Below are 221,231 nucleotides of genomic sequence, written 5' to 3' on the forward strand. Positions count from 1 at the left end.
ATCCGCGTGCCCTACGGCGGGCACATCGGAGCGGTGGAGCACCACCAGGAGAGCAACGAGGCCTACTTCGCGCACACCGCGGGCCTCCGCGCGGTCAGCCCGTCGACCCCGAACGACGCCTACTGGATGATCCAGGAGGCCATCGCCTCGGACGACCCGGTGATGTTCTTCGAGCCCAAGAGCCGCTACTGGCCCAAGGGCGACGTCGACCTCCGCGCCTCCGCCGCCCCGCTGCACGCGACCCGCGTCGTGCGCCAGGGCGACGAGGTCACGGTCGTGGGCTGGGGGCCGATGGTCTCCGTGCTGCTCCAGGCCGCCGAGCTCGCCGGCGAGGAGGGGACCAGCGTCGAGGTCGTCGACCTGCGCTCGCTCTCGCCGATCGACTGGGAGCCGCTGCTCGCCTCGGTCCGCAAGACCGGTCGGCTCGTGGTCGCCCAGGAGGCGTCCGCGAACGTGAGCCTCGGCTCCGAGATCGCCGCGACCGTCACCGAGAAGGCGTTCTACTCGCTCGAGGCGCCGGTGCTCCGCGTCGCGGGCTTCGACACGCCCTTCCCGCCCGCCAAGGTCGAGAAGCTCTTCCTCCCCGACGTCGACCGCGTGCTCGAGGCCGTCGACCGCTCGCTCGCGTACTGACGCACCGGCCGACGCCCCGGCGTCCCGACGCGCCCCCTTCCCTCATGCAGAACCGGCACAGCCAGGAGTCCCGACGATGACAGAGCACTTCCTCCTCCCCGACGTCGGCGAGGGCCTCACCGAGGCCGAGATCGTCTCCTGGCGGGTCAAGGTCGGCGACGAGGTGAGCGTCAACCAGGTCCTCGTCGAGATCGAGACCGCCAAGTCGCTCGTCGAGCTGCCCTCGCCGTTCAGCGGCACCGTCGTCGACGTGCTCGTCGACGAGGGCCAGACGGTCGACGTCGGCACGCCGATCATCACCGTGCAGGGCGCGGGCTCGGCAGGCTCCGAGATCCCGGCGATGCCCGCGCAGGCCGCGCCGCCCGCAGCCCCGCCCGCTCCCTCGACCACCGAGCCCGGCGAGGGCTCCGGCGCCGCGCTGGTCGGCTACGGCACCGCCGGCGGCCACGTTGCCACCCGCCGTCGCCGTCCCGCCGCGGGCGCCGCTCCGGAGAAGCCGGCCCGCCCGGCGTCGCCGCCGCGACCGACCTCGGTGCCCGCCTCGTCGGCGCTGCCCGTCATCGCGAAGCCGCCGATCCGCAAGCTCGCCAAGGACCTCGACGTCGACCTGCTCGAGGTGCAGGCCACCGGCCTCGCCGGCGAGGTCACCCGCGACGACGTCATCCGCCACGCCTCCCAGGCCAGCGTCTTCCGCAACATCCAGACCCCCGCCTGGGGCGACTCCCGCGAGGACCGCATCCCCGTCCGCGGCGTCCGCAAGGCCATCGCCTCGGCGATGTCGCGCAGCGCCTTCACCGCGCCGCACGTCAGCGTCTTCGTGGACGTCGACGCGACCCGCACGATGGAGTTCGTCAAGCGCCTGAAGAACTCGCCCGACTTCGCCGGCGTCAAGGTCTCGCCGCTGCTGATCATGGCCAAGGCCATCATCTGGGCGGTGCGGCGGAACCCGACGGTCAACTCCGCCTGGACCGACACGGACATCCTCGTCCGCCACTACGTCAACCTCGGCATCGCCGCGGCCACCCCGCGCGGCCTGCTCGTGCCCAACGTCAAGGACGCGCAGTCGATGAGCCTCCTCGAGCTCGCCCAGGCCCTCGAGAAGCTCACCCTCGACGCCCGCGACGGCAAGACCTCCGCCGCCGACATGCAGAACGGCACCATCACCATCACCAACATCGGCGTGTTCGGCATGGACACCGGCACACCGATCCTCAACCCCGGCGAGGTCGCGATCATCGCCCTCGGCACCATCAAGCAGAAGCCCTGGGTCGTCGACGGCGAGGTCCGCCCCCGCTTCGTCACCACCGTCGGCGGCTCCTTCGACCACCGCGTCGTCGACGGCGACGTCGTCAGCCGCTTCGTCGCCGACGTCGCGAGCGTGCTGGAGGAGCCGGCGCTGTTGCTCGATTGAGCGGATTCCTCCTTCGTCGTCATCCGCTCCGCGGTCGGCTCGGGTGGGTGGTCGCGTTCCGCAGAGCGTCTTGCGGACCGGTACGACGAATCGCTGGCACGCGATTCGCCGCGGTGCTGGTTCGAGCGGATTCCTCCTTCGTCGTCATCCGCTCCGCGGTCGGCTCGGGTGGGTGGTCGCGTTCCGCAGAGCGTCTCGCGTACCGGTACGACGAATCGCTGGCACGCGATTCGCCGGTGACCTCGGCCTTGCGCCGGGAGTGGCGGGCTCGGACTGGTGGGCTCCGCTTCGCGGTCGCGGCTCTCGCGGAGCGGCCCATCCATGCTGGTCGAGTAGCCGCGGAGTGGCCCAACCATGCTGGTCGAGTAGCCGCGGAGCGGCGTATCGAGACCCGCGTGCTCCGTGGGGGGGATCTCGATATGCGCCCTCCGGGCGCTACTCGATCAGCATCAGCATCAGCGCGGGGGCGGGTCGAAGGAGTGCAGGGCGAGGGCGGCGGACAGGAGGGTGCTGGCGGCGGCGCCGCGGACGCTGGTGCCCTGGGAGTCGAGGGGCGGGCTGACGATGGCGGCACCGAGGCGGCCGGGAGCAGAGAGGACGATCGCGCCGGAGACGCTCGACTTGGCGGGGACGCCGACGGCGCGCATCCAGCGGCCGGAGCCGTCGTAGACGCCGCAGGTCGCCATCACCGAGACGACGTCGCGGGCGACGAGGGCCGGCACGACGCGCTCGCCGGTCACGGGATTCACGCCGCCGAGGGCGAGGGTCGCGCCCATCACCGCGAGGGCCTCCGCGTCGACGAGCACGGCGCAGGCGCGGGCGTAGGCGGCGACGGCGTCGTCGGCACTGCGCCGCAGGGTGCCCTCGGCGCGCATGAGGTGCGCGAGGGCGTGGTTGCGGTCGCCGAGCAGGTGCTCGTTCGAGGCGACGCTCTCGTCGACCTCCAGCGAGCGGCCGGCGAAGGCGGAGAGGCCGCGGAGGATGCGCTCGCCGCGGCCCTCCGCATCGCCGCCGTCGACGAGTGCGGCGGTCAGCAGGGCGCCCGCGTTGACCATCGGGTTCGGCGGGCGGCCGGTGCCGCTCTCGAGCTTCAGGGCGTCGAAGGCCTCGCCGGTCGGCTCGATGCCGACGCGGTCGAGCGCGTCGCCGTCGGTGTCGAGCAGCGCGAGTGCGAAGAGGAACGGCTTGACCGCCGACTGGATGCTGAACGGCACGTCCGCCTGCGCGCTCGAGCGCACGGTGCCGTCCGGCAGCGCGAGCGCGATCCCGCACAGCTCCGGGTCGGCCGCCGCGAGCTCCGGGATGCTGTCGTCCACCTCCCCGCCGCGTTCCTCCAGCACGCGCCCCCGCAGCTCGTCGAGGTCGAAGTCCTGAGGAGAAGCCATCCCTCCACCCTGCCACCCCCGCCTGACCCCTCCGCGAGATGCCACTTGTGCACGCGACACGCCGTGAGAAGCGTGCACAAGTGGCATCTCGCGGAGGGGGAGGGGAGGGGCGGGTCAGCCGAGGATGCGGCGGACGGCCTCGCGGACGACGGCGTCGTCGGCCGGTTCCTCGTCGAGGGCGCGGTGGATGGTGAGGCCCTCCATCAGGGCGTCGAGCATGCGGGCGGTGGTCGGGTCGACGTGGCGCTCGAGGGCGGCGCGGGAGCGGGCCATCCAGCTGTGCGTGATGCTGCGGTACTCCGGACGCCGGGCGGCGAGGGTGTAGAGCTCGTGGGTGATCACGAGCTCGCGCCGGCTGCCGAAGATGTCGTGCAGGACGACGTCGACGACGGCCTCGCGCGCTTCGTCGGGGGTGCGGGCATCGGTCATCCGCCGCAGGGTCTGCTCGGCGACGGAGTCGGCGAAGCGGGTGAACGCCTCGTGCAGCAGCTCGTCCATCCCGGCGAAGTGGTAGCTCATCGAGCCGAGCGGCACGTCGGCGGCCGCGGCCACGCGGCGGTGCGAGGTGCCGGCGACCCCCTCCTCCGCGATCACGTCGAGGCAGGCGTCGATGATGCGGTCGCGCCGGTGCGGGTCGGTGCGGCGCGGTGCGCGCGGCGCGGGTGCGCTCTCAGCGGTCTCGGTCACTCGGTGACGCTCCGGATCACGCGGGCCGGAGTGCCGACGGCGACGACGCCGGCCGGGATGTCGCGGGTGACCACGGCGCCCGCTCCGACCACGCTGTCGTCGCCGATGCTCACCCCGGGACAGACGATCACCCCGCCGCCGAGCCAGACGTTGTCGCCGATCGTGATGGGCCGGGCGGCCTCGAGCTTGTCGCGGCGCGGACCGGGCTCGACCGGGTGCGTCGGCGTGAGCAGCTGCACGTTCGGGCCGATCTGGCAGTCGGCGCCGATGGTGATCGCCGCGACGTCGAGCGCGGTGAGGTGGTAGTTGACGAAGGTGCGCGGGCCGATCGTGATGTTCTCGCCGTAGTCGACGAACAGCGGCGGCTTCACGAACGCGTCCTCGCCGAGCGAGCCGAGCAGCTCCTCGAGCAGCGGGCGGGCAGCCGCCTCGTCGGCGAGCGCGGCGCGGTGGTAGGCGTCGGCGAGCCGTGCGGCGCGCTGCGCGAGGCGCGTGCTCTCCGGGTCGTCGGCGATGTAGAGGTCGCCGGCGAGCATCCGCTCGCGGTTGCTGCGCTCGTCGCCGGCGAAGTGGTCGGCGGCGACATGCTCGTCGGCGACATGCTCGGCGGCGACGTGGTCGGTGCTGTCCATGTGCACGATCGTACACACTGCGTGTACGGTCGTACGCATGTCCACCGCCCTCGCGCCGCCGTCCACCGAGTCGCGCCGCGCTCGCACCGCCGTCGCCGCGCTCTTCCTCACCAACGGCGCGCTCTTCGCCAACCTCGTCCCGCGCTTCCCCGAGATCAAGGCCGACCTGGCGCTCGACAACGCGGCCTACGGAGTCGCGATCGCCGCGTTCCCGGCCGGCGCGGTCGTCGCCGGGCTCGCCGCGGCCGTCGTGATCCGGCGGCTCGGCAGCGGCCGCGCCGCGGTGCTCGGCACGATCCTCACCGCGATCGGGACGGTGCTGGCCGGCTTCTCGCCGTCGCTGCTGGTCTTCGCCGGGGCTCTCGCCTTCGCCGGCGCGACCGATGCGATCACCGACGTCGCGCAGAACAGCCACGGTCTGCGGGTCCAGCGCCGCTACGGGCGCTCGATCATCAACTCCTTCCATGCGATCTGGTCGATCGGCGCGGTCCTCGGCGGCTCGATGGCGGCCGGGGCGATCGCGCTCGGCCTGCCCCGCGCCATGCACCTGAGCATCTCGGGGGTGCTCTTCGCGGCGGTCGCGCTGACCGCGCTGCGCTTCCTCCTGCGAGGCCGCGACGACGAGACCGCGGCCGAGCCGGGGGCCGCGCCGGTCGTGCGGGCTCGCGTCCGCCCGCGGGTGGTGCTGCTGCTCGCGGCCCTGGTCGCGGTGGCGATCGCGGGCACCCTCGTCGAGGACGCGGCGTCGACCTGGGCCGCCGTCTACTTGGGCGGCTCGCTCGGGGCGACCGCGGCGGTGGCGGCGTACGGCTTCGTCGCGCTGGTCGGCGCGCAGTTCGTCGGGCGCATCCTCGGCGACCGGCTGGTCGACCGCTTCGGTCAGCGCAGCGTGCTCCGGGTCGGCGGGGCGATCGCGGCGCTCGGGATGGGGGCGGCGCTGGCGTTCCCGTCCGTTCCGGGCACGATCGCCGGATTCGCGGCCGCCGGCTTCGGACTCGCGACGACGGTCCCCGCGGCGATGCACGAGGCCGACGAGATCCGGGGGCTGCGCGCGGGCACCGGAGTCACGATCGTCTCGTGGCTGATGCGGCTCGGCTTCCTGCTCTCGCCGCCGATCGTCGGGCTGGTCGCCGACGGCGCGGGGCTGCGGGTGGGGCTCCTGGTGGTGCCGATCGCGGGGGTCGTGGCGGTGCTGCTCGCCGGGGTCCTCGGTCGGCGCCGCACGGCGGGGGCCGCGTCGTGACCGGGCTCGAGGCAGTGCCCGGCCCGGAGGGTGCGACCGGCCTGGAGGCGGTGCTCTGGGACATGGACGGCACGATCGTCGACTCGGAGCCCGCGTGGGTGCGGGCGCAGGAGGTGCTCGCCGGGCGCTTCGGCCGCGGGTGGACGCGTGCCGACGCGCTCGCGCTGATCGGCAGCACGATGGAGCAGACGGTGCGGGCGCTGCAGGCCGCCGGTGTCGAGCTGCCGGACGCCGAGGTGGAGGCGGTGCTCGAGCGCGACGTGCTCGCGGAGATGCACCGCGGGCTGGTGTGGCGGCCGGGGGCGCGCGAGCTGCTGCGCGACGTGCACCGGGCGGGGGTGCGGCAGGCGATCGTGACCACGTCGTCACGCGTGATGGCGCAGGTCGTCGTCGATGCGCTGGCGGCGGAGGTGCCGCTCGCCGCGCTCGTCACCGGCGACGACGTGTCGCGCGGCAAGCCGGATCCGGAGCCGTACCTGCTGGCGGCCGCGACGCTCGGCGTCGACATCGCGCACTGTGTCGCGATCGAGGACTCGCCGACGGGACTCGCGGCGGCCGTGGCGTCCGGGGCGTGCGCGGTCGGGGTGCCGCACGATGCGGAGCTCGCGCCGGGCGCGGACCGCACGCTCTGGCCGACGCTCGCCGGGCGCAGTGCGGCGGACCTCGAGGCGCTGCTGCGCTGAGGGCGTCGGCGGTGGGGGATCTCGATACGCCCGCGGTGCGGGCTGCTCGATCAGCAGGGAGGGCCTGCGCCACGCCCGCGGAGGGCAGGGAGCGCGGCTCTCCCCACCATGCTGGTCGAGTAGCCGCGGAGCGGCGTATCGAGACCCGCCGTGCTCAGCAGTCCCGGTCTGCAGGCCTCCGTGCTGACGTGGGTGGATCTCGATACGCCCGCTGCGCGGGCTACTCGATCAGCATGAAAGCAGGCGTCCCTCGCGAGAGGTGCGGCGCACCATGCCGGTCGAGTAGCGGGCCGCAGGCCCGCGTATCGAGACCCGGCGGCCGAAGTGCCTGCGGTGGGGGATCTCGATACGCCCGCTGCGCGGGCTACTCGATCAGCAGGGAGCGCCCGCGCCCGTGAAGAACAGGGAGCGCAGCTCGCCTTCCATTCCGGTCGAGTAGCGGGCCGCAGGCCCGCGTATCGAGACCCACCCGATCCGGGCGCTACGCCGTCAGCGACACCGCCGTCCAGGAGACCGGGGGCAGCGTCAGCGTCAGCACGCCGTCCGCCAGCTCGGCGTCGACGGGCTTGAGGCCGACGCGGTTCTGGTCGTCCTTGGTGTTCTTCGCGTAGACGTCCTCGTCGAAGATCCCGACGGCCTCCGCGACGGTCGTGACGCCGAGGCCGCTGACGTCGACGGTCACCTCGAGCGCCTCCGTCGTCGAGCGGTTCACCAGGAACACCGCGGCACGGCCGTCGTCGAGGGTGGCGACGGAGTCGACCAGCGGTGCATCACCGTGGCGCGCGGTCGAGTACGAGCCGACCTCGATCCGCGGCTTGAGCACCGAGCCCGAGGCGAGGCGCGCGGTGGTGGAGAACGGGAAGAACGTGGTCTGGCGCCACGCGGCTCCGCCGGGCTCGGTCATGATCGGCGCGATCACGTTGACGAGCTGCGCGAGCGACGCGGAGGTGACCCGGTCCGAGTTCTTCAGCAGCGTGATCATGAGGTTGCCGAGCACGACGGCGTCGGCGACCGAGTACACGTCCTCCAGCAGGCGCGGCGCGTAGGCCCACTCGCGGGTGCTCTGGTCACCCTCGGCGTCCGCCTTCTCCTTCTCGGTCCACTCCTGGAGGTACCAGACGTTCCACTCGTCGAAGGACAGCTTGATGTCCTTCGACTTCTTCAGCTTGTGCTTCACGTGGTCGACGGTGGCCGCGACCGTGGAGATGAAGTACTCCATGTCGAGCGAGGACGCGAGGAACGACCCGAGGTCGCCGTCGTACTCCTGGTAGTAGGCGTGGCAGGAGACGTACTCGACGTCGTCGTAGGCGTGCTCGAGGACCACCCGCTCCCACTCGCCGAAGGTCGGCATCGACGAGCCCGACGACCCGCAGATCACGAGCTCGAGGGACGGGTCGGCGATCTTGAGGGCCTTGGCGGTGCGGGAGGCGAGCTTGCCGTAGTCGTCGGCGTTCATGTGGCCGACCTGCCAGGGGCCGTCCATCTCGTTGCCCAGGCACCACATGCGGATGTCGTGCGGCTCCGGCGACCCGTTCGCGATCCGCTGGTCCGCGAGGAACGTGCCGGCCTTCCCGTTCGCGTACTCGAGGACGTCCAGGGCCTCGAGGACCCCGCGGGTGCCGAGGTTCACGGCGTACATGATCTCGCTGCCGGTGAGCTTCGCCCACTTCGCGAAATCGTCCAGGCCGACCTCGTTGGTCTCGAGGGAGTGCCAGGCCAGATCGCGGCGGCGCGGGCGGTCCTCGCGCGGTCCGACGCCGTCCTCCCACCGGTAGCCGGAGACGAAGTTCCCGCCCGGGTAGCGGACGGTGGTCGAGCCGAGCTCCTTGACCAGCTCGACCACGTCCAGACGGAAGCCGTCCTCGTTCGCGGTGGGGTGCCCGGGCTCGTAGATCCCGTCGTAGACGCAGCGGCCCAGGTGCTCGACGAACGAGCCGAACAGCCGCGGATTCACGGGGGCGACCACCGCGGCCGGGTCGAGGAAGACGCGCGCGGTCGCGGCGGCGGGGGAGGAGGTGGCGGAGGAGTCGGTCATTCGGGGCCCTTCCGAGGCGTCGGCGGGCTCCGGCCGGGCCGGACGGGGTGATCGTCGGCGATCGCCGCCCGCTGTTTCTAACGTTGTACCGTCGATGGTGCTGGCGCGAGCCGCGGGTGTCAAGGCCGCTGCTCCCCGCCGCCGCCCAGTCGTCCTGTGCTCCACTGGGCGGGTGCCCGCCTCCGACGCCTGCTCCGCCCTCGCCGACCGCGTCGACGCCCTCGCCGCCGCCTCGCCCCGCCCCCGCGTCCTGATCGCCGCGGTCGCGCGCGAGGTCGCCGGAATCCGGCCCTGGCCGCTCGGGCTGATCGACCTCGCCTCCGGCGGCAGCAACCGGATCCGCGGCCGCGGCTTCGCCCAGCCCTACGACGACGACACCCGCGGCCAGGCCCGGCACTTCGCCGGGGTGGCCGGCGCGACGCTGCGCCTCGGCGGCCCGATCGCGCACCTCCTGATGCGCACGGCCGGCGGCGATCACCGCGGCACCGCGGACGACCGCCTCACCGGGCGCGCGGTCGAGTGGAGCCGGCTGCTGCGGCACGGCGAGCTGCCGGTCGCCGAGGCCGGCGACTGGATCCGCCGGGAGATCTGCGCCTGCTGACGCGCGGGCGACCTCGCGCCGCGTGAGCCCCCCGCCCCCCTGCCTGCCTCCTCCCTCCTCCGATCGCCGCGCACCCGGGGCCGTCGGGGCCCCCGTGCCAGGCTGGTGACGACGAGAGGGGACGCGATGGACGCGCGCGAGCACGAGGTCCGCCGGCGGATGGACGCCCACGAGCTGTACGTCGACGCCGGCGAGGGCCTCGAGGCGCTCGAGGAGGAGCGGATCCGCGGCAAGGAGCTCGCCCACGCCTACAACGCGACCCGCCCCCGCGAGGTCGACGAGCGCCGGCGCCTGCTGCACGAGCTGTTCGAGGCGGTCGGCGAGGGCGCCTGGGTCGAGCCGCCGGTGAACGTCGCCTACGGCAACCGGGTCCGCCTGGGCGCGGACGTCTACGTGAACTTCGGGCTGACGCTCGTCGACGACGTCGAGGTCGTCATCGGCGACCGGGTGATGATCGCGCCGAACGTCACGATCAGCACCACCGGGCACCCCGTGCACCCGGAGCTGCGCCGCGACGGCACGCAGTTCTCGGCGCCGGTCGTGATCGAGGACGACGTCTGGATCGGCGCGGGCGCGATCCTGCTGCCCGGCGTGGTGATCGGCGCGGGCTCCGTGGTGGCGGCCGGCGCGGTCGTCACGGCGAGCGTGCCGCCGCTGGTCGTCGCGGGCGGCGTGCCGGCGCGGGTGCTGCGGCCGATCGGCGACGAGGACCGCTCCTGGGAGTGGCGGGCGCCGCGCACGCTCGGCTGATCAGGGGACGCGGGCCGGCCGACGGGGGCGTCGGACTCGGCCGGTAGGCTCCGCGGGTGACACGCACCCGACTGGTCCTGCTCGACGTCGACGGCACGCTCCTGGACGAGGGGGTCGTCGCGCCGTCGGTGCGCGAGGCGATCACCGGCGCCCGGAGCAACGGCCATCTCGTCCTCGTCGCGACCGGCCGCTCGCGTCCCGAGATCCCGCAGCAGGTCCTCGACCTCGGCTTCGACGGGGTCGTCTCGGCGGCCGGCGGCTTCGTCGAGCTCGACGGCGTCCTGCTCGAGTCGCGGACGATGGCGCCCGAGGACGTCGAGGCGATCGCCGGCTTCTTCGAGGCGCACCGGATCGCCTACTCGCTGCAGTCCTACGACGATGTCTTCACGAGCGGAGGGGTGGGCGGCGGCTACGGCACCGTCCCGACGGAGGGCATCGCCAAGGCGACCTTCTTCGGCGAGGACGGCACCGCCTTCGCCCTCGTCCGCGAGGGCCTCGGCGACCGCTTCCACGTGATCACCGGCACGATCCCGTCCCTCGGCGACGCCGGTGGCGAGGTCAGCGTCCGCGGCGTCGACAAGGGCAGCGCGCTGGTGCGACTGGCCGAGCGCCTCGGCCACCCGCTGGCCGACACGATGGCGATCGGCGACAGCTCGAACGACGTCGAGATGCTGGCGGCAGCGGGCCTGGGCATCGCGATGGGGAACGCCTCCGCCGCGGCCCTCGCCGCCGCCGACGAGGTCACCGCCTCCGTGCGCGAGGACGGCGTCCTGGCGGCGTTCCGGCGGCACGGCCTGCTCTGAGACCGGCGGGCTGCGCGCCCGTGACTTTGACAATCGTTATCAATAGTCGCTACCGTGTCAGCATCCCGACCGCCCCGCTCCAGACCCAGATCGGCTCACCCGTGAAGACCCGCTCCCTCGCCCTCGTCGCGCTGCTCGGCAGCACCGCGCTCGCCCTCTCGGCGTGCTCCGGCACGGCCTCCTCGACCGGCTCCTCCGGCGCGGAGGGCAAGGTCGCCGTCGTCGCGTCGACCGACGTCTACGGCGACCTGGTCCGGAGCATCGGCGGCGACATGGTCGACGTCACGAGCATCATCGACAGCCCGGACAAGGACCCGCACGAGTACGAGGCGACGGCCCGCGACCAGCTCGCCCTCTCGAACGCGGCGCTCGTGATCGAGAACGGCGGCGGCTACGACGCCTTCGTCGATACCATGATCGACGCCTCCGGCTCGACCGCCCCCGTGATCACCGCCACCGTCGTCGCCGGGCTCGAGGAGGAGCACGACCACGAGGACGAGGGCGCCGACGCCGATCACGACGAGGCCGGCCACGAGCACGCCGAGTACAACGAGCACGTCTGGTACGACCTGTCCGCCGTCCGGGAGATGGTCACGTCGATCGCCGACGAGCTGTCCACGATCGACGCGGACAACGCCGCGACCTACGCCGAGAACGCCGAGGCCCTCGGCGGCTCCCTCGACGCCCTGATCGACCGCGAGGCCGAGCTGAAGGGCACGCTCGGCGGCCGCTCGATCGCCATCACCGAGCCCGTCCCGCTCTACCTGACCGACGCGCTCGGCCTGGTCAACGCGACTCCGGAGGCGTTCAGCGAGGCGGTCGAGGAGGGCACCGACGTCCCCGCGACCACCCTGCAGGAGACGCTCGCCCTCTTCTCCGACGGCACCGTCGACGCGCTCGTCTTCAACGAGCAGACCGAGAGCTCGCAGACCCAGGCCGTGCTCGACGCGGCGGAGTCGGCCGGCGTCCCGACCGTCGGCGTCACCGAGACGCTGCCCGAGGGCGACGATTACGTGACCTGGATGACCGCCAACCTCGACGCCCTCGAGGGAGCCCTCTCGTCGTGACGCCACCCTCCTCGACCCCATCCGGTCCGTCGTCAGCGCCCGCCTCCTCGGAGGCGGGCCTTTCGGCGTCCGTGCTGCAGCTGCGCGGCGCCGGCCTGCGCTTCGGCGACCGCGAGCTCTGGGGCGGCGTCGACCTCGACGTGCGGGCCGGCGAGTTCGTCGCGGTGCTCGGCGCCAACGGCTCCGGCAAGACCAGCCTCCTCCGCGCGGTCCTCGGCCAGCAGCCGCTCAGCAGCGGCGAGCTGCGCGTCCTCGGCGAGCCCGTGCACCGCGGCAACCGCCGCATCGGCTACATCCCGCAGCAGAAGCTCGCCGACGAGGGGACCCCGCTGCGCGCCCGCGACCTGATCGGCCTCGGCATCGACGGCCACCGCTTCGGCCTGCCGCTGCCGTCGCGCTCGCGTCGCGCGCAGGTCGACGCTCTGCTCGCCTCCGTCGGCGCCACCGACTACGCCGACGCGCCGATCGGCAGCCTCTCCGGCGGCGAGCAGCAGCGCGTCCGGGTCGGCCAGGCGCTCGCCGGCGACCCGGCCCTGCTGCTCTGCGACGAGCCGCTGATCGCCCTCGACCTCGCGCACCAGCGCGCGGTCAGCGAGCTGATCGACCGGCACCGGCGCGAGCGGAACCTCGGCGTGCTCTTCGTCACCCACGACGTGAATCCGGTGCTCGGGATGGTCGACCGGGTGCTCTACCTGGCCGGCGGCCGCTTCCGGATCGGCACCCCCGACGAGGTGCTGCGCTCCGAGGTGCTCAGCGAGCTCTACGACGCGCCGGTCGACGTGATCCGCGCGCGCGGCCGCGTCATCGTGGTCGGCGCCCCCGACCACTCGCACGTGCACGAGCACGAGGAGGAGCGCGCATGACCGACGACGTCTGGTCGCAGATCTTCGACTTCTCCGATTACGGCGCGCTGCTCGCGCTGCTGCTGAACTCCGTGATCGCGGGCGCCGTCCTCGGCGTCGTCGGCGGGCTGATCGGCGTCTTCGTGATGTCGCGGGACATGGCCTTCGCCGTGCACGGGATCAGCGAGCTGTCCTTCGCAGGCGCCTCGGCCGGGCTGCTGCTCGGCGTCGGCGTGGTGCAGGGCTCGATCGTCGGCTCGCTGGTCGCGGCGCTGCTGATCGGGCTGCTCGGCTCGCGCGCCCGCGACCGCAACTCGATCATCGCCGTGCTGATGCCGTTCGGCCTGGGCCTCGGGATCCTCTGCCTCGCGCTGTACCCGGGGCGGAGCGCGAACAAGTTCGGCCTGCTCACCGGGCAGATCGTCGCGGTCGACGACCCGCAGCTGGGCTGGCTGATCGCGATCTCGGTCGTCGTCGTGATCGGGCTCGCGCTGATCTGGCGTCCGCTGACCTTCGCGAGCGTCGACGCCGACGTGGCGGCCGCGCGCGGCATCCCGACCCGGGCGCTCTCGATCGTGTTCATGCTGCTGCTCGGCCTCGCCGTGGCGGTGTCGGTGCAGATCGTCGGCTCGCTGCTGGTGCTCGCGATCCTGGTGACGCCCGCGGCCGCGGCGCTGCGGATCTCCGCGTCGCCGGTGCTCGTGCCGCTGCTCAGCGTGCTCTTCGCCGTCGGTGCGCTGGTCGGCGGGATCCTGCTCGCGCTCGGCGGCTCCGTGCCGATCAGCCCCTACGTGACCACGATCTCGTTCACGATCTACGTCGTCTGCCGGATCATCGGCCGCAAGGGCGTGCGGCGGCCCTCGCGCCGGCGCTCGCCGGTCGCGGTCGGGGCGGGGGTATAGCGTGGCGCGGGTCGTGAAACGGGAAGGCGGACCGGTGGTCAAGCGGAACACGTGGCAGCGCGAGGCCGTGCGCGAGGCGCTCACTCAGCGCGAGGACTTCGTCAGCGCCCAGGGGCTGCACAGCGCCCTGCACGCCTCGGGCTCGCCGATCGGCCTGGCGACGGTCTACCGCGCGCTGTCCGACCTCGCGGTCGAGGGCGAGGCCGACTCGCTGCAGTCGCCGGACGGCGAGAGCCTCTACCGCGCCTGCACCCCGGGCACCCACCACCACCACCTGATCTGCCGGCGCTGCGGGCTGACCGTCGAGATCGCCGCGGACGCGGTGGAGACCTGGGCGCACAGCGTCGCGGCGCAGAACGGCTTCACCGACGCGCACCACGTCGTGGACGTCTTCGGGCTGTGCGCGGAGTGCACGCGGGCGGTCGCCGCGGCGGAGTGACGCCGCCGGCCCCGGGCTCGAGGGTCCGGTCGCGGCTCAGGCCGGCAGGAAGATCCCGGCCGCCCGGTCCTTGACGACGGCGCCGGCCGGCAGCACCCGCCCGCTCATCGCGAGGTAGACGCCCGGCGGCAGCAGCTGCACCGCCGCGACGGCCGCGCCGAGGTTGAAGGCGGCGTCGCTGTCGCGCATCCGCGCGGGCTGCATCGCGCCGGTCAGCACGACGACCCGGTCGCGGACCGCGCCGAGCGCCTCGGCGGTGAGCGTCATCGTGTCGGTGCCGTGGGTGAGGACGATGCGGTCCTCCTCCGCCGAGAGCACGCGCTCGCGGATCAGCGCGCGGTCGGCGTCGTCGAGGTCGAGGCTGTCCTTCCGCAGGACCTCCTCGACGCGGAACTCGAGCGTCGACAGCACGGGCTCGAGCAGGCGCGGGATCGTCGGCGCCCCGATCTCGAGCTCGCCCGCGAGCGAGTACTCCTTGTCGATGGTTCCGCCGGTGGTGAGGACGAGGATGCGGTCTGACACCCGATCAGACTAGGCCGGGCCTCCGACACGGCACATCCGTGCGGTTCGGGCGCTGCCGGGCACTCCGGCCCGCTCGATCGGGAACGATGGGGGGATGGCCTCCTCCACTCCGTCCCTGATCCGCACCGGCGCCAAGGTCCTCCTCGGCTCCGCCCTCGTCTTCGCGGGCGTCAGTCACCTGACCCGCGCGCGCGAGGAGTTCCAGGCGCAGGTGCCGGAGTGGGTGCCGCTGGACAAGGACACGGTCGTGCTCGCGTCCGGCGTCGTGGAGATCGGCCTCGGCGCCTCGCTGGTGCTCGCGCGCCGCCGGGCGCCGCTGGTGGGCGCGGCGGCGGCCGCCTTCTTCACCGCGATCTTCCCGGGCAACGTCTCGCAGTACCTCACGAAGACCAGCGCGTTCGGCCTCGACACCGATCGCAAGCGTGCCGTCCGGCTGGTCTTCCAGCCGCTGCTGGTGGCCTGGGCGCTCTGGTCGACGCGCCGGCCGCAGCGCTGATCGGCGCTGCTCCCGCAGAACATCGGCTGAGAGCACGTCTCATCGCCGATCGCCGATGACGCGGCCTCTCAGCTGATGTTCTGCTCGCCGTCCGGCTCCAGCAGCGGTGCCAGCAGCTCCTCGATCGCTCGCCGGGCCCCCGCGGCGTCGCCCGCGGCGATCGACTCGACCAGCAGGGAGTGCTCGCGGGCGTGCCGGTCCTCCTCGCCGACGACGTCGTCCTGCAGCACCGTCTCGAAGAGGCCGGTCAGCCCGTCGTAGAGCTCGAGGAACAGCGCGTTGTGCGTGGCGGCGACGACCGCGCGGTGCAGCGCGGTGTCGGTCGCGGTCCGCTCGGCGAGGTCGTGTCCCTCCCAGGAGCGGGTGCGCGCGGCGAGCAGCGCCTGCAGCGTCTCGACGTCCTCCGCGGTCCGGCGCTCGGCCGCGAGGGCCGCGGTCGCCCCGTCGATCGCGAAGCGCAGCTCCAGGCCGTCGCGCCGCTCGGCGCTCGGCAGCCGCCTCCGGAGCGACGTGGTGAGCTGCGAGCGCGCGATCACGAAGGTGCCGCGCCCCTGCTCCCGCCGCACCAGCCCCGACTGCACGAGCGTCTGCACCGCCTCGCGCACGGAGTTCCGCCCGGCGCCGCTCCAGCGCACCAGCTCCGGCTCCGTCGGGATCCGCGCGCCGACGGCCCACCGGCCGGAGCGGATCTCCTCGTGGAAGAGCGCCGTGACGTGGTCGATGACGCTCTCGCGGCGGAACGGCTCCGGTGTGCGGAGGTCGACCGATCGGGGCTCCGGCGCGCTAGGCTCGGTGGGATTCATCCCATCATCCTACCCAGGGCAGGCCGCCATGACGTCCACCGTCGTCACCCCGCAGAGGACCGCGCTCCTCGCACTCGCCGCGATCGTGATGACGGCGCTCAACCTCCGGACGGCCGTCACCGGCTTCAGCCCGCTGCTCGAGACGATCGGCGCCGACCTCGGCTTCGGCCCCTCGCTCTACGGCGCGTTCGGCACCATCGTCACCGCGTCCTTCGCCGTCTTCGGCGTGGTCGCCGCCGCGGCCGCCCGCCGCTTCGGCCTCGAGCGCACGCTCGCCGTCGCGACGCTGATGACCACCGCGGGCCTGGTGCTCCGTGCGCTGAGCCCGAGCCCGCTCGCGCTGGTGCTCTCCTCCGTCGTCGCCTTCGCCGGAGTGGGCACCTCGAACGTCCTGATCGTGCCGATCGTGAAGCGCTACTTCGCCGACCGGCTGAAGACCATCAGCTCGCTCTACCTCGCGCTGCTGCAGACCGGCCAGTTCGTCGCCCCGCTGGTCGCCGTCCCGCTCGCCTCGGCCCTCGACTGGCGCTTCGCCGTCGGCGTCTGGGCGGCGCTGACCGCCGTCGCCTGCCTGCTCTGGGCGGCGCTCGCCCGGCGCAGGGAGGCCGGCACCGCCGCGGCCGCCGCGCCCACCCGGCTCGCCGGCGCCTGGCGCACCCGCCTGCTCTGGGCGATGGTGCTGATGCTCGGGATGACCGCGCTGAACACCTACGCGATCATCACCTGGCTGCCGACGATCCTCGTCGACGCCGGCGCGGACCCGGCCCAGGGCGGGGCGCTGCTCGCCCTCTTCTCGATCTTCGGCCTCGGCGCGGCCTTCGTCGTCCCGCCGCTGACCCTCGGGATGCGGAACCCCTCGATCGTGGTCGTCGTCTGCGTCGCGCTGCTCGCCGTCGGCTACGTCGGCCTGCTGGTCGCGCCGCTGGCCGGCGCCGTCGCCTGGGTGGTCTGCCTGGGTCTGGGCGTCAGCACCTTCCCGATGACGCTCACGCTCGTCAACGCCCGGACCCGCAGCACGGCCGGCTCCTCGGTGCTCTCCGGGGCGACGCAGGGCCTCGGCTACGCGCTCGCCTGCGCCGGGCCGCTGCTGATCGGCCTGCTCTACGAGGCGCAGGGGAGCTGGACCGGCTCGTACGTCCTGCTGCTGGCGAGCCTCGTGGTGCTGCTGCTCAGCGGACTCGCGGCGAGCCGGCCGCGCTTCCTCGAGGACGAGGCCGCGGCGCGCTGACCTCCGCGAGCTCCACCTCCGCCGGCTCCACCTCCGCCAGCGCCAGCGCCGCGATCACCCGGCTCAGCCCGAAGCGCCAGGCGCTCTCGACGTCGCCGCCGAGGGTGAACGCCCCGTTGATCTCCATCCCGATGAAGCCGGTGCTCCAGGCGGTGAGGGTGCGCGCGGCCTCGAGCGCGTGCTCCTGGCCCGCGAGCCCGGCGGCGACGCGGAGGACGGAGGCGCTCGCCGCGTCCCGGAACTGCTGCCGGGCCACCGGGGTACCGGGCGCCGGCGCCATCACCAGGAGGAAGGCGGCGGGCCGCTCGCGGCCGAACGCGCGGAAGGCGCCGGCGAGCTCGGCGGCGTCCTCGATCGGCTCGACGCGCGCGGCGAGCTCGCCCAGCGTCGCCTCGGCGACCAGGCGCAGCAGGGGGTCGCGGCCCTCGACCCGCTTGTAGAGCGAGGGGGCGCGCACGCCGACGCGCTGCGCGACGGCCTGCATCGTCACGCCGGCGAGCCCCTCCTCCTCCAGGATCTGGGCGGCGGCGCGGACGATCGCGTCGAGGGAGGTGCGCTCGGGAGTGGGCATGCTCTCCACTATAGCTATTGACAGTAGCCATGATGGCTAGGTACCGTAGCCATCATGGAACTCGCCCCCCACCTCCGCCGCATCGGCTCGGACATCGTCGCCGCCTACCTCGTCCACACGCCCGAGGGCGTGACCCTCATCGACGCCGGCCTGCCCCGGCTCTGGCCCGAGCTGCTCGCCGAGCTGGCGGCGATCGGCCGCTCCGTCGACGACGTCAGGGGAGTCGTGCTCACCCACGGCGACTCCGACCACATCGGCTTCGCCGAGCGGCTCCGGCGCGAGCACGGCGTGCCCGTCTTCGTGCACGAGGCCGACGCCGAGCGCGCGAAGGGCGGGAAGAAGCCCGCGAACGGGAAGCAGTCGATGAAGATCGGCGCACTGGTCGGCTTCCTCGGCTACTTCCTGCGGAAGGGCGGCGCGCGCGTGCCCCCGCTGACCGAGGTCGTGACGGTGCGGGACGGCGAGACGCTCGACCTCCCGGGTGCTCCGCGGATCATCGGACTGCCCGGCCACTCCGCCGGCAGCATCGCGGTGCACGTGCCGATCGCCGACGCCGTGTTCGTCGGCGACGGCCTCACGACGCGCCACGTGCTGACCGGCGCGACCGGGCCGGCTCCCGCGCCGTTCACCGACGAGCCGGAGCAGGCGCTCGCCTCGCTGCAGCACCTGCTGCCCACCGGTGCCACCTGGGTGCTGCCCGGCCACGGCGCGCCGTGGGGCGGGGGAGTGGCGGCCGCGGTGGCGGCGGCGACCCGCGCCTAGGCGGAGCGCGCGGGGGCGTGTCGAGCGGCGGAGCCGCTTCGCGTCCCGGTGGTGAGAAAGAGGACGCGGAGACGGCTCACTTCATGCTGGTCGAGTAGCCCCGCAGGGGCGTATCGAGACCCGACGTCCCCAGCAGGGCGGGTCTGCAGACTCAGCTTCTGACGCAGGTGGATCTCGATACGTCCGCTGCGCGGCCTACTCGATCAGCATGCGCTTCCCCCTGCCCGCGAGGTGATCGCCGGAGGCGCCCCCTCCGCTCGCTAGGACGCGGGGACCAGGTTCCAGCGCGCCGTCAGCAGCTCGACGCCCTTGTCGAACGTCGTCGACCACGCCGTCGCGTCGTGCGCGCTGTCCGGCACCTCGAGGTAGGTGGTGTCCATCCCGGCGGCCTGCGCGGCGGCGTGCAGGGTCTGCACTCCGGCGAGGAACGAGGTGTCGTTCGCGCCGACGCCGAAGACCGCGAACGAGTCCTTGTAGGGCGCGTTCTTCGCGAGGATCGCCGCGGGCTTGGCCGCCTCGTACGCCGCCGCGTCGCCGCCGAAGCCCTGCTGGATGGTGGTCGCGTCGTCGCCGAGCGTCGGGGCGAGCTCGCCGGACGCGTCGACGATGTTGCCGAAGAGCTGCGGGTAGCCGGCGCCGAGCTGGATCGCGCAGGTGCCGCCCTGCGAGAGGCCGCCGATCGCCCAGTCGTGCGCGTCGCCGAGGACCGGGAGGTTGGCGCGGATCCAGTTCGGCACGTCGACGGTGAGGTAGGTCGCTGACTTCCCGAGCGGCGAGTCGACGCACATCGGGTTCGCCGTCGGGTCGCCGAGCTGGTCGGGCGAGACCACGATCGGCGCGAGGCCGGCGTGCGCGGCCGCGTAGGTGTCCAGGGTCTGCTGCAGGTGCTCGACGGCGAGCGGGTCGGACGGCGAGCCCGGCTGGCCGGAGAGCATCACCATCACGGGCAGCAGCGGCGGGTTCTCGGTCAGCGCGGCCGGCGGGAGGTAGACGACGGCGTCGCGGGCGGGGAAGCCGGACTGCGTCGCGGGGATCGCCACGTTCGTGACGCTGCCCGCGGTCGGCATGCCCGCCGGGGCGGTCCAGGTGTCGAGCGAGGCGTGGTCGCCGGCGGGTGTCGCGATCGGCTCGGCCACCGTCGGGTAGGCGCTGATGCCGAGGAGGCTGCGGACGGTGGGGTACTGGCCGAAGTCGATGTTGACGGTCATCGCCGCGGTCGCCACGACGAGGACCCCGACGAGCGCCGAGGCCAGCACCCGCCGTCTGCGCCGGTGCGCGAGGGCGTGGCCGAGGGCGAGCAGCGCCACGGCGAGTCCGCCCAGGCCGAGCCCGATCCAGACGCGGGTGACGGGCGTGAAGTCGACGCCGAAGGGGCCGCCGGTGCCGCCGAGTAGACCGCCGAGCGCCCAGCCGACCAGCAGGCCGAGGAGCAGGACCGCCGCTGCCAGCGCCAGGCGGCGGCGGCGTCCGCGGCGGGCCGAGCGCGCGAAGGCGAGGACCAGCAGGAGCAGGGCGAGACCCGAGACCGCGTAGACGGCGATCACCACCGGACCGGAGACGAGGCTGAGCCCGAGGAGTGTGTTCATGGGGTCGATCCGGTCGTCGAGGGGCGGGGTCGCGCGGGGCGCGGCGGCGGTCAGTCTGGCGCCGACGTCTGGGTGCGCTCTGGATGATCGCTGGACGGATCGAGAGGCTGGCGGGGCTCCTCCCCAGCCGCTCGTTCTGCGATGCTCCCACCGACCGGGCGCAACCCCGCGCGGCGCGCCTCCGCCGCCGCCTACCGTGGAGATGCAGCAAGCCGCCTCCGGCGCCCTCACGAAGGAGCTCGACCATGACGCAGAACCCCCGCACCCCCGCCTCCGGAGCCCGCGCATGAGCCGCGGCGTCGCCGTCGTCACCGGTGGCACCGCCGGTCTCGGCCGCGCCACCGTCCGCGAGCTGGCCTCGCGCGGCTGGGACGTCGCCGTGCTCGCCCGCGGTGAGGACGGACTCGCGGCCACTCTGGCCGAGATCGAGCAGGCCGGCCGCCGTGGTCTGACCATCCCGACCGACGTCGCCGACCGCGAGGCGGTCGAGTCGGCGGCCGACCGCATCGAGGCCGAGCTCGGGCCGATCGAGCTCTGGGTCAACGACGCGATGGTCGGCGTCTTCGGCGAGTTCCTCTCGACCGACCCGGCCGACTTCGAGCGCGCCGTCGCGGTGAACTTCTTCGGCTTCGTCAACGGCACCCGCGCGGCGCTCTCGCGGATGACTCCGCGCGGCCGCGGCCACGTCATCCAGGTCGGCTCGGCGCTCGCGCACCGGGGCATCCCGCTCCAGGCCGCGTACTGCGCCTCGAAGTTCGGCGCCCGCGGCTTCACCGAGGCGGTCACCGCCGAGCTCCTGCACTCCAAGAGCAGGATCAAGCTGTCCGAGGTCGACATGCCGGCGCTCAACACCATCCAGTTCAACTGGGTGAAGTCGCAGCTGCCGCACCACCCGCAGCCGGTGCCGCCGATCTACGAGCCCGAGGTCGGCGCGATCGCGATCGCCGACGTCGCCGACAAGCCGCGCCGCCGCACCTGGGTCGGCGAGCCGACCGCGGGCACCATCCTGGGCGACCGCTTCGCCGGCGCCTTCATGGACTGGTACCTGGCCCGCAGCGCCTTCGACGGACAGCAGGCGCCGGACAAGAAGGAGCCGATGCTCCCGAACAACGTCTACGAGCCGGTCCCGGGCGACCACGGCGCCCGCGGCCTCTTCAGCGACCGCGCGCACACGATGACGCCGCAGATCTGGATGATCCGCCACCGCGCCGCGAGCTACGCCGGTGCGGCCGTGCTCGGCGCGGCCGGCCTGGTCGGCGCGGTCGCGGCCCTGCGGAGGAAGTGACGTGGTCGACGCCGTCGTCGTCGGCTCCGGCCCCAACGGGCTCTCCGCCGCGGTCACCCTCGCCCGCGCCGGGCTCTCGGTCGCGGTCTACGAGCGCAACGAGACCCTGGGCGGCGGCGCTCGGACCGCCAAGCTGACGCTGCCCGGCTTCCACCACGACATCGGCTCGGCCGTGCACCCGATGGCGCTCGCCTCCGGGTTCTTCCGCCGGTTCCAGCTCGACCGGCGGATCGACCTGCGGCTGCCCGAGATCTCCTACGCGCACCCGCTCGACGGCGGCCGCTCGGGCATCGCCTACCGCGACCTCGAGCGGACCGCCGCGGCGCTGGGGCGCGACGGTGCGGCGTGGCGCTCCCTGATGGGTCCGCTCGCGGAGCGCGCCGACCGCGTCGCGGGCTTCACCAACGACGCCCTGCTGAAGATCCCGACCGACCCCTCGGTGCTGCTCCGCTTCGGCCTGCGCGTGCTCGAGCAGGGCTCGCCGCTCTGGAACGCGCGGTTCCGCGAGGAGGTCGCGCCCGCCATGTTCGCGGGGGTCGCGGCGCACGCGATCCGGCCGATGCCGAGTCCGTCCACGGCCGCCGCGGCGCTCGCGCTCGGCTCCTACGCGCACGCGCGCGGCTGGCCGGTGCCGATCGGCGGCAGCCAGGCGATCGTCGACGCGATGGCGGACGACCTCCGCGCTCACGGCGGCACCATCGAGACCGGAGTGGAGATCACCTCGCTCTCCCAGCTGCCGAGCGCGCGCGCCGTGCTGCTCGATCTCACGCCGAGGGCGCTCCTCGCGCTCGCCGGCGACCGCCTGCCCGGCCCGTACGCGTCGGCGCTGGCGATGTTCCGCTACGGCAACGGCGTCGCCAAGGTCGACTTCGCGCTCGACGGACCCGTCCCCTGGACCGACCCGGAGCTCGCCGGGGCCGGCACCCTGCACGTCGGCGGCACCCGCGCCGAGATCGCCGCGGCCGAGCGCGACGTCGTCCAGGGACGGCACAGCGAGAACCCGTACGTGCTCGTGGCGCAGCCCTCGGTGCTGGACCCGACCCGCGCGCCGGAGGGCAAGCAGGTCCTCTGGGCGTACACGCACGTGCCGCGCGACTCGCCGGCGCACCAGCGCGAGGCGATCACCGCCCAGATCGAGCGTTTCGCCCCGGGCTTCCGCGACCGCGTCCTCGCCGTGTCCTCGATGACGGCCCGCGACATGCAGGCCTGGAATCCCAACTACATCGGCGGCGACATCGCGGCCGGAGCGGCGAGCGTCGCGCAGCTGCTCTCGCGGCCGATCCCCTCCTCCGACCCGTGGCGCACGCCCGCGAAGGGGCTCTACCTCTGCTCGTCCTCGACGCCGCCCGGCCCGGGCGTGCACGGGATGGCCGGCTGGCACGCCGCCCGCAGCGCGCTCCGGCACGAGTTCGGGATCCGGCGGGCGCCCGATCTGTCGCCCTCACCCGATCGGACCCGCTCGTCCGATCTGGCACCCTGAGGGTCGGGCGGCACGACCCGCCCGACCCCGCCCTCACGACTAGGAGCCCGCGATGTCCCGCAACACCCGCGTCTTCCACTGCCCGCCCGAGTCCGTCTTCGCCGTCTTCGCGTCCGGCTGGCTCTTCCCCTCGTGGGTCGTCGGCTCGTCCCGGATGCGCCGGGTCGGCCGCGACTGGCCGCACGTCGGCTCGAAGCTGCACCACTCCTTCGGCGTCTGGCCGCTGGTGATCGACGACGAGACGACGGTCCTGGAGTGGGACCCGTCGAGCCGCTTCATCATCCAGGCGGCCGGCTGGCCGATGGGCGAGGCGCGCGTCCGCCTCGAGGTGGAGCCGCACCGCGACGGCTGCAGGGTCCGCATCCACGAGACGGCGGTGAAGGGCCCCGGCACGCTCATCCCGAAGCCGCTGCTGCACTCGTTCCTCTGGGTGCGCAACATCGAGACCCTGCGCCGGCTCGCGCACATGGCGGAGGCGGGCGCCAACGGCCGCACCCTGCCGCCGGCAGCGCTGGCCTCGCCGAAGGACCGCGCGGGGCTCGACTCGCCGAAGCACGTCCTGCCGCGGCTGCTCGGAACCGTCGCCTCGATCGCCGTCGGCTCCCTCGCCCTGCGGGCCGCCCTGGCCGTCGCGCGCCGCGCCCGGAGCTGAGGTACGGGGCGGCTCCCGGGAGCCGCCCCGCCCCGGTCAGACGATGCGCTCGACGAGCCGGACGTGGTGCACGGCCACGCGGGTCGGCTCGCCGGCGAAGGCGGCCTCGCGCTCAGGAGAGGCGAGGTAGGCCTTCTCGATCTCGGCGAACGCCTCCGCGTCGCCCGGAGTGCTGACGGCCCAGACGAACTCGTTCACCTCGCGGTCGGCGAAGGCGAACTCGATCGTGAAGCCGTGCGCGGCGCGGGCGGGGACGATCTTCGCGCGGTACCAGGCCAGGAAGTCGTCCATCACCCCGTCGACGAGCTCGTAGCGGCGGAGCTGGACGGTGCGGTTCTCGGAGGCGCTCATGCCCTCGACGGTACCGGGCCGAGTCGTGCCGGGCTGCGCGCTACGCTCGCCCTTGTCGTCCCGGCGCCCGCCCCGCCGCACCCGTCCCCGCAGGAGGCCGCCCTGGATCCCCGCCGTCAGCGCGCGATCGCCCTCCTCGTCGCGGGCTGCTTCTTCATGGAGAACCTGGACGCGACGATCGTCACCACCGCGGCGCCCGCGATCGGCGCCGACCTGGGCGTCGACTCCGCCGCCGTCGCGATCACCGTCACCGCGTTCCTGCTCACCGTCGCGGTGCTGATCCCCGCCTCCGGCTGGCTGAGCGAGCGCTTCGGCGTGCGCCGGGTCTTCACGACCGCGATCGCGGTGTTCACGCTCGCGTCGCTGCTCTGCGCGCTCAGCCCGACCCTGCCGCTGCTCGTGGCGGCCCGCGTGCTGCAGGGCGTCGGCGGCGCGCTGATGGTGCCGGTCGGCCGGCTCGCGGTGCTGCGCGTGACGCCGCGGGAGGGGATCATCCGCGCCATCGCGATCCTGGTCTGGCCGGGCCTGGTCGCGCCGATCCTGGCGCCGTTCCTCGGCGGGCTGCTGACGACCTACGCCTCCTGGCACTGGATCTTCCTGATCAACCTGCCGCTGGGCGTCGTCGCCTTCGTGATCGCGCGGCGGATCATCCCGGCCGGCGTCGAGGCCTCACCGCCTCCGCTGGACGTCGTCGGCCTGCTCCTGGTCGCGGTCGGACTCGGCGCGCTGGTCGGCGCGACCGGCTTCGTGACCGGAAGCGGCTCGGACACCGTCGCGCTCGGCCTGGCCGTGACCGGCGCCCTCGTCACCGCCGTCGCGGTGCGGCACCTGCGCCGCACGCCGCACCCGCTCGTGCCGCTGGACGCCTTCCGCTTCTCGACGTTCCGGGTGGCGAACGCGAGCGGCTCGCTCTACCGGGCGACGATCAACGCGGTGCCGTTCCTGCTGCCGCTGCTCTTCCAGGACGCCTTCGGCTGGAACGCGGTGCAGGCCGGCTCGATCGTGCTCGCGCTCTTCGTCGGCAATCTGGCGATCAAGCCGGCGACGACCTGGCTCCTGCACACGGTCGGCTTCCGCGGGGTGCTCGTCGCGGCGAACGTCGTCGGCATCGCCTGCATGGTCGCGATGGCGTTCCTCGATCCCGGTGTGCCCGTCCCGCTGATCGTGGCGCTGCTGGTGCTCAGCGGTGTCGCGCGCTCGGCCGGCTTCACCGCCTACAACACGGTCACCTTCGCCGAGGTGGCGCCCGAGGGGATGTCGGGCGCGAACACCCTCAGCGCGACGACTCAGCAGATCGCCGCGGGCTTCGGCGTCGCCGCCGGCGGCATCGCGCTGGCCGCGGGTGCCGCGTTCGGCCCCGGCCTCGTCCCCTACCGCTTCGCCTTCCTGACGCTGGCCGTCCTGACCCTCGTCCCCCTGATCGCCGCCGCCCGCCTCCCCCACGACTCCGGCAGCACCCTCACGCGCTGACCCCTCCCGCGAGATGCCACTTGTGTGCTCGTTCTGCGGCGTGTCGCGCTCATAAGTGGCATCTCGCGGAGGGGATCAGAGGTGCAGAGGGGTCAGAGGTGCAGGGCCAGGCCGTCGAGGATGTCGTGGGCCGTCGTCGTGACCGACGTCACGGCGGGGGAGGCCTCCTGGACGGCGCGGAGGACCTCGGACCAGATGGCGGCGCCGGCGCCGAGGACGTCCTCGCGGCCGGCGCGGACGTAGGGGAGGACGGCTGTCGCGGCAGGGGAGAGCGCGGCGAGCTCGTCGCAGGCGGCGAGGACGTCGCGGATCGGCAGGGTCGCCTCGAGCGCGTCGCGGTCGTAGGCCTCGACACGGAGGACGTGCGCGGTGACCGTGAGGACCGTCGCCGCGACTCCGACGACACTGCGCGCGGCCGAGAGGTCGACGGGGGAGGCGGCCAGTGCGCGGCGGACGTCAGCGCGGATCGCGGCGCGCTGCTCCGCGGTCGGCGCGCCCCCGCCGGCGCGGTGGCGCTCGGTGAGCCGGACGCTGCCGACGTCCATCGAGTGCGCCTGCTCGGGTTCCGCTCCACCCAGCACCAGCTCCGTCGAGCCGCCGCCGAGGTCCACGACCAGGACGGGCCGGGGCGCGTCGACGGCCGAGAGCGCACCGCGGAAGGAGAGGGCCGCCTCCTCCTCGCCGCTGATCGTCTGGGGGCGGGAGCCGATGATCCGCTCGACCGCGACGAGGAAGTCCTCGCGGTCCGCCGCGTCGCGGGTCGCGGAGGTGGCGACGAAGCGCACGCGCTCGGCCCCGGCCTCGCGGACCAGCTCGGCGTACTCGCGGGTCACGGCGAGGGTCCGCTCGAGCGCCTCCGGGTCGAAGCGGCCGGTGCGGTCCACGCCGTGGCCGAGCCGGACGAGCTCGGTGCGGCGGAGGACGTCGACGAGGCGGCCGTCCTCGACGTCCGCGATCAGGAGCCGGAGGGAGTTGGTGCCGCAGTCGAACGCGGCCACGCGGGTGGCGGTCATGCCGACAGTCTGCCCGGCGGCCCCGCCGCTAGATTGGCAGGGACGAGCCGAAGGAGCCCCCGTGCACGAACACCACGTCCGCGTCCACCGCAGCGACGAGGACCTCCCGCGCCACGGGCAGCTCGCCCACGCCCTGGCCGAGGTCGCCGCCGATCCCGTCGAGGTCGAGGCCGAGGTCGCCGAGATGGTCGTCAACCGCGTCATCGACAACGCCGCCGTCGCCGCCGCGTCGCTGGTGCGCCGCCCCGTCGTCGCCGCGCGCTCGCAGGCGCTCGCCCACCCCGCGTCCATCGGCGGCGAGGGCGCGACGGTGTTCGGCGTCGACCCGGGCCGCCGCGTCTCGCCCGAGTGGGCGGCCTGGGCGAACGGCGTCGCCGTCCGCGAGCTCGACTACCACGACACCTTCCTCGCGGCCGAGTACTCGCACCCCGGCGACAACATCCCGCCGCTGGTCGCCGTCGCCCAGCACGCGGGCATCGACGGCGCCCGGCTGGTCCGCGGCATCGTCACCGGCTACGAGGTCCAGGTCGACCTCGTCCGCGCGATCAGCCTGCACCGGCACAAGATCGACCACGTCGCGCACCTCGGCCCCTCGGCCGCGGCCGGACTCGGCACGATGCTCGGCCTCGACGTCGCCGTCATCGAGCAGGCGATCGCCCAGGCGCTGCACACCACCACCGCCACCCGCCAGTCGCGCAAGGGCGAGATCTCGAGCTGGAAGGCGTACGCCCCCGCCTTCGCCGGCAAGGCCGCCATCGAGGCCGTCGACCGGGCGATGCGCGGCGAGACCAGCCCGTCGCCGATCTACGAGGGCGAGGACGGCGTGATCGCCTGGCTGCTCGACGGCCCCGACGCGTCCTACGACGTGCCGCTGCCGGACGCCGGCGAGGCCAAGCGCGCGATCCTCGACACATACACGAAGGAGCACTCGGCCGAGTACCAGGCGCAGGCGCTGATCGACCTGGCCCGCCGCCTGCACCACGCGCACCCCGAGGCCGCGGACCCCGAGCTCGTCGAGCGGATCGTCCTGCACACCTCGCACCACACCCACTACGTGATCGGCTCCGGCGCGAACGACCCGCAGAAGTACGACCCGACGGCGTCCCGCGAGACGCTCGACCACTCCGTGCCGTACATCTTCGCGGTCGCGCTGCAGGACGGCGCCTGGCACCACGAGCGCAGCTACGCCCCCGAGCGCGCCGCCCGCCCCGACACCGTCGCGCTCTGGCAGCGCACGACGACGGAGGAGGACGCGGAGTGGACCCGCCGCTACCACTCGACCGACCCGGCGGAGAAGGCGTTCGGCGCGCGCGTCGAGATCCTGCTCACCGACGGCACGACGATCGTGGACGAGATCGCGGTGGCGGACGCGCATCCGCTCGGCGCGCACCCGTTCACGCGCGAGCAGTACGTCGCGAAGTTCCGCACCCTCGCCGCCGACGTCCTCGAGGAGCCCGAGATCGAGCGCTTCCTCGACCTCGCCCAGCGCCTGCCCGAGCTGACGGCGGACGAGGTCGCCCGCCTGACGATCGTCGCAGCGCCCGGCGTCCTCGCCTCCGTCGAGTCCCCCCGCGGCCTCTTCTGACCACGTCCCCCTCCCCTCCCGCGAGATGCCACTTGTGCGCGCGACACGCCGTGAAAAGCGTGCACAAGTGGCATCTCGCGGAAGAGGTCAGAGCAGGGAGTCCGTCAGGTGGTCCGGGGTGCCGAAGCGGTGGGCGGTGATCGAGACGGCCTGCTCGCGGAGGAACGGGAGCAGCTCGAGGCGGCCGGACTCGGTGGCCTCGTTCGCGTAGACGGCGAGGTCGGGGCGTCCGCCGGTGACGGACGTCACCGAGGAGGCGTCGGCGCCCAGCAGGCGCACGCGGCCGGCGCCGTGCTCGCGGACCCGCGCCGCGAAGGCGGCCTCGTCCTCGACGGCGACCGCCGAGGCTCCCGACGCGATGGCCGAGACGAGCTGCGGCGGCAGCTCGGTCGCGCTCGAGACCGCCACCCGGGTCCCGGCGGTCGCCGCGGCGACGACGACCTGCGCGAGCGAGCCGACCGGCTCGCCGTCCGCGAGGCGGATCAGCACCGGGGCGTCGTACGGCAGGTGCCGGAACACGTTCCGCTCGGCGGTCAGCCCGGTGACGTCCCGGGCGGCGCCCGCGGCCAGAGCCTGCGCCGCGCTGCGGGCCGTCCGCTCGACGGCGTCCGCCTCCGCGGGCGACAGCTCCGCTCGGGCGGCGGCCACGAGCCGGCCGACGCGCGGGTCCTCGAACGCGGTGGTGGCGGTCGACGGCGCCGAGGTCCACGACCCCAGCCCGAGCAGGTAGTCCGGTCCGCCCGCCTTCGTGCCCGGTCCGACGGCCGACTTCTTCCAGCCGCCGAACGGCTGGCGCTCGACGATCGCGCCGGTGATGCCGCGGTTGACGTAGAGGTTGCCGGCCTGGATCCCGCCCAGCCAGGTGCCGATCTCGGCCGGGTCGAGCGCGTGCAGCCCGGAGGTGAGGCCGTAGTCGACCTCGTTGACGAGCGCGATCGCGTCCTCGAGCGTCGCGGCGGTCATGATGCCGAGGATCGGTCCGAAGTACTCGGTGCGGTGGTACTCGGAGCCGCGGCGCACGCCGTCGCGGACGCCCGGGCTCCACAGCATCCCGCTGTCGTCCAGCGCGCGCGGCTGCAGCAGCCAGCGCTCGCCCTCGCCGAGCGTCGTGAGCCCGCGCAGCAGCTTGCCCGCGGCGGGCTCGATCACCGGCCCCATCCGGGTCGCCGGATCGGTCGGCAGGCCGACGGTGAGCGAGTCGACCGCGTCGAGCAGCTGCGCGCGGAAGCGCTTGGAGCGCGCGACCGAGCCGACCAGCACGACGAGCGACGCGGCCGAGCACTTCTGGCCGGCGTGGCCGAAGGCGCTCGAGACGACGTCCTTCACCGCGAGGTCGAGGTCGGCGGAGGGGGTGACGATGATCGCGTTCTTGCCGCTGGTCTCCGCGAGCAGCGGCAGGTCGTGCCGGAAGGAGCGGAACAGCTCGGCCGTCTCGTAGGCCCCGGTGAGGATCACCCGGTCCACCGAGGAGTGCGCGACGAGGTCGGCGCCGAGCTCCTCCTCGGGCAGCCGGAGCAGCAGCAGCGCCTCGCGGGGCACGCCGGCGGCCCAGAGCGCCTCGGCCAGCACGGCGCCGCAGCGCGCGGTCGGCCCGGCGGGCTTCAGCACCGCGGCCGAGCCGGCGGCCAGCGCGGCGAGCGCACCGCCCGCGGGGATCGCGACCGGGAAGTTCCACGGCGGAGCGACGAGCGTCAGCTGCGCGGGGTGGAAGACCGCCCCGTCCACCGAGTCCAGCTCGCGGGCCCGCTCGGCGTAGTAGTGCGCGAAGTCGATCGCCTCGGAGACCTCCGGGTCGCCCTGGTCGATGGTCTTGCCGGCCTCGGCGGCCATCACCTCGAGCAGCTCGCCGCGGCGCGCTTCGAGCTCGTCGCCGGCGCGGTGCAGGATGCGCGCCCGCTCGTCGGCGGGCAGGGCGCCCCACGCGGAGCCGGCGGCGCGGGTCGCGGCGAGGGCCGCCTCCAGCTCCTCGCGGGTGGCGATCGTCGCGGCCTCGATCGCGTCGACACCGGCGCGGGAGGCGGGCACGCGGGCGAGGATCTCGTCCGCCCAGGCGCGGTTCGCCGCGACGGACGGGTCGGTGTCCGGGGTGCTGCGGAAGTCGCCGAAGCCGGGGCGGCCGGTCGCGGCGAAGCGGTCGGCGACCCGGTGCGCGGGCGGCACCGCTCCGTCGAGCGCGCTGACGGAGGCGCGGAAGCGGGCCTCCTCGCGGGCGAACAGCGCGGGCTGAGCCTCGAGCTCGAAGACGGCCGACATGAAGTTGTCGCTCGACGCGCCCTCCTCGAGCCGGCGGATCAGGTAGGCGATCGCGACGTCGAACTCGGCGGGCGAGACGACCGGCGTGTAGAGCAGCAGCGAGCCGACCGTGCGGCGCACCGCCTCCGCCTGGCCCTGCGCCATGCCGAGCAGCATCTCGTACTCGATCCCCTCGCGGACGCCGCGCTCGCCGGCCAGCAGCCAGGAGTAGGCGACGTCGAAGAGGTTGTGGCCGGCGACGCCGACCCGCACGTTCCGGATCCGGTCCGGGTGCAGCGCGTAGTCGATCACGCGCTTGTAGTTGGTGTCCGAGTCCTGCTTCGTCGACCAGGTCGCGAGCGGCCAGCCGTGCACGGACGCCTCGACCTGCTCCATCGGCAGGTTCGCGCCCTTGACCAGGCGCACCTTGATGCCGGCGCCGCCGCGGGACCGGCGCGCGGCGCTCCACTCCTGCAGCCGGATCATCGCGGAGAGCGCGTCGGGCAGGTAGGCCTGCAGCACGATGCCCGCCTCGAGGCCGAGGAACTCGGGCCGGTCGAGCAGGCGGGTGAAGACCGCGATGGTGAGATCGAGGTCCTTGTACTCCTCCATGTCGAGGTTCACGAACTTCTGCGGCGTCGCGGCGGCGGCGCGGGTGAAGAGCGGAGCGAGCTCCTCGACGATGTCGTCGACCGCGGCGTCGAACGCCCACGGGTTGTGCGGGGCGACGGTGGAGGAGACCTTGATCGACACGTAGTCGACGTCGTCGCGCGCGAGCAGGCGGTGCGTGCCCTCGAGCCGGCGCTGCGCCTCCTTGCGGCCGAGGACCGCCTCGCCGAGCAGGTTCATGTTGAGCCGGACGCCGTCGCGGCGGATCTTCGCGATCGCCGGGCCGAGGCGCGAGTCGGTCGCATCGATGATGAGGTGGCCGACCATCTGCCGCAGCACCCGGCGCGCGATCGGCACGACGACGTCCGGCAGCAGCGGGGCCACCGCGCCGCCGAGGGCGACCGCGCCGCGCATCGGGGCGGGCAGGAAGCGGGGGACGCCGCCGGCGATCGAGCGCAGCGCCGCGGCGGCGACCTTCGTGTCCTCGGGGCGGACCACGCCGTCGACGAAGCCGACCGTGAAGTCGAGGCCGGTCGGGTCCTTCAGCACGCCGGCGAGCTGGGCGCCGGAGGCGTCGACCGGGACGTCGGCGGCGTCGCGCAGCCACTGGCGCACCAGCGCGACGCTCGCGTCGACGAGGCCGGGGTCGACGCTGTCCGCGGCGGGCCCGGCGTGACCGGTGGCGGGCCCGGCGGCGTCGTCGGAGAAGGGACCGGTGGAGCGGGCAGGAGCGGCGAGATCCGTCATGACGTCAGTATCCGACCGGGGTACCGTTGAGCAGAAGCGACCGTTCCTTACCGGTACCGGTCACTCCTCCTTACTGAACCGCTCTGCCGACTTGCTGAACCGCTCTGCCGAATCGAGGTCGCCCGTGCTCGACGTCCGCCGCCTGGTGCTGCTGCGCGAGGTCGCCATCCGCGGCACCCTGGCCGCCGCTGCGGAGGCCCTCGCCTACAGTCCCTCCGCCGTCTCGCAGCAGCTGACCGTGCTGGAGCGCGAGACCGGTGTCGAGCTGCTGCGCAAGGTCGGGCGGCGGGTGCAGCTCACCCCGCAGGCCGAGATCCTGGTCGCGGCGGCCGGCGAGGTGCTGGCGCTGCTCGAGCGGGCGGAGGCGGCGCTGGCCGCGTCGGGGGAGTCGGTCACCGGGCGGGTGCGGGTCGCGGTCTTCCAGTCGGCGGCGCTCGCGCTGATGCCCGGCGCGCTGCGCTCGATCGCCGAGCGCGCGCCCGAGGTGCGGGTCGAGATGGTGCAGCGCGAGCCGGAGGGGGCGCTGCACGAGACCTCCTGGGCGCGCGAGTTCGACCTGGTCGTCGCCGAGCAGTACCCCGGCCACTCGGTGTCCTGGCTGCCGGGCCTGGTGCGCAGCGACCTCACGACCGACGCGATCCGCCTCGCGGTGGGCCGCGACTCCGCGATCCGCGACCTGCGGGGCGCCCGCGACGCCGCCTGGGTGATGGAGCCGCGCGGCACCGCCAGCCGGCACTTCGCCGAGCAGACCTGCCGCGTCGCGGGCTTCGAGCCCGACGTGCGCTTCGAGACCGCCGACCTGCAGGCACAGATCCGCCTCGCCGCCTCGGGCAACGCGGTCGCGCTGATGCCCGACCTTGTCTGGGCCGGCGGCGAGGCCGACTGCCGCCTCCTCGAGCTGCCCGGCCGCCCCCGCCGCACCATCTTCACGGCCCAGCGCGAGGCCCAGCTCGCCTCGCCCGCCGTCCGCGTCTTCCGCGAGTGCCTCGCCGAGATCGCCGCGACCTACGCCTGACCCGCGCGCCCTCGTCCCCTCCCGCGAGATGCCACTTGTGCACGCTTCTCACGGCGTGTCGCGTGCACAAGTGGCATCTCGCGCAGCGCGTCAGGGGGTGCGGTCGCCACCAACGGGGGGCGTGCGTCGGAGGGCAGGGGTGCGCTTAGCTGGCGATCGTCGTGGATGACAGCGTTACCACGCCCCGCGACTCCGTCTTCGGATCGCCATCGAAAGGACCCTGCATGTCCCAGCCCTCCTCCGGCACGCCCGGACCCTCCCGCCGCACCGTGACCGCCGCGGCGGCGTGGAGCGCTCCCGTCGCCGCCGCGGTGATCTCCGCGCCCCTCGCGGCCGCTTCGACCGCCGTCCTCTGCGACAGCGAGGTCGACTTCCGGCGGACCAGGAATGCCGGGGGCGACACTGCGACGCTCCTGGCGGTCTCCCCCACGGGCGCGGTGTCGACCGTCCGCATCGCAACGGTGGTCGCTCCGAACACCACGACCGGGACGCAGGGCACGAGCTACAACCTGACTCAGAGCGACCAGGGGTGGGGAGGCGGCACCCGTGACGGCGTGAACACTGAGGTGATGTTCACCTACGGCGTGGGCGGCGCGCTCGTCCTGAACCAGCGCCGCGCAGGTCCGATCGGCGAGCTCCCCAGCCCGGGAGTCGACTCCCAGACCCTGACCTTCCAGTTCTTCGACCCGCAGGGAAACCTCTTCGATCCGGTCGGTCTCCAGCTCGAGTTCATCGACATCACCTCGCAGAAGCGCGTGCCGTGGCCGCAGACTCACTGGGACGCGCTGGGCTTCAGCGTCGCGCCGACCGCGATCCAGAGGGACGGCATCTCCGAGGGCGTCGGTGCCGGCACGATCGCCGACCCGTACCGGCGCGCGACGGAGGACGAGACGACTCTCCCGTTCCTCCGGAGCGACGGCTTCTCCTTCGACGCGTTCCCCTCCGGCAGCACGCTCACCTACACCCAGCACGACGGCCGGCAGGGCTGGCACTCGATCTACCTGAGTGCCCTCCGGTTCCGCTCCGACGTCTGCTGACCCTCCGCGAGATGGGACCGTGAGCGACATGGGTGCGGACGAGGTGCGGCTGGTCGAGACGACGGCCGACGACGCGGTGGCGGGGCGGCTGTTCGCCGTGCAGGAGGCGGAGATCATGCGGCGCTACGGCGGCGACGACCCGGGGCCGAGGCCGCCCGCGGACGCGCCGACGCTGCTGCTCCACGTCGGGGTGGACGTCGTCGGCTGCGTAGCACTCGCCGCCGAGGGCGGGATCGGCGAGATCAAGCGGATGTTCGTGGCCGAGTCGGCGCGCGGCCGCGGTTACAGCCGCCTCCTCCTCGCGGGAGTCGAGGAGCTGGCCGTCCGCCACGGCGTGACGCTGCTCCGCCTCGTCACCGGCATCGAGCAGCCCGAGGCGATGGCGCTCTACAGCAGCTCGGGCTACGAGCTCATCCCCGGCTTCGGCTACTGGGGCGACGAGCCGGCGACCCGCTGCTACGCGAAGCGTCTCGCCCCCGCCGAGCCCGCGAGCTGACCCCGGCCGGCGTCAGAGCTTGGCGAGCTTCGCGCGCGCGATCAGGAAGCCGCCGTACATCACGAGGCCGGCGCCGATGACGGTGAGCGCGATGGTCCCGTAGGGCGGGACGTCGAGGAAGCGCAGGGCGCCGTCGAGCCCGGTCGCCCGCCGGGCGTCGCCGGTGATCGCGGCGACGACGAAGAGCCCGCCGGCGATGCCGAGGGCGATCCCCTTCGAGACGTAGCCGGCCGCGCCGAGGATCAGCACGGCCGTGCCGCGCCGCCCCGCGGGGATCCGCACGAGCTTGCGGAAGCCGCGGCGCACGCCGATGGCGACGAAGCCGATCCCGCTGCCGAGGACGATCCCACCGACCAGCGTCAGCACGATCGCGCCGGCCGGTCGAGCCAGCAGATCGGTGCTGATCGCGCGGATGGTGGCGGAGGAGCTCGTCGACCCGCCGAGCGCGAAGACCAGCGTCGTCCCGGCCAGTGCGAGCGCCGCGAAGCCCTTGCCCGACTCCACGATCCGCCGCCCGAGGCGCTTCGCGCGGCTCGGATCGCTCGAGCGGCTCTGGAAGGAGAGCTGCCAGAGCCCGAGCGCGACGAGCGCGACCAGCGCCGCCCAGACGACGACGAGTCCGGCCGGTGTCTCGGCCAGGCGCGCGATCGCGCCGGAGGGATCCGCCTCCTGCGTCGTCTCGTCCCCGAACGCGACCCGCAGCGAGAGGCCGCCGATCAGCAGGTGCACCACGCCGTTGACGGCGAAGCCGAGGCGCGCGAGGCGCCGGAATCGCCGCGTCCGGACCCCCGAGCGCGGCGTCGGCACGCTCACTGTGGACACCGGACCAGCCTCTCACGCGTCCACCCCTGTCCCCGGGCGCCCCGGCGGCGGTGGAATGGAGTCCTGCCCGCGGTGAACGCGCCGATCGCACCGATCGCTCCTGCCGCGGGCGCCCTCGAGGAAGAAGGACCGCCATGACCACCTGGCTCATCACCGGCTGCTCCACCGGACTCGGCCGCGCGCTCGCGACCGCCGTCCTCGCCCACGGCGACCGCGCCGTCGTCACCGCGCGCGACGTCGACTCCGTCCGCGACATCACCGAGGCGCACCCCGACTCCGCGCTCGCCCTGGCTCTCGACGTCACCGACGACGCGCAGGTCGCCGCCGCGGTCGACGCCGCCGTGGAGCGCTTCGGCGGGATCGACGTGCTCGTCAACAACGCGGGCTACGGCTACCGCGCGGCGGTGGAGGAGGGTGAGGAGGCCGCGGTGCAGCAGCTCTTCGACACCCACCTCTTCGGCACCGTCCGCACGATCAAGGCGGTCCTGCCCGGGATGCGCGAGCGCCGCTCCGGCACCATCGTCAACCTGTCCTCGATCGGCGCGCGCATCTCGCCGGAGGGATCGGGCTACTACGCCGCGGTGAAGGCCGCGATCGAGGCGCTCACCGAGTCGCTGCGCAAGGAGGTCGCACCGCTGGGCATCCGGGCGTTCTCGGTCGAGCCGGGCGGCTTCCGCACCGACTTCGCCGGCCGCTCGCTCACCCAGTCGTCGCAGCCGATCGCGGACTACGCCGAGACGGCGGGCAAGCGCCGCAAGGAGCACGACACCGTGCACGGCACCCAGAAGGGCGACCCGGCGAAGGCCGCGACCGCGCTGATCGAGGCCGTGGAGTCGGCCGCGCCGCCGTCGATCCTGCTGCTCGGCAACGACGCGTCGGACGCCTTCCGCGCGGTGCTCGACGCCCTCCGCTCCGACGTCGACGCGTGGGAGCCGCTCAGTCGCGGCACGGACTTCGCCGACGGGGAGTGACGGGCGGGGCGCCGGCGGGCTCGTGAAGCGGCGTCGCGCGCCAGGAGTCAGGGAGCGTCGCTCTCACAGAGCGCGTGCCTTCTATCCTGCCGGGGTCAGCGGGTCCGTCCCCGCGCGCTCCCTGTCGCTCTCCCGAACGGAACCCCATGCCCCCGCGCCCCTCCGCACCCGCCGGACCCACTCGACGGACCATCGCCGCGAGCGCGGCGTGGAGCCTCCCCGTCGTCAGCGCGGCCGTCGCCGCTCCGCTCGCCGCCGCGTCGCCCGCGTCCTGCCGCAGCACGGCGGTGTTCACGCAGACGAGCGTCGCGAGCAATCCCACGGTGCTCACGGCGGTCGCGCCCGGCGGTGCCGTCTCGACGGTGCGGATCGACTCCGCCCTGGCGGCCGGTACCACCACCGCGACCCAGGGCCGTGACTTCAACCTGGTGCGGGACGGCAACCGATGGGCGTCCGGTGGCAGCCTGTCGGCGGTCTCGGAGGTCGTCGTCCGCAACTACCCCGCCGGTTCGCTGATGCTGAATCAGCGGCGGTCCGGACCGATCACAGAGGATCCGTCGCCCGGGCCCGATGCGCAGACGCTGACCTTCACGTTCGTCGGCCCGGACGGACGATCGTTCGATCCGACCGATGTCCAGCTGTCGATCCAGAACATCACGTCGGACACGAATCCCGGATATCCCTGGCTCCTGAGCTGGTGGTCCACCGTCGGCTTCAGCGTCCGGCCCGCATCGATCTCCTCGACGGCCGGCCATGAGGGAGTCGGCACGGGGACGGCCGAGGATCCTTTCCGGCGCGCCGCGTCCTCGGACGCCGGGATAATCGGCCGAGCCCTGATCGACACCTTCACGTTCGGCGCGTTCCCCTCGGGGAGCACGCTCACCTACAGCCAGCACCAGGGGCACCAGGGCTGGCACGCCAGTGCGCTGGGGGCGCTGAGCTTCGTGTCCTACAACTGCTGACCCTCGCGGTCGGGGCGAATGACGAACCGACGTTCCGCGCCAGAAGTGAGGAGGATTCGTCTTTGCCGAGCGTCGAACCTACGCTGCCGTGTCGGGCAGTCGGTCCTCGCCTGTCCACTCCCTCCTCCGGAACGGATCCGCCATGTCCCCTCTCTCGTCCGACCCGACTCACTCCTCCGGTCCCACCCGTCGCTCCGTCACCGCGGGCGCACTGTGGAGCATCCCCGTGATCAGCGCGGCGGTCGGGGCTCCCCTCGCCGCCGCGTCGATGACTCCGGCCACCCCGGTCTCGCCGCAACCGTGCTCCAGCGTCACGATGTTCACGCTGACGAGCATTGCGAGCAATCCCACGACGCTGATGGCGTCCTCGCCCACCGGGAAGGCGTCGACCGTCCGGATCACCTCCGTCCTGGCCCCCGGCACCACGACCGAGATCGACGGGAAGAGCTACAACCTCACGCAGGACGGCACTGTCTGGTGGGCCGGGGGATCCTCGGACTTCGCCAACGAGGTGCCGCTGCGCTATTTCGAGCCCGGAGTGCTCATCCTGAACCAGCGTCGTGCCGGCGCGGTCTCCACGTCGGACGTCAGGTTCCCGGGGACGCCTGCTCCGGGTCTCGAAGCGCAGACGCTCACCTTCGAGTTCCTCGATGAGGAGGGGAAGCCGTTCGACCCGTTCGACGTCCGGCTCACCGTCCTGAACATCACGTCGGGTGTGGTGAGTGAGACGTCCTACTGGCCTCTGAAGTTCTGGTCGACCGTCGGCTTCAGCGTCACGCCCACCTCGATCTCCTCACGGGGCGGAGCTGCGGGGGTCGGGGCAGGCACGGTCGCCGACCCCTTCCGGCGCGCCACCAACTGGGAGCCGGCTGTCCCACTCACGCCCCGCTACGACACCTTCACGTTCCGCTCGTTCCCCTCGGGCAGCTCGCTCGTCTACAGCCAGCACGGCGGCTACCAGGGCTGGCACAGCAGCGCGATCACGGGGCTCGGCTTCGGCTCCCGCGACTGCTGAGCACGAGTTTCGCGCCAGCGGTGGGGGAGCGTCGCACTCGGGCGATCGCTGCTCCTATCCTGCCGGGGTGGACGCGCCGACGTCCGATCGCACTCCTGCTCTCACGCTCCTGCTCTCACGGAACGGATCCCGCATGCCGCAGCACCGAGCCGACCCGCACGGCCCCACCCGGCGCACCGTCGCCGCGAGCGCCGCGTGGAGCGTCCCCGTCGTCAGCGCGGCGGTCGCGGCCCCGCTCGCCGCCGCCTCGCCCGCCCCGTGCTTCGGCACGACGGTGTTCCCGCCGACGAGCGTCGCGAGCGACCCGACCGTGCTCACGGCGATCTCGCCGGGGGGAGCGGTGTCGACGGTGCGGATCACGTCCGTCCTCGCGCCGGGCACCGCGACCGGGTCGCAGGGCCGGAGCTTCGATCTGACCGGCGAGGGCTCCGTGTGGATCGGGGAGGAGGCCGGTCCGCCGCCGGGCGAGACGGTCGCGCGCGCCGGGGCGCCGGGCGCGTTCGGTCCCGGGACGCTCCTGCTGAACCAGCGTCGTGCCGGGGCGCTCACGGAGACCCCGTCGCCCGGGCCCGACTCGCAGACGCTGACGTTCCGCTTCTTCGGAGCGGACGGGCGGCCGTTCGACCCGCTCGACGTCCGGCTCACCTTCCAGAACATCACGTCGCTCGCGGACTCCTCCCTCCCGTGGGTGGCGAGCTGGTGGACCACCGTCGGCTTCAGCCTCGCCCCCGCCTCGATCTCCGCCCAGGGCCCCGACGCGGGAGTCGGCACGGGCACGGTGGCCGACCCGTTCCGGCGCAGCACCTCCTTCGAGCCCGTCCTCGTCAACGACCCCCGTTTCGACACCTTCGTGTTCGACGTCCTCCCCTCGGGGAGCACGCTCACCGTGAGCCAGCACGACGGTCAGCAGGGCTGGCACGCGATCGCGCTGACCGCGCTGCGCTTCCGCGCCCGCGACTGCTGAGGGCGACCGCCTGCGAGTGACTCCTCAGACGCCCCAGTTGACGAACGGCGCGCGCAGGCTCGAGACGGTGACCTCGTCCTCCGCGATCGCTCCCACCGTGTTGGTCAGCTCGTAGCCCTCGAGGGTGCCGACGGGCGTCGTGTCGAAGAGGAACGATCCGGGGGCGCCGTCGGTGGTGCTGTCCGGGTGCTCGGCCGCCACTTCGGCGGTGGCGTCACCTACCGCGACGCCTCCCAGAGTGCTGATGGCGACATCGCCGACGGCGGCGGCCGTGGCCTCGAGGAGGAAGTCGGGCTCCGGGTACGTCAGCTCCGGCCCGCCGGCGTCGTAGACGTCGGTGTCCCGGAGGACGAAGCCCGGCCAGGTGTAGGCGCGGCTGCGGTAGCCCTCGTACGGGACGTCGTCGGACTCGGTCGGCTCGCTGCCGAACGCCTCGGTGAGCGCCGCGACCGCACCGGTGCCGTCGCGGTACGCCCAGCTGCCCAGCTGTGCGCCGGTGGCGTCCACCAGCGAGAACGAGGTCGGCCCGATCAGCAGGCTCGCGGCGGCCGCGGGCGTCGCGGTCGGCGCGGGGGTCGCGGTGGGGGCCGGCGTCGCGGTGACGGTCGCGGTGGCGGTGGCGGTCACCGTCGCGGCCGGCTGCGCGACGGGCTCGTCGGAGGAGACGCAGCCGCTCAGAACCGTCCCGACGCCGAGGGCGAGGGCGGTTCCGGCGAGGGCGGTGCGCAGGAGCGAGCGGGACGGGACGGGCATGGCGGACCCCCGGAGAAGCGGACGACGGGGGTCGCGGATCGTCCCCCCACCGCCCATCCTCCCGCGCGGGGGTCGGTGACCGGGTAACGATCCGCTCTCCGGCGCTCGGGCTAGCAGGCGACGGTGTCCGGGAGCGCCTGCGCGTCGGCGTCGACACGCTCGAACTCGACGCGCTGGATGCGGTTCACCGCGACCACGCTGTACTGCTCGGGCCCGCGCGCGACCGGCAGGAACTGCCGCGTCTCCAGGTCGTGGGCGAGCTTGTGGCGATCACCGTGGAACGTGCAGGCGTGCGCCCTCTGCTCGGGATCGTCGACCAGGTAGAGCACCAGCTGGAGAACGGGCATCGCTTCCCTTCGGGACGACATGAACGGGCCGGCTCCTAGCGTGACAGGAGCGGTCACATCCGTGCGCCCGTTCTCAGCGATCCGTGGACCCCCCTTCTGCGGGAACGGTCCTGGCGGAGGAGCCCCTTGCGCGGTGCCGCGAGATGCCACTTGTGCTCGCGACACGCCGACGAAAGCGTGCACAAGTGGCATCTCGCGGGGGAGCGAGGACGTCAGTCGAGGTCGAGGCTCCCGAAGTAGGCGGCGAGGAGGACGCCCATGGCGCCCGCGCCGACGATCACGGCGCGCCTCGACCTGCGGGGCGGCAGGGCGGCCAGCCCGGCGACGAGATTCGCCGCACTCCAGCCCGCGTTCACGAGCGGCGACGACAGCCCGCGTCCCGGCGGCGTGGCGAACGGCGAGGGGAACCGCCGCCCCTGCAGCGCCGCGACACCGTGCGGCACCGCATTGATGAGCAGCACCCCGGCGAGGGCGCTTCTGGCGATCCGGCCTGCGCGATCAGTGCTGGTCACGACGACTCCTCCTTCAGACGGTCCTCGAAGCCTCCCCCGTCCCCCTCCGCGAGATGCCACTTGTGCACGCGACACGCCGAGGAATGCGTGCACAAGTGGCATCTCGCGGGACAGCGTCAGGCCGGCGCGTGCACCAGTGCCGAGATGCGGCGCTTGCAGGCGTTGAAGGCCGGGGACGTCACGTCGCGCTCGCCGGGCAGGTCGACCGTCACGATCTCGCTGATGTGCCCGGGCACGCCGTGCGAGGCGCCGCCGGTCATCACCACGACGCGGTCGGCGAGGTAGACCGCCTCCTCGATCGAGTGCGTCACGAACAGCACGGTCGTGCCCGTCTCGCGGTGGATCCGCTTGAGCTCCACCTGCAGATCGGAGCGGGTGAGCGCGTCGAGCGCGCCGAACGGCTCGTCCATCAGCAGCACCGACGGCTCGTTCGCCAGCACCCGCGCGATCGCGACCCGCTGCTGCATGCCGCCGGACAGCTCGCCCGGGAAGCGGTCGGCGAAGCGGGTCAGCCCGACCGCCTCGATGAAGCGGTCGGTCACCTCCGCGGCCGCGGCCTTCGCCAGCTTCTTCCGCCGCGGACCGTACGCGACGTTCTCGCGCACGCTCAGCCACGGGAACAGCCCGTAGTCCTGGAACACGACGCCGCGGTCCGGGCCCGGCGCCGAGACGGCCCGGCCGCCGACCTCGACGACACCCTGGGTCGCCTCCTCGAACCCGGCGAGGATGCGCAGCAGCGTCGACTTGCCGCAGCCGCTCGCGCCGACCACGGCGACGAACTCGCCCGAGCGGACGTCGAGCGAGACGTCGGCCATGGCGAGCACGCCGCCGCCGGCGGTGTCGTAGCGCTTCGCCAGATCGAGCACGTGGACGTCCGCGGTGCGGGCGGGAGCAGAGGCGGGGGCGGAGAGCGTCATCGAGTCCTCACTTGACGAGCGGCCGGCGGCCGAAGAGCACGCGGAACAGGAGCAGGAGCAGCCGGTCGGAGGCGAATCCCGCGATCGCGATGCAGATCATCCCGACCACGATCAGGTCGGTGCGCACCACGTCGCGCGCGAGGAAGATCGTCGAGCCGAGACCCGTGCTCACGCCCGTCGTCTCGCTGAGCACCAGCACGACCCAGGCGAGGCCGAGGCCGATGCGCATGCCGTTCACGATGGCGGCGGCGGAGGCCGGCAGCACCACCCGGACGAGCACGCCCGCTCGCGAGGTGCCCAGCATCCGCGCCGCCTCGATCAGCCGCGGCGGCACCTGGCGCGCCCCGCTGATCGTGCCGAGCACGATCGGGAAGAACGCCGACAGCGTGATCAGGAAGATCGACGCCTGGTCGCCGTAGCCGATCAGCAGCGCGACCAGCGGCACCCAGGCCGTCGCCGGCACCGGCCGGAACAGGTTGATGAACGGATCGAACAGCGAGTTCACCGCGTAGTACCGGCCCATCAGCACCCCGAGCGGCACCGCGAGCACCGTCGCGAGCGCGAAGCCGCCGAAGACGCGGCCGGCGCTCGCCGCCAGGTCGGTCCAGAGCAGCCCGCTGAAGGCGTCGTCCCGCAAGCCCGCGACGGCGTAGTCGATCAGCGAGACCAGCACGTCGCCCGGGTAGGGCAGGAACGCCATCCGGATGCCGAACGGCAGCTCCCACTCGCCCGCCCGCCCGAACTGCCAGAGCAGCAGGAAGAGGATCGGGACGGGCAGGCCCAGCAGGAAGGTCGTCCAGCCGCTGCGCCCGGGGCGGCGCCGGCGCCGGACGGTCGACAGCCGCTCGGTGGCGGTCGCCGCCTCGGCGGGGCGCATCGTGGTGGTCATCGGCCGACCGCTCAGGCCGCCGGCGCGAACGAGGTGTCGACGACGTCCTCGATCGCGGGCGCCTCGTCGATGAAGCCGAGCTCCTGCATCTGCGTCGCGAGCGCGCCGAGCTGGCCCTGGTACTCCTCGCTGAGGTCGGAGCGGAGCCAGAAGTTCTCCAGCGCCGACTCGAGCACCTCCTGGTCGCCGCCGAACTCGGCGATCATGTCCGGCAGCCACTCGTCCACGCTGTCGGCCATGTAGGCGGTCGTCGCGGCGTGGGTGTCGACGACCTTCTGCACGACCTCCGGCTGCTCCTCGATCATCGCGCCGGTGGTGACCAGGCCGATGTTCACCCGGCCGATCGGCGTCGCGTACGGGTCGGCGATCTCGGTGCCGCCGGCCGCCTCCGCGATCGAGACGCCGATCTCCACGCCGAAGAACGCGTCGATCGAGCCGCTGGTGAACGCGGACGCCATCTCGGGCACCGGGATCGTGATCAGCTCGAGGTCGTCGTCGGTGAGCTCCGCCTGGTCGAGGTAGTAGCGCAGCGCGACCTCCTGGGCGCTGCCCTGGATGTAGCCGACCTTCTTGCCGGCCAGGTCCTCGACGGAGGAGATGCCCTCGCCGCCGAGGAAGCCCGAGCCGCCGTCCGCGGCGGACGCGACGATCTTCAGGTCCCGGTCCTGCGCGATCGAGGCGATCGTCGGGGTGACGCCCGAGATCGCGAAGTCGATCGTCCCGGCGACCAGCGCGTCGCTGAGCGCGGGCGTGGTGTCGAGGGTGATCACCTCGAACTCGACGCCCTCCTCGGCGAACTGCTCGTAGAGGAACGGCTGGTAGAAGTGCGGCTGGCCGCGGAGGGTGCCGACGGTGACGGTGACCGTGTCGCCGCCGTCTCCGGAGGCGGCGTCGCTCGCTCCGGAGCAGGCGACGAGCGAGAGGGTGGCGGCGAGCGCCGCGCCGAGGGCGAGGGCGCGGCGGGCGGTGCGGGTGGACGGCCGGGACAGGGGCATGCGGGCTCCATCGGTGAGGGTGTCCTCCCACTCAACCCCGCTCAGATGCTGTGCGGTTTCTGAGGCGTTTCCGATGTGTTAAGTCCCCTGATCCCGTCCGCGAGATGCCACTTGAGTACGCGACACGCCGACGAAAGCGTGCACAAGTGGCATCTCGCGGGAGGAAAGGACGCCCCTACGCCGCGAGGAAGCGGTCCGCCGTGCGGAGCGCGAGCGCGACCGTCAGCAGCGCCGGGTTCGCGATCACCGCGCTCGGGAAGACCGAGTTGTCGCAGACGAAGAGGTTCGGCACGTCGAAGCTGCGCCCGTCGCCGTCGACGACCGCGTCGCCCGGGTCGGTGCCCATCCGGCAGGTGCCGAGCGTGTGCGCCGTGCGGGCGATCACCCGGGTGCTGCGTGCGCCCGCCGCCTCGACGATCGCGGTCATCGTCCGGATCGCGTGCTGGTCGATCGCCTCCTCGTTCGAGCCCGGCGAGAAGGTGATCCGCGCCTTCGGCACCCCGTGCTCGTCGAGCTCGTCGGTCAGCACGAGCCGGTTGTCGTCCGAGGGCAGGCACTCCGCGTTGATGCCGACGCCCGCCATGAAGCGGTAGTCGTCGAGGGCCTGCATCAGCGACGGCCCCCACAGTCCGGCGCCGCGGACGAACGAGGTCGCCTGGGTGAGCGGCATCGTGCCGAGGCTCTGGATCAGGTACCCGCCGGCGAAGTCCGCGTCGGCCGGGCGCACGGTGTCCTCGGTGATCACGGAGGAGGGGTAGCCGCGGTAGCCGCGCATCTCCTCGTCGAAGGTGCCCCAGACCTGGGTGGCGCCGTGCGCGAGGAAGTTGCGGCCGACCAGCCCGCTGCTGTTCGCGACGCCGGTGTGCAGGAGCAGCCGCGGCGTCTCCACGCCGCCCGCGCAGAGGAAGAGGGCGGAGCAGCGCTGCCGGTGCTCGACCCCGTCCGCGGTGTAGAGGACGGCGCTGACCTTCCCGGCCGCATCGAGCTCGATCCCGTGCACGAAGGACTCCGCGCGGATCTCCGCGCCGTCGCGCACCGCGAGCGGCAGGTAGGAGGTGTCCATGCTCCCCTTGGCGCCGGTGCGGCAGCCCTGGTGGCACTGCCCGCAGTTGCGGCAGGAGGCGCGCTCGCCGTGCGCCTCCTGGTCGCGGCCGGTGCTGAGGACGGCGGCCGGGGCGTCGGTGGCGCGGATCCCGAGGGCCGCGCAGCCGCGCAGCATCATCTCGGCCGAGGCGTTGCGGTCCACCGGCGCCTGCAGGTAGCGGCGCGAGGGGTCCCACGGGTAGTCGGCCGGCCCGGAGACGCCGATGGTCGCCTCTGCGCGCTCCAGGTAGGGCACGAGCTCGGCGTGCGTGACGGGCCAGTCGCGGCCGAGGCCCGACTCGGTCCGCAGCAGCAGGTCGCGCGAGTCGGGGCGCGGGGTGAAGGCGCCCCAGTGCAGGGTGGAGCCGCCGACGCCGCGGCCGCTGTTGTTCGGGCCGAAGGCGGTGGGCGTGCTGCCGCCGCTGAGGCGCTCCTCCATCCAGTTGATCTCGGTCGCCTCGGTCTCGTCCGCGGTGAAGGTCAGCGGATCGAAGAACGGTCCGGCCTCCAGCGCGACGACCCGGAGACCGCGCGCGGCGAGGGTCGCCAGGATCGGGGCGCCCCCGGCGCCGGTGCCGATCACGACGGCGTCGACGACCTCGTCGGGAGAGTAGCGGCGCATGCCGGTGGTGTTCATCGCGGGTTCCTCGTGCTCGGCTGCAGGGTCGCAGGTTCCCAGGTGTCGTGTGCGTCGGCGCCGAGGGCGGTGAAGCCCAGGAGGGGGAGGACGTCGCCGCCGGTGGCGTAGCCGTCGAAGCCGATGCGCGCGAGGCTCGCGGGGTGCGCGAGCCACTGCCGGACCAGGTCGTTGCGGCAGTCCTCGAACCAGGCCTTCGCCTGCTCCGCGCTGAACGCGCCGAGCGGCTCGGTGCCGAGCGCCTCGAGCCGCGCGTCCTGCTCCTCGGGGGAGAGGCCGTCGACTCCCGCGAGCGCGTCGAGGCCGAGGCGGTAGGCCTCGGGGTCGCTCGGCAGGTCGGCGTTGCGCCAGCCGTCGCCGCGGCCGGCCGCGAGCTGGGCGTCGACGCGGGCGGCGAGGTCGATCCGGCCGGGGGCGGCGCTGTCGCCGCTGTCCTGCGGAACCACCCGGTCCGCGACGGCGCGCAGCGTCGTCAGCTGGGCGGGAGTGATCGCCTTCGGCGCGTACGCCGGGTCGTCCGCGAGCAGGCGCTCGGCGAAGAGCGCGCGGATCCGGGAGGTGGTGCGGCTGGAGCGGATCGTCTCCGCGACGTCGGCGGGCACGGCCGGTCCGGTGCCGGCCTCGTCGGTCCAGAAGGCGCGGATCGCCGCGGCGACCTCGACCGGCCGCTCGATCGGCAGCAGGTGTCCGGCGCCGGGCAGCTCGAGGAGGCGGGCGCGCGGGTAGCTGCGGGCGTTGGTCGCGCGCTGGCCGTCGGCGCCGAGGTCGCCGTCCTCGCCGCCCGCGATCAGCAGCGCGGGCAGGGCGGAGAGCAGCTCGGCGACGTCCGTGCGGTCCTCGCGGCTGCCGGTCTCCAGCCAGTCGCGCCAGGCGGCGGGGGAGGAGCGGAGCAGATCGGCGAGCGCCTGCCGGTCCTCGGCGGCGGGGAGGGCGCCGCCGATGTTCTGCTCGAGGAAGGTGCGCGCGTGCTCCTCGTCGAGGGGGCCGTCGGCGACCCAGCCGAGCATCTCGCTCCGCTTCTCCTCGGGCATCGGCTCGGGCGAGAGCGGCGAGCCGGCCAGCAGCACGACGCCCGCGAGCCCGAAGAGTCCGGAGCGGCCCGACAGCGTGCGCGCGGCCACCAGCGAGGCGACCTTGCCGCCCATGCTGTGCCCGACGAGCAGCCAGCGCGAGGCGCCGAGCTCGCGGATCGTGCGGATCACGGCGGTCGTCATCGCCTCGAGCGAGACGTCCTCGGCGTCGCGCGCGTCGCCGTAGCCGGGCAGATCGATCGCCACCACCTCCGCCGCGTCGGCGAGCTCGCGGGCGAGCGGATCGAAGAGGCGGCCGCTGAGGCCGAGCCCGTGCAGGGCGAAGATCGTCGGCCGGCTCGCGGTCGTGGGCATGGAGGTCCTGTCGCATCGGGGGAGGCGCCCGAGCGGCTGCGTCCGGCCTCCATGCGACCACAGCACGGGAACCCGCGTTGCCACTTGCGGGCGATCCCCGTTCGTGCCACTACTCGATGCGACCGGCGCTCGCGCATATATACGATCGTTGATATGCTGCGCGCATGCACACGAAGACCGGAGACCTGCTGATCGAAGCGCGATCGCGGGCCGGACTGCACCAGAGCGAGATGGCGGAGCGAGCCGGAGTCGCCCAGAGCATGATCAGCGCCTACGAGAGAGGCGCGCGAGAGCCGACCCTCCCGACGCTGCGCCGTCTCCTCTCCGCTGCAGGCTTCACCCTCGACCTCTCGCTTGAGCGGAGCGCCGCACCGGCCGCGGCGCTCTCGGGGCCTGTCGGGCGGCGGGTCCTGCATCACCGTGCCGAGCTCCGCCGGGCACTGCGCCGTCGCGGCATCGCCGATGCACGGATCTTCGGATCCGCGGCACGCGGAGACGACCGCCCGGACAGTGACCTCGATCTCCTCGTGACGATCCCAGCCGGTCTCGGCGTCCTCGGTCTGGCAGGCCTCGAGCGCGAGCTCGGTGACGTCCTCGGCGCTCCCGTCGACCTCGTCCCCGAGCAGGGGCTCAAGGATCACGTGCGCCGCGCCATCGAGCCGGACCTGACGCCGCTGTGAGCAGAGAGCCGCGCCATCGTCTGGCTGACATCGCTGCCGCTGCCGCGGCGATCCGAGCGCACCTCGACCGCGGTGGACTCGATGACGGTCTGGTGTTCGATGCCGTGAGGATGCGCCTCGTCGAGATCGGCGAGGCCGTCAAAGATCTTCCGCAGAGTCTTCTCGAGACGGAACCGGAGGTGCCGTGGCGAGATGTCGCCGGGATGCGCGACCGACTCGCGCACCGCTACTTCGACACCACGCACGCCATTCTTGCGGCGACGGTGACCACGGAACTGCCCGCGCTCGAGGCCGCGGTCCAGCGTCTGTGCGAGCGCGCATCCGAGGACTGACGGCGCCTCGAGGTCACGCGCCCTCACCCAGCGGGAACACCAGCAGCGTCGACGTGGCCGTCGCGACCAGGCGCCCCTGCGCGTCGGTCACCCTCGCCTCCGCGAACGCCACGCGGCGGCCCGGCTTGACGACCGTGCCGACGGCGAGCAGCTCGCCGCTGTCCTGGTGCAGTCCGCGGAGGTAGCTGACGGTGAGGTCGAGCGAGGTGTAGCCGACGCCGATCGGCAGCGTCGACTGCACCGCGCAGCCCGCCGCCGAGTCGAGCACCGTGCAGACGAAGCCGCCGTGCACCCGCCCGATCGGGTTGTAGTGCGATTCGTCCGGCGAGCAGCGGAACTCCACCCGGCCCTCGTCGACCGCGCCGAGCTCCATGTTCATCAGCGTGATGATCGGCGGCGGCGGGATCGTCCCGTCCTGCATCGCCCGCAGGTAGTCCAGCCCGCTCATCCGCATCGCCGCGGCCGCGCCGGCCATCGGATCGTGCCAGGTCACCGTCTTGCTGCGCAGCTCGTCCATGCCCACTCCCTCGTGAAGACTCCGGCGGCGACCACCGGCCGCGCTCGCACCCTACGCGCGTCGGTCCTCGGCGCGTCGGCGCAGCGTCTCGAGGAGGGCGGCCGGGGTCTCCGGATCGCTCAGGCTGATCGCGAACTCGCTGCCGTGGGTGGTCGTCACGACGAGCCCCGGGCCGGCGCGGAGGATGAGGGCCGAGCGGCCCGGGGACATCCGGTAGCCCCAGCCGCCCCACTCCGACGGGCGAAGCGCCGCGGTGGTCACCGAGGCCATCGACGCCAGCGGGATCCGCCGCAGCGGGATGCCGAGCGCCCGCGACACCACGCGCAGCCCCCGACGGTCGGCCGTGACGCGCAGGCGGGTGAAGCCGAGCATCACGACCGCGCTCGCTCCGAGCACGATCGCCATCGCGATCGCCGGTCCCGTGTCGCCCGTGGCGAGCAGCCCCGGGACGGCGGCCGCCGCGATGAGCAGCAGCACCGTGCCCGTTACGGCGAACACCCGGCCGGTGACGGTGTGCGACCAGGCGCCGGTCTCCTCGGCGCCGAGCGGCAGTCGGTCGACGGCGACCCGCGGCGTGTGCCGGGTGGGCGGCGCGATCAGCGCCGGCACCACCGCGAACACCCCGCCGCCGAGCAGAGCGAGAAGCCAGGCGCCGAGCACGGCCCCCTCCGCCGACCCCGCGGCGAGCGTCGTGCCGACCGAGGTCGCCCAGGCGCCGGCACCGAGACCGGCGACGAGGCCGAGTCCGCCGAGCAGGAGGCGCGGGGCGCGGCCGAACGCCGCGGCGACGAGTCCGGCGACGGCGGGGACGCCCGCCAGCAGCAGTGCCAGCCGGAGGAGGGCCGCGACGGGCTGCGACTCGTCCGCGGCGCCGGTGCTCGACCAGTGCGAGGCGAGCACCGGCGGGAGCCGCTCGCCGAGGACGGCCCGCGAGACGAGGATCGCCGCGGCGGGGAGCAGGAGCGACGCGGCGGCGACGAGCGTGCGCGGGCTGCGGTCGGTGGTGGTGCCGGTGGTGGTCACGGTGCGGTCCTCTCGAGAAGGCGGATGACGTCGGCGCGGCTGATGCCGCTGCGGCGGGCCTCGGCGGCGAGCTGCTCGACGAGGGCGGTGACGCGCACGAGGCCGGGGCCGGCCGACTCCGCGATCCAGGCACCGCGGCCCCGTCGCATCTGCAGGATCCCGTCGTCGCGGAGCGCGGCGTACGCGCGCAGCACGGTGTGCATGTTGATGCCGAGGGAGTCGGCCAGCTCGCGCGCCGGGGGCAGGCGGTCGCCCGCCGAGAGCTCGCCCGCCGCCACGGCAGCGCGGACCTGCGCCTCGAGCTGGTCGGCCAGCGAGCGCGGCGAGGAGTGGTCGACGCGCAGCAACATGTTCGCAATATTAGTAGAACAATGAGCGAGGAGTCGAGCGCGCTAGCGTGGAGGGTCCAGCACGGGAGAGGGGACCCCGATGACGACTCCGGTTACCGGTGCGCCGTCCGCGGCCCGGCGCGCGGCAACCCTGCGCCTCGCCGGCCTCTTCGTCGCGGCCGCCGGACTGCTGGACGTCGTATTCCTGTTCGCCCCGACCGGCTCCGGCTCCCTGCTCGCGGCGCGCGCCGTCGTCCTCCTCGGGGCGGGGCTGCTCGCGGCCGCCGCCTCGGTCCTCGCGCGCGGCGCCGACTCGAAGGGCGGGCTCGTCGGCCCGACCGGAGCGACGGCGCTGATCGTCTTCGCGGTCCTGATCGTGCTGCGGCCGATCGTGTCCTGGTCCTCGCCGAGCACGACGGGCTCGACAGCCACGCCCGAGATGATCGCCGCTTCGACGCTCGTGCTCACCCTGGCCGTGCTCACCGCGGCCGCCGGAGTGGTGGGGCTCGTCGCGCTCGGGCGCTCGCGCACCGTCCCGCGGCGGGTGGTGGGGATCGCCGCGGTCGCCGTGGCCGTGAACGCCGCCGGAGGATTCGCGACGACCGTCCCGCTGCTGGTCACGGCGACGCCCTCGCAGGGGCTGCTGATCGGGATCTCGATCGTGGCCTCGATCGCCGGGTCGCTCGCGATCCTCGCCACCGGAGCCGTCTGGCTGCTCGCCGCCCGCTCGATGGTCCACGCGGGCTGACCGGCGCGCCTCCGCTCAGGACGACCCCGCTCAGGACGACAGCGCGAGCGACACCGCCAGCACGACCATCACGACCGCGACCGCGCCGTCGAGCACCCGCCAGGCCGTCCGGCTGCGGAACAGCGGGCGCAGCGCCCGCGCCCCGAAGCCCAGCGCCGTGAACCACAGCACGCTGCCCAGCGCCGCCCCCGCGCCGAACCACCAGCGCTCGTCGCCGTGCGTGTTCGCGACGGAGCCGAGCAGCACCACCGTGTCGAGGTACACGTGCGGGTTGAGTAGCGTCAGGGCGAGGCAGGTGCCGATCGCCGTCCGCAGCGACGTGGAGGCGCCGGCCGGGTCGCCCTCCAGTGTCCCGGGGCGCAGTGCGCGCCGCGCGGCGAGCACCGCGTAGGCGAGGAGGAAGGCGATCCCGCCCCAGCGGATGACCACCAGCAGCCACGGAGCCGACTCGAGCACCGCGCCGATCCCGGCGATGCCGAGGATGATCAGCGCCGCATCCGCCAGGGCGCAGATCGCGACGACGGCGAGCACGTGCTCGCGGCGGAGGCCCTGCCGCAGGACGAACGCGTTCTGGGCGCCGATGGCGATGATGAGCGAGAGGCCGAAGCCGAGGCCGGACACGGCGGCGAGGAGGGGGGACACGACTCCGACGCTAGGGGCGACCGCGCCTGTAGACCAGCTCACGCTCCTTCAGTACCGTAAGCGCGACTGATGGGACCTCCGATGCTGACCAACGACCTCGACCTCGCCCGCCTCCGCGCCCTCGCCGCCGCGGTGCGCTTCGGCTCCTTCGACGCCGCCGCGCGCGAGCTGCACGTCACGCCCTCCGCGCTCAGCCAGCGCATCAAAGCGCTCGAGTCGGCGGCCGGGCGGGTGCTGCTGGTCCGCTCGCGTCCCGTCGTCGCCACCGAGGCGGGTGCCGGCCTGCTCCGGCTGGCCCGCCAGATCGAGCTGCTCACCGAGGACGCCGTCCGCGCGCTCGACGGCGGTGCGCGCGAGGGCCGTGGACCGGTGACCGTGCCGATGGCCGTCAATGCGGACTCGCTCGCGACCTGGGTCCTGCCCGCGCTCGCGACCGTCCCCGAGGTCGTCGTCGAGCTGCACCGCGAGGACCAGGAGCACACCACCGCGTTCCTGCGCGACGGCACCGTCCTCGCCGCGGTGACGGCCGAGGCGGAGGCGGTGCTCGGCTGCACCGTCGCCCCGCTCGGCGTGATGCGCTACCGGGCGATGGCCGCCCCCGCCTTCGCCGCGCGCTGGTTCCCGGAGGGGCCGGACGCGGCAGCGCTCGCCGTCGCCCCCGTCGTCGTCTTCGACGAGAAGGACCGCCTGCAGGCCCGGTTCCTCGCTGCAGCCGGGGTGGAGGCGCGCCCGCCGCAGCACCGCGTGCCCGGCTCGGCCGACTTCGAGCAGGCCGTGCGCCTGGGCCTCGGCTGGGGCATGCTCCCCGAGCTGCAGGCCCCCGTCGGCGCGCCGGGCCTCGTCCCCCTCGGCGGCGCCCCCGTCGACGTCCCCCTCTACTGGCAGCAGTGGTCCCTGCACACCCCGAGTCTCGACGCCGTAGCGGCGGCGATCACCACCGCCGCCCGCATGACCCTGCGCGTCTGATCCCCGCCGCGAGATGCCACTTGTGCACCCGACACGCCGTGAAAGGCATGCACAAGTGGCACCTCGCGGAGCCGACGGGCACAGGGGTCAGGCGGCGAAGACGTCGCGGAGGGTGACCGTCTCGAGGGAGCGGGCGCGGAGGAGGTCGACCAGCTGGGCGTAGACCGTCGTGACCGGGTCGAAGTTCGCGTGCCCGATCACGATGCGCTGCGGCCGGAACCACTCGTCCGCGAAGCCGAGCAGCTGCTCCGGCGTGATCCGCCCCGAGTCCGAGAGTGAGCCGTACCAGAGCGTCGTCGCCGTGTAGCCGACGGCCGCCGCGGCCGCCCGGCTGCGCGCGTCGGTGTAGCCGAACGGCGGGCGGTAGAACGGTGCCGCCTCCACCCCGTAGGTGGCGCGGATGAAGTCGCCGTTGCGGCCGAGCTCCTCCTGGATCCCGTTGTCCGAGAGCGAGGTCAGGTCGGCGTGGGACCAGGTGTGGTTCGCGAGCTGTACCTGCCCGCTCGCGACGAGCGGCGCGAGTGCCGGCGCGTTCACGGTCCACGAGTCGTACTTCCCGTTGAGGAAGAAGGTGAGCCGGGTGCCGGTGTCCTTCGCGAACTGCGCGTAGGCGGCGACGACGTCGGTGTCGGCTCCGTCGTCGACCGTCCACGCCATCAGGTTCCCGTCGCCGGGCAGCTCGGTGATCGTGCCCTCCGGGAGCGGGAAGCGGGCGCGGATCGGCACAGGCGTCGCCGTCGCGGTCGGCACGGGGCGCGGCGGGGGAGCGGGGGTGGGAGTGGGAGTCGTGGTCGCGGCCACCGGCGTCGCGGTCGGCGTGAGCCGCGCGGCGCTCGTGCACCCGGCCAGGCCGGCGGCGGCGGAGGCGATCCCCAGCAGCAGCGCACGGCGCCGCAGTGCATCCGGCCTCGAGCCGTCCATGATTCCCCCCGCGGCGACCCGGACCCCCCGGTGCACCGGAGCGACCGTAGCATCGGCGAGTCTTGCAGGGTGCGCGCGTGTCGCCTAAGCTACTCGGGTTGCGTGCATCTGCACGCTCTTGCGCGCTGCCCTCCGGGCGGGACCCCGGTCCTCCTCGACAGGCGGGCGGTGCGCCGACAAGTGACCTTGGGTGGGTCGGGCGAGGCCTCGTGCCGCGCGTGGCCCACGGTACCCACACATGGAGGAAACCATGGCAGCAGTCTGCCAGGTGACCGGAGCCGTTCCCGGCTTCGGACACGCCATCTCGCACTCGCACCGGCGCACCAAGCGCCGCTTCGACCCGAACGTGCAGAAGAAGACGTACTACGTCCCGTCCCTGCGCCGTAACGTCACGCTGACGCTGTCGGCCAAGGGCATCAAGGTCATCGACGCCCGTGGCATCGAGTCCGTCGTGAAGGATGTTCTCGCTCGTGGGGTGAAGATCTAATGGCCAAGCAGCAGGACGTCCGTCCGATCATCAAGCTCCGCTCGACGGCCGGAACCGGTTACACCTACGTGACCAAGAAGAACCGCCGCAACGACCCCGACCGTCTCGTGCTCAAGAAGTACGACCCCGTAGTGCGCAAGCACGTCGACTTCCGCGAGGAGCGCTAAGTATGGCCAAGAAGAGCAAGATCGCCCGCAATGAGCAGCGCAAGGTGGTCGTCGACCGCTACGCCGCCAAGCGCCTCGAGCTGAAGAAGGCCCTCGTCGACCCCGCTGGGACCGACGAGTCCCGCGAGGCCGCCCGCACGGGCCTCCAGAAGCTCCCCCGCAACGCCTCGCCCGTCCGCGTCCGCTCGCGCGACGCCGTCGACGGCCGCCCCCGCGGCAACCTCTCGAAGTTCGGCATCTCGCGTGTCCGCTTCCGTGACATGGCCCACCGCGGCGAGCTGCCCGGCATCACCAAGTCGAGCTGGTAAGCGGCGCCCGCATTTCTGCGTGAACGCCGAAAGGCCCCACGATCTCGAGATCGCGGGGCCTTTCGGCGTTCCCGGGTCGGGGCGTCCCTGCCGCCCCTCCCGCAGTCGGCTTCTCGAAGTGGCGGGGTTCCGCAGAGCGTCCTGCGTCCGCTGCGGAGAATCGCTCGGCACGCGATTCTCCGATTCGCTCGCGCGTTCCGCTGGCGCCGCTTGTTCCGGACAGTGATCCGTCGCGAACGGCTCCTTCCTCCGCTCTCAGGCAGGCGTTCGTGACGGATGGCGACGCCCCGCACACGCCGGCGGGCCCCCTGCATGATGATCGAGGAGGCCGCGGAGCGGGCGCATCGAGATCCACCGTGACCGGGCATGGGGTTTGCAGACCTCTCGGTGACGGTGGGTCTCGATACGCCCCTGGCGGGGCTACTCGACCAGCATGGGCGGAGCCGCACTGCGACCGGGATCCGTTGCATGCTGATCGAGTAGCCCGCGCAGCGGGCGTATCGAGATCCGGCCGCGTGGCGCCGCGTAAAATGGCGGGCATGACAAGCAGCCTTCCGACCGTCGCCGAGATCGCGGCGCTCATCGACCACGCGATCCTCAAGCCCGAGCTGACCCGCACCGAGGTCGACGCGCAGCTCGACGAGGCCCGCGCGGCCGGCGTCTTCAGCGTCTGCGTGCGCCCCTCCGACATCGCGCACGCCGTCCGCCGGCTCGAGGGCTCCGGCGTCCTCGTCGGGACGGTCATCGGCTTCCCGCACGGCACGACCTCCACCGCGGCGAAGGTCGCGGAGTCGACGCAGGCCCTCGCCGACGGCGCCGTCGAGCTCGACATGGTCGTCAACATCGGCCGCCTGCGCAGTGGACTGCTCGACGACGTCGAGGCCGACGTCCGCGCGGTCGTCGGCGCCGCCGAGGGCCACGTCGTCAAGGTCATCCTCGAGACCAGCTACCTCGACGACGAGCAGATCGTCGCCGGCAGCGAGGCCGCCGAGCGTGCGGGCGCCGACTTCGTCAAGACCGCGACCGGCTTCGGCGGCGGCGGCGCGAACGAGCACGACCTGCGCCTGATGCGCGGCGCCGTCTCCGACGCCGTCCAGGTCAAGGCCTCGGGAGGCGTCCGCGACCTCGACACGCTCCTCGCCTTCCGCGAGCTCGGCGTCACCCGCTTCGGCACCAGCGGCTCGGCGACGATCCTCGGCGACCTGACCGCGCGCCAGGCGGGCGACGCCTCCGCCGCCCGCGTCGACACCGCGTCGTACTGAGCGCCGTGCGCGGGGGAGGGCCGTCCGGTCGGCGCGCGGCGGCGGAGGGCGGGTCCCTCGACGTCGTCGCCAAGGCGCTGAAGGAGCGGGTCTACGCCGCCTTCACCGGGCTCGCCGTCGTGATGATCTACGCCGTCGACGAGCAGGCCGACTCCGCGCACGCCCTGCGCAGCCTCGTCATCGCGATCGTCGGCATCTCAGCCGCCGGCTTCGTCGCCGACGTCATCGCCCACCAGGTCGCCCACGCCGCGACCCCGACCGCGGCGGAGGCTCGGGTCATGTTCCGGATCGCCGGCGGCGCGCTCGCCTCCGCGTCGCTCCCCGTCCTGGTGCTCATCGCCTCGGCCCTCGGCTGGATCGACGACGTGGTCGCGCTGCGGATCGGCGTCGGCGTCTACGTCGCGACCCTCGCCGGCATCGCCCTGATCGCGGTCGTCCGGGCCGGCCTCGGTGTCGGGCAGAGCATCATCGGCCTGCTCGGCCTCGTCGGACTGGGAGCCGCCGTCGTCGGCGTGCTCGCCCTGTCGCACTGAGGGGCCGGCGATCGTGACCGGCACCCGCACCCGCGTCGAGCTCGGCCGCAGGGAGGATCTCGGCGCCGACTGCGCCAACTGCTTCGGCCTCTGCTGCGTCGCCCTCGCGTTCACCCGCTCCGCCGACTTCCCGGTCGACAAGCCGGCCGGTGAGCCGTGCACGAACCTCGACACCGAGGACGCCTGCACGATTCACCGGCGGCTGCGCCCCGAGGGCTTCGCCGGCTGCACCGTCTTCGACTGCTTCGGCGCGGGCCAGAAGGTGTCGATGCAGACGTTCGGCGGCGTCTCCTGGCGCAGCGACGCGGAGGTGCGCGCGCGGATGTTCGCGGTCTTCCCGCTGATGCGCCGCCTGCACGAGCTGCTCTGGTACCTCGACGTGGCCCTCGGCCTGCGCGGGGTCGACGCCGCCCTGCGGGACGCGGTGCGCGTCCGCTTCGAGGCGGTGCACGCCCTGACGCTCGCCGACGCCGACGCGATCCTCGCGGCCGACGTCGACGCGGAGTACGGCGCCGCCCGTCCGCTGCTGATCGCGGCGAGCGCGGCCGCGCGGAACGACGGCCCACGGCGGCGGCGGCACGGCCGGCTGCGCCTGCAGCCCGGTGCCGACCTCGTGGCGGCCGCCCTCGCGGGCGCCGATCTGCGGGGTGCCGACCTGCGCGGCTCCCTGCTGATCGCCGCAGACCTCCGGGGCGCGGATCTCCGCGGCTGCGACGTCCTCGGCGCCGATCTGCGGGACGCGGACGTGGCGGGGGCCGATCTCTCGACGGCGATCTACCTCACGCAGGCGCAGGTCAGCAGCACTCGCGGCGACGCGCGGACGGCGCTGCCGCCGGACTTCGAGCGCCCGTCGCACTGGGCGGCGAGCAGCGGACGCTGAGGGTCAGCCCTCGACGGTGCCGGCGGCCGAGCCGTCGTCGTCGAGGCCGAGGCCGCCGAGGACCTCGCGGTGGAGCAGGTGCGACCCGTTCCAGTTCTCGATCACGCACTGCGGGAAGGCCTCGAGGTCGAGGGCGTCGAGCCAGCTGGCGGCCGCTTCGCGTGCCCAGGACTCGGTGGAGTAGACGCCGAGGATCTCGGTCTCGTCCGCGAACGGCCCGGTGGTCGAGAGCACGTAGTGACCGACGCTCATGGCTGCTCCTTCATCGTCGCGCAGTGGCGCGCATTGACAAGCCTGTCACAAACACGCTCTTGCGGAGAGCCGATGTCGGCGGCTAGGAGATGCTGTCGCGAAGTCGCGCGTTCAGGGCCGCGAGGGCGGCGGCGATCTCGACGTCGTCGGCGCCGGGCAGGACCGCGCCGCCCTGCGCGAGGCTGTGCCGGAGGGAGTCGAGCTCGGGGGTGCCGAGGCGGCCGGCGGAGGTGAGCACCTCGAGGGTGGTGAGGACTCCGATGAGCGCGACGGCGTCGTCGACGTCGAGGGGTCGGGCGCAGTTGTTCTCCATGCGCATCTCCAGGGGTTCGGTGCCGCGCGGGGGACGCGGTCGGGGGCGGGTGGGGCGGGTGAGGGGGCGCTGCCGGCTTCGGGGCCGGACGTACCGAGACGCCCCGCGGCCGGATCGACCGCGGGGCGTCAGGGGTGGTGCGGGGTGATCAGGCGACGCGCGGCTCGGCCTCGGGGGCGTCGTCCTCGGGGATGTGGACGTCCTGCACGGTGACGTTGATCTCGGCGACGTCCATGCCGACGATCTCGCGGATCGCACGGCCGACGGCGGAGCGCACGCCCTCCGCCACGTCCTGGAGCGCGGCCGGGTACTCGGCGACGATCGTGACGTCGGCGGCGACCTGGCGCTCGCCGACCTCGACCTTGACGCCCTGGGCGCGGTCGTCGTTGCCGAGCGCGCCGCGGATGGCGCCGAGGGCGCGGGCGGCGCCGTTGCCGAGGGCGTGCACGCCGGGCACCTCGCGGGCCGCGATGCCGGCCACCTTCGCGATGACGCCGTCGTCGATGACCGTGCGTCCGGTCCCGTTCGTCGTCGTGGTGTTCGCGGTGCTCTCGGCCATGATCTCCTCTTTCGTCTCGGTGCCCGGTCGGTCGATCGGGCGGTTCAGAGGTAGGACGGAGCGTGCACGGCGAACGTCACGGTGGAGTCCCCGCTGCCCAGGGGACTGCCAGGGTCGGGAGGGAGGCGGGCCTCATCGCGCCGTCTGCTGCGCCAGGAACGCGAGGGTCCGCTCCAGCGCCTCGCGCGCCTCCGGCAGCTCGAGGTGGAACTGGTACTCGTGGCCGAGCTCGCTCTCGTGCCCGTCGCCCCAGAGCAGCGCCGTGACCGGGACGCCGAGCGAGCGCAGCTGCGCCGCGAACGGGCGCGACTGCTGCGCGGTGAGCGGGTCGGCGTTGCCGCCGCTGAGGAACGTCGGCGGGAACCGCGGCGTCACGTGCTCGATCGTCGACATCCACCGGGCGGCGTCGGAGGTCCACCAGGCCCGCCGGCCGGTGTACGCCCAGAGGGCGGCGCGCAGCCCGCGGCCGGCGAGACCGGTGGCGCGGGCGAGGGCGGCGAGGTCGAAGACTCCGCAGTGCAGGATCACCGCCCGCACGGCGTCGACGGGCAGGGTCGTCGTGAGCCCGGCCGCGCGCGCGTAGGAGGGGTTCGTGATCGCGGTGGCGAGCTGGCTCGCGAGCTGCGCGCCCGCGGAGTCGCCGGCCAGGACGAGGCGGTCGCGGGCGATCCCGAGGCGGCCGGCGCTGCGGCGCAGGTGCTCGAGTGCGGCGAGGAGCTGTCGCGGCGCGGTCGGGTGCACCGCTTCGGGCCCGCGGCTGTAGTCGAGCGAGACGACGGTGTAGCCGGCTTCGGCGAGCAGGCGAAGGTAGGGGTCCACGTCGCGCCGGTGGCCGGAGACCCAGCCGCCGCCGTGGATCCAGACGACGGTCGGGCGCGAGCCGGCTCCCGCGGAGCGGAGGACGTCGGCCGTCGTGGCCGGAGCGTCCGGACGCGCCGGGATCGGCTCGGCGACCCGCTGGATCCCCTCCGGAGCGAACGGCAGCATCGCCGCGGCCGTCCGCCGCGCCTCGCGCTCGAAGACCGCACGGACCGCCAGCGCGGCCGGCCAGGACGCGGCCCGGATCGGCGTCGCACGCACGGTGCCCCCTCCTCGCGTCGATCGCCCGGCCCCCACCGGCGACGCATCACGAAGGGTACGCACCGCATGTTTCCGCCGTGCGACGGCGCAGGTGGCAGGCTGGAAGGGTGACGGACGAGACGAGCGCGCAGGCCGCCCCGGAGACGGCGGCGAGCGCGCCGGCGACCCGCCCGAAGGCCCTCCGCGCGAGGGCGATGCTCGTGCTGGCGCTGATCGGCGCGATCGGCGGGGTGCTCTCGGGCGCGTTCGGCGTCGGCGGCGGCATCGTGATGGTGCCGATGCTGATCGCCTGGGCCGGGATGGACCAGCGCCGGGCCTCCGCGACCTCGCTGCTCGCGATCGCGCCGACCGCGGTGGCCGGTGCCTTCGGCTATGCGCTCGGCGGGCAGGTCGCCTGGCTCCCCGCCGCCGTGATCGCCGCGGCCGCGATGATCGGCGCGATCCTCGGCTCCTGGCTGCTCGCGAGGCTTCCGCTCGGCGTGCTCCGCTGGCTGTTCGTCGCCCTGCTGGTCGCGGCGGCCGCGCGGATGGCGGTGTTCGGCTCGAACGAGACCGGCGACGTCGCGGAGGGCTGGGGCGTCTGGCCCGGCTTCGGCGGGCTGGGCCTGGCGATGGGAGTGGCCTCGGGGCTCTTCGGGATCGGCGGCGGCGCCATCGCCGTGCCCGTGCTCGTCGGCGCGTTCGGTCTCGCCGATCTGCTCGCCAAGGGCACCTCGCTCGCCGCGATGATCCCGACGGCGATCAGCGGCTCGATCGCGAACGCGCGCCGCGGACTGCTCGACGTTCGCGCGGGGCTCGTGGTCGGGATCTGCGCGACGGGGTTCTCCTTCGCCGGCGTCGCGCTGTCGTTCCTCCTGCCCGCGCGGATCTCGGGCGTGCTGTTCGCCGCGCTGCTGCTCCTCGCGGCGCTGCAGCTCGCGCTGAAGGGGCGGCGGAAGCGGTCCTGATCCGGGACCCGCATCGGTCGCCTCTTGACACCGTCCCGATGTAAGTGTTTGATCAGTCACATGACGACCACGACCCCCCGCTCCACCGCAGAAGCTCAGCGCGAGCGGATCACTGCGGCCGCCGTGCACGTCTTCGCCCGCACCGGCTACTCCGCCACGCCGATCACCGAGGTCGCGGCCGAGGCGGGGGTCTCGCCCGCCTACGTCTTCCGGCTCTTCCCGGGCAAGCTCGGCGTCTTCGTCGCCGCGGTCGACCGCTGCTATGAGCTGGTGGCGTCGACGCTCGCCGCGGCGGGGGAGGCCTCGGTCTCGTCGGACCCGGCCGACCGGCTCGAGGCGATGACCCTCGCCTACATCGACCTGATCGCCGACCGCGACCTGATCATGCTGCAGTCGCAGGCGCAGAGCGCGAGCGGGGTGCCGGAGATCCGCGAGGCGGTGCGCCGCGGGATCTCGACGGTCGTCCGCACGGTGAGCGTCGTCTCGGGCGCCGACGGCCCGGCCGTGCAGCGCTTCGTCGCCTACGGCCAGCTCTGCCACCTGATCGTGCAGACCGACCTCGGCGGCGTCGACTCCGAGTGGGCGCGCATCGTCTCCGCAGGCATCCGGCACCACGACTGAGCGCCGGCGAGCAGCCACCTGCTGGTCGACGCCTGCTGGTCGACGCATGTTGGTCGAGTGGCCCCGCAGGGGCGTATCGAGACCCACGGTCGTCAGCAGGGCGGACCTGCAGACTCGGCCTCTGACGCTGGTGGATCTCGATACGCCCGCGGCGCGGGCTACTCGATCAGCATGGGGGGCGCCGACACGGCATGACCGACTTTCCATCTCCACAGAAGTGACTGTCCAGTCACTCACGCCTACCCCAAGGAGCACCTCATGACCACCGCCCTCCCGCGCACCACCACCCGCGTCGTCCTCCCCGGGCTCGTCGAGCCGTCCGGACTGCTCCTCGAGCAGGCGCCGGTCGAGCCGCCCGCGGCCGGCGAGCTGCTCGTCGCCGTCGAGGCCACCGGCATCTCCTTCGCCGAGCAGTCCATGCGCCGCGGCCGCTACTTCGCCCAGCCCGCGTTCCCGTTCACGCCCGGCTACGACCTCGTCGGCCGGGTGCTCGCGGTCGGCCCCGGCGGCGATGCCTCGCTCGAGGGCCGCCGTGTCGCCGCGCTCACCAAGACCGGCGGCTGGACCGGCCACGCCCGGGTCGCCGCGCGCGACTGCGTCCTCGTCCCCGAGGGCGTCGCGCCGGAGGACGCCGAGGCCGTGGTGGTGAACGGAGTGACGGCCTGGCAGATGCTGCACCGCTCGGCCCGGCTCTCCCGCGGCGACACGATCCTTTTATTCGGGGCGAACGGCGGCGTCGGCGGCCTCGTGCACCGGCTGGCCTCACTCGAGGGCATCCGGGTGATCGGCGCCGCCTCGCCGCGGCACCACGACGCCCTCCGCGCGGCCGGCGTCGAGCCGGTCGACTACGCCGACCCGGAGCTCGAAGCCCGCGTCCGCGAGCTCGCGCCAGGCGGCGTGCAGGCCGTCTTCGACAACATCGGCGGGGAGACCACCCGCCTGGCCTGGTCGCTGCTCGCGCCCGGCGGCACCCTCGTCGCCTATGCGATCGTCAGCGCGAGCACCGGCAGCATCTGGCCGCCGTTCCTGAAGCAGCTCGCCCGGGTGCAGGCGTACCAGCTGGCGCCGAACGGGAAGCGCGCCGTCTTCTACGACCTCTGGTCCGGGCACTCGCTCCGTCCCGCCCGGTTCCGCGCGCGGCTCGAGGAGGACCTGGGCCGCGTGCTCGCGCTGCTCGCGGACGGCTCGCTCACCGCCAACATCGCGGCGCGCTTCCCGCTCACGGAGATCGTGGCGGCGATGGAGCTCGCGGAGTCGCGGACGCTCGACGGCAAGGTGATCCTGCTGCCCTGATCGCCGCGGCCGGGCAGTCGGCCCTCGAGAGCGTGGAAAAATGGGAGGCGATGTCCTCCCGAGCCGCATGAGCGCCGCCACCTACCTGACCGCCTCGATCCCCCTGCGCCTCGCGAGCGCGGGCATGGTCGTCGCCCTGCCCGTCCTGGCCGTCGAGCGCCTCGACGACGTCGCGCTCGGCGGGCTGCTGACCGGCGCCGCCCTGTTCCCGAGCGTGATCGCCGCTCCGCTGGTCGGCACCGTGCTCGACCGGGTGCGCTCGCCGCGGCGGCTGCTGGTCGGCGCGGCGCTCGCCACCGCCGCCTCCTTCGCGCTCGCGTCCTTCCTCGGCGACGTGCCGACGGCGCTGATCGCGCTGCTCCTGGTGATCGCGGGCCTGGCGACCCCGGTCTACATGGGCGGCATGTCGAGCTTCGTGACCAGCGCGATCGCCGACCCGCGCCGCGCCTACGCCCAGGACTCGCTGTCCTACACCGTCGCCTCGATCGGCGGCCCCGCGATCGCCGGGCTGGTGATCGCCGTCGCCTCGGCCCGCTTCGCCATGCTCGCGATGGCCGCCCTCGCGCTCGTCGGCGTCCTCGGCTCGCTCGCCCTGCGGATGGAGGCGCGGCCGACCCCCACCGTCGGCGTCCGGCGCACCATCGCGGCCGGTGTCACCCACCTCGTGCGGCACCGGCCGATCGCGATCGTCACCCTCTCCGGGACGATCAGCCAGATCGGCGGCGGTGCGGCCGGCGTCGCCGCGATCGGCCTGTCGCTCGAGCGGGTGGGCAGCACCGCGGCGGCGGCCGGGCTGCTCACCGCGTTCGCCGTCGGCGGGCTGCTCGGCGCGATCGCGGTCGCCGTGCGGCGCTGGACGCACCGCCCGCCGGCCTGGGTGATGGGCGCGGGCTTCGCGGCGACCGGCGTCGCCCTGCTCGCCGCCGCGCCCGACCTCGGGATCGTCGTGGCCCTCGTCGCGTTCGCCGTCGCCGGAGTCTTCACCGCGCCCGCGAACGCCGCGATGCTGCTGCTGCGCGATCAGGAGAGCCCGGCCGCCGTCCGCTCCCAGGTCTTCACCATCGGCGCGGGCCTGCGCGCCGCCGCCGCCGCGGTCGGTGCCGCCCTGGCCGGAGCCGCCTCCGGCCTCGACGCCGGCTGGCTCATCCTCGGCATCGCCACCGTCTGGATCGCCTCGGGCCTGCTCCTGACCCTCTTCCCCCGCCCCCTGCCGGCCCGCGAGAGCTGATCCCCGCCGCGAGATGCCACTTGGGTACGCGACACGCCGTGAAAGGCGTGCACAAGTGGCATCTCGCGGGGAGGGTCAGGCGGCGGCGCCCGAGAGGGTGCCGGTGCTGGGGCCCGCGGGGTCGGTGATCAGGCAGTTGATGACGCGGTCGCCGCCGTCCCAGCTCTCCTGGGTGGGGTAGTAGTAGCTGAAGTCGTACTGCGACTCCTCGTAGCTGAGGCCGATGAAGCCCTCGAACGCGGCCTGGCACTCGGAGTCGGCCTGCGCGGTGGTCGCCGTCTCGCCGGGGTACTCGTCGGCGTCGGCCATCGTGATGTTCTGGAAGACCTCGTAGCTGTGCGCGTCGGAGCACGGCACGGTCGGGACGTCGGTGACCTCGGTCGCGGTCTCGCTCAGCTCGTCGTTCAGGCAGTCTCCGACGCGGAGCTGGAAGACGTCGGTCGTGCCGCCGTCGACGATCTCACCCGAGGTGTCGTCCCGGGTCTCGCCGCCCATCATGCTGTTGATCCCCGAGCAGCCGGTGAGGCCGAGGGCGAGGGCCGCGGCGGCGGCGAGGACGAGGGCGGAACGGCGGCGGTTCATCGGAGGCTCCAGACGGCGGTGACGGGGTCGGCTCCAGGGTAGGGGCGGCGGGGCCCGCCGGGGCACCCCCTGTGCGGTGCGGTCCGCTACTCCGATCGTCGCCGCCCGGCAAGGCCCCGCGAGGGGCAGGCGAAGTCCAGCCGGGTGGAGTCGAATGGGGGCATGGCTCAGAAGACCGTCGCAGACCAGCTCATCGCCCAGCTCATCGACGCCGGGGTCGCCCGGATCTACGGGATCGTCGGGGACTCGCTCAATCCGATCGTCGACGCGGTGCGCCGCAGCGGCGGCTCGGCGAAGGGCGGGATCGACTGGATCCACGTCCGCAACGAGGAGGCCGCCGCTTTCGCGGCCGGCGCGGAGGCGCAGATCACCGGGAAGCTGGCGGTCTGCGCCGGGAGCTGCGGCCCCGGCAACCTGCATCTGATCAACGGCCTGTACGACGCGCACCGCTCGGGTGCGCCCGTGCTCGCCATCGCGAGCCACATCCCGAGCGGCGAGATCGGCTCCGGCTACTTCCAGGAGACGCACCCCGACCGCCTCTTCGTCGAGTGCTCGCACTACCGCGAGCTGGTCTCGACAGCGGCGCAGGCCCCGCGGGTCGTCAACGCGGCGATGCGCAGTGCCGTCGCCCTCCGCGGCGTGGCCGTGGTGACCCTCCCGGGCGACGTCGCCGAGTTCGAGGCGGAGGGCGACTTCCCGTCCTTCGTGCTGCCGGAGCGGCCGGCCCTGGTGCCCGCCTCGGCCGACGTCCGCGCTCTCGCGCAGGCGATCGACGAGGCGAAGACGGTCGCGATCTTCGCCGGCGCCGGCGTGCGGGACGCGCACGACGAGGTCGTCGCCTTCGCCGAGCTCGTCGGAGCGCCGATCGGGCACAGCCTGCGCGGCAAGGAGTGGATCCAGTACGACAACCCCTACGACGTCGGCATGACCGGGCTGCTCGGCTACGGCGCCGCCCACGCGGGCATGCACGACGCCGACCTCCTGATCCTGCTGGGCACCGACTTCCCCTACGAGCAGTTCCTGCCGGACGCGTCGAAGGTCGTCATCGCGCAGGTCGACAGCGACGCCTCCAAGCTCGGCCGCCGGGTGAGCGTGGCGCATCCCGTGCACGGCGACGTCGCCACGACCCTGGACGCGCTGACCCCGCTGGTGAAGCGGAAGGACCACCGCTTCCTCGACCGGATGCTGAAGAAGCACGAGAAGCTCGTCACCGGCGTGGTCGGCAAGTACACCGAGGTCGCCACCAAGCAGCCGATCCACCCCGAGCTGGTCGCGTCGACGCTGGACGCGCTGCTCGCCGACGACGCGATCGTGACCGCCGACACCGGCATGGGCAACGTCTGGCAGGCGCGCTACATCACGCCGAACGGGCGCCGGCGCCTGCTCGGCTCGTACTCGCACGGCTCGATGGCGAACGCGCTGCCGCACGCCGTGGGCGCCCAGATGGCGCAGCCCGGCCGCCAGGTCGTCTCGCTGAGCGGCGACGGCGGGCTCTCGATGCTGATGGGCGAGCTGGTGACGGTCGCGGCCTACAAGCTGCCGGTGACCATCGTCGTGTTCAACAACTCGACGCTCGGGCTGGTGAAGGTCGAGATGCTCGTCGACGGCTTCCCGGACTTCGCGGTCGACGTGCCGATGGTCGACTACGCGCAGGTCGCGACGGCGGTCGGCATCCGGGGGATCCGGGTCGAGGACCCGCGCGAGGTGGAGTCCGCGCTGCGCGAGGCGCTCGCCGACCCGGGGCCCGTGCTCGTCGACGTGGTCACCGATCCGCTCGCGCTCTCGCTGCCGCCGACGGTCACCGGCGCCCAGGTGAAGGGCTTCGCACTGGCGATGTCGAAGATGGTGATGAACGGCGGCGCGGGCGAGGCGATCGCGCTGGCCCGCTCCAACGTGAAGCACGCGCTGCCGTGATCGACGCTCCCGCGATCGACCGCGCCGCGCTGGCGACCGGCACCTGGTTCGTGCGCGGCTCGAGCCTGCCGCTGTGGCGGGGGCGCGAGGGGGTGGCGATCACCTACGCGCCCCTGCCCGGCGGCGAGGTCGGCGACGTGGTCAGCTGGCGCGGCCGCCGCTCGACGCGCTACGTGGTCGGGATCGACGCCCCCGACCCCGCGGATCCCGACGGCTTCCGCTGGCGGGGCGTCGAGCCGCTGACGCTGCTGGCCCGCAGCCGCTGGTCCTTCGTCGCCGCCGACGAGGAGGCCGGCTGGGCGCTGACCCGCTTCGCCCGCACGCCGTTCACCCCGGCGGGCGTCGACGTCTACGTCCGCGAGGCGCGGCCCGCCCCCGGCGTGCTGGCGGCCGCCCTCGCCGCCTGCGCCGCGGACCCGCGCACGGCGCCGCTGCGCCCCCGGATGTTCGAGGTCGCGCCCTGACGGCCCGAGCCCGGACGACGGTGGATCCCGATACGCCCGCTGCGCGGCCTGCTCGATCAGCATGAGCGGCCCTCACAGCGGCACCCGTGCCCAGCCACTGCTCCGTTCGGAGCATCTCCGCAAGCAGGGCGCAAGAGCATCCCGCGGAATCGCGTGCCAAGCGATTCCGCGCAGCGAACGCGAGACGCTCCGCGGGACCCGGTCACGTCGAGGAGTCGACTGCGGGAGGGGCGGCAGGGACGCCCCTCCCGGTGAGCACCGTCAGAGACTCTCGCCGATGGCGATCGACTGGGCCTCGACGGCCTCCGACTCCTGGCCGTGCGCGTCCGCGCGTGCCAGCGTCCGCCGCCCGAGGAACACGATCAGCGAGGCGATCAGCACCGCGCCCGCCGCCGCGTACATCGGGAAGGCCGGCGAGATCGCCGCGGCCAGCGCCGAGGCGGCCGGCGGGGCGATCGCGCCGCCGAGGAAGCGGACGCCCGAGTAGGAGGACGAGGCCACGGAGCGGGGCAGGTCGGTCGCCTCCATCACGCACTCGGTGAGCACGGTGTTGACGACGCCCAGCAGCAGGCCGCCGACGATGATGCAGACGATCAGGCCGACCCGCGAGGAGATCAGCAGTCCGCCGGCGACGAGGTCGAGCGCGAGCAGCACCAGCACCGAGCGGAGCACGACGGTGCGCGGCAGCCGCGCGGTCAGCAGCGGAGCGACGAAGACCGAGGTGATCGCGACGCCGAGGCCCCAGCCGAAGAAGGTGAAGCCGAGGCCCATCTCGTCCAGCCCGAGCGGGTACGGCGTGTAGGCCAGCAGCACGAAGAAGCCGATGTTGTAGAACAGTGCGGCACCGGCGAGGGTGCGGATCGCGGGCACGGCCAGCGCCTTGAACGGCGCGGAGAGCGGCGTCGGGGTCGGCCGCGGGCCGTCCTCGCGCAGCAGGGTCGCGATGGCGATGAAGCCGACGGCCATCAGCACCGCCGTGCCGAAGAACGGTCCGCGCCAGGAGACGGACCCGAGCAGGCCGCCGAGCAGCGGGCCGATCGCGATGCCGACGCCGAGCGCGGCCTCGTAGAGCACGATCGCGGCGGAGGAGCCTCCGCTGGCCGCGCCGACGATCGTCGAGAGCGCGGTCGAGATGAAGAGCGCGTTGCCGAAGCCCCAGCCGGCGCGGAAGCCGATGACGCCCTCGACGCTGCCGGCCGTGCCGGCGAGCGCGGCGAAGACGACGATCAGCACCAGGCCGATCATCAGCGTCTTCTTCGCGCCGATGCGGCTGGAGAGCCAGCTGGTGAAGAACATCACGACGCCGGTGATCACGAGGTAGCTGGTGAACAGCAGCGAGGTCTCGGTCGGCGTCGCCTCGAGGCTCTCGGCGATGGCCGGGAGGATCGGGTCGACGAGGCCGATGCCCATGAAGGCGATGACGGCGGCGAAGGCGACGGCCCAGACGGCGAGCGGCTGCCGGAGGATCGAGCCGCCCGCGGCGGGGGAGTGGGGAGTGGACACGGAGGGGCCTTTCGGGGGAGGGGTCGTGCGGGGAAGGGGAGTCAGGAGGCGGGACCGCCGGCGACGCGCAGGACGCGCTCCTCGACGAGGGCCGCGGCGCGCTCGAGGGCGCGGCGGTCGTCGTCGTCGAGGTCGTCGAACAGCGGGGCGAGGGCGGTGTCGAGGCGGAGGCGGTGCTCGGTGAGCGCCGCGGCTCCCGCCTCGGTGCCCTCGATCAGCCAGGCGCGACCGTCGCTCTCGTCGTGCACGCGGCGGATCCAGCCGGCCTCGTCGAGGCGCGCGATGATGCCGGTCATCGTCGGCTGGGTGACCCGGACGCGCTCGGCGAGCTCGCCGAGGCGGATCGGGGAGGCGGTGCGCAGCTCGGCGAGCGTCGACCAGACGGCGCCGGACTGCGCGCCGAGCCCGGTGGCGCCGCTGGAGCGGCCGGCGTACCGCGCGAGCGCGGTGGCGGCGGAGGCGAGGCGGACGGGGGCGGAGGGTTCGAGCACGTGCTTAAACATAGCACGCCTATGTATTGCGGGAAAGACCGATCCGTCGCGTCCCGGACTGCCCTTCTCCACCGTTGCTGTGCCAGAATTGTTCGCAATCCCTCGTCGAAAGCGGGGATCACCGACGGAAAGAGTTGTCATGCACAGCGTGGTGGAGTCCAGCGCGACCGCCCTCGAATCCGATCTCGACTGCGACGTGGTCGTGATCGGCGCCGGCGCCACCGGCCTGACCGCCGCCCTCCGGTTGCAGGAGCAGGGCCGCCGCGTCGTCGTCCTCGAGGCGCGCGAGCGCGTCGGCGGCCGCCTCGAGACCCGCGTGGTCGACGGCCAGATGCTCGAGCTCGGCGGCCAGTGGGTCTCGCCGGATCAGACCGCCCTCCTCGAGACGCTCGACGAGCTCGGCCTCGACACCTACTCCCGCTACCGCGAGGGCGAGAGCGTCTACATCGGCGCCGACGGCGGCGCCCGGCGCTTCACCGGCGACATCTTCCCCGGCGGTGCGAGCACCGAGGCCGAGATCGAGCGCCTGATCGGGATCCTCGACGGCCTCGTCGCCGAGACCGACCCGTCCGCGCCGTGGTCGCACCCGCGGGCCCACGACTACGACCGGATCAGCTTCAGCGCCTGGCTGGAGGCGCAGAGCGACGACGCCGAGGCCCGCGCGAACATCGCGCTCTTCATCGCCGACGCCATGCTCACCAAGCCCGCGCACTCCTTCTCGCTGCTGCAGGCCCTGCTGATGGCGGCGAGTGCGGGCAGCTTCGGCAACCTCGTCGACGCCGACTTCATCCTCGACAAGCGCGTCCTCGGCGGGCTCCAGCAGGTCCCGGAGCGGCTCGCCGAGCGCGTGGGCGCCGAGCGCGTGCTGCTCGGCCGGCCGGTCCGCTCCGTCGAGCACGGCGACGACGGCGTGACCGTCCGCGCCGACGGCGTCACCGTGCGGGCCCGCCGCGCGATCGTCGCCGTGCCGCCGAACCTCGTCAACCGGATCACTTTCGACCCGCCGCTGCCCCGGCTCCGCCAGCAGGCGCTCCAGCACCAGTCCCTCGGCCTCGTGATCAAGGTGCACGCGACCTACGCGACCCCGTTCTGGCGCGCCGACGGCCTCTCCGGCACCGCGTTCAGCCCGCACGCTCTCGTGCACGAGGCCTACGACAACTCCAACGCGGGGGAGGAGCGCGGCACCCTCGTCGGCTTCGTCTCGGACGAGAAGGCCGACCGAGTGCTCGCGTTGCCCGAGGCCGAGCGGAAGGCCGCGATCCTCGACTCGCTCGCCGCCTACTACGGCCCGGCCGCGCTCGACCCCGTCGTCTACTACGAGAGCGACTGGGCGTCGGAGGAGTGGACGCAGGGCGCGTACGCCGCGAGCTTCGACCTCGGCGGACTGACCCGCTACGGCGCGCTGCAGCTCGAGCCGGTGGGCCCGCTCCGCTTCGGCTCGAGCGACCTCGCGGCCGAGGGCTACCAGCACGTCGACGGCGCGATCCGCGTCGGCCGGCGCCTGGCGCAGGAGATCCTCGACGAGGACTCCGCTGACGCCGAGACACAGCACGACACCGCCGACGCGACCGCGCCGGCCCGCGACCGTGAAGGAGCACTCCCCGCATGAGCAGCAGCAGCTACGCCGTCATCGACCCGGCCTCGGGCGAGACGCTGAGCGAGTACCGCGGCATCACCGACGCCGAGCTCGCCGACGCGATCGCCTCGGCCCACGACGCGTACTCCACCTGGTCGCGCACCGTGCCCGTCGCCACCCGCGCCGCGCTGATCGCCCGCGTCGCGGACCTGCACGTCGAGCGCGCCGGCGCCCTCGCCGAGATCATCGTCCGCGAGATGGGCAAGCCGCTCGACCAGGCGCAGGGCGAGGTCGGCTTCGCGGCCGACATCTACCGCTACTACGCGGAGAACGGCGAGGAGTTCCTGAAGGACGAGCCGATCGCGCTGGCCGACGGCGCCGGCTCGGCGTTCGTCCGCCGCTCGGGCCTGGGCGTGCTGCTGGGGATCATGCCCTGGAACTTCCCCTACTACCAGGTCGCCCGCTTCGCCGGCCCGAACGTGGTGAACGGCAACACGATCCTGCTCAAGCACGCGCCGCAGTGCCCGGAGTCGGCCGCCGCCATCGCCGACATCTTCCGCACCGCCGCCGAGGAGCTCGGCGCCCCCGCCGGCGTCTACGTCAACCTCTACGCGAGCAACGACCAGGCCGCGACCGTCATCGCCGACCCGCGGGTGCAGGGCGTCTCCGTGACCGGCTCCGAGCGCGCGGGAGCGGCCGTCGCCGAGATCGCCGGCCGGAACCTCAAGAAGGTCGTCCTCGAGCTGGGCGGCTCGGACCCGTTCGTGCTGCTCTCCACCGACGACCTCGACAAGGCCGTCGAGGACGCGGTCGCCGCGCGCCTGGACAACAACGGCCAGTCCTGCAACGCCGCCAAGCGCTTCATCGTGATCGACGCGCTCTACGACGCGTTCGCGGAGAAGTTCACCGCGGCCTTCACCGCCGCCCGGCCCGCCGACCCGTTCGCCGAGGGGACCCTCCTCGGCCCGCTCTCCTCCGCCGCCGCGACCGAGCGCCTCGAGCAGCAGCTCGCCGTCGCCCGCGAGCAGGGCGCGACCGTCCGCGCCAGCGGCGAGGTCACCGGCAACTTCTTCCCGCCGGCCGTCCTCGAGGACGTCACCCCCGAGATGAACGCCTACCGCGAGGAGTTCTTCGGCCCCGTCGCCGCGCTCTACCGCGTGCACGACGAGGACGAGGCGATCGCGCTCGCCAACGACACCCCCTACGGTCTGGGCTCCTACCTCTACACGACCGACTCGGAGCAGGCCCTCCGCCTGGCCGACCGCATCGACGCCGGCATGGTCTGGATCAACCTCGTCCTCGGCGACGCGGCCGAGCTCCCCTTCGGCGGCGTCAAGCGCTCCGGCACCGGCCGCGAGATGGGCCGCAGCGCCCTCGAGGAGTTCGTCAACAAGAAGCTGATCCGCATCGCCTAGGTCGTCGCCCGGCGGGGCCGTGCCAGCGCGACGGCGACGTTGCGCTCCACGGTCTCTTTCAGAAGCGTCGCCTGATCGTCGTCGAGAGTTCTCCACGCGGTGTCGTTCCTCGCGGCGACGCCGCGCGCCACCTCTTCCACGAGAGTGACGACCTCCTCCTCGTCGATCCCCGAGGTCCTCGCGAGCTTCCGCCAGTGGTTCTGCGTCACCGCCTGCGGGAACCGCGCGCCGGCGATGCGCATCGCCAGCTCCTGATCGAACGCCGGGTACAGGCCGGTCGGAACCGCGTCGTAGATCGGGGCGAGGCTGACGGCGTCGGGCCGGAGGAGGACGGAGTAGTTCTTGGCATGCGCGTCAGCGTTCCCGAGGAGGACGTTGAAGGCCAGCTGCCGGAGGAAGGCGCGCACTACCCCGCCGGTCGCGTCGACCGACCGGAGCTTCTCCACGATCTGCGCGGCCGTCACGGAGTACTTCCGTGCAACGTCGACGCCCAGCGCCTGGGCGAGATCCTCGGCGTGGAGTCGTGTCGCGAACACGGTGTCGTCGAAGACGCGGTCGAAGCGCTCCACGACGAACGCCGTCTGATCCGTCATCTGCAGGACGGCCGCTCGGGGAGCCGGGAGGCCGGCCTCCGCAGCCAGTGTCAGCGCGGCCGCTTCCGCTTCCTCGAGGTGGAGATGCTCCGGGCGCGCGGGCTTGACGATGTGCGTGGAGGGCACGGCGGCGTTCGACCAGTACCAGTTCCGGTCCACTCGAGCCAGGGCGAACTTGCCCTGCGTTCCCGCCAGGGAGAAGCGCGCCGGAGTCCGGCGTGGCACCCAGGCGTCCGGATCGAGCTTGATGCTGTTGATGCGATCGGCGACGTCCCGATCGAGAGCGGGATTGAGCTGCGCCAGTCCCGTCGGCGGTGCCTCGCCGTCCGGGAGGAGCACCAGGCCGCCGGCGACGTCACCGCCGACCGTGCGCAGGAGATCGAACGTCCCCGTGCTCGCGACACCGTACGCCTGTGCCATCCGGCGTCGCGTGTGCTCCTGGTCGGGCAGCAGGTTGTCGAGGAACCTCGCCGCCGCCGCGCGCGTCGTCGTGCCCTCGCGCGGCAGCGACAGGGAGATCGGCGTCGACGGTGCGTCGTCGGAGTAGCTGAAGCCGATCCTGCCGTCGGCGTCGCGGGTGAACCGCCCGGCATGTCTGCCTTCGAGCCACGCTTCGAGTCGTTCCGTCATCGCAGCACCAGATCGGGAAGTGCGGTCGGCTCGACGTTCAGGGCGTCCAGTACACGTCGCGTGGTCGAGGGCCGCGACACAGGCAGCCCGCGTTCGAGGCGTCGGACGTCGGAGACCTCCACGTCCGCGGTTCGCGCGAGGTCGTCGATGGAGAGTCCCATGATGCGTCGTTCCGAGCCGACGACATCCGCCAGATCCTCCGGGCGCCGGAGGTACTCGCGTCGCGGTCGGTGCAGAGCCTCCCGCACGTAGTCGGGATCACCGTGGAGCGCGTGCTGCACGAGATTGGTGCCGAAGTCGACGAGCCCGGACTCCACCTCTCCACCCCACCAGTCCGCCAGCAACCCTGCGGGGTCCTGCGACGCGCGGAGCCGACGGATGCGCGCGGCCGTCCTGGCGAGCTCCTGCCCCTCGAGGCCCGACAGGGTCCGCTCGTGCAGGGCGTGCGCCAGCGACTGCCGCGACCTGACGGAGAGCGGACGGCGCGAACGTGCGCCGGACACCTCCGTGACCTCCCAGCGGCGGCCGACCTTCGTCGCCTCGATCCGGCCGGCAGCGATCAGCGCCACCACGCGGCGCGGAGTCACCCCGAGTCGCTCGGCGGCCTGCTTGACGTCCATGACACAACCGTACCGCTCGGCGGTCGAGAAGCATCGTGGCCGCCTGAAGGCGGGTAAGCTCGCCCGTCATGCGCGTCTTCGGCTGTCCGCACTGCGAGGCGCGGGTGGAGTTCGAGGACGCGCGGTGCCTGCGCTGCGGCACGGCGCTCGCCTACGACGTCGACGCGGACGAGCTCGTCGAGGCGGGGGGGCGCGCGCTCTGCGTGTACCGCGGCACCATCGACTGCACCTGGCTCGCGGCGGAGGGCACCGGCGGAGCCTGCGCCTCCTGCGCGCTGACGAGCGCCCGGCCGCCGGTGTACGACGCGGCGACGCTGAGCCAGCTGACGGTCGCCGAGTTCGCCAAGCGGCGGCTGCTGCGCCAGCTGCGGCACCTCGACCTGCCGGTGCACCGCGGTCGGCGGCTGTCCTTCGAGCTGCTCTCCTCCGCGCAGGGCTCCGTGACGACCGGGCACGCCGACGGCGTGATCACCGTCGATCTCGCCGAGGGGAACGACGCGCACCGCGAGGCGCTGAAGGCGCGGCTCGGCGAGCCGTACCGGACGATGCTCGGCCACTTCCGGCACGAGATCGGCCACTACTACTGGCAGCTGCTCGTGGACGGCTCGCCGCTCCTGCCCGCGTTCCGCGCGCTGTTCGGCGACGAGCGGGCCGACTACGGTGCGGCGCTCGACGCGCACTACGGCGGCGCGTCGACCGAGGACTGGGCCCGCGACCACATCTCGCAGTACGCGACCACGCACCCGTGGGAGGACTTCGCCGAGACCTTCGCGCACTACCTGCACATCGCCGACGCGCTGGAGACGACCGCGACGGTCGGCCTGACCGTCGCCGGACCCTGGGGCCGCCTCCCCGAGTCGCTGGTCGGCAGCGTGCAGGCGACCGGCGCGCAGCGCGTCGCCGATCTGGAGACGCCCGAGATCCTCGCCCGCTGGCACGGCTTCTCGCTCGCCCTCAACAGCGTGAACCGCTCGATGGGCAAGGACGACCTCTACCCCTTCGTCATCACGCCCGCGATCGCCGAGAAGCTCGCCTGGGTGCACGAGCTGGTGCGCCGCGGCGCACAGCTGTGACTCGTCGCCGCGGCGCACAGCTGTGACTCGTCGCCGCGGCGCACAGCTGTGACTCGTCGCCGCGGCGCACGGCTGTGACTCGTCGCCGGGGGACCTGGGAGTCAGGCCTCGCCGTCGAGCAGCCGGCGCGGCGCTCTCGCGGCCCACGCCTCGCGCAGCAGCTCGCCGAGTTCATCCGCACCGATCTTCTCCAGCCGCACGAGCACGCTCGGATGCCCGTCGTAGTGGCTCGTCGTGAAGTACGTCTCCGGGTCGCTCTGCAGCAGCGCCTCGCGCTCGCCGAGGTCGGCCCGCCAGACGAGCAGGACACCCGGCCGCTGGTGCAGGCGGGCGAACATCCTCGGGCCGGCGTAGAAGGCCGGGGTGCCGTAGGCGGTCCGCTCCTCGGTGCCGGGGAGCAGGAGCGCCAGCCGGCGCACGTCGTCGTCGTCGCTCATGCTCCCCAGTGTGCTCCGCTACTTCTTCGTGAGCGAGGACTCCTTGTGCGCGGCCTTCGCGTCGGTCTTGTCGCTCTGCACGATCCAGTAGGGCTCGTCGTCCGAGGCGTTGAACTTCTGCCCCTCGAACTGGAACTCCTTCGTCTTCTTCTCGACCAGCTCGCCGTGGGTCTCGCCCTGCGAGGTGTTCCAGCTGATCTTGTCGCCCTTCTTCACGAGGCGCTTCCTCTCTCTCGTGCCGCACCGGGGGTCCGGGGCAGCGTGATGGTGGTGGTGACGTCGACGATGGCCGGCGTGGCCGGTGCCGACGAGAAGCCGAAGCGGACCGGCGGCGACAGCGGGCCGAGCGCGCCGAGGTCCGCGCCGTCGAGCGAGGCGGTGACCCCGAGGATCGAGCGGATGGCGCGGACGCCGTAGTACTCCCGCCTGCCCTGGCCGGCCGAGCCCGCGGTGCTCACGCCGCGCACCAGCACGGAGGCGACCGGGGAGATCGCGGTCAGCCAGGCCGGGTGCTCGGCGAGCGGCCGCGGCACGACGCGCAGCAGGCGGCCCAGCGGAGTGAGCCCGCCGAGCCGCAGCGCGAGCGAGAGCGGGCCGGCCGTGGCGTCGATCCCGCCGTCGACGCGGTGCCAGGCGACCGGCGCGAGCCGCACCTCGTCGAACGAGTACGTCGACCCGATGAAGTCGGCGACCTCGTCCGTCGGCGCGATCAGGAGCCGGTGCCCGTCCGCCCGCTCGACCATGGCGTCGGCGAACGCGCCGAACGGCGTGCTCTCCCACAGCCCGAGCACGATCCGGGTGCCGGAGGCCGTGCCGAACCCCGCGATGCGCCCGCTGAAGCGCAGGCGCCGCGAGGTCCGGCCCGGCCCGGTCATCAGGAGGCGGCGGAGCGCAGCAGCGTGAAGGACGCGTCGCGCACGATCAGCGTGGTGACCTCGCCCTCGACGACCTGCTCCGGGTCGCTCGAGGCGGCCAGCTGCCACTCGGCGCCGGGTGCGTCCGGCACCGTGAACTCGACGCCGTTCTCGGCCGAGTTCAGCAGCAGCGCGAAGCTGGCGCTGCCCTCGGAGCGGAAGACGAACGTGATCGAGCGGGCGTCCGGGTTGTCCCAGTCCTCGTCGGCGAAGCCGGCGGCGTCCGAGCGCAGGATGTCGACGGTCTCGGGGCCGTCGCCGGGGGCACGGCGGAACCACTTCGGCCGCAGGGCCGGCTCGGCCTTCCGCAGCGCGATCAGCTCGCGGGTGAAGGCGAGCAGGTTGAGGTCCGCGTTCTCCCAGTCGAACCACGAGATCTCGTCGTCCTGGCAGTAAGCGTTGTTGTTGCCGCCCTGGGTGCGCGCGATCTCGTCGCCGCCGAGGATCATCGGCACGCCGGCCGAGAGCAGCAGCGTCGCGAGGAAGTTGCGGCGCATCCGGGCGCGGCGCTCGTTGACGGCGCCGTTGTCGGTCGCGCCCTCCGCGCCGTTGTTCGAGGAGCGGTTGTCGCTCTCGCCGTCGTTGTTGTCCTCGCCGTTGGCCGCGTTGTGCTTGCGCGAGTAGGCGGTGAGGTCCGCGAGGGTGAAGCCGTCGTGCGCGGTGACGAAGTTGACGCTCGAGACGGGGGAGCGCTTGTCGGCCTCGTAGACGTCCGGCGAGCCGAGGATCCGCTGCGCGGTGGTGCCGAGCACCGAGTCGGCACCGTGCCAGAAGTCGCGCACGTCGTCGCGGAACTTCCCGTTCCACTCCGACCAGTCGGCGGGGAAGCCGCCCACCTGGTAGCCGGCGGTGTCCCACGGCTCGGCGATCATCTTGACGGGCGCGAGCACCGGGTCCTGCGCGATCAGGTCGAGGAAGGCGCTGTGCACCTCGGCCTCGCCGGTCTGGCGGGTGAGCGTGGTCGCCAGGTCGAAGCGGAAGCCGTCGACGTGCATCTCGGTCACCCAGTAGCGCAGCGAGTCCATGATCAGGCCCAGCGCCGCGGGGTGCGCGACGTTGAGGCTGTTCCCGGTGCCGGTGGTGTCGAAGTAGTTGGCGCGGTCGTCCTCGACGAGGCGGTAGTACGAGCCGTTGTCGATGCCCTTGAAGGACAGCGTCGGTCCCTTGTCGTTGCCCTCGGCGGTGTGGTTGTAGACCACGTCGAGGATGACCTCGAGGCCGGCCTCGTGGAACGCCTTGACCATGGCCTTGAACTCGTCGACCTGCGAGCCGTCGTCGCCGGCGTGCGAGTACTCGTTGTGCGGCGCGAAGAAGCCGAGCGAGTTGTAGCCCCAGTAGTTGCGCAGGCCCTTCTCGACCAGGTGCGAGTCCTGCACGAACTGGTGCACCGGCAGCAGCTCGACCGAGGTCACGCCGAGGTCGGTGAAGTGCTTGATCGACGCGGGGTGCGCGAGGCCGCGGTAGGTGCCGCGGACGTTCTCGGGCACGTCCGGGTGCAGCTGGGTGAAGCCCTTCACGTGCACCTCGTAGACGACGGTCTCGTCCAGCGGGATGCGCGGGGCCTCGTCGCCGGTCCAGTCGAAGGAGTCGGGGTCGGTCACGACGCAGCGCGGCACGGCGGCCGCGTCGTCGGCGTCGTTGCGGGTGTCGGCGTCCTCGTAGAACTGGCCGAAGACGTCTTCGCTCCACTCGTAGCCGCCCTCGATCGCGGTGGCGTGCGGGTCGAGCAGGAGCTTCGCGGCGTTGTGGCGGAGGCCGTTGGCGGGGTCCCAGGGGCCGTCGACGCGCAGACCGTAGCGGGTGCCGACCGTCATCTCGGGGACGATGCCGTGGAAGACGTGACCGGTGCGCTCGGAGAGGGTGACGCGGGTCTCGGCTCCGGAGGAGTCGAAGAGGCAGACCTCGACGCTGTCCGCGGTCTCGGAGTAGACGGCGACGTTGGCGCCGGCGTCGCCGCGCAGGGAGACGCCGAGGGGATAGGGGAAGGAACGGGGAGATGCGGGCATGCGACCATCCTGACGAACGCTCCCTGAGCGGTTCTCGCCCTTGTCCGGCGGGGCACGGGCCGGTACTGTTCCGGACCCCTCTCCACGCGCCACCCTGGCGCGAGCGGCCCGCCGAGGCATATAGTCAGCTGGCTTACTAATTGAGCTCCGGACCGGTTCCGGGGCGGAGGAGGACGGCATCATGGCTCTCGCAGCAGCACGGCGCCGCTGGATCGGACTGATCGTGATCAGCCTCGGCGTCGCGACGATCATCGTCGACTCGACGATCGTGAACGTGGCGATCCCGTCGATCGTCGCCGACCTCGGCATCACCTCGACCCAGGTGCAGTGGGTGCAGGAGTCCTACACGCTCGTCTTCGCGGCGCTCCTGCTCGCCTTCGGCACGCTCGCCGACCGCTGGGGGCGGCGCCGGATGCTCGTCGTCGGCATCGCGCTGTTCGCGCTCTCGTCCGTCGCCGCCTCGCTCGCGGCCACCGGCGACCTGCTGATCCTGTCCCGGGTCGTGCAGGGCGTCGGCGGCGCGATGGTGCTGCCGTCGACGCTCTCGCTGATCAACGCGACCTTCCGCGGCAAGGAGCGCGCGATCGCGTTCGCCGTCTGGGGCTCGACCATCGGCGGGATGACCGCCGTCGGCCCGCTGCTCGGCGGCTGGCTCACCACCGACTTCTCCTGGCGCTGGGCCTTCGGGATCAACATCCCGCTCGGGATCGTCATCGTCGTCGGCGCGCTGCTCTTCGTCGACGAGTCGAAGCAGCCGGACGCGGGCCGCGTCGACCTGGTCGGCGCGCTGCTCTCGGTCGTCGCCTCGGCCGGCCTGGTCTTCGGGCTGATCGAGGGCCGGAGCCTGGGCTGGTGGCTGCCCTCGCCGGTGCCGGTCGCCTTCGTCGTCGCGGTCCTCGCGACGATCGCGTTCGTGCTCTGGGGCCGGGCCCGCGAGCGCGCGGGCCGCTCGGCGATGCTCTCGCTGAGGCTCTTCCGGCTGGCCTCGTTCCGCAACGGCAGCATCGCCGCGATGATCGTCTCGCTCGGCGAGTTCGGCATCATCCTCGCCCTGCCGATCTGGCTGCAGAACGTGCTCGGCTACACCGCGGTGCAGACCGGGCTGGTGCTGATCGCCCTCGCGCTCGGCTCGTTCGTCGCCTCCGGCTTCGCGGGTGCGTTCGGCAACCGCGTCTCCGCCGTGCTGATCGTCCGGGTCGGGCTCGCGGCCGAGATCGTGGGCGTGGTCGGCATCGGCGCCGTCGTCTCCGACACGACGCCGTGGTGGGCGCTCGTGCCCTTCCTCGCCGTCTACGGCTTCGGCGTCGGCCTCGCCACCGCGCAGCTGACCGGAGTGGTCCTCCGCGACGTGCCCGTCGAGCTCAGCGGCCAGGGCTCCGGCACCCAGTCGACCGCCCGGCAGATCGGCTCGGCGCTCGGCATCGCGGTGCTCGGCACGATCCTCTACACCTCGACCGCGGGCGTGCTCACCTCGTCGCTGGAGGAGCAGGGGCTGCCGGCCGCGCAGGTCAGCAGCACGGTGAACGCCGTCGTCGACTCCTCGGGAGCGGCCATCGCCGGACTCGCGGCCGATCCGGGCACGGCGGACGTCGCCCGCGCGGCCGGGGAGGCGCTGTCGGACGGCACGCGCTTCGCCGCCTTCGCCGCGGCGGGGTTCCTCGCCGTCGGCTTCGCGGCGACCCTCTCCCTCGGCGCGGCGCCGCGCGAGGAGAAGGGCGAGTCCGCCGAGCCGGTCGGCTCCGGTCCGGTCAGCTCAGCGGAGCCGCGTCGTCGGCGGTGAAGACGATCTTGCCGATCGTCCGGTCGGTGCCCTGCGCCCGCCGCGAGAGCACGGCGATGACGTCCTCGAGCGGATGCACGGCGCCGGCCGTGGGGACGAGCTCGCCCGAGACGGCCAGCGAGACGGCCCGGCCGATGCGCTCGGCGCTCGCCGTGACGATCAGGTTGCTCACCTTCGGGCGGCCGCGCCGGACGAGGCTCGCCGCCTGCGCGCCGAGGTCCGGGCCGCTCGGCACGAGGGTAGCGTAGCGGCCGCCATCGGCCAGCAGGAGCGCGGCGTCCCGCGCCGGCAGGTGCCCGGAGACGTCGAGCACCGCGTCGAAGCGCCCGCCGAGCACGCCGAGGTCGAGCAGGCGGTAGTCGTGCGGCTCGGCGCCGAGCGCGCGGAGGGTGTCGGCGGACGCGGCGGAGCCGGTCGCCGCGACGGTGCAGCCCGCGCGGAGCAGCAGCTGCACGACGAGGTTCCCGATCGCGCCGGAGCCGCCGCCCACCAGGATCTGCTCGCCGGCCCGGACCCGCAGGGCGTCGACCGTGCCGATCGCGGTGCCGCCGGACATCGCCAGCGTCACCCCCTGCACGTCGTCGAGGGCGTCGGGCAGCGGGACCAGCGAGCGGCCGCGGACGATCGCCGCGTCGGCGAAGGCGTCGCCGTCGCGGGTCATGCCGACGACGCGGTCGCCGATCGAGACGGAGTGGTCGCCGGGGCCGAGCGCCTCGACCGTGCCAGCGATGTCGAGTCCGAAGCCGTAGGGGCGCTTCCGGCCGACCGCCATGATCCGGGCGGCACCGGAGAGGATCTTCTCGTCGGTCGCGTTGATGCTCGCGGCGCGCGTGCGCACCAGCACCTCGCCGCGTCCGGGCATCGGCACCGGGGCCTCCCGCCAGGACAGCACGTCCGGTCCGCCGAACCGCTCGTAGCCGAGTCGTCGCAATTCCCGCTCCCGTCGTCGCGCCGCCGAGGCGGTCGTCCTCCGAGCCTAGGCGCTGGCCGCCCGGTGCTACCGTGGCGGCCATGAGCGCAGACGACAGCCCCGAGTTCGCCGGATTCACCAGCGGAGGCTCGGCGAACGTCGAGCACCCGGACGACGTGCAGCCGGCCGACGCCGACAACGAGGAGAGCACGACTCCCGAGGAGAGCGCCGACCCCGACCACCCCTACGACTCGATGGCCGAGAGCGGCACCGAGAACGCCCCGGAGGACGAGGTCGGCTCGCGCGAGGACGAGGAGGGGCTGCTCGCCCCCGGCAGCACGGCCGAGGGCGCGGGCACCTCGCTCGGGGCCGTCCCGGTCGAGGCGCGGCGCGAGGCCGAGCCGCTCGGCGCGCACGACGGCGAGGCCGGCTCGGGCCAGCTCGCGGACGAGCGCTGGCGGCAGAACGGCGTCGATCCGCTCGGCTGACGCCCTCCCGCGCGGGGTCCCGCGTCCAGGAACTACTCCGGTTGCTCGGAGGAGCCCCCCTGGCGGGCCCCGTACGGTTCCGGAGGACGCGGCAGGCCCGCCGCGTGGACGGAGAGTCTCATGTCGTTGCTGTTCAACCGCACCCGGGAGCTCCGCTGGACCCCGGACGAGCGGAAGGCCCTCGCGGAGGCCGTGGCCGAGGACCGCGCCCAGCTGTGGCGCAGCGTCGGCGACCTGGACCGCACGGTCGTCGTCTCGACGGAGGACCCGGGCGTCCGCGGAGGCGCCCGCTGGCCCACCGATCACCGCGCCTTCCTCCGCGTCGAGCGCGGCCCCTCCGTGGTGCTGGCCACCGACGGCCTCAGCGATCCCTTCGACCGCCTCGCCCGCCCCGGCACCGGCCTCGGGCTCGAGCTGTGCCTCGAGACCTCGGCGCTGCGCGGCATCCCCGCGGCCGACCTCTGGAACCACTGGCAGTTCCGCGTCCTCTACGAGGCGGCGCGGCTCGCCGCGCTGCAGGGCGTGTGCTGCCGCACGGGCGTCGACACGGCCACTCTGCCGGGCGCGGCCGCACCGGCCGCCTGGGCGGACGAGCGCGGCTCGGTCGGCGTGCTGCTGGGCCTGCGCGGCGGCGGACTCCCCGAGCGCCTCGAGCTGGCGACGGGCGACGTCGAGCTGGTGACCGTCACCCCGCTCTGGCCGGAGGAGTACGCCTGGGCCTCGGTCGACACCACCGCCCGCGAGGAGATCGCGTCCCGCCTGCGCGCCCTGCCCCACGACGAGCTCGTGCACACCGCCCGCCCCCGCGTGGTCTGAGCCCCGCGGAAGAGACGCCCGCGGACAGGCTGGTCGAGTAGCCCCGGAGGGGCGTATCGAGACCCGGCGTTCACGGCAGACTCGTCGTCCGGCGGGGGTGGATCTCGATACGCGCCCTGCGGGCGCTACTCGATCAGCGTGTCCGGGAGTCAGGTGTACTCGGGGGGCTCCTCGGTGAGCACCAGCTCGCCGGTGCTGTTGGCGTGGGCGATCAGCTCGTCGATCCAGGCGCGGTTGAGCGCCGGGCGCCGGCCGCCGTGGAAGCGGAAGTGCAGCGGCGTGGTCGGGTGGATCCAGACGGAGCTGCGGCCGTAGCCGCTCGACTCCGGCTCGGTCCAGGAGAGGCTGAACGACTCGTTCCGCCGCATCTTCGCGAACATCGCCACCTTGAGGTGGGCGAGCAGTCGATCGTCGAAGTCGATCTCGAGTGACTGCGGCCCGTAGATCAGTCGTCCCATGCTGGCGAGGATACCGCCGCAGCGCGCTCCGGGCGGATCGGACCGGGAACGGCGAACGCCCCGCCCAGCGGATCCGAGGATCGCGGTGGACGGGGCGTTCAGAGGTCGTTGCGACCCGGAGGCCGTGTGACGCTGGGGTCGGTGATTACTCGCCGACGCCGCGGATGTTCGCGGCCTGCGGGCCCTTGCGGCCCTGCTCGACGTCGTACTCGACGTGCTGGTTCTCGACGAGCTCGCGGTAGCCCTCCTTGGCGATGGCGGAGAAGTGCGCGAACACGTCGGCGCCTCCGTCGTCGGGAGCGATGAAGCCGAAGCCCTTTTCGGAGTTGAACCACTTAACGGTGCCAGTAGGCATTTCTTTTCCTTACGTGATGGTGACGCCCGCGTGAGCGGCCGTCGTTAGATTTCGCACAGCTGTGCGGTACCCGGTCCGCTCGTCCGCCGCGGGTGAAACACGCGTCGGCCGGTCGATCCGGGTCGTCTGGGGGCGGAGAGCGCGGCTCCTCGTGGGGAGTGCGACTGCGCGGGGGAGAACGTCCCGCTCACCGAGAGTGTCGGAGAAGCGGGGGTCGAACGAGGAACGGCGCGGCTTCCGCGGCGTCCTGTGAAGGGCGGTACCCGCGGGTGAGGCGGGCGTTCGAACCGGCGGATCGAGGGCGATGCACTCGATCGTTGCCGTCTCTATCAGGGGCTGAGTCTCTTCGTCGTCGTGCGACTTCTCAGCCGTGGAATTCGGGCGATCGCCCAGGAGATGTCTCCACTCTACGGGAGAGGAGCGCCCGAGCGCGACCGTCGGGCCCAGACCGGCTCCTCGCGCGGCCCGCGCCTGTGCCACGATGCAACTCCGGGTGCGGCTCGCGCACCCCTCACGGCGAGGTGTCGATGCTGCTCACGAGTGCCGGGCTCCCGAGCTCCGAGGCCGCCGACGCCGACGTGCTCGAGCTCCGCCGCGAGCAGAGCGAGGTCGGCGTCGCCTGCGCGCGCCGGGCCGGGGGAGTGTTCGCGGGCGCGTCCGCGCTCCACCTGGTGATGCTCGTGCCGACCGAGCTGCCCGCCGTGCTGCCGAGCGCCCTCCTGCTCGTGGTCGGCGCCGCGATCCAGCTCTCCTCGCGCCGGGCCGGTCCGAGCGGCGCGCGGGCCGTGATCGCGGGCCTCGTGCTCGGCGTCGTCGCGCTCGCGGCGTTCCTCGGCCCGGGCGTCCCGGACGGCGACCGCACCGTGCTCAGCTGCGTGACCATGCTCGCCTCGATGGCGCTCCCGGCCCCGCTGCTCGCGATCGGCTCGTCCGCGCGCCTCGGCTGGGCGGCCGTCCTCGGCGGCGTCCCCGCGCTGGCCCTCGGGATGGCGGCGACGAGCGGCTCGGGACGGGCGCTGTTCGTCGGACTCTCGGTCGTCGTCTGCTGGATCGTCGCCGTCATCGGCGCCCGCTGGCTCGCCTCGAGCGTCGAGCGCGCCCACGCCGGCACCACCCGCCTGCGCACGGCGCACGCCGCCGAGCGCCGCTCGAGCGAGAGCGAGGCGCAGCGCCGCCGCGAGGCGCGCCTGATGCACGACACCATCCTCGCCACCCTCACCCTGCTCGCCCACCGCGGCGAGGGCGTCCCCGCCGCGACGCTGCGCTCGCAGGCGGCGGCGGACCTCGCGCTGCTGCGCCGGCTCGACCGTGCCGATTCCGCCCCCGCCGACTCCGCGGAGGGGAGCCCGGCGCCGGCCGAGGACGCGGGCAGCGCGCCCTCGGTGCTCGCAGAGGTCGGCCGCCGCGCGGAGGCGCTGGGCGTGCAGGTGCGCTGGCACTCCGGCACGGCCGCGCCCGACGCGCCGCCCCTGCCCGATGCGGCGCTCGATGCCCTCGCGCGCGCGGCGGGGGAGTGTCTCGAGAACGTGCGGCGCCACTCCGGTGCGGCGACGGCCCACGTCACGCTCGACGAGGGGGCGGACGCGGTCCGCGTGACCGTCTCGGACGCCGGGCGCGGCTTCGACCCCGCGGCCGTCCCCGGGTCGCGGCTCGGCCTCGCGCAGTCGGTCGTCGGGCGGATCGAGGCCGTCGGCGGCACGGTGCGGATCTTCTCCGCGGTCGGCGCCGGCACCACCGTCCTGCTGAGCGTGCCGCGATGACCGCGCCGATCGGGGCCGGCGACCGCGCCGACCGCGCCGGAGAGGGCACGCTCGTCGAGCTGGTCCGCGCGGCCGGCGAGGGGCCGAGGACGCTCGACTCGGTCCGCCAGCGGATCACCCGCACCCATCGCCTGACCGCGAGCTATCTGAGCGCCGGCTTCCTCGCGATCACCGTGGCACTGGTGGTCCGCGGGCTGGCGTCCTTCCTCTGGGCGCTGAACGACCGGTCGGCGACCGGGCTGTCCGGCCTGTCCTGGGCGCTCGTGCTCGCCGCGCTCGCGGTGGGGATCGTCGTCGTGGTGACGCGGCACGGCGAGCTGCCCCGTCCGGTCTTCGCCGGGGTGCTCGCCGTCGACGCGGTGGCGATGGTGCTGGAGTTCGCCGACTACGCGCTGCCGGCGCCGGCGCCGCTCTACTATCCGACGGTCTGCATCGGGGTCGGCGCGACGGTGATCGCGCTGCTCGGCTTCCAGCCGCCGTCGCGGAGCACCGCGGCGATCATCGTGCTCGTCGGGCTGAGCCTGCTCGGGCTGCTCGCCCACGCGCTGATCTCCGGCGAGGGGTCGAGCATCGCGGTCGGCAACGTGCTGCTGGCGACGACCCCCGTGGCGGTCTACGCCTCGCTGCTCACCGCGCTCGACCGCCACGTGCACCGCGGGCTCGACCGCACCCTGGCCGACAGTGTGGTCGACGGACCGGGCACCGGTCCGGGCAGTCTCGCGGCCGTGGAGCTCGCGCGGGTCGACGCGGAGATCGCGGAGCTGCTCGAGGAGGTGGTCGCCCGGGGCGCCGCGCCCGACGCCGACCTCGGCGAGCGGGCCCGGGTGCTCGGCGACCGGCTCCGCGAGGTGCTGGCGCGCAGCCACGACCGCACCTGGCTCGTGATCGCCGTGGAGGAGTCCGCGCTGCTCTCCGGAGCGGTGCTCGTCCGCGACCCGCGGGGGGTCGCCGCGGCTCTGGCGCCGCCGGACCGCTCGCGCCTGCTCTCCGTCCTCTGGCTGCTCACCGCGCAGGCCGCCGCGGGCCGGCCCGCCCTCGAGCTGGTGCTCGCGCAGCGCGAGGACGCGGCGGTGCCGGTGCGGATCGTCCTGCGCGCGCCGGGCCTGCGGCCGCGGGACGTCGACCCGGCGGTCTGGGGGATCCTCGGCGAGATCGGCGCGCACCGGGCGTCACCCGAGGGCACGGGGACGACGATCGAGCTGGACCACCGCCCGCCGGGGCGGCCGGCGTGAGCGCGGACGTCGGGACGGCGACCGGCGAGCAGCCCGGGATCGCTCTCGCGATCCTCGACGACCACCCGATCCTGCTCAGCGCGCTCACCGAGTGGATCAACCGCTCCGGCGCGGAGATCCGCGTCGTCGCGACGGCCTCGAGCTGGACCGGTCTGCTGGCGCATCCGCGCTTCCCCACCGACGTCGTTCTGCTGGACATCGACCTCGGCGACGACCTCGACCTCGCGATGAAGATCCGCACGATCACCGCCGCCGGGGCGGCCCCGGTCATCATCAGCACCCACTCCCAGGCGGAGACCGTCGCGGGGGCGCTGGAGGCCGGAGCGCGCGGCTACCTGGTGAAGAGCGAGCGGACGGAGGTGATCCTCGAGGCGATCCGCACCGCGGCGCGCGGGGAGTGCTTCCTCACCCCGCAGACCCGCGCGCTGCTCGGCGGCGGCGGCACGGGCCCGCTGACGGCCCGCGAGCGCCGGATCGTCGGCCTCTTCGTCGAGGGGCTCTCGCTCAAGCAGGTCGCGACCGAGCTCGGAATCACCCAGGACGCGGCGCGCAGCTCGCTGCGGAACGCTCGGGCGAAGTACCGCGCCGAGGGCGTGGGCGTGAGCACCAAGATCGCGCTGCGCCGCCAGGCCCTGCGCGACGGGATCATCGGGCGCGCGCCGTAGCGGCGCGGCAGAAGTCAACGCCGCGGTCGGCGACCGGCTCGGGTCAGACGGACTCGTCGCGCTTCTGCCGGGCCGGCTCGGCGGGGCGGTCGGGGCCGTTCCAGACCGAGACGATGCCCCAGGCGACCGCGGCGATCGGCACGGCGAGCACAGCGCCGACGATGCCGGCGAGCACGGTGCCGATGGTCAGGGCGATCAGCACGATCAGCGGGTGCAGCTTCAGCGAGCGGGCCATCACGACCGGCTGGAGGAAGTTGCCCTCGAGCTGGTTGACGGCGATGACGACGATGATCACGATCAGCGCGGCGCCGGGGCCGCTCGCGACGAGGGCGACGAGTGCGGCGAGGATGCCGGCGGCGGTCGCTCCGACGATCGGGATGAAGGCGGTGAGGAAGACGATCACGGCGAGCGGGAGGGCGAGCGGCACCTGCAGGATCGCGAGGGCGACGCCGATGCCGATCGCGTCGACCGCGGCGACGGTCGCCGTTCCGCGGATGTAGCCGCCGAGGACGTCGACGGTCTTGCCGCCGACGCGCTTGGCGCGGTCGTAGCTCGAGCCGGTGAAGGGGCGGAGCAGGAACTCCCAAATCTTCGGGCCGTCCTTCATGAAGAAGAAGAGGACGACGATCATCAGCACCAGGCCGGTGACGAAGTTCGCCGCGGCCGCCGCGCCGGCGAGGGCGCCGGAGCCGAAGGAACTCGAGGTGAGGAAGTCGACGACGCTCTGGCGGGCGTCCTCGATCTGCTGCTCGTCGATCTGGAACGGCAGGTGCTGCACGTAGTCCTGCAGCGAGGCGATGCCGTCGGACGCGCTGCTGACCAGCTCGTCCCACTGGTTGCGGACCGCGACGGTGATCAGCCAGCCGATGGCGCCGAGGATCGCGAGCAGTCCGATCAGGGCGATCCAGGTGGCGAGGATCGACGGCACGCCCTTGCGGCGCATCCAGGCCAGAACGGGGTGGATCGCGGACGCGAGGATGATCGCGATCAGCACGGGGATCAGCACCAGCGTCAGCTGGGTCATCGCGAGGACGAGGACCGCCGCGAGCGCCAGGACGACGAGCACCTGGAGGCAGCGCAGCGCGAAGCGCCCGAGTCCGTCGGTCCACACCGTCGGCCGCCGCTCGGCGGGGGGAGTGGCCGGCGAGGCGGCCGGGGAGGCGGCCGGGGGGACGGTGCGGTCGAAGAAGCCCATGGGGGGAACCGTAGTGGAGGGACGGGGCGCGGTTCTCCCGCTTGACGACCGCGCGGTCGCCCCGGTGACGGAGGTTGCGGGGCGGCGGCCGGATCGAGCGTGGAGTGCGGAATCGGTTGCGTCCGGCCGCCTCCACTGAGCAGAAACGCCTGTTCTGCGGCGAAAAGGCGCGCAGAGGTGCGGAATCCATTGCTTCGACGACGGAATGCGCACTAGGGTCGCCGTGTCCATGCAAGCGCATGGGGTGCGGGACCCGAACCCGCGCCGCAGTCGCTCGCCGGTGCCCGCCGCCTGCCGATCAGGCGGCGGGTCCGCGCTCGTCCAGGACGGCCGCGCTACGCGGCGGGGACTCGGACGGTCAGTCCGCCCGGCTCGATCCAGGTGCGGAACGCCGACGTCGTCCCGAACGGGTCGCCGTCCAGCTCGATCTCCTGCGGCTTCTCCAGGCGCACCACGAGCTCGTGGCCCTTCACGTAGCGCAGCGCCGAGACCTCCTTCGTGAGGCCCATCAGCTTCGTGCCGACCACGCCGCTGCGGCGCAGCACGCCGTTCTCCCAGACCACCTTGAAGATGATCTGGACCCAGCCGAAGAAGCCCTCCGGGCGCAGCAGCACGATGTCGAACTCGCCGTCGTCGACCGCGGCGTCCGGCAGCAGCAGGATGTTCGCCGGCAGGGCGCCGCAGTTGCCCACGATGATCGTGTGCGCGCGCACCTTGCGCGTCTTCGCGCCGTTCAGGGAGTAGCGGAACTCGAGCTGGTTCTTGTCCAGCAGGGCCTTCCGCAGCGCGTCGACGTAGGCGAGCCAGCCGGCCCGCTTCTTCAGGTCGTCGTCGGTGTTCGCGAGCATCTTCGCGTCGATACCGAGACCGGCCATCACGACGTAGGAGCGCCGGTCGCGGCCCTTCGACGTCTCGATGTCGATCACGCCGATGTCGATGGCGCGGTCCTCACCCGAGAAGGCGACGGTCAGCGCGTTGTCGACGTCGTCGAGCGTGAGGTTCAGATTGCGGGCGAGCAGGTTGCCGGTGCCGGAGGGCAGCAGCGCGAGCGACGCCTTCGAGTCCTGCAGCGCCTCGGCCACCACGCGCACGGTGCCGTCGCCGCCGGCCGCGATCACCATGTCGACGCCCTGCTCGAGCGCCTCCCTGGTCTGGCCGGCTCCCGGGTCCTCGACGGAGGTCTCGAACCAGAGGGTCTCGTCCCAGCCGGCGGCCTCCTGGGCGCGCGCGACGGCGGCCTTCACGGCCTCGAGGTCGACCTTGACGGGGTTGTAGACGATCGCGGCGCGGCGGAGCTCAGACATCGGCGCCGTCCTCGTCCTCGTCGAGCTCGTTCCCGTCGGCGTCGACCCGGCCCGGGCGCACGGCGGCGTCGTCGCGGATGTCGATGCGGGTGTCGCCCGCGGGGGTGGTCGTCACGTCGATGCGCGGGGCCGCGTCGGCCTCCGTCGCCTTCGGTGCGCTGGTCAGCTGGTCTCGGCGATCATCCGCCTTCTGGTCGCTCATGCCTGGACGGTAGCAGCGCGATCGCGAGCGCCGCTCGGGGTTGCGTCGGCCTCGGCGGCCGCTCTCAGCGCGGGGTCGAGCGGGCGGCCTGCAGCCCCCAGAGCACCAGCGGGATCTGCAGCGGCAGACGCAGCAGCGTGATCGCCCGGGTCCGCGGGCGGCGGGCGTCGAGGGCCATCTGCACGTTGGCGGGGAAGACCCCGGCCATCAGGGCGGCGGAGGCGAGACCGCCGGCAGCGCGGGTCGGCGGCCAGAGCGTCGTCGCGGCGCAGGCGAGCTCCGCGACCCCCGAGACGAGCACCCAGCCTCGGGCGGAGCCGGGCATCGCCCGCGGGACGGCGCGCTCGAAGACGGCGGGGCGCGCGAGGTGGATCACGCCCGAGACCGCCATCGCGCCGACGAGCGCGAGCGGTCCGGCGCCGAGGCCCCTGCCGCTCCGGCGACGGGTGCGGCGGCTCATCGTCCCTGCGCGCCGCGCTCGAGCGGAGCGACGTGGTCGAGGATCCGGCGCCACTCTCGCACCAGCGCCAGCCGCCCGGTGCCGTCGACGGTCGCGGAGCGCGCGTCGGCGAGCCGGGAGCGGAACCAGCGCGCGTCCTCCGAGCCGGCGACCGGGTCCGCGTCGCCGTTCACGATCAGGACCTCGGCCGTGACCCGGTCGAGCTCGTCCGCCCAGGAGCCGTCGCGGAGCGCGACCAGGTCGGTCGCGGCGCCGCCGGGGCCCTGGCGCCAGCCCTCGCCGAGCATCCGCTCGAGCCGGTTGCGCAGCCCGCCGTGGCTCTCGAGGACCGGGTCGCCGGGGTCGACGCCGAGCGAGTCGAGGCCGGGCACGTCGGCGGGGAGCGTCGCGGCGATCCCCGCGGCGTCCTCGCCGGGCAGGGTCTGCCGCCGCTCCCACGCCGTCGTCGGGTGCACGAGAGCGCCGGCCTGCGGGGGAGCGGGGGTGCCGACGATCGCGATGCGGTCGACCAGGTCCGGGTGCCGTGCGGCGAGCGAGAGCGCGAAGGCGCCTCCGGAGCCCCAGCCGACCACGCCGACGCTGCCGAAGCGGGCGCCGTCGACGTCGCGGGCGGTGCGCTCGGAGCGGCGGAGGTACTCCGCGAGGTCGTCGGCGCGGTCCTGGACGCGGCCGTGCTGCGCGTCGACGGGATCGGAGGCGCCGTAGCCGGGGCGGTCGAGGATCAGCAGGTGCAGGCCCCACGGTCCGGTGACCAGCGGGTCGGGGTCGAAGCCGCCCGCGCCGGGAGTGGGGTGGCAGAACACGACCAGCCGGTCCGCGATCGGGTCGCCGGCGGCCGAGACGCCCATCCCGCGTCCGGACCGCAGCTCGAATCGGTGGTTCGCCATGTCTCCTCCAGAGTGCCGCCGTCGGTCGGCGGAGCGACCCCAGTCAACCGGAGGCGCGGGGTGCGCCGCTGGGGATTGTTCGGGGGCGTGGGCATCGTGGCCTCCCCGGGCCGCCCGCCGCCACCCCCTGGCGCGGTCCGTGCGGCGCGGAGGAGAGTGGGCGTTCCGGCAGAGCGCCGGGCGAAGGGAGAGCGGCGATGAGCAGCGACAGCAGCAACGGCACCGAGGACGAGAAGACCGAGAAGACCGAGGACCTCCCCGACGGCACCGGCACCGACACCTCCAGCGGCGGCGGCGACACGGACACCGTCTCGGGCGGCGAGCCGGACGACGAGTAGTCGCCGCGGCACGCTCGGCGACGAGAAGAGGGGCGCCACCGGTGATGCCGGTGACGCCCCTCTCGTCGTTCTCCGAGGTCAGACGACGGGGCCGTTGCCCTCGCTGGTCCGGCGGGTGACCTGCTCGCCGCTGGCGGGGTCGACCGCCGAGCGGGTGGTCGAGACGGCCTGGCGGCGGCGGGTCATCAGGACGAGGCCGAGGATGAGGCCCACGGCTCCGGCGGCCATCAGGATGTAGCCGACCAGCTTGAGGTCGACTCCCGACACCTGGACGTCCACGGCGAACGCGAGGACCGCGCCGACGACGAGGAGGAAGATCCCTGCTCCGATGCTCATACGTGCTCCTTCTGCGTGCGCCGGCGTGCGCGGGAGCGCGATGGGCACCGGCGGGCGACGCCCCACCGTAGTGCCGCGGCGGCCCGCCGCCGAAGCCCTATCCGCCACCGTCGGCCGGGGTGTAGGCGGGCCGCCCGTGCTGATCGAGCAGCCCGCGGAGCGGGCGTCTCAATCGGGGAGGACCAGCGGTGGTGACGTCCCATTCTGATCGAGTAGCCCGCGGAGCGGGCGTATCGAGATCCACCCGTGTCAGGACCTGGGTCTGCAGACCCGCCCTGCTGGGGACCGGGGTCTCGATACGCCCCTGCGGGGCGACTCGACCAGCATGAAGGGCTGCTGCCGCGTCCTTTCCCCACCGACCCCAGGCGGGCGATCGTCGGGAAACTGCTGCTGCGCCGTCCGGGGCTTCAACCCTGGACACGGCGCCGTATCGCAGCGATCGCCTCGTCCCCCGTCAGCTCACGGCGTGCGGCCCGCCCGATGATGGCGCGCAGCGCCGGATCCTCGACCTCGTGGCCTCCCAGCGCGAGAGCGGCTTCAGCGAACAGCAGATGCCGATCGATTTCGGCTCGACCCGGCTTGACCGCCCCGACCGGACGCGTCATTCCGACCTCCTTCGTCAGCATTGGTTGTCTTCTTGCAGACCGGACGCGCGCCTCAGGGCGCCTTCGATCTCGTCTCGTCCATGACTTCCGTCGCGATCCGGGTGAGCGTCTCCTCCGCCGGCAGCGTCGCCTGATCGGCCGGCGACAGCTCATACCGGCTCACGGCGACCGCCTGCGTCGAGCCGGCGAGGGAGTACTTGACCACAGTCTCGTTCTTGTCCGTCACGAGCAGGATCCCCACGGTGGGCGCATGGAGTTCGGGAATGCGCATCGTGTCGTCGACGAGTGCGACGTAGAAGCCGAGCTGGCCGGCATCGCGCGGATCGAATCTGCGGGTCTTCAGTTCGACGACGACGAACCGCACCTGCTGCCAGTTGAAGAACAGCAGGTCGACGAAGAAGTCGTCGCCGTCCACATCGAAGTGAACCTGACGTCCGACGAAGGAGAACCCTGCGCCGAGCTCGCGCAGAGTGTCGACCACCTGGAGGGTGAGTCGCTCCTCTAGTTCGCGCTCGCCGGCGTCGGAGTCGATCGCGAGGAAGTCGAGTGCGTACGGGTCCTTGGTGAGCTGCTGAGCGAGCTCCGAGTCACGGCGCTCCAGCGCGGACGAGAAGTTGGACGGAGCGGCTCCCGTTCGCTCGTGCAGTCGAGTCGCGATCTGGTGCTGCAGGACTGCTCGGCTCCACCCGTGCTCGACGTCCTGCGCGGCGTACCAGTCGCGGAGGCGCTGGTCGTCGAGCTTGTCCAGCAGCTGGATCGTGTGGCCCCACGGCAATTCGCCAACAGGCTGTTGGCGAATTAGATCCTCGGACGGCCACGCCTCTGCGAACCGCCGCGCGTAGCGCAGGTTCGACTCCGAGAAGCCCTTCATCGTCGGGAACTCAGCGCGGAGATCCGCCGCCAGCCGGGCGAGCACACCGCTTCCCCACGGCTCCGCCCGCTGCCGCTCGACGAGCGTGTGGCCGATGAACCACCACAGCGCGACGACCTCCGTGTTCGCGGTCCGCTGCACCGCGAACCGCGCCTCGTGCGCTCGACGGACGAGAAGCTCGAGTGTCTGCGCGTAGCCGTCCGGGAGCACCTGGGTCATCCCTCCAGTCTCGAACGGCGATCGCTGGAGTGCGGGGGATGGCGCCTGACGGTGGTGCGGCGACGCTCTGCGCGGCGGCGGCCCCCGGCTCAGCGGTCCGCGATGCGGAGCATCACGCGGGTGCGGTCGCCGCGGGAGACGATCCGCTCGATCACCATGAAGACGCGGTACTCGAGGCGGTACTTGCGGAGGAAGACGCGGCCGAGGCGCTCGACGGTGTCGGTGTCGGAGACGATGTGCGCCTCCGCCTCGAGTGCGGTCGCTCCGTCGGCGACGCGGCCGCGGCGGTCGCAGGGGACGAGGGTCACCCGCGGGTCGTTGCGCAGGCGCTTGACCTTGCCGCTCTTGCGGGGAGTCGTGACGATCAGGTCCGCGCCGTCCCGGGCGATCCACACCGGCGTCGACACTCCGACGCCCGTCTTCCGGAAGGTCGTGAGCGAGACGAACGAGGCGTCGGAGAGGGCCGCGAGAGCGGGCGAGAGGGTCATCCTCGAAGAGTAGGGGTGCGCGGGAGCGACTCCGCAAGCCTCCCTGGCAGCTCCGATCGCCGCCGTAGGGTGGAGGCATGACCGACCCGTCCCCCCTGATCGGTCCGATCCCGGCGCCCGAGCTCCACGTCATGACGTACAACATCCGCCGCCGCATGCCCCGCCTGACCGCCCGCGCGGTCGACCAGTGGGAGCGCCGGAAGCCCCTGGTGCGCCGGCTGCTGCAGGAGGAGAGCCCGTCGATCCTCGCGGTGCAGGAGGCGCTGCCCGATCAGGCGCAGTGGGTGCACGAGTCGCTCGGCGCCTCGTTCGAGGGCATGGGCTTCGGCCGCGACGCCGACCGCGGCGGTGAGCGGGTGATGCTCTTCGTCGACCGGAGCCGCTTCGCGGTGCGCGACTGGTCGCAGATCGCGCTGTCCGCGACTCCGGACGTCGCGGGCTCGCGCAGCTGGGGCAATCGGATCCCGCGCACCGCGGTGATCGCCGAGCTGACCGACCACGCGACGAACCGCGAGTTCACCGTCGTCGCGACGCACTTCGACCACCTCTCGCGGCGCTCGCGACTGCGCTCGGCCGAGCTGGTCGCCGAGCGGATCACCGACCTCGGCCTGCCCGCGATCGTGATGGGCGACACCAACACCGACGTCGGCACCGAGCCGTACCGGGCGCTGCTGGACGAGGGCGGGCTCGCGGACTCCTGGGTCGTCGCCGGCACGCACCTCACCCCGCACTGGGGCACCTACTCCAACTACCGCCCGCCGAAGGCCGGCCGCCGCATCGACTGGCTCACGGTCAGCGCCGGGGCCTTCGAGGTCGTCTCGGCGGCGATCAACGCGACCCGCTACGGCACGGCGCCGGGCTCGGACCACGAGGCGGTCCAGGCCGTCCTCCGCTTCACGAAGCCGTGACCCGACCCGCCGTGAGAGCCCGCCCCGAGAACGAGCCCGTCCTGATCTCGACCTTCATGGAGCCTCCGCGCACCCGGGGCGAGTGGTTCGCCGACGCGGTCCGCGCCCTCGGCGCCGTGAGCATCGTCGCCGCGATGATCGGCTGGGATCTCGTCGACGTCGCCGTGCTCGCCCTCGCCGCGATCGGGCTGGTGCTGCCGCGGTTCCTCGGGATCCGCCCGGCGCTGGACGCCACCTTCGGACTGGCCCTGCTGGTCGCGTCCTGGAGCAGCGTGCTCGGGCTCTACCAGGCCTGGGCGTCGTGGGACCTCGTCGTGCACTTCGTGCTGAACGGGCTGGTCGCGGCCGTCGCCTACATCGTCGCCGCGCGCGCCGGCGTGGTGCCGACGGTGGCCGGCGACCGCGGGCCGCTCGCCCCGGCGATCGTGCTCTGCGCCTGCTTCGGCCTGTCGATGGGCGTGGTCTGGGAGTGGGGCGAGTGGGCCGGGCACCGCTTCGTCGACCCGTCGATCTTCGTCGGCTACGAGGACACGCTGGGCGACCTGGCGGCCGGCGCGGCCGGCTCGATCGCGGCCGGTGCGCTGATGCGCTTCTGGTCGGCGAAGAGCCGCGTCGTCGGCGGTCGGCGGTGACCCGCCGGCACAGCCTCCTCGCCCTCCTCGTCGTGCTGCTCTGGGGGCTGAACTTCGTCGTGATCGACGTGGGGCTCGCGGACGTGCCGCCGCTGCTGTTCCTGGCGATGCGGTTCACGGTGGTCGCGGTGCCGGCCGTGTTCCTCGTGCCGCGGCCGCAGGCGCCGCTGCGGACGGTCGCGACGATCGGCGCGTTCATGAGCCTCGGGCAGTTCGCGCTGCTCTACCTGGCGCTGGCGCTGGGGATGCCCGCGGGGCTCGCGTCGCTGGTGGTGCAGGCGCAGATCGTGCTGACGGTGCTGATCGCGGCCGTGCTGCTGAAGGAGCGGCCGACGCGGCGGCAGAGCATCGGCCTGGTCGTCGGCGTCGCCGGGCTCGTGGTCGTCGCCCTCTCGCACGGGGCCGTCGCGCCGTGGCTGCCGTTCGTGGTCTGCCTCGGCGGCGCGCTCTCCTGGGCGATCGGCAACGTGCTGACCCGGCGCGCGAAGGGCGCCTCGGGGCTCTCGCTGGTGGTCTGGTCGGCGCTGGTCGTGCCGATCCCGGCGCTGCTGCTCTCGCTGCTCGTCGACGGCGGGCCCGCGATCGCCGAGGCGATCCAGGGGCTCTCGCTCGCGGCGGTCCTCAGCACCCTGTACACGGCGGTGTTCGCGTCGCTGATCGGCTACGGCATCTGGAACTCGCTGCTCGCCCGCTACCCCGCCGCGTCGGTGGTGCCGTTCACGCTGCTGGTGCCGGTTGTCGGCGTGCTGTCGGCGTGGGTGCTGCTCGGCGAGGTGCCGTCGGTCGGCGTGCTGATCGGCGGCGCGGTGATGGTCGCGGGGCTCGCGGTCGCGACGATCCGCCGCGGCCGGCGCGATCCCGTCCTCGCCGCTGTCGGCGGTCCGGCGTAGTGTCGCCCGCATGTGCGGACGCTTCGCGATAGATTCCGAGACCGACGCTCTGATCGCGGAGTTCGTCGCGGCGGGCGGCCGGGCGGCCGACTGGGCGCCCGACTTCAGCGTCGCCCCGACCGACGCGGCGCCGATCGTGCGCGAGCACCGGCACGAGGAGTCGCTGGAGCGCGAGATCGAGCTGGCCTCCTGGGGGTTCCGGCCGTCGTGGGCGAAGGGGAAGGGGCCGTCGCCGATCAACGCGCGGCTCGAGACGGTCGCCTCGAACGGGCTGTTCCGCGGGGCCTTCGCCAAGCAGCGCGCCATCGTGCCGATGCGCGGCTACTACGAGTGGGAGGCGCGCGCCGACGGCAAGCAGCCGTGGTTCCTGCACGGGGAGGAGCCGATCCTCGCCGCGGCGGGTCTCTACGCGGCGCGCAAGGAGGGCGACGAGTGGCGGGTCTCCTTCACGATCATCACCCGCGAGGCCCGGGACGCGTCCGGCGAGGTGCACGACCGGATGCCCGTCTTCCTCACGCCCGACGTCCGCGACGCCTGGCTGAGCCCGGAGCCGCTCGCCTCCAGCGAGGAGATGCTCGCGACCCTCGACCGCGCGTCGGTCGCGGTCGCGTCGACGATCACGGCCTACCCGGTCGACCGCCGCGTGAACAACGCGCGGACGGTCGACCGCCACGACCCGGGGCTACTCGACCCGGTCCTCTGAGGCACGCCTTGCCGGAGAGCGGGGTCGGTCGCCACATCGCGCGCCAGGCAGCACTCCGCCCGGTCTGTCGGTGACCGTCGCGAATACCCTCGCCGGATGTGTTTCGCGCGCCTGTCCTCGCTGGTCCTTCTGCAGGGCGGAGGTCGGTATCAGCCGGGCCGACGACACCGTCGGCTCCTCTCGCGCTTGGACGACGAGGAGATCGCCACAGTCATGGGCCAGCGCGGGGGCATGGAGAGCGAGCCGCTGTCGGACGTCGCCGCTCGCTTCGGCGTCGTACTCGACGAAGCGTGAGCCTGAATCGACCTGCACGAACAGCACGCGCCTTCGGCCGCACGCGCGGGTCGAGGTCGCCTCGACCATCATGGTGTGCCCGGTCGACCGCTGCTCAGCTCCTCCGAGACGATGCACGATCAGCGACCTGGGAACGATCGCCGAATACGTGGGGGAAGCCATGCTGATCGAGTAGCCCGCGGAGCGGGCGTATCGAGATCCACTCACGTCGGAAGACGAGTCTGCAGACCGCCCTGTCGGGGACGGCGGGTCTCGATACGCCCCTGCGGGGCTACTCGACCAGCATGAGTGGACGCCGCGCGTCCTTCTCCTCACCACCGAGATGTGAAGCGGCTTAGCCGCTCGTTACGACGCGGGAGCGGTTACTTGGTTCCGGCGTGGCCCGGGAACGGCTTGCCGTTCAGGCTGACCTCGTCGGGGTCGACCTCGACGGTGCCGACGTCGTCGGCGCCGCCGGTGCCGGGGACGGAGACGACCTCGGCCGAGCCGGAGACCTCCGTCCGGCTGGTGGTGGGGTCCTGATTCTGGCGGACCTCGGTCTCGCGCTCGCTGCCGGGGGATTCGGCGCGGTCCTTCTCGACCTGCTCGCTGCTGGTCCGCGTCGCCGGAGCCGCGCCGTCCGTCGCGCCGATCGTCGATCCCTGCTCGTGCTCGTCCATGTGCCTCTGCCTTTCGTCGGGACCAGCCACGCTACGCGCGGCCCCTCGGGCGAGCACCCGCTTGACAGCTCGCGAGCCCCCCGTCGAGCCCTGCGGCTCGGAAGACGGACGTACTACCCTGGGGAGACGGTCGCACCGGGGGGCGCGGCGTTGCCGCAGCATCCGCCCGAGGAGGAACCGTGTCATCCCACCGAACGGGCGAGAACCGCGTCGTCGGCACGACGATCGGCGGTCGGTACACGATCGAGGAGCTGATCGGCCGGGGCGGGATGGCCACCGTGTACCGGGCGCGCGACGGGATCCTCGGCCGCTCGGTGGCGCTGAAGATGTTCGCGCCGGGCATCGACGACGCGCAGGACCTCCAGCGCAAGTCGTCCGAGATCCGGCTGCTCGCGGCCCTCAACCACCCCGCGCTGGTGACGCTCTACGACGCCGACGACGGCGGCGACGACACCGGCGGCCAGGCCTACATGGTGATGGAGCTCGCCGAGGGACCGAGTCTCGCGGAGCGGCTGGCCAGCGGGCCCGTCCTGCCGAACGACGTCGCGTCGATGGCCGCCGACCTCGGCGAGGCCCTGCACACCGTGCACGCGGCCGGAGTGGTGCACCGCGACGTGAAGCCCTCCAACGTGCTGCTCGTGCCGAGCCCGCTGACGAGCCGCGAGTTCCGGCCCAAGCTCGCCGACTTCGGCATCGCCTACCTGATCGACGCGACCCGCATCACCTCGCCGGGCACGCTGATCGGCACCGCCGCCTACCTCAGCCCCGAGCAGGCGCACGGCGACGTGCTGACCTCGGCGAGTGACGTCTACTCCCTCGGCCTGGTGCTGCTCGAATCGCTGACCGGGCGCCGCCCCTTCACCGGATCGGCGATCGAGGTCACCCTCGCGCGCCTGCTGCGCGACCCGGAGGTGTCGGACTCGCTCGGCGGCGGCTGGTCGGCGCTGCTGAACGCGATGACGCGGCGCGAGCCGGCCGAGCGGCCCACGGCGATCGAGGTCGCGGAGTCGGCGCGCGCGCTGATCGATCCGCGCCGCGACGGACCGCCGACGGCGATCGTCGTCCCCGACGTGCCGGTCCGGGAGCCCGCCGGACCGCCGCCGACCGAGCGGATGCCCGCGACCGAGCGCTTCGCTCCGACCGCGGCCGCGACCGAGCTGCTGGACGCGACGTCGGTGCTGCCCGTGGGGGCGACCGAGCTGCTGCCCGGCGCCGCTCCCGCGACCGCGACGACCACGCGGGTCGCGCCGAGCGCAGGGGTCACGCCGCCCGCCGCCGTCGCCCGACGCCGCACCGGGCCGAGCCCGTGGCTGATCGTCGTGGTGCTCGCGCTGGTCGCCGTGGCGGTCGGCCTCGTGATCGTGCTGTTCGACGGTCCGCAGTCGCCGCTGCCCGCCGTCGACGGGGAGCTCGGCGAGCACCTCCGTCAGCTGCGCGAGAGCATCCGCTCGTGAGGGGGCCGGGCCGACGGGGCGTGAGCCGGCGGGGCCTTCGACTGCGGGCCGGGGGTGCGGTGCTCGCCGCCGTGCTCGTGCTGTCGGGCTGCTCCGCCGCGGATCCGTCGATCGATGACGGCACCGCGCAGGCCCTCGACGACGCGGTCGTGGCGGTCGCCGAGAAGGCGTCGGCCGACGACTGGGCCGGAGCGCTCACCGCGCTCGACGCGCTCCAGGCGACGCTCGACGCGGCGGTCGCCGGCGGGAACGTCCGGGAGGACCGGGCCACGTCGATCAAGGCGCAGGCCGACCTCGTGCGCGCCGACCTCGCCGCGCTGATCGCCGCCGTGCCGGCGCCCGAGGAGTCGACCGAGCCCGAGCCGGAGGAGACCACTCCCGTCGAGGAGGAGCCGCCCGCCGAGGAGACCCCGGAGGAGGAGACGCCGGCCCCGGTCGAGAGTCCCGAGGAGGAGCCGTCGCCGACGCCCGAGGAGACCGAGCCGGCCGAACCCGTCGAGCCGACCGAGCCGCCCGAGGAGGAGTCGCCGGCGCCTGCCGCCACGACGCCGGCCGCCGGTGCGCCCGCCGTGCAGGCGCCGGCGACGCAGGCTCCGGTCGAGGAGCCGGTCGAGGGACCGGGGAACGGCGGCGGGAACGGCAACGGCCGCAGCCCGGAGAGCGGCCAGAACCCCGGCAACGGGAACGGCCCGGGGAAGGGCTGAGCCCCTCCGCTCCCGCGACCTACTCCTCCGTGCGGACGACCGCGTAGGACGCGTCGAGGTCGACGTCCACGTCCGTGCCGTCGGCGCGGGTGACCTCGACGTCGAAGGCGTGGTCGGCGTCGTCGCTGCGCTCGGCCTCGGTGACCGTGCCGCCGCCGACCGCGGCGATCGCGGCCTCGCTCGCGCGGGTCAGCTCCTCGCCGACGAGGTCGTCGGGGTCGACCGCGCCGGTGACGCCGGTGGTGCTGTCCTCGGTGGAGCCGGTCGTGCCGTCGTCCGTGCCGTCGTCCGTGCTGCCGCCGGTGCCGCGCACCGCGTCGTCGTCCGGGTCGACGACCAGCACGCCGAAGGAGTCGTCGAGCCGCACGTCGTACTCGAGGCCGTCGTCGCCGCGCAGCTCGAGCTCGTAGCCCGGCGTGCCGTCGTCGTCGCGCTCGGCCGAGGTGACGGTCCCGCCGCCGATCTCGGCGATCGCGACCTCGCTGGCGCGGTCGAGGTCGGCGCCTGTCAGCGCGTCCGAGCGCTCGAAGCCGTCGGTCGCGGCGAAGGCGATGCCCGTGCCGGCTCCGGCGAGCACGATCGCGCCCGCGACTCCGACGATGATCCCGGTCTTCTTCTTCATGATCCGCTCCGTCTCCGGCGCCGTTCCTCGACGCCGCAGACACTGTCCCGCGGCGCCGCTGAAGCCAGCCTGAAGCGGAGCGGACCCGCCACCGGTCAGCGCAGCGGCACCCGCAGCGTCACTCGCGCGCCGCCCCACGGCGACTCCTCGATCGCGACGCTCCCGCCGTGCGCCGCCGCGATCTCGGCGACGATCGCGAGCCCGAGCCCCGAGCCGCCGGCGTCGCGGGCGCGCCCCTCGTCCAGCCGCACGAAGCGCTCCAGCACCCGCTCGCGGTCGGCCGCCGGGATCCCCGGCCCGTCGTCGTCGACGACGAGCACCGCGGAGTCGCCTTCCGCGCGGGTCGCGATCGCCAGCCGCGCGGCGCGGTGCCGCACCGCGTTGTCGTCGAGGTTCCGCAGCGCCCGCCCGAGCAGCGCCTCGTCCGCCACCGCCTGCACCGGCGAGACGCCCGAGGCGTCCACGGCGATCCCGGAGTCGCGCAGCCGCCGGACCTCGCGCAGCGCCAGGTCGTCGAGGTCGACCGGCGCCGCGAGCACGGCCAGCCGCGCCTCGTCGGCGCGCGCCAGCAGCAGCAGGCCCTCGATCAGGCCACCCATCCGCACCGACTCCTCGGCCACCGTCCTCGCCAGCCGAGCCGCGTCGAGCCGGTCGGGGTGCGCGAGCGCGACCTCCGCGCTCTGCCGCAGGGCCGCGACCGGCGAGCGCAGCTCGTGCGAGGCGTCCGAGACGAACCGGCGCTGCCGCTCCTGGCCGTCCTCGAGCCGGCCGAGCATCCGATTCAGGGTCTGCGCGAGCCGGTCGATCTCGTCGCCGGAGCCGGGCTCCGCGACGCGGCGGTCCAGTGCCGCGGCGGTGACGGCGTCCGCCTCCGCGCGCATCCGGTCCACCGGCCGCAGGGCGCGGCCGACGACGATCCAGCAGACGATCGCGACGAAGGCGACCAGCAGCGGGACGGCGACCGCGAGCAGACCCGCGGTCGTCGCGAGCGCCTCCGCACGGCCCTCGTCGGGCACGCCGACGACGACGAGCGAGCCGTCGTCGAGCTCCTGCGTCGCGACGACCAGCGGATCCTCGTCCGCCGGCGTGGTCGTGAACGGCTCGTCGCGCTCCTCGGTCGCGAGCGCCGGCAGGTCGTCGGCGTCCTCGCCCGCGGCGGCCACGCGCCCGTCGACGATCAGCTGGACCACGCCCTCCGAGGCCCGCACCGCGTCCGCGCCGCCGCGCCCGACCAGGGTCGCGACCCGCTCCGCCTCGGTCTCGGCGGCCGTCGCGGCACTGCCCGCGAGCACCGAGGAGAGCACCAGCAGGAAGCCGGCCGCGCCGAGCACCGCCGCGAGGGCGACCACGGCGGTCGCCGCGAGCGTGATCCGGGAGCGCAGGGAGCGCCGCCGCGTCGTCCCGCCCCTCACGGCAGCACCGAGTAGCCCGCGCCGCGCTGGGTGCGGATGGTCTCGCGGCCGAACGGCCGATCGATCTTGTTGCGGAGCGTCCGGATGTAGACCTCGACGATGTTGGGATCGCCGTCGAAGTCGAAGTCCCAGACCGCGCCGAGCACATCGCGCTTGGAGACGATGTCGCCCGCCCGCGAGACGAGGTACTCCAGCACGCTGAACTCGCGGGCCGTGAGCGGGATCGCGACCCCGCCCCGCTCCACCCGGCGCGCGGCCGGATCGAGCACGAGATCGCCGACGGTCAGCACGGTGGGCCTCTCAGCGGCGCCGCGGCGGATCAGCGCCCGCAGCCGCGCGACCAGCACGGGGAAGGAGAACGGCTTGGTGAGGTAGTCGTCCGCGCCGGTGTCGAGCGCCTCGACCTGGTCGAGGTCGCCGTCCTTCGCGGTGAGCATCAGGATCGGCGTCCAGTCCTCGGCCGCGCGCAGCCGCTCGCAGACGCGGAAGCCGCTGATGTCGGGGAGCATCAGGTCGAGCACGATCGCCGCGTACTCCGCCTCCCGCGCGAGCCAGAGCGCGTCGGTGCCGTTCGTCGCGGTGTCGACCGCGAAGCCCTCGCCCTGCAGCCCCGCCTCGAGCGCGCCCAGCAGGTTGATCTCGTCGTCGACGATGAGGATGCGGATGGGAGCCTCCCGGTCTCGGCGCGGACGCCCAGGTTAACCCGCGCGTTCCCCGCGTGCGCTAAGACGGTCCGGTGACAGCCGACGCCTCCCTCGCCCGCCGCCTCGGCCTCCGCGACGCCGTCGTGATCGGGCTCGGCTCGATGATCGGCGCCGGGCTCTTCTCGGCCTTCGCCCCCGCTGCCGCGGCGGCCGGGCCGTGGCTGCTGGTCGGCCTCGCGCTGGCCGCGATCGTCGCCTGGGCGAACGCCTCCTCCACGGCGCAGCTCGCCGCGCAGTACCCCCGCTCGGGCGGCGCCTACCTCTCCGGCCGGGAGCGGCTGGGCGAGTGGCCCGGCTTCCTGGCCGGCTGGAGCTTCGTCGTCGGCAAGACCGCGAGCTGCGCCGCGATGGCGCTGACCGTCGCCGCCTACGCCGCGCCCGCGGGCTGGGAGCGACCGGTCGCGGTCGCCGCGGTCGTCGCGCTCGTCGCGGTGAACGTGCTCGGGGTGACCCGCACGGCGCTCGCGACGCGGATCCTGCTCTCGATCGTGCTCGTGGTGCTCGTCGTCGCGATGGCCGCGGCCGCCGCGTCCGGACCGGCGGTCGTCTCCGGCACCGACCGGCCCTTCGACGCCTACGGCGTGCTGCAGTCCGCCGGCCTGCTGTTCTTCGCCTTCGCCGGCTACGCCCGCCTCGCGACGATGGGGGAGGAGGTGCGCGACCCCGCCCGCACGATCCCTCGCGCGATCCTCGGCGCGCTCCTGCTCGCGGTCCTGCTCTACACGGTCGTCGGCGCCGGGCTGCTCGCGGCGCTCGGCCCGGAGCGGCTCGCCGCCTCGACGCAGCCGCTCGTCGACGCGGCCGCCGCCTGGCCGTGGACCGCGGTGCCGATCCGGGTGGGCGCGGCGGCGGCGAGCCTCGGTGCGCTGCTCGCGCTGATCGCGGGCATCGGGCGCACGAGCCTCGCGATGGCGCGGAACGGCGACCTGCCGCGGGCGCTCGCCGTGATCGACCCGGTCCGCAGCGTCCCGCGCCGCGCCGAGATCGCCGTCGGCCTGATCGTCGTCGTGCTGGTGCTCGTCGCCGACCTGCGCTCGGCGATCGGCTTCTCCTCGTTCGGCGTGCTGCTCTACTACCTGGTCGCGAACGTCGCGGCGCTGACCCAGGAGGCCCCGCACCGCCGCTACCCGCGCCCGCTGGCGGTCGTCGGCGTCGCCGGCTGCCTCCTGCTCGTGGCGACCCTCCCGCCCGCCTCGATCGCGGGCGGCGTCGCGGTGCTCGCCGCGGGCGCGGCCTACCGCCTCCTCGCTCAGTCGCGGGTGCGGCGGAGCAGCCAGACGAAGTAGGGCGCGCCGACCAGCGCGATCATCAGCCCCGCGGGCAGCTGCGAGGGCGCGATGAGCGTGCGGCCGAGGGTGTCCGCGACGAGGACGAGCAGGCCGCCGAGCAGCATCGCGACCGGGACGATGCGCCCGTGCCGCGCGCCGACCAGCGTCCGGGCCAGGTGCGGCGCGACCAGACCGACGAAGCCGACCGTGCCGACGGCGACGACGGCCAGCGAGGCGAGCACGGCGGCGAGGGCGAGCACGCCCAGGCGGGTGCGCTCGGGCCGGACGCCGAGGATCCGCGGGGTGTCCTCGTCGATCGCCAGCAGGTCGAGGCGGCGGCGCAGCCCGAGGAGCACCGGCAGCAGCACCAGGATCCCGAGCGCGACCGGCAGCACGTCCGGCAGCGAGCGGCCGTAGGTCGTGCCGGAGAGCCAGGTGAGGATCCGCGGGGTCCGCCACGGGTCGGAGCTCAGCAGCAGGAAGGCGGTCACGGCGCTCAGCGCGTAGCCGGCACCGATGCCGACGAGCACGAAGCGGTCCGGCTGCAGCCCGCCGCGCCAGGAGAGCAGCGCGATCGCGCCGAAGGTCGCGAGCCCCGCGGCGATCGCCATCGCGATCAGCACCGGCCGGCCGCCGCCGCCCAGCCCGGTGGTGACGACGATCACGGCACCGAGCCCAGCGCCGGCCGTGATCCCGAGCAGCCCCGGCTCGGCCAGCGGATTGCGCACGGTGCCCTGCACGGCGGTGCCGGCGAGAGCGAGCGCCCCGCCCGCGAGCACGGCCGCGGCGATGCGCGGCGCCCGCTCGTCGAGGGCGCGGGCGACGAGGTCCGGTGCCGCGCTCTGCAGCCAGAGGACGACGTCGCCGAGCCGCAGCTGCAGGCTCCCCGCGAGCAGGGCGAGCACGATCGTCACGGCGAGCAGGACGGCGACCACCCCGAGCACGACCCGGAACCGCCGCGCCGTCCGCAGCGTCGAGCGGACCGTCCGCGCCGACCGCGCCGCGCCGGCGTCGCACATCCGCAGGGCGAGGACCACGATGACGAGCCCGCCGAGCACCGCGGTCGGGATGCCCGTCGGGATGGCCGTGGCTCCCTCCGGGCTGAGGATCGCGCGCAGCAGCGCGTCGGCGAGCACGATCAGCGCGGCGCCGATCAGCGCCGACGCGGGCACCAGGAAGACGTGGCGGCGCAGCGCCGGCACCCGCGCGGCCAGGAGCCGGGTGAGGACGGGGGCGCCGAGGCCGACGAAGGCGATCGGCCCGGCCAGCGTCACCGAGGTGCTGGTGAGCAGGACCGCGCAGAGCACGGCGAGCGCCCGCGTCGAGCGGACCGGGACGCCCAGCGAGGCGGCGCCGTCCTCGCCGAGGCCGAGCACGTCGAGGCGGCGCGAGAGCAGCAGGGCGAGCGCGAGGACGACGACGATCAGCGGAGCGGCGCGCGCCGACGCGTCGATGTTGAGCTGCCCGAGCGAGCCGCTGCCCCAGGCGAAGAGCCCGGTGGTGTTCTCCCGGAAGAGGATCAGCAGCATCGCGGTGCCGGAGTCGAGCGCCATCGCGATGGCCGAGCCGGCCAGGATCAGCCGGGTGCTGGAGGTGCCCGCGGCCCGCCCGGTGAGCACCAGCACCAGCGCCGCCGCGGCGAGACCGCCGAGGAAGGCGACCCCGCTGGACGCCCAGAGCGGCACGGTCAGCGAGAAGGCGGCCACCGCGGTCAGGGCGAAGTAGGCGCCCGCGGTCACCGCGAGCGTGTCGGGGGAGGCGAGCGCGTTGCGCGAGATCGACTGCAGCAGCGCGCCGGCCGCGCCGAGGGCGAGGCCCACGGCGATGCCCGCGGACAGGCGCGGCAGCCGCGAGCCGGCGAAGACGTCGCCCGCCGAGACTCCGCCGACCGCCACGTCCTCGCCGAGCAGGGCGCGCAGCAGCCCGTCCGCGCCGATGCCCGAGGTGCCCTGGGTCAGGTGCCAGAGCCCGATGAGCACGACCGCGACGGCGAGGGCCGCGAGCACGCCGACGCCGCCGAGCGCCGCGCGCCGCCCGGAGGGGGCGGTCGCGCGGCGCTCGGCGGCGGTCGGCGTCGTCGTCACTCGCCGACGATGACGTCCACGAAGGCGTCGATGGCCTGCTCGCCGGACTTCGGTCCGCCCGCGCCCCAGACGCCGGGCGGGAACTCGAAGGCGCGGCCCTGCTGCACGGCGGGCAGCGCGGACCAGACCGGGCTCTTGGCGAGCTCGGTGACGTAGCTGTCGGGGGTGCCGTCGTTGGAGTAGACGAGGTTCGCCTCGCCGACCGCGGTCAGTCCCTCGATGTCGGTCTGCGCGAGTCCGTAGGAGGGGTCGACGCCGCCGCTGCCGTAGGAGTCGTTGATCTCGTCGGTCCAGGCGCCCTCGAGGCCCAGCTCCTCGCCGAGCTCGGTGAACAGCGCGCCCTTCCCGTAGGGGCGGATGACGACGTTGCCGCTCTCGATCCAGCCGTCGAAGAACACGAACTCCGGCGTCGCGAGCGCCGCCTCGGCGACCTCGGTCTTGGCGTCGGCGAGGTGCTGGTCGAACTCCGCGAGCACCGCGTCGGCGCGCTCGGTCCGGCCGGTGGCCTCGCCCAGGAGCGAGAACACCTCCTTCATGTTGTCGATCTGGCCGCTCGCGTCCGCGCCGATGGTGGCGAGCACGGGCACGTCGCGCTCCTCGAGCTGGGCGAGCAGCTCGTCGTCGGCGCTGTACGCCTCCATCACGATCAGGTCGGGGTCGAGGCCGTAGAGGGTGTCGAGGTCCGGCTCGCCGCGCTCGCCCACGTCCGCGGTGCTCGCGGGCAGCGTCTCGGCGCTGACGTAGGTGGCGTAGTCCTCGGTCGAGGCGGCGCCGACCGGGGCGACGCAGAGCGTCAGCAGGTCCTCGGTCTGCTGCCACTCCAGCACGACGATCCGCTCGGCGGGCGCGTCGAGCTCGACGGTGCGGCCGAGGCTGTCGGTGAGCGAGACGGCGCCGGTGGCGGTCGCGGTGTCGTCGGCGGCGCACTCGGCGGAGTCGACGGTGCCGGCCGCGTCGGCGCTCTCGACGGCGGTGGTTCCGCAGCCGGTGAGCAGGAGCACTCCGACGGCGGCCGCGGCCAGGGCGGCGGGGAGGAGGGGGGCTCGGGTCATTCTTCGGTGTCCTCTCGGGAACGGGCGGGGGTCTGGTCGTGCAGGCGGACGCTGTGCTTCGAGACGCTGTGCCGGCTGACGGGGTCGATGCGCAGGTGTCCGGTCCGCTCGTCCACGGCGACCTCGACCCGCAGTCCGTAGGCCGCCTCGATGTGCTCGGCGGTGAGCACGGCGAGCGGGTCGCCCTCGGCGAGGACGCGCCCGTCGCTCAGCAGCAGCAGGCGGTCGGCGACGCGCGCGGCGTGGTCGAGGTCGTGCAGCACGACGCCGATCGCGGCCCCGTGCACCTCGGCGAGATCGCGGATCAGGTCGAGCGTCTCCACCTGGTAGCGGAGGTCGAGGTGATTGGTCGGCTCGTCGAGCAGCACCACGCCGGTGTCCTGCGCGAGGCAGGCCGCGAGCCAGACCCGCTGCAGCTCGCCGCCGCTGAGCTCGCCGGCCGCGCGCTCCGCCATCGACAGCACCCCGGTGGTGGTCATCGCCTGCTCCACCGCCTCGCGGTCGCGGGCGGACGGCCCGGCGAAGGCCCGGCGGTGCGGGTGGCGGCCGAAGGCGACGACCTCCCGGACGCTGAGGCCCTGCGGAGCGGTGCGGCTCTGCGCGAAGAGGGTCACCTCGCGGGCGAAGTCGCGGCTGCTCAGCGCGGTCGCGGGGCGGCCGCCGTCGAGGGTGACGGCGCCGCCGCTCGGGGCGTGCAGCCGCGCGAGCGCGCGCAGCAGCGTCGACTTGCCCGAGCCGTTCGGCCCGACGAGCGCCGTCACCCGGCCGGGCTCGAGCCGCACCGAGACGCCGTCGACGACGGTGCGCCGGCCGAAGCCGAGCACGAGGTCGGAGCCGGCGAGGCGCGAGGACGGGCGCGCGGGCTCGGGGGAGGGAGGCATGGGAGGAGCGGATTCCTGCGTCGGAGGGGGAAGCGGGAGGGGATCCGCTGAGTAAGGGTTGGCTTACCTTCCTCAGGCTAGGCGGCCGCACCACCGTCCGCAATCGACTGCCGACGACACCGGATAGAGCGTTCCGGCCAGGTGCAGCCGCAACCGGTCAGGAAGCGGCCGTGCGCTGATCCTGCGCGAAGGCGCCGGGAGTGGTCCCCATCACCCGCTTGAACGCCGCGATGAAGGTGCTCGGGTGGGTGTGGCCCATCAGCTCGGAGACGTCCTGCACGCTGCGCCCCTCCGCCAGCAGCGCGAGCGCCCGGTGCGCCCGCAGCGCCTGGCGCCACTGCAGGAAAGACAGTCCGGTCTGCGCGCGGAGGACCCGCGAGAGGGTCCGCTCGCCGACACCGAGGTGCTGCGCCCAGTCGGCGAGCGTCCGCCGGTCGGTCGGGTCGTCGAGGAGGGCCGCGACCAGGGGCGCGAGCCGCTCGCCCTGCGGCACGGTGACGGAGTACTGCTCCGCCGACGGCGCGATGACGTCGAAGACCACCGCCTCCGCCCGCAGCCGCGCCGCCGCCTCGAGGTCGGTCCGCGCGAGCCGGGTGAGCAGCGCGGCGAGCACCGGGGTGATCTCGACGAGGACCGGCGCCGTGATCGGCACGGGCGAGCGCTCCGGATCGAACAGCGCGTCGCAGAGCGCGGTGCGCGCGGTCGTCCGCCCGGCGTGCTCCGTCCCGGCCGGGATCCAGACGCCGAAGCCGTCCGGCACGGTCAGGATCCGGTGCTCGAGCCGGACCGTCATGGTGCCGCCGCGGACCCAGACCAGCTCGTGCAGCGCGTGCCGGTGCGGCGCGAACTCGTGCGGCGCCTCGAGCCGGACGCTGCCGGCCGCGATCGCGAACGGCTCGGCGATGCGCGTCGGCGCACCGGTGTCCGCGACGACGACGGTGCTCGGCTCGCGCCGCCAGGTGCCCCGTGCGCTGTCCTCGTCCATGCCCACGATCTTAGGAAGCGCCCGCGCCGGGCAGACTGTCCCGGTGACCGCAGCGCAGATCTTCCGCGACCGCCTCGTCGAGCACATCGACGCCGTCGGCTTCGGTGCGCACGGCCTGCACGTGCTGATCGGCGACGACACGGCCGAGCACCGCTGGACGCCGGACGTCCGCGAGGACGTGCACTCCGTCGCCAAGGGCGTCTGCGTGCTGGCCGCGGGCCTCGCGGTCGACGAGGGCCTGATCTCCCTCGACGAGCCGCTGGGACCGCTGGCCGCGGACGTCTCGACCGACCTGGGTGAGGGAGTCGCCGACCTCACGCTGCGCCGGCTGCTCAGCATGACGAGCGGCATCGACCTGCCGTGGTCGCCGACCCTGATGACGGACTGGCCGGACCTCGCCGTCGAGTTCCTCCGCCGACCGTCCGCCGGGCCCGTCTTCCAGTACTCCAACGCCAGCAGCTACACCGCGATGCGTCTCCTGGAGACGCGGGTCGGTGACGTGGGCGAGTACGTCGACCGCCGCCTGCTGCGGCCGCTCGGGATCGAGGGCGCGGAGTGGGAGCGCTGCCCGAACGGCCGCATCGTCGCCGGCAGCGGGCTGGCGCTCCGCACGCAGGAGACCGCCCGGATCGGCCGCCTCCTCCGCGATCGCGGCGTCTGGCGGGGCGAGCGGATCCTCGCGCCCGAGTGGAGCGACCTGATGCACTCCGAGTGGGTCGCCGCGGGCACCGGCCCGGGCTACCGGCGCTACGCCCTCGCCGGCTGGGACGGCCCCGGCGCGAGCTGGCGCCTGCACGGCGCCTACGGCCAGCTGCTCGTCTTCGCGGGCGACGCGGTGGTGACGATCAGCGCCGACGACCATCCGGGCGCCGACGCGATCGCCGCGTTCATCGCGGCGGAGCGGGCGGCCGCCCAGCACTGACGGCCGGCCCGCACCCGCGGACTACTCGTCGCGGTCGGTGTACTCGCCCTCGCCGGTGGAGTCGGGACCGGAGCCCTCGGTGTCGACGTAGCTGCCCTTCTCGGTGCTCGACTCCGCGTGCGAGGAGGTGTCGACGTAGCTGCCCTCCTGCTCGCCGTCGGTGTGCGAGACGCCGTCGGTCTCGGTGTACTCGCCCTCGGCCGAGGTGTCGGTGCTGTGTCCGTCGGCGCCGTGGCCGTCCGTGCCGTGGCCGTCCGCGTCGCCGTCCGCGAGGTGGCGGCCGCGTCGGGTCGTCTCCTCGGTCGTGCCGCCGCTCTCGGTGGTCGTGGTGGTCTCGAACTCGTCGTCGTGTGCCATGGCGGGGCTCCTCGCCTCATCGCGTCGGGTGGATGGAGTCGACGATCCTGCACGCGGTCCGCCGGTGCAAGCCGTCGCGGCTGCACATCCGCGCACCTTGACATCCGGCGCACGTCCGCGACACGGGCAGCTCCGTGTCACCGGCACGTCGGCGTCCCGGGCACTTCGCCGTTCCCCGCCCCGAGCGCAACTCCTGTCGCGACCCGTCCGCCGCCGCCTAGCCTCCGAGCATGACTGCACGGACTGCACGCACCCGCTGGAGCGTCATCGGCCAGCTCGGCCCCCTCTTCGACGACGGCGGCCCGATGCTGCTCGTCGAGGCCCGCTCGGCCTTCGGTCGGCGGCCGATGCACCGCGCGAAGGCGCAGCTGCTGCTCTCGGCCCTGCGTCACCGCGGCCGCGAGCTCGGCGACCGCGTCGAGTACGTCCGCGCCGAGACCTTCGCCGAGGGGCTCGCGGGCCGCGACGACCTCGAGGTGATCGACCCGCCGACCCGGGGCGGCCGCCGCCTCGCCCGCCGGCTGGGCATGAGCGTGCTGCCCAGCCGCGGCTTCGTGACGGAGGAGGAGGACTTCCGCGAGTGGGCGCTCGCGAAGTCCGGCAAGCGCCTCCTCCTCGAGGACTTCTACCGCTGGAGCCGCGAGCGCACCGGAGTGCTGATGCGCGGCGACCAGCCGGAGGGCGGCCGCTGGAACTACGACCACGACAACCGCAACCCGCCGCCCAAGGGCGCGTCGCGGCTCGGCCTGCCCGATCCGTGGTGGCCGGAGGAGGACGACATCGACGAGGAGGTGCGCGCCGATCTCGCCCGCTGGGAGCGCGAGGGCGCGATCCGGCTCGTCGGCGAGGACGGCCCGCGCCGGTTCGCGGCGACCCCCGCGGAGGCGGAGGCGGCGCTCGCCGACTTCGTCTCGTCGCGGCTCGGCGACTTCGGCACCTACGAGGACGCGATGCTCTCCGGCGACTGGACGATGGCGCACTCGCTGCTGAGCGCCCCGCTCAACCTCGGCCTGCTCGATCCGCGCGCCGTGATCGACGCCGCCGCGGCCGAGCACGCCTCGGGCGGCGCCCCGCTCGCGAGCGTCGAGGGCTTCGTCCGGCAGATCCTCGGCTGGCGCGACTACGTCTGGCACCTCTACTGGCACCTCGGTCCTGACTACCGCGAGCGCAGCAATGCGCTCGGCGCGAAGGCCCCGCTGCCGCAGCAGCTGCTCGACCTCGATCCGGCCGGCATCGAGGCGAACTGCCTGCACGAGACCCTCGACGACGTGCGCCGCCACGGCTGGGCGCACCACATCCAGCGGCTGATGGTGCTCGGCAACTGGGGCCTGCAGCGCGGCTGGGACCCGGCCGAGCTGAACGACTGGTTCGTCGACGTCTTCGTCGACGGCACGGAGTGGGTGATGCCCGCGAACGTGATCGGCATGTCGCAGCACGCGGACGGCGGTGTCGTGGCGACCAAGCCGTACTCCTCCGGCGGCGCGTACATCAACAAGATGTCCGACTACTGCGGCGGCTGCCGCTTCAACCCGAAGGTGCGCCTGGGCGAGAACGCCTGCCCGGTCACCGCCGGCTACTGGGCTTTCCTCGACCGCACCGAGCCCGTCCTCCGCGGCAACCACCGGATGGCCCAGCCCCTCGCGGGTCTGCGCGCCCTCTCCGACCGCGCCGCCGTCGTCGACCAGGAGCGCCACCGCGAGAGCTACTGACCCGACGCCTGCAGGAGCCGGGTCTCGATACGCCCTGCGGGCTACTCGACCAGCAGGAGCCGACCCGCGTCGACGCGCTGTGGGCGCACTGCATGCTGATCGAGTAGCCCGCGCAGCGGGCGTATCGAGATCGGGCCCGTCGGAACGCCCCCGCGACGCGAGCGTCTCCGGCTCCGCCTAGCCCGCGCGGTACACCGACACCGTCACCGCGACGGTCACCGCCGTCGTCCCGTCGCGCCCCGTCAGCAGCGCATCCACCGCCGCCGCGTCGACATGGTGCGCGCTCGGCCCCATCAGCACCTCCGCCCGCAGCTCGCCGGGCGTCATCGCGACCGCGTAGTCCAGCTCCTCGCGCGCCACCCGCTCGAAGCCCTGCAGCTGCTCGTCGAGCCGCTCCGCCTTGCCCGCGTCGATGCCGAGCATCCCGAACACCGGGCGGATCTCGCCGAGGTGCCGCTCGCGCGGCGTCACCACGATCGCGACGCCGCCCGCCCGCAGCACCCGCCGCATCTCGGGCGCGTTCCGCGGCGCGAAGACGGTCAGCAGCGCGTCGGCGCAGCCGTCGGCGAGCGGCAGCGGCTGCCACAGGTCAGCCGTCGCCACCGCGGCCCGCGGATGCGCGCGCGCAGCCCGGCGCGCCGCCGCCGCCGACAGGTCCAACCCCAGCCCGCTCGCCTCCGGCCGCGCCTCGAGGACCGCCGCGAGGTACGCGCCGGTCCCGCAGCCGAGGTCCACGACCAGCCGCGCGTCCGCCGGCACCGCCGCGGCGACCGCGTCCTGGATCGGCCGGTAGTGCCCGGAGCTCAGGAGCACGTCGCGCGCCTGCACCATCGCCGCGGTGTCGCCCGAGGTCGCGTGCCGGCCGCGCAGCAGCGAGACGTAGCCCTGGCGCGCCAGATCCGCGCTGTGGCCGAGCGGGCAGCGCAGCAGGGTCGGCCGCGGCAGCGCGTCCGGCGCGAGCGGAGCCCCGCAGACCGGGCAGGCGAGCGCGGGCAGGACCGCCGACCCGGGGACGCCCGCCGGGTCGAAGGGGTGCCGGCTCACGCGGAGCGCCCCGGATCGCGGGGCACGGAGTCGGGCTGCTCCGGATCGTGCCGCATGGCCGTGATCGCCGAGTTCAGCGTCGCGATCACCGGCACCGCGAACAGCGCGCCGGCCAGTCCCGCCACCTCGAGCCCGGTCGCGACACCCAGCACGACGGCGAGCGGATGCACCTTCACGGCCGAGCCGAGGATGAGCGGCTGCAGCACGTGCCCCTCGAGCAGGTGCACGACGACGACGACGCCGATCATGATCAGCGCCGCCACCGGTCCGCTGAACAGCAGCGCGACGACCGCCGCGAGCGCCCCCGTCACGATCGCGCCGAGGAACGGCACGAAGGAGCCGAGGAACACCACGATCGCGATCGGCACGACCAGCGGCAGCTGCAGAGCGAGCGCGCCGATCCCGATGCCGATCGCGTTGATCGCCGCGACTCCGAGCTGCGCCCGGACGAACTGGCTGAGCGTCCGCCAGCCGGCCGCAGCCCCCGTGTCCAGCGGCAGGCGCGCGGCGCGCGGCATCAGGCGGAGGAACCAGGTCCAGATCCGCCGGCCGTCCAGCAGCAGGAAGATCAGCGAGAACAGGGTGAGCAGCGCGCCCGCGAACACCTCGGCCACCTGCGAGCCGACGGCGAGGGCTCCGGAGGCGATCGTCGACGCCTGGGTGTCGGCCCAGTCGATCGCCTTCTGCGCCCAGTCGCCGAGCTGCACGTCGGAGAAGCCGAGCGGCGGGCCCTGCAGCCAGGCCTCCACGTCGTCGACCGCGTCGAGCGCCCGCTGCCCGACGCCGCCGAAGCCTGCGCGGGACTGGACGACGACGAGCCCGATGAGGCCGACCAGCGCGAGCAGGAGCGCGAGGATCGAGACGAGCACGGCCAGCGGGCGCGGCAGCCGCCAGCGCTCGAGCGTGTCGCGCAGCGGAGTGAGCAGTGCGGTGACCAGGATCGCGATCAGCACCGGCACCACGACGACCGGCACCAGCGCGACGAGCTTCACGATGAGCCAGAGCAGCGCCGCGACGGCCAGCACCCGCCAGCCCCAGGCGGCGGCGATGCGCATGCCGGGGGAGACGTCGTGCTGCTCGTCGGCCGCAGGGATCGGGGGAGTCGCGGCCGGAGTCGCGGTCGGAGGGGTCGCCGCGGCGTCGCGTCCCCCGTCGCGCGGTCGGCGTCCTCGCATGTCCCCTCCGATTTCCCTCGCAGTGTACGACCGCGGCGGACGACCTGCCCGGGAGTCCTGCGCCGGAACGACGGATCCGGTTGCGAAACGGCGGGAGAACTGACGTAATGGAGGCACTATGGCCCTCACGAGCACGGTTTTCGAACGATCCGCCCCCGATCCCACCGTCGTCGACGCCGCCCTGGCCGGCACGCGGCGCGGGGTGTTCTGGCTCGAGGACCTCGACGCCCCGCGTCCGGCCCTCGCCGGCGCCGTCCGCGCCGACCTGGTGGTCGTCGGCGGCGGCTACACCGGCCTGTGGAGCGCCCTGCGCGCGAAGGAGCGCGATCCGAGCCGCCGCGTAGTGCTGCTCGAGGCCCGCTCGCTCGGCTGGGCCGCCTCCGGTCGCAACGGCGGCTTCGTCGAGTCGAGCCTCACCCACGGCCGCGAGAACGGCCTCGCGCGCTGGCCCGCCGAGGCCGCCCGCCTCGAGGAGCTGGGCGTGCGGAACCTCGACGACATCGAGGCGACCGTCGCCCGCTACGGCATGGACTGCGACTTCGAGCGCACCGGCTCGCTCGCCGTGGCGGTGGAGGAGTACCAGGTCGGCCCGCTCGCGGACGGCGACGGCGTCGCGGGCGGCCGCTTCCTCGACACCGCCGAGGTGCGCGCCCTGGTCGACTCGCCGACCTTCCTGGCCGGCCTGGCCGCGCCCGCGGAGCAGTGCGCCCTGGTGCACCCCGGCAAGCTCGTCCGCGAGCTCGCGCGGGTCGCGGAGGAGCTCGGCGTCGAGATCCACGAGGACAGCCGCGTGCTCGGACTCGAGCGCGCCGGCGCCGGCGTGCTCGTCCGCACCGCGGGCGGCTCCGTGGCGGCGGATCAGGCGATCCTCGGCACCAGCGCCTTCCCCTCGCTGCTCGCGCGCACCCGGCTGATGACCGTCCCGGTCTACGACCACGTCCTGATGACCGAGCCGCTCGACGCCGCCCAGCTGGCCTCGATCGGCTGGACCGGCCGCGAGGGCCTCAGCGACGTCGCCAACCAGTTCCACTACTACCGCCGCACCGCCGACGACCGCATCCTCTGGGGCGGCTACGACGCCGTGTACCACCCCGGCGGCCGGATCCGCGCGGCCTACGAGGACCGCCCGGAGACCGACCGCGCCCTCGCCGCGCACTTCCTGACCACCTTCCCGCAGCTCGAGGGCCTGCGCTTCAGCCATCGCTGGGCCGGGGTGATCGACACCAGCACCCGCTTCGCCGCCTTCTACGGCACCGCGCTCGCCGGTCGCGTCGCCTACGCCGCGGGCTACACCGGCCTCGGCGTCGGGACGACCGCCTTCGCGGCCGACGTGCTCCTCGACCTCCTGGCCGGCGAGCCGACCGAGCGGACCGAGCTGGAGATGGTCCGCAAGCGCCCGCTGCCGTTCCCGCCCGAGCCGTTCGCGACCGCCGGCATCCAGGCCACGCGCTGGTCTCTCGACCGCGCCGACCACGACGGCGGTCGGCGGAACCCGCTGCTGCGGACCCTCGACGCGCTCGGGCTGGGCTTCGACTCCTGACGGCGCCCTCCGCCCGGTAGCGTGCTCTGCGGGGGCACCGTCGGGTGCGGGAGGGACACGGATGCTCGCGTCAGCGCTCGAGGTCCTGCTCGCGGTCGCAGGGGCCGCCGCCGGTGCCGTCCTCGTCGTCAGCGGCGTGCTGAAGCTCGGGCGGACGGAGCGGTTCCGCGCGAGCCTCGCCGCGCTCGGTCTGCCCGCCCGGCTCTCCGCGGGCCCGCTCTTCGCCCGTGCCTTCCCCGTCGTCGAGATCGCGCTCGGCCTGGCGATTTTGCTCGCCCCGTCGCCGCTGCACCGCGGCGCGCTGCTCGGCGCGGTCACGGTCGACGTCGTCTTCCTCGTCGTCGCGATCCGGGCGGTCCGCGCCCCGGAGCCGGTCGAGTGCGAGTGCTTCGGCGGCCTCGGCGACGCCCGGATGACCGGCCGCACGGTCGCGCGGAACGTCGTCCTGCTCGCGCTGGCGCTCGCCGGGCTCGTCGGGGCCGCCGCACCGGCGGAGCTGCTCGTCCCCGGGGTCCCGGCGCTGCTCGCCGTGCTGCTCGCTCTCGCGCTCGTCCCGGTGCGCGACCGGCTCGCCGCGCGAGCACCCGCCGCGTCGACGCCCGCCCCGGCATCCGCGTCCCCGAGCGACCTCGGCGACCTCGCCTTCCTCACCGCCGCCGGCGAGCCGATCGCCCTCGCCGAGTGGGCGGACCCGCCGACGCACCTCGTCTTCTTCTCGCCGTCCTGCATCTCCTGCCACGAGCTGGTCGAGCGCTTCCGCTGGTGGCCGAACGGCCTGCGCGAGGGCGAGGAGCTGATGCCCGTCTTCCTCGGCGCGCCCGCCGACTTCGCCGCCCACGAGGTGTTCGCCCCGCTCGTCGAGCACGCGCTCTACGACCCCGACCGGTCGATCGCCGCCGCTCTCGGTCGTGGCGCCACCCCGGGCCACGTGCTGCTGGACCCGGAGCACCCCCTCGGCGACGGCTGGACCAGCGGCGCGTTCGAGATCGAGAGGCGGGTGCTCCGCCCCGACTTCTTCGAGGACGTCCGCCGCGGCGCGGTCGGACCCGTCCCCGACGCCGCCGGGCACGCATGACCCCGCTCCTGGTGGTGCTGGTCCTCGCGCTGGTCGTGATCGCCGGCGCCGCCGTCGTCGGACCGCGCCTCGGCGTCGCCTCGCCGCTCGTGCTGGTCGGGATCGGGGTGGCCGCGAGCTTCCTGCCCGTCGTCGGTCCGATCGAGATCGAGCCGGAGTGGATCCTGGCCGGGGTGCTCCCGCCGCTGCTCTACTCGTCCGCGGTGTCGATGCCGGCGATGAACTTCCGCCGCGAGTTCGGTGCGATCAGCGGACTCTCGGTGCTGCTGGTCGTCGGCACCTCGCTCGTGCTCGGCCTGTTCTTCCAGCTTGTCCTGCCGGATCTCGGCTTCGCCTGGGGCGTCGCGCTCGGCGCGATCGTCAGCCCCACGGACGCGGTGGCGACCTCGATCGTCAAGGGCACCTCCGTCTCGCGGCGGGTCGTCGCGATGCTCGACGGCGAGAGCCTGCTCAACGATGCGACGGCCCTGGTGCTGCTGCGCACCGCGATCGCGGCCGCCGCGGCGAGCTTCTCCTTCTGGGGCGCGCTGGGCTCGTTCGGCTACTCCGTGCTGATCGCGGGGATCGTCGGCGGTCTGGTCGGCTGGCTGAACCTGGCTGTGCGCCGCCGGGTGCAGGACCCGACGGTCAACACGATCCTGTCGTTCACCGTGCCCTTCCTCGCCTCCGTCCCGGCCGAGCTCCTCGCCGCCTCGGGACTGGTCGCGGCGGTCGTCGCCGGCGTCGTCACGGGCATCCGCGCGCCGCGCGAGCTCTCGCCGCAGAACCGCCTGTCCGACTCGCAGAACTGGCGGACGGTCGAGCTGGTGCTCGAGGGCACGGTGTTCCTCACGATGGGCCTGCAGGTCCGGGCGATCGTGACGAGCGTCGAGGAGGACCACGCCGGCGTCGGCCCGGCCGTGCTGATCGCGGCGGGCGCGCTCCTGCTGACGATCCTGGTGCGCGCGGCCTACGTCGCCCCGCTGCTCGGCGTGCTGAGGAGCCGCGGCCGGCTGCGCGAGCGGATGCGCCCCCGCGTCGAGGGCCTGCAGGAGCAGATGGGCACCGAGGAGGGCCGCGAGGAGAGCCTGAAGCGGATCAGCCGCGGGCGCCGGTCGCCGACCGCCCGCGATCTCGAGCGCTTCGGCACCCGGCTGACCCGGATGCTCGCCGACATGGAGTACTTCGTCCGCGCGCCGCTCGGCTGGCGCGAGGGCACGGCGGTGGTCTGGGCCGGGATGCGCGGCGCGGTCACGGTCGCCGCCGCGCAGACCCTGCCCGAGGACACCCCGCAGCGCTCGGTCCTCGTGCTGATCGCGTTCGCGGTGGCCGCGCTGTCGCTGCTGCTGCAGGGCGGCACGGTCGGGCCGCTGCTGCGCGCCATCGCCCCGGACGTCGACGAGGCGGCCGAGGAGAGGGCCCGCGAGGAGGAGCGCACCCGCGTCTTCGCCCTCCTGCGCACCAGCGCCGAGGCCGTCCAGGAGCCGCCGCCCGCCCCGGACGCGCCGCGGACCGAGGCGTTCCTCCAGGCCCAGCGGCACCGGCTCGCCGTGATCGCCGCCCAGCGCTCCGACCTCCTCGACGCCCGCGACAACGGCACCTTCGACGCCGACGTCCTCGCCTCGGTGCTCGCCGCGCTCGACGCCTCGCAGATCGACCTCGAGATCCGCGCGCGCACCGCCCGCTGATCCACCGTCCTGCGCGCCGCCTGCGGCCACCCGGTAGCCGCCCGAAACATGAGGGTCGTACGGTGAGCGCATGCGCGCAGAACTGACCCTCGGTGCGGAGGAGGAGCTCCACCTCATCGATCTCGAGTCGAGGCAGCTCTCCCCCCACGCCCCCCAGGTGCTCGCCCGGCTGCCGAAGGAGAGCTTCTCGGCCGAGCTGCAGCGGACCACGGTCGAGACGAACACCGCGGTGGTCGACTCGCTCGACGGGCTCCGGGAGCAGCTGATCTCGCTCCGGCGCGCGGTGATCGACGCCGCGGCGCCCGACGGCATCGGCATCGCGGCCGTCGGCACCGCGCCGCGCTCCGAGCACGGCGACTTCGAGCTCACCAGCACCGGCCGCTACGGCCGCATGCAGGAGCAGTACCGGATGCTCGTGGACGAGCAGCTGATCTGCGGCACCCAGATCCACGTCGGCGTCTCCGACCGCGAGCTCGCCGTGCAGATCGCCCAGCGGATCGCCCGCGACCTGCCGGTGCTGCTCTCCGCCAGCGCGAGCAGCCCCTACTGGAACGGCCAGGACACCGGTTACGCCAGCATCCGCACGATCATCTGGCAGCGCTGGCCGAGCGCCGGCGCGACCGGGCCGCTGGAGTCCGCGGCCGAGTACGACCGCCTCCTCGACGACCTGATCGCCACCGGCGTCATCGCCGACTCGAAGATGGCCTACTTCGACGTCCGGCCCTCCTCGCACGCGCCGACCCTCGAGCTCCGGGTCTGCGACGCGATGCCGATCGTCGACGACGCGGTGCTGATCGCCGGGCTCTTCCGCGGTCTCGTCCGCAGCGCCGAGCTCGACATCGAGGCTGGTCGCCCGTTCCGGCACACGCCGCCGCCGATCCAGCGCGCCGCCACCTGGCAGGCCGCCCGCGGCGGTCTCTCCGGGCCGCTGCTCGACCACACCGAGCACCCCCGGCCCGTGCCCGCCGCCGAGGCGCTGCGCAGCCTGATCGCCCGCCTGCAGCCCGCGCTGGACGAGCTCGGCGACCTGGAGCAGGTGCGTGCGCTCGCCGAGGCGCTGATCGCGCGCGGCAACTCCGCCGACCGCCAGCGCGCCGTCCTCGCCGAGCGCGGCACCCTCGACGCCGTGGTCGACGCCGTCGTCGCCGAGACGCACGGCCCGGCGAGCGGCCCGATCCTGCCCGCCCCGAGCCTGCGCACCTACCGCGTCCGCGCCGGTGACGAGGCCGTCGCGACCGGCGGCCGCGCGAAGAGCGCCTACCAGCCGATCCTCGAGCACTTCCGCGGCCTCGGCCCCGAGCGGCTCCAGACCCTGCACGTGTCCCGCGACCGGCTCGTCGAGCAGGCCGGGCTCACCTTCCGCGTCGGTGAGGAGGACCGGCCCTTCCCGGTCGACCTCGTCCCGCGCGTGCTCCAGGCCCACGAGTGGAGCGAGCTCGCCGCCGGGCTCGAGCAGCGCGCCCGCGCTCTCGAGTGCTTCCTGCAGGACGTCTACGGCGAGGGCCGGGCGGTCCGGGCCGGCGTGGTCCGCGATCTGCGCGGCGCGCCGGGCTGGAGCGAGGACGCGGCACGGCTGCCCGCCGGCACGGTCCGCGGTGCCGTGATGGGCTTCGACCTGGTCCGCAACGAGTTCGGCGGCTGGCGGGTGCTGGAGGACAACCTCCGGAACCCCAGCGGCCTGGCCTACGCCCTGGGCATCCGCGCGCTGCTCGACGACGTGCTGCCCGATCTGCCGCGACCCGCGGGCCTGCTCGACGCGTCGACGGCGCTCGCCGGACTGCGCGCGACGCTCGCCCACGGGACGAAGCGCGCCGACCCGGTGCTCGGGCTGCTCTCCAGCGGAGCGTCGAGCTCGGCCTGGTTCGAGCACCGCCGGCTGGCCGAGGGCGCGGGGCTCCTGCTGCTCGAGGCGGGCGACCTCACCGTCGAGGGCGGTCGCGTCCTGGCCGGCGGCACGGTCGTCGACGCGCTCTACCTGCGGCTCGACGTCGAGCTGGCCGACCTCCTCGCCGGCGACCGCGCGATCGGCCGCGAGATCCTCGAGGTCGCGGCGGCCGGCGACGTGTACCTGGCGAACGCGCCCGGCAACGGCGTCGCGGACGACAAGGCCCTCTACTGCGCGGTGCCCGAGCTGATCGGCTACTACCTCGACGAGCGCCCGCTGCTCGAGTCCGTGCCGACGTACCGCCCCGAGGACGAGGCCGAGCGCCGGATCGTGCTCGAGCGGGTCGGCGAGCTGGTCACCAAGCCGGTCGACGGCTACGGCGGCCGCGGCGTGATGATCGGCCCGTCGGCCCCCGCGGCGCGGGTCGCCGAGCGGCGCGCCGAGATCGCGGCGGATCCGGGCGCCTGGGTCGCTCAGGAGGTGGTCCGGCTCTCCTCGCTGCCCGCCTTCTCGGGCACCGACCTGCAGCCGCGGCACATCGACCTCCGCGCCTTCGTCTTCGTCACCGGCACCGGTCCCGGCGACGTCCGCCTCGCCGACCTCGCGCTCACCCGCGTCGCGGCGGAGGGCAGCATGATCGTCAACTCCTCGCGCGGCGGCGGCGCGAAGGACACCTGGATCGTCGGAGGCTGAGATGTGCGGCATCGCGGGCGAGATCCGGTTCGACGGCGCGCGCGCCGACATCGGCGCCGTCGACCGGATGACCGGCTGCCTCGTGCACCGCGGCCCGGACGGCGACGGGCTCTGGGCGGCGGGCCGCGTGGCGCTCGGGCACCGGCGGCTGGCGATCATCGACCTCTCCGCGGCCGGCGCCCAGCCGATGGTCGACGCCGCGCTCGGCCTGACGATCGTCTTCAACGGCTGCATCTACAACCATCGCCAGCTGCGCGCCGAGCTGGAGGGGAAGGGGCACCGCTTCTTCTCCCACTCCGACACCGAGGTGATCGGCAAGGCCTACGCCCAGTGGGGCGAGGACTGCGTCGACCACCTGCTCGGCATGTTCGCCTTCGCGATCGTCGAGCGCGAGTCCGGCCGGGTGGTGCTGGCGCGCGACCGCCTCGGCATCAAGCCGCTCTACCTCGACGAGACCCGCGAGCGGATCCGCTTCGCCTCGACCGTGCAGTCCCTGCTCGCGGCCGGCGGCGTGGACACCTCGATCGACCGCACGGCGCTGATGCTCTACCTGAGCTTCCACTCGGTCGTGCCCGCCCCGCGCACGATCCTCGCCGGAGTCACCAAGCTGCCGCCGGCGACCGTCCGCGTGATCGAGCCCGAGGGCACGAGCCGCGAGCGCGTCTACTGGGAGCCGGTCTTCGCCCGCGATCCCGACCGCGCCGCCTGGACCGAGCGCGACTGGCAGGAGGCGCTGCTCGCGTCGTTCCGCACCGCCGTGTCGCGCCGGATGGTCGCGGACGTGCCGGTCGGCGTGCTGCTCTCCGGCGGCATCGACTCCAGCCTGATCGTGGCGCTGCTGGCCGAGGCCGGCCAGACCGGGCTGCAGACCTTCTCGATCGGCTTCGACGCGGCGGGCGGCGAGTCCGGCGACGAGTTCGAGTACTCCAGCCTGGTCGCGGAGCGCTTCGGCACCGACCACCACCGCCTGCCGATCGACTCCGCGCGCCTGCTGCCCGGGATCGACGCCGCGGTCGGCGCGATGAGCGAGCCGATGGTCTCGCACGACGCCGTCGCCTTCCACCTGCTCAGCGAGGACGTCTCGCAGCACGTGAAGGTCGTGCAGTCGGGTCAGGGCGCCGACGAGGTGCTCGGCGGCTACGACTGGTACCCGCCCCTGGCGCGGGTGCCGCGCGAGCGCGCCGTCGAGGCCTACGCGGACGTCTTCGTCGACCGCCCCTTCTCCGCGCTGCAGGCGCTGCTGGCGCCGGCCTGGCGCGGAGACCCCGATGCGGCGACCGCCTTCCTCGCCGAGCGCTTCGCCCGCCCCGGCGCCGACACGGCCGTGGACGCGGCGCTGCGCAACGACACCGCGGTCATGCTCGTCGACGACCCCGTGAAGCGGGTCGACAACATGACCATGGCCTGGGGCCTGGAGGCGCGCGTGCCGTTCCTCGACCACGAGTTCGTCGAGCTCGTCGGCACGATCCCGCCGGAGCTCAAGCTCGCCGACGGCGGCAAGGGGATCCTCAAGCGGGCCGTGCGCGGCATCGTCCCGGACGAGGTGATCGACCGCACCAAGGGATCTTTCCCGGTGCCCGCGATCCGCCAGCTGGAGGGGCCCTACCTGGAGCGGGTGCGGGCGGCGCTGACCGACCCCGCCGCGCGACGCAGGGGGATCTTCGATCCCGCGACAGTCGACGCGCTGCTGGCCGACCCGAACGCGACCCGCACCCGCCTGGGCTCGAACGAGCTCTGGCAGCTCGCCCTGCTCGAGATGTGGCTCCAGGAGCACGGCGTCGGCTGAGCGGTGCCGGAGGATGGAGGCATGACGCTTCCGCTCACCGATCCGCTGCAGGCCGACCGCCTGACCGCTGCCGAGGAGCTCGCGCTCGGACTCGTGCACGCCTGGGGCAGCTGGGGTCCGACGATGACCCCGGACGCCGCCCGCGTCGCCTTCCTCAGCGATCGCGGCGGGTCGCCGGAGGTCTGGGTGCAGGACGTCGTCGTCGGAGCCGAGCCGAGCGAGGCGCGCCGCATCGCCCTCACCGAGGATCCGGTGCTCGAGGTCTCCTGGTCCGCCGACTCCGCCTGGCTGGCCTGCCTCGTCGCGACCGACGGCGGCGTGCGCACTCAGGTCTGGGTCGTGCGGCCCGACGGCACCGACGCCCGCCGCATCGCCGGCTCCCGCGACGCCCACGCCGAGCTCGGGCCGTGGACCCGCAGCGGCCACCACGTCGTCGTCACGATCCCGTCGGCCGAGCCGGAGCAGCCGACCCGCTCCTTCCTGGTCGACCCGGTGACGGGCGAGCGGAAGCCGCTCGTCGACGGCGACCTCATCTCGGTGCTCGACCTCTCGGTGGAGGAGCGCCTCGTCGTGGTCCGCGACGGCCAGCGCGGCCAGCAGTACTGCGTGGTCGTCGACCGGCTGACGAACGAGAACCACGCGCTCCTGCCCGACTCGGGCACCGGATCCACGGACGTCGCGCTGCTGCGCCCGTCGCCGCTGCACGACACCGAGAGCCCGATGGTCGCCTACCTCGCGACCGACGTCGACCTGCCGCGGCGCCAGCTCGTCGCGATGCCGCTCGGCCCGGACGGCTGGCGCGGCCGGATCCGCCGCCTCGCCGCCCGCGACGACGCCGAGCTCGAGGGCCTGGACGCCGACGACGCCGGCCGGATGCTGATGCTGGTCTGGAACGTCGCGGGCTCGAGCGAGATCGAGCTGCTGGACACCACCACCGGCGCCCGGGTCCCGGTCGCCGGGCTCCCGGGACTGGTGGCGACGACGCCGGTGCTCTCCCGCGACGGCGGCGCGGTGATCCTCGGCGTCGAGGGCCCGGAGCGCCCGCGCGAGCTGTGGCGGCTGGACACGGCGACCCACGGGTGGTCCCGGATCACCGGGGTGCCGACGCTCGATGCGCCGCCGCTGATCGTGCCGACCCTCGAGCGCTTCACGGGCCGCGACGGCCTCGCGCTCTCCGGCTGGCTCTACCGCGCGCCCGGGTCGACCGGGCCCGGCGCGGCGATGCTCAGCCTGCACGGCGGCCCGGAGTCGCAGGAGCGGCCCACCTTCTCGGCGCAGCACCAGACGGTCGCCGCCGCGGGGATCACCGTGTTCGCGCCGAACGTGCGCGGCTCCTCGGGCTTCGGCCGCGACTTCGTGCACGCCGACGACGTGGAGAAGCGCCGCGGCGCCTTCGACGACGTCCTCGCCGCCGCCGCGCACCTCGTCGACGCCGGGATCGCCGACCCGGCGCGGATCGCCGTCACCGGCCGCTCCTACGGCGGCTACCTGACGCTCGCGTCGCTCGCCTTCTCAGCCGGCGTCTTCGCCGCAGGCGTCGACATCTGCGGGATGTCGCACCTGCAGACCTTCTACCGCGACACCGAGCCGTGGATCGCCTCGGCCGCCGTCACCAAGTACGGCCACCCCGAGCACGACGCGGAGCTGCTCGAGGAGCTGTCGCCGCTGAACGAGGCCGCCGCGATCGACGTGCCGCTGCTCGTCGTGCACGGCGAGCTCGACACCAACGTCCCGATCGGCGAGGCCCGGCAGATCGTCGCGGCGCTCGAGGAGCTCGACCGCCCGGTCCGCTACCTCCAGCTGGACGGCGAGGGCCACGAGTACCGCCGCGCCGACTCGAAGGAGACGCTGCTGCGCGAGCTCCTGCACTTCCTCACCGAGACCCTCGCCGCCCCGCCCATGCTGGTCGAGTAGCCCCGCAGGGGCCCTTGCATGCTGGTCGAGTAGCCCCGCAGGGGCGTATCGAGACCCGCCGATCAGCGCGACTCGAACTCCTGGCGGAGCGTCCCGTGGATCGGGTGCGCCGGGTCGTCGCCGACCGCGCGCGCCGGGTCGTCGATCTCGACGGCGCGTCCCGGTGCGAGGTCCGCGTCACCGCCGACCATCTCCGAGACGCCGTCGAGCAGATCCTCGGCGATCCGGCTCGAGAGCCCGCTGCGCTCGCCCGGCCCGGGGTCGGTGAGCTCGTCGACCGGAGCGGCCAGCGCCGCCTCCAGTCCCGTCCGCTCGACGCCGGCCTCCGGCTCGTGCTCGATCCGCCGCGCCTGCTCGTGCTGTGACTCCGACCCCTGGGGCATCGTCGCTCCTCGTCCGTCTCCTCGCGGCAGCGTCGTCCCGATTGGGGGCCGTGCACTCCCGCCGCTGCCCCGAGCGTAGATCACGGCGCGTCCGATCGCGGCTCAGTCGAGCAGCAGCCAGGAGTGCGCCTCGACCCGCACGCCGCCGACGGTCGCCGCCTCGTCGCCGAGGTTGAGCGCGAGCCGGGCGCTCTCGCCGGCCGGCCCCTCGGCCACCAGCAGCACGGCGGTGTTCGACAGGTCGACGCTCCTGGTCCGCGCGGCGACCAGCCACGGGTGCCGGCGGCGGAAGGCGATGACCTCCTGGTGCACGCGGTAGGCGTCGTTCCGCGGCCACTCGGCCGGGTCCGCCGGGAACTCCGGCCGGATCGCGTCGTCGCCGCCCGCGCGCTCCTCCTTGACGCCCTCGAGCCCGCGCTCGTCGCCCGAGTAGATGCTCGGCACACCGCCGACGAAGCCGAGGATCGCGACGGCGTGCCCGTGGTGGCGCGGGTCGCTGATCGCGCTGGCAAGCCGGGTCACGTCGTGATTGCCGACGAAGGTCAGCGGCACGAACGTCTCCAGGAACTCCGCGTGCCGCTGCAGCGTCCAGTCCAGCTCGAAGAGGTTGCCCTCCTCGATCGAGCTGCGCACCGACTTCCAGAGCTCGTACTGCGTGACGGAGTCCAGACCCGACTCCCGCACGTAGCCGGCGTAGTCGCCGTGGATGACCTCGCCGACGAACCAGGCCTCGGGAAAGCGCTCGCGCACCGGGTCGATCGCGGCGCGCCAGGAGGAGGGGTCCACCGCGTAGGCGGCGTCGAGCCGCCAGCCGTCGATCCCGCGCTCGAGCCAGTGGCTCAGCACGGCGGAGACGTGCGCGGCGACCTCGGGGTTCGCGGTGTCGAGCTCGACGAGCGCCTCGTGGCCCTCGAAGACGTCGACCGGCAGGCCGTCGACCTCGCGCGCCGCGCCCGTCCGCCGGAAGCGCCCGGCGGCGGGGGAGCCCTCGCCCGCCGCGACGGCCTCGCGCCACCACGGGTGCTCGCGGCCGACGTGGTTGAAGACGCCGTCGAAGACCAGGCGGATCCCGCGCTCGCGGCAGGCCGCGATCAGATCGTCCAGGTCGCGCTCGTCGCCCAGGCGCGGGTCGACCCGGAAGTGGTCGACGGTGTCGTAGCCGTGCGTCATCGAGGCGAACACCGGCCCGAGCAGCAGGCCGTTGCAGCCGAGCGCGAGCAGGTCGTCGAGCCAGGGCAGGATCCGGCGCAGGCGGTGCTGCGGCTCGTCCCCGGGCTGCGGCCCGTCGGCCGAGGTCGCCTCGGCGCCGAGGAACGCCAGCGGGTGGATCTGCCACCAGATCGCCGTCGAGATCCAGCCGTCCGTCGTCGTCTCCGCCACTGCGGCCGCCTCTCCCGGCGGGCTCGGGTGCGCGCCGTCGGCGAGTGTAGCGACGGCCCCTGACATCGCCTCCCAGCCGCTCCTGACGGCTCCGCGGGCTGCCGATCGGCGTGTTTCCGGGGATTCCGTCGCGCGAATCGCCGCCGATCCGGGATCGGGCTGGTAGGTTACGGACGGTCCGACCGGTCGACGGGGTCCGTCCCCGGCCGTTGGACGACACACAACCACCAGCTGTTCTCAACAGCGCGAACGTCCTGGGAGGACACTCCAATGGCTGACAAGTCGCTCAACCGCACCGAGCTCGTCGCGAAGATCGCCGCCGACTCCGGCCAGAGCCAGGCCGCCGTCAACGGCGTCCTCGACTCGCTCTTCTCGACCCTCGCCGACTCCGTCTCCAACGACGTGAAGGTCACCATCCCCGGCTGGATCGCCGTCGAGCGCACGTCCCGGGCCGCGCGCACCGGCCGCAACCCGCAGACCGGCGAGACCATCCAGATCGCCGCCGGCCACTCGGTCAAGGTCTCGGCCGGCACCAAGCTCAAGGCCGCCGCCAAGTAGTCGCGGTCCGCGCCCTCACGGCGCAGCAGTTCCACTCGAAGACCCCGGCCCTCCGCCGGGGTCTTCGTCGTCCTGCCGCCCCCCAGCCGCGAGAACGTAGGCTTGCCGGGTGAATCGAACCGTCCGGATCGCGGGCCCGGCGCTCCTGCTCGTGGTCGCCGCCCTCGTCGCGCTCCTGGCGGCGCTCGCGTTCGGCGGCGGTTCGGCCGCTCCGCTCCTGAACGACCCGGGGCCCGTCGTCCGCTTCGGCCTCCCGGTCGCCAAGCTCGCGGTCAACCTCGGTGCCGCCGGCATGATCGGCTCGCTCGTCCTGACGCTGTTCGCGCTGAGCCCTCGCGCGATCGCGAAGCGCACCAGCGCCCCCGCCGAGGCGGAGCCGCGCACCGAGTACACGATCGCGCTCGACGTCGCCGCCGCGAGCGCCGCGTTCTTCGCCGCCGCCTCCGCGCTGACCGGCTTCTTCACCTTCCTCAACGTCACCCAGACGCCGCTGAGCCTCGACCGCGACTTCGGCACGAAGCTCAGCTACTTCATCGGCAGCATCCCGGTCGGCCAGGCCTGGCTGATCACCACCCTCCTCGCCGCCGTCGTCACCGTCCTCTGCTTCGCCGTGCGCAACCAGACCGCCCTCGTCTTCGTCACCGCCGTCGCGCTCCTGACGCTGCTGCCGATGGCGCAGCAGGGCCACGCGGCCGGAGCGAGCGGCCACGACGCCGCGGTCACCGCCCTGGGCCTGCACCTGGTCTTCGCCGCGATCTGGCTGGGCGGCCTGCTCACGATCGTCGCGCTGCGGCCGCTGCTCGGCGGCGCGCGCCTGCTGCCCGTGCTCGGCCGCTACTCCAGCCTCGCCCTCGTCAGCTTCATCGTGGTCGCCGCCTCGGGCTACATCAGCGCCGAGCTGCGGCTCGCGACGCTCGGCAACCTGCTCACCGGCTACGGCGTGCTGGTGCTCGTGAAGGTCGCGGCGCTGACCGCGCTCGGCGTCTTCGGCCTCGTCCAGCGCCGCTTCCTGATCGCCCGGATGCGCAGCGCCGGCGGAGCGGGCGGGCGCAGCTTCTGGTGGCTCGTCGCCGCGGAGATCGCCTTCATGGGCATCGCCTCCGGCGTCGCCGCCGCCCTCGCGCGCACGGCGACGCCGGTCGACCAGGTCGCCGCGACCGAGCTGACGAACCCGACCCCCGCGGAGCTGCTCACCGGCGAGCCGCTGCCGCCGGCGCCGTCCGCCCTGAACTTCCTCACCCTCTGGAACGTCGACCTGGTCTGGCTTCTGGTCTGCGGCTTCGGCATCGCGTTCTACGTCGCCGGCGTCGTGCGCCTGCACCGCCGCGGCGACCGCTGGCCCGTGCACCGCACCGTGCTCTGGATCGCGGGCATGCTGCTGCTGGCGTACATCACCAACGGCGGCGTCAACGCCTACGAGAAGTACCTGTTCAGCGCGCACATGCTCGCGCACATGGTCCTGACCATGGCCGTCCCGGTGCTGCTGGTCCCGGCCGCGCCGGTCACGCTGATCGCGCGCGCCGCGGCCCGGCGCACCGACGGCTCCCGCGGCGGCCGGGAGTGGGTCCTGCTCGCCGTGCACTCGCGCTTCGCCACCGCGATCTCGCACCCGATCGTCGCGGCGCTGCTGTTCGTCGGCTCGCTCTGGGGCTTCTACTACTCGCCGCTCTTCCGCTGGGCGACGACCGACCACATCGGCCACGAGTGGATGATCGTCCACTTCCTGATCACCGGCTACCTCTTCGTGAGCGTCCTGATCGGCGTCGACCCGAGCGTGCACCGCGTGCCCTACCCGATGCGCCTGCTGCTGCTGCTGGGCACGATGGCGTTCCACGCCTTCTTCGGCCTGGCGCTGATGACGGGGGAGGGCCTCCTGCTCGCCGACTGGTACGGCGCGATGGGCTGGGGCACGAACGCCCTCGACGACCAGCAGGCGGCCGGCGGCATCGCCTGGAGCATCGGCGAGATCCCCACGCTCGCCCTCGCGATCATCGTCGCGGTGATGTGGAGCCGCTCGGACGCGCGCGACTCCAAGCGGCTCGACCGCCAGGCCGACCGCACCGGCGAGGCCGAGCTCACCGCGTACAACGACCGCCTGGCCGCCCTGCAGAAGCGCGGCTGACCCGGGGCGCCCCGCCCGGACGGACGTCCCGCGACAGCTCCGAGCGGGCTCCGCGGGCCCTTCCTAGGCTGGCCGCTGCTGTCCGACCTCGCCCGCGTCCGCGGGCTCGAGGCGCAGCACTGCGAGAAGGGGAGCGCATGATCGAGGCACGAGGCCTGACCAAGAGGTACGGAGCGAAGACCGCGGTCGACGGGATCGACTTCACCGTGGCGCCGGGGAGGGTGACCGGGTTCCTCGGGCCCAACGGCGCCGGCAAGTCGACGACGATGCGGATGATCGTCGGTCTCGACCGGCCGTCCGCCGGTTCGGTGCTGGTGAACGGCCGGCCCTACCGCGAGCACGCCGCACCGCTCGCCGAGGTCGGCGCCCTGCTCGACGCCAAGGCGACGCACCGCGGCCGGACCCTCCGCGACCACCTGCGCGTGATCGCCGCGACCCACCGCATCCCGCGCTCGCGCGTGGAGGAGGTCATCGAGGTCGTCGGCCTCGGCAGCGTCGCGCGCAAGCGCGTCGGCGGCTTCTCGCTCGGCATGGGCCAGCGGGTGGGCATCGCGACCGCGCTGCTCGGCGACCCGCGGACCCTCCTGCTCGACGAGCCGGTGAACGGCCTCGACCCGGAGGGCGTCCGCTGGGTCCGCGACTTCGTCCGCGCGAAGGCGGCGGAGGGCTGCTGCGTGCTGCTCTCCTCGCACCTGATGAGCGAGATGGCGCAGACCGCCGACCACATCATCGTCCTCGGCCGGGGCCGGATCCTCGCCGACGCCCCGCTGGACGACTTCCTCGCCGAGGCGCGGCCGCGCGTGCGCGTCGAGAGCCCGGACTCGGTGCGGCTCGCCGCGCTCCTCGCCGCCCGCGGTGCTGCGGTCGCCGTCACGGGCGGCGGGCTCGAGATCGAGGGGCTCGAGGCGCCGGTGATCGGCGCGCTCGCCCACGAGGCCGGAGCGGTGCTGCACGCGCTCACCGCGCTGACCCGCTCGCTCGAGGAGGCCTACGTCGCGATGACGGCCGACGCCGTCGAGTACACCGCCGCCCGTCCCCACGGATCCCCGTCCCTCGAAGGAGCCTCCCGATGACCGCGACCGCCCCGAGCCCCGCCCGCGACGCCCCGAGCGGGGTGAGGCTCCGCCTCGACGGGGTCGTCCTCTCCGAGCTGCTCAAGCTCGTCACCGTCCGCTCCACCTGGTGGTCGATCGTCGTCTCGGTGCTCCTCGCGCTCGCTCTGGCCCTGGCCCTCGGCGCCGTCGTCGCGCCGCCGAAGGAGGGCTCCGTCTCCGCGTTCGTCGCGGGCGGCGCGACCCTGCACCTGCAGTTCGTCGGCCTGGTGATCGCCGTCCTCGGTGCGCTGTCGCTCGGTGGTGAGTACTCGACCGGGATGATCCGCTCGACCTACACCGCCGTACCGCGCCGGGTCCCGTCCCTCCTCGCCCGCGGGGTCGTCGTGGCCGTCGCGTCCTTCGTGGTCGGCGTGCTCACCTGCGTCGGCTCGTTCGCCGTCATCGGCGGGATGCTCGCGGCGAAGGGCACGCCCACCTCGCTGCTCGACGACGGCGTGCTCGGCAGCCTGCTCGGCGGCGGCCTCTCCCTGGCGGTCATCGGCGCGTTCTCGGTCGCCGTGGCGGCGCTGCTGCGCAGCACGGCGGCCGCCATCGGCCTCTCGGTCGGCGTGCTCTTCGTGCTGCCGCTGCTCGCGAGCATCGCGGGCGGGCTGCTGCAGGCCCAGTGGATCATCGACGTCAGCCCCTACCTGCTCTCGAACCTCGGGCTGGCCCTGTCGAGCGTCCCGAGCGAGGGCTCGGGCGTGGAGCAGATCAGCACGACGTCCGCGCTGCTCGCCAGCGCCGGGTGGCTCCTCGCCGTCTGGGTCCCGGCACTGACGGCGACCCGCGTCCGCGACGTCTGACCGCGGCGCCGGGGTGCGGGGGTCGGCTGGGTACAGTGGAGCGGTGACCCAGCCGACCCTCTCCGACGAGCAGCAGCGGGTGTTCGACCTCATCGAGAACACCCGCGAGCACCTGTTCGTGACGGGCCGCGCCGGCACCGGCAAGTCGACCCTGCTCAACCACCTGAGCTGGAACACCGACAAGCAGATCGTCATCTGCGCGCCGACCGGTGTCGCCGCGCTGAACGTCGGCGGGCAGACGATCCACTCGCTCTTCCGGCTCCCGATCGGGGTCATCGCCGACTCGGACCTCGATCAGCCGCCCGAGCTGCGCAAGCTGCTGAACACCATCGACACCCTCGTCATCGACGAGATCTCGATGGTCAACGCCGATCTCCTCGACGGCATCGACCGCAGCCTCCGCCAGGCGCGGCAGCGTCGGTCCGAGCCGTTCGGCGGCGTCCAGGTCGTCCTCTTCGGCGACCCGTTCCAGCTCGCGCCCGTCCCGGGCGATCCGGAGGAGCGCGCCTACTTCGCCGACCGCTACCGCTCGCTCTGGTTCTTCGACGCGCTGGTCTGGCAGGAGGCGCCGCTGCGGATCATCGAGCTCGGGAGGATCCACCGTCAGAGCGACGAGCGCTTCAAGTGGATGCTCAACGCCGTGCGCTTCGGCATGGTGACCAAGGAGATCGCGGACGTCCTCAACGCCGCCGGCGCGCGCACGCCGCCCGAGAACGATGCGATCACCCTCGCGACCCGCAACGACACCGTCAACCGGATCAACCAGACCGCCCTCGCGCGGCTCAAGGGCCCGGTCAAGACGGCCTCGGCCGAGATCAGCGGCGACTTCGGCGGCCGCGCGTACCCGGCCGATCAGAACCTCGAGCTGAAGATCGGGGCGCACGTGATGTTCCTGCGCAACGACGCCGAGCAGCGCTGGGTGAACGGCACGATCGGCCGCGTGACCAAGGTCGCCGGCACGGTCTGGGTCGAGGTGGACGGCGAGGTGCACGAGGTCGAGCCCGCGACCTGGGAGCGCTACCGCTACTCCTACTCCGCCGCGACCAAGAAGCTGACCCGCGAGATCGTCGCCGAGTTCGCGCAGTTCCCGCTGCGCCTGGCCTGGGCCGTCACGATCCACAAGTCGCAGGGCAAGACCTACGACTCCGCCGTGGTCGACCTCGGGCAGCGAGCGTTCGCCCCCGGTCAGACCTACGTCGCGCTCAGCCGCATCACGAGCCTCGAGGGGCTCTACCTCACCCGGCCGCTCCGGCCGAGCGACATCATCGTCGACAAGGACGTGCTGCGCTTCATGTCCGAGCGCCGGGCCGAGCCCGCGGCCGTCGCGGAGCCGGAGTCCGCGTCCTCCTGAGCGCCTGAGCGGCACGTCAGGCCGCGGCGCGCGAGCCGGCCAGGTCGCGGAACACCGCGGTGGTCAGCCGGTACGCCTCCGCCACCTCGGCGATGACGCGCTCGCGCTCGTCCTCGTCCCAGCCGGCCGCGTCGAGCTGCTCGCGGTAGACCGCGCGGAAGGCGGACGGCGTCGCGATCTCGCCGTAGAGGTAGAAGCCGACGCCGTTGGTCTCGAAGCCGAAGCGCCGCTGGAGCAGCGTGCGGACGATCGAGCAGCCGGACAGGTCGCCGAGGTAGCGGGTGTAGTGGTGCGCGACGAAGCCGCCGCTCCAGCCGCTCGCGACGGTGCGGATCCGCTCGACGTAGGCCGCCGTCGAGGGGAGCGGGGCGATGCGCGAGCGCCAGTCCTCGCCGACCAGGAAGCGCAGGTCCTCCGCGATCGCCGGCAGGCGGGTGAGCTTGGGCGAGATGAAGGGTGCGGCGACCGGGTCGCCCGCCATCGCCTCCGCCACGGCCTCGAGCGCCTCGTAGACGAAGTAGTGCTGCGCGATCATCGCGACGTAGTCGTCCCGGCTGCCGGACCCGGTCATCAGCGCGGTCATGAAGGCCGAGACCTCGTCGTCGGCGCCGGACCGACCGAGGCGCACGTGAAGGGCCTGCGAGAACGGGATGACGTTCGAGACGTTCGACACGGCGGCCTCCTTCGGCGTCTTAGGTTGCCCTTACCTTAGCTCGAAGGCACCGCGGTCGCCAGGGCAGGTCTCAGTGCGAGTGCCCGCTGTCGGTGACCGTCGTCATCATCCCGCCCATGTCGTGCGAGCCCTCGGAGGAGACGGACAGCGCCGGCGTCGCGAGGGCGGAGACGAGGAGCGCGCCCGCGAAGAGGCCGAGGACCGCGCGCGGGGCCGAGACGGGCCGCTCCACCGTGCGCTGCGAGCGGAGGGTGGCGGCGACGACGGCCGCGGCCACGAGCTGCAGGGCACCCGCCGCGAGAGCCGGCAGGGGATCGCGAAGCAGACCGGCGGCGATCGCGAGGACGAAGCCGGCGACGGTGACGCCGGTGACGGCGAGCGCGGTCCGCGGGAGGACGATCCGGCCGCGGGCGAGGACGACGACGCCCCAGGCCAGCTCCGCGACGCCGAGGGCGGCGAGCGGGAGGGTCCCCGCGTCGAGCTGCCCGGCGGCGAGGGAGAGGTGCACGAGACCGGCGCCGATCCCGGCGAAGGCGGCGTTTCCGCGGGCGACGGTGCTCATCGCGGTCTCCGATCGTGGTGGAGGAGGCAAGAGGAAGAGGCCCCGGATCGACACACCGCATCGTGTCGTCCGGGGCCGTTCGGTCCGTCCGCCGCGGAAAACGGCGGGCCCACGGCGGACGGAGTCTAGGGGGAGCGGACGGATCCGCTCCGGGTCAGGCGGTCGCGGTGCGCGCCCGGGCGCCCTTGTCGGCGGTGAGCCCGACTCCGAGGAGGACGAGCGCGCTGGCGAGGTGCAGGAAGTGGTCGGCGGTGTTCAGCGCGAGCACGTTGAGGGCGGTGTTGACCAGGAAGAAGCCGACGACTCCGAGCAGCAGGTAGACCGCGCCGACGGTCGTGTTGACCGTCTTGGCCGCCGAGGTGGTGGAGAGGCCGGCGATCAGCAGTGCGCCGCCGATGAGCAGGTGCGCGATGTTGTGCAGCGGATTGACCTCGAAGATCCCGAGAAGCAGTCCGCCCTCCGTCGCGAGGAACTGGACGCCGCCGGTGACGACGAAGCCGAGCAGTCCGACGACCACGTAGACCGCGCCGAAGAGCGTGGCGAGCAGCCGGTTCGGTGATGTGCGCATGATTCCTCTTCTCCTTCCGGGCAACGCCTCCGCGTCGCTTGTCCTTTCTTCGTAGCAGCCGCTCAGACGGTTTGGAAAAGGGGTGGCCGGATCCGGATCCGCGTGGTGACGGGTCACGGTCGGGACACGAAAGCCCCGCGCACGGCCCCCGCCCCGTGCTGCGCGAGACCGCGCCCGTACAGTGGAGGAGTTCCAGCACGCGTCTTCGGGGGGAGTCGAACGGCATGATCGGTGGCCGCAGGCCGACCCGGGTCGGAGCTCTCGTCGTGCCCGCCCTGGTCCTCGCCCTCACCGGCTGCACCGGCGGTGCCGACTCCGTCGTCCCCGATGCGCTGCCCGGGCCCGTGCCCGACGACCTGGCCATCGCCCTCTCCGGCTTCCTCGTCGAGGCGCAGAGCGTCGCCGGGGCTTCCGGTGTGGTCGCAGGCGTCTGGTCGCCCTGGGCCGGCGGCTGGGAGACGGCGATCGGCACGATCGGCGACGAGGCGAACACCCCGGTGACCACCGACGCGCACGTGCGCCTCGGCACCGGCGGCACCGAGGCGATGACCTGCGACGTCGTCGTCGCGCTCGCCGAGAAGGGCACCCTCGACCTCGACGCGGACGTCGGCGACGCGCTCACCTCCCTCCCCGGCATCGAGGGGATGACCCTCCGCCAGCTCTGCTCGCACACCTCCGGCCTCGCCGATTTCCGCTCCGTCCTCTGGCCGACCGTCGTGCAGAACCCCGCCCGCGAGTGGCCCACCCTCGAGCTGATCTCGGCCGCGCAGGTCAGCGCGCCGATCGCCGAGCCGGGCGCCGCCTGGTCCGAGTCCTCCACCGGCCCGCTCCTCGCGGGCGTGGTGGCGACGCAGGCCACCGGTCGCAGCATGCAGTCGCTCTACGACGAGTACGTCGTGCCCCGCTACGGCCTGAGCAGCACCGGCCTCCCCGGCGACTCGGAGCTCGAGCTGCCCGCCCCGGCGATGCTCGGCTTCTCCGCCGCCCTCGATCCGCGCTCCGGCGCCGTCCAGTGCGAGGTCCGCCGCGACCTCTCCGCGGCGTCGCCCTCCTCGCTCGGCGCGGCCGGCGGCGCCGTCACCGATCTCGACGATCTGCGCCGCCTCGCGCAGGGACTCGCGACCGAGCCCGCGGGCGACGCGATGTGGGCCGATCCCGTCCCGCAGGGGCAGGGGCGCGCGGAGTGGCTGCTCGCCGGTCTCGGCGGCCACGAGGCCGGCCCGCTCCGTGGCTTCTCCGGCATCGCGCCGGGCTTCCTCACCGCCGCCTACTCCGACCCGGAGTCGGGGCTGACGGTCGCGGTCGCCTTCAACAGCTCGACCGCCGGCGAGGGCTTCGCCGCCACGACCGCGCGCGCCCTCGCGGCGATCGCGGTCGAGCAGGGGGCGGCGACCGGCGCCGCCGGGCTGCCGCAGCTGCCCTGGACGGCCGACGGCGAGCGCGGCGCGGTGCAGGGCGCGCAGCCGCGCTGCTGAGCCGTCCTACCCTGGGTCCATGCCCATCACTCCCGATACCAAGGACTGGACCTGGGTGCTCGAGCGCCCCTGCCTCGAGTGCGGCTTCGACGCCTCGCTCGTGGAGTCCGACGCCGTCCCCGCGCTGATCCGCCAGAACGCCGCCGCCTGGCCCTACGTCCTCGAGCGCGAGGACGCCGCCGGCCGCCCCGACGACGAGACCTGGTCGCCGCTGGAGTACGCCGCGCACGTGCGCGACGTGCACCGCATCTACCGGCTGCGCCTCGGGCTGATGCTCGAGGGCGACGACCCGCTGTTCCCCAACTGGGACCAGGACGTGGCGGCGGTCGAGGAGCGCTACGACCAGCAGGACCCCGCGGCGGTCGGCCGCGAGCTCGTCGAGGAGGCGGCCCGCATCAGCGACGTCTTCGAGGGGGTCGACGGCCGGCAGTGGCAGCGGCCGGGTCGCCGCAGCGACGGCGCGTCCTTCACGGTCGAGACGATCGCGAAGTACTACCTGCACGACGTCCAGCACCACCTGCACGACGTCCAGGGCTGAGCACCCGGAGCCGGCTCGCCGGGCGGTGCGTCAGCAGTCGATCAGCTGCGGGTTGAGGAAGGACAGGGTCCGCGCGTAGGCGAGCGCGGCGGCGGACGGGCTGACCGACTCCCGCAGTGTGGCGTTCGCGAAGTGCCGCCCGGTGTCCGGGTAGGTGTGCGCGGTGACGGGCGTGCCCGCCTCCTTCAGCCGGCCGACGAACGACTCCGGGTCGTCGCCCTCGGGCCACTCGTCGCTCTGCGCGTAGTGCAGCAGCGTCGGGCAGGGCACCAGCGCGTGCTCCTCCCGGCCGAGGGTCGCGTAGTAGGCGACCACGGCGTCGACGAGACCGGTGGCGGCGACGAGCAGCGCCAGCCGCCCGCCGAAGCCGAAGCCGATGAGGGCGGAGCGGGCAGCGCCGGCGGCCGATCCGGTGCGCACCGCGTCGGCGACCGAGGCGAGGGCGCGGTCCTGCGCGGCCATCGCGGCGAGATCCCGCGCGTCCTCGGCTGCGAGCGTGGCCCAGCCGTCGTAGAGGTCGGGGACGAGCACGTGGTAGCCGTGCTTCGAGACGGCCTCGGCGAACGGCTCCAGCCAGGGCAGCCGGCCGAACACGTCGTGCAGGATCACCACGACGGGGCGACCGGGGTGCCCGTACTCGAGGGCGATGCCCGGAGACGGGATCTGGACGAGCTCGCTCATCCCTCCACCCTGCACCGCGGGACGGCCCGATCGGCCTGTCGGCGCCGATCCCGTCGGCGTGTCGCGGTCCGGGCTCACCGCTCGACGGTGAAACCCTGCTCGGCGCCGTACTCCTCCAGCTCGGCCTGCCAGTCGAGCAGCCCCGCCTGGAGGGTCGTCTCGCCGGTGTAGGCCGTGCCGACGGAGTCGTTGAACACCGCGGCCGCGTAGACCTGGTAGGGGAGGAAGCGGACGTCGTCGGGGGCGTTCTCCGACGCGGTCGCGTACTCCCTGTTGACGGCCTGCCCGCCGAAGTACTCGCTCGGCCGGTCGAGGAACGCGGGCGACTCGGTCGCGGCCCGGTGGGCGGGCCAGAGTCCGGAGTCCCGGATGACGTCCACCCCGTCGCCCGCGGTGGCGTAGGTCAGGAAGTCGACGGCGAGCTCCTTGCTGACGCTGCTCTCGAGCACCGAGAAGCCGCCGCCGCCGTGCTCGGCGGTCACGCTCCCGCCCGGCTCCCACTGCGGCAGCTGCGCCACGCGCCAGTCCCCGGCGGCGTCGGGGGCGCTCTGAGTCAGGGCGGAGGCCATCCAGCTGCCGGCCGGGAGCGTCGCGATCCGGCCCGCCGCGAGCATCTTCCGCCACTCGTCGCTCCAGTCGGCGACCGGGGCGAGCAGCCCGCCGTCGAGCAGGCGCTGCCAGTTCTCGGCGTACCGCGCGGTGCCGGGGTCGGCGAGATCGATGGCGACGGCGGTGCCGTCCACGGAGAAGGGCCGGCCGCCGGCCTGCTGGATGAGGCTGTTGGCGAGTCCGGGATTGCCGACGTCGTTGAGGATGTACACCTCCGGGTCCGCCGCGTGCAGCTGCTCCGCGGCGCCGACGTACTCCTCCCAGGTGCCGGGCACCGCCACGCCGAGCCGCTCGAAGACGGCGCGGTTGTAGAACAGCACCATCGGCCCGGAGGCCCAGGGCAGTCCGTAGACGGTGCCGTCCACCTGGGACGCCGCCCACGGCCCCGGCGCGAACTCCTCGGAGAGCTCGTCGGCGCCGAGCGGCCCCAGGTCCGCGAGGGCGCCGGAGAGGGCGAACTGCGGGAGCGCAGTCGAGTCGAGGAAGGCGACGTCCGGACTCCCGGATCCGGCCGCGATCACGTTCTGCAGGGCGGTGTACTGCTCGTCGCCCGTGCCCACGTCGACCACGTCGATCTCGACCCCGGGGTGCTCCTCCTCGTAGAGCTCCGCGACCTCGGGCAGCTGGTCGTCCCAGCTCCACACGAGCAGGGAGTCGTCCTCGGCCTCCGTGCGGTCGGCGCAGCCCGTGAGCGCGGCCGCGAGGGCGGCGACGGCGAGTGCCGCCGCCGGGCGGGAGTGGTGCCGGAGAGACATCGTCGTCCTTCGCTCGATCGTGGTGCCGTCCCGGAAGGGGGAGGCCGTCGCCGATCCTACGAGACTCCGGGTCAGGATGGTTGCCTTACCATGCCCTCATGTCTGCAGATGACGCGCTCGAGGCGATCCCCCCGCCGGACTTCCTCGACGAGCTCCTGGACGAGCTGAGGCTCCGGAGGAGCCACTATGGGGAGATGACCGACGTTCCGCGCCGCCCCTCACTGGCTGACGTGGCACGCCTCGCGGGCGTCGCGCCCGTCACGGCCTCGCGGGTCGCGAACGGGCAGACGAACGTCGTCCCCGCGACGCGGCAGGCCGTCCTGGAGGCGATGCGCACCCTCGGCTACCGGCCGAACAGCGCCGCGCGCGCCCTGAAGAGCGGCTCGTTCCGCACCCTCGGCGTCGCGGTCTTCAGCCTGGACACCCTCGGGATGATGCGGACCGTGGACTCGATCGCCACTGCAGCGGCGGAGGCGGGCTACGCCATCACGCTCGTGCCGGTCTCGGCACCGAGTCAGACCGGGCTCAACGGCGCCTTCACCCGCTTCGGCGAGCTGGCGGTGGACGGCCTCATCGTGGTCGTGGAGACGTACCTGCGGGACACGGCGCAGCTGGTCCTCCCCGAGATCCCCCGGGTGCTGGTCAACGCGGCCGCCGGCGCCCAGGGGCCCGTGGTCGACGCCGACCAGGCGGGCGGTGTCCGGGCCGCGGTCGAGCACCTGCTCGGGCTCGGGCACCGCACGGTGCACCACATCGCGGGCCCGCGCGGCTCCTTCGCCGCCGAGCGCCGGGAGACGGCGTGGCGGGAGGCGCTCCTCGCGGCGGGCGCACCTGTGCCGCCGACCCGCTACAGCAACTGGCGCTCGGACGGCGGCTACCTCCAGGGCGCCGCCCTGGCCGAGACCGGCGACTGCACGGCCGTGCTGGTCTCCAGTGACGAGGCCGCGCTCGGGGTCTACCGCGCCTTCGCGGAGCACGGCCTGCGGATCCCCGAGGACGTCAGCGTGGTGGGCTTCAACGACATCCCGGAGGCGCAGGACTTCTCCCCGCCGCTGACGACCGTCCGGCAGGACTACCGGGCGGTCGGCGCGAAGTGCGTCGAGCTGCTGCTCGACCAGCTCGCGAACGGCGTCAGCGACGACCCCGTCCTCGAGCTCGTGCCGACCTCGCTGATCGTCCGGGCGAGCACCGCGCCGCCCGCGACCCGCTAGGCCGTCGCGCGTGGCCGGCCTCGCCGCGGTGATCGCCGCGCTGGAGCGGACCTGGCCGGAGAACCGGGCGGTGAACGTCGTCTTCCACGGCCACAGCGTTCCCGCGGGCTACTTCGCGACGCCCCTGATCGATCGGCGCGCCTCCTACCCGCACGTCGTCGCCGGCCTGCTGGCCGAGCGCCACCCGCACGCCGTCCTCAACGCGATCGTCACCGCCATCGGCGGGGAGCACTCGGAGTCGGGCGCGCTCCGGATGGGCGAGGTGCTCGGCCACCGCCCCGACGTCGTGGTCCTCGACTACGCGCTGAACGACCGGGCGATCGGGCTCGAGCGGGCCGGCCGCGCGTGGGAGTCGATGATCGACTCCGTGCTCGGGGCCGGCGCCGTCCCCGTGCTGGTCACGCCCTCGCCGGACCTGACCGCCGATCCGACCGATTCCGCCGACGAGCTCGTGCGGCACGCCGAGCAGATCCGCGGACTCGCCGAGCGGGACGGTGTGCTGCTCGCGGACCCGTTCCGCGTCTTCCTCGGTCTGCACGAGCCCGGCGAGCCCCTGGCCGGGCTGATGTCGCAGGTGAACCACCCGAACGGGCGGGGCCACGCGATCATCGCGGTGGAGATCCTCGCGCTGTTCGCCGAGACGGAGCCGGCGGGGGAGGGGGTCGGAGCGAGTGACGGGAATCGAACCCGCGCCATCTGCTTGGGAAGCAGAAGTTCTACCATTGAACTACACTCGCGCGGCGCCGCTCGGGCGCATCACGCCATGCTAGCAAGCCCCGCGCCCTAAGCTCGCCTCGTGCTGCTCTCCGATCGCGACATCAAGCTCGAACTCTCCTCCGGCCGCGTCGGGCTCTCGCCGCACGACCCGGCGATGATCCAGCCCTCGTCGGTGGACGTGCGGCTCGACCGCTTCTTCCGGCTGTTCGACAACCACCGCTACCCCTACATCGACCCGGCCGAGGACCAGCCCGAGCTGACGCGCCTGGTCGAGACCCCGGCGGGCGAGGCGTTCATCCTGCACCCCGGCGAGTTCGTGCTCGGCTCGACCTACGAGGAGGTCGCGCTCCCGGACGACATCGCCGCGCGGCTGGAGGGCAAGAGCTCGCTGGGGCGGCTGGGGCTGCTCACGCACTCGACGGCGGGCTTCATCGACCCGGGCTTCACCGGGCACGTCACGCTCGAGCTGAGCAACGTCGCGACGCTGCCGATCATGCTCTGGCCGGGGATGAAGATCGGCCAGATGTGCTTCTTCCGCCTGAGCTCGCCCGCCGAGCAGCCCTACGGCTCGGCGGCCTACCTCTCGCGCTACCAGGGCCAGCGCGGCCCCACCGCCTCCCGCTCGTCGCTGAATTTCCACCGCACCGACGTCTACGGCGACTGACCCCCTCCGCGAGATGCCACTTGTGCACGCGACACGCCGTGAAAGGCGTGCACAATTGGCATCTCGCGGGAGCGGAGCGGTCAGCCGAGCAGGCGGGGGAGCTGCAGCACGAGCCAGGGGGAGAAGGCCCAGGGGGTCGCTCGGACGGCGGCGAGCGTCGCCTCGGGGTCGACCCACTCGACGTCCATGACCTCGTCGGCGCGCGGGTTCAGCGCATCGCGGCTCGACACGGTCGCGGTGTAGACGGGGCAGATCTCGTTCTCGACGATCCCGGAGGCGTCGACCGCGCGGTAGCGGAAGTCCGGCAGCGCGACCTCGAGCGTCTCGAGGCGGGCACCGAGCTCGCGCTCCGCGCGGCGCACCACCGCGTCCTCGATCCGCTCGCCGGGGGCGGGGTGCCCGCAGAACGAGTTGGTCCACACGCCGGGCCACGTGCGCTTGCCGAGCGCGCGCCGGGTGACCAGCAGCGCGCCGTCGGGGGCGAAGACGTGGCAGGAGAACGCGAGGTGCAGGCGGGTCTGCGTGTCGTGCACGGTCGCCTTGTCCGCCACGCCGACGGCGGCCCCGGACTCGTCGAGGAGGACCACCTCCTCGAGGAGATCCAGCTGCTCGAGCTCGTCGGTGCGCACGGCGATTCCTTCCGAAGTCATGACCGTAAGTCAAGCACGACGACGGAACTCAGCCGGCTTATTGCTAGAGAAGCGAGTTTGTTAGCCTCGACCCCGTGGATACGCGCGACCCCGTGGTTCTCTCCCGAAGGCGGCAGGAGCACGTCGATGCTGTCCTCGACCGGTTCTTCTCGCTGGCGCGCTCGCGCGCGACCCGGCTCGGACCCCGCTACCTGACCCTCTGGCAGACCATCGAGGCGAACACCCGCGGCGGCAAGCGCTTCCGCCCGCTGATGGTGATCTCGGCCTACGAGGCGCACGGCGGCCAGGACCCGGAGGCGTCCGCCCACCTGGGCGCGGCCTTCGAACTGCTGCACACCGCGCTGATCGTGCACGACGACGTGATCGACCGCGACTTCGTCCGCCGCGGCGGCCCCAACGTCTCCGGCAGCTACCGCGACGAGGCGACGACCGCCGGCCTCTCGATCCCGATCGCCGAGCACCGCGGCACCTCCGTCGCCGTCATCGCGGGCGACCTCGCGCTCACCGGCGCGCACCGCCTGGTCGAGGGCGTCGGCGCCTCCGACGGCGTCCGCGCCCGCCTGCTCACCCTGCTCGACGAGGCCGTCTTCGCCTCTGCCGCGGGCGAGCTGGCCGACGTCGACTTCTCGCTGATGCCCGGCATGCCCTCCGTCGACGAGGTGCTCGAGATGGAGCGGATGAAGACGGCGGTCTACTCGTTCGAGGCGCCGCTGCAGGCCGGCGCGATCCTGGCCGGCGCCGACGACGCGGCGGTCGAGGCGCTCGGCGAGTTCGGCCGCGGCATCGGCATCGCCTACCAGATCGTCGACGACCTGCTCGGCGTCTTCGGCTCCGAGGGGCAGACCGGCAAGACCACGCTCGGCGATCTCCGCGAGGGCAAGCGCACGGTGCTGATCGCGCACGCGGCCGGCACCGACCGCTGGCCGGAGATCGAGGGGCTGATCGGCGACGAGCACCTCGACCCGGACACGGCGGAGCGGGTGCGCTGCATCCTCGAGGAGTGCGGCTCGCGCGGCTACGCGGAGGCGCTCGCGAGCGACTTCGCGAACCGGGCCTGGGACGCGCTGCACACCCCCGCGGTCACGGAGGCGTTCCGCACCGAGATGCGGCCCCTCGTCTCCAGCGTCCTCGGGCGCACCCGATGACCGCTCGCCACGCGCGGATCTCGGCCCCGATGCCGGTCGACACCCGCCTGCGCCGTACGGTGGCACGATGAGCCGGCAGAGCGAACTGTACGACCGCGTCGCCCACGAGGCGTCCGCGCAGGTGATCCGGCGCTACTCCACCTCCTTCGGCCTGGCGACCCGCCTGCTCGGCGCCGGCGTGCGCGAGCGCGTCGAGGACGTCTACGCGCTGGTGCGCGTGGCCGACGAGATCGTGGACGGGGTCGCCGAGGAGGCGCACCTCGATCGCGCCGCCGTCGAGGAGTCGCTCGACGCCTTCGAGGCCGAGACCGAGCGCGCGCTCGTCAGCGGCTACAGCGCGAACCTCGTGATCCACGCCTTCGCCCGGACCGCGCGGGCGACCGGCTTCGGCACCGAGCTCACCGCACCGTTCTTCGCCTCGATGCGCGCGGACCTCCGCGAGACGGTGCACACCCCCGAGTCGTTCGAGAGCTACGTCTACGGCTCGGCCGAGGTCGTCGGGCTGATGTGCCTGCACGTCTTCCTCGCCGCACCCGACGCGGGGCTCGTCTCGCCCGCCGCGCGCGAGCGCCTCGTCGCCGGCGCCCGTCGCCTGGGCTCCGCGTTCCAGAAGGTCAACTTCCTCCGCGACCTGGCCGCCGACGTCGACGGCCTCGGCCGCAGCTACTTCCCGGGCGTCGACCCGCGGGCGTTCTCGGAGACCGACAAGGCGGCCCTGCTCGCCGACCTCGACGACGACCTCGCCGCCGCCGGCGCGATCGTGCCGGAGCTGCCGCGCTCGAGCCGCCGCGCCGTGCTGCTCGCGCACTCCCTCTTCGCCGCCCTCGCCGACCGGATCCGCGTCACCCCGGCGGAGGAGCTCCTCCGAGCTCGAGTCAGCGTGCCGACCGCGACGAAGGCGGCGCTCGCCGCCCGGGCAGCGGTCTCGACCATCGGCCCGCGCCTGGGCACCGGCCCCGCCCGCGCCTCGCGCTCGGCGAGCGGCCCGCACCGCGCCGTCGTGATCGGCGGTGGCATCGGCGGCCTCGCCTCCGCCGGCCTGCTCGCCCGCGACGGCTGGGACGTCACGCTGCTCGAGCAGCGCGAGGTCGTCGGCGGCCGCGCCGGCTCCTGGGAGCGCGACGGCTTCCGCTTCGACACCGGCCCCTCCTGGTACCTGATGCCCGAGGTGTTCGACCACTTCTTCCGCCTGATGGGCACGAGCGCCGCCGAGCGCCTCGACCTCCAGCGCCTCGACCCGGGCTACCGGGTCTACAGCCAGGGCATCGAGGAGCCGATCGACGTGCTCGCCGATCTCGAGTCGAACCTCGCCCTGTTCGAGAGCATCGAGCCCGGCGCGGGGGCCCGGATGCGGGTCTACCTCGAGTCGGCCCGCGACACCTACGAGGTCGCCAAGCGCCGCTTCCTCTATACGAGCTTCGCGTCCTTCCTCCCGCTGCTGCGCCGCGACGTGCTCAGTCGCACCGGCCGGCTCGGCCGCCTCCTGCTCACCCCGCTCGACACCTTCGCGGCGACGGCGGTCACCGACAACCGGCTCCGGCAGATCCTCGGCTACCCGGCCGTCTTCCTCGGCTCCTCGCCGTTCGCGGCGCCGAGCATGTACCACCTGATGAGCCACCTCGACCTGGCCGACGGCGTGCTCTACCCGATGGGCGGCTTCACCCGCCTGATCGCGGCGGTCGCCGAGGTGGCGGAGGAGGCGGGCGTCACCGTCCGCACCTCCTCGCCCGCCACCCGCATCTTCACGACCCGCGCCCCGCGCGGCAGCCGGCGCGGTGCCGAGGTCGTCGGCGTCGAGTACGAGGGGCCGGAGGGGACGAGGCGGCTCCCGGCCGAGCTCGTCGTCAACGCCTCGGACCTCTTCACCACCGAGCAGTCGCTGCTGCCCGAGGAGCTGCGCAGCTACCCGCCCGAGTACTGGGAGAACCGCGAGCCCGGCCCGAGCGCCGTGCTGGTGCTGCTCGGCGTCCGCGGCGCGCTGCCGCAGCTCGAGCACCACACGCTGCTGTTCACGAGCGACTGGCGCGAGAACTTCGGCCGGATCTTCGGCGAGAACCCCTCCGTCCCCGATCCCGCGTCGATCTACGTCTGCCGCCCGAGCGCGACCGACCCCGGCGTCGCTCCCGAGGGACACGAGAACCTCTTCGTGCTCGTGCCGATCCCGGCCGACACCTCGATCGGCCACGGTGGCGTCGACGGCGCCGGCGACGCGCAGGTCGAGGCGATCGCGGACGCCGCGATCCGCCAGATCGCGACCTGGACCGGTGCCGAGGACCTCGCCGAGCGGATCGTGGTGCGCCGCACCATCGGCCCGGCCGACTTCGAGAGCGACCTCGGCGCCTGGCGCGGCTCGATGCTCGGACCGGCGCACATCCTCTCGCAGAGCGCGTTCTTCCGCTCCGGCAACGCCAGCGCGCACGTCGACGGGCTGCTCTTCGCGGGCAGCTCGACCATCCCGGGCATCGGCCTGCCGATGTGCGTGATCAGCGCCGAGGTGATGCTCAAGCGCGTGCGCGGCGACGTGTCGACCGAGCCGCTGCCGGTGCGCGAGGCGCCCTCGGCGCCGGTCGCTCCGAGCGTGGCTCCCGAGCCCGAGCCCGAGCCCGTGGCCGAGCCCGTGCCCGAGCCCGTGCCCGAGTCGGTCGCGGTCGCGGGGGAGTAGCGCGTGGGGGTTCTCTACCTGCTCGCGCTCGTCGTCTCGATCACCGGGATGGTCGTGCTCGACCGGCGCTTCGGCCTGTTCTTCTGGGCGGACGCCCGCCGTGCCGCGATCGTGCTCCCGGTCGGCGTCGCGTTCTTCCTGCTCTGGGACCTCGCCGGGATCGGCCTCGGCGTCTTCTTCCGCGGTGAGACGCCGTACATGACCGGGCTGCAGATCGCGCCGGAGCTGCCGATCGAGGAGGTCCTCTTCCTCACGCTGCTCTGCTACCTGTCGATGGACGTGCACGGGTTCCTCGCGAAGCGGGCGGAGGCGCGCGCGTGACCTACCTGCTCCTGAACGCGGTGTTCCTCGCGGCGGTCGCGGTGCTGCTCGTGGTCGCGCTCCGCCGCGGCCGGCTCCGGCTGCCCGCGCTGCTCGGCACCCTCGCCGTGCTGCTCGTGATGACCGCCGTCTTCGACAACATCATGATCGGCGTCGGGCTCCTCGTCGCCTACGACGACGACCTGATCTCCGGCATCCGGATCGGCGTCGCGCCGATCGAGGACTTCGCCTACGCGATCGCCGCCGCGCTCGCCCTGCCGGCGCTCTGGACCCTCCTGCCCGCCCGGCGCCGGAGCGCCCCGTGAAGCGGCTGCGCGCGCTGTTCGTCTCGAGCCGCCCGCTGAGCTGGGTCAACACCGCGTACCCGTTCGCCGCGGCCTACCTACTGACCACCCGCGAGATCGACCTCGCCTTCGTGCTCGGCACCCTCTACTTCCTGATCCCCTACAACCTGGCGATGTACGGGATCAACGACGTCTTCGACTACGAGTCCGATCTGCGGAACCCCCGGAAGGGCGGCGTCGAGGGCGCGGTCCTCGATCGCAGCGAGCACCGCGCGACGCTCGTCGCGGCCGTGGCGACGAACGTCCCGTTCCTGATCGCGCTCGTGCTGCTCGGCTCGCCGCTCTCCTGGCTGGTGCTGGCGATCAGCGTCTTCGCCGTCATCGCCTACAGCGCGCCCGGGCTGCGCTTCAAGGAGCGGCCGTTCGTCGACTCGCTCACCTCGGCGACGCACTTCGTCAGCCCCGCGGTCTACGGCCTCGCGCTCGCGGGCACGACGGCGACGCCGGGTCTGTGGGCCCTCCTGGTCGCGTTCTTCCTCTGGGGGATCGCCAGCCACGCCTTCGGTGCGGTGCAGGACATCCTCGCCGACCGGGCCGGCGGCATCGGCTCGATCGCCACGGTGATCGGCGCGAAGGCGACGGTGCGCTTCGCGATCGGCGCCTACGTCGCCAGCGGGCTGCTCCTGCTGCTGCTGCCCTGGCCGGGAACCCTCGCCGCGCTGCTGGCGATCCCCTACGCGCTGAGCGTCTGGCCGTACCGCTCGCTGACCGACGAGCAGGCCGAGCGGGCGAACGCGGGCTGGAAGCGCTTCCTCGCTCTGAACTTCCTCACCGGGTTCCTGGTGACGCTGCTGCTGATCCTGTTTTGGCTCGCGACCTGATAGGAGCTGCTGATCAGTCGCTCGTCCGGGCGGCGGCGGCCGGCGTCTTGACCGGCAGCAGCAGCGCGAGCCCCGCGGCCAGCACGACGACCAGCCCGAGGATGCCCCAGTACTGCACGTCGGCGTCGCCCGAGACGCCCGCGGCGATCGAGACGGCCGCGGCGAAGGCGGCCGGCGCGAGGAACGACGCCGCACGACCGGTCGTGGCGTAGAGACCGAAGATCTCGCCCTCGCGCCCCTCCGGGATCAGCCGGGAGAGGTAGCTGCGGCTCGCCGACTGCGCGGGGCCGACGAACAGGCACAGCAGCAGGCCGAAGACCCAGAACGCGGTCGCGCCGGCGTCGTGCAGGAGGAAGACGGCGCCGCCGCAGACGATCAGCCCGATCAGCGAGGCGACGATGACGGACTTGGGCCCGAGGCGGTCGTCGACGGCGCCGACGGCGATCGTCGCGACCCCGGCGACGATGTTCGCGGCGATCGCGAAGAGGATGACCTGGCCGGCGCTGAAGCCGAAGGTGCCCTGCGCGAGGACGCCGCCGAAGGTGAAGACGCCGGTCAGGCCGTCGCGGAAGACGGCGCTCGCGAGCAGGAAGGCGAGTGTCGTCGGGCTCTCGCGGCGGAGCGCCCCGATCTGGCGGAAGAGCGCGCGGTAGGACTCGAGGACGCTCACCCGCTCCCCGCCGCCGACCCGTCCCGGGAGCTCCGGCACCGCGAACAGCACCGGCAGTGCGAAGACGGCGAACCAGACACCGGCGAGGAGGATCGAGACGCGGACGTCGAGGCCGTCCTCGCCGGTGACGCCGAAGAGCCCGACCTCGGGGGAGATGAAGCCGAAGTAGAGGATCAGCAGGAGCGCGATGCCGCCGACGTAGCCCATGCCCCAGCCGAAGCCGGACACGCGACCGACGCTCGCCCGGGTGGAGACCTGGCTGAGCATCGCGTTGTAGTTGACGCTCGCGAACTCGAAGAAGACCGTGCCGACGGCGAGCAGGCCGAGCCCGAGCCAGAGGTAGGCCGGGTCGGGGCGGACGAGGAACATCAGCAGGATGCACGCGACGACGACCGCGGAGTGCAGGCCGAGCCAGCGGCGCCGGCTCCCGCCGAGGTCGGCGCGGCGACCGGTGACCGGGGCGATCACCGCGACGACGACACCGGCGCCCGCGAGGGTCCAGCCGAGCGCGGCCGAGACACCGCTCGGCGTGCCGAAGAGGCCGTCGGTGGTGAGGTAGACGGTGAAGACGAAGGTCGTGACGACGGCGTTGAAGGCGGCGCTGCCCCAGTCCCACAGCCCCCAGGCGAGGACGGGCCAGCGGCCGGTGCGGGGGCGGGGGGCGGTTCCGGCGGTCATGGACTCACCGTAGGGGGAGCCGGAGAACGGGAGGTAGCGTGACGTTTTCTGCAGCCTGAGAGTTGAGTCGAAGCGACTCAGGTTTTCAGCTCTCGACTTGACTCCCCGCGACCCATGCGTAAACTTGAGCGTGCGGGGCTCAACTCCCGCGAACGACTTTCCCGAAGAAGATCCACCAGTGAGGGGCGGCCCGACGGCCGCCCGCGAAGGAGAAACACGCATATGTCCCGTGCCGTAGGCATCGACCTGGGAACCACCAACTCGGTCGTGGCCGTCCTCGAAGGTGGCGAGCCCACCGTCATCGCCAACGCCGAGGGCTTCCGCACCACCCCGTCCGTCGTCGCGTTCACCAAGGACGGCGAGGTGCTCGTCGGCGAGACCGCGAAGCGCCAGGCCGTGACGAACGTCGACCGCACCCTCGCCTCCGTCAAGCGCCACATGGGCACCGACTGGACCTTCGCCGTCGAGGACAAGAAGTACACGCCGCAGGAGATCTCGGCGCGCATCCTCGGCAAGCTCAAGCGCGACGCCGAGCAGTACCTGGGCGAGAAGGTGACCGACGCGGTCATCACCGTCCCGGCCTACTTCAACGACGCCGAGCGCCAGGCCACGAAGGACGCCGGCGAGATCGCCGGCCTGAACGTGCTCCGCATCATCAACGAGCCGACCGCCGCGGCGCTCGCCTACGGCCTCGACAAGGGCAAGGAGGACGAGCTCATCCTCGTCTTCGACCTCGGTGGCGGAACCTTCGACGTCTCCCTCCTCGAGGTGGGCAAGGACGACGACTTCTCCACCATCCAGGTCCGCGCGACCTCGGGTGACAACCGCCTCGGCGGCGACGACTGGGACCAGCGCGTCGTCGACTACCTGGTCAAGCGCTTCAAGGACTCGACCGGCGTCGACGTCTCGAAGGACAAGATCGCGCGCCAGCGCCTCAAGGAGGCGGCGGAGCAGGCCAAGAAGGAGCTCTCCTCGAGCACCTCGACCAGCATCCAGCTGCCCTACCTCTCGCTCACCGAGAACGGCCCCGCGAACCTCGACGAGACGCTCACCCGCGCCAAGTTCGAGGAGCTCACGAACGACCTGATCGAGCGCACCCGCAAGCCGTTCACCGACGTCATCGCGGAGGCCGGTGTCAAGGTCGACGACATCGCGCACGTCGTCCTCGTCGGCGGCTCGACCCGCATGCCCGCCGTGGCCGAGCTCGTCAAGAAGCTCACCGGCGGCAAGGAGCCCAACAAGGGCGTCAACCCGGACGAGGTCGTCGCCGTCGGCGCCGCTCTGCAGGCCGGCGTCCTCAAGGGCGAGCGCAAGGACGTCCTGCTCATCGACGTCACCCCGCTCTCGCTCGGCATCGAGACCAAGGGAGGGATCATGACCAAGCTCATCGAGCGCAACACGGCCATCCCGACCAAGCGGTCCGAGACCTTCACCACGGCCGACGACAACCAGCCGTCCGTCGCGATCCAGGTCTTCCAGGGCGAGCGCGAGTTCACCCGCGACAACAAGAACCTGGGCACCTTCGAGCTGACCGGCATCGCGCCGGCGCCGCGCGGCATCCCGCAGGTCGAGGTCACCTTCGACATCGACGCCAACGGCATCGTGCACGTGTCCGCCAAGGACAAGGGCACCGGCAAGGAGCAGTCGATGACGATCACCGGCGGCTCGTCGCTGCCCAAGGACGACATCGACCGCATGGTGCGCGAGGCCGAGGAGCACGCTTCCGAGGACAAGGCCCGCCGTGAGGCCGCCGAGGTCCGCAACAACGCCGAGACCCTCGCCTACTCGATCGATAAGCTGATCAAGGAGAACGAGGACAAGCTGCCCGAGGACGTCAAGACCGAGGTCCAGGGCGACGTCGACGCGCTGAAGACCGCGCTCGCCGGCGACGACGACGCGGCCGTCAAGACCGCGTTCGACGCCCTCAACGCCTCGCAGACCAAGATCGGCCAGGCCATCTACTCGCAGGACCAGGCCGCGCAGAGCGCCCCGCAGGACGCGCCGGCCGAGGACGAGAAGAAGGACGACGAGGACATCGTCGACGCCGAGGTCATCGACGAGGACGAGCCGAAGGACACGAAGTAGCGATGGGGAAGCACAACCAGGAGCCGGACAACGGCGTGCCCGAGGACGAGCCGACCAGCGGAGCCGAGGCGGCCGAGTCCGCCCAGGACACCGAGGGCCTGATCGAGGCCGAGGGTCCCGACGTCGAGACGACGCTCTCCGACGCCGACCTCTCGTTCCTCTCCGGTCAGTCCGACGCCGAGACGCTCGCGGCCGAGCACCTCGCCGACCTCCAGCGGGTCACCGCGGAGTACGCGAACTACCGCAAGCGCACCGAGTCGAACCGCCAGGTCGACAAGGAGCGGGCGATCGGCGACGCGGTGAAGGTCATCCTCCCCGTGCTCGACGACATCGACCGCGCCGAGAAGCACGGCGACCTCGCCGAGGGCGGTCCGTTCACCGCCATCGCGCAGAAGCTGCGCGGCGGCATCGAGAAGCTCGGGCTGGTGAAGACGGGCGCCGTGGGCGACCTGTTCGACCCGAACATCCACGAGGCGATCTTCCAGCAGCCCACTCCCGGCGCCGAGACCTCCACGGTCGCGGACGTCGTCGAGTCGGGCTACTACCTCGGCGGCTCGCTGCTGCGCGCCGCCAAGGTGGTCGTCGCGGTCCCCGCCGACTGACCCGCCTCCCGCACCACTGCGGAGCCTCCGCTCCCGAGCAGGGGCCGTCCCGAGCACGGGCGGCCCCTGCCGGGTGGCGGGGGCCGCGCACCACGACGCAGGCCGCACGACGGCACGGGCCCCACGACGACCCGGGCCGCAGGACGGCACAGGCCGCACTACCGAGAAGAAAGAGGCGCATGGCCAGCCAGGATTGGTTCGACAAGGACTTCTACAAGATCCTCGGTGTCCCGAAGGACGTCTCCGCGGCGGACCTGAAGAAGACCTACCGCAAGCTCGCCCGGCAGTTCCACCCCGACTCCAACCCGGGGGACGCGAAGGCCGAGGCGCGCTTCAAGGAGATCAGCGAGGCGTACACCGTCCTCTCCGACGCCGAGCACCGCAAGGAGTACGACCAGATCCGCGCCATGGGCTCCGGCGCGCGCTTCACGGCCGGCGGCCAGCCCGGCGGCTTCGACGACGTCTTCGGCAACGTCTTCAACCAGGGTGGCGGCGGCCGCACCTCGTACAGCACCCAGCAGGGTCCGCCCGCCGGCTTCGAGGACATCCTCGGCGGCATGTTCGGCAACGCGGGCGGCGGCCGCTTCGGCCAGCCCAGCGGCGGATTCCGCGGCTTCGGCGGCCCGCAGAAGGGCGCCGACGTCACCGCCAGCACCACCATCGACTTCCGCACGGCCACCCAGGGCGACACCGTGCAGCTGCAGACCGGCGAGGGCCGCGCGCTCTCGGTCCGGATCCCGGCCGGGGTCGCCGACCAGCAGAAGATCCGCGTCCGCGGCAAGGGCCGCCCGAGCCCCGACGGCGGCGAGCCCGGGGATCTCGTGCTTACCGTCGCGGTGCGCAAGCATCCGGTCTTCGAGCGCGACGGCCTGAACCTGCGCGTCACCGTCCCCGTCACCTTCGTCGAGGCCGTCTTCGGCGCGACGATCGAGGTGCCGACCCTCGGCGGCGACCCGGTCAAGCTCCGCGTCGCGCCCGGCACCCCGAGCGGACGCGTGCTGCGGGTCAAGGGCCGCGGCGTCGCGACCGGCAAGGGCACGGGCGACCTGCTCGCCGAGATCCAGGTCGCGGTGCCCGACCACCTGTCCGGCGCGGCGCGCGACGCCCTCGAGGCCTACGCGGCCGCCGAGCCGTCGGACAACCCGCGGGACGACATCCTGGAGAAGGCCCGCTACTAGCGCGGTCCGGTAGGAGCGCTGCCCGGTCCCGTGCGGGCCGGCCGGAGAGGAGGAGACGTGGACGAGAGCACCCCGGTGTTCGCGATCGCGGTCGCCGCCGACCTCGCCGGCATGCATCCGCAGACCCTGCGGCAGTACGACCGGCTGGGCCTCGTGCGGCCGACCCGGACGGCCGGCAAGTCGCGGCGGTACTCGATGCGCGACGTCGTGCAGCTGCGCGAGGTCGCCCGGCTCTCCTCCGAGGGTGTCTCGCTCGAGGGCATCGCGCGCATCCTCCAGCTCGAGAACCAGGTGCTCTCGCTGTCGCAGCGGGTGCGCGAGCTGGAGTCCGCGCTGGCCGACGAGCTGCTCAACCGTCCCGGCCGGCGGGTCTTCGCCGCGGGCCTCGAGGGCGACGTCGTCACCCTCCGGCACGGCACGCGCGCGCAGCGGCGGACCGAGCTCGTGGTCTGGCGGCCGCTGCCGCGCGGCGGCGGCGAGGATGCCGACACCCCCTGAACAGGGCTAGCCTGACGGGGTGCTCGGAACGGACCGGGCCGCTGAGAGGGCACCATGACTCAGGACGACCGCGGCGACGACGCCGCGACGCCGGACGCCGAGACTTCCGACTACAGCCGCGAAGACTACGCGATCCACGCGACCCGGAGCGAGCTGCCGCTCTTCGCGGACGCGGTCGCCGATCGGCGCAACGACTCCGACTGGCTCTCCTCGCTCTCGGGTGTCCTCGGCGGCACCGAGAAGGACACCGCCGCGGCCGCCGCGCAGGCGGCGCTCGAGCGCCGCGCGCGCAGGACCGACGGGCCCTGACCACCCTCCTGGGGCCGGTGGGTCTCGATACGCCCCTGCGGGGCTACTCGACCAGCAGGTGAAGGCGAGGGCCGCCGGCTACTTGCGGGCCGGGATGCGCAGGGGTGCCGGGGCGCCGAGGCGGCCGCCGCTGAGGCGCTGCAGGATCTCGGAGCCGAAGGGCACAGCGCCGACGAGACGGCGCGCGTCGACGTGCTCCTCGTCGGAGTAGCTCACGAGCACGTAGACGCCGACGACGACGATCGCGGCGATGGTGGCGACGCGGACCGGGATCTGGTCGACCGCGCCGCCTCCGCCGTCGACCGGCTCGGCGAGCGTGACGCACATCAGGAAGACCGTCGCGTAGACCGCCAGGTGCCGGTGGGTGCTGCGCCAGGGCCGTGAGAGCGCGGCGATCGGCAGGATCCACAGCGCGTACCACGGGTGGATGGCGGTCGACGCGGTGACGAAGGCCAGCAGCGCGCCGGTCAGGCGGGCGAGCGGGTCGATCGCCCGTCGCGACAGCATCAGTGCGCCGGCGATCAGCCCGGCGGCGAGCAGGGCGAGCATCTTGACCACGGCGATCGCCGTCGCCGGGTCGTGGCCGGTCATCTGCACGGCCGTGGAGACCGCGACGACGACCGCGGACATCGGCGCGTACCAGTGCAGGATCGAGCCGGGCACGATCATCGCGCCGATCCAGCCCACGCCGACGCCCGCGGCGAGGCCGATCGCGACCACGACGGCGAGCGCGCCGGCGCCGCTCCAGGCCCAGGCGCGGATCCGCTCGCGCAGCGTCGCGTCGTGGCGGAGCCAGAGCAGCGCGAGCACCGGCAGTGCGATGACCGCCACCGGCTTGACCGCGATCGCCGCTCCCATCAGCAGCACCGCCGCCACCCGGCGGTCGGTGTGCCCGTAGTAGAGCGAGGCGAGGATCAGCGCGATCATCACCGAGTCGTTGTGCCCGGCGACGACGAAGAGGACGAGGGTGAGCGGGTTGGCGACGAGGCTCCAGGCGGTGAGCGGGACGGACAGCCCGCGCAGTTGGGCGAGCCGGAGCGCGTAGACGGCGCTGACGGCGACTCCGGCGACCGAGAGCGCGCGGAGCATCGCGATCGAGAGCTCGGGGAAGGTCCAGCCGGCGACGTGCACGGCGGTCTGCTCGGCGAGCAGGTAGAGCGGGCCGTAGGGCGTCGGGGTGTCGGCCCAGCGCGGATCGACGCCGAGGGCGAACCAGCCGGGGAGGGTGGCGACCCCGCTGGAGTACGGGTTCACGCCGGCCGTCATCAGCCGGCCCTGCGCGACGTAGGAGAACATGTCGCGGCTGAACAGCGGGACGGCGAGCAGCAGGGGAGCGGCCCAGGCCAGCGCGGCGACCAGGATCGCCCGGACCGAGCCGGGCCGGTCGTCCAGCGCGACCGCGCGCAGGCGCAGCCAGGCGACGAGCAGCAGGATCCCGCCGCCGACGACGGCGACGACGCCGAGCTCGGTGGCGCCGGCGGAGGCGCGCAGTGCCGCGATCAGCGGCCAGCTCCGGATCGGCGAGTCGAGCGGCAGGTAGCCGACCGCGAGGGAGCCCGCGAGGATCGCGAGCGAGCCGATCAGCCCGACCGCCAGGGGCGCCGCCGTCGACAGCAGCGGCGCGCGCAGGCGGATGCCCTGCGTCCGGACCTCGTCCGGTCGTCGTGTCGTCCCCCGAGTCACCATCCCGGCCACGCTAGGGGACTCGAATCGGAAAGCGGTGGACAGGCGGTGAACGGTTGACCAGCGGACTCTCAGGCGTTAGCGGTGTCCGGCGCGGCCTCGGCGAAGCGGATCTGGTTGCCGAACGGATCGATCAGATCGAGAGCGAAGCCGAACGGCGACCGGGTGATCCGCGGATTGAGGTACGGGTACTCCTTCGAGTCGAGCTCGGCGTGCAGCTCGCGCACGCCGCGGAGGGCCACGTGCACCGCCGCTCCGGGACTCCCGTCGCGGTGGTGCTCGCTGAGGTGCAGCCGCAGACCCGACCTCGAGACCTGGAGGTAGAGCGGTGCGTCGCGCGAGGCGCGGTGCTCCCAGTCGACCGTGAAGCCGAGGTAGTCGACGTAGAACTCGCCCGCCTTCGCGACGGAGAAGATCCTCAGGATCGGCACTGCCGCCTCCAGCCGGACCGCTTCCAGGCGCGGAACGTCGCCTCCGGTCGGATGGTCTCTGGCGCGTCGTCTCGTCTCCACGCCACGAGGCTAGCCGCCCGTGCGGCGGCCGCTCGCCAGCGGCGTCGGCCGACGCCGCTCCGCTCAGTCGATGAGGTCCAGGGCGCGCAGCCGCTCGAGCGTGTCGACCCCGGCGGGCGGGCAGCGGTGCGCGTCGGCCCCGGTGATCCAGTGCAGCGCGTCGATCTCGCCGCTCGCGCGCGGCTCGCCGGCGAGCTCCGCGGCGAAGACGGTCATGTGCACCTCCCGCCCCTCCGGCTCGCCGTGCGCCTGGGTGCGGACGGTGAAGAGCTCGCGCAGGGCCGTGGGCGCGGTGCCGAGCTCCTCCTCCGTCTCGCGCGCCGCCGCCTCGGCGCTCGTCTCGCCCGGGTCGACCTTGCCGCCCGGGAGGTAGACGACGTCGCGTCCGCGGGCCGTCACCATCAGCACGCGGCGCTCGCGCAGGACGGCGACCGCGGAGACGACGAGGGGAGGGAGGCTGCTCATCCCGCCATCATGCCCGCGGACGGACCCCGCCGCGGTCGGCCGCCGGGCCCGCGGCTACCATGGACGCACACCAGAAGGACGCGCGCAGCCGGCGCGCGCCAGGGCCCCGTGCGCCCGAACAGCTAGGAGCTCCCCGTGGCAGAACCCACCACCCTCGACAAGGTCGTCACCCTCGCCCAGCACCGGGGGTTCGTCTTCCCCTCCGGCGAGATCTACGGGGGCACCCGCTCCGCCTGGGACTACGGCCCCCTCGGCGTCGAGCTCAAGGAGAACATCAAGCGCCAGTGGTGGAAGGCGTTCGTGCAGGGCCGCGGCGACGTCGTCGGCCTCGACTCGGCCGTGATCCTGCCGACCGCGATCTGGAGCGCCTCCGGTCACGTCGGGGTCTTCTCCGACCCGCTGACCGAGTCGCTGATCACCCACAAGCGCTACCGCGCGGACCACCTCTTCGAGAAGTACGAGGAGGTCAACGGGCACGCCCCCGAGAACGGCCTCGCCGACATCCCGGACCCGGAGCACCCCGACAAGATCGGCCAGTGGACCGAGATCAAGCAGTTCTCCGGGTTGATGAAGACCTACCTCGGCGTCGTCGACGACGAGTCGGGGCTGCACTACCTCCGCCCCGAGACCGCGCAGGGCATCTTCACCAACTTCGCCAACGTGCTGCAGAGCGCGCGCAAGAAGCCGCCGTTCGGCATCGGCCAGATCGGCAAGGCGTTCCGCAACGAGATCACCCCCGGCAACTTCATCTTCCGCACCCGCGAGTTCGAGCAGATGGAGCTCGAGTTCTTCGTCGAGCCCGGCACGGACGAGGAGTGGCAGGAGACCTGGATGCAGCTGGCCTGGGACTGGTTCGTCGACCTCGGGATCTCGCCGGAGAACATCCGCCAGTTCGAGCACCCGAAGGACAAGCTCTCCCACTACTCCAAGCGCACCGTCGACATCGAGTACCGCTTCAGCTTCGCGTCGGGCGAGTGGGGCGAGCTGATGGGGGTCGCGAACCGCACCGACTTCGACCTCAAGACGCACATGGAGCACTCCGGCAAGGACCTCTCCTTCTTCGACCAGACGAAGAACGAGCGCTTCGTGCCGTTCGTGATCGAGCCGTCCTTCGGCCTGACCCGCGCGCTGATGGCGTTCCTCGTCGACGCCTACGAGGAGCAGGAGCTGCCGCCGAACGCGAAGGGCAAGGTCGAGACGCGCACCGTGCTGCACCTCGACCCGCGTCTCGCGCCGGTGAAGGTCGCCGTGCTGCCGCTCTCGCGCAACGAGGCGCTCTCGCCGCTCGCCCGCGAGGTCGCCGACCGGCTCCGCGCGCTCTGGAACGTCGACTTCGACGACTCCGGCGCGATCGGCCGACGCTACCGCCGCCAGGACGAGATCGGCACGCCCTACTGCGTGACCATCGACTTCGACTCGCTCGAGGACAACGCGGTGACCGTGCGCGACCGCGACACCATGAAGCAGGAGCGCATCCCGCTCGACCAGCTGGAGACCCACCTCTTCACGGGCCTGCGCGGCGCCTGACCCTTCTCGCGAGATGCCACTTGTGCACGCCTTCCACGGCGTGTCGCGTGCACAAGTGGCATCTCGCGGAGGGCGTCAGCGCTCGCGGGCGAGGAGGGCGTAGACGAGGGTCGAGGTCCACTCGCCCTTGCAGAACTCGTCGTCGAGGTGGTGCGCCTCGAGGCGCAGGCCGAGTCGCTCGCAGAGGCGGGCGGAGGCGGTGTTGCGCGCGTCGAGCTGTGCGACGATCCGGTGGGCGCCGAGCCGGTCGAACGACAGCTCGATCAGGGCGCGGGCGGCCTCCGTCGCGAAGCCCTGCCCCTGCGCCTCCGGGTGCAGGACCCAGCCGATCTCGACGCCGGCCTGCTCCGTCGAGGTCGCGATCAGCGTGAGATCCCCGACGACCCGGCCGGCGAGCGGCCCGGAGCGCGGCACGATCGCGAGCACGACGACGTCGCCGTCGGCCGCGAGCCGGTCCGACGGCAGCCGGACGGCCAGGTGCGCGCGCGACTCCTCGGGGGTCCGCACCGGCCAGCGCAGATAGCGGACGGCCTCCGGGTCGCCCTGGTAGCGGGCGTGGTCCTCGGCGTCGTCGAGCGAGAGCGGACGCAGCAGCAGCCGCTCCGTCTCGATCGGCTCCGCCTCGTACGGGAGCCGGAGCGGCGTCACGCCGAGGCCGCGGACGCGCCGCCGGCCTCGAGCGGGCGGGCGGCGGTGCGCTCGGCCGGCACCTCGATGCCGAACAGCGCCTCGAGGCCGGTGAGGTACGCCTCCTGCTCGCCGGCGCGGGCATAGTCCCGGGCGCGGACGCTCGGGGTGTGCAGCAGCACGCCGGCCAGGTGCCGCAGCGCCTGCTCGGTGCGGCCGTCCTCGTCGCCGCGGGAGCGGGCGCGCTCGATCTCGGCGTCGAGCGCGTCGAAGACGTGGGCGCGGAGGGCGACCACGGCGGGGGTGAGGCTCTTCTCGTCGGCGACGTCGGAGAACTTGCGGACGGCCTTGTCGACCAGGGCGCGCGCCTGGGTCGACGCGTCGAGCACGTCGAGCGGGGCGTGCAGGCTGATCGTCTCGAGGTCGAGCAGCTCGACGCCGGTCACGGTGGTGACGTCGGCGGCGACGTTGCGGGGGAGGCCGAGGTCGATGATCAGCTGGCGCTCGCGGGAGAAGCCGCGCAGGCGTCCCTCCGCGAGGATCGCCGCGTCGAGGACGGGCTCCTGAGTGGTGGTGCAGGTGATGACGACGTCGGCGGCGACGGCCTCGGTCGCCAGCTCGGCGCCGTCGATCGGGCGCAGCGCGCGGCGGGTCGCGAAGCCCTCGGCGCGGCCGGAGGGGGAGTGGACGGCGATCTCGAGCACGCCGCGGTCCCGCAGCGCGGCGACGGTCGCGCGGGCGTAGCTGCCGGTGCCGATCAGCAGCACCCGGGCGGCGCGCCAGTCGGTGATGCGGCTGGAGGCGAGGTCGAGGGCGAGGCGCACGATCGAGCGGCCGGCGCTGCCGAGGCCGGTGCGGTTCTTGATCCCGCGCGAGGTCTGCGAGGCGCGCTGGAAGAGGCGCTCGAGCTCGGAGGAGGTGGTGCCGAGGCGGCGGGCCTCCTCGAGCGAGCGACGGACCTGGCCGGCGATCTCGCCCTCGCCGACGACGACGGACTCGAGCCCGCTGGAGACGGCGAAGAGGTGCTCGGCGACGCGGTCGCCCGAGACGACGGTGACCGAGCTGCGCAGCTCCTCCTGCTCGACGCCGGTCGCGGCGCTCACCGCGGCGGTGGCGGCCTCGACGGTCACGGCCTGCGCGGCGGTGAGCGGCTCGTCGATGTCGAGGTAGGCCTCGAAGCGGTTGCAGGTGGCGACGACCACGGCACCCGAGACGAAGTCGATGCCGTCCGAGAGCGCCGACGCGACGGCGGAGGAGTCGACGGAGAGCTTCTCGAGGAGATCGAAGCTGGCGTTCTTGTGCGACGCCGTCAGACACAGAAGCACCAGGGCAGTCTACCCGGGGCGTCCGGGGGTCGGCCGCGGTCCTGGGGAAGACTGCACGAATGCTCCCGGATCAGCGGGGCCTGGAATAATGCCGCGGTGACCTCCCCCATCGCCGGCCTGCTCGATCCGCTGCACCCGCTCGCCTCCGGGCGCACGGCCGACTCCTCCCTCCTGCGGGCCTACCGCTCCGATCGACCGGAGTCGACGCCCGTCTGGTTCATGCGCCAGGCCGGTCGCAGCCTGCCCGAGTACCGGGCGCTGCGCACCGACACCCAGATGCTCGACGCCTGCCTCGACCCGGCGCTCGCGAGCGAGATCACCCTGCAGCCGATCCGCCGTCACGGCGTGGACGCGGCGATCTTCTTCAGCGACATCGTCATCCCGCTGCGCCTCGCGGGCGTGGCGGTCGACATCGTCCCCGGGCGCGGACCCGTTCTCGAGAAGGCGGTGCGCACCGCCGCGGACGTCGACGAGCTGGTCGCGCTCGATCCGGCCCTGCTCGACGAGACGCTCGAGCCGATCCGCGAGGGCGTCCGCCGCACGGTCGAGGGTCTGCGGGAGATCGGCGAGGGCGGGACGCCGCTGATCGGCTTCGCCGGCGCCCCCTTCACCCTCGCGGCCTACCTCGTGGAGGGCGGGCCGTCCAAGGACCACATCCGCGCCCGCACCCTGATGCACGCCGACCCGGAGGCCTGGGCCCGGCTGATGGAGTGGACCGCCGAGGTCACCGGCCGCTTCCTCCGCGCGCAGGTGCTGGCCGGGGCGAGCGCCGCGCAGCTCTTCGACTCCTGGGCCGGCGCGCTGTCCCTCGCCGACTACACGGCGCACGTGGCTCCCGCCTCCTCGCGGGCGCTGACCCACGTGCGCGACCTCGCCTACGACCACGGCGAGTTCCGCCGAAACGTGCCGATCGTGCACTTCGGTGTCGGCACCGGCGAGCTGCTCGGCGCGATGCACGGGATCGGCGCGGACGTCGTCGGCGTCGACTACCGGATCCCGCTCGACGAGGCGAACCACCGGCTCGGCGGCTTCGTCCCGGTGCAGGGCAACGTCGACCCGGCGCTGCTCTCCGCCCCGTGGGAGGTGCTGGCCGGGCACGTCGACGACGTCCTCCGCCGCGGCACCAGCGCGCCCGCGCACGTGCTCAACCTCGGCCACGGCGTGCCGCCCGAGACCGACCCCGACGTGCTGACGCGCCTGGTCGCGCACGTGCACGCCTGGCGGCCATGACGGAGGGGAACAGCACCGAGGGGCACGGCACCGGGGCCGGCGCCGACTACGACGTCGCGGTCGTCGGCGGGGGAGTGGCGGGGCTCGCCGCCGCCGCCGAGTGCCTGCGGATCGGCCTGCGCGTGGTGGTGCTCGAGGCGGGCGACGCGGTCGGCGGCTCGGTCGCCCCGCTCGAGATCGCCGGAGCCGTCCTCGACGCCGGCGCCGAGAGCTTCGCCACCCGCGGCGGTCACGTCGAGAAGGCGCTCGCCGCGCTCACCCTCGACGGCCGGCCGCTCGCCGAGTCGATCGTCGAGCCGCGGACCGGCGGATCCTGGCTGCACCTCGCGGGCGGGCGCTCCGTCCCCTCCCCGCGCGCCGGGATCCTCGGCATCCCCGGCACCCCGCTCGCACCCGACGTCGTCCGCGCGATCGGCCGCCGCGGCGCCGCGCGCGCCTGGCTCGACGCCGTGATGCCGGTGCTGCGGATCGGCCGGGCCCACTCCCTCGCCGAGCTGGTGCGCACCCGGATGGGGCAGCGGGTCCTGGACGATCTCGTGGCGCCCGTCGTCTCCGGCGTCTACTCCAGCCGCCCCGAGGACATCGACGTCGACGCGGCGGCCCCCGGGCTGAACGGGGCGATCACCCGGGCGGGCTCGCTCGCCGGCGCGGTCGCCGCCCTGCGCGCGAACCTCCCGGCCGGCGTGGCCGTCCGCGGGATCGACGGCGGGATGCACCGGCTGGTCGCCGCGCTCGTCGAGCGGATCGACTACCTCTCCGGCGAGATCCGGGTGCGGACCGGCGTGACCCGGCTCGAGGGCGACGGCGAGCCGTTCCTGCTCACCCTCGGCGACGGCGCGGTGCTCAGCGCCCGCGCCGTCATCGTCTCGACGCCGGAGCGCGACGCGCGCGAGCTGCTCGCCGGGATCGTCCCCGCCGTGCGCGACGAGGCGGCCGAGGTGCTGCACGACTCCGTCGAGCTGGTCACCCTCGTCGTGGACGACGCCCGCCTGGACGCCGCCCCGCGCGGCTCCGGCGTGCTCGTCGCGCCGACCGCCCGGGACGTCACGGCGAAGGCGATCACCCATGCCACCGCGAAGTGGGCCTGGCTGGCGGCCGGCCTGCCCGCGGGACGGCACGTCCTCCGCCTCTCCTACGGGCGCCCGGGCGAGCATCCGCCGCTGGAGGGCGCGAGCGACGCCGAGGCGGCCGCGACCGCCCTGCGCGACGCGTCGATCCTGCTGGGGATCGAGCTCGACCCGGCGACCCTCGTCGACTCGGCCCGGGTGCGCTGGGCGAACGTCCGCCCGGCCGCGGCGCTCGGCCGCCGCGCGCACTTGGAGGCCTTCCGCGCGGCGCTCGCCCCGGTCGCCGGGATCGCCGTCACCGGCACCTGGCTCGCGGGGACCGGGCTGGCCTCGGTGCTCCCGCACGCCGCCGAGACCGCCGCTCTTATCCGCCGCCGACTGGTGCGTCAAGGCGTCGGCATACCGCGCGAAGAATATGACGGCGACGGCTACTCTGGATCGGAGGCTCCCGCATGACTGCGGCGTGCCCCGACACGAGTGGTCATCGACCGCGTGAACGAGCCGCGAGAGCGGCCCAGGACGAGGAGTAGGCGTGAAGGGCAAGATTCTTTTCGTGGCAGGAGCCGCAGCCGGCTACGTGCTGGGAGCGCGTGCCGGTCGGAAGCGGTACGAGCAGATCGCCTCGGCGGCGAACAAGTTCTGGCAGACGCAGCCCGTGCAGGACGTCGCGGGCGCCGTCGGCGGAGCGGCGAAGACGCAGCTCAGCACCGTCTCGGACAAGGCCTACGAGCTCGTCCGCACCGTCGTGGTGAAGGCGGTGTCCGGCGGCAAGAAGGCCCAGGGCGCCTCCTCGGCCGAGGCGACCGCCGCGGCCCGCTCGGCCGCGTCGAAGGTCGACGAGGCCGCCGCCGCGGCCGGCTCCGGAGGATCGACGTCGTCGTCCTCCACCAGCAAGGCGTAGTCCTCATCCCTCCGGGCCGTCCGTTCGGCCGAGGCCCGGCACGACCACCCTCCGAGGAGCCCCCGTGGTGAACGAACGCAATCCGAAGAACGCCCGATCGCTGGGCGAGCTGGTCAGCGACCTCCCCGGTCTCGTGATCGAGCTCGTCAAGGCCGAGATCGCGTCCCTCAAGAACGAGCTGTCCGGCAAGGCGAAGAGCGCCGGGCTCGCGGTCGCGCTGTTCGCGGTCGCAGCCTTCTTCCTCCTCACCGCGTGGGCGACCCTCGTCACCTTCGCGATCATCGGCATCGCCTCCTGGCTCCCCGCCTGGCTGTCGGCGCTGATCGTGACCGTGTTCTTCCTGCTCGTGGCGGTCGTGCTGATCCTGGTCGGCGTCAAGTCGATCAAGAAGGCCGTCCCGCCCGTTCCGCAGGACTCGATCGAGAGCATCAAGAAGGACGTCCAGGCGTTCAAGGGAGTCGGCAGCTATGACAACTGATCGCGCTGTATCCAGCACCACGCCCCGCTTCGTCGACCCGGCGGAGCTCCAGCCGAGCCAGCTGAAGGCGGACATCGAGCGCGCGCGCACCGAGCTCGCCGCGACGCTCGACGCCATCGAGTACAAGGTGAACGTCCCGCGCAAGGTGCGGAACGTCCAGCGGACGCTCGAGCGCAAGGTCTCCGTCGTGCGCAAGCACCACCCCGAGGCGCTGATCGCCGGGGCCGCCGGTGCTGCCGCCGCGGTCGGCCTCGTCGTCTGGGGCATCGTCCGCGCCGTCGTCGAGGACTGACCCCACCCGCCTCACATCCTGCGCCGAGGGGTCCGGATCGCTAGCGCTCCGGACCCCTCGGCGCCAGAGCTCCTCCCGCTTTTGTGCATCCGCACGAGCGGAGGGATGATGGATCAATGACCGATCAGACCGCCGACACGGCGGGTCCCGTTCAGTCCGCCCCCGACACGAGCGCCGCTCCGGCGCCGCAGCCCCCCGCCGATCAGGATCACTCCGATCAGGCCCTGGGATACACGCTCTGGGCGGTTCTCCGCAGGGATCCCTCACGTCCGTTCACCCTCTCCGCCGACGAGGCCGCCCAGGCGGCCGCCGGCTACGAGGACACCGTCGCGCGGCTCGCGGGCGAGGGCGTCACGGTGCGCGGCACCTACGACGTCTCGGCCCTGCGCGCCGACGCCGACATCATGCTCTGGCTGACCGGAGCCGCGCCCGAGGAGCTGCAGCGCGCCTACCGGGATCTCCGCCGCACCGAGCTGCTCTGCGCGCTGCTGCCCACCTGGAACGCGATGGGCGTGCACCGCGACGCCGAGTTCAGCGCGAACCACCTCCCCGCCTACATGCGCGGAAAGGCGCCCGCCCGCTGGCTGACGGTCTACCCGTTCGTCCGCTCCTACGAGTGGTACATCCTCCCCGAGGAGGAGCGCCGCACGATGCTCGCCCAGCACGGCCGTCAGGGCTCGCGCTTCCGCTCCGTCCTGACCAACACGGTGGCCTCGTTCTCGCTCGGCGACTACGAGTGGATCCTCGCGCTCGAGGACGAGGAGCTGGTCAACCTGGTCGACCTCATGCGCGATCTGCGAGCCACCGAGGCCCGCCGCCACGTGCGCGAGGAAGTCCCCTTCTACACCGGTCGGCGCATCGAGGCCGACCAGATCGCCGAGGTCCTCCGATGAGCAGCACCGTCCCCGCCCCCGAGGCGCGCGACTTCGCCGAACCCGTCCCCGAGGTCGCCGAGGGCGTCCTCGTCCGCGGTGCCACGCCGGCCGCGGCGTCGGGCCCCGAGCACGTCACCGAGCCGGTCGCCTACGACGCGATCCTGCTCGCCGGCTTCGGCGGCCCCGAGGGCCAGGACGACGTCATCCCGTTCCTGCGCAACGTCACCCGCGGCCGCGGCATCCCGGAGGAGCGCCTCGAGGAGGTCGCCCACCACTACCGCCACTTCGGCGGCGTCAGCCCGATCAACGCGCAGAACCGCGCGCTCAAGGCCGCCCTCGAGGCCGAGCTCGCGAACCGCGGCATCGACCTGCCGGTGCTCTGGGGCAACCGCAACTGGGCGCCGTACATGAGCGAGGCGGTGACGGAGGCGAAGGAGCGCGGCTTCTCGAACCTGATCGCCATCGCCACCAGCGCCTACTCCTCCTTCTCCTCCTGCCGGCAGTACCGCGAGGACTTCGCGGCCGCGCTCGACGCGACCGGCCTCGAGGGCGAGCTGCGGATCGACAAGGTCCGCCAGTTCTTCGACCACCCCGGCTTCGTCATGCCGTTCGTGAAGGCCGTCCACGACGGGCTCGACGAGCTGCGCTCGCGCCTGCCCGGGCTGGACGTGGCGACCGAGGTCGAGGTGCTCTTCGCGACGCACTCGATCCCCTCCACCGACGCCGCGCGCAGCGGCCCGCACGAGCGGCACGAGGACGGCACGGTCGTCGACGTCCACCACTTCGGCGACGGCGGCGCCTACGAGGCGCAGCACCTCGCGGTCGCGGAGGTCGTGATGGCGGCTGCCGGCGCGGAGGACGTGCCGTGGCAGCTCGTCTACCAGTCGCGCTCCGGCCCGCCCACCCAGCCGTGGCTCGAGCCCGACATCAACGACGCGATCGCCGAGCTGCCCGCCAAGGGCCGCAAGGCGCTGGTGATCGTTCCGCTCGGCTTCGTCTCGGACCACATGGAGGTCATGTGGGACCTCGACAACGAGGCGCTCGAGACCTCGGAGGAGCACGGCCTCGTCGCCGTCCGCGTGGCGACGCCGGGCACCGACCCGGTCTACGTCTCCGGTCTCGTCGACCTGGTGATGGAGCGGGTCAACGGCACGCCCGTGGAGGACCGTCCGTCGATGACGGCGCTCGGCCCCTGGTACGACGTCTGCCGTCCCGGCTGCTGCGAGAACGTGCGCGCGGGCTTCAAGCCGGCGCTGGCGGGGATCGCGCCGTGACGGGCGGGGTCGCCCTGTGACGGGGAGCATCGCCCCGTGAGCATCCGAGTCGGCACCCGCGCGAGTGCGCTCGCGGTGGCGCAGACCCGGATGACCGCCGATCGGATGGCACAGGTCGCCGGCGTGCCCGTCGAGTTGGTGCGCATCGAGTCCGACGGCGACCGGATGCGCGGCTCGCTCGCCTCGCTCGGCGGCACCGGGGTCTTCGTGAGCGCGCTGCGCGACGCGCTGCTGGCCGGGCGCTGCGACGCGATCGTGCACTCGCTGAAGGACCTGCCGACGGCGCCGGTCGAGGGCCTCGTCCTCGGCGCGGTGCCCGAGCGGGAGGATCCGCGCGACGCGCTCTGCGCCCGCGACGGCGCGACGCTCGCGACGCTGCCCCGCGGTGCGCGGGTCGGCACCGGCTCACCGCGGCGTCGCGCGGCGCTGCTCGCAGCGCGCCCCGACCTCGAGATCGTCGACATCCGCGGGAACATCGACACCCGGCTCGGCCGGGTGGCCGACGGGAGCTCGTCGCCGCTGGACGCGATCGTGCTCGCCCTGTCGGGGCTGCGGCGCCTCGGGCGCACCGACGCGGTCACCGAGGTGCTCGACTTCAGCGTCTCGCCGCACGCGCCCGGTCAGGGTGCGCTGGCGATCGAGGTCCGGGACGAGGAGCCGTCCGACGATCTGCGCGCGGCCCTCGCGGCCGTCGAGCACGCCCCCACCCGGGCGGCGATCACCGCCGAGCGGGCGCTGCTCGCCGTGCTCGAGGCGGGCTGCGCGGCGCCGATCGGCGCGAGCGCGACGGTCGAGGCCGGCCGTGTGGTGACGCGCGGCGTGGTCTTCGCGGTCGACGGCTCTGCGTCCCTCTCTCGGGAGGTGGCGGAGCCGATCGATAACGGTTCGGTCGACGGACCTCGACACCTGGCGGTTTCGCAGTATGGTGGTCGCGAACTGCCCGTCGTCGAAGCCGCGTTCCGTTGCGGCTCTCTGCTCGCTGACGCGCTTCTCGGTGCGGGTGCCGCCCAACTCGCACCTCTGGGAGCCTCTTCGTGATCGTGCCCGCCGCCTACTCCCAGTGGGAGAAGCCGTTGCAGGGCTGGCGTGTCCTCGTCCCCCGCGGAGGTCCGTGGGGCGACGGCGTCGCCGGTGCCCTGCGCGCGAAGGGAGCGTCGCCCGTCGTCGCGCCCATGATCAACTTCGCGCCGACCGACGACTTCCCGGCGCTCGAGCAGGCCCTGGCCGACCTCGAGGCCGGCGCCTTCGACTGGATGACGGTGACCAGCGCGACCACGGTCGACGTGCTGTCCCTGCTGCGCACCACCGTGCCCGCGGGGACGAAGGTCGCCGCCGTCGGCGAGACCACGGCCGCGGCACTCGTGGCGGCCGGCTACTCCGTCGATCTCGTCCCGTCCGAGGACAACTCGGCGAAGGGCCTGCTCGCCGAGTGGGAGCAGGCGACCGGCGGGCAGCACCCGCTCCGGGTGCTCACGCTGCGTTCCGAGATCGCGAAGCCGCTGCTGACCGAGGGCCTGAAGCGCATCGGCCACGACGTCCGCTCGGTGGTCGCCTACCGCACCGTCGGCGTGCAGGTCGAGGACCGCGTCGTCGCCGATGTCGCGAGCGGCGCCGTCCACGCCATCCTGATCACCTCGGGGAGCGTGGCAGAGCAGGTGCAGAAGCAGCTCGGCCCGGTGCCCGAGTCGACGCTGGTCGCCGCCATCGGCCCGCAGACCGCTAAGGACGCCCGCGCGTTCGGCCTGCGCGTCGACGTCGTCGCCGACGAGCGCTCCGCCTCCTCCCTGATCGAGGCCGTCGCCGGCGTCGCCGCGGAGCGCGCGCCCCGCTGACCGGCGCTCTTCGCGCACAACATCAGCTGAGACGGGTGGGCCTCCGCTGACAAAGGAGGGACCCCTTTCTCAGCTGATGTTGTGCGGCCGTCGCTGGTCGAGGTGGACGCTCACCAGTGTTCGAGTGCCCGGCGCCTGCGTTGCGCTGCAGTCCACATGTGCTCGTTCCGGCGGATCATCTCGAAGAGGGCCGCTTCGGTGCGGGGCCAGTCGTCCATGATCTGGTGGTTGTCGAGCCGGATGCAGAGGTACTCCTGGCGTGCGAGCTCGAGGTCGCGTCGCCGGTCCTCGTGGAACTGCTCGATGCTGGAGTGGTAGCGGTAGCCGTCGGTCTCGAGGACCATCCGCTCGCCGATCACCTCGTCCACACGGCCGACACGCGGGACGAGGACCTGCGGGCGGACCGGCACGTTGCGGCGGCGCATGCTCAAGCGGGTCTTCGTCTCGAGGCCGGACTGACTGCGGCCGTCGACACGGGCGAAGACCTCCCGCTTCCCCGCCGGAGCGAGCGCGCGGAGCGTCGGCAGGTCGTCCTCAGCGAGCAGGCCCAGGTTGAAAGCCGAGTCGATCGTCACGACGGCGTCGTCCTCACCGATGCAGGTGATGAGATTCAGGATCGCCGCACCGATCCCGTCCTGCGAGAACGAGCGCCGGCCCTGACCCGGCCATCGCCGCCAGTGGCCGACCGCCCCCGGACGCAGGGTATGGACGAAGGAGTCGCCGAGCGCGATGTGCAGGCCTGGCCGCTCGGTGGTCCAGAGCCCGAGAGCGTGCAGCAGAGAGACGCACGTGAGGACTCCGCCCGCACGCACGGCGGCCAGTTCGGCCTCGGGCGCTCCTGCCATCGCGTACCAGCCGCGCCGCACGCGGACGATCTCGCCCGTCGACAGGGCGCGCTCGACCGCGGACCGGTCCACGCCGGCGGCGCGAAAGGCGCTCGCGGGAGCGAACCCGCCGCCCGAGGCGAGGAGAGAGCCGACTCCGTCCATGGTGTCGACGGTGGCGGAACACCGCCTCGGGTGCGGGCGCTCATCGGTGATCTGTGGAGGAAGGACGACGAGACGATCCTGGGGAGGAGTGGATGTCGACGGTCAGGGGGCGCGACGCGAGCCCGGCTTAGGCTGGAGGCATGACCGCGATCCGCCCGCGGCGCCTCCGCACGACCCCGGCCCTCCGCCGGCTCGTGCGGGAGACGCGCGTCCACCCCGCCCAGCTCGTCCTCCCGCTCTTCGTGGCCGAGGGGATCACGGAACCTCAGCCGATCGGCTCGATGCCGGGGGTGTCGCACCACTCGCTGGACAGCGTCCGCCGCGCGGTGACCGAGGCGGCCGAGGCGGGGCTCGGCGGCGTCATGCTGTTCGGCGTGCCGACCACCCGCGACGCGGTGGGCTCCGGAGCGACCGACCCCGACGGCGTGCTCAACGCCGCCACGCGGGTCGTCGTCGAGGAGGTCGGCGACGCGCTCGTCGTGCAGACCGATCTCTGCCTCGACGAGTTCACCGACCACGGGCACTGCGGCGTCCTCGACGCGCACGGCCGGGTCGACAACGACGCGACGCTGCTCCGCTACGAGCAGATGGCGCTCGCGCAGGCCGAGGCCGGGTCGCACCTGCTCGGCCTCTCCGGGATGATGGACGGCCAGGTCGGCGCGATCCGCGCGGCCCTCGACGGCGCCGGCCACCTCGACACCGCGATCCTCGCCTACTCCGCGAAGTACGCCTCCAGCTTCTACGGCCCCTTCCGCGAGGCCGTGCAGTCGACGCTCGAGGGCGACCGCCGCACCTACCAGCAGGACCCGGCGAACCGCCGCGAGGGGCTGCGCGAGGCGACGCTCGACCTCGCCGAGGGCGCGGACGTCGTGATGGTGAAGCCGGCGATGTCCTACCTCGACGTGCTCTCGGACGTCGCCGCGATCTCCGACGTGCCGGTCTGGGCGTACCAGGTGTCCGGCGAGTACGCGATGATCGAGGCCGCCGCTGCGAACGGCTGGATCGACCGCGAGGCCGCGATCGTGGAGTCGGTCACCGGCATCGTCCGCGCCGGCGCCGACGCCGTGCTCACCTACTGGGCCGTCGAGCTGGCGAACGATCTGCTGAAGTAGGCACATCCTCCGTGAAGGGTCCGCGCCGTATCGTGGTCGGGTGACTCCCACCGCGAACGACACCCTGTACGAGCGTGCCCGGCACGCGATCCCCGGCGGCGTGAACTCGCCGGTCCGCGCCTTCCGCTCGGTCGGCGGGACCCCGAGGTTCATGGTGTCGGCGACCGGCCCGTTCATCACCGACGCCGACGGCCGCGAGTACGTCGACCTGGTCTGCTCCTGGGGTCCGGCCGTCCTCGGCCACGCGCACCCCGAGGTCGTCGCCGCCGTGCAGGAGGCGGCGGCCCGCGGGCTCTCCTTCGGCGCGTCGACCCCGGCCGAGACCGAGCTCGCCGAGCTGGTGGAGGCGCGGATCACGGCCGGCGGGGTCTCGCCGATCGAGAAGCTGCGCCTGGTCTCGACGGGCACCGAGGCGACGATGACCGCGATCCGCCTGGCCCGCGGGGTCACCGGCCGCGACCTGCTGATCAAGTTCTCCGGCCACTACCACGGCCACTCCGACGGCCTGCTCGCCGACGCCGGCTCCGGCCTCGCGACGCTCGCCCTGCCCGCCTCCGCCGGCGTCACCGCGGCCACCGCGGCGCAGACGATCGTGCTGCCCTACAACGACCTCGACGCGGTGCGCGCGGTCCTCGCCGAGCGCGGCTCCGAGATCGCCGCGGTGATCACCGAGGCGGCCGCGGCGAACATGGGTGTCGTCCCGCCCGCGCCGGGCTTCAACGCGGCACTCGCCGAGCTCGTGCACGCCAACGGCTCGCTGCTGATCATGGACGAGGTGCTGACCGGCTTCCGCGTGAGCGCCGGCGGCTGGTGGGGACTGGAGAACGCGGGCGCCGGTGCCGATGGCGCCGAGGCGCCCTACGTCGCCGACCTCTACACCTTCGGCAAGGTCATCGGCGGCGGCATGCCGGTCGCGGCGCTCGGCGGCCGCGCGGACGTGATGGACCACCTGGCCCCGCTCGGGCCGGTGTACCAGGCGGGCACGCTCTCCGGGAACCCGGTCGCCGTGGCCGCCGGCATCCGCACCCTGCAGCTCGCCGACGACGCCGTATACGCCTCGCTCGACCGCACCGCCGTGACGCTGCAGCGCGAGGTCTCGGCCGCGCTCTCGGCCGAGGGCGTCGTGCACACGGTGCAGAGCGCGGGCAGCCTCTTCAGCTTCATGTTCACCGACATCGGTGGACCGGTGCGCGACTACGCCCAGGTCCAGGCGCAGGAGTCGTACCGCTACCCGGCCTTCTTCCACGCGATGCTCGACGCGGGCGTCTCGCTGCCGCCGTCGGTGTTCGAGGCGTGGTTCGTCTCGGCCGCGCACGACGACGCGGCGATCGGCCGGATCGTCGACGCGCTGCCGGCCGCCGCGAAGGCCGCGGCGGCAGCGCGCCCGCAGGAGTAGGCGGTCGCGCCGGGGATCAGCCCCGGCGCGACACCGACTTCGGCAGCACGAAGACGAGCGCGAAGGCGGCGATCGCCATCAGCGCGCTGACCAGCATCGCCGGGGCCGCGGCGTCGAGGAAGCCCGAGGCGACGGTGTCCGGGCCGGTGATGACCAGGCCGCCGAAGAGGATGCTGCCGATCGCGGCGATGCCGACCGCCGAGCCGATCCGCTGGATCGCCGAGATCACGCCACTGGCCGCGCCCGCGTCCTGCGGGTCGACCGTCGAGACGATGAACTGCACGTTCGGCGCGATGAAGAAGCCGTTGCCGATGCCCGCGATGAACAGCGGCGCGAGCAGCTGCCAGTTGGTGATCGAGTCGGGCGTCGCGGTCAGCAGCACCAGCCACACCCAGATCAGGCCGACGGCGAGCAGTCCGCTGCCGAGCACCAGGACGTTGCGGCCGAGCTTCGCGGTGAGGCGGTTGCTCTGCGAGGAGCTGACGATGCTGCCGATCGCGAAGGGGATCGAGACGAGGCCCGACTCCAGCGCCGTGTGGCCGAGGCCGGACTGCCAGAGCAGCGAGATGGTGAAGAAGATGCTCGTGAAGGCCGCGAAGTAGACCAGCGCCAGGATCACGCCGCCGGTGAAGGCGGGGTGGCGGAACAGGGTCGGCGGGACGAGCGGCGCGCGGCCGCGGCGGGTGTACGCGACCTCCCAGGCGCCGAACGCGGCGAGGAGGATCACGCCGCCGGCGATCGAGAGGAAGGTCCAGAGCGGCCAGCCCTCGTCCTCGCCCTGGATCAGCGGCACGAGCAGCGCGACGAGCCCGCCCGAGACGAGGATCAGCCCGAGCCAGTCGACGCCGCCGCTCGGGGCGCGGTCGCCGTCCTGGAGCTCGCGGCGGGTCGGCAGCAGCATCGCGGCGGCGATGAGCGTCGCGACGCCGATCGGCAGGTTGACCCAGAAGACCAGGCGCCAGCCGTTCTCGTCGCCGAAGGCCTGGATGATCAGACCGCCGATGATCGGGCCGAGCGCCGACGAGACGCCGAGGACGGCGCCCATCACCGCGAACGCCTTGCCGCGGGCGGGGCCGCGGAAGAGGATCTGGATGTAGGCGTTGACCGCCGGGACGAAGATCCCGCCCGCGAGGCCCTGCACGACGCGCGCGATGACGAGCTGGACGTCGTCGGCGGCCAGGCCGCAGGCGAAGCTCGCGACGGTGAACAGCGCGACGCCGCTGACGAAGACCCACTTGTGCCCGAAGCGGTCGCCGAGGCGGCCGGCCGGGATCAGCGCGAGGCCGAAGGCGAGCGCGTAGCCCGAGATGATCCAGGAGAGCGTCGACTCGGAGGCGTCGAGGGTGGTGCGGATCGTCGGCAGGGCGACGTTCACGATGGTGGTGTCGAGCAGGGCGATGAACATGCCCGCCAGGAGGACCACGAGGGAGCGCCAGGCGCGGCGGTCGGGGGCCGGCGGGGCGCCGGTCACGCGGTCGGACGACGTCTCGGTCATGCGGAGGGAGGCCTTTCGAGAGGCGGGAGAAAGGGGGAGGGGGAGCGGGACCACCCATCGGGGGTACGACCGCATGTGAACTCTCGCAGGAGCACCCGGGTTTCTGCACGCCTTGGCCTGTGGGGGCCTTCAGGTGCGGGGGCGGAACCGCCGTCAGCGGGGGCGGAACCGCCGTCAGCGGCGGCGGGACTCGGCGGCGCGGGCGCAGTCGATGCAGAGGTCGGCGGTGGGGCGGGCCTCGAGGCGGGCGGCGCCGATCGGGCGGCCGCAGCGGGCGCAGTCGCCGTAGTCGCCGGCGGCGAGGCGCGCGCGGGCGGCGGCGAGATCGCGCTCGGTGCGCGCGAGAGCGTCGCGCACCCCGGCCATCCGCGACCACTCCGCCGAGAGCGGGGTGCCCTCCGGATCGTGCTCGTCGTCGGCGGTGCCGTCGGCGCGGTCGAGGAGGAGCTCGCGGAGGGACTCATCGAGTGCGGCCGCCTCGCGCCGAGCCTCGGCCTGCCGCTCGGCGAGGCGCACGTCGAGGAGTCGCCGCTCGTCCGGATCCGTGGCCATCCCTCCATGCTGCCACCGCGACCCCCGGGCGCCGAGTGCGATGGGCGGGGCAGACTAGGGGCATGCCCGTCGTGACCGTGCTCCCCGACCGCCTCGAACTCCGCCTGACCCGCGCCGAACGGGTGCTCGCCCTGCACCGCGGCGACGTCGTCGTCGAGCGCTCGAGCATCCGCTCGGCGACCGTCACCGAGGATCCGTGGATCTGGGTGCGCGGGATCCGGGCGCCGGGGACCGCGGTGCCCCTGACCCTCGCGGCCGGCACCTGGAAGTTCCACGGCGGCAAGGACTTCCTGCTGATCAAGCGGACGGCCGCTGCGGTGGTGATCGACCTCGTCGACGAGGAGTACTCGCGCCTGATCGTCAGCACGAAGCACGCCCCGGAGCTGATCGCGGCGCTGCAGCTGGGGACCGCGACCTCGGCGATCCCCGTCATCGAGACGGACGACCTCGTCGTCGTGCCGGCCGTCGCCGAGCAGGCCGCCGAGCGCCTGGCTGCAGCGCAGGCGGAGGCGGAGCGCAGGGACGAGCAGACGCCCGCGGAGGAGACGCTCGCGGAGGAGACGCCTGCGGAGGAGACGCCGGCCGAGAAGGAGACCGTCGCGAAGAAGCCCGCGGCGAAGAAGGCGCCCGCGAAGAAGCCGGCGCCCGAGAAGTCGGCGCGCGAGAAGCCGGTCGCTGAGAAGACCGCCACCGAGGCGCCTGCGCCCGAGAAGCCCGCAGCGAAGAAGCCGACCGCGAAGAAGCCCGCCGCGAAGCCGCGCCCCGACTCCTCCGTGGGTCACGCCTCCGCCGAGCCCAGTGGCGCGACCGAGGCCGCCGAGTAGCTCGGACCGCCGCGCGACCCGAGCTCCGGAGCGTCAGCCCCGGACGTCGACCAGCGTGCGCCCGTGCGCGCGCCCTTCCAGCAGGTCGGCCGCGGCGTCGATCGCGCCCGCGAGCGGCACCGCCGTGGTCAGGCCGTCGAGCAGCTCCAGGTCGAGGTCGTGGGCCAGCCGGCGCCAGGCCTCCTCGCGGAGCTTCCTCGGTGCCTCCACCGAGTTGATGCCCGCGAGCGTCACTCCGCGCAGGATGAACGGCATCACCGTCGCGGGCAGGTCGCCGCCCTGCGCGAGACCGCAGGCGGCGACGGTCCCACCCCAGCGGGTCTGCGCGAGCGCGTTGGCGAGGGTGTGCGAGCCGGCGGAGTCGATCGCGCCTGCCCAGCGCTCGGACTGCAGCGGCTTGCCCTTCTCGGACAGCTCGGCCCGGTCGAGGACCTCCGTCGCGCCCAGGCGCTGGAGCAGCTCGCCGTGCTCGTCCGCGCGCCCGGTCGAGGCGACCACCTCGTGGCCGAGCTTCGCGAGCAGCGCGACGGCGAGGGAGCCCACGCCGCCCGAGGCGCCGGTGACCAGCACCGGTCCGTCGCCGGGGCGGACGCCGTGCCGCTCGAGGGCGAGGACGGCGAGCATCGCGGTGAAGCCGGCGGTGCCGATCGCGCCGGCGCGGGCGGAGGAGATCGCGCCGGGGATGCGCAGCAGCGACGCGGAGTCGACGCGGGCCCGCTCGGTGAAGCCGCCGTCGAAGCGCTCGCCGAGGCCGGCGCCGTTGAGCACCACGCGGTCGCCGGAGTCGAAGCGCTCAGCTGCGGCGCCGTCCGCGTACTCGACCGTGCCGACGACGTCGATGCCCGCGATCAGCGGGGTGCGGCGCACCACACCCGGCCGGCCAGCGAGAGCGAGGGCGTCCTTGTAGTTCACGCTCGAGTACTCGACGGCGAGGGTCACGTCCCCGTGCGAGCGGTCGGGATCGTCCCGCTCGGTCAGTCGTGCGCGATTCGGGGTCTCGGTGTCGGAGGAGGAGTGCTGCTCGACGACGACGGCTCGGAACATGAGCCCACGCTACGCCCGAGCGCGCGGAACGCGCCCGGGCGGCGGGGTCAGTTCAGCGGCCGGGTGCCCTCGGGCAGCGCGCCCCCGGCGTAGAGGGCGGTCGCCGCGTCCTGCAGGGCGGTCAGCGCGACGCGCTGCGTCCACGGTCCGTAGGAGACGCGGGCGAGGCCGAGCTCCTCGAATCGCGCGGGCGATTGCGAGCCGGGGACGCCGATCACGCTGACCCGCCGGCGGCCGAGCGCGGCCACGAGGGCCTCGAGCTCCGCGTCCTGGAGCAGGCCGGGGACGAAGAAGCAGGTCGCCCCCGCGTCGAGGTAGGCGCGTCCGCGCTCGATCGCGTCGGCGAGCACCTCGCCGCGGTCGCGGTCGCCGGCGCGGAGGAAGACGTCGGTGCGGGCGTTGAGGGCGAAGGGTACGGCCTCCTCCTCGGCGGCGGCGACCGCCTTCTCGACGGAGCGCAGCGCCTCGGCGAGCGGCTTCGCCTGGTCCTCGAGGTTCGCGCCGACGACGCCGACCTCGATCGCGCGGCGGATCGTCTCGCCCGCGTCGCCGTAGCCGGCCTCGAGATCGGCCGAGACGGGCACGTCGACCGCGGCGACGATCCGCTCGATCATGCTGAGGTGCAGGTCGAGCGGGATCCGCTCGCCGTCCGGGTAGCCGAAGGTCGCGGCGATCGAGTGGCTCGCCGTCGCGAGCGCCCGGGTCTCGGGGAGGGCGGTGATCGTGGTCGCCGAGACCACGTCCCAGACGTTCACCACGCTCAGCAGCTCGGGGGCGGTGTGGAGGTCGACGAGGGTGCGGCCGCGCGCTTCGATGCTCATCCGAGCACCGTAGCCCGCTCCGCGACGTCCCCGCGGTGCGCCGCGCAGGCCGCGGTGCCGCAGCCGCCGCAGACCACGAGCTGCTCGCGGCAGGCGGGATCGGCGCAGTTGCGCATCCGGCTGGTCGGCTCGGCGCAGACGGCGCACTGGCCGAGCACCTCGGCGTCCGGGGAGAAGGTCAGCGAGCCGCGCCCGTCGAAGACGTAGAGCGCACCGCGCCAGAGCCCCGTGTCGCGGCGGGCCTCCTGGTAGCGGACGATGCCGCCGTCGAGCTGGTACACCTCGCCGAAGCCGCGGGCGAGCATCAGGCTCGAGAGCACCTCGCAGCGGATCCCGCCGGTGCAGTAGGTGACGACCGGCCGGCCCTTGAGGTGGTCGTAGGCGCCGGAGTCGAGCTGCTCGACGAACTCCCGGGTGCTCGCGACTCCCGGCACGACGGCGCCGTCGAAGCGGCCGATCTCGGCCTCGAAGGCGTTGCGCCCGTCGAAGAAGACCACGTCGTCGCGCTCGGCGACCAGGGCGTCGACCTCGTCGGGCGCGAGCCGAGTGCCGGTGCCGACGACGCCGGACTCGTCCACCCGCAGCTCCTCGGGCGCTCCGAACGACACGATCTCCTCGCGCACCTTCACCGAGAGCCCGGGGAAGTCGACGCTGCGACCCTCCTCGTCCAGGCCCGAGCCGTCGCTCCACTTCACCTCGAGACCGCGGAAGGCGGAGTGCTCGCGGGTGCGGCGGACCCAGCGCTTGAGCGCACCCATCTCGCCGCCGAGGGTGCCGTTGACACCGTCCTTCGAGAGCAGGACCCGGCCGCGCAGGCCGAGGTGCTCGGCGAGCTCGCGCTGCCAGAGCCGGACGGACTCGGGGTCGGCGAGCGGCACGAAGCGGTAGAACAGCAGGATCTTCGGCAGCACCGGGTCATCCTACGAGGGCGGGCCGGGTCGGCCGAAACGCTCCGGCAACGCGGGTGTGACAGCATCTCCCGGTGACCGACGCCCCTCTCCCCGTGCCGCACAGCCGCTTCGAGGACGTCTTCGGCCTCGTGACCGGTGCGTTCGTCGTCTCGCTCGGCCTGTTCCTGCTCCGCGCGAGCGAGGCGGTGACCGGTGGGACCGCGGGGCTCGCGCTTCTGCTGGGCTACGTCGCGCCGATCCCGTTCGGTGTGATCCTGATCGTCGTCAACCTGCCGTTCCTGGCGCTCTCGCTCTGGAAGAAGGGCTGGCGCTTCACCCTCCGGACGATGTCCTCGATCGTGCTGGTCTCGGTGCTCGCCGGGCTGCACCCGCTCGCCTTCGGCACGATCCGGATCGATCCGGTCTACGGGGTGCTCACCGGCGACGTGCTCGCGGGGATCGGCCTGCTCATCCTGTTCCGGCACGGCTCGAGCCTGGGCGGCTTCAGCATCCTGGCCCTCCTCGCGCAGGAGCGGCTGGGCTGGCGGGCGGGCTACGTGATGATGGCGCTCGACGCCTGCGTGGTCGTCGCGGCGCTGCTGGTGGTGCCGCCGCTGAACGTGCTGATCTCGGCCGCGGGCGTCGTGGTGCTCAACCTGGTGCTCGCCTTCAACCACCGGCCCGGGCGCTACCTCGGTTCCTGAGCGGCGTGGCGTGAGCGGCGCAAGCCCTCGACCTGCGGCCGGGGGTTCCTAGGCTGGTCGGAGGCGCGCGACTGCCGCGCCCGAACGGAGAACCGGATGTCCGACTGGAACTACGACCCCTACGCCCGCCTCGGCGAGGTGCCGACCTTCACCCTCGAGAGCGACGACATCAGCGACGGCGCAGCGCTCGCCCCGCGCCACTACGGCGAGGGCTCGGGCGGCGAGGACGTCTCGCCGCAGCTGCGCTGGTCGGGAGCACCCGCCGAGACCAAGAGCTTCGCGGTGACCGTGTTCGATCCGGACGCGCCCACCGGCTCGGGCTTCTGGCACTGGGCGGTCTACAACCTGCCGGCCGACACGACCGAGCTGCCGACCGGCGCAGGCGCGGCCGGCTTCGAGCTGCTGCCCGCGGGCGCGCAGACCCTGCCGAACGAGATGCGGCTGCGCCAGTTCATCGGAGCGGCGCCGCCGGACCGCGAGCACCGCTACTTCTTCGTCGTGCACGCGCTCGACGTCGAGGAGCTCGAGCTCGACCCGGAGTCGACGCCGGCGATCCTCGGCTTCAACGTGCACTTCCACACGCTCGCGCGTGCGGTGCTGGTCGCGACGGCGACGCCGGACGGCGCGAAGGGCTGACCAGCCCGAGTCTCGACACGCCGCTGCGCGGCTGCTCGACCAGCAGGGAGCTTGCTGATCGAGCAGCCCGCGCAGCAGGCGTCTCGAGATCCGCGCTACCCGAAGAGGGTGCGCGCCTCCTCGTAGCGGGAGTCGGGCACCGTCTTCAGGGTGCCGAGGGCCTCGGCGAAGTCGACGTGGTAGATGTCGGTGCCGCGCAGGGCGACCATGCGGCCCCAGTGCTCGGCGACGACGGAGTCGGCCGCGGCCATGCCGAGGCGGGTGGCGAGCACGCGGTCGAAGGCGCTGGGGGTGCCGCCGCGCTGGATGTGGCCGAGTGTGGTGGCGCGGGTCTCGATGCCGGTGCGGTCCTCGATCATCGGGGCGAGCATCTCGCCGATGCCACCCAGGCGCGGACGGCCGAAGGCGTCGAGGCCGCGCTCGGAGTGCGCGTCGTCCATCGAGTCGAGCGAGAAGCCCTCGGCGACGACGACGAGCGGGGCGCGACCGCGGTCCTGGGCGCTCTGCACCCACTCCACGATCTGCTCGATCGAGGTCTTCTTCTCGGGGATGAGGATGACGTGCGCGCCGGCGGCCATGCCCGAGTGCAGGGCGATCCAGCCGACGTGGCGGCCCATGACCTCGGCGACCATGCAGCGGCCGTGCGAGTCGCCGGTGGTGCGCAGGCGGTCCATCGCGTCGGTGGCGATGCCGACGGCGGTGTCGAAGCCGAAGGTGTAGTCGGTGGCGCCGAGGTCGTTGTCGATGGTCTTCGGGACGCCGACGATCTTGAGGCCCGCGTCGGTGAGGCGCTTCGCCGCGGCCAGGGTGCCCTCGCCGCCGATCGCGATGATCGAGTCGATGCCGTTGCGGTCCATCATCTCGGCGATCTTCTCGGGGCCGCCGTTGTCGCCCTCGAAGGGGTTCGTCCGGCTCGTGCCGAGGATCGTGCCGCCCTGCTTGGCGATGCCCTGGATCTCGGGCCGCCCGAGGGGGAGGAGGTCGCCGTCGACCACTCCGCGCCACCCGTTGCGGAAGCCCACGAATTCTTGGTCGTACACCTTGATGCCCTTGTACACGGCACCGCGGATGACGGCGTTCAGCCCGGGGCAGTCGCCCCCGGAGGTCAGGATCCCGATCTTCACCCGCTCAGAGTAGAGGACGCGGGCACGGGGTCGGGTCGCCCGCTCCGGCCGGATACGACGACGGGCCCCTCCTCGCCGCCTCGAGGAAGGGCCCTTCGTCGTTCAGGGACTAGAGAGTGTCAGTGACTAGTTGGCCTGGCTGGTGTTGACGACGCCGTTGACACCGGCGGGGAAGAATCCACCGGAGGTCGCGGCCTTGCTGTTCAGGTAGACGACGTTGAGGACCTGGCCGGGGTTGCGGCTGAAGGCGATGCCGTTGGCGTCGGTGGGCTGGATGTTGGCCTGCCCGTCGACCTTGACGCCCTGGTCGTCGTCGGTGGGGCCGTCGAGGCTGTCGCGCGCGTCGGACAGCTTGCCCGCCTGCACGTCGAGACCGGCGCTGTAGATCGCCGAGCGGATGGCACCGGCGTGGTACGCCTCCACCGCGAGGATGCCGGCGGCCGCCTCCAGGTAGAGCTTCGACTGGATGAGGGGGGCAGCGCCCTTGTAGGCGGTGACTCCGACGTCCTCGAAGACGAAGGCGCCGAGCAGGAAGTTCTGCTCGTTGAGGAACGGGTCGAACGTGCCGCCCGCGGGGATGAGGCCGGCCGCGGCTGCCGCCGCGTTGAAGCTGGCCTCGAGGTTGATGGAGGGGCGGGCGACGGCGGCAGCGCCGAGCTGGCCGCGGAGGAACTTGACGTGCGCCTTCTCGTCGTTGGCGACCTCGCGGGCGAAGGACTTCAGCCACGGGGTCTTGAACGGGACGGCGCGGCCGCCCTTGACGCCGCCGAGCTTGCCGGTGCCGCCGGTGTCGCTGCTCGCGAGGCCGGAGCCGGTGACGGCGCGGAGGTAGAACTCGGCCTCGAGGTACTCGAGGTTGAGCGCGAAGTTGAGGACGGCGGCGTCGCCGGGGCCCTCAGCGGCGACCTCTTCGGCCGAGGCGGCGGGGGCGGAGGCCAGGGCCGCCGCGCCGATGCCGAGTCCGGCGACGCCGGTGGCCTCGAAGAAGCGGCGACGGTCGAGAGCCGTCTCCGAGCTCCTGACGATCGCGTTGCGGATGAATGTGGTGTCGAACATGTGCGCATCTCCAGTGATAGGCGGTTGGCCGGGCTGACGGACTGTGCCGCGACAGCGCGAAACTACGCCCGGAATCGGGGCGCTGCCTAGCGGAATCGGGCGATCCAGATTGCGCATGTGTTCATCCGGTCTGAACCAATCCGGGGCGCCCGCCGCTCCGAACACGTCGTGGATGGCAGTTCTGCGGGGCACCTGATCAGCCGCCCGTTCCGGGGTCCCTCGGCCAGTGTCGGCGGCCGCGGTTAGCATCGCTGCGTGTCGTCCGCCGTCCCCGCTCCCGTGCCGTTCCTGGCCACGGTCTACGCGCCCGCCGTGCCGGTGAGCCTCGCGCTCACCCTCCGCACGCTGCTGCGCGGCTCGGGCGACCCGACGATGCTCATCGACGCGACCGGCTTCTGGCGCGCCTTCCGCACGCCGCTCGGCCCCGGCACGCTGCACCTGCGGCAGGCGGCCGACGGCGCCGTGCACGCGCGGGCCTGGGGCGAGGGCGCGGAGTGGCTGATCGATCACGTGCCCGAGCTGCTCGGCCACGGCGACGACTGGAGCGCGCTCGATCTCTCCGCGCACGGTCCGCTGGCCGAGGTGCTGCGCCGCTCGGCGGGGCTGCGGCTGACCCGGGCGAACCTCGTCTTCGAGATGCTGGCGCCCTCGATCCTGGAGCAGAAGGTCACCAGCACGGAGGCGTGGCGCGCCTACCGCGCGCTGGTGCGGCTGCACGGCGAGCCGGCTCCCGGGCCGGTGCCGCTGCACGTGGCGCCGTCGGCCGAGCAGTGGCGCCGGGTCCCGTCCTGGGACTGGCACCGGGCGGGTGTCGACCCGCGGCGCTCGCGCACCGTGCTCACGGCGGCGCTGGTGGCGAAGGGGCTCGAGCGCACGCTGGCGCTCGGCCGCGGCGGCGAGGTCGTGGCGCAGCGCCTGCAGTCGGTGCCCGGCATCGGGCCGTGGACGGCGTCCGAGGTGATGATGCGGGCCCACGGCGACCCGGACGCGGTGAGCGTGGGCGACTACCACCTGGCCGCGGCGGTCGGCTTCGCGCTGACCGGGCGCCTCGGGGTCGACGACGACGGGATGCTCGAGCTGCTCGAGCCGTGGCGCGGGCACCGGCAGCGGATCATCCGCCTGATCGGGACGAGCGGCGCGCGCAAGCCGCGGCACGGCCCGCGGATGACGATCCAGGACCACCGGTGGCACTGACCCGCCGGGTGCTCTGAGGCGGTTCCGCTCTCAGGCGCCGAGCGCCTCCAGCACCGCCATCGCCGCGTTCTGGCCGCCGATCCCGGAGACCCCGCCGCCGCGGCGCGCGCCCGCGCCGCAGAGCAGCACCCGCGGGTGCTCGGTGGCCACGCCCCAGCGCTGGGCGGGGGTGTCCAGCGGCTCGTCGTCCTCCGCGAACGGCCAGGACAGCGGTCCGTGGAAGATGTGGCCGCCGGGCAGGCCGAGGCTCTCCTCCAGGTCGCGGGTCGTGCGCGTCTCGATGCAGGGGTTCCCGTCGGCGTCCAGGAGCAGCAGCGCGCGGATCGGCTCGGCGAGCACGGAGTCGATCGAGTCGAGGATCGCGGTCTCGAGCTGCTCGCGCGTCGGAGCGTCGTCGCCGGTCAGCAGCCGGTCGGGGACGTGCAGGGCGAAGACGGTGAGCGTGTGCGCGCCGCTCGCGGCGAGTTCCGGGGAGAGGATCGTCGGATCGGTCAGCGAGTGGCAGTAGATCTCGCAGGGGATCGGCGAGGGCACGCGGCCCTGCTCCGCGGCGCGGTGGGCCTCGTCGAGCTGGCGGTAGCCCTCGTTGACGTGGAAGGTGCCACCGAAGGCCGCCTCCGGGGCGACGCTCTCGTCGCGCAGGCGCGGCAGGCGGCGCAGCACCAGGTTCACCTTCACCTGGGCGCCCTCGGGGCGGACGGCCTCCGGGCGCACGGTCTCGGGGCGCAGGGCCTCGCCGCCGCCGCTCAGCAGCCGGTCGAGGACGAACGGGGCGACGTTCGAGAGCACGAACCGCGCCCGCACCCGCCGACTGCGCGGTCCGCGGCGGTAGACGACGTCGCCGGCCGGGTCGACGCTCGTCACCTCGGCGCCGGTCAGGATCCGGGCGCCGGCGTTCCGGGCCGCCCGCTCCAGCGCGCCCGAGACGGCGCCCATGCCGCCGACCGGGACGTCCCAGTCGCCGGTGCCGCCGCCGATCACGTGGTAGAGCAGGCAGCGGTTCTGCGCGAGGTCGGCGTCGCCGGCCCCGGCGAAGGTGCCGATCAGCGCGTCGGTGAGCAGGACGCCGCGCGCCGCGTCGCCGGCGATGTTGTGCTCGATCACCTCGCCGATCGGCCGCTCGATCATCGCCCGCCAGATCGCGTCCTCGCCGACGAGCCGCCGCGCCTCCTCCCGGCGCAGCAGCGGCTGGGTGAGGGTCGGCCAGAGGGCGCGCGCCAGCCGCGAGGTGTGCCGGGAGAAGTCGGCGAAGGTCTCGGCGTCCTCCGGCGTGCCCATCCGCGCGAAGGAGTCCGCGGTCGCCAGGGCGTCGCCGGTGTCGACGAGCAGCCCGCGCGTCGGATCGGCGGGGTCGGGTGTGTAGGAGGAGTAGTGGCGGCGCACGAGCGGCACGTCGACCCGCAGATCGGCGAGGATCGACGGCGGCAGGAGGCTGACGAGGTAGGAGTAGCGGCTGAGCCGCGCCTCGACGCCGCGGAACGGGTACTCCGAGACGGTCGCGCCGCCCGCGCGCGCACCGCGCTCGAGGACGAGGACGTCGAGTCCGGCTTGGGCGAGGTAGGCCGCCGCGACCAGGCCGTTGTGACCGGCGCCGACGATCACGACGTCGACCGAGGGATCGACCGCGGCGGGGGTGTCGGAGCGCAGCGGGCCGGGCGCGGTGCCGCTGCGCTCGGAGAGGTCTCGGGTGCGGTGCCTGTCGCGTCGGGCCATGGTTCCCAGTCTGGCGCGCGGCGGTCAAGGCTCGTCGCTGCGCAGCGCCTCCGTGACGAACTCGCGCAGGGAGAAGAGGATCTCCTCGCTCGAGCGGCCGCTCGCCTCGACGAGGCGGCCGGTCAGCCAGGTGAGGCAGATGACCGCGGCGCCGGCGACGTCCGAGGAGGTGGGCACGACGACGCCGTCCTCGTCCAGCACGCCGTTCTCGATCGGGCTCAGCGCGCGCTCGAGGACGGCGCGGTTGACGGTGCCGGTCGCCTCGCCGTCGTAGGACGCGGAGCTGTCGATCAGGGCCTGCGCGGCGATCATCGCGGCGCGGGGGATGGGCAGCGGATCCATCGGGGTCTCCGATCGCGAGCGGGAGTGTCGGGTGCGCCCATGGTGCTCCTCCGCCGGGCTCGCGTCCATCGCCCCTTGACGGCGTCGTCCACAGCGGCAGTTCTCCGTCGAGTGTCCACAGACGGGGCGACACGACCGGCCGTCGCACCGGCTCGGGCATAGCCTCGGGGGATGGAGAAGTCGACGCCCTCAGCCGTGCCCGGGAACGACCCGGAGCAGGACGAGACGATCGACCCGCAGGACCGGACGGACCCGCAGGACCCGACGGACGAGACGACCGAGCCGGACGAGCCGACCGAGCACGACGAGCCGGTCGAGCACGACGAGAAGATCGACCGCCACGCCCTGAGCGAAACCGGCCAGTACCAGACCGGAATGGCGCTGCGGCTGCCCCGGCAGAAGCCCGAGTTCGACGTCGAGGCGCCGATCCTGTCGCGCGTCGAGGCGCTGGTGCGCCGCTGGCTGGTGCGCAGCCGGGCGTTCCCGGTCGACCCCGCGGCGCAGCGCCTCGCCGGTGTCCTGCAGGATCCGAACGGTCTCGACTTCACGGTCGGCTTCGTCGACGGGGTCGCCCGCCCGGAGGACCCGGTGGTCGCGGCCGAGAACCTCGCCGCGCTGACCGCGAAGACCCCCGCGTTCCTCCCCTCCTACCTGCGCGCCGCGGTCGCGACCGGCGGCGCCGTCGGCCCGGTGCTGCCGTGGGTCGTCGTCCCGGCGGCCCGCCAGGTGCTGCGCCGGATGGTGGGCCACCTCGTCGTCGACGCCTCCGACGCCCGGCTCGGCTCGGCGATCCGCCGGCTGCGCGAGGGCGGCGACCGCCTCAACCTCAACCTGCTCGGCGAGGCCGTGCTCGGCGAGCGCGAAGCCGACCGGCGCCTCGAGGGCACCCGGCGGCTGCTCGAGCGCGACGACGTCGACTACGTGAGCATCAAGGTCTCCAGCATCGCCAGCCAGCTCTCGATGTGGGCGTTCGACGAGGCCGTCGACCGCGTCGTGCAGCGGCTGACCCCGCTCTACCAGTTCGCTGCGGCGAGCCCGGAGCCCAAGTTCATCAACCTCGACATGGAGGAGTACAAGGACCTCGACCTCACAGTCGCGGTGTTCCGCCGTCTCCTCGAGCAGCCGGGGATGCAGCAGCTCGAGGCCGGCATCGTGCTGCAGGCGTACCTCCCCGACGCCCTCGGCGTGCTGGCCTCGCTGACGGAGTGGGCGACCGAGCGCCGGCGGCTCGGCGGAGCGCCGATCAAGGTCCGCGTGGTGAAGGGCGCGAACCTCGCGATGGAGCGGGTGGACGCGGCGATCCACGACTGGCCGCTCGCGACGGTCGGCAGCAAGGCCGAGGCCGACACGAACTACAAGCGGCTGCTCGACTACGCGCTGCGGCCCGAGCGGACGGACGCGGTCCGGATCGGCGTGGCCGGTCACAACCTCTTCGACATCGCCTGGGCCTGGATCACCGCGAACGAGCGCGGCGTCGCCGACGCCGTCGACATCGAGATGCTGCTCGGCATGGCGACCGGTCAGGCGCGCGCCGTCCGCGAGGACGTCGGCCGGCTCCTGCTCTACACGCCGGTCGTGCACCCGCGCGAATTCGACGTCGCGATCTCGTACCTGATCCGCCGCTTGGAGGAGAACTCCAGCCCGGAGAACTTCCTCTCGGCCGTCTTCGAGCTCGAGGACGAGAGCGTGCTGCAGCGCGAGCTCGGCCGCTTCCGCGCCTCGCTCGAGGCGCTCGACGACACGGTGCCGACCCCGAACCGCACCCAGGACCGCCTCCGCGAGTGGTCGTCCGGCTCCGGCCTCCGCCTCGTGCGCGAGCACGCCGGCGCCGGCGCCCGCGTGCAGGACCCCGCCGCCGAGGGTCTCACCGAGGCGGTGCTGGGGCTGCGCCGCGGCTCCGGGGCCAGCGCGGCGACCAGCGCCTTCCGCAACGAGCCCGACACCGACCCGGCGCTGCCGGGCAACCGCCGCTGGGCCCGGCTGATCACCGATCGCATCGCGCGATCGACCATCGGCACCCTCGCGGCCGACCGCGCCCGGATCACCGACGCGGCGGAGCTGCAGGAGCTGCTGCGCCGGGTCGCGCTCCGGGCGGAGCGCTGGGGCGAGCGCCTCGGCTACGACCGCGCCGCGATCCTCGACCGCGCGGGCCTCGCCCTCGCGGCCAACCGCGACCGGCTGATCGAGGTGATGGCCTCCGAGACCGGCAAGACGGTCGCCGAGGCCGACCCCGAGGTGTCCGAGGCGATCGACTTCGCCCACTACTACGCCACCCGCGCCCGCGAGCTGGACGCCGTCGGCGGCGCGACCTTCGTGCCCGAGCGGGTGACCGTGGTCGCGCCGCCGTGGAACTTCCCCGTCGCGATCCCGGCCGGCTCGATCCTCGCGGCGCTCGCCGCGGGCTCCGGAGTCGTCGTCACGCCGGCCCCGCAGGCCCGGCGCTCGGCCGCGGTGCTCGTGGAGGCGCTCTGGGACGCCGGGATCCCGCAGGACCTCGTCGCGCTCGTCGACCTCGACGAGGAGACGCTCGGCCGCGCCCTGATCACCGACCCGCTGGTCGACCGGGTGCTGCTCACCGGCTCCTACGAGACGGCGAAGCTCTTCCGCTCCTGGCGCCCCGACCTGCCGCTGCTCGCCGAGACCAGCGGCAAGAACGCGATCGTCGTCACCCCGCACGCGGACTACGACCTCGCCGTCGCCGACATCGTGCGGAGCGCCTTCGGGCACGCCGGGCAGAAGTGCTCGGCCGCCTCCCTGGTGATCCTCGTCGGCTCGGTCGCCCGCTCGAAGCGGTTCCGCGCGCAGCTGGTCGACGCCGTGACGTCCCTCCGCGTCGGCTGGCCGAGCGACCCGGCCGCCGCGATGGGCCCGCTGATCGAGAAGCCGACCGGCAAGCTCGCGCACGCGCTGACCACCCTCGGTGCGGGGGAGTCCTGGCTCGTCGAGCCGAAGCGCCTCGACGACACCGGGCGGCTGTGGTCACCGGGCGTGCGCGAGGGCGTCACCGAGAACAGCTACGCCCACCTCACCGAGTTCTTCGGCCCGGTGCTCGGCATCATGCACGCCGCGACCCTCGAGGACGCGATCCGCCTGCAGAACGCCACGGACTACGGCCTCACCGCCGGGCTGCACTCGCTGCACTCGGACGAGCTCGCGCTCTGGCTCGACTCGGTCGAGGCCGGCAACCTCTACGTCAACCGCGGCATCACCGGGGCGATCGTCCGCCGCCAGCCGTTCGGCGGCTGGAAGCGCTCCTCGGTCGGCGGCGGCGCGAAGGCCGGCGGCCCGAACCACCTGATCGGGCTCGGCTCGTGGAAGCCCTCGCCGGCCCGCCCGTCGACGACCCTGCACCTCCGGGGCCTCGACGACCGCGCCCGGCAGTTCATCGAGGCCGCGCAGTCCTCGCTCCAGTTCGAGCAGTTCGACCTGCTGCGCCGCTCCGCGCTCTCGGACCAGCTCGCCTGGGCGACCGAGTTCGGCGTCGTCACCGACATCTCGAAGGTCGGCGTGGAGCGCAATCTGTTCCGCTACCTCCGGGTGCCGGTCGCCGTGCGGCTGGCCGACGGCGGCGACCTCGGCGAGCTCCTCCGCGTCATCGCCGCCGCGCTGCTCGTGCGGGCGCGCCTGGACGTCTCGACGTCGATCCCGCTGCCGCCCAAGGTCGCCGGGATGCTCGCCGGCGACGAGCTGCTCGAGATGGCGGGCCTGGCGCCGAAGGTGGTCGTGGAGTCGGACGCGCAGTGGCTCGCCCGCGCCGCGGCCGGCCGGATCACCGCCTCACGCATCCGGATCGTCGGCGACATCGTCTCGGACCGGGTCGACGAGTTCGGCGGACCCCAGGGCGGCACCGCGCCGTCGCTCGGCCCGGACTCCTCGATCGAGGCGCTGCAGAGCGTCCGCGACTCCACCCGCTCCTTCACCGACGTGGTCAGCGGCATGACCCGCGGCAGCACCGGCAAGCCCGTCCCGCTCGTGCGCGCGGACGGCTCGCGGGTGCCGCTGTCGACGGCGCTCGCCGAGGCGCTCGGCGGCTCGCCCGACGTCGCGATCTACGCCGACCCCGTCACTCCGGCCGGCCGCGTGGAGCTGCTGCCCTTCCTCCGGGAGCAGTCGATCTCGATCACCAACCACCGCTTCGGAGCGTCGATCGACCTGTCCGACGACGTCGTCTGAGCTTGATTCCGAGCCGCCCCCTGTGCGGCTCGGCGCGGTCGGCTCGCGAGGGGGGCGCGTTCCAGGGAGCGGGGGGCGTTCGGCTTCGCGGATTCGCTGGCACGCGAATCCGCGGATCGCCTTGGGAGTGGGCGTCGATCCGGAGGCGGGATGTGGCAGGGGTCTCCTCGCTTGCTTACTTGTCGCGGCAACAAAGCTGTAGGGTGGGGGGATGGATGACGGGGGAGCGGCGGGTGCGGCGGGTACGCGCTGGCTCACGCAGGAGCAGCTGGCGGCGTGGCTGCGGTTCGTCGCGGTGGTCGAGCTGCTGCCCGGCGCGCTCGACACCCAGCTGCAGCGCGACGCGGGGCTGACGCACTTCGAGTACATGACGCTCGCGATGCTGTCGGAGGCGCCCGACCGGGCCCTGCGGATGACGACGCTCGCCGCCCGCACGAACGCCACCCTCCCGCGGCTCTCGCACGTCGTCACCCGGCTCGTCGCCCGCGGCTACCTGGAGCGCCGGCCGTGCCCGACCGACGGGCGCGCGACCAACGCGGTGCTCACGGATGCCGGGCTGCAGAAGATCGTCGACACGGCCCCGGGTCACGTCGCGACGGTGCTCGCCGACGTCATCGACCCGCTCGACGCGGAGCAGATCCCGCAGCTCGCCGACATCATGACGCGGATGCTCACCCGCCTCGATCCGGAGGGCCGGATGACCGTCGACGCCGTGCGCTCGGCGCTCGGCGATCCCGGCCGGCAGGACGGCGAGGACCCGGCCGACCGCGACTGCTGAGCCCCTGGCGGGCATCCCCATCGCGTGCCATCCTCGTCCCGTGCGCTACACGACGACGCTCTTCCAGATCGGCAACAACACCGGCATCGAGGTGCCGCTCGAGGTGCTCGACGCCCTCGGCGGCGGCAAGCGGCCCGCGGTGAGCGTCGTCGTCAACGGCTACGCCTTCCGGGGCACGGTCGGCGCGATGGGCGGCCGTGCGCTGATCTCCTTCTCGTCGGAGAAGCGCGCCGCGACCGGTCTGGCCGGCGGGGACGCGATCGAGGTCGATCTCGAGCTCGACTCCGCCCCGCGCACGGTCGCCGTGCCGGAGGACCTCGCCGTGGCGCTGAGCGCGGCCGGAGCCACCGCCGCCTTCGACGCCCTCTCGCCGAGTGCGCGGAAGGCCCACGTCACCGCCGTCGAGGGCGCGAAGGCCGCTGAGACGCGGGCGCGCCGCGTCGCTGCGGTCGTCGCGAAGCTCGACTTCTGACGCCGGTGGATCTCGATACGCCCGCTGCGCGGGCTACTCGATCAGCATGAGTGCCGCTGGGCGGGCTCCTGCACCACGACGGCGGAGGGGTGGGGCGTCCGCCCCCGGAGTAGTCACAGCGGCTGACGCGCGGTGCGTCATGCGGTCGATAGGCTGCCGATCGGCGCGCCACGGGGGAGTGCCGCAGGGCGCACGGGCGCCGGAGTCGGGGGACAGACATGGGTGCGGTTCGACGATGGGTGTTCCCGATCCTCTGGCTGGTGGTCATCGGGGCCGTCGCGGTCGCGCTGGTCAAGATCGCGTTCTTCCCGGACGGGTCCGCCGAGGCCGACCCGACCGTCCCCACCGGTGAGCTGACCGAGCCGACCGTCGTCGTCGGCCGCGGCACCGTCACCAACGACCTCACGCTCCAGGGCACCGTCGCCGCCGACCCGGCCGTGCCGGTCAAGGCGACCGCCGTCGGCACCGTCGACGACGTCTACATCACCCAGGGCGCGACCGTCGCCTCGGGCGACCTCATCTACGACATCCGCGTCGAGACCGTGCGCGATCCCGTCGAGACCACCGGCGCCGACGGCCTGGTCACCGTCACCCAGCCGCCGCCCTCCGTCCGCTTCGAGCGCGTCTACGCGCCGGCCGCCGGCGTGCTCAGCGCCCTCGGCGTCATCCACGACCAGGCCGTCGCGGTCGGCGAGGTCACGGGCCAGGTCGCCCCGCCGACCTACGCCGTCACCGGCTCGATCGACGCCGAGCAGCTCTACCGGATCCAGAACCGGCCGACCGAGGCGCAGATCGCCGTCACCGGCGGGCCGGCCGCCTTCACCTGCACCGGGCTCACCATCACCACCCCGCTCGCCGGCGAAGGCGAGACGCCCGCGGGCGAGACCGGCGGCACGGGCGCGACCGGCGGATCCGGCACCAGCTTCCGCTGCCAGGTCCCGGGCGAGGTGACCGTGTTCCCCGGCCTCGCCGCCACCGTCACCCTCGCGGGCGGCCTCGCCGAGAACGTGCTCGTCGTGCCGACCACCGCCGTCGAGGGCACCGCCGAGTCGGGCGTCGTCTACCGCCTCGCCGAGGACGGCTCGACCGAGGAGGTCCCGGTCACCCTCGGCCTCACCGACGGGATCAGCATCGAGGTCACCGGCGGCGTGGACGAGGGCGCCGAGATCCTGCAGTTCGTGCCGGGCGCCGCCGCGGGCGAGGGCGAGCAGCTCGAGGGGAACTGCGTGCAGAACGCCGACGGCTCGGTGTACTGCTCGTGACGGACGGGCTCGTGACCGACGGGAAGCGCACGATCCTGCGGCTCGAGGGGATCCGCAAGGTCGTCCCCCTGCCCGACGCACCCCCGCTGACGATACTCGACGGCGTCGACCTGGAGGTCGGCGAGGGCGACCACGTCTCGGTCGTCGGCCGCAGCGGCTCCGGCAAGTCGACGCTCCTGAACATCCTCGGCCTGATCGACGAGCCGACCGAGGGGCGGATGCTGCTCGAGGGGAAGCCCACCGAGTCGCTCTCCTCGCGGGCCCGCGCGCGGATCCGCGGCGGCAGCATCGGCTTCATCTTCCAGCAGTTCAATCTGCTCGAGGGCCGCACCGCCCGCGAGAACGTGATGACGCCGCTGCTCTACGCGACCGGCACCGAGTTCTGGCGGCGGGCGTCGCTGGCCGCCGAGATGCTGGAGCGGGTCGGGCTGGGGCACCGGGTCGACTCGATGCCCGGCCGGATGTCCGGCGGCGAGCAGCAGCGGATCGCCATCGCGCGCGCTCTCGTCCGCCGTCCGCGGCTGATCCTCGCCGACGAGCCGACCGGCGCGCTCGACACCGACACCGGGGAGAGCGTGATGAGCCTGCTCGACGAGATCGCCCAGGAGTCCGGCTCGGCCCTGGTCACCATCACCCACGACCCGGCGATCGCGGCGCGCGCCGAGCGGCACTACCGGCTCGACCACGGCAGGCTCAGCGCCTCGACGTCCGCGACCGCCGCCCCCGCGACGAGCTCGGGGCGGCACTGATGGGCGGCCTCACCGGCGTCGTCGGCGCGATCGTCGAGGCGTGGACCGAGCTGCGGATCCACCGCGGCCGCGTGCTGCTCTCGCTGATCGGCGTGGCGGTGGCCGTCGCGGCGCTCACCGGCGTCGTCGCCGCGGGCGGGATCGCCCGGCAGGCGAACATCGAGGTCTCGGAGCGCAGCGGCGGCCGGCCCGCGAGCCTCTACATCAGCGCCTACACGACCGGCCCCGAGGGCGTCGTCGACCCGGTCGTGATGCAGAACGCCTGGGAGAAGGTGCTCGAGCGCTACCGCATCGACTACGCGAGCCGCACGACCTACGGCGGCACCCGCGTCCAGTTCACCGACGGCGCGGTCGACGTCGGGATCACCGCGGTCGACCAGCCCTACGCGGAGATGCACCGGGTGGAGCTGACGAGCGGCAGCTGGTTCGCCGAGGGCGACGAGCGGCGGCTCGCTCCCGCTCTCGTGATCAACGAGGTCTTCTGGGACCGCCTCGGGCGCCCGGACCTGCGGACCCACCCGACCGCGACCCTCCTCGGCGGCGAGCACGACACGACCGCGGTCGTGATCGGGGTGACGCCCTCGAACCAGTACGACACCACTCCGAGCGCGATGATGCTCGTCGACGCCTACTCGGCCGTCGCGCCCGAGGCGGACCCCGCGTTCGGCGGGCCGCAGCTGCCGAACTACGAGATGTGGGTGCCGCTCGAGATCGCGGACCCGCTGATCGAGGCCGTCAAGCGCGACGTCACCGCGGCCCTCGGCCCGGGCTTCGAGGCGGACGTCTACCGGCAGGACTACCTCAGCTACGACTCCGACCCGTTCGCGGTGCTGACCTGGGTGATCGGCGGTGTCGCCGGCCTCGTGCTGGCGCTCGGCGCGCTCGGACTGCTCAACATCGCGCTCGTCACCGTGCGGCAGAGGATCCGCGAGATCGGCATCCGGCGCAGCTTCGGCGCCTCCTCGGGGCGGATCTTCTTCTCGATCATGATGGAGAGCGTCGTCGCGACGGTCGTCGCCGGCGTGGTCGGCGTGACGATCGCGGTGATCCTGGTGACGAACCCGTGGACGGTCGCGCTCGTCAAGGAGAACGGGATCAGCGACATCCCGCCGTTCCCGGTCGAGGCGGCGCTGCTGGGGCTCGGGGCGGCGACGCTCGTGGGCGCGCTGGCCGGGCTCGTGCCCGCGATCGTGGCGGTCCGGGTGAAGGTGATCGACGCGATCCGGTACTGAGCTCCGGAGGCGCGTGCCGGCTCAGGGCAGGGTGAGCACCAGCTCGTCGCCGTCGCGCTCGACGCCCGCGTCGGAGTAGTGCGGGATCCGCGGGAGCCCGCGGGTGGTCTCGGACTCGTGCGCGCCGACGACGACGACGCGCATGCCGGCGGCGAGACCCGCGAGGATCCCGGCCTCGGCGTCCTCGAAGACGACCGCGTCGGCCGGGTCGACCCCGAGGAGTCCGGCGGCGGCGAGGTAGCCGTCGGGGGCCGGCTTGCCGTGCACGACGTCGTCGGCGGTGACGACGGCGGCGGGGGAGGGGACGCCCGCGGCGGCGAGGCGACCGGCGGCCAGCGCGGGGCTCGCCGAGGTGACCAGCGCGACGCGGTCGCGGGGAAGCGCGGCGAGGAAGGCGACGGCGCCGGGGATCTCGACCGTGCCCTCGGTGTGCTCGAGCTCGTAGGCGTTCAGCTCGTCGACGATCCCGGCGACGTCGCTGCCCGCGGGAGCGAAGCGGCGGACGCTGTCCTCCGCGCGGACCCCGTGCACGGCGCCGAGGACGACGGCGGGGTCGAGGGCGAAGCGCTCGGCGAAGGAGCGCCAGATCGTCTCCACGATCGCGGTGGAGTCGACGAGGGTGCCGTCCATGTCGAAGAGCAGGGCGCGGGCGCGGAGGAGGTGCGGCATCCGTCCATCCTGGCGGAGGTGGGCGCACGGCGTCCGCTCAGGCGCGGCAGAGGCCGCGGCAAGGCCGCGCCCAGGTGCGACCGGGGATCGCGGCGATACGCTCGTCTCCGATGGCGGGCAGAGCGCCCGAAGGGGAGCGGAGGACGCGATGACGGACGACCAGGGCGGCAACGAGCACGGCGACGACCGGAACGGCGAGCAGGAGCGGGGCGCTGCCTCGGCCTCCGGACCGCGCGCCGGCTGGTACCCGGATCCCGCGGGCTCACCGCGCCAGCGCTGGTGGGACGGCCAGGGCTGGACCGACTCGCTGCGCGACGCCCCCGCCGCGGCTCCCGCTGCCCCGACCCCTCCCGCTGCGCAGAACGCACCGCAGCCGCCCGCGGCGCCGCAGGCGCCGATCGTGCCGCCCGTCTCCGGGCCCGCCTACGGCGAGACCTCGAGCGGCCAGGCCACGAGCTACGGGCAGTCGGCGTCCGGTCAGTCCGCGCCCGAGCGCGAGATCCCGCAGCAGCCGCGGTACGGCGAGCAGACGCCGCAGCAGCCGTACGCTCAGCAGCCGCAGTACAGCCAGCAGCCCCAGTACGGCCAGCAGCCCCAGTACGGCCAGCAGCCGTCACAGGAGTACAGCCAGCAGTACCCGCAGCAGTACGGCCAGCAGCCCGGCCAGCAGCCCGCCTATGCCGGCCGCCCCGCGCCGCAGCCGCGCGACCCGAGCATCGTCACCAGCACCCCGTGGATCTGGGTCGTCGTGCTCCTGCCGCTGCTGTCGGCGCTGTCGATCTTCCTGCTCTCGCCGGGGGCCATCGCCGACTCGGCGGTCTCGTCGACCTACGGACCGCGAGCCTCGATGGGGATGTCGACCGCCTACCTCGTCGGGCTCGGCGCCGTCCAGGTCGTCGGCTTCCTGATCTACGCGGCCGAGGTCGTCTTCGCGTTCCTCGACTACCGGCAGCTGAAGAAGGCCGGCGTGCAGCGCCCGTTCCACTGGGCCTGGGCGTTCCTCGCCGCTCCGTACGTCTACGTGATCGGGCGCAGCGTCGTCGTGAAGCGCGTGACCGGCGGGGGCCTGCTGCCGCTGTGGATCTTCCTCGGCGTGGTGGCGGTCTCCTTCATCATCGCGATCGGCTGGACCGCGGCGCTGTTCTCGGAGATGATGCAGACGTTCCCGAGCTCGGGACTCTGATCCTTCGCGGGACTCTCGCCCGCTGAGATCCGCGAGACCGGGGGAGGCCCACTGTGATCAACGGCGACGTGTCGTTCTGGTGGGCCTCCCTCGGTCGTTCCACGCCCCGGGCCGCGCTTCCCGGTCCGCTCGATGTCGACGTCTGCATCGTCGGCGCCGGCTACACCGGCCTGTGGACGGCGTACTCGCTCGCGAAGGCCGACCCGTCGCTGCGGATCGCGATCCTCGAGCAGCGCTTCGCCGGCTTCGGCGCCTCCGGTCGCAACGGCGGCTGGCTGACCAACGAGATCACCGGCGGCGTCGCCTCCTACTCCCGGACCCACGGGAGCGAGGCGGTCGACCGCTTCCAGCTCGCGATGAACGAGACGGTCGACGAGGTGATCGCGGCCGCGGCCGCCGAGGGGATCGACGCCGACATCGTCAAGGGCGGCGAGTTCCAGGTGGCGCGCGGCGAGGCGCAGCGGGCCCGGCTCCTGGCCACCGCGGCGGCGGCCCGTGCCCGCGCTCACACCGACGTCGAGCTGCTCGACGAGCGGGAGACGACCGCGCGGATCGCGGTCAGCGGCGCGTCGGCGGGCCTCTGGCACCCGCACTGCGCGCGCCTGCACCCCGCGAAGCTCGCGGCCGGGCTCGCCCGCACGGTCGAGGCGCTGGGCGTGCGGATCTTCGAGGACACCCGGGTGGAGGAGATCCGACCCGGCGCGGCCGTCACACCCCGCGGGGTCGTCCGCGCGCCGATCGTGCTGCGCGCGACCGAGGGCTTCACCGCCGGGCTCTCCGGCCACCACCGCGAGTGGCTGCCGATGAACTCGTCGCTGATCGCGACCGAGCCGCTCGCGCCCGAGGTCTGGGACGAGATCGGCTGGGCCGGCCGCGAGACCCTCGGCGACGCGGCGCACGCCTACATGTACGCGCAGCGGACGGCCGACGACCGGATCGCGATCGGCGGGCGGGGCGTGCCCTACCGCTTCGGCTCCCGGATCGACCGGGACGGGGCGACCGACCCGCGCACGGTCGGCCGGCTGCGCGAGATCCTCGAGCGGTTCTTCCCGGTGCTGCGCGGCGTCGGGATCGAGCACGTCTGGTCCGGCGTGCTCGGTGTCCCGCGTGACTGGCACGCGACCGTCGGGCTCGACCGCGCCACCGGTCTCGGCTGGGCGGGCGGCTTCGTCGGCACCGGCGTCACTGCGACGAATCTCGCCGGGCGCACGCTGCGCGACCTCGTGCTCGGCGAGAGCACGGCGCTCACCGAGCTGCCGTGGGTGGGCCACCGGGTGCGGCCGTGGGAGCCGGAGCCGCTGCGCTGGCTGGCGGTCACGTCGCTCTACCGCGCCTACGGCCTGGCCGACGCGGCGGAGGCGCGGGGCCGGGCGACGACGTCACCGCTCGCAACGCTCGCCGACGTGGTCGCGGGCCGCTCGCACTGAGGCGGGAGCGCTCTTGCTAGGCCTCGCCGCGCTGGATCAGGCGGGAGAGCACGATCGCGGAGCGGGTGTGGTCGACGTTCGGCGCGATGCGCACCTTCTCGAGGGCGAGCTCGAGGCTCGGGATGTCGCGCGAGCGGATGTGCACGATCGCGTCGGCCGAGCCGGTGACCGTGCCCGCGTCGACGACCTCGGGGACGGCCGAGAGGATGCGGCGCAGCTCGTCGGGGGCGACCGTGCCGCGGCAGAACAGCTCGACGTAGGCCTCGGTGGCCATGCCGTCGACGGCGGGGTCGACCTTGATCGTGAAGCCGCGGATGACGCCGTCGGCCACCAGCCGGTCGACCCGGCGCTTCACGGCGGACGCGGACAGCCCCACGACACCGCCGATGTCGCCGTAGCCCGCGCGGGCGTTCTGGCGCAGCAGATCGAGGATCTTCCGATCGATGTTGTCCATGCGTCGAGCCTAGGGGCGGGGTCGGAGCCGCGCCGGGCACCCGCGCGATCACGGCGGGTCCGCGCCTGATCACGGCGGGTCTCGATACGCCCTGCGGGGCTGCTCGACCAGCACGAAAGGCGCGCCGGCGCGCACGAGCGCCACATCATGCTGATCGGGCGGGCCGCGGAGCGGACCGCTCCATGCTGATCGAGTAGGCCGCGGAGCGGGCGTACCGAGATCCACCCGCGTCAGACGGACGAGTCTGCAGACCCGCCCTGCTGAGGGCGGCGGGTCTCGATGCGCCCCTGCGGGGCTGCTCGACCAGCATGACTCGGCGCGGGGGAGGGAAGGGTAGCCTTGCCTTCTGCCGAGCGAGGAGAGGGAGGCGCCGCATGCCCGCCTTCCTGGACGAGCTGGGGTTCGCGGAACTGCTCGCGGCGCTGTTCGTCATCGTGCTGGTGCGGGCGCAGGCGACGTACTGGGTCGCGCGGGCGGTCGTCACCGGGGCGGCCTCGCGGCGGTGGGGGCGGTGGCTGGAGTCCCCGGCGCTGAAGCGCGCGTCGGCACTGCTCGCCCGCTACGGCGCGCCCGCGGTCACCGTGAGCTTCCTCACCGTCGGACTCCAGACGATGATCAACGCGGCGGCCGGAGCGGCCCGCATGCGCTTCGGCGTCTACCTGCTCGCGATGCTGCCGGGCTGCGCGGCCTGGGCGCTGATCTACGCGACAGTCGGCTTCGCCGTGCTCTGGGCGGTGATCGGCGCCGCGGCCGGCTCGCCGCTCGGCGTCGCGGTCCTCGTCGCGCTCGCGGCCGCGGTCGTGACGGCGGTCCTGCTGCTCCGCCGGCGCGGCATCGCCCGCTGACAGCCCCGCCAAAGTACCTCGGCACAGCACTGGCCAAAACACCTCGCTCGGCTATATAGTTGCACTCGGTCAATAGTTGACCGCTGTCAACTAGTACCGCCGCATCGCCACCGGTGCCGCACGTGAACAAGGAGCCGTATGTCCCGCGCAGAGCGCACGCGCACTCGAGAAGAGCGCACCACCCCCACCGGCCCCGACGGGGCCATGTCCCACCGCCAGGTGCTCGAATCCCTCAGCGGACTGCTGCTGGGCATGTTCGTCTCGATCCTCGCGGGCACGGTCGTGTCGACCTCGCTGCCGCTGATCATCTCCGACCTCAAGGGCGACCAGAACGCCTACACCTGGGTCGTCACCGCGACGCTGCTCGCGACCACCGTCTCCACCCCGCTCTGGGGCAAGTTCGCCGACCTCTTCAACCGCAAGCTGCTCATCCAGCTCGCGCTCGCGATCTTCGTGATCGGCTCGGCCGCGGCCGGGTTCTCGCAGGACACGAACATGCTGATCGTGTTCCGCGTCTTCCAGGGCCTCGGCGCCGGCGGACTCGCCGCGCTGAGCCAGATCATCATGGCCGACATCATCAGCCCCCGGGAGCGCGGCAAGTACGCCGGCCTCTTCGGCGGCGTGATGGCCATCGGCACCGTCGGCGGCCCGCTGCTCGGCGGCGTCGTCACCGACGCGTTCGGCTGGCGCTGGAACTTCTTCATCGCGCTGCCCGTCGCGATCGTCGCGATCATCCTGCTCCAGGTGACGCTGCGCCTCCCCGCGCACCCCAAGCGCACGGTCAAGATCGACTACCTCGGCGCGGTCCTCATCGCCGGCGGCGTCTCGCTGCTGCTGATCTGGGTCTCGCTGGCCGGCAAGAACTTCGAGTGGGCCTCGTGGGAGACCGCGGTCATGGTCGGCGGCTCCGTCGTGCTGCTGGTCGCCGCGGTGATCACCGAGCTCACCGTCGCCGAGCCGATCATCCCGATGGGGATGTTCAAGAACCGCACCTTCAGCCTCGCCGTCGTGGCGAGCATCTCGGTCGGCGTCTCGATGTTCGGCGTCGCGGTCTTCCTCGCGCAGTACATGCAGCTCTCGCGCGGTGCCACGCCGACCCAGTCGGGTCTGCTGACGATCCCGATGATGGCCGGACTGCTGATCGCGTCCACCATCTTCGGCGGGATCATCTCGCGCACCGGCAAGTGGAAGGCGATCATGGTGACCGGCGGCGTGCTCGCGGTCGTCGGCACCTTCCTGCTCAGCACCCTGCGCTACGACACGAACCTCGTGCTGGTGGGCGTCTTCATGGCGATCCTCGGCGCGGGCCTGGGCATGCTGATGCAGAACCTGGTGCTCGTCGTGCAGAACTCGATCGACATCAAGAACCTCGGCGTCGCGACCAGCGCGGTCACCTTCTTCCGCAGCCTCGGCGGCACCGTGGGCGTCTCGGTGCTGGGCTCGATGCTCGGCACGGTGATCGCCGACCACATCAAGACCGGCATCGCCGGCCTCGCGCCGGCCGACCAGGCGATCGCCGCCCAGGCGCTCGGCAGCGGCACGATCCCGCAGGTCAACACGCTCCCGGACGCCGTGCGCGTCGTGGTCGAGAGCGCCTACGGCATCGGCGTCGGCGACGTCTTCCTCTACAGCATCCCGCTCGCCGTCATCACGCTGATCGCGGTCCTGCTGCTGCCGAACGCGCCGCTCGGCACGATGAACGCCGTGCAGCGCAAGACGGAGCCCTCGGGCGTCGTCGCCGGCGCGGAGGACGCGCTGATCGCGGCCTCCGACGGCCAGGCGGGCCTGCGCCCGGTCGGGCAGAGCGTCCGGAGCGACAGCGCGGTGCACGCGGAGGACGCCGTCCACGACGACAGCTCGCACGGCCGCCACGCGGCTCCCGTCGCCCACGCCCGGCACGCCGCGACCACCACCGGCGCGATCGACGTGGCCGAGCGCCCCTGATGACCGCCGCACCGGCCGTCCCGACCGCCGCCCCGGCGAGCGCGCTGCTCCAGGTCGAGGAGCAGATCACTGCGCTCGCCGTGCAGGTCCGGACGGCCGTGCGCGACGCGGCGGCGAGCATCGACCCCGGGCTCCCGCCGTTCGGGCTGCGGCTGCTCCGGATGCTGGAGCGCTGCGGTCCCGTGCACTCGAGCGTCGCGGCCGAGCGCCTCGGCGTCGACCGCAGCGTGATCAGCCGGCAGATCCGCCAGCTCTGCGCGCTGGAGCTGGTCGGGACCGCCCCCGACCCGGCCGACGGCCGCGCCCGCTTCCTCACGCTCACCGAGCACGGCCGCGAGCGGATGGGGGACCTGGGCGGGCAGCAGCGCCAGTGGATGCAGGAGGCCCTGAGCAGCTGGCCCGAGGCCGATCTGCTCGCCTTCGCCGGCTACCTCGAGCGGCTCACGACCGCGGACTGACCCCGGTCGGCCCGTCGGCCGGCGACCCCACCAGCGCCGCCACGTGCACGACGAAGGCGCGGCGGCGCTCGCGGGTGCCGTCACCCCCGCGCTGGGCGAACGGCGTCAGGTGCCAGATCTCGCAGAGCCCGAGCAGGGCGATGAAGAGGTCCTCCGCCGACCAGCTCGCGTCGACGATCCCCGCCTGCTGCCACTCGAGCACGCGGGCCTCGGGAGCGGGTCGGCTGCCGAGGCGCTCGCCCGCCTCCTCCCAGACGCCGCCGCCCTCGAGTCGTGCCCAGGTGAGCAGGCGGAGGAACTCGGGGCGGTCCCAGACGTGGTCGAACATCCGGCCGGCGAGGTCCGGCAGGTCGGCCGCCTCGGCGAGCAGTGTCGCGTCGAGCGCCTCCAGGGCGCCGACCACGGTCGAGACGAACAGGCCGCGCTTGCCGCCGTAGTAGGCGTAGAGCCGCTCCTTGTTCAGGCCTGCCGCCGCGGCGACCCGGTCGACGCGCGCTCCGGCGAAGCCGTGCTCGGCGAACTCGGCCGTCGCGGCGCGGAGGATGCGCTCGCGGGCGGGGACCGCCGCATCGTGCTCGATCTTCTTCTCGCTCACGCTCACACCTCCGGGCGCTCGAACTGTACACTCGTCGATGCCCAACCAACCAGTTGGGGTGGTTCAGCCCCAGAGACGCGGCTCGGATCCGGACCCGCCGGTCCCGCTCCCTCCGCTTCGAAAGGCTCAGCAATGCCCGCGCCCTCCTCCTCCCGCCGCTGGTGGGTCCTCGTGATCCTCGCGATGACCCAGCTCGTCGTCGTCCTCGACGGCACGATCGTCACCATCGCCCTGCCCGCCGCGCAGGCCGACCTCGGCCTCACCGACGTCGAGCGCCAGTGGGTCGTCACCGCCTACGCACTCGCCTTCGGCGCCCTCCTCCTGCTCGGCGGCCGCATCGCCGACTACACGGGCCGCAAGCGCACCTACCTCATCGGCATGGTCGGCTTCGGCGCGGCCTCGGCCTGGGGCGGCGTCGCCTCCTCCGGCACCGAGCTGATCGCCGCCCGCGGTCTGCAGGGCGCCTTCGCCGCGCTGCTCGCCCCGGCCGCCCTCGCGCTGCTCACCGTCTCCTTCCCGGGCGGGCGCGAGCGCAACACCGCCTTCGCGGTCTTCGGCGCGGTCGCCGGAGCGGGCGCCGCGGTCGGCCTCGTCCTCGGCGGTCTGCTCACCGAGTTCGCCGACTGGCGCTGGTGCCTCCTGGTCAACGTCCCCGTCGTGCTGGTCGGCGTCGTCGCCGGCGCGCTGCTGGTGACCGAGAGCCGCGCCGAGGGCCGCAACCGCTTCGACATCGCCGGCACGATCACCGTCGCGCTCGGCCTCGCGAGCCTCGTCTACGGCTTCACGCTCGCCGAGCAGGGCTGGCTCCGCGTCGACACCCTCGGCTTCCTGCTCGCCGGTGTCCTGCTGCTCGCGGTCTTCGTCCGCATCCAGGCCCGCTCCGACCACCCCCTGCTGCCCCTGCGCATCGTCACCGACCGCATCCGCGGCGGCGCGTTCCTGATCCAGGCCATCGTCGGCAGCGTCATGATCGGCTCGACCCTCTACCTCACGCTGCACCTGCAGCTCGTGCTCGGCCTCGCGCCGCTCGAGGCCGGCCTCGCCAACCTCCCGATGACCGTCACGATCATGATCGTCGCGGGCATCGCCACCAAGCTGCTGCCGACCGTCGGGCCGCGCCTGCTGATGATCGTCGGCCCGCTGATCGCGGCCGCCGGCCTGCTCTACCTCAGCCGCATCACCGCGGACGGCTCCTACCTCGTGCAGGTGCTGCCCGGCCTGATCCTGCTCGGCGTCGGCATGGCGATGATCTTCGTGCCGGTGCAGAACGTGGCGCTGACCGGGATCGCCGGCCACGACGCCGGTGCCGCGGGAGCGACCGCCAACGCCGCGATGCAGATCGGCGGCTCGATCGGCCTCTCCGTCTTCACCACGATCTACGCCGGAGTCGCGGGGGAGCAGTCCTCGCCGGTCGCCTTCGTCGACGGCTACTCCGCGGTGTTCGTCGCGGCGGCCGTCGGCCTGGTGCTCGCCGCGGTCATCGCGTTCACGATGATCCGGATCAAGAGGGAGCAGTTCCTCGCGCAGGCTCCGCGGGAGGCCGTCGCGCACCTCGGCTGATTAGGCTGGAGAGGACATGCGCGCCCTCACCGACCAGCAGATCCGCGACTCCTTCGTGAACGCCTCACGCAAGGAGGTCGCGGATCTCTCGCTCCCCGCCGGCTTCGACGACCTCGACTGGGAGTCGTTCGACCATCTCGGCTGGCGCGACAAGAAGATCGGCCGCCGCGCCTACGTCGTCGTGCCGCTCGAGGACCGGCTGGTGGGCGTCCTGCTCCGCCAGGCCGACGCGAACCCGCGCTCGCGGGCGCAGTGCTCCTGGTGCCGCGACATCCGCCTGCCCAACGACGTGGTCTTCTTCGGCGCGAAGAAGGCCGGCCCGGCCGGGCGCGCGGGCGACACCCTCGGCACGCTGGTCTGCGCGGACTTCCAGTGCTCGGCGAACGTCCGCACCCGGCCCTCGGTCGCCTACGTCGGCTTCGACGTCGAGGCGGCGAAGGCCGAGCGGATCGCGACCCTGCGTGCGAAGACGACCGGCTTCGTCCGCGAGGTGCTCGGCGAGAGCTGAGCCGCCGCCCTCAGCGCCGCCGTCTCAGCGCCGCGTCGACGCGCGGACGTGCATCCGCTCGCCCTGGCGCCCGAACAGGCTGAGGAACTCGACCTGCTGCTCGTCGGCCCGGCCGAACCAGTGCGGCACCCGGGTGTCGAACTCCGCGGCCTCGCCCGCCGGCAGGACGATGTCGTGCTCGCCGAGCCGCAGCCGGAGCCGCCCGCTGAGGACGTAGAGCCACTCGAAGCCCTCGTGGGTGCGCTGCTGCTCCGGCGCGGGGATCGGTCCGGCGGGGATCGTGGTCTTGAAGGCCTGCAGGGCGCCGGCGTCGCGGCTGAGCGGCTGGATCCGCATCCCGTGCCGGGTGAACGGCCGGCCGTGCACGCGCGGGTCCTCGGGCGCGGCGCCGACCAGCTCGTCGAGCGGCGTGCCGAGGGCGCGGGCGATCGGGAGCAGCAGCTCGAGCGTCGCGCGCCGGCCGCCGCTCTCCAGACGGGAGAGCGTGCTCGCGGAGATGCCGGTCTCCGCGGCGAGCGAGGCGATCGTGCGGTCGCGGCGCAGGCGGAGGCGCTTCAGCCGCGGTCCGACAGCGGCGACGATCTCGTCGTCGGAGGGAGTGTCGTGCTCGGGGTGCATGCCCCGATCCTGGCACGCGGGCCGCGCGGTCGTGCTGGAACGGCACGGATCCTCGACGGACCGCCGCCGCCGCCGGATGCTCGGGACATGACCGCTTCAGACCTCCCCGACGTCCTCATCGCCGGCGCCTCCTTCGCCGGCCTCGCCGCCGCCACCGCCCTCGGCCGCAGCCTCCGCGACGTGCTCGTCGTCGACGGCGGGCCGCCCCGCAACGCGCCCTCACCCGGCGCCCACAACGTGCTCACCCGCGACGGCACCGCGCCGGTCGAGCTCGCCCGCCTCGCCCGGATCGAGGCCGAGGGCTACGGAGTGCGCGTCGTCCCGGGGCGGATCGTGTCGGCCTCGACCGCCGACGGCGGCGTCACCGCGACCCTCGCCGACGGCACCGTGCTCCGCGCCCGCCGCCTGCTGCTCGCCAGCGGCTCCACCGACCGCCTGCCCGGGATCCCGGGGCTCGCCGAGCGCTGGGGCCGCGACGTGCTGCACTGCCCGTACTGCCACGGCTTCGAGGTGCGCGGGCGCCGGATCGCGGTGCTCGGCAGCGGCTTCTCCGGCCACCAGGCGCAGATGTTCCGCCAGCTCAGCGACCGGTTGTCGATCCTCACGAACGGCGTCTTCGCGCCGGGGGCGGAGGAGGCCGAGGGACTCGCCGCCCGCGGCATCGAGCTGATCGACGGCGCCGTCACCGAGGTCCTCGTCGAGGACGACCGCCTGGTCGGCGTCGTCGTCGACGGCCGCCGGATCGAGCTCGACGCGCTGGTCGTCGGCCCCCGCGTCGAGGGCAACCTGCCCGACGGCCTCGGCCTCGAGCTCGTCGACCACCCCTCCGGCGCCGCCCGGCACCTCACCGTCGACCCGATGGGCCGCACCACCGCGCCGCGGGTCTTCGCCGCCGGCTCGCTGGTGGAGCCGATGTCGCAGGTGATGGCGGCGGCCGCCGACGGCCTGCGCGTCGCCGCCGCGATCAACTACGACCTCATCGAGGAGGAGATCGCCGCCGCGGTCCGCGCCACGAGGGGCTGACCGGCGCTCGGGGTCGTCGGCCGGTGAATACTGGACCGATGACCCCGCCGCGCCCCCTCGAGCAGTCCTCCAAGCTCCGCAACGTCCTCTACGAGATCCGCGGCAAGGCGCTCGTGGAGGCGTCGCGGCTGGAGAGCGAGGGGCACCGCATCCTCAAGCTGAACACCGGCAACCCGGCCGGCTTCGACTTCGAGGCGCCGCACCAGATCGTCCGCGACATGATCGCCGCGATGCCCAGCGCGCACGGCTACAGCGACAGCCGGGGGATCCTCTCGGCCCGCCTCGCGGTGACCTACCGCTACGAGGAGGTCCCCGGCTTCCCGCCGGTGGATCCGGAGTGGGTGTTCCTCGGTAACGGGGTGTCCGAGCTGATCACGATGACGCTGCAGGCGCTGCTCGACGACGGCGACGAGGTGCTGATCCCGGCGCCCGACTACCCGCTCTGGACGGCGATGACGAGCCTCGCCGGCGGCACCGCGGTGCACTACCGCTGCGCGGAGGACGACGGCTGGCAGCCCGACCTCGAGGACATCCGCTCGAAGATCACCGCGCGCACCAAGGCGATCGTCGTGATCAACCCCAACAACCCCACCGGCGCCGTCTACACCCGCGAGGTGCTCGAGGGGATCGTGGCGCTCGCCGAGGAGCACTCGCTGCTGCTGCTCGCCGACGAGATCTACGACCGGATCCTCTACGACGACGCCCAGCACATCCCGCTGGCGTCGCTCGCGCCCGACCAGCTCTGCCTCACCTTCAACGGGCTGTCGAAGACCTACCGCGTCGCGGGCTACCGCTCCGGCTGGCTCGCGATCACCGGGCCGCGCGAGCACGCCGCGGGGTTCCTCGAGGGGATCACCCTGCTCGCCTCGACCCGGCTCTGCCCCAACGTGCCGGGGCAGTACGCGGTGCAGGCGGCGCTCTCGGGCGTGCAGTCGATCGAGGCGCTGATCGCGCCGGGCGGGCGGCTGCGGCGCCAGCGCGACGCCGCCTGGAAGGGGCTGCAGGCGATCCCCGGCGTCTCCTGCGAGCTGCCGATGGGGGCGCTCTACGCGTTCCCGCGGCTCGATCCGGAGGTGCACGAGATCCGCGACGACGGGCGGCTCGTCTACGACCTGCTGCTCGCGGAGCACATCCTGCTGGTGCCCGGCACCGGCTTCAACTGGCCGACGCCCGATCACCTGCGGATCGTGACGCTGCCGGAGGAGCGGGTGATCTCGGAGGCGATCGAGCGGCTGGGGAACTTCCTGTCGTCGTACACGCAGTAGCCGCTCAGACCCTGCGGTACTCCAGCTCCGGCCGCCCCGGCGAGCCGTAGCGCGGGGCCCGCTCGGCGAGGCCCGAGTCGGCGAGGTGCTCGAGGTAGCGCCGCGCGGTGACCCGCGAGACGTCGAGCCGGGCGGCGAGCTCACCGGCGGACAGGCCGACCGGGCCGAGCAGCGCGGTCACCGCGTCGAGCGTCTCCGCCGAGAGTCCCTTCGCCAGCCCGGGTGCGTTGGACGTCCGCAGCGCGGCGAAGGCGCCGTCGACCTCGTGCTGGCTCGCGACGTCGGCGCCGTGCATCCGCTCGCGGTACTGGCGGTAGCTGGCGAGCTTCGCCGCGAAGACGCTGAAGACGAACGGCTTGATCAGGTACTGCACGATCCCGGCGGCGACGGAGGCGCGCACCACGGCCGCGTCGCGCACGGCGGTGATCGCGATCACGTCGACGTCCAGGCCCGCGGTGCGCACGGCGCGGCAGAGGTCGAGCCCGCCCATGTCGGGCAGGTTCATGTCGAGCAGGATCAGCGCGATCGCGGGATCGGCGCGCAGGGCCCGGATCGCCTCCGCGCCGCTGCCGGCGACCGCCGCGACCTCGAAGCCCTCGACGCGCCGGACGTAGTCGGCGTGCGCGCTCGCGGTCAGCGGCTCGTCCTCGACGACGAGGACGCGGATCGGCGCGGCGGTCACCGGGGCGCCCCGGCCGGGTCCCGCAGCGGCAGCTGCACCGTGAACACCGCGCCGACGTGCCGGGTCACCTCGATGCTCCCGCCGAGCCGCTGCACCACCTGCTGCACCAGCGCGAGGCCGATGCCGCGGCCGAACGCGTCGGACTCCTTCGTCGAGTAGCCGCGCGCGAAGACGTCGGCCGCCTCCGCGACGCCGGGTCCGCTGTCGGAGACCTGCAGCACGAGCTCGGCGCCCTCGGCTCCCGACGCCTCGGCCAGGCCGAGGTAGACCTCGACCCACGGCTCGCGGTCGGCGGCGGAGGAGGCGGCCGCGTCGAGCGCGTTGTCGATCAGGTTGCCGAGCACGGTCACCAGGTCGCCGGGCTCGAAGCCCTGCGCGCCCGGCTCGAGGTGCGTCTCGAGGTGCAGCTCGACACCGCGCTCGCGGGCCTGAGCGGCCTTGCCGAGCAGCAGCGCGGCGATCACCGGCTCCTGCACCGAGCCGAGCACCCGGTCGGCGAGCCGCTGGCTGAGGTTCAGCTCGCCGGCCGCGAAGGAGAGCGCCTCCTCCGTCCGCCCGAGCTCGATCAGCGAGGCGATGGTGTGCAGGCGGTTGGAGAACTCGTGGGTCTGCGAGCGCAGCGCGTCCGAGAGGGTGCGCATCGACTCCAGCTCGCCGGACACCCGCTGCAGCTCGGTGCGGTCGCGGAGCGTCGTGACGGTGCCGAGCGGCCGGGCACCGGGGGAGGCGGCCGGCCGCTCGTTGACCACGAGGATCCGCTCGTGCGCCACGACCAGGCGGTCGGCGACCGGCTCGTCGGCGAGCAGCACCGTGCGCAGGGCGTCGGGGAGGTCGAGCTCGGCGACGGGCACGGGGATCGACACGCCCTCGAGGCCGAGCAGCTCGAGCGCGTGGTCGTTCGCGAGCACCAGCCGCCCGCGGTCGTCGACGAGGAGCAGCCCCTCGCGCACCGAGTGCAGCACCGACTCGTAGTAGGCGAAGACCTGGCTCATCTGCTCGGGCCCCCGGCCTCCCGTGACACGGCGGAGGTAGCGGGCGAGCAGCCAGGAGCCGATGCCGCCGAGCGCCACCGCGCCGAGGACGCCGCCGGCGACGACCTGCAGGCGGGGGAGGAAGGAGGCGTCGACGCGGCTGAGGGTCACGCCGGCCGAGACCAGCGCGACGACGGTGCCGTCGGCGCTCTCGATCGGCGCGACGGCGCGCACCGAGGGGCCGAGGGTGCCGGTGTAGGTCTCGGTGAAGGTGCGGCCCTCGAGTGCCGGGGCGATGGTGCCGATGAACGGCAGGCCGATCTGCGCGCGGTCGCGGTGGGTGTAGCGGGTGCGGTCGGGGTTCATGATCGTGAGGAAGTCGACGCCGGTGTCGGCCATGATCTCCTCCGCGTAGGGCTGGAGCGAGGCGGACGGGTCCGCGCCCTGCGCCGCGTCGAGGACGAACGGGTTGTCGGCGACCGTGCGCGCGACCACGAGGCTCCGCTGGGCCGCGTCGTCGCCGGCGCGCCCGCGGGCGTCGAACGCGAGGACCAGCACCGCGATCGCGCCGATCACGAGGATGCAGATCAGCTGCACGGCGAACAGCCGCGCGGCGATGCTGCCGCGGGGGCTCGTTCCGGGCATCCGACCTCCTCGTCCGCGACCTGGACCTCGACGTCCGTGAACAGCTCGATGTCCGTGAACAGTATGAACGCAACACCGGCCGGGCGACCCGCGGGGGCGAGCATCGTCTCACCCCCTCCCAGCTCGACGAAGAGACAGGACACGCGCATGGCGAAGACGCCCGGCGGCCCCGACCGGCTCAGCCCCTCCCTCACCCCCGTGAAGACCCGCCGGCGGATCGACCGCAACCACTGGCTCTACATCGCCGTGATCATCGCGGTCGTCGCCGGCGTGATCGTCGGCCTCGTCGCCCCCGCGTTCGCCGCGACGCTCGAGCCCGTCGGCAAGGCGTTCGTGGGACTCATCAAGATGATGATCGCGCCGATCATCTTCTGCACCATCGTGATCGGCATCGGCTCGATCGCCAAGGCCGCGACGGTCGGCAAGGTCGGCGGCCTCGCGCTCGGCTACTTCATCGTGATGTCGACCTTCGCACTGGCCATCGGCCTCGTCGTCGGCAACATCCTGCACCCGGGTGAGGGCCTCGACATCTCGAGCGCCACCTACGACACCAGCGACCTCAAGGCCGAGTCGACCAGCGACTTCATCCTCGGGATCATCCCGGTCTCGCTGTTCTCCTCGCTCGTGGACGGCAGCATCCTGCAGACGCTCTTCGTCGCCCTCCTGGTCGGCTTCGCGCTGCAGAAGATGGGCGCCAAGGGCCAGCCGATCCTCGGCGCGATCAAGCAGCTCCAGGTCCTCGTCTTCCGCATCCTCTCGATGGTGCTCTGGGTCGCCCCGATCGGCGCGTTCGGCGCGATCGCCGCGGTGGTCGGCAAGACCGGCTGGGGCGCGGTCGTCGCCCTCGCCACCCTGATGATCGGCTTCTACCTCACCTGCGCGATCTTCGTGGTCGTCATCCTCGGATTGCTGCTGCGCCTGGTCACCGGCGTCAGCATCTTCTCGCTGATGAAGTACCTGGCCCGCGAATACCTGCTCATCGTCGGCACCTCCTCCTCCGAGGCCGCTCTGCCCCGCCTGATCGCCAAGATGGAGCACCTGGGCGTCTCCAAGCCCGTCGTCGGCATCACCGTCCCGACCGGCTACTCCTTCAACCTCGACGGCACCGCGATCTACCTCACGATGGCCTCGCTCTTCATCGCCTCGGCGACCGGCGCTCCGATGTCGATCCCGGAGCAGATCGGGCTCCTGCTCTTCATGATGGTCGCCTCCAAGGGCGCCGCGGGCGTCACCGGCGCCGGCCTCGCCACTCTGGCCGGCGGTCTGCAGTCGTTCCGCCCCGACCTGGTCAACGGCGTCGGCGTCATCGTCGGCATCGACCGCTTCATGTCGGAGGCCCGCGCGGTCACCAACTTCACCGGCAACGCGGTCGCCACCCTCCTCGTCGGCACCTGGACCAAGCAGATCGACATGGTGCAGGTCCGCGAGGTGCTCGGCGGCCGCGCCCCCTTCGACGAGGCCACCCTCGGCGCGGACGAGCACGAGGCCCCGGCCTCCGGCACCTCGATCACCGAGGGCATCGCCTCCATCCAGGACTCGGACGAGGCCGAGCGCACCCGCGCGGAGCTGAGCGCGAAGCGCTAGGAAGCGCCGCATTCTGGTCGAGCAGCCGCGGAGCGGCCCCCTCATGCTCGTCGAGTCGCCCCGCAGGGGCGTATCGAGACCCACCGTCTGCACCACGGTGGATCTCGATACGCCCGCTTCGCGGGCTACTCGATCAGCATGAAGGCGCAGGCCGCGCGATCAGGAAGCGCCGTCAGCTGCGGCGGACGCCCAGCAACGGCAGCGTCACCGCGCAGAGGGGGCCGATCAGCAGGGCGAAGGCGAGGGTGCCGAGGCCGACGTCGCCGCCGAGGGCCCAGCCGATCAGGAGCACGGTGAGCTCGACGCCGCCGCGGGCCGCCCAGATCGGCAGCCCGAGGCGGTTGTGCAGGCCGGTCATCAGGCCGTCGCGCGGGCCGGCGCCGAGGCGGGCGCCGATGTAGATCCCGCTCGCGACGGCCAGCAGCACCAGCCCGCCGGCGAACAGCAGCGCCTTCCCCCACCATTCGGCGGGCACGGCGAGCAGCTCGATCCCGACGCCGATCGTGGTGCCGACCACCAGCACGTTCAGCACCGTGCCGAGACCCGGCCGCTGCCGCAGCGGGATCCAGAGCAGCAGGACGAGCAGTCCGATCACGTTGGTGAGCAGTCCGATCCCCAATCCGGTCTGGCGCGCGACGCCGAGGGCGAAGACGGTCCACGGGTCCACGCCGATCGAGGCGCGGATCATCATCGCGTCGGCGAAGCCGTAGAGCACGAGCCCGACCAGCAGCCGCGGCACGGGTCGCAGCCGCCACTGGCTCACCGGGGGAGCGGGGACGGCGAGGGGCGCGGTGATCGTCATGCCGAGAATCCCATCGCAGGAGTGGCCTTCTTCGCGCGGTCCAATCCGGCTATCTTGGACGCATGGCTGATGTCCACTTCGGCGTACGCGCCCTGCAGACCCTCCTCGGCGACTGGCGCGAGCAGCGCGGCACCCGGCCCGCGTACCTCGCCCTCGCCGACCGCATCCGCCTGCTCAGCATCGACGGCCGCATCCCGACGGACAGCCGGCTCCCCGCCGAGCGCGAGCTGTCGGCGCGGCTCGGCGTGAGCCGCACCACCGTGGCCGCCGCCTACCGCGAGCTGCGCGACAGCGGCTACCTCGTCAGCGTCCGCGGCTCCGGCAGCGCGACCCGCCTCCCCGGCGCCGCGGTGCACGCCGTGCCGACCCTCGCGCCCGACTTCGTCGACTTCACCAAGGCGGCGCTGCCCGCGGTGCCCGAGCTCGCCGAGGCCTACGCCCGTGCCGCGCGCCTCGCGCCGGAGTACTTCGAGGACGGCTCCTACGACACCGTCGGCCTGCCGCTGCTGCGCCGCGCGATCGCCGAGCGCTACACCCGCCGCGGGCTGCGCACCGAGCCCGGCCAGATCATGGTGACCATCGGCGCGCAGCACGCGATCGCGCTCGTCGCCCGCACCCTGCTCGCCCGCGGCGACCGCGCCCTGATCGAGGCGCCGACCTACCCGCACGCCTACGAGGCGCTCCGGCTCGCCGGCGCCCGCCTGGTGCCGGTCAACGTGGACGGCGCCGACGGCTGGGACGGCGAGGGCCTGATCGCGGCGATCCGCGGCACCAGCCCGACGCTCGCCTACCTGATGCCCGACTTCCACAACCCGACCGGCCGCTCGATGGCCGTGGATCTGCGCGAGCGCGCGATCGCCGCCGCCGCCCGCCAGGGCACGCTGATCATCGCCGACGAGACCACCGCCGAGCTCGACATCGACCGGCGGATGTCGCCGCTGCCGTTCGCGTCCTACGGTCCCGAGGGCACGGTGATCTCGATCGGCTCGGTCGGCAAGACGCTCTGGGGCGGCATCCGGATCGGCTGGATCCGCGCCGAGCGGAGCGTCATCCGGAAGCTCGTCGCCGCGCGATCGGCCGGCGACCTCGGCAGTCCGATCGTCGAACAGCTCCTGGTCGCCGACATGCTCGGCAGGATGGACGGCGTGCTGGAGCTGCGCCGCGAGCAGCTGCGGGCCGGCCGCGACCACCTCGAGGCGGCGCTCGCCCGCGCGATCCCGGAGTGGAGCGTGCCGCGGGTCTCCGGCGGCCTCTCCACCTGGGTCGGCCTCGGCCGCCCGGCCAGCTCGCAGCTGGCGCTCGCTGCCCGCACCTCGGGACTGCTGATCACCGCCGGCCCGCGCTTCGGGATCGACGGCGCCTTCGAGCGCTTCCTGCGCATCCCGATCGGCTACTCGCCGGAGATCACCGACCGGGCCGTGGACGCGCTCGCCGTCGCGTGGAGCCAGGTCGCGCGCCACCCGGCGGCCGACACCGGCTACCTCGCCGACGTCGTCTGATCCTCCAGGTCCTCCCGGAGGGGGACGAATACTCAGCCAGCTGATGGAAGACTCACGGCGTGCATCTCCTCGCGGTCCTCAGCATGAAGAACCGGGCGCTCATCGCGCTCGTCACGGTCGTCATCGCCGTCTTCGGCGGCGTCGCCCTTACCGGGCTGAAGCAGGAGCTCGCGCCGTCGATCTCCTTCCCGCAGCTGGCGGTGATCTCGAGCTACCCGGGTGCCGCTCCGGAGGTGGTCAACGACGACGTCTCGACGCCGATCGAGACCGCCATCCAGGGCGTTCCCGGGCTCGAGACGACCAGCGCGACCTCGTCCACGAACTCGTCGCTGATCTCCGCCTCCTTCGCCTACGGCACCGATCTGGCGACCGCCGAGCAGAAGATCCTGCAGGCGATCAACCGGATCAAGAGCACGCTCCCGGACGGCGTCGACCCGCAGGTGGTGACCGGCTCGTTCGACGACCTGCCGGTGCTGCAGCTCGCCGTCTCCAGCGACGGCGACGCGAAGGCGCTCGCCGACCGGCTGCGCACGAGCGTCATCCCGGACCTGGAGAAGGTGGACGGCGTCCGCGAGGTCGCGCTGGTCGGCGAGAGCGCCCAGCGCGTCACGATCACCCCGGACGACACGGCGCTCGCCGCGGCGGGTCTCTCGACCGCCGACATCCGCACCGCGCTGCAGCAGAACGGCGTGCTGGTCGCCGGCGGCGAGATCACCCAGGACGGCAGCACCTTCTCGGTGCAGTCCGGCGTCAAGCTCGACTCGACCGACGCGATCGCGGCGCTGCCGCTGATCCCGTCCGCGAGCGCCGCGGCCCTCGCTCCCACGGCGCCCGCCACCGCCCCCACCCTCGGCTCCGTCGCCACCGTCGCCGTCACCGACGCCCCGATCACCTCGATCTCGCGGGTCAACGGCCAGCCGGCGCTGACCCTCTCGATCACCAAGCTCCCCGCGGCGAACACCGTCGAGGTCTCCACCGGCGTCACGGCGCTGCTGCCGGATCTCGAGGCGTCGCTCGGCGAGAACGCGACCTTCACCTCGGTCTTCGACCAGGCCCCCTACATCCAGGACTCGATCGAGTCGCTCGCGCAGGAGGGGGCGCTCGGCCTCGTCTTCGCAGTGCTCGTGATCCTGCTGTTCCTGCTCTCGGTGCGCTCGACGCTGGTCACGGCGATCTCGATCCCGACCTCGGTCCTGATCACCTTCATCGGCCTGCAGACCGCGGGCTACACGCTGAACATCCTCACCCTGGGCGCGCTGACGATCGCGATCGGCCGCGTGGTCGACGACTCCATCGTCGTGATCGAGAACATCAAGCGGCACCTCGACGCGGGGGAGGAGCGCGCGGCGACCATCGCGGTCGCGGTGCGCGAGGTCGCGGGCGCGATCACCGCCTCGACGATCACCACGGTCGCGGTGTTCCTGCCGATCTCGTTCGTCGGCGGCACGACCGGCGAGCTGTTCCGTCCGTTCGCGCTGACGGTGTCGATCGCGCTGCTGGCCTCGCTGCTCGTCGCGCTGACGATCGTGCCGGTGCTGGCGTACTGGTTCCTCCGGCCCTCGAAGCGCCCCGGCGTCCGCGAGGCGGCGCAGGCGGCCCTCGCCGAGGAGCGCGGCGCGGCGGGCGAGACCGTGGTCCCGGCTCCCGAGTCCGAGCCCGAGCACGCCCGCCACAGCGCCCGCGCGACTCCCCGCCGCGCGGCGGGCCTGCAGCGGGTCTACGGCCCCGTGATCGCCTGGACCCTCCAGCACTCGGTCGCGACCGTCCTGCTCGCGCTGCTGGTGCTCGTGGGCACCGGCGCGCTCTACCCGCTGATGAAGACGAACTTCCTCGGGGCGAGCGGTCAGAACACCTTCACCGTCACCCAGACCGTGCCCGACGGCCAGAGCCTGGACGCGCAGGACGCGACCGCGCAGCAGGCCAGTGCGGCGATCCTCGAGGTCGGCGGCGTGCAGACCGTGCAGCTCTCGATCGGCTCGGCGGGCGGCGGGCTGCAGAGCGCGTTCGGAGGCGGAGGCGGCGGCACCTCGATCCGCTACTCCGTCACCACCGACGAGTCGGCCGACCAGGAGACCGTGCAGGCCGACGTCCGCACGGCGCTCGGCTCGGTCGCCTCGGCCGACGACATCAGCGTCGCCGCGTCCTCCGGCTTCGGCGCCTCCTCGAACATCGAGGTCGACCTCTCCACCGCCTCGCAGAGCAATTTGCAGAGCGCGAACGACGCGCTGCTCACGGCGCTGCGCGGCACCGACGGGATCAGCCAGGCCGAGAGCAACCTCTCCTCCTCGCTGCCCTACATCGCGGTGCGGGTCGACCGCGCCGCGGCCGCCGACGCCGGGCTCACCGAGGTCGCCGTCGGCACGCTGGTCAGCCAGGCGCTGCAGCCGACGCAGACGGGCAGTGTCGTGATCGACGACCGCACCCTCTCCGTCTACCTCGCCGACGCGCAGCCGCCGGCCACCCTCGACGAGCTGTCGGCTCTCGAGATCCCGACGCGCACCGGCACGGTGCCGCTCTCCTCGCTCGCCGTCGTCGAGCGGACCGACGGGCCCGCGAGCATCACCACCGAGCGCGGACAGCGCACCGCCACCATCACGGTGACCCCGGAGGGCGACGATCTCGCCTCGGCGAACGTCGCGGTGCAGAGCGCGATCGACGACACCGAGCTGCCGGCCGGCGTCTCCGCCTCGCTCGGCGGCGTCACGGCCGACCAGAGCGACGCGTTCTCGCAGCTCGGGATCGCGCTGCTGGTGGCGATCCTGATCGTCTACGTCGTGATGGTCGCCACGTTCCGCTCGCTCCTGCAGCCGCTGCTGCTGCTGGTGTCGGTGCCGTTCGCGGCGACCGGCGCGATCCTGCTGCAGGTGCTCACCGGCGTGCCGCTCGGCGTGCCCTCGCTGATCGGCGTGCTGATGCTGATCGGCATCGTGGTCACCAACGCGATCGTGCTGATCGACCTGGTGAACCAGTACCGCGAGCGGGGGATGCCCGTGCGCGAGGCGCTGCTGCACGGCACCGAGCGGCGGCTCCGCCCCATCCTGATGACGGCGCTCGCGACGATCTTCGCGCTGCTGCCGATGGCGCTCGGCATCACCGGTCACGGCGGCTTCATCTCGCAGCCGCTCGCGATCGTCGTGATCGGCGGCCTGGTGTCCTCGACGGTGCTCACCCTGGTCGTGCTGCCGGTCGTCTACAACCTGGTCGAGGGGTATCGTGAGCGGCGGCGTGCCGCCCGCGCCGGAGAGGCGTCGGCATGAGCGACACAGGATTCAGCACCCCGGCAGTGAAGACCACGGCAGCGGAGGTCGTCGCGGCGGCCCCCGAGACGATCGGCTCCCGCTGGACGAGCGGCCCGGACCGCGCCGCTCGCGCGATCGCCGAGGTCGGCCCCGAGCGCTTCGTCGCCGCGGACCACCGGCCCGGCACCATCCGGCACATCGTGCTGTTCCGCTTCCGGCCGACGGCGCTCGTCGCGGAGGTGGACGGCGTGATCGCAGCGTTCCTCGCCCTCGGCGAGGAGTGCCTGCGCGACGGCCGCCCGTACATCGTCTCGATCGAGAACGGCCCGCAGCTCAGCACCGAGGGCGCGGGCGAGGGCTTCGACCGCGCGTTCCTGCTGACGTTCGCGTCCGAGGGCGACCTCAACTACTACATCGGCCGCCCGGCGGTCGACGGGCCCGGCCTGTTCGATCCCGCGCACGACGCCTTCAAGGGCCTCGTCGGCCCACTGCTCGACACGGCCGGGGTGGTCGCCTTCGATTTCCGTCCCGAGCCGTTCGACGCCGGCGCGCTCGCGAGCTAGGCGCGGGAGCGCGCGCGATGGCGACCCCCGACTTCGTCCTCCGGCTCCGCGAGCAGGTGGGCACCGAGCTGCTCTGGCTGACCGGCGTCACCGCGGTGATCGTCCGCGAGGAGCCGGTCCGCCAGGTCCTCCTGGTCCGGCGCGCGGACACCGGCGCCTGGACCGCGGTCACCGGCATCATCGACCCCGGAGAGACGGTCGCCGGCACCGCGCGGCGCGAGGCGCTGGAGGAGGCGGGCGTCGAGATCGAGGTCGAGCGCGTCGTCTGGCTGCACACGCTGCCGCCGATGGAGTACTCCAACGGCGACCGCGCGCAGTACCTCGACCACGTGCTGCGCGCCCGCTACCTCTCGGGCGAGGCGCACGTCGCCGACGACGAGTCGACCGAGGTCGGCTGGTTCGCCCCCGACGCGCTGCCGCCGATGAGCGCGGAGCACCGCGAGCGGATCAGCCGCGCGCTGTCCGACGAGACGGCCTGCGCCTTCGACTGAGCGCGAGCGCCTTCTCAGACCTGCTCCGAGACGAGCACGGCGCTCGTCCCGGGCTCGAGGGCGTCGAAGACGTGCGGCTCGTCGCCCGGGTAGGACAGGCAGTCGCCGGGCGCGAGCTCGACCGGGGCGTCGGCCGGACCGACCAGGGCGCGTCCGGTGGCGAGGATCAGGTGCTCGACGGTGCCGCGGGCGTGCGGCTCCGAGTTCCGCGCGGCTCCGGGCTCGGCGGTGAGGCGGTACACGTCGCGGCGGGCTCCCGGCGGGCAGGCGCTGAGCAGGGTGGCGGCGTAATCGGAGGCCGCCGAGGCGATGCGCGGCCCGTCCCCGGCGCGGATCAGCTGCACGGAGCGGCGCGGCGGCTCGACCAGGTGCGAGAACGGCACCCCGAGCGCGCCACCGAGCGCCCAGAGCGTCTCGAGGCTCGGGTTGCCCTCGCCGGCCTCGAGCTGCGAGAGCGTCGACTTGGCTATCCCGGCGCGGCGGGCGATCTCGGAGATGCTCAGGCCGAGGCGCCCGCGCTCGCGGCGCAGGGCGGAGGCGACCAGGTCGCGGGGTGAGAGGGCGTCGGTCATCGCACCGATCGCGCGAAGCAGACGCCCGAGTCGTCGCCCACGTGCGCGCCGAAGCCGTCGATCTCGGTGAAGCCGAGCGAGCGGGCGGCGGCGAGGGCCGCCTCCGCCTGGACCGGCACGCGGAAGCGGAGCGTGCGGATGCGCTGCACGCTCGCGTAGGAGAGCGCGGCGGCGACGAGCCGGCGGGCGACTCCGCTCCGCCGCGACTCCGGGGCCACCTCGAGGGCGAGCAGCTCGGCGAAGTCGTCGGGACCGGGCGTCAGCGCCAGCACGCCGATCGGCTGCTGCGCGTCGCGGTCGCGGGCGACGAGGAGCCGGGCGTGCGGTGGAAGGTCGGCGGTGAGCAGCGAGGCGAGCGCCTCCGTCCCCGGCCGCTCCAGCCGGACGACGACCCCGGCGGTCATGACGACGGCGCCGCGGCCGGCTCGGTCTGCGCGGCGGGCTCGAGCGAGAGCGTCTGCTCGGCCGGCGCGTCGAGCTGCTCGTGCAGGAAGTCGACGACGGTGCGGCGGAGCGAGTCGTCGAGCATCGCGATCGAGTGCCGGGTGCCGGGCACGAGGACGAAGTCGACGCTCGCCCCGGCCGCGTCCAGCGCCTCGGCGAAGTCCTGCGACTGGCTGAGCGCCACGCGCTCGCCGGCCGAGTGGGCGATGAGGAAGGGCGGCTCGGAGCCGTCGACGTGCGTGATCGGCGAGGCCTCCTCGGCGACGGCGCAACCGTCGAGGTCGGCGCAGTCGAGGTAGCCGCGGACCGCCGCGCCGACCCCGACGATGGGGTCGTCGTCCGCCAGACCCGCCGCGGTGAGATCCGCGGGGCCGCTGAGGTCGACGACCGCGGCGAGGCGCGAGGTGCCGGCGTCGTCGGCCGTCAGTGCGTCGTCGGTGCCGAGCAGGGAGACGAGGTTGCCGCCGGCCGAGCCGCCGAACGCGGCGACCCTCGACGGATCGATCCCGAAGCGCTCGGTCTGCGCCGGCTCGAGGATCCAGTCGAGGGCGGCCGAGACGTCCTCGATCTGCGCGGGGAAGACGTCGGCCGGGGCGAGGCGGTAGTTCACCGAGACGGCGACGAAGCCCTCGGACGCGAGCCACTGGCAGAGCGGGCGCCAGTTCGGGTCGGCTTTGTCGCCGCGGGTCCAGCTGCCGCCGTGCACGACGAGCACCGCAGGGAGGGCGGCTCCGGCCGCCGCGTCGACGGGCGAGCAGACGTCGAGCGCCTGGCCCGTCGCCTCGTCGTAGACGAGGTCAGCAGTGACGGGGATGTCGTCGTACGCGGTGACCGCGGCGACGCCGGCCGCCTGCGCGATCGGCTGCGAGACGGGGGCGCTCGAGCAGCCGGCGAGGCCGACCGCGAGCAGCGTCAGGATCGCCGACGAGAGGGCGATCGGTCGCGTGGGTCGGCTGGGCTCGCGCATGGGTGAGGCGAGCATAAGGGAGAAGGCGGCGCCCGCCTAGAGCGACCCCGCGATCAGGGGGTGGACAGCGGTACCGGTGGCCGTTCGTCCGACTCCAGCGGCTCCGGTGCGACGGCACTAGGCGCCTCCGCCTGCAGCCGGACGAGCACCACGCCGACCAGGATCAGCGCCCCACCGCCGAACTGGATCGGCGCCGGCAGCTCGCCGAGCAGGGCCCAGGCGGCGACGATCGAGAACAGCACCTCGGTCAGCCCGACGAAGGAGGCGATCCGGGTGCCGAGCCGCGAGCCGCCCTCGATCCCGAGCAGGTAGGCGAGCACCGTCGACATGCCGAGTATGACCGCCGCGGGCAGGAACCAGGGCACGTCGTTCCCGACGAAGACGACGTCGCCGAAGGTCGCCCGCAGCGGCACGAGCCCGGTGACGCCGAGGATCAGCAGGAGCCCCGCGCCGACCGTCATCGCGCCCGCGGTGAGCGCGATCGGCGGCAGCTCCGGGTCGATCCGGCCGGCGATCACGTAGTAGACGCAGAGGCCGAGCGACGCGGTCAGCGCCCAGGCGACGCCGACCAGCTCCGGCGTGGACTCGCCCGAGAGGTCCAGCACCAGCACCAGGCCCGCCAGTGCCAGCGCCGAGCCGGCGAGGGTGAAGCGCCCGGGGTGGCGGCGGGTGCGCGCCCAGGCGAAGAGGACGAGGAACACCGGAGCGAGGTACTCGATCAGGAGCGCGACGCCGACCGACATGTGCTCGATCGCACTGTAGAAGCAGAGCTGCGCGGCGATCACGGCGAAGACGCCGTAGAGGCCGACCGTGCCGAGGTTGCGGCGCAGCACGTGCCAGCGGCCGCGCAGCGACAGCGCGGCCGGGATCGCGAGGACCAGCGCCGCACCGCCGGCCCGCCAGAGCACGGCGGCGGAGGGACTCCAGCCCGCCTCGAGCAGCGGCTTCACGAAGGGCCCGCCCAGGCCGAACGCGGCGGCGGCGGCGAGGGCCAGGAGCAGGCCGGAGCCGAGCTGCCGCGGTGGCGCAGTGGGAGTCACGTCAGCCTCTTTCAGGAGTCAAAGTCGTTATGCTCGTGACAGTACTGAGCGAACGTGTCAGGAGTCAACATGGTCTTCGCCTATGACGTGGAAGCGGCCCTCACCTCGACGGCCGTCCTGGTCAACACCCTCCCCGAGCTGTCGCAGTCCGGCGAGGACGAGATGGCGTCGATCGAGCAGCTCGACGAGTTCCTGCTGGAGAACCGCTACACCGGCAGCCGCGACGGCTCGACCGCCGAGCTGGAGGCGGTGCGCTCGGTGCGCGCGCCGCTCCGCTCGCTCTGGCGCAGCCGCGCCGAGGAGGACCTGGTCGCCGTCGTCAACGGGATGCTCGAGGACGGCCGCGCGCTGCCGCAGCTGGTGCGGCACGGCATCTTCGGCTGGCACCTGCACGCGACCCGCGACGAGAGCCCGCTGGCCACCCGCATCGTGGTGGAGGCGGCGATGGGCTTCGTCGACGTGATCCGCGGCGACGAGCGCGACCGGATCCGCATCTGCGCGGCGGACGACTGCGAGGCCGTGCTCGTCGACTTCTCCCGCAACCGCTCGAAGCGCTACTGCGACACCGGCAACTGCGGCAACCGCGCGAACGTCGCGGCGTACCGGGCGCGGCGGGCGTCGAGCTGAGCGGGCTGGGGCCAGGTGGTGCCCTAGCCAGCGCCCGGGGTCGCGTGTAAACTCTCTGGGTCGGCTCTTGACTCCGTGCGTCGCCGCGCGGATGGGTTTGTCAGTCAAGCGGGCCGGATCTCCGACAGTCGTCGCGAGATGAATCACATGTGTGAATCGGCCCCGGTCAGCGTCTCAGAGCAGCGACTCACCCGGGTTCCCGCAGCGCCCTGTCCGTTCGCACCCCACGAGGGTGATCGATCGGCGTGTGCCTGCTCGCGCAAGACCTGAACCCAGGAAGCAGCCATGCCCAAGAACAAGAAGCCCGCCGGCGGACGCCCCGCCAAGAACTTCGAGCCCAACCGCTTCGGCGCCTCGAGCGGCAAGTCGCAGCTCGGCGGTCGCCCGCGCTTCGCGGCGCCGAAGACCGGCTCGCGCAGCGAGGGCCACCGCGGCTACCGCCCCGTCGACGAGAACGCGCCCAAGAAGGCGCGCTGGAACGCCGAGGAGCGCGCCGCCAAGCTGACGGAGCGCGGCGAGACCCGCGGCGAGTCCCGCGGCAACGACCGCGGCGAGTCCCGCCCGGCCCGCAGCTACGACCGCGACGACCGTCCGGCTCGCTCGTACGACCGGACGGACCGTCCCGTGCGCTCGAACGACCGCGACGACCGTCCGGCGCGTTCTTACGACCGGAGCGACCGTCCCGCGCGCAGCTTCGACCGCGACGCGCGTCCGGCCCGCTCCTACGACCGGACCGACCGTCCGGCCCGCTCGAACGACCGCGACGACCGTCCGGCGCGTTCCTTCGACCGGAGCGACCGCCCCGCGCGCAGCTTCGACCGCACGGACCGCCCGGCGCGCTCGTTCGATCGCGATGCGCGTCCGGCCCGCTCGAACGACCGCGACGACCGTCCGGCCCGTTCCTACGACCGCTCCGACCGCCCCGCGCGCAGCTTCGACCGCACGGACCGCCCCGCGCGCTCCTTCGACGGCGACGCCCGCCCGGCCCGCTCGTTCGACCGCGACGCCCGCCCGGCCCGCTCGTTCGACCGCACCGAGCGCCCGGCGCGCGGCTTCGACCGCGGCACCGAGCGCCCCGCCCGCGGCGGCTACGACCGGAACGACCGCGGCCCGCGCCGCGACTCCGGCTCGGACTTCTACCCCAAGCGCGACGGCCGCGCCTCGCACCAGGCCGACGACGTCGTGCTCGAGCGCCTCGAGGCGACCGCCACGCTCGCCGTCGACGTCGAGGGCGTCAGCTTCGGCGACCTCGGTCTCGGCGCGAACATCGTCCGCCAGCTGACCCAGATGGGTGCGGCCTCGCCGTTCCCGATCCAGGCCGCGACGATCCCCGAGGTCCTCGCCGGCAAGGACGTCCTCGGCCGCGGCAAGACGGGCTCGGGCAAGACGATCGCGTTCGGCGCCCCCGTCGTCGAGCGCCTGATGGAGAACGACGGAGCCAAGGGCCGCAAGCCCGGCCGCGCCCCGCGCGCCCTCATCCTCGCGCCGACCCGCGAGCTGGCGATGCAGATCGACCGCACCATCCAGCCGATCGCCCGCTCCGTGGGCCTCTTCACCGCGACGATCTTCGGCGGCGTGCCGCAGTACAAGCAGGTCGGCGCCCTCCAGCGCGGCGTGGACATCATCATCGCCACGCCGGGCCGCCTCGAGGACCTGATCGAGCAGGGTCGCCTCGACCTCTCGACCATCACCGTGACCGTCCTCGACGAGGCCGACCACATGTGCGACCTCGGCTTCCTCGAGCCGGTGCAGCGCATCCTCCGCCAGACCAAGCGCGGCGGCCAGCGCCTGCTCTTCTCGGCCACCCTGGACAAGGGCGTCGCGACGCTCGTCGACGAGTTCCTCGTCGAGCCGAGCGTGCACGAGGTCGCGGGCGAGGACCAGGCGTCCTCGAGCATCGACCACCGCGTCCTGCTGATCGAGCACCGCGACAAGGGCGCGATCATCGAGGAGCTCGCGGCGCGCGCCGGCAAGACGCTGATCTTCGCCCGCACCCGCGCGTTCGCGGAGCAGCTCGCCGAGCAGCTCGAGCACGCCGACATCCCGGCGACCAGCCTGCACGGCGACCTCAACCAGTCCCGCCGCACGCGCAACCTCGCGTTGCTGACCAGCGGCCGGGTCGACGTCCTCGTCGCGACCGACGTCGCCGCGCGCGGCATCCACGTCGACGACATCGACCTGGTGATCCAGGCCGACGCCCCCGACGAGTACAAGACCTACCTGCACCGCTCCGGCCGCACCGGCCGCGCGGGCAAGAAGGGGACGGTCGTCACGCTGATCACGCGCAACCGCCGTCACCGCATGGAGGAGCTGCTCGAGCGCGCCGAGATCCGCGCCGACATGATCCAGGCGTACCCGGGCGACCGGGTGCTGGCGGAGATCAGCGCCGGCGAGTAGAGCTCTCGCGCGAGAGCCCTGAAACGCCGAAGGGCGGACACCCGGTAGGTGCCCGCCCTTCGGCGTTTTTTAGTGCGTGCGGTCTGACGACCGCGTCCGGCTTAGGAGGCCGGGGGGGTCAGAACGGTGTCGATGAGGTACACGGTCGCGTTGGCGGTCTGGACGCCGCCGCAGATGACCTTGGAGTCGTTGACCATGATGTCGTCGCCGGAACCGGTGACGGTGACGTCGCCGCCCTGGACGGTGGCGTGCGTGCCGTCGATGTCGTCAGGGGCGATCTGGCCGGGGACGACGTGGTAGGTCAGGATCGAGGAGAGCGTGGCCGCTCCCTCGGGGGTCTTCAGCGTCTCGAGCGTCGCGGCGTCGAGCTTGGCGAACGCGTCGTCGACGGGGGCGAAGACGGTGAACTCGGCGCTGTTCAGCGTGTCGACGAGGTTGACGTCGGGGTTGAGCTGACCCGAGACCGCAGCGGTCAGGGTGGTGAGCAGCGGGTTGTTCGACGCGGCGGTGGCCACCGGGTCGAGGGCCATTCCGCCGACCGAGCCGGCGCCGTCCGGGACCTGCTCGGCGTACGCGGCGCAGCCGGAGCCGACGAGGTTGGCGGCCGGGTCCATGGTCGCCATGGGGGTGGCGGACTCGGTCATCATCGGGGTCGACATCTCGGAAGCGGTGTCGCTGGCGGCGTCGGTGGTGCCGGCGCCGGACGAGCAGGCGGTGAGGCCGAGGGCGGCGGTGCCGAGCAGGGCGAACGCGGCGAGGGTGGTGCGCTTGGTGGATCGCATGGGGATGCTCCTTCGTGATACGGCCCCCACGGGATGCGGAGGACCTGGCTGTGTGTGGACCGTTTCGCGGCCGTTGAACAGTCTTCGGAGCCCTCCCCGAGGGGGTTTGGAATCGATCGGAGCAATCGGGTCACGGGTTCATAACGGCGGAGGCAGGGCGATTACCCTGGATGTCGGTCCGCGCACGCGGTGCGTCACGAGAGACCAGCGACACGAGAGACCAGGAGTCGAGCAGGTGCAGACGCGCAGGGCACGGACGGCACGCGGAGTCGTCGCCGCCGTCGCCGCGACCGCGACCGCCGCCGCCTCGCACACCCTCGCCGGCGCCGAGGCCCCCGCTCCGGCGATCCTCGCGCTCGCCACCGCCTTCGCGGCCGTCGTCTGCGTCCTGCTCGCCGGTCGCACGCTCTCGCTCGCGCGCCTAGCGGTGGCGGTGCTGCTCAGCCAGCTGGCCTACCACTCCCTCTTCCTGGTGACCGGCGGTGGCGGTGACGTCAGCGTCGTGGGCGCCACCGCCGGCGGCCACTTCCACGGCGGCGGAACGGTCGAGCTGATCGCGGGGGCGTCGGGTCACGCCGCGCACACCCCGCTGATGCTCCTCTCGCACCTGGTGGCCGCCGTCGTCACCGTCGCGGCGCTCCGCCACGGCGAGCGCGTCTTCTGGACCCTCGGCACCGCCGTGCTGCGCGTCGTCGTGCGCCTGGTCGCGCGAGCGTCCGCCCTGCTGGCACCGCTCGGCGCCTCGGTGGCCGTCCTCGGCGCCGTCGAGCCGAGCGCGCCCCGCGCCCTCGACGCGGTCCTGCGGGTCCTGCGGCACCGCGGCCCGCCCGCGCGCGCCCTGCTCGCCGTCTGACGTCCCGCCCGCTCGAGTGGGCCATGTCCGCCGGTGAGCCCGCGCGCACCGCGATCCCGCGCTGCGCCCTCACCCTTCTCGGTGCCGCCCTCTCGCGGCTGCGCCGACTCCCGCTAGGACTCCTCACGATCATGACCACCACCCGCACCTCCTCCTCTGCCTCCGCCTTCTCCTCCCGCGTCCGCCTCGTCGGCGGCGGTGCGCTCGTCGCCGCGGGCTCCGTCGCCCTCGCGCTGGCCGCTCCGACGGCCGCGAGCGCGCACGTCACCGCCGCGGCCTCGAGCACGGCCGCCGGCTCGTACACGGTCGTCACCTTCTCGCTCGCCCACGGCTGCGAGGGCTCGCCGACGACCGGCCTCAGCATCACCATCCCCGAGGGGATCAACTCGGTCAGCCCGACCGTGAACCCCAACTGGGACGTCGTGAAGAACGAGGTCGAGATCGCCGACCCGGTGACCGACTCGCACGGGAACACCGCGACCCAGCGCGTCTCCGACGTCGTCTACACCGCGAAGACCGCGCTCGCGGACGGCTACCGCGACACCGTCTCGCTGCAGCTGCAGCTGCCGGAGGACGCGGCCGGCTCGACCCTCGAGTTCCCGGTGCTGCAGACCTGCGAGACCGGCTCGACCGCCTGGGACCAGCCCACCGTCGAGGGCGAGGACGAGCCGGAGCTGCCCGCGCCGACCGTCGCCGTGACCGCGGCGATGGAGGGCTCCGGCCACCACGACGACGACGGCGACGGTGACGACGCGGTCGCGACCACCGC

Annotated in this window: 223 protein-coding genes, 1 tRNA gene and 1 pseudogene (2 of these 225 cut by a window edge); 127 read left to right on the top strand and 98 right to left on the bottom strand. The window is 73.5% G+C overall.

What is annotated here, in order from left to right:
* Nucleotides 1-633, top strand: the 3' portion of a protein-coding gene (locus MT355_RS15985) for an alpha-ketoacid dehydrogenase subunit beta (protein ID WP_374204667.1). Its footprint begins 333 nt before the window's first position; the window shows 633 of its 966 coding nt (coding positions 334-966); its start codon lies off the left edge, out of view; the stop codon is at nt 631-633.
* Between the two features lie 76 nt (nt 634-709).
* Nucleotides 710-2,044, top strand: a complete 1,335-nt coding sequence (locus MT355_RS15990) for a dihydrolipoamide acetyltransferase family protein (protein ID WP_123734739.1) — start codon at nt 710-712, stop codon at nt 2,042-2,044.
* Between the two features lie 455 nt (nt 2,045-2,499).
* Here the strand turns inward: MT355_RS15990 and glsA are convergent, their stop codons facing one another.
* The 3 genes from glsA to MT355_RS16005 all read right to left on the bottom strand — a co-directional run bounded on the left by glsA (nt 2,500) and on the right by MT355_RS16005 (nt 4,748).
* The gene (gene glsA / locus MT355_RS15995; RefSeq protein WP_243600332.1) at nt 2,500-3,429 is read right to left on the bottom strand and encodes a glutaminase A; all 930 of its coding nucleotides are present in this window, start codon (nt 3,427-3,429) and stop codon (nt 2,500-2,502) included.
* A gap of 114 nt (nt 3,430-3,543) precedes the next feature.
* Nucleotides 3,544-4,116, bottom strand: coding sequence for a TetR/AcrR family transcriptional regulator (locus MT355_RS16000; RefSeq protein WP_243600333.1), 573 nt, complete (start codon nt 4,114-4,116; stop codon nt 3,544-3,546).
* Nucleotides 4,113-4,748, bottom strand: coding sequence for a sugar O-acetyltransferase (locus MT355_RS16005; RefSeq protein ID WP_243600334.1), 636 nt, complete (start codon nt 4,746-4,748; stop codon nt 4,113-4,115). The genes MT355_RS16000 and MT355_RS16005 overlap by 4 nt, the downstream gene beginning before the upstream one ends.
* Before the next feature lie 37 nt (nt 4,749-4,785).
* Between MT355_RS16005 and MT355_RS16010 the strand changes: the two genes are divergently transcribed.
* Nucleotides 4,786-5,991, top strand: a complete 1,206-nt coding sequence (locus MT355_RS16010) for an MFS transporter (protein ID WP_243600335.1) — start codon at nt 4,786-4,788, stop codon at nt 5,989-5,991.
* Nucleotides 5,988-6,674: an HAD family phosphatase gene (locus MT355_RS16015; protein ID WP_243600336.1), complete on the top strand. Its 687-nt coding sequence runs from the start codon at nt 5,988-5,990 to the stop codon at nt 6,672-6,674. The genes MT355_RS16010 and MT355_RS16015 overlap by 4 nt, the downstream gene beginning before the upstream one ends.
* A gap of 481 nt (nt 6,675-7,155) precedes the next feature.
* Here MT355_RS16015 and MT355_RS16020 read toward each other — a convergent pair whose 3' ends face one another.
* Nucleotides 7,156-8,709, bottom strand: a complete 1,554-nt coding sequence (locus MT355_RS16020; RefSeq protein WP_243600337.1) for an alpha-N-arabinofuranosidase — start codon at nt 8,707-8,709, stop codon at nt 7,156-7,158.
* 172 nt (nt 8,710-8,881) lie between these two features.
* Here MT355_RS16020 and MT355_RS16025 point away from each other — a divergent pair, with 172 nt between their 5' ends.
* The 7 genes from MT355_RS16025 (at nt 8,882) to MT355_RS16055 (ending at nt 14,113) form a co-directional block, all read left to right on the top strand.
* Nucleotides 8,882-9,310 (top strand): hypothetical protein, encoded by a 429-nt coding sequence (locus tag MT355_RS16025; protein ID WP_243600338.1) that lies wholly within the window; start codon nt 8,882-8,884, stop codon nt 9,308-9,310.
* Nucleotides 9,311-9,436: 126 nt separating this feature from the next.
* Nucleotides 9,437-10,060: a DapH/DapD/GlmU-related protein gene (locus MT355_RS16030; protein ID WP_243600339.1), complete on the top strand. Its 624-nt coding sequence runs from the start codon at nt 9,437-9,439 to the stop codon at nt 10,058-10,060.
* 56 nt (nt 10,061-10,116) lie between these two features.
* On the top strand, nt 10,117-10,863 hold the full coding sequence (locus MT355_RS16035; RefSeq protein WP_123701422.1) for an HAD hydrolase family protein: 747 nt from the start codon (nt 10,117-10,119) through the stop codon (nt 10,861-10,863).
* A gap of 101 nt (nt 10,864-10,964) precedes the next feature.
* On the top strand, nt 10,965-11,930 hold the full coding sequence (locus MT355_RS16040; protein ID WP_243600340.1) for a metal ABC transporter solute-binding protein, Zn/Mn family: 966 nt from the start codon (nt 10,965-10,967) through the stop codon (nt 11,928-11,930).
* A gap of 71 nt (nt 11,931-12,001) precedes the next feature.
* On the top strand, nt 12,002-12,793 hold the full coding sequence (locus tag MT355_RS16045) for a metal ABC transporter ATP-binding protein (protein WP_243587249.1): 792 nt from the start codon (nt 12,002-12,004) through the stop codon (nt 12,791-12,793).
* Entirely contained in the window at nt 12,790-13,674 is an 885-nt protein-coding gene (locus MT355_RS16050) for a metal ABC transporter permease (protein WP_243600341.1), read from the top strand. Before MT355_RS16045 ends, MT355_RS16050 begins: the two co-directional genes overlap by 4 nt.
* 34 nt (nt 13,675-13,708) lie before the next feature.
* Nucleotides 13,709-14,113, top strand: coding sequence for a Fur family transcriptional regulator (locus tag MT355_RS16055; RefSeq protein ID WP_123734752.1), 405 nt, complete (start codon nt 13,709-13,711; stop codon nt 14,111-14,113).
* A 36-nt stretch (nt 14,114-14,149) separates the two neighbouring features.
* Here the strand turns inward: MT355_RS16055 and MT355_RS16060 are convergent, their stop codons facing one another.
* The gene (locus MT355_RS16060; RefSeq protein WP_123444686.1) at nt 14,150-14,635 is read right to left on the bottom strand and encodes an asparaginase domain-containing protein; all 486 of its coding nucleotides are present in this window, start codon (nt 14,633-14,635) and stop codon (nt 14,150-14,152) included.
* A gap of 94 nt (nt 14,636-14,729) precedes the next feature.
* Between MT355_RS16060 and MT355_RS16065 the strand changes: the two genes are divergently transcribed.
* Nucleotides 14,730-15,131 carry a hypothetical protein gene (locus MT355_RS16065; RefSeq protein ID WP_243600342.1) on the top strand — a complete coding sequence of 134 codons (402 nt, stop codon included), beginning with the start codon at nt 14,730-14,732 and terminating at the stop codon, nt 15,129-15,131.
* 68 nt (nt 15,132-15,199) lie between these two features.
* Here the strand turns inward: MT355_RS16065 and MT355_RS16070 are convergent, their stop codons facing one another.
* Nucleotides 15,200-15,934: a FadR/GntR family transcriptional regulator gene (locus MT355_RS16070; RefSeq protein WP_243600343.1), complete on the bottom strand. Its 735-nt coding sequence runs from the start codon at nt 15,932-15,934 to the stop codon at nt 15,200-15,202.
* 28 nt (nt 15,935-15,962) lie between these two features.
* Between MT355_RS16070 and MT355_RS16075 the strand changes: the two genes are divergently transcribed.
* The gene (locus tag MT355_RS16075; RefSeq protein WP_243600344.1) at nt 15,963-17,162 is read left to right on the top strand and encodes a CynX/NimT family MFS transporter; all 1,200 of its coding nucleotides are present in this window, start codon (nt 15,963-15,965) and stop codon (nt 17,160-17,162) included.
* Here the strand turns inward: MT355_RS16075 and MT355_RS16080 are convergent.
* Nucleotides 17,104-17,733, bottom strand: coding sequence for a TetR/AcrR family transcriptional regulator (locus MT355_RS16080; RefSeq protein WP_243600345.1), 630 nt, complete (start codon nt 17,731-17,733; stop codon nt 17,104-17,106). The two genes, MT355_RS16075 and MT355_RS16080, sit on opposite strands and share 59 nt — an antisense overlap.
* A gap of 54 nt (nt 17,734-17,787) precedes the next feature.
* On the opposite strand from MT355_RS16080, the gene MT355_RS16085 reads away from it, so the two are divergent.
* On the top strand, nt 17,788-18,495 hold the full coding sequence (locus MT355_RS16085; protein WP_243600346.1) for an MBL fold metallo-hydrolase: 708 nt from the start codon (nt 17,788-17,790) through the stop codon (nt 18,493-18,495).
* Between the two features lie 260 nt (nt 18,496-18,755).
* On the opposite strand, the gene MT355_RS16090 is transcribed toward MT355_RS16085, so the two are convergent.
* Nucleotides 18,756-20,081, bottom strand: a complete 1,326-nt coding sequence (locus MT355_RS16090; protein WP_123734761.1) for an esterase family protein — start codon at nt 20,079-20,081, stop codon at nt 18,756-18,758.
* Nucleotides 20,082-20,367: 286 nt separating this feature from the next.
* Here MT355_RS16090 and MT355_RS16095 point away from each other — a divergent pair, with 286 nt between their 5' ends.
* The 3 genes from MT355_RS16095 to MT355_RS16105 are packed head-to-tail and all read left to right on the top strand — an operon-like array spanning nt 20,368 to nt 23,498.
* Complete coding sequence (locus MT355_RS16095) at nt 20,368-21,366, top strand: SDR family oxidoreductase (RefSeq protein WP_123734762.1); 999 nt, start codon at nt 20,368-20,370, stop codon at nt 21,364-21,366.
* A gap of 1 nt (nt 21,367) precedes the next feature.
* Nucleotides 21,368-22,846: an NAD(P)/FAD-dependent oxidoreductase gene (locus MT355_RS16100; protein ID WP_243600347.1), complete on the top strand. Its 1,479-nt coding sequence runs from the start codon at nt 21,368-21,370 to the stop codon at nt 22,844-22,846.
* Between the two features lie 52 nt (nt 22,847-22,898).
* Nucleotides 22,899-23,498, top strand: coding sequence for an SRPBCC family protein (locus MT355_RS16105; protein WP_243600348.1), 600 nt, complete (start codon nt 22,899-22,901; stop codon nt 23,496-23,498).
* Between the two features lie 36 nt (nt 23,499-23,534).
* Here the strand turns inward: MT355_RS16105 and MT355_RS16110 are convergent, their stop codons facing one another.
* Nucleotides 23,535-23,849 (bottom strand): hypothetical protein, encoded by a 315-nt coding sequence (locus MT355_RS16110; RefSeq protein WP_243600349.1) that lies wholly within the window; start codon nt 23,847-23,849, stop codon nt 23,535-23,537.
* A 126-nt stretch (nt 23,850-23,975) separates the two neighbouring features.
* On the opposite strand from MT355_RS16110, the gene MT355_RS16115 reads away from it, so the two are divergent.
* Nucleotides 23,976-25,319, top strand: a complete 1,344-nt coding sequence (locus MT355_RS16115; protein WP_308197438.1) for an MFS transporter — start codon at nt 23,976-23,978, stop codon at nt 25,317-25,319.
* A 92-nt stretch (nt 25,320-25,411) separates the two neighbouring features.
* Here MT355_RS16115 and MT355_RS16120 read toward each other — a convergent pair whose 3' ends face one another.
* Entirely contained in the window at nt 25,412-26,332 is a 921-nt protein-coding gene (locus tag MT355_RS16120; RefSeq protein ID WP_243600351.1) for an exopolyphosphatase, read from the bottom strand.
* A gap of 61 nt (nt 26,333-26,393) precedes the next feature.
* Here MT355_RS16120 and MT355_RS16125 point away from each other — a divergent pair, with 61 nt between their 5' ends.
* Nucleotides 26,394-27,917 carry an MmgE/PrpD family protein gene (locus MT355_RS16125; protein WP_243600352.1) on the top strand — a complete coding sequence of 508 codons (1,524 nt, stop codon included), beginning with the start codon at nt 26,394-26,396 and terminating at the stop codon, nt 27,915-27,917.
* 87 nt (nt 27,918-28,004) lie between these two features.
* Here the strand turns inward: MT355_RS16125 and MT355_RS16130 are convergent, their stop codons facing one another.
* Nucleotides 28,005-31,505: a bifunctional proline dehydrogenase/L-glutamate gamma-semialdehyde dehydrogenase gene (locus tag MT355_RS16130; protein ID WP_243600353.1), complete on the bottom strand. Its 3,501-nt coding sequence runs from the start codon at nt 31,503-31,505 to the stop codon at nt 28,005-28,007.
* A gap of 124 nt (nt 31,506-31,629) precedes the next feature.
* Between MT355_RS16130 and MT355_RS16135 the strand changes: the two genes are divergently transcribed.
* From MT355_RS16135 to MT355_RS16145, 3 genes are all read left to right on the top strand, one after another.
* Complete coding sequence (locus MT355_RS16135) at nt 31,630-32,520, top strand: LysR substrate-binding domain-containing protein (RefSeq protein ID WP_243600354.1); 891 nt, start codon at nt 31,630-31,632, stop codon at nt 32,518-32,520.
* Nucleotides 32,521-32,744: 224 nt separating this feature from the next.
* On the top strand, nt 32,745-33,557 hold the full coding sequence (locus MT355_RS16140; RefSeq protein ID WP_243600355.1) for a hypothetical protein: 813 nt from the start codon (nt 32,745-32,747) through the stop codon (nt 33,555-33,557).
* A 28-nt stretch (nt 33,558-33,585) separates the two neighbouring features.
* Nucleotides 33,586-34,053: a GNAT family N-acetyltransferase gene (locus MT355_RS16145; RefSeq protein WP_243600599.1), complete on the top strand. Its 468-nt coding sequence runs from the start codon at nt 33,586-33,588 to the stop codon at nt 34,051-34,053.
* A gap of 12 nt (nt 34,054-34,065) precedes the next feature.
* Here the strand turns inward: MT355_RS16145 and MT355_RS21665 are convergent, their stop codons facing one another.
* Nucleotides 34,066-34,875, bottom strand: coding sequence for a DUF1206 domain-containing protein (locus MT355_RS21665; RefSeq protein ID WP_173287283.1), 810 nt, complete (start codon nt 34,873-34,875; stop codon nt 34,066-34,068).
* A 134-nt stretch (nt 34,876-35,009) separates the two neighbouring features.
* Between MT355_RS21665 and MT355_RS16155 the strand changes: the two genes are divergently transcribed.
* The 4 genes from MT355_RS16155 (at nt 35,010) to MT355_RS16170 (ending at nt 38,787) form a co-directional block, all read left to right on the top strand.
* Nucleotides 35,010-35,846 carry an oxidoreductase gene (locus MT355_RS16155; protein WP_243600356.1) on the top strand — a complete coding sequence of 279 codons (837 nt, stop codon included), beginning with the start codon at nt 35,010-35,012 and terminating at the stop codon, nt 35,844-35,846.
* 146 nt (nt 35,847-35,992) lie between these two features.
* On the top strand, nt 35,993-36,808 hold the full coding sequence (locus MT355_RS16160) for a hypothetical protein (RefSeq protein WP_243600357.1): 816 nt from the start codon (nt 35,993-35,995) through the stop codon (nt 36,806-36,808).
* Nucleotides 36,809-36,950: 142 nt separating this feature from the next.
* Nucleotides 36,951-37,823 (top strand): hypothetical protein, encoded by an 873-nt coding sequence (locus tag MT355_RS16165; protein ID WP_243600358.1) that lies wholly within the window; start codon nt 36,951-36,953, stop codon nt 37,821-37,823.
* A 133-nt stretch (nt 37,824-37,956) separates the two neighbouring features.
* Complete coding sequence (locus MT355_RS16170; protein WP_243600359.1) at nt 37,957-38,787, top strand: hypothetical protein; 831 nt, start codon at nt 37,957-37,959, stop codon at nt 38,785-38,787.
* A gap of 24 nt (nt 38,788-38,811) precedes the next feature.
* Here the strand turns inward: MT355_RS16170 and MT355_RS16175 are convergent, their stop codons facing one another.
* The 8 genes from MT355_RS16175 to MT355_RS16210 all read right to left on the bottom strand — a co-directional run bounded on the left by MT355_RS16175 (nt 38,812) and on the right by MT355_RS16210 (nt 46,305).
* Nucleotides 38,812-39,540 (bottom strand): hypothetical protein, encoded by a 729-nt coding sequence (locus MT355_RS16175; protein ID WP_243600360.1) that lies wholly within the window; start codon nt 39,538-39,540, stop codon nt 38,812-38,814.
* A gap of 110 nt (nt 39,541-39,650) precedes the next feature.
* Nucleotides 39,651-39,887, bottom strand: coding sequence for a hypothetical protein (locus MT355_RS16180; protein WP_243600361.1), 237 nt, complete (start codon nt 39,885-39,887; stop codon nt 39,651-39,653).
* Nucleotides 39,888-40,099: 212 nt separating this feature from the next.
* On the bottom strand, nt 40,100-40,399 hold the full coding sequence (locus MT355_RS16185) for a hypothetical protein (protein WP_243600362.1): 300 nt from the start codon (nt 40,397-40,399) through the stop codon (nt 40,100-40,102).
* A 116-nt stretch (nt 40,400-40,515) separates the two neighbouring features.
* Nucleotides 40,516-41,316, bottom strand: a complete 801-nt coding sequence (locus MT355_RS16190) for an ABC transporter ATP-binding protein (RefSeq protein ID WP_243600363.1) — start codon at nt 41,314-41,316, stop codon at nt 40,516-40,518.
* Nucleotides 41,317-41,323: 7 nt separating this feature from the next.
* Nucleotides 41,324-42,205 (bottom strand): ABC transporter permease, encoded by an 882-nt coding sequence (locus tag MT355_RS16195; RefSeq protein WP_243600364.1) that lies wholly within the window; start codon nt 42,203-42,205, stop codon nt 41,324-41,326.
* An 11-nt stretch (nt 42,206-42,216) separates the two neighbouring features.
* Nucleotides 42,217-43,200, bottom strand: a complete 984-nt coding sequence (locus MT355_RS16200; RefSeq protein ID WP_243600365.1) for an ABC transporter substrate-binding protein — start codon at nt 43,198-43,200, stop codon at nt 42,217-42,219.
* Nucleotides 43,201-43,375: 175 nt separating this feature from the next.
* Nucleotides 43,376-44,920, bottom strand: coding sequence for a GMC family oxidoreductase (locus tag MT355_RS16205; RefSeq protein ID WP_243600366.1), 1,545 nt, complete (start codon nt 44,918-44,920; stop codon nt 43,376-43,378).
* Nucleotides 44,917-46,305 (bottom strand): alpha/beta hydrolase, encoded by a 1,389-nt coding sequence (locus MT355_RS16210; protein ID WP_243600367.1) that lies wholly within the window; start codon nt 46,303-46,305, stop codon nt 44,917-44,919. The genes MT355_RS16205 and MT355_RS16210 overlap by 4 nt, the downstream gene beginning before the upstream one ends.
* 164 nt (nt 46,306-46,469) lie before the next feature.
* Here MT355_RS16210 and MT355_RS16215 point away from each other — a divergent pair, with 164 nt between their 5' ends.
* Both MT355_RS16215 and MT355_RS16220 read left to right on the top strand, forming a co-directional pair.
* Nucleotides 46,470-46,985, top strand: coding sequence for an XRE family transcriptional regulator (locus MT355_RS16215; RefSeq protein ID WP_243600368.1), 516 nt, complete (start codon nt 46,470-46,472; stop codon nt 46,983-46,985).
* Nucleotides 46,982-47,317, top strand: a complete 336-nt coding sequence (locus MT355_RS16220; protein ID WP_243600369.1) for a HepT-like ribonuclease domain-containing protein — start codon at nt 46,982-46,984, stop codon at nt 47,315-47,317. Before MT355_RS16215 ends, MT355_RS16220 begins: the two co-directional genes overlap by 4 nt.
* A gap of 13 nt (nt 47,318-47,330) precedes the next feature.
* On the opposite strand, the gene MT355_RS16225 is transcribed toward MT355_RS16220, so the two are convergent.
* Genes MT355_RS16225 through MT355_RS16235 form a run of 3 tightly spaced genes read right to left on the bottom strand, consistent with a single transcriptional unit; the run spans nt 47,331 to nt 49,207 of the window.
* On the bottom strand, nt 47,331-47,834 hold the full coding sequence (locus MT355_RS16225) for a PaaI family thioesterase (protein ID WP_243600370.1): 504 nt from the start codon (nt 47,832-47,834) through the stop codon (nt 47,331-47,333).
* Between the two features lie 51 nt (nt 47,835-47,885).
* Nucleotides 47,886-48,857: a hypothetical protein gene (locus MT355_RS16230; RefSeq protein WP_243600371.1), complete on the bottom strand. Its 972-nt coding sequence runs from the start codon at nt 48,855-48,857 to the stop codon at nt 47,886-47,888.
* Nucleotides 48,854-49,207 (bottom strand): GntR family transcriptional regulator, encoded by a 354-nt coding sequence (locus tag MT355_RS16235; RefSeq protein WP_123444769.1) that lies wholly within the window; start codon nt 49,205-49,207, stop codon nt 48,854-48,856. The genes MT355_RS16230 and MT355_RS16235 overlap by 4 nt, the downstream gene beginning before the upstream one ends.
* Before the next feature lie 79 nt (nt 49,208-49,286).
* On the opposite strand from MT355_RS16235, the gene MT355_RS16240 reads away from it, so the two are divergent.
* Nucleotides 49,287-49,934 (top strand): hypothetical protein, encoded by a 648-nt coding sequence (locus tag MT355_RS16240; protein WP_243600372.1) that lies wholly within the window; start codon nt 49,287-49,289, stop codon nt 49,932-49,934.
* Between the two features lie 30 nt (nt 49,935-49,964).
* On the opposite strand, the gene MT355_RS16245 is transcribed toward MT355_RS16240, so the two are convergent.
* Entirely contained in the window at nt 49,965-50,576 is a 612-nt protein-coding gene (locus MT355_RS16245; RefSeq protein ID WP_208323005.1) for a LysE/ArgO family amino acid transporter, read from the bottom strand.
* Nucleotides 50,577-50,645: 69 nt separating this feature from the next.
* Here MT355_RS16245 and MT355_RS16250 point away from each other — a divergent pair, with 69 nt between their 5' ends.
* Nucleotides 50,646-51,542, top strand: a complete 897-nt coding sequence (locus tag MT355_RS16250) for an ArgP/LysG family DNA-binding transcriptional regulator (RefSeq protein ID WP_243600373.1) — start codon at nt 50,646-50,648, stop codon at nt 51,540-51,542.
* A gap of 87 nt (nt 51,543-51,629) precedes the next feature.
* On the opposite strand, the gene MT355_RS16255 is transcribed toward MT355_RS16250, so the two are convergent.
* Nucleotides 51,630-52,463 (bottom strand): polysaccharide deacetylase family protein, encoded by an 834-nt coding sequence (locus MT355_RS16255; protein WP_243600374.1) that lies wholly within the window; start codon nt 52,461-52,463, stop codon nt 51,630-51,632.
* A gap of 250 nt (nt 52,464-52,713) precedes the next feature.
* Between MT355_RS16255 and rpmB the strand changes: the two genes are divergently transcribed.
* The 6 genes from rpmB (at nt 52,714) to MT355_RS16285 (ending at nt 56,100) form a co-directional block, all read left to right on the top strand.
* Complete coding sequence (rpmB, locus tag MT355_RS16260; protein WP_056038148.1) at nt 52,714-52,950, top strand: 50S ribosomal protein L28; 237 nt, start codon at nt 52,714-52,716, stop codon at nt 52,948-52,950.
* Nucleotides 52,950-53,117, top strand: a complete 168-nt coding sequence (gene rpmG / locus MT355_RS16265) for a 50S ribosomal protein L33 (protein ID WP_027692168.1) — start codon at nt 52,950-52,952, stop codon at nt 53,115-53,117. The genes rpmB and rpmG overlap by 1 nt, the downstream gene beginning before the upstream one ends.
* 2 nt (nt 53,118-53,119) lie before the next feature.
* The gene (gene rpsN, locus MT355_RS16270; RefSeq protein WP_123444774.1) at nt 53,120-53,425 is read left to right on the top strand and encodes a 30S ribosomal protein S14; all 306 of its coding nucleotides are present in this window, start codon (nt 53,120-53,122) and stop codon (nt 53,423-53,425) included.
* Between the two features lie 539 nt (nt 53,426-53,964).
* Nucleotides 53,965-54,687, top strand: a complete 723-nt coding sequence (gene deoC, locus MT355_RS16275; protein WP_243600375.1) for a deoxyribose-phosphate aldolase — start codon at nt 53,965-53,967, stop codon at nt 54,685-54,687.
* 5 nt (nt 54,688-54,692) lie between these two features.
* Complete coding sequence (locus MT355_RS16280; RefSeq protein ID WP_243600376.1) at nt 54,693-55,220, top strand: hypothetical protein; 528 nt, start codon at nt 54,693-54,695, stop codon at nt 55,218-55,220.
* Nucleotides 55,221-55,233: 13 nt separating this feature from the next.
* Complete coding sequence (locus MT355_RS16285) at nt 55,234-56,100, top strand: pentapeptide repeat-containing protein (RefSeq protein ID WP_243600377.1); 867 nt, start codon at nt 55,234-55,236, stop codon at nt 56,098-56,100.
* A 3-nt stretch (nt 56,101-56,103) separates the two neighbouring features.
* Here the strand turns inward: MT355_RS16285 and MT355_RS16290 are convergent, their stop codons facing one another.
* The 4 genes from MT355_RS16290 to MT355_RS16305 all read right to left on the bottom strand — a co-directional run bounded on the left by MT355_RS16290 (nt 56,104) and on the right by MT355_RS16305 (nt 58,304).
* Nucleotides 56,104-56,352: a hypothetical protein gene (locus MT355_RS16290; protein ID WP_123444778.1), complete on the bottom strand. Its 249-nt coding sequence runs from the start codon at nt 56,350-56,352 to the stop codon at nt 56,104-56,106.
* Nucleotides 56,353-56,434: 82 nt separating this feature from the next.
* A complete protein-coding gene (locus MT355_RS16295; RefSeq protein WP_123701598.1) occupies nt 56,435-56,665 on the bottom strand; it encodes a hypothetical protein in 231 nt (76 codons plus the stop codon).
* A gap of 148 nt (nt 56,666-56,813) precedes the next feature.
* The gene (locus MT355_RS16300) at nt 56,814-57,224 is read right to left on the bottom strand and encodes an Asp23/Gls24 family envelope stress response protein (protein WP_123734818.1); all 411 of its coding nucleotides are present in this window, start codon (nt 57,222-57,224) and stop codon (nt 56,814-56,816) included.
* A gap of 132 nt (nt 57,225-57,356) precedes the next feature.
* Nucleotides 57,357-58,304 carry an alpha/beta hydrolase gene (locus MT355_RS16305; RefSeq protein ID WP_123701600.1) on the bottom strand — a complete coding sequence of 316 codons (948 nt, stop codon included), beginning with the start codon at nt 58,302-58,304 and terminating at the stop codon, nt 57,357-57,359.
* A gap of 107 nt (nt 58,305-58,411) precedes the next feature.
* Between MT355_RS16305 and MT355_RS21670 the strand changes: the two genes are divergently transcribed.
* From MT355_RS21670 to MT355_RS16325, 4 genes are all read left to right on the top strand, one after another.
* A complete protein-coding gene (locus tag MT355_RS21670; protein ID WP_243600378.1) occupies nt 58,412-59,251 on the top strand; it encodes a sulfite exporter TauE/SafE family protein in 840 nt (279 codons plus the stop codon).
* A gap of 60 nt (nt 59,252-59,311) precedes the next feature.
* A complete protein-coding gene (locus MT355_RS16315) occupies nt 59,312-59,872 on the top strand; it encodes a TetR/AcrR family transcriptional regulator (protein WP_243600379.1) in 561 nt (186 codons plus the stop codon).
* Nucleotides 59,873-60,130: 258 nt separating this feature from the next.
* Complete coding sequence (locus tag MT355_RS16320) at nt 60,131-61,165, top strand: medium chain dehydrogenase/reductase family protein (RefSeq protein ID WP_243600380.1); 1,035 nt, start codon at nt 60,131-60,133, stop codon at nt 61,163-61,165.
* A gap of 67 nt (nt 61,166-61,232) precedes the next feature.
* Complete coding sequence (locus MT355_RS16325; protein ID WP_243600381.1) at nt 61,233-62,393, top strand: MFS transporter; 1,161 nt, start codon at nt 61,233-61,235, stop codon at nt 62,391-62,393.
* Nucleotides 62,394-62,468: 75 nt separating this feature from the next.
* Here the strand turns inward: MT355_RS16325 and MT355_RS16330 are convergent, their stop codons facing one another.
* Nucleotides 62,469-62,975 carry a septum formation family protein gene (locus MT355_RS16330; RefSeq protein ID WP_243600382.1) on the bottom strand — a complete coding sequence of 169 codons (507 nt, stop codon included), beginning with the start codon at nt 62,973-62,975 and terminating at the stop codon, nt 62,469-62,471.
* Nucleotides 62,976-63,137: 162 nt separating this feature from the next.
* Between MT355_RS16330 and MT355_RS16335 the strand changes: the two genes are divergently transcribed.
* Both MT355_RS16335 and MT355_RS16340 read left to right on the top strand, forming a co-directional pair.
* Nucleotides 63,138-64,889, top strand: coding sequence for a pyruvate dehydrogenase (locus tag MT355_RS16335; protein ID WP_243600383.1), 1,752 nt, complete (start codon nt 63,138-63,140; stop codon nt 64,887-64,889).
* Nucleotides 64,886-65,353, top strand: coding sequence for a hypothetical protein (locus tag MT355_RS16340; protein WP_243600384.1), 468 nt, complete (start codon nt 64,886-64,888; stop codon nt 65,351-65,353). The genes MT355_RS16335 and MT355_RS16340 overlap by 4 nt, the downstream gene beginning before the upstream one ends.
* 261 nt (nt 65,354-65,614) lie before the next feature.
* On the opposite strand, the gene MT355_RS16345 is transcribed toward MT355_RS16340, so the two are convergent.
* Together MT355_RS16345 and MT355_RS16350 are read right to left on the bottom strand one after the other, a co-directional pair.
* On the bottom strand, nt 65,615-66,856 hold the full coding sequence (locus MT355_RS16345) for an MFS transporter (RefSeq protein ID WP_243586084.1): 1,242 nt from the start codon (nt 66,854-66,856) through the stop codon (nt 65,615-65,617).
* Nucleotides 66,857-66,897: 41 nt separating this feature from the next.
* Nucleotides 66,898-67,347: a MarR family transcriptional regulator gene (locus MT355_RS16350; protein WP_243600385.1), complete on the bottom strand. Its 450-nt coding sequence runs from the start codon at nt 67,345-67,347 to the stop codon at nt 66,898-66,900.
* A 139-nt stretch (nt 67,348-67,486) separates the two neighbouring features.
* On the opposite strand from MT355_RS16350, the gene MT355_RS16355 reads away from it, so the two are divergent.
* Together MT355_RS16355 and MT355_RS16360 are read left to right on the top strand one after the other, a co-directional pair.
* Nucleotides 67,487-68,956 carry an NAD(P)/FAD-dependent oxidoreductase gene (locus MT355_RS16355; RefSeq protein WP_243600386.1) on the top strand — a complete coding sequence of 490 codons (1,470 nt, stop codon included), beginning with the start codon at nt 67,487-67,489 and terminating at the stop codon, nt 68,954-68,956.
* Nucleotides 68,953-70,338 (top strand): NAD-dependent succinate-semialdehyde dehydrogenase, encoded by a 1,386-nt coding sequence (locus MT355_RS16360; protein ID WP_243600387.1) that lies wholly within the window; start codon nt 68,953-68,955, stop codon nt 70,336-70,338. Before MT355_RS16355 ends, MT355_RS16360 begins: the two co-directional genes overlap by 4 nt.
* Here MT355_RS16360 and MT355_RS16365 read toward each other — a convergent pair.
* Both MT355_RS16365 and MT355_RS16370 read right to left on the bottom strand, forming a co-directional pair.
* On the bottom strand, nt 70,335-71,561 hold the full coding sequence (locus MT355_RS16365) for a HipA domain-containing protein (protein ID WP_243600388.1): 1,227 nt from the start codon (nt 71,559-71,561) through the stop codon (nt 70,335-70,337). The genes MT355_RS16360 and MT355_RS16365 overlap by 4 nt on opposite strands.
* Nucleotides 71,558-72,181, bottom strand: a complete 624-nt coding sequence (locus tag MT355_RS16370; protein ID WP_243600389.1) for a helix-turn-helix domain-containing protein — start codon at nt 72,179-72,181, stop codon at nt 71,558-71,560. Before MT355_RS16370 ends, MT355_RS16365 begins: the two co-directional genes overlap by 4 nt.
* A gap of 68 nt (nt 72,182-72,249) precedes the next feature.
* On the opposite strand from MT355_RS16370, the gene MT355_RS16375 reads away from it, so the two are divergent.
* A complete protein-coding gene (locus MT355_RS16375; RefSeq protein ID WP_243600390.1) occupies nt 72,250-73,254 on the top strand; it encodes a putative zinc-binding metallopeptidase in 1,005 nt (334 codons plus the stop codon).
* A gap of 101 nt (nt 73,255-73,355) precedes the next feature.
* On the opposite strand, the gene MT355_RS16380 is transcribed toward MT355_RS16375, so the two are convergent.
* The 4 genes from MT355_RS16380 to glgX are packed head-to-tail and all read right to left on the bottom strand — an operon-like array spanning nt 73,356 to nt 76,611.
* Nucleotides 73,356-73,691, bottom strand: a complete 336-nt coding sequence (locus tag MT355_RS16380; protein WP_123444796.1) for an MmcQ/YjbR family DNA-binding protein — start codon at nt 73,689-73,691, stop codon at nt 73,356-73,358.
* Nucleotides 73,692-73,709: 18 nt separating this feature from the next.
* The gene (locus MT355_RS16385) at nt 73,710-73,907 is read right to left on the bottom strand and encodes a DUF2945 domain-containing protein (RefSeq protein ID WP_056866275.1); all 198 of its coding nucleotides are present in this window, start codon (nt 73,905-73,907) and stop codon (nt 73,710-73,712) included.
* Nucleotides 73,904-74,566: a hypothetical protein gene (locus MT355_RS16390; protein ID WP_243600391.1), complete on the bottom strand. Its 663-nt coding sequence runs from the start codon at nt 74,564-74,566 to the stop codon at nt 73,904-73,906. The genes MT355_RS16385 and MT355_RS16390 overlap by 4 nt, the downstream gene beginning before the upstream one ends.
* Nucleotides 74,566-76,611 (bottom strand): glycogen debranching protein GlgX, encoded by a 2,046-nt coding sequence (gene glgX / locus MT355_RS16395; RefSeq protein ID WP_123444798.1) that lies wholly within the window; start codon nt 76,609-76,611, stop codon nt 74,566-74,568. Before glgX ends, MT355_RS16390 begins: the two co-directional genes overlap by 1 nt.
* Before the next feature lie 181 nt (nt 76,612-76,792).
* Between glgX and MT355_RS16400 the strand changes: the two genes are divergently transcribed.
* On the top strand, nt 76,793-78,391 hold the full coding sequence (locus MT355_RS16400; protein WP_243600392.1) for a DHA2 family efflux MFS transporter permease subunit: 1,599 nt from the start codon (nt 76,793-76,795) through the stop codon (nt 78,389-78,391).
* Here the strand turns inward: MT355_RS16400 and MT355_RS16405 are convergent.
* Nucleotides 78,360-79,322 (bottom strand): NADP-dependent oxidoreductase, encoded by a 963-nt coding sequence (locus tag MT355_RS16405; protein ID WP_243600393.1) that lies wholly within the window; start codon nt 79,320-79,322, stop codon nt 78,360-78,362. The two genes, MT355_RS16400 and MT355_RS16405, sit on opposite strands and share 32 nt — an antisense overlap.
* Nucleotides 79,323-79,402: 80 nt before the next feature.
* On the opposite strand from MT355_RS16405, the gene MT355_RS16410 reads away from it, so the two are divergent.
* Nucleotides 79,403-79,789, top strand: a complete 387-nt coding sequence (locus MT355_RS16410; RefSeq protein ID WP_132434935.1) for a hypothetical protein — start codon at nt 79,403-79,405, stop codon at nt 79,787-79,789.
* A gap of 120 nt (nt 79,790-79,909) precedes the next feature.
* On the top strand, nt 79,910-80,605 hold the full coding sequence (locus tag MT355_RS16415) for a suppressor of fused domain protein (RefSeq protein ID WP_123444801.1): 696 nt from the start codon (nt 79,910-79,912) through the stop codon (nt 80,603-80,605).
* A gap of 149 nt (nt 80,606-80,754) precedes the next feature.
* Here the strand turns inward: MT355_RS16415 and MT355_RS16420 are convergent, their stop codons facing one another.
* Entirely contained in the window at nt 80,755-81,063 is a 309-nt protein-coding gene (locus tag MT355_RS16420) for a hypothetical protein (protein ID WP_132434930.1), read from the bottom strand.
* A 145-nt stretch (nt 81,064-81,208) separates the two neighbouring features.
* Entirely contained in the window at nt 81,209-81,418 is a 210-nt protein-coding gene (locus MT355_RS16425) for a cold-shock protein (protein WP_123444803.1), read from the bottom strand.
* Nucleotides 81,419-81,945: 527 nt separating this feature from the next.
* Here MT355_RS16425 and MT355_RS16430 point away from each other — a divergent pair.
* The 3 genes from MT355_RS16430 to MT355_RS16440 are packed head-to-tail and all read left to right on the top strand — an operon-like array spanning nt 81,946 to nt 85,075.
* Nucleotides 81,946-83,178 (top strand): sensor histidine kinase, encoded by a 1,233-nt coding sequence (locus MT355_RS16430; protein WP_243600394.1) that lies wholly within the window; start codon nt 81,946-81,948, stop codon nt 83,176-83,178.
* Entirely contained in the window at nt 83,175-84,410 is a 1,236-nt protein-coding gene (locus MT355_RS16435; protein WP_243600395.1) for a hypothetical protein, read from the top strand. The genes MT355_RS16430 and MT355_RS16435 overlap by 4 nt, the downstream gene beginning before the upstream one ends.
* Nucleotides 84,407-85,075, top strand: a complete 669-nt coding sequence (locus MT355_RS16440; RefSeq protein WP_243600396.1) for a response regulator transcription factor — start codon at nt 84,407-84,409, stop codon at nt 85,073-85,075. Before MT355_RS16435 ends, MT355_RS16440 begins: the two co-directional genes overlap by 4 nt.
* Before the next feature lie 43 nt (nt 85,076-85,118).
* On the opposite strand, the gene MT355_RS16445 is transcribed toward MT355_RS16440, so the two are convergent.
* From MT355_RS16445 to MT355_RS16465, 5 genes are all read right to left on the bottom strand, one after another.
* A complete protein-coding gene (locus MT355_RS16445) occupies nt 85,119-86,270 on the bottom strand; it encodes an AI-2E family transporter (RefSeq protein ID WP_159423550.1) in 1,152 nt (383 codons plus the stop codon).
* A 335-nt stretch (nt 86,271-86,605) separates the two neighbouring features.
* Entirely contained in the window at nt 86,606-87,574 is a 969-nt protein-coding gene (locus tag MT355_RS16450; protein ID WP_123444808.1) for a diacylglycerol kinase family protein, read from the bottom strand.
* On the bottom strand, nt 87,567-87,776 hold the full coding sequence (locus tag MT355_RS16455; RefSeq protein ID WP_123444809.1) for a multidrug transporter: 210 nt from the start codon (nt 87,774-87,776) through the stop codon (nt 87,567-87,569). Before MT355_RS16455 ends, MT355_RS16450 begins: the two co-directional genes overlap by 8 nt.
* A gap of 64 nt (nt 87,777-87,840) precedes the next feature.
* Nucleotides 87,841-88,236, bottom strand: coding sequence for a hypothetical protein (locus MT355_RS16460; RefSeq protein WP_243600397.1), 396 nt, complete (start codon nt 88,234-88,236; stop codon nt 87,841-87,843).
* Nucleotides 88,233-89,123, bottom strand: a complete 891-nt coding sequence (locus MT355_RS16465; RefSeq protein WP_185020067.1) for an alpha/beta fold hydrolase — start codon at nt 89,121-89,123, stop codon at nt 88,233-88,235. Before MT355_RS16465 ends, MT355_RS16460 begins: the two co-directional genes overlap by 4 nt.
* A gap of 197 nt (nt 89,124-89,320) precedes the next feature.
* Between MT355_RS16465 and MT355_RS16470 the strand changes: the two genes are divergently transcribed.
* Complete coding sequence (locus MT355_RS16470; RefSeq protein ID WP_159423548.1) at nt 89,321-89,461, top strand: hypothetical protein; 141 nt, start codon at nt 89,321-89,323, stop codon at nt 89,459-89,461.
* Nucleotides 89,462-89,539: 78 nt separating this feature from the next.
* Here the strand turns inward: MT355_RS16470 and MT355_RS16475 are convergent, their stop codons facing one another.
* The 4 genes from MT355_RS16475 to MT355_RS16490 form a co-directional block, all read right to left on the bottom strand.
* A complete protein-coding gene (locus MT355_RS16475) occupies nt 89,540-89,797 on the bottom strand; it encodes a DUF6458 family protein (RefSeq protein ID WP_123444811.1) in 258 nt (85 codons plus the stop codon).
* 407 nt (nt 89,798-90,204) lie between these two features.
* On the bottom strand, nt 90,205-90,423 hold the full coding sequence (locus MT355_RS16480) for a hypothetical protein (protein WP_243600398.1): 219 nt from the start codon (nt 90,421-90,423) through the stop codon (nt 90,205-90,207).
* Nucleotides 90,424-90,454: 31 nt separating this feature from the next.
* On the bottom strand, nt 90,455-91,492 hold the full coding sequence (locus MT355_RS16485; protein WP_123734841.1) for a YhcG family protein: 1,038 nt from the start codon (nt 91,490-91,492) through the stop codon (nt 90,455-90,457).
* 89 nt (nt 91,493-91,581) lie between these two features.
* The gene (locus tag MT355_RS16490; protein WP_123734842.1) at nt 91,582-91,980 is read right to left on the bottom strand and encodes a PPOX class F420-dependent oxidoreductase; all 399 of its coding nucleotides are present in this window, start codon (nt 91,978-91,980) and stop codon (nt 91,582-91,584) included.
* A 77-nt stretch (nt 91,981-92,057) separates the two neighbouring features.
* On the opposite strand from MT355_RS16490, the gene MT355_RS16495 reads away from it, so the two are divergent.
* Genes MT355_RS16495 through MT355_RS16510 form a run of 4 tightly spaced genes read left to right on the top strand, consistent with a single transcriptional unit; the run spans nt 92,058 to nt 95,113 of the window.
* Nucleotides 92,058-92,888 (top strand): endonuclease/exonuclease/phosphatase family protein, encoded by an 831-nt coding sequence (locus tag MT355_RS16495; protein WP_243586100.1) that lies wholly within the window; start codon nt 92,058-92,060, stop codon nt 92,886-92,888.
* Nucleotides 92,885-93,520: a hypothetical protein gene (locus MT355_RS16500; protein WP_243600399.1), complete on the top strand. Its 636-nt coding sequence runs from the start codon at nt 92,885-92,887 to the stop codon at nt 93,518-93,520. The genes MT355_RS16495 and MT355_RS16500 overlap by 4 nt, the downstream gene beginning before the upstream one ends.
* Nucleotides 93,517-94,410 (top strand): EamA family transporter, encoded by an 894-nt coding sequence (locus MT355_RS16505; protein ID WP_243600400.1) that lies wholly within the window; start codon nt 93,517-93,519, stop codon nt 94,408-94,410. The genes MT355_RS16500 and MT355_RS16505 overlap by 4 nt, the downstream gene beginning before the upstream one ends.
* 10 nt (nt 94,411-94,420) lie before the next feature.
* Nucleotides 94,421-95,113, top strand: a complete 693-nt coding sequence (locus tag MT355_RS16510) for an SOS response-associated peptidase (protein ID WP_243600401.1) — start codon at nt 94,421-94,423, stop codon at nt 95,111-95,113.
* A gap of 656 nt (nt 95,114-95,769) precedes the next feature.
* Here MT355_RS16510 and MT355_RS16515 read toward each other — a convergent pair.
* The gene (locus tag MT355_RS16515; protein WP_243600402.1) at nt 95,770-96,066 is read right to left on the bottom strand and encodes a hypothetical protein; all 297 of its coding nucleotides are present in this window, start codon (nt 96,064-96,066) and stop codon (nt 95,770-95,772) included.
* Nucleotides 96,067-96,245: 179 nt separating this feature from the next.
* Between MT355_RS16515 and MT355_RS16520 the strand changes: the two genes are divergently transcribed.
* Together MT355_RS16520 and MT355_RS16525 are read left to right on the top strand one after the other, a co-directional pair.
* Nucleotides 96,246-97,520: a serine/threonine-protein kinase gene (locus MT355_RS16520; protein ID WP_132434908.1), complete on the top strand. Its 1,275-nt coding sequence runs from the start codon at nt 96,246-96,248 to the stop codon at nt 97,518-97,520.
* 59 nt (nt 97,521-97,579) lie between these two features.
* Nucleotides 97,580-98,224 carry a hypothetical protein gene (locus tag MT355_RS16525; protein WP_243600403.1) on the top strand — a complete coding sequence of 215 codons (645 nt, stop codon included), beginning with the start codon at nt 97,580-97,582 and terminating at the stop codon, nt 98,222-98,224.
* 19 nt (nt 98,225-98,243) lie between these two features.
* On the opposite strand, the gene MT355_RS16530 is transcribed toward MT355_RS16525, so the two are convergent.
* From MT355_RS16530 to MT355_RS16540, 3 genes are all read right to left on the bottom strand, one after another.
* Nucleotides 98,244-98,846: a PepSY domain-containing protein gene (locus MT355_RS16530; RefSeq protein ID WP_243600404.1), complete on the bottom strand. Its 603-nt coding sequence runs from the start codon at nt 98,844-98,846 to the stop codon at nt 98,244-98,246.
* Between the two features lie 95 nt (nt 98,847-98,941).
* On the bottom strand, nt 98,942-100,258 hold the full coding sequence (locus MT355_RS16535) for a cell wall metabolism sensor histidine kinase WalK (protein WP_243600405.1): 1,317 nt from the start codon (nt 100,256-100,258) through the stop codon (nt 98,942-98,944).
* Complete coding sequence (locus MT355_RS16540) at nt 100,255-100,923, bottom strand: response regulator transcription factor (RefSeq protein ID WP_243600600.1); 669 nt, start codon at nt 100,921-100,923, stop codon at nt 100,255-100,257. Before MT355_RS16540 ends, MT355_RS16535 begins: the two co-directional genes overlap by 4 nt.
* 71 nt (nt 100,924-100,994) lie before the next feature.
* Here MT355_RS16540 and MT355_RS16545 point away from each other — a divergent pair, with 71 nt between their 5' ends.
* Nucleotides 100,995-102,248, top strand: a complete 1,254-nt coding sequence (locus MT355_RS16545) for an APC family permease (protein ID WP_243600406.1) — start codon at nt 100,995-100,997, stop codon at nt 102,246-102,248.
* Here the strand turns inward: MT355_RS16545 and MT355_RS16550 are convergent.
* The 4 genes from MT355_RS16550 to MT355_RS16565 form a co-directional block, all read right to left on the bottom strand.
* Nucleotides 102,212-104,314, bottom strand: a complete 2,103-nt coding sequence (locus MT355_RS16550; RefSeq protein ID WP_243600407.1) for an iron ABC transporter permease — start codon at nt 104,312-104,314, stop codon at nt 102,212-102,214. The genes MT355_RS16545 and MT355_RS16550 overlap by 37 nt on opposite strands.
* Nucleotides 104,311-105,366 carry an ABC transporter substrate-binding protein gene (locus MT355_RS16555; RefSeq protein WP_159423539.1) on the bottom strand — a complete coding sequence of 352 codons (1,056 nt, stop codon included), beginning with the start codon at nt 105,364-105,366 and terminating at the stop codon, nt 104,311-104,313. Before MT355_RS16555 ends, MT355_RS16550 begins: the two co-directional genes overlap by 4 nt.
* Nucleotides 105,363-106,247 (bottom strand): ABC transporter ATP-binding protein, encoded by an 885-nt coding sequence (locus MT355_RS16560; protein ID WP_243600408.1) that lies wholly within the window; start codon nt 106,245-106,247, stop codon nt 105,363-105,365. Before MT355_RS16560 ends, MT355_RS16555 begins: the two co-directional genes overlap by 4 nt.
* A gap of 157 nt (nt 106,248-106,404) precedes the next feature.
* The gene (locus MT355_RS16565; RefSeq protein ID WP_243600409.1) at nt 106,405-107,232 is read right to left on the bottom strand and encodes a helix-turn-helix domain-containing protein; all 828 of its coding nucleotides are present in this window, start codon (nt 107,230-107,232) and stop codon (nt 106,405-106,407) included.
* A 43-nt stretch (nt 107,233-107,275) separates the two neighbouring features.
* Between MT355_RS16565 and MT355_RS16570 the strand changes: the two genes are divergently transcribed.
* Nucleotides 107,276-108,154 (top strand): serine hydrolase, encoded by an 879-nt coding sequence (locus MT355_RS16570; protein WP_243600410.1) that lies wholly within the window; start codon nt 107,276-107,278, stop codon nt 108,152-108,154.
* A gap of 21 nt (nt 108,155-108,175) precedes the next feature.
* Here MT355_RS16570 and MT355_RS16575 read toward each other — a convergent pair whose 3' ends face one another.
* Nucleotides 108,176-108,511 (bottom strand): hypothetical protein, encoded by a 336-nt coding sequence (locus MT355_RS16575; protein ID WP_243600411.1) that lies wholly within the window; start codon nt 108,509-108,511, stop codon nt 108,176-108,178.
* A 230-nt stretch (nt 108,512-108,741) separates the two neighbouring features.
* Between MT355_RS16575 and MT355_RS16580 the strand changes: the two genes are divergently transcribed.
* Nucleotides 108,742-110,220 carry a cryptochrome/photolyase family protein gene (locus MT355_RS16580; protein ID WP_243600412.1) on the top strand — a complete coding sequence of 493 codons (1,479 nt, stop codon included), beginning with the start codon at nt 108,742-108,744 and terminating at the stop codon, nt 110,218-110,220.
* A 177-nt stretch (nt 110,221-110,397) separates the two neighbouring features.
* Here the strand turns inward: MT355_RS16580 and MT355_RS16585 are convergent, their stop codons facing one another.
* Nucleotides 110,398-111,264, bottom strand: a complete 867-nt coding sequence (locus tag MT355_RS16585) for a methyltransferase domain-containing protein (RefSeq protein ID WP_243600413.1) — start codon at nt 111,262-111,264, stop codon at nt 110,398-110,400.
* On the bottom strand, nt 111,261-112,439 hold the full coding sequence (locus tag MT355_RS16590) for an AI-2E family transporter (RefSeq protein ID WP_243600414.1): 1,179 nt from the start codon (nt 112,437-112,439) through the stop codon (nt 111,261-111,263). The genes MT355_RS16585 and MT355_RS16590 overlap by 4 nt, the downstream gene beginning before the upstream one ends.
* A gap of 118 nt (nt 112,440-112,557) precedes the next feature.
* On the opposite strand from MT355_RS16590, the gene MT355_RS16595 reads away from it, so the two are divergent.
* The 6 genes from MT355_RS16595 to MT355_RS16620 all read left to right on the top strand — a co-directional run bounded on the left by MT355_RS16595 (nt 112,558) and on the right by MT355_RS16620 (nt 122,999).
* Nucleotides 112,558-113,979, top strand: coding sequence for an FAD-binding oxidoreductase (locus MT355_RS16595; protein ID WP_243600415.1), 1,422 nt, complete (start codon nt 112,558-112,560; stop codon nt 113,977-113,979).
* Between the two features lie 61 nt (nt 113,980-114,040).
* Nucleotides 114,041-115,054: a MauE/DoxX family redox-associated membrane protein gene (locus tag MT355_RS16600; RefSeq protein WP_243600416.1), complete on the top strand. Its 1,014-nt coding sequence runs from the start codon at nt 114,041-114,043 to the stop codon at nt 115,052-115,054.
* Complete coding sequence (locus MT355_RS16605; RefSeq protein ID WP_243600417.1) at nt 115,051-116,721, top strand: sodium:proton antiporter; 1,671 nt, start codon at nt 115,051-115,053, stop codon at nt 116,719-116,721. The genes MT355_RS16600 and MT355_RS16605 overlap by 4 nt, the downstream gene beginning before the upstream one ends.
* 70 nt (nt 116,722-116,791) lie before the next feature.
* Complete coding sequence (locus tag MT355_RS16610) at nt 116,792-119,299, top strand: glutamate--cysteine ligase (RefSeq protein WP_243600418.1); 2,508 nt, start codon at nt 116,792-116,794, stop codon at nt 119,297-119,299.
* A gap of 1 nt (nt 119,300) precedes the next feature.
* Nucleotides 119,301-121,085, top strand: a complete 1,785-nt coding sequence (locus MT355_RS16615) for an N-acetylglutaminylglutamine amidotransferase (protein ID WP_243600419.1) — start codon at nt 119,301-119,303, stop codon at nt 121,083-121,085.
* A 21-nt stretch (nt 121,086-121,106) separates the two neighbouring features.
* On the top strand, nt 121,107-122,999 hold the full coding sequence (locus MT355_RS16620) for a S9 family peptidase (protein WP_243600420.1): 1,893 nt from the start codon (nt 121,107-121,109) through the stop codon (nt 122,997-122,999).
* A 62-nt stretch (nt 123,000-123,061) separates the two neighbouring features.
* On the opposite strand, the gene MT355_RS16625 is transcribed toward MT355_RS16620, so the two are convergent.
* Both MT355_RS16625 and MT355_RS16630 read right to left on the bottom strand, forming a co-directional pair.
* Nucleotides 123,062-123,382, bottom strand: a complete 321-nt coding sequence (locus tag MT355_RS16625) for a hypothetical protein (RefSeq protein ID WP_123734868.1) — start codon at nt 123,380-123,382, stop codon at nt 123,062-123,064.
* Nucleotides 123,383-123,484: 102 nt separating this feature from the next.
* A complete protein-coding gene (locus MT355_RS16630) occupies nt 123,485-124,762 on the bottom strand; it encodes an alpha-amylase family glycosyl hydrolase (protein WP_243600421.1) in 1,278 nt (425 codons plus the stop codon).
* A gap of 270 nt (nt 124,763-125,032) precedes the next feature.
* On the opposite strand from MT355_RS16630, the gene MT355_RS16635 reads away from it, so the two are divergent.
* The 5 genes from MT355_RS16635 (at nt 125,033) to MT355_RS16655 (ending at nt 130,693) form a co-directional block, all read left to right on the top strand.
* A complete protein-coding gene (locus MT355_RS16635; protein WP_055786347.1) occupies nt 125,033-125,320 on the top strand; it encodes an HU family DNA-binding protein in 288 nt (95 codons plus the stop codon).
* A gap of 109 nt (nt 125,321-125,429) precedes the next feature.
* Nucleotides 125,430-127,442, top strand: coding sequence for a cytochrome c oxidase assembly protein (locus tag MT355_RS16640; RefSeq protein WP_243600422.1), 2,013 nt, complete (start codon nt 125,430-125,432; stop codon nt 127,440-127,442).
* Nucleotides 127,443-127,579: 137 nt separating this feature from the next.
* Nucleotides 127,580-128,515 (top strand): ABC transporter ATP-binding protein, encoded by a 936-nt coding sequence (locus MT355_RS16645; protein WP_243600423.1) that lies wholly within the window; start codon nt 127,580-127,582, stop codon nt 128,513-128,515.
* Nucleotides 128,512-129,342 carry an ABC transporter permease gene (locus MT355_RS16650; protein ID WP_243600424.1) on the top strand — a complete coding sequence of 277 codons (831 nt, stop codon included), beginning with the start codon at nt 128,512-128,514 and terminating at the stop codon, nt 129,340-129,342. The genes MT355_RS16645 and MT355_RS16650 overlap by 4 nt, the downstream gene beginning before the upstream one ends.
* A gap of 43 nt (nt 129,343-129,385) precedes the next feature.
* Entirely contained in the window at nt 129,386-130,693 is a 1,308-nt protein-coding gene (locus tag MT355_RS16655) for an ATP-dependent RecD-like DNA helicase (protein WP_123734872.1), read from the top strand.
* A gap of 16 nt (nt 130,694-130,709) precedes the next feature.
* Here MT355_RS16655 and MT355_RS16660 read toward each other — a convergent pair whose 3' ends face one another.
* The 3 genes from MT355_RS16660 to MT355_RS16670 all read right to left on the bottom strand — a co-directional run bounded on the left by MT355_RS16660 (nt 130,710) and on the right by MT355_RS16670 (nt 132,496).
* Nucleotides 130,710-131,366 (bottom strand): heme oxygenase (biliverdin-producing), encoded by a 657-nt coding sequence (locus MT355_RS16660; RefSeq protein WP_243600425.1) that lies wholly within the window; start codon nt 131,364-131,366, stop codon nt 130,710-130,712.
* A gap of 70 nt (nt 131,367-131,436) precedes the next feature.
* On the bottom strand, nt 131,437-131,928 hold the full coding sequence (locus MT355_RS16665) for a hypothetical protein (RefSeq protein WP_243600426.1): 492 nt from the start codon (nt 131,926-131,928) through the stop codon (nt 131,437-131,439).
* 154 nt (nt 131,929-132,082) lie between these two features.
* The gene (locus tag MT355_RS16670; RefSeq protein ID WP_123734875.1) at nt 132,083-132,496 is read right to left on the bottom strand and encodes a DUF4383 domain-containing protein; all 414 of its coding nucleotides are present in this window, start codon (nt 132,494-132,496) and stop codon (nt 132,083-132,085) included.
* A 266-nt stretch (nt 132,497-132,762) separates the two neighbouring features.
* On the opposite strand from MT355_RS16670, the gene MT355_RS16675 reads away from it, so the two are divergent.
* Nucleotides 132,763-133,971 (top strand): serine hydrolase, encoded by a 1,209-nt coding sequence (locus MT355_RS16675; RefSeq protein WP_243600427.1) that lies wholly within the window; start codon nt 132,763-132,765, stop codon nt 133,969-133,971.
* 19 nt (nt 133,972-133,990) lie between these two features.
* Nucleotides 133,991-134,509 (top strand): DinB family protein, encoded by a 519-nt coding sequence (locus tag MT355_RS16680; RefSeq protein ID WP_132434862.1) that lies wholly within the window; start codon nt 133,991-133,993, stop codon nt 134,507-134,509.
* A 30-nt stretch (nt 134,510-134,539) separates the two neighbouring features.
* Here the strand turns inward: MT355_RS16680 and MT355_RS16685 are convergent, their stop codons facing one another.
* Nucleotides 134,540-135,190, bottom strand: coding sequence for a dienelactone hydrolase family protein (locus MT355_RS16685; RefSeq protein WP_123734878.1), 651 nt, complete (start codon nt 135,188-135,190; stop codon nt 134,540-134,542).
* A 74-nt stretch (nt 135,191-135,264) separates the two neighbouring features.
* The gene (locus MT355_RS16690; protein ID WP_243600428.1) at nt 135,265-136,554 is read right to left on the bottom strand and encodes a sugar ABC transporter substrate-binding protein; all 1,290 of its coding nucleotides are present in this window, start codon (nt 136,552-136,554) and stop codon (nt 135,265-135,267) included.
* A gap of 98 nt (nt 136,555-136,652) precedes the next feature.
* Between MT355_RS16690 and MT355_RS16695 the strand changes: the two genes are divergently transcribed.
* Nucleotides 136,653-137,765 (top strand): LacI family DNA-binding transcriptional regulator, encoded by a 1,113-nt coding sequence (locus tag MT355_RS16695; protein WP_243600429.1) that lies wholly within the window; start codon nt 136,653-136,655, stop codon nt 137,763-137,765.
* A 70-nt stretch (nt 137,766-137,835) separates the two neighbouring features.
* Nucleotides 137,836-138,360 (top strand): annotated as a pseudogene (locus tag MT355_RS21760) (SGNH/GDSL hydrolase family protein); the annotation flags it as partial.
* A 71-nt stretch (nt 138,361-138,431) separates the two neighbouring features.
* Here the strand turns inward: MT355_RS21760 and MT355_RS16700 are convergent.
* Nucleotides 138,432-138,502: transfer RNA gene (locus tag MT355_RS16700), tRNA-Gly, on the bottom strand.
* A 59-nt stretch (nt 138,503-138,561) separates the two neighbouring features.
* On the opposite strand from MT355_RS16700, the gene dcd reads away from it, so the two are divergent.
* Entirely contained in the window at nt 138,562-139,146 is a 585-nt protein-coding gene (gene dcd, locus MT355_RS16705; protein WP_123444853.1) for a dCTP deaminase, read from the top strand.
* 80 nt (nt 139,147-139,226) lie between these two features.
* Here dcd and idi read toward each other — a convergent pair whose 3' ends face one another.
* Nucleotides 139,227-139,796, bottom strand: a complete 570-nt coding sequence (gene idi, locus MT355_RS16710; RefSeq protein WP_243600430.1) for an isopentenyl-diphosphate Delta-isomerase — start codon at nt 139,794-139,796, stop codon at nt 139,227-139,229.
* 74 nt (nt 139,797-139,870) lie between these two features.
* Between idi and MT355_RS16715 the strand changes: the two genes are divergently transcribed.
* From MT355_RS16715 to MT355_RS16740, 5 genes are all read left to right on the top strand, one after another.
* Nucleotides 139,871-140,941, top strand: a complete 1,071-nt coding sequence (locus tag MT355_RS16715) for a polyprenyl synthetase family protein (protein ID WP_243581010.1) — start codon at nt 139,871-139,873, stop codon at nt 140,939-140,941.
* Nucleotides 140,942-141,008: 67 nt separating this feature from the next.
* Nucleotides 141,009-143,603 (top strand): phytoene desaturase family protein, encoded by a 2,595-nt coding sequence (crtI, locus tag MT355_RS16725; protein WP_308197420.1) that lies wholly within the window; start codon nt 141,009-141,011, stop codon nt 143,601-143,603.
* A 3-nt stretch (nt 143,604-143,606) separates the two neighbouring features.
* Nucleotides 143,607-143,924 (top strand): lycopene cyclase domain-containing protein, encoded by a 318-nt coding sequence (locus MT355_RS16730; protein ID WP_243600431.1) that lies wholly within the window; start codon nt 143,607-143,609, stop codon nt 143,922-143,924.
* Nucleotides 143,921-144,229 (top strand): lycopene cyclase domain-containing protein, encoded by a 309-nt coding sequence (locus MT355_RS16735; RefSeq protein ID WP_127888373.1) that lies wholly within the window; start codon nt 143,921-143,923, stop codon nt 144,227-144,229. The genes MT355_RS16730 and MT355_RS16735 overlap by 4 nt, the downstream gene beginning before the upstream one ends.
* Complete coding sequence (locus MT355_RS16740; protein ID WP_243600432.1) at nt 144,226-145,089, top strand: prenyltransferase; 864 nt, start codon at nt 144,226-144,228, stop codon at nt 145,087-145,089. The genes MT355_RS16735 and MT355_RS16740 overlap by 4 nt, the downstream gene beginning before the upstream one ends.
* Nucleotides 145,090-145,102: 13 nt before the next feature.
* Here the strand turns inward: MT355_RS16740 and MT355_RS16745 are convergent, their stop codons facing one another.
* Complete coding sequence (locus tag MT355_RS16745) at nt 145,103-146,437, bottom strand: MFS transporter (protein WP_243600433.1); 1,335 nt, start codon at nt 146,435-146,437, stop codon at nt 145,103-145,105.
* A 222-nt stretch (nt 146,438-146,659) separates the two neighbouring features.
* Between MT355_RS16745 and dnaK the strand changes: the two genes are divergently transcribed.
* The 5 genes from dnaK to MT355_RS16770 all read left to right on the top strand — a co-directional run bounded on the left by dnaK (nt 146,660) and on the right by MT355_RS16770 (nt 151,109).
* Nucleotides 146,660-148,522: a molecular chaperone DnaK gene (gene dnaK / locus MT355_RS16750; RefSeq protein WP_123444861.1), complete on the top strand. Its 1,863-nt coding sequence runs from the start codon at nt 146,660-146,662 to the stop codon at nt 148,520-148,522.
* Between the two features lie 2 nt (nt 148,523-148,524).
* A complete protein-coding gene (locus MT355_RS16755; protein WP_123444862.1) occupies nt 148,525-149,124 on the top strand; it encodes a nucleotide exchange factor GrpE in 600 nt (199 codons plus the stop codon).
* Between the two features lie 179 nt (nt 149,125-149,303).
* Nucleotides 149,304-150,302: a DnaJ C-terminal domain-containing protein gene (locus MT355_RS16760; RefSeq protein ID WP_243600434.1), complete on the top strand. Its 999-nt coding sequence runs from the start codon at nt 149,304-149,306 to the stop codon at nt 150,300-150,302.
* A gap of 57 nt (nt 150,303-150,359) precedes the next feature.
* Nucleotides 150,360-150,800, top strand: a complete 441-nt coding sequence (locus MT355_RS16765) for a heat shock protein transcriptional repressor HspR (RefSeq protein WP_123701775.1) — start codon at nt 150,360-150,362, stop codon at nt 150,798-150,800.
* Between the two features lie 54 nt (nt 150,801-150,854).
* Entirely contained in the window at nt 150,855-151,109 is a 255-nt protein-coding gene (locus MT355_RS16770; RefSeq protein ID WP_243600435.1) for a hypothetical protein, read from the top strand.
* 78 nt (nt 151,110-151,187) lie between these two features.
* Here the strand turns inward: MT355_RS16770 and mptB are convergent, their stop codons facing one another.
* The 3 genes from mptB to MT355_RS16785 all read right to left on the bottom strand — a co-directional run bounded on the left by mptB (nt 151,188) and on the right by MT355_RS16785 (nt 153,769).
* A complete protein-coding gene (mptB, locus tag MT355_RS16775) occupies nt 151,188-152,795 on the bottom strand; it encodes a polyprenol phosphomannose-dependent alpha 1,6 mannosyltransferase MptB (protein WP_243600436.1) in 1,608 nt (535 codons plus the stop codon).
* Between the two features lie 68 nt (nt 152,796-152,863).
* Nucleotides 152,864-153,304: a glyoxalase superfamily protein gene (locus MT355_RS16780; protein ID WP_308197423.1), complete on the bottom strand. Its 441-nt coding sequence runs from the start codon at nt 153,302-153,304 to the stop codon at nt 152,864-152,866.
* Nucleotides 153,305-153,367: 63 nt separating this feature from the next.
* Nucleotides 153,368-153,769, bottom strand: coding sequence for an NUDIX domain-containing protein (locus MT355_RS16785; RefSeq protein WP_243600438.1), 402 nt, complete (start codon nt 153,767-153,769; stop codon nt 153,368-153,370).
* Nucleotides 153,770-153,904: 135 nt separating this feature from the next.
* Here MT355_RS16785 and MT355_RS16790 point away from each other — a divergent pair, with 135 nt between their 5' ends.
* A complete protein-coding gene (locus MT355_RS16790) occupies nt 153,905-155,296 on the top strand; it encodes a glycine--tRNA ligase (protein ID WP_123444868.1) in 1,392 nt (463 codons plus the stop codon).
* Nucleotides 155,297-155,371: 75 nt separating this feature from the next.
* On the opposite strand, the gene MT355_RS16795 is transcribed toward MT355_RS16790, so the two are convergent.
* Together MT355_RS16795 and MT355_RS16800 are read right to left on the bottom strand one after the other, a co-directional pair.
* Nucleotides 155,372-155,944 carry a GNAT family N-acetyltransferase gene (locus tag MT355_RS16795; RefSeq protein ID WP_243600439.1) on the bottom strand — a complete coding sequence of 191 codons (573 nt, stop codon included), beginning with the start codon at nt 155,942-155,944 and terminating at the stop codon, nt 155,372-155,374.
* Complete coding sequence (locus MT355_RS16800; protein WP_243600440.1) at nt 155,941-157,248, bottom strand: glutamyl-tRNA reductase; 1,308 nt, start codon at nt 157,246-157,248, stop codon at nt 155,941-155,943. Before MT355_RS16800 ends, MT355_RS16795 begins: the two co-directional genes overlap by 4 nt.
* 96 nt (nt 157,249-157,344) lie before the next feature.
* Between MT355_RS16800 and hemE the strand changes: the two genes are divergently transcribed.
* The 9 genes from hemE to MT355_RS16845 all read left to right on the top strand — a co-directional run bounded on the left by hemE (nt 157,345) and on the right by MT355_RS16845 (nt 165,197).
* On the top strand, nt 157,345-158,478 hold the full coding sequence (hemE, locus tag MT355_RS16805) for a uroporphyrinogen decarboxylase (protein WP_243600441.1): 1,134 nt from the start codon (nt 157,345-157,347) through the stop codon (nt 158,476-158,478).
* Nucleotides 158,475-160,001 (top strand): NAD(P)/FAD-dependent oxidoreductase, encoded by a 1,527-nt coding sequence (locus MT355_RS16810; RefSeq protein WP_243600442.1) that lies wholly within the window; start codon nt 158,475-158,477, stop codon nt 159,999-160,001. The genes hemE and MT355_RS16810 overlap by 4 nt, the downstream gene beginning before the upstream one ends.
* A 76-nt stretch (nt 160,002-160,077) precedes the next feature.
* The gene (locus MT355_RS16815) at nt 160,078-160,446 is read left to right on the top strand and encodes a YtxH domain-containing protein (protein WP_243600443.1); all 369 of its coding nucleotides are present in this window, start codon (nt 160,078-160,080) and stop codon (nt 160,444-160,446) included.
* A gap of 64 nt (nt 160,447-160,510) precedes the next feature.
* Nucleotides 160,511-160,924, top strand: coding sequence for a phage holin family protein (locus tag MT355_RS16820; RefSeq protein WP_123733381.1), 414 nt, complete (start codon nt 160,511-160,513; stop codon nt 160,922-160,924).
* Entirely contained in the window at nt 160,914-161,216 is a 303-nt protein-coding gene (locus tag MT355_RS16825; protein ID WP_123444872.1) for a DUF3618 domain-containing protein, read from the top strand. The genes MT355_RS16820 and MT355_RS16825 overlap by 11 nt, the downstream gene beginning before the upstream one ends.
* Nucleotides 161,217-161,332: 116 nt before the next feature.
* Nucleotides 161,333-162,109: a hydrogen peroxide-dependent heme synthase gene (gene hemQ, locus MT355_RS16830; protein ID WP_243600444.1), complete on the top strand. Its 777-nt coding sequence runs from the start codon at nt 161,333-161,335 to the stop codon at nt 162,107-162,109.
* Entirely contained in the window at nt 162,106-163,365 is a 1,260-nt protein-coding gene (locus MT355_RS16835) for a ferrochelatase (protein WP_243600445.1), read from the top strand. The genes hemQ and MT355_RS16835 overlap by 4 nt, the downstream gene beginning before the upstream one ends.
* A gap of 36 nt (nt 163,366-163,401) precedes the next feature.
* Nucleotides 163,402-164,403 (top strand): hydroxymethylbilane synthase, encoded by a 1,002-nt coding sequence (gene hemC / locus MT355_RS16840; protein ID WP_308197425.1) that lies wholly within the window; start codon nt 163,402-163,404, stop codon nt 164,401-164,403.
* A complete protein-coding gene (locus MT355_RS16845) occupies nt 164,403-165,197 on the top strand; it encodes a uroporphyrinogen-III synthase (RefSeq protein WP_132435642.1) in 795 nt (264 codons plus the stop codon). The genes hemC and MT355_RS16845 overlap by 1 nt, the downstream gene beginning before the upstream one ends.
* Before the next feature lie 110 nt (nt 165,198-165,307).
* On the opposite strand, the gene MT355_RS16850 is transcribed toward MT355_RS16845, so the two are convergent.
* Entirely contained in the window at nt 165,308-166,186 is an 879-nt protein-coding gene (locus tag MT355_RS16850) for a type IV toxin-antitoxin system AbiEi family antitoxin domain-containing protein (RefSeq protein ID WP_243600446.1), read from the bottom strand.
* 140 nt (nt 166,187-166,326) lie between these two features.
* Between MT355_RS16850 and hemB the strand changes: the two genes are divergently transcribed.
* Both hemB and hemL read left to right on the top strand, forming a co-directional pair.
* The gene (gene hemB, locus MT355_RS16855; RefSeq protein ID WP_123444876.1) at nt 166,327-167,298 is read left to right on the top strand and encodes a porphobilinogen synthase; all 972 of its coding nucleotides are present in this window, start codon (nt 166,327-166,329) and stop codon (nt 167,296-167,298) included.
* A 40-nt stretch (nt 167,299-167,338) separates the two neighbouring features.
* Nucleotides 167,339-168,694 (top strand): glutamate-1-semialdehyde 2,1-aminomutase, encoded by a 1,356-nt coding sequence (gene hemL, locus MT355_RS16860; RefSeq protein WP_243600447.1) that lies wholly within the window; start codon nt 167,339-167,341, stop codon nt 168,692-168,694.
* A gap of 16 nt (nt 168,695-168,710) precedes the next feature.
* On the opposite strand, the gene MT355_RS16865 is transcribed toward hemL, so the two are convergent.
* Nucleotides 168,711-170,189 carry an MFS transporter gene (locus MT355_RS16865; RefSeq protein WP_243580999.1) on the bottom strand — a complete coding sequence of 493 codons (1,479 nt, stop codon included), beginning with the start codon at nt 170,187-170,189 and terminating at the stop codon, nt 168,711-168,713.
* A gap of 174 nt (nt 170,190-170,363) precedes the next feature.
* On the bottom strand, nt 170,364-170,741 hold the full coding sequence (locus MT355_RS16870; protein ID WP_243600448.1) for a TraR/DksA C4-type zinc finger protein: 378 nt from the start codon (nt 170,739-170,741) through the stop codon (nt 170,364-170,366).
* Nucleotides 170,742-170,803: 62 nt separating this feature from the next.
* Between MT355_RS16870 and MT355_RS16875 the strand changes: the two genes are divergently transcribed.
* Entirely contained in the window at nt 170,804-171,565 is a 762-nt protein-coding gene (locus MT355_RS16875; protein WP_243600449.1) for a hypothetical protein, read from the top strand.
* Between the two features lie 33 nt (nt 171,566-171,598).
* Here the strand turns inward: MT355_RS16875 and MT355_RS16880 are convergent, their stop codons facing one another.
* From MT355_RS16880 to MT355_RS16890, 3 genes are read right to left on the bottom strand one after another with little or no spacing between them, the layout of a single operon-like run.
* The gene (locus MT355_RS16880; protein WP_123444879.1) at nt 171,599-172,609 is read right to left on the bottom strand and encodes an MDR family oxidoreductase; all 1,011 of its coding nucleotides are present in this window, start codon (nt 172,607-172,609) and stop codon (nt 171,599-171,601) included.
* Between the two features lie 47 nt (nt 172,610-172,656).
* Nucleotides 172,657-173,430 (bottom strand): isocitrate lyase/phosphoenolpyruvate mutase family protein, encoded by a 774-nt coding sequence (locus tag MT355_RS16885; RefSeq protein ID WP_243600450.1) that lies wholly within the window; start codon nt 173,428-173,430, stop codon nt 172,657-172,659.
* Entirely contained in the window at nt 173,427-174,338 is a 912-nt protein-coding gene (locus MT355_RS16890; RefSeq protein ID WP_243600603.1) for a rhodanese-related sulfurtransferase, read from the bottom strand. Before MT355_RS16890 ends, MT355_RS16885 begins: the two co-directional genes overlap by 4 nt.
* A gap of 74 nt (nt 174,339-174,412) precedes the next feature.
* Here MT355_RS16890 and MT355_RS16895 point away from each other — a divergent pair, with 74 nt between their 5' ends.
* Both MT355_RS16895 and MT355_RS16900 read left to right on the top strand, forming a co-directional pair.
* Nucleotides 174,413-175,024 carry a YitT family protein gene (locus MT355_RS16895; RefSeq protein WP_243600451.1) on the top strand — a complete coding sequence of 204 codons (612 nt, stop codon included), beginning with the start codon at nt 174,413-174,415 and terminating at the stop codon, nt 175,022-175,024.
* Between the two features lie 96 nt (nt 175,025-175,120).
* A complete protein-coding gene (locus tag MT355_RS16900; RefSeq protein ID WP_159423505.1) occupies nt 175,121-175,660 on the top strand; it encodes a YbhB/YbcL family Raf kinase inhibitor-like protein in 540 nt (179 codons plus the stop codon).
* Nucleotides 175,661-175,755: 95 nt separating this feature from the next.
* Here MT355_RS16900 and MT355_RS16905 read toward each other — a convergent pair whose 3' ends face one another.
* Together MT355_RS16905 and MT355_RS16910 are read right to left on the bottom strand one after the other, a co-directional pair.
* Nucleotides 175,756-176,784 (bottom strand): 6-phosphofructokinase, encoded by a 1,029-nt coding sequence (locus tag MT355_RS16905; RefSeq protein WP_123701816.1) that lies wholly within the window; start codon nt 176,782-176,784, stop codon nt 175,756-175,758.
* 126 nt (nt 176,785-176,910) lie between these two features.
* Entirely contained in the window at nt 176,911-177,840 is a 930-nt protein-coding gene (locus MT355_RS16910) for a ferritin-like domain-containing protein (protein ID WP_123701817.1), read from the bottom strand.
* Nucleotides 177,841-178,095: 255 nt separating this feature from the next.
* Between MT355_RS16910 and MT355_RS16915 the strand changes: the two genes are divergently transcribed.
* A complete protein-coding gene (locus MT355_RS16915; RefSeq protein WP_132434812.1) occupies nt 178,096-179,034 on the top strand; it encodes a DNA-3-methyladenine glycosylase in 939 nt (312 codons plus the stop codon).
* Nucleotides 179,035-179,064: 30 nt separating this feature from the next.
* Here MT355_RS16915 and MT355_RS16920 read toward each other — a convergent pair whose 3' ends face one another.
* Nucleotides 179,065-180,747, bottom strand: coding sequence for an NAD(P)/FAD-dependent oxidoreductase (locus tag MT355_RS16920; RefSeq protein WP_243600452.1), 1,683 nt, complete (start codon nt 180,745-180,747; stop codon nt 179,065-179,067).
* Nucleotides 180,748-180,771: 24 nt separating this feature from the next.
* Nucleotides 180,772-181,089, bottom strand: coding sequence for a hypothetical protein (locus MT355_RS16925; protein ID WP_123701821.1), 318 nt, complete (start codon nt 181,087-181,089; stop codon nt 180,772-180,774).
* 375 nt (nt 181,090-181,464) lie between these two features.
* On the opposite strand from MT355_RS16925, the gene MT355_RS16930 reads away from it, so the two are divergent.
* The 6 genes from MT355_RS16930 to MT355_RS16955 all read left to right on the top strand — a co-directional run bounded on the left by MT355_RS16930 (nt 181,465) and on the right by MT355_RS16955 (nt 189,755).
* The gene (locus MT355_RS16930; protein ID WP_123735561.1) at nt 181,465-185,262 is read left to right on the top strand and encodes a bifunctional proline dehydrogenase/L-glutamate gamma-semialdehyde dehydrogenase; all 3,798 of its coding nucleotides are present in this window, start codon (nt 181,465-181,467) and stop codon (nt 185,260-185,262) included.
* Between the two features lie 211 nt (nt 185,263-185,473).
* A complete protein-coding gene (locus MT355_RS16935; RefSeq protein ID WP_123734904.1) occupies nt 185,474-186,040 on the top strand; it encodes a MarR family winged helix-turn-helix transcriptional regulator in 567 nt (188 codons plus the stop codon).
* A 40-nt stretch (nt 186,041-186,080) separates the two neighbouring features.
* Nucleotides 186,081-186,512, top strand: coding sequence for a DUF1905 domain-containing protein (locus MT355_RS16940; RefSeq protein WP_243600454.1), 432 nt, complete (start codon nt 186,081-186,083; stop codon nt 186,510-186,512).
* Nucleotides 186,513-186,751: 239 nt separating this feature from the next.
* Nucleotides 186,752-187,774 (top strand): efflux RND transporter periplasmic adaptor subunit, encoded by a 1,023-nt coding sequence (locus MT355_RS16945; RefSeq protein ID WP_127888392.1) that lies wholly within the window; start codon nt 186,752-186,754, stop codon nt 187,772-187,774.
* 11 nt (nt 187,775-187,785) lie between these two features.
* The gene (locus MT355_RS16950) at nt 187,786-188,523 is read left to right on the top strand and encodes an ABC transporter ATP-binding protein (protein ID WP_123735562.1); all 738 of its coding nucleotides are present in this window, start codon (nt 187,786-187,788) and stop codon (nt 188,521-188,523) included.
* Nucleotides 188,523-189,755, top strand: coding sequence for an ABC transporter permease (locus MT355_RS16955; protein ID WP_132434806.1), 1,233 nt, complete (start codon nt 188,523-188,525; stop codon nt 189,753-189,755). Before MT355_RS16950 ends, MT355_RS16955 begins: the two co-directional genes overlap by 1 nt.
* Nucleotides 189,756-189,776: 21 nt before the next feature.
* Here the strand turns inward: MT355_RS16955 and MT355_RS16960 are convergent, their stop codons facing one another.
* A complete protein-coding gene (locus MT355_RS16960) occupies nt 189,777-190,424 on the bottom strand; it encodes an HAD-IA family hydrolase (protein ID WP_132434804.1) in 648 nt (215 codons plus the stop codon).
* Between the two features lie 148 nt (nt 190,425-190,572).
* Here MT355_RS16960 and MT355_RS16965 point away from each other — a divergent pair, with 148 nt between their 5' ends.
* Nucleotides 190,573-191,607 (top strand): DUF2510 domain-containing protein, encoded by a 1,035-nt coding sequence (locus MT355_RS16965; RefSeq protein WP_243600455.1) that lies wholly within the window; start codon nt 190,573-190,575, stop codon nt 191,605-191,607.
* Nucleotides 191,608-191,660: 53 nt separating this feature from the next.
* Nucleotides 191,661-193,034 carry an FAD-binding oxidoreductase gene (locus MT355_RS16970; RefSeq protein ID WP_243600456.1) on the top strand — a complete coding sequence of 458 codons (1,374 nt, stop codon included), beginning with the start codon at nt 191,661-191,663 and terminating at the stop codon, nt 193,032-193,034.
* A 16-nt stretch (nt 193,035-193,050) separates the two neighbouring features.
* On the opposite strand, the gene MT355_RS16975 is transcribed toward MT355_RS16970, so the two are convergent.
* Nucleotides 193,051-193,488 carry an Lrp/AsnC family transcriptional regulator gene (locus MT355_RS16975; protein ID WP_055786568.1) on the bottom strand — a complete coding sequence of 146 codons (438 nt, stop codon included), beginning with the start codon at nt 193,486-193,488 and terminating at the stop codon, nt 193,051-193,053.
* Nucleotides 193,489-193,862: 374 nt separating this feature from the next.
* Between MT355_RS16975 and MT355_RS16980 the strand changes: the two genes are divergently transcribed.
* The 3 genes from MT355_RS16980 to MT355_RS16990 all read left to right on the top strand — a co-directional run bounded on the left by MT355_RS16980 (nt 193,863) and on the right by MT355_RS16990 (nt 196,735).
* Nucleotides 193,863-194,333: a DedA family protein gene (locus MT355_RS16980; protein ID WP_243600457.1), complete on the top strand. Its 471-nt coding sequence runs from the start codon at nt 193,863-193,865 to the stop codon at nt 194,331-194,333.
* A 204-nt stretch (nt 194,334-194,537) separates the two neighbouring features.
* Entirely contained in the window at nt 194,538-196,277 is a 1,740-nt protein-coding gene (locus tag MT355_RS16985; RefSeq protein WP_243600604.1) for an MDR family MFS transporter, read from the top strand.
* Complete coding sequence (locus MT355_RS16990) at nt 196,277-196,735, top strand: MarR family winged helix-turn-helix transcriptional regulator (protein ID WP_243600458.1); 459 nt, start codon at nt 196,277-196,279, stop codon at nt 196,733-196,735. The genes MT355_RS16985 and MT355_RS16990 overlap by 1 nt, the downstream gene beginning before the upstream one ends.
* Here MT355_RS16990 and MT355_RS16995 read toward each other — a convergent pair.
* Nucleotides 196,719-197,330 (bottom strand): TetR family transcriptional regulator, encoded by a 612-nt coding sequence (locus MT355_RS16995; RefSeq protein WP_185020073.1) that lies wholly within the window; start codon nt 197,328-197,330, stop codon nt 196,719-196,721. The two genes, MT355_RS16990 and MT355_RS16995, sit on opposite strands and share 17 nt — an antisense overlap.
* 132 nt (nt 197,331-197,462) lie before the next feature.
* Between MT355_RS16995 and MT355_RS17000 the strand changes: the two genes are divergently transcribed.
* Both MT355_RS17000 and MT355_RS17005 read left to right on the top strand, forming a co-directional pair.
* Nucleotides 197,463-198,890 (top strand): MFS transporter, encoded by a 1,428-nt coding sequence (locus MT355_RS17000; protein ID WP_243600459.1) that lies wholly within the window; start codon nt 197,463-197,465, stop codon nt 198,888-198,890.
* A 16-nt stretch (nt 198,891-198,906) separates the two neighbouring features.
* Nucleotides 198,907-199,398, top strand: coding sequence for an FBP domain-containing protein (locus tag MT355_RS17005; protein WP_243600460.1), 492 nt, complete (start codon nt 198,907-198,909; stop codon nt 199,396-199,398).
* A 24-nt stretch (nt 199,399-199,422) separates the two neighbouring features.
* Here the strand turns inward: MT355_RS17005 and MT355_RS17010 are convergent, their stop codons facing one another.
* On the bottom strand, nt 199,423-200,016 hold the full coding sequence (locus MT355_RS17010; protein WP_133960689.1) for a helix-turn-helix domain-containing protein: 594 nt from the start codon (nt 200,014-200,016) through the stop codon (nt 199,423-199,425).
* Nucleotides 200,017-200,103: 87 nt separating this feature from the next.
* Here MT355_RS17010 and MT355_RS17015 point away from each other — a divergent pair, with 87 nt between their 5' ends.
* Together MT355_RS17015 and MT355_RS17020 are read left to right on the top strand one after the other, a co-directional pair.
* Nucleotides 200,104-201,039: an NAD(P)/FAD-dependent oxidoreductase gene (locus MT355_RS17015; protein WP_243600461.1), complete on the top strand. Its 936-nt coding sequence runs from the start codon at nt 200,104-200,106 to the stop codon at nt 201,037-201,039.
* 38 nt (nt 201,040-201,077) lie between these two features.
* Nucleotides 201,078-202,304: a pyridoxal phosphate-dependent aminotransferase gene (locus tag MT355_RS17020; RefSeq protein ID WP_123733405.1), complete on the top strand. Its 1,227-nt coding sequence runs from the start codon at nt 201,078-201,080 to the stop codon at nt 202,302-202,304.
* Nucleotides 202,305-202,308: 4 nt separating this feature from the next.
* Here MT355_RS17020 and MT355_RS17025 read toward each other — a convergent pair whose 3' ends face one another.
* Together MT355_RS17025 and MT355_RS17030 are read right to left on the bottom strand one after the other, a co-directional pair.
* Nucleotides 202,309-202,986, bottom strand: coding sequence for a response regulator (locus MT355_RS17025; protein ID WP_243600462.1), 678 nt, complete (start codon nt 202,984-202,986; stop codon nt 202,309-202,311).
* On the bottom strand, nt 202,983-204,602 hold the full coding sequence (locus MT355_RS17030) for a sensor histidine kinase (RefSeq protein WP_243600463.1): 1,620 nt from the start codon (nt 204,600-204,602) through the stop codon (nt 202,983-202,985). Before MT355_RS17030 ends, MT355_RS17025 begins: the two co-directional genes overlap by 4 nt.
* A 147-nt stretch (nt 204,603-204,749) precedes the next feature.
* Between MT355_RS17030 and MT355_RS17035 the strand changes: the two genes are divergently transcribed.
* Nucleotides 204,750-206,186, top strand: coding sequence for a cation:dicarboxylate symporter family transporter (locus tag MT355_RS17035; protein WP_243600464.1), 1,437 nt, complete (start codon nt 204,750-204,752; stop codon nt 206,184-206,186).
* Nucleotides 206,187-206,358: 172 nt separating this feature from the next.
* Here the strand turns inward: MT355_RS17035 and MT355_RS17040 are convergent, their stop codons facing one another.
* Complete coding sequence (locus MT355_RS17040) at nt 206,359-206,988, bottom strand: hypothetical protein (RefSeq protein ID WP_308197429.1); 630 nt, start codon at nt 206,986-206,988, stop codon at nt 206,359-206,361.
* 62 nt (nt 206,989-207,050) lie between these two features.
* On the opposite strand from MT355_RS17040, the gene MT355_RS17045 reads away from it, so the two are divergent.
* The 4 genes from MT355_RS17045 to MT355_RS17060 are packed head-to-tail and all read left to right on the top strand — an operon-like array spanning nt 207,051 to nt 212,780.
* A complete protein-coding gene (locus MT355_RS17045; RefSeq protein ID WP_123734923.1) occupies nt 207,051-208,487 on the top strand; it encodes a PLP-dependent aminotransferase family protein in 1,437 nt (478 codons plus the stop codon).
* Nucleotides 208,488-208,546: 59 nt separating this feature from the next.
* A complete protein-coding gene (locus tag MT355_RS17050) occupies nt 208,547-211,744 on the top strand; it encodes an efflux RND transporter permease subunit (RefSeq protein ID WP_243600465.1) in 3,198 nt (1,065 codons plus the stop codon).
* Nucleotides 211,741-212,289: a Dabb family protein gene (locus MT355_RS17055; RefSeq protein WP_243600466.1), complete on the top strand. Its 549-nt coding sequence runs from the start codon at nt 211,741-211,743 to the stop codon at nt 212,287-212,289. Before MT355_RS17050 ends, MT355_RS17055 begins: the two co-directional genes overlap by 4 nt.
* A 17-nt stretch (nt 212,290-212,306) precedes the next feature.
* Entirely contained in the window at nt 212,307-212,780 is a 474-nt protein-coding gene (locus tag MT355_RS17060) for an NUDIX domain-containing protein (RefSeq protein WP_243600467.1), read from the top strand.
* A 14-nt stretch (nt 212,781-212,794) separates the two neighbouring features.
* On the opposite strand, the gene MT355_RS17065 is transcribed toward MT355_RS17060, so the two are convergent.
* Genes MT355_RS17065 through MT355_RS17080 form a run of 4 tightly spaced genes read right to left on the bottom strand, consistent with a single transcriptional unit; the run spans nt 212,795 to nt 215,803 of the window.
* Nucleotides 212,795-213,352, bottom strand: coding sequence for a helix-turn-helix domain-containing protein (locus tag MT355_RS17065; protein WP_243600468.1), 558 nt, complete (start codon nt 213,350-213,352; stop codon nt 212,795-212,797).
* Nucleotides 213,349-213,756, bottom strand: a complete 408-nt coding sequence (locus MT355_RS17070; RefSeq protein ID WP_243600469.1) for a GNAT family N-acetyltransferase — start codon at nt 213,754-213,756, stop codon at nt 213,349-213,351. Before MT355_RS17070 ends, MT355_RS17065 begins: the two co-directional genes overlap by 4 nt.
* Nucleotides 213,753-214,763, bottom strand: a complete 1,011-nt coding sequence (locus tag MT355_RS17075) for an alpha/beta hydrolase (protein ID WP_243600470.1) — start codon at nt 214,761-214,763, stop codon at nt 213,753-213,755. The genes MT355_RS17070 and MT355_RS17075 overlap by 4 nt, the downstream gene beginning before the upstream one ends.
* 53 nt (nt 214,764-214,816) lie before the next feature.
* Nucleotides 214,817-215,803, bottom strand: coding sequence for a DMT family transporter (locus MT355_RS17080; protein WP_243600471.1), 987 nt, complete (start codon nt 215,801-215,803; stop codon nt 214,817-214,819).
* Nucleotides 215,804-215,872: 69 nt separating this feature from the next.
* Here MT355_RS17080 and MT355_RS17085 point away from each other — a divergent pair, with 69 nt between their 5' ends.
* The gene (locus tag MT355_RS17085; RefSeq protein ID WP_123444915.1) at nt 215,873-216,430 is read left to right on the top strand and encodes a CGNR zinc finger domain-containing protein; all 558 of its coding nucleotides are present in this window, start codon (nt 215,873-215,875) and stop codon (nt 216,428-216,430) included.
* A gap of 285 nt (nt 216,431-216,715) precedes the next feature.
* Nucleotides 216,716-218,827 carry a DEAD/DEAH box helicase gene (locus MT355_RS17090; RefSeq protein ID WP_243600472.1) on the top strand — a complete coding sequence of 704 codons (2,112 nt, stop codon included), beginning with the start codon at nt 216,716-216,718 and terminating at the stop codon, nt 218,825-218,827.
* Between the two features lie 101 nt (nt 218,828-218,928).
* On the opposite strand, the gene MT355_RS17095 is transcribed toward MT355_RS17090, so the two are convergent.
* Nucleotides 218,929-219,609 carry a fasciclin domain-containing protein gene (locus MT355_RS17095; RefSeq protein WP_123444917.1) on the bottom strand — a complete coding sequence of 227 codons (681 nt, stop codon included), beginning with the start codon at nt 219,607-219,609 and terminating at the stop codon, nt 218,929-218,931.
* A 235-nt stretch (nt 219,610-219,844) separates the two neighbouring features.
* On the opposite strand from MT355_RS17095, the gene MT355_RS17100 reads away from it, so the two are divergent.
* Nucleotides 219,845-220,462, top strand: coding sequence for a hypothetical protein (locus tag MT355_RS17100; RefSeq protein WP_123444918.1), 618 nt, complete (start codon nt 219,845-219,847; stop codon nt 220,460-220,462).
* Between the two features lie 23 nt (nt 220,463-220,485).
* Nucleotides 220,486-221,231, top strand: partial view of a YcnI family protein gene (locus MT355_RS17105; RefSeq protein ID WP_243600473.1) — the 5' portion only. Its footprint extends 136 nt past the window's final position; the window shows 746 of its 882 coding nt (coding positions 1-746); the start codon lies at nt 220,486-220,488; the stop codon falls past the right edge of the window.

Origin of the sequence: Rathayibacter sp. VKM Ac-2929, assembly GCF_022815495.1 — a bacterium.
Lineage (GTDB): Bacteria > Actinomycetota > Actinomycetes > Actinomycetales > Microbacteriaceae > Rathayibacter > Rathayibacter festucae.

Coding starts and splice junctions, on each gene's coding strand:
- MT355_RS15990 (WP_123734739.1), top strand. CDS start 710: ATGACAGAGCACTTCCTCCTCCCCGACGTCGGCGAGGGCCTCACCGAG.
- glsA (WP_243600332.1), bottom strand. CDS start 3,429: ATGGCTTCTCCTCAGGACTTCGACCTCGACGAGCTGCGGGGGCGCGTG.
- MT355_RS16005 (WP_243600334.1), bottom strand. CDS start 4,748: ATGGACAGCACCGACCACGTCGCCGCCGAGCATGTCGCCGACGAGCAT.
- MT355_RS16010 (WP_243600335.1), top strand. CDS start 4,786: ATGTCCACCGCCCTCGCGCCGCCGTCCACCGAGTCGCGCCGCGCTCGC.
- MT355_RS16020 (WP_243600337.1), bottom strand. CDS start 8,709: ATGACCGACTCCTCCGCCACCTCCTCCCCCGCCGCCGCGACCGCGCGC.
- MT355_RS16030 (WP_243600339.1), top strand. CDS start 9,437: ATGGACGCGCGCGAGCACGAGGTCCGCCGGCGGATGGACGCCCACGAG.
- MT355_RS16050 (WP_243600341.1), top strand. CDS start 12,790: ATGACCGACGACGTCTGGTCGCAGATCTTCGACTTCTCCGATTACGGC.
- MT355_RS16065 (WP_243600342.1), top strand. CDS start 14,730: ATGGCCTCCTCCACTCCGTCCCTGATCCGCACCGGCGCCAAGGTCCTC.
- MT355_RS16070 (WP_243600343.1), bottom strand. CDS start 15,934: ATGAATCCCACCGAGCCTAGCGCGCCGGAGCCCCGATCGGTCGACCTC.
- MT355_RS16075 (WP_243600344.1), top strand. CDS start 15,963: ATGACGTCCACCGTCGTCACCCCGCAGAGGACCGCGCTCCTCGCACTC.
- MT355_RS16080 (WP_243600345.1), bottom strand. CDS start 17,733: ATGCCCACTCCCGAGCGCACCTCCCTCGACGCGATCGTCCGCGCCGCC.
- MT355_RS16085 (WP_243600346.1), top strand. CDS start 17,788: ATGGAACTCGCCCCCCACCTCCGCCGCATCGGCTCGGACATCGTCGCC.
- MT355_RS16090 (WP_123734761.1), bottom strand. CDS start 20,081: ATGAACACACTCCTCGGGCTCAGCCTCGTCTCCGGTCCGGTGGTGATC.
- MT355_RS16095 (WP_123734762.1), top strand. CDS start 20,368: ATGAGCCGCGGCGTCGCCGTCGTCACCGGTGGCACCGCCGGTCTCGGC.
- MT355_RS16105 (WP_243600348.1), top strand. CDS start 22,899: ATGTCCCGCAACACCCGCGTCTTCCACTGCCCGCCCGAGTCCGTCTTC.
- MT355_RS16110 (WP_243600349.1), bottom strand. CDS start 23,849: ATGAGCGCCTCCGAGAACCGCACCGTCCAGCTCCGCCGCTACGAGCTC.
- MT355_RS16120 (WP_243600351.1), bottom strand. CDS start 26,332: ATGACCGCCACCCGCGTGGCCGCGTTCGACTGCGGCACCAACTCCCTC.
- MT355_RS16130 (WP_243600353.1), bottom strand. CDS start 31,505: ATGACGGATCTCGCCGCTCCTGCCCGCTCCACCGGTCCCTTCTCCGAC.
- MT355_RS16140 (WP_243600355.1), top strand. CDS start 32,745: ATGTCCCAGCCCTCCTCCGGCACGCCCGGACCCTCCCGCCGCACCGTG.
- MT355_RS16145 (WP_243600599.1), top strand. CDS start 33,586: ATGGGTGCGGACGAGGTGCGGCTGGTCGAGACGACGGCCGACGACGCG.
- MT355_RS16155 (WP_243600356.1), top strand. CDS start 35,010: ATGACCACCTGGCTCATCACCGGCTGCTCCACCGGACTCGGCCGCGCG.
- MT355_RS16160 (WP_243600357.1), top strand. CDS start 35,993: ATGCCCCCGCGCCCCTCCGCACCCGCCGGACCCACTCGACGGACCATC.
- MT355_RS16165 (WP_243600358.1), top strand. CDS start 36,951: ATGTCCCCTCTCTCGTCCGACCCGACTCACTCCTCCGGTCCCACCCGT.
- MT355_RS16170 (WP_243600359.1), top strand. CDS start 37,957: ATGCCGCAGCACCGAGCCGACCCGCACGGCCCCACCCGGCGCACCGTC.
- MT355_RS16175 (WP_243600360.1), bottom strand. CDS start 39,540: ATGCCCGTCCCGTCCCGCTCGCTCCTGCGCACCGCCCTCGCCGGAACC.
- MT355_RS16180 (WP_243600361.1), bottom strand. CDS start 39,887: ATGCCCGTTCTCCAGCTGGTGCTCTACCTGGTCGACGATCCCGAGCAG.
- MT355_RS16190 (WP_243600363.1), bottom strand. CDS start 41,316: ATGACGCTCTCCGCCCCCGCCTCTGCTCCCGCCCGCACCGCGGACGTC.
- MT355_RS16195 (WP_243600364.1), bottom strand. CDS start 42,205: ATGACCACCACGATGCGCCCCGCCGAGGCGGCGACCGCCACCGAGCGG.
- MT355_RS16200 (WP_243600365.1), bottom strand. CDS start 43,200: ATGCCCCTGTCCCGGCCGTCCACCCGCACCGCCCGCCGCGCCCTCGCC.
- MT355_RS16205 (WP_243600366.1), bottom strand. CDS start 44,920: ATGAACACCACCGGCATGCGCCGCTACTCTCCCGACGAGGTCGTCGAC.
- MT355_RS16210 (WP_243600367.1), bottom strand. CDS start 46,305: ATGCCCACGACCGCGAGCCGGCCGACGATCTTCGCCCTGCACGGGCTC.
- MT355_RS16215 (WP_243600368.1), top strand. CDS start 46,470: ATGCACACGAAGACCGGAGACCTGCTGATCGAAGCGCGATCGCGGGCC.
- MT355_RS16225 (WP_243600370.1), bottom strand. CDS start 47,834: ATGGACGAGCTGCGCAGCAAGACGGTGACCTGGCACGATCCGATGGCC.
- MT355_RS16235 (WP_123444769.1), bottom strand. CDS start 49,207: ATGTTGCTGCGCGTCGACCACTCCTCGCCGCGCTCGCTGGCCGACCAG.
- MT355_RS16240 (WP_243600372.1), top strand. CDS start 49,287: ATGACGACTCCGGTTACCGGTGCGCCGTCCGCGGCCCGGCGCGCGGCA.
- MT355_RS16250 (WP_243600373.1), top strand. CDS start 50,646: ATGGGACCTCCGATGCTGACCAACGACCTCGACCTCGCCCGCCTCCGC.
- MT355_RS16255 (WP_243600374.1), bottom strand. CDS start 52,463: ATGGACGGCTCGAGGCCGGATGCACTGCGGCGCCGTGCGCTGCTGCTG.
- rpmB (WP_056038148.1), top strand. CDS start 52,714: ATGGCAGCAGTCTGCCAGGTGACCGGAGCCGTTCCCGGCTTCGGACAC.
- rpmG (WP_027692168.1), top strand. CDS start 52,950: ATGGCCAAGCAGCAGGACGTCCGTCCGATCATCAAGCTCCGCTCGACG.
- rpsN (WP_123444774.1), top strand. CDS start 53,120: ATGGCCAAGAAGAGCAAGATCGCCCGCAATGAGCAGCGCAAGGTGGTC.
- deoC (WP_243600375.1), top strand. CDS start 53,965: ATGACAAGCAGCCTTCCGACCGTCGCCGAGATCGCGGCGCTCATCGAC.
- MT355_RS16290 (WP_123444778.1), bottom strand. CDS start 56,352: ATGAGCGTCGGTCACTACGTGCTCTCGACCACCGGGCCGTTCGCGGAC.
- MT355_RS16295 (WP_123701598.1), bottom strand. CDS start 56,665: ATGGAGAACAACTGCGCCCGACCCCTCGACGTCGACGACGCCGTCGCG.
- MT355_RS16300 (WP_123734818.1), bottom strand. CDS start 57,224: ATGGCCGAGAGCACCGCGAACACCACGACGACGAACGGGACCGGACGC.
- MT355_RS16315 (WP_243600379.1), top strand. CDS start 59,312: ATGACGACCACGACCCCCCGCTCCACCGCAGAAGCTCAGCGCGAGCGG.
- MT355_RS16320 (WP_243600380.1), top strand. CDS start 60,131: ATGACCACCGCCCTCCCGCGCACCACCACCCGCGTCGTCCTCCCCGGG.
- MT355_RS16325 (WP_243600381.1), top strand. CDS start 61,233: ATGAGCGCCGCCACCTACCTGACCGCCTCGATCCCCCTGCGCCTCGCG.
- MT355_RS16330 (WP_243600382.1), bottom strand. CDS start 62,975: ATGAACCGCCGCCGTTCCGCCCTCGTCCTCGCCGCCGCCGCGGCCCTC.
- MT355_RS16335 (WP_243600383.1), top strand. CDS start 63,138: ATGGCTCAGAAGACCGTCGCAGACCAGCTCATCGCCCAGCTCATCGAC.
- MT355_RS16355 (WP_243600386.1), top strand. CDS start 67,487: ATGCACAGCGTGGTGGAGTCCAGCGCGACCGCCCTCGAATCCGATCTC.
- MT355_RS16360 (WP_243600387.1), top strand. CDS start 68,953: ATGAGCAGCAGCAGCTACGCCGTCATCGACCCGGCCTCGGGCGAGACG.
- MT355_RS16365 (WP_243600388.1), bottom strand. CDS start 71,561: ATGACGGAACGACTCGAAGCGTGGCTCGAAGGCAGACATGCCGGGCGG.
- MT355_RS16370 (WP_243600389.1), bottom strand. CDS start 72,181: ATGGACGTCAAGCAGGCCGCCGAGCGACTCGGGGTGACTCCGCGCCGC.
- MT355_RS16375 (WP_243600390.1), top strand. CDS start 72,250: ATGCGCGTCTTCGGCTGTCCGCACTGCGAGGCGCGGGTGGAGTTCGAG.
- MT355_RS16380 (WP_123444796.1), bottom strand. CDS start 73,691: ATGAGCGACGACGACGACGTGCGCCGGCTGGCGCTCCTGCTCCCCGGC.
- MT355_RS16390 (WP_243600391.1), bottom strand. CDS start 74,566: ATGACCGGGCCGGGCCGGACCTCGCGGCGCCTGCGCTTCAGCGGGCGC.
- glgX (WP_123444798.1), bottom strand. CDS start 76,611: ATGCCCGCATCTCCCCGTTCCTTCCCCTATCCCCTCGGCGTCTCCCTG.
- MT355_RS16400 (WP_243600392.1), top strand. CDS start 76,793: ATGGCTCTCGCAGCAGCACGGCGCCGCTGGATCGGACTGATCGTGATC.
- MT355_RS16410 (WP_132434935.1), top strand. CDS start 79,403: ATGAGCGCAGACGACAGCCCCGAGTTCGCCGGATTCACCAGCGGAGGC.
- MT355_RS16415 (WP_123444801.1), top strand. CDS start 79,910: ATGTCGTTGCTGTTCAACCGCACCCGGGAGCTCCGCTGGACCCCGGAC.
- MT355_RS16420 (WP_132434930.1), bottom strand. CDS start 81,063: ATGGGACGACTGATCTACGGGCCGCAGTCACTCGAGATCGACTTCGAC.
- MT355_RS16425 (WP_123444803.1), bottom strand. CDS start 81,418: ATGCCTACTGGCACCGTTAAGTGGTTCAACTCCGAAAAGGGCTTCGGC.
- MT355_RS16430 (WP_243600394.1), top strand. CDS start 81,946: ATGCTGCTCACGAGTGCCGGGCTCCCGAGCTCCGAGGCCGCCGACGCC.
- MT355_RS16435 (WP_243600395.1), top strand. CDS start 83,175: ATGACCGCGCCGATCGGGGCCGGCGACCGCGCCGACCGCGCCGGAGAG.
- MT355_RS16445 (WP_159423550.1), bottom strand. CDS start 86,270: ATGGGCTTCTTCGACCGCACCGTCCCCCCGGCCGCCTCCCCGGCCGCC.
- MT355_RS16450 (WP_123444808.1), bottom strand. CDS start 87,574: ATGTCTGAGCTCCGCCGCGCCGCGATCGTCTACAACCCCGTCAAGGTC.
- MT355_RS16455 (WP_123444809.1), bottom strand. CDS start 87,776: ATGAGCGACCAGAAGGCGGATGATCGCCGAGACCAGCTGACCAGCGCA.
- MT355_RS16460 (WP_243600397.1), bottom strand. CDS start 88,236: ATGAGCCGCCGCACCCGTCGCCGGAGCGGCAGGGGCCTCGGCGCCGGA.
- MT355_RS16465 (WP_185020067.1), bottom strand. CDS start 89,123: ATGGCGAACCACCGATTCGAGCTGCGGTCCGGACGCGGGATGGGCGTC.
- MT355_RS16470 (WP_159423548.1), top strand. CDS start 89,321: ATGAGCAGCGACAGCAGCAACGGCACCGAGGACGAGAAGACCGAGAAG.
- MT355_RS16475 (WP_123444811.1), bottom strand. CDS start 89,797: ATGAGCATCGGAGCAGGGATCTTCCTCCTCGTCGTCGGCGCGGTCCTC.
- MT355_RS16480 (WP_243600398.1), bottom strand. CDS start 90,423: ATGCTGACGAAGGAGGTCGGAATGACGCGTCCGGTCGGGGCGGTCAAG.
- MT355_RS16485 (WP_123734841.1), bottom strand. CDS start 91,492: ATGACCCAGGTGCTCCCGGACGGCTACGCGCAGACACTCGAGCTTCTC.
- MT355_RS16490 (WP_123734842.1), bottom strand. CDS start 91,980: ATGACCCTCTCGCCCGCTCTCGCGGCCCTCTCCGACGCCTCGTTCGTC.
- MT355_RS16495 (WP_243586100.1), top strand. CDS start 92,058: ATGACCGACCCGTCCCCCCTGATCGGTCCGATCCCGGCGCCCGAGCTC.
- MT355_RS16510 (WP_243600401.1), top strand. CDS start 94,421: ATGTGCGGACGCTTCGCGATAGATTCCGAGACCGACGCTCTGATCGCG.
- MT355_RS16515 (WP_243600402.1), bottom strand. CDS start 96,066: ATGGACGAGCACGAGCAGGGATCGACGATCGGCGCGACGGACGGCGCG.
- MT355_RS16530 (WP_243600404.1), bottom strand. CDS start 98,846: ATGAAGAAGAAGACCGGGATCATCGTCGGAGTCGCGGGCGCGATCGTG.
- MT355_RS16555 (WP_159423539.1), bottom strand. CDS start 105,366: ATGACCCGAGCCCCCCTCCTCCCCGCCGCCCTGGCCGCGGCCGCCGTC.
- MT355_RS16560 (WP_243600408.1), bottom strand. CDS start 106,247: ATGCCTCCCTCCCCCGAGCCCGCGCGCCCGTCCTCGCGCCTCGCCGGC.
- MT355_RS16565 (WP_243600409.1), bottom strand. CDS start 107,232: ATGGACGAGGACAGCGCACGGGGCACCTGGCGGCGCGAGCCGAGCACC.
- MT355_RS16575 (WP_243600411.1), bottom strand. CDS start 108,511: ATGGCACACGACGACGAGTTCGAGACCACCACGACCACCGAGAGCGGC.
- MT355_RS16580 (WP_243600412.1), top strand. CDS start 108,742: ATGACTGCACGGACTGCACGCACCCGCTGGAGCGTCATCGGCCAGCTC.
- MT355_RS16590 (WP_243600414.1), bottom strand. CDS start 112,439: ATGCGAGGACGCCGACCGCGCGACGGGGGACGCGACGCCGCGGCGACC.
- MT355_RS16595 (WP_243600415.1), top strand. CDS start 112,558: ATGGCCCTCACGAGCACGGTTTTCGAACGATCCGCCCCCGATCCCACC.
- MT355_RS16600 (WP_243600416.1), top strand. CDS start 114,041: ATGCTCGCGTCAGCGCTCGAGGTCCTGCTCGCGGTCGCAGGGGCCGCC.
- MT355_RS16605 (WP_243600417.1), top strand. CDS start 115,051: ATGACCCCGCTCCTGGTGGTGCTGGTCCTCGCGCTGGTCGTGATCGCC.
- MT355_RS16610 (WP_243600418.1), top strand. CDS start 116,792: ATGCGCGCAGAACTGACCCTCGGTGCGGAGGAGGAGCTCCACCTCATC.
- MT355_RS16615 (WP_243600419.1), top strand. CDS start 119,301: ATGTGCGGCATCGCGGGCGAGATCCGGTTCGACGGCGCGCGCGCCGAC.
- MT355_RS16620 (WP_243600420.1), top strand. CDS start 121,107: ATGACGCTTCCGCTCACCGATCCGCTGCAGGCCGACCGCCTGACCGCT.
- MT355_RS16625 (WP_123734868.1), bottom strand. CDS start 123,382: ATGCCCCAGGGGTCGGAGTCACAGCACGAGCAGGCGCGGCGGATCGAG.
- MT355_RS16635 (WP_055786347.1), top strand. CDS start 125,033: ATGGCTGACAAGTCGCTCAACCGCACCGAGCTCGTCGCGAAGATCGCC.
- MT355_RS16645 (WP_243600423.1), top strand. CDS start 127,580: ATGATCGAGGCACGAGGCCTGACCAAGAGGTACGGAGCGAAGACCGCG.
- MT355_RS16650 (WP_243600424.1), top strand. CDS start 128,512: ATGACCGCGACCGCCCCGAGCCCCGCCCGCGACGCCCCGAGCGGGGTG.
- MT355_RS16665 (WP_243600426.1), bottom strand. CDS start 131,928: ATGAGCACCGTCGCCCGCGGAAACGCCGCCTTCGCCGGGATCGGCGCC.
- MT355_RS16670 (WP_123734875.1), bottom strand. CDS start 132,496: ATGCGCACATCACCGAACCGGCTGCTCGCCACGCTCTTCGGCGCGGTC.
- MT355_RS16680 (WP_132434862.1), top strand. CDS start 133,991: ATGCCCATCACTCCCGATACCAAGGACTGGACCTGGGTGCTCGAGCGC.
- MT355_RS16685 (WP_123734878.1), bottom strand. CDS start 135,190: ATGAGCGAGCTCGTCCAGATCCCGTCTCCGGGCATCGCCCTCGAGTAC.
- MT355_RS16690 (WP_243600428.1), bottom strand. CDS start 136,554: ATGTCTCTCCGGCACCACTCCCGCCCGGCGGCGGCACTCGCCGTCGCC.
- MT355_RS16695 (WP_243600429.1), top strand. CDS start 136,653: ATGTCTGCAGATGACGCGCTCGAGGCGATCCCCCCGCCGGACTTCCTC.
- idi (WP_243600430.1), bottom strand. CDS start 139,796: ATGACTTCGGAAGGAATCGCCGTGCGCACCGACGAGCTCGAGCAGCTG.
- crtI (WP_308197420.1), top strand. CDS start 141,009: ATGAGCCGGCAGAGCGAACTGTACGACCGCGTCGCCCACGAGGCGTCC.
- MT355_RS16745 (WP_243600433.1), bottom strand. CDS start 146,437: ATGACCGCCGGAACCGCCCCCCGCCCCCGCACCGGCCGCTGGCCCGTC.
- dnaK (WP_123444861.1), top strand. CDS start 146,660: ATGTCCCGTGCCGTAGGCATCGACCTGGGAACCACCAACTCGGTCGTG.
- MT355_RS16755 (WP_123444862.1), top strand. CDS start 148,525: ATGGGGAAGCACAACCAGGAGCCGGACAACGGCGTGCCCGAGGACGAG.
- MT355_RS16760 (WP_243600434.1), top strand. CDS start 149,304: ATGGCCAGCCAGGATTGGTTCGACAAGGACTTCTACAAGATCCTCGGT.
- MT355_RS16770 (WP_243600435.1), top strand. CDS start 150,855: ATGACTCAGGACGACCGCGGCGACGACGCCGCGACGCCGGACGCCGAG.
- mptB (WP_243600436.1), bottom strand. CDS start 152,795: ATGGTGACTCGGGGGACGACACGACGACCGGACGAGGTCCGGACGCAG.
- MT355_RS16785 (WP_243600438.1), bottom strand. CDS start 153,769: ATGAGCAGCCTCCCTCCCCTCGTCGTCTCCGCGGTCGCCGTCCTGCGC.
- MT355_RS16810 (WP_243600442.1), top strand. CDS start 158,475: ATGACGGAGGGGAACAGCACCGAGGGGCACGGCACCGGGGCCGGCGCC.
- MT355_RS16825 (WP_123444872.1), top strand. CDS start 160,914: ATGACAACTGATCGCGCTGTATCCAGCACCACGCCCCGCTTCGTCGAC.
- hemQ (WP_243600444.1), top strand. CDS start 161,333: ATGACCGATCAGACCGCCGACACGGCGGGTCCCGTTCAGTCCGCCCCC.
- MT355_RS16835 (WP_243600445.1), top strand. CDS start 162,106: ATGAGCAGCACCGTCCCCGCCCCCGAGGCGCGCGACTTCGCCGAACCC.
- MT355_RS16850 (WP_243600446.1), bottom strand. CDS start 166,186: ATGGACGGAGTCGGCTCTCTCCTCGCCTCGGGCGGCGGGTTCGCTCCC.
- hemB (WP_123444876.1), top strand. CDS start 166,327: ATGACCGCGATCCGCCCGCGGCGCCTCCGCACGACCCCGGCCCTCCGC.
- MT355_RS16865 (WP_243580999.1), bottom strand. CDS start 170,189: ATGACCGAGACGTCGTCCGACCGCGTGACCGGCGCCCCGCCGGCCCCC.
- MT355_RS16870 (WP_243600448.1), bottom strand. CDS start 170,741: ATGGCCACGGATCCGGACGAGCGGCGACTCCTCGACGTGCGCCTCGCC.
- MT355_RS16875 (WP_243600449.1), top strand. CDS start 170,804: ATGCCCGTCGTGACCGTGCTCCCCGACCGCCTCGAACTCCGCCTGACC.
- MT355_RS16880 (WP_123444879.1), bottom strand. CDS start 172,609: ATGTTCCGAGCCGTCGTCGTCGAGCAGCACTCCTCCTCCGACACCGAG.
- MT355_RS16885 (WP_243600450.1), bottom strand. CDS start 173,430: ATGAGCATCGAAGCGCGCGGCCGCACCCTCGTCGACCTCCACACCGCC.
- MT355_RS16900 (WP_159423505.1), top strand. CDS start 175,121: ATGTCCGACTGGAACTACGACCCCTACGCCCGCCTCGGCGAGGTGCCG.
- MT355_RS16910 (WP_123701817.1), bottom strand. CDS start 177,840: ATGTTCGACACCACATTCATCCGCAACGCGATCGTCAGGAGCTCGGAG.
- MT355_RS16920 (WP_243600452.1), bottom strand. CDS start 180,747: ATGGCCCGACGCGACAGGCACCGCACCCGAGACCTCTCCGAGCGCAGC.
- MT355_RS16925 (WP_123701821.1), bottom strand. CDS start 181,089: ATGGATCCGCTGCCCATCCCCCGCGCCGCGATGATCGCCGCGCAGGCC.
- MT355_RS16930 (WP_123735561.1), top strand. CDS start 181,465: ATGGCGCTGCGGCTGCCCCGGCAGAAGCCCGAGTTCGACGTCGAGGCG.
- MT355_RS16935 (WP_123734904.1), top strand. CDS start 185,474: ATGGATGACGGGGGAGCGGCGGGTGCGGCGGGTACGCGCTGGCTCACG.
- MT355_RS16955 (WP_132434806.1), top strand. CDS start 188,523: ATGGGCGGCCTCACCGGCGTCGTCGGCGCGATCGTCGAGGCGTGGACC.
- MT355_RS16960 (WP_132434804.1), bottom strand. CDS start 190,424: ATGCCGCACCTCCTCCGCGCCCGCGCCCTGCTCTTCGACATGGACGGC.
- MT355_RS16965 (WP_243600455.1), top strand. CDS start 190,573: ATGACGGACGACCAGGGCGGCAACGAGCACGGCGACGACCGGAACGGC.
- MT355_RS16975 (WP_055786568.1), bottom strand. CDS start 193,488: ATGGACAACATCGATCGGAAGATCCTCGATCTGCTGCGCCAGAACGCC.
- MT355_RS16980 (WP_243600457.1), top strand. CDS start 193,863: ATGCCCGCCTTCCTGGACGAGCTGGGGTTCGCGGAACTGCTCGCGGCG.
- MT355_RS16985 (WP_243600604.1), top strand. CDS start 194,538: ATGTCCCACCGCCAGGTGCTCGAATCCCTCAGCGGACTGCTGCTGGGC.
- MT355_RS16990 (WP_243600458.1), top strand. CDS start 196,277: ATGACCGCCGCACCGGCCGTCCCGACCGCCGCCCCGGCGAGCGCGCTG.
- MT355_RS17000 (WP_243600459.1), top strand. CDS start 197,463: ATGCCCGCGCCCTCCTCCTCCCGCCGCTGGTGGGTCCTCGTGATCCTC.
- MT355_RS17005 (WP_243600460.1), top strand. CDS start 198,907: ATGCGCGCCCTCACCGACCAGCAGATCCGCGACTCCTTCGTGAACGCC.
- MT355_RS17010 (WP_133960689.1), bottom strand. CDS start 200,016: ATGCACCCCGAGCACGACACTCCCTCCGACGACGAGATCGTCGCCGCT.
- MT355_RS17015 (WP_243600461.1), top strand. CDS start 200,104: ATGACCGCTTCAGACCTCCCCGACGTCCTCATCGCCGGCGCCTCCTTC.
- MT355_RS17020 (WP_123733405.1), top strand. CDS start 201,078: ATGACCCCGCCGCGCCCCCTCGAGCAGTCCTCCAAGCTCCGCAACGTC.
- MT355_RS17030 (WP_243600463.1), bottom strand. CDS start 204,602: ATGCCCGGAACGAGCCCCCGCGGCAGCATCGCCGCGCGGCTGTTCGCC.
- MT355_RS17035 (WP_243600464.1), top strand. CDS start 204,750: ATGGCGAAGACGCCCGGCGGCCCCGACCGGCTCAGCCCCTCCCTCACC.
- MT355_RS17040 (WP_308197429.1), bottom strand. CDS start 206,988: ATGACGATCACCGCGCCCCTCGCCGTCCCCGCTCCCCCGGTGAGCCAG.
- MT355_RS17045 (WP_123734923.1), top strand. CDS start 207,051: ATGGCTGATGTCCACTTCGGCGTACGCGCCCTGCAGACCCTCCTCGGC.
- MT355_RS17055 (WP_243600466.1), top strand. CDS start 211,741: ATGAGCGACACAGGATTCAGCACCCCGGCAGTGAAGACCACGGCAGCG.
- MT355_RS17060 (WP_243600467.1), top strand. CDS start 212,307: ATGGCGACCCCCGACTTCGTCCTCCGGCTCCGCGAGCAGGTGGGCACC.
- MT355_RS17065 (WP_243600468.1), bottom strand. CDS start 213,352: ATGACCGACGCCCTCTCACCCCGCGACCTGGTCGCCTCCGCCCTGCGC.
- MT355_RS17070 (WP_243600469.1), bottom strand. CDS start 213,756: ATGACCGCCGGGGTCGTCGTCCGGCTGGAGCGGCCGGGGACGGAGGCG.
- MT355_RS17075 (WP_243600470.1), bottom strand. CDS start 214,763: ATGCGCGAGCCCAGCCGACCCACGCGACCGATCGCCCTCTCGTCGGCG.
- MT355_RS17085 (WP_123444915.1), top strand. CDS start 215,873: ATGGTCTTCGCCTATGACGTGGAAGCGGCCCTCACCTCGACGGCCGTC.
- MT355_RS17090 (WP_243600472.1), top strand. CDS start 216,716: ATGCCCAAGAACAAGAAGCCCGCCGGCGGACGCCCCGCCAAGAACTTC.
- MT355_RS17095 (WP_123444917.1), bottom strand. CDS start 219,609: ATGCGATCCACCAAGCGCACCACCCTCGCCGCGTTCGCCCTGCTCGGC.